Here is a 195,812-nt window from a genome sequence, read left to right on the forward strand (position 1 = left end):
TTCCAGAACCTCGACGTTATCGCTGGCGGGAAGACTTCATCTTCCCTGGCGATGGTAGCTCGTCGTCCTCAGGACCATAACCTGAAGGCCGCAGGTTCAAATCCTGCTTCGTATCGGTCCGGCTCCCAAGTTTTTGATCGATGGACGTTGCTTAACTGGTCTGCAAGGTGTCCCCATCTTGCGTGTGCCAGTACAGTTTCTCTTGCCCTCCAACAAATTGTAGCGTTAAACAAACTCGCGGCGGGCTTTTGCATTCCCTTGGTCCCGAAGGGCGTGCCGCAACGCATCTGCTCAAGTCGTTAAGGTCATTCGTGGCGTGCGCCACGCTTTTCCCTGGGAGGGGGTAATCTGGATGAATGCTGCCGGCATGGAGGAAAGCGACGTCACGATCATTGGCGCGGGACCGAGTGGCGCGATTACGGCGCAAGTTCTCGCCAAGGCGGGAATGTCGGTTGTCTGTCTCGAGCAAGGCGAGTACCCGGACTATACGTCGATCAAGTTCGAAGAGCCTGGCTTCGAGTTGCGCAAGGACATGGGCTTTGGGTTCAATCCAAACCGCAGAAAGATGGCTTCGGACTATCCCATCAACGTCGACGATTCCGACATTAATCCATTGATGTGGAACGGCGTCGGCGGCGGTACTGTCATCTATGCCGGAGCCTGGAATCGCTTCCAGCCCAGCAACTTCAAGGTCAAGACGCTTGACGGTGTCGGTGCAGACTGGCCGTTGACCTACGACGACCTGGCGCCGTTCTACGAGCGTGTCGAGTTGCAGATGGCGGTATCGGGTGTCGGCGGTGATCCCGCCTATCCGCATTTCGACCCACCGCTGCCGCCATTGCCGTTGGGCGCGATCGAGCGGCGGTTGTTTGGCGCACACAAGCGTCTGGGCTGGCATATCTGGCCGGGCACCAATGCGATCGCGACCGTTCGGCATGCCGGTCTGCAACCCTGTGTGCGTCGTGGGGCCTGTTCGGCGCCGGCCTGTTTCGACGGAGCGAAAGCGTCCGTGGACCGCACGCATTGGCCGACGAATATCAAGCTCGGCGTCAAACTGGTGCAGCGGGCACGCGTCATCCGCGTCGAGACCGATTCAAACGGACTGGCCACAGGCGTGACTTATGTCGACCGCGATACGGGAAAGACGCATACGCAGAAAAGCAAGATCGTCGTCATCTGTGCCAACGGCATCGGTACACCGCGCATTCTGCTCAACTCAGCCACGTCAAGATGTCCCACGGGTCTCGCGAACAGCTCTGATCTGGTCGGCCGCAATCTCATGCTGCATCCCTTTACCACGGTCACCGGCCTGTTCGACGAGGTGATGGACAGTTGGCAGGGAACCGCAGCACAGCGTGCCTATTCACTTGAATTCGCGGAAACGGATGCTGCTCGCGGGTTCATGCGGGGCGCAAAGTTGATGCTGATGCCGACAGGGTCTCCGCTGGGCACTATCAACGCGCATCCCTGGGGCACGGAAACGGAATGGGGGCAAGAGTTTCACAAGACGGTCTACAAACGTTTTGGCCGCTCGGCCATCTGGGACATCATCGCCGAGGACCTGCCGTTCGAGCACAACCGGGTGACGATCGATCCGGAGTTGAAGGACGCCGACGGGATTCCGGCGCCGAAGGTCAGCTACCGCTATGACGACGGCATGTACAAGCTCCAGAAGTTCATGCAGGAGCAGGCGAAAACGTCGATGCGCGAGGCCGGCGCCTACGAGACGATAGCCGCTCCGCCCTTGCGTGAAACCGGTTGGCATATTCTCGGCACCGTGCGCATGGGCGACGACCCAGAGACCTCGGTGGTCGATGGCTATGGGCGCTCGCATGATGTGCCGAACCTGTTCGTGATCGATGGAAGCGTCATGCCGACGTCGGCCGCCGTCAATCCGACAGCCACTGTCGCCGCGCTGGCTCTACGCAATGCCGAGGCGATCGTTGCCGGTCGTCGCGATCAGAAATTCTGAGGGGTGGGATATGTCCGTGACTTATGATGATGTCCGCCAGCAATTGGACTGGCTTTGCGATGCGATGATGCCTGGCGACCCGGAGTTGGGCTCTCCCTCGGCCCGGGACGTCGGCGTCCAGGAGACGCTGTTGCCGATGGCACTGAAAACGCGATCCGATCTCGCGCCTGCCGTTTTGTCGATCGTGGCCGGGTTTCCGAGGGAACGTCCAGCAGATCCGCTTGCGCTGGTGGCAGCCCTCAGCCCGGATGATCGCGCGCTTCTTGGCAGGTTCGTTGCTGGTGCCTATCTTGCCAGTCAGGACGTCATGGCCCAGCTGGGATACCCGGGCTTCCAAGCGCTGCATATCGAGCCTGACTATGACGAGATCATGGAAGCCGTGGAGCCGATCATCGCTCGAGGCCCGTGTTACCGTCCGGTCTAAACGCTTCCGACGATGTCAGGACCATGGCTCGCGCTATTCGCGGGCCAACCCTTGCGCGAACCTTGGCTTGGACTCGATTAAGTTCAACGCATTCTGTTTAGCGCTCAATTTAGCCGTTGACACCGCTATAAGCTTTGTTTAGCGTTAAAAACGTGCAATGGACGTCTCGGGAGATGAGGCTCCGTCGCATCAGGGAGGCTATCTTTTTACAAAAAGCACGTCTGACCATGTCCACGCGGAGATAGTCAGACGGAGGCGATTATAGCGCATCAAACGACAGGCGGAATGGCCTGGCGCCAGCAGCGTTACGCCCGGATGCTTGGCCATGTCGATCGATGCCTTCCACCAAGCAGGGAGTTTCCCTGAGGAATGGCCCAGCAATGGGTCGAACGTGGAGAACCGCATAATGGACCTGTCCCGCCCCGAAACGCCGAGACCCTCGTCGGTTGCTCAACGTCTGGCCCGGCTGCACGCTGCGCTTCTGACACCCTATGATGCCGACGGAGAGGTCTCGGTCGCTTCGCTCAAGCGCCTCACCGCACACGTCAAGGCAATGGGCATCGAGGGCTTTTATGTCGGCGGTTCGACGGGCGAGGGGCTTTTGCAATCCGTCGACGAGCGCTTGGCCATCTTCGAGACCGTTGCTGCCGAGGCGGGCTCGGGCGCCAAGATCGGCCATGTCGGCGCGATCGCGACCCGCGACGCACAGGCGCTCGCAAAGGGCTGTGCCGATCTCGGCTATGATGCCGTATCCGCTATCCCTCCCATCTATTTCCCGCACCGCAAGGATGCGATCTTCGGATACTACGAAGATATTCTTGATGCCTCCCAAGGCACTCCGCTCATCATTTACAACATTCCGAATATGAGCGGAGTCATCTTCACGCTCGATGACCTTGCACGGCTCCTGAGCCTGCCCGGCGTCATCGGGATCAAGCAGACCAGCATCGACATGTACCAGATGGAACAGCTGCGCCGGTCTTTCCCCGACGCGCTCCTGCTGAACGGTTTCGACGAGATGCTGATGGCGGGTCTCGCTTCCGGAGCGAATGGCGGCGTCGGCAGCACCTACAACGTCATGGGGCAGCGGTATCTCCATATGCAGGAGAAACTGGCCGCCGGGGACTTGGCCGGTGCCGCACGCATCCAGTCCGCCTGCAACGAGGTTATCGACGAACTCGTTCGGGTGAGCGTGTTCCCGGGCATGAAATATCTGCTCTATCGCCTGGGCGTGATCGACACGCCCGTCTGCCGCAAGCCGCTGCTGACGCTGTCGTCGTCGACATGCGGCCGCCTTGAAGAGATTGCCGCCCGGCTCGCCTGACGCGGCCTTGATATCACGAACCAGGCGACCGCCAGGAGGTCGCCGCCAAATGACTCATGAGGATGAGATATGAAACTGGTACCGATGAAGAAGCTCATGGATGCGGCGTACGAAGGTAAGTACGCAGTCCCCGCATTCAACTGCGCCAGCCTGGAGATGATCCAGTGCGTGCTTCAGACCGCGGCGAAACTGCGTTCTCCCGTTATCCTCGGCATCCACCCGGTTGAGGTTGCCTACTTCGGTAGCGCCGCGGTGCCGGTGGCGATTGCGAAGGCTGTGGGTGCGGACCTCGACATCGAAGTCGCCATCCACCTTGACCACGGCGACTCCGAAAAGTCAGTCATGGGTGCCATCCGCGGCGGGTTCTCCAGCGTCATGTACGACGGCTCGCATCTGCCGATCGATCAGAACGTCGAGAATTCCCGCCGTGTCGTCGAAATCGCACATGCCGTCGGCGTCACCGTCGAAGGCGAGATCGGCACGATCGGCAACACCGACGAATTCGGCAACAAGCTCGAAAATGCACACCTGTCCGATCCCGATTGGGCCGAGCGCCTCGCCAACACCGGCATCGACTGCCTGGCCGTCGCGATCGGCAACGCCCATGGCTTCTACGCCGAGGAGCCGCGGTTACGCTTCGACCTCGTGGAGGAAATCCGTCGCCGGATCAAGATCCCGATGGTTCTCCATGGCGGCACCGGCATCCCTTACGACCAGGTCCAGCGTGCGATCACCATGGGCGTCGCCAAGATGAACGTCGGCACCGCGCTCCGTTACGCCTTCGTCAAGGCGGCGAAAGACACCTGCGACAGAGAGCCGACCAAGGATCTGCCGCTCATGACAATTGGCACCGCCGGCATCGCCGCGGGCGCGGAAGTCGTTCAGCAGTACATGGAAATGACCATGTCCGCCGGCCGCCTGCGTTGATTGGAGACGTGATTATGAACGTAAGAACCGAAAAATTCGAAGTGGAGGGGCACGTGAAGGGCCATAAGATTCAGGACATCGAAGTCCATCTCGTTTCGACCCAGGCTCCTTCGGGCCTCGCCGACGCGACCCGCAAGGTGGAGACCGTCGGCATGACGGTCGTCCGTGTCAAGACCGATCAGGGTCTCGAAGGTATCGGCGTGACCTACCACGAAGTCGGTGGCGAAGCGATCCGCGCGCTGATCAAGAAGGATATGGCGCCTCGTCTGAAGGGTCGCGATCCGTTCGATACCGAAGTCATCTGGCGCGAATTCTTCGCGATCTTCCGCGGCGTCGGCCGCAAGGGCCTGATGTTCTGCGCACTGTCGGCAATCGACTTCGCGCTCTGGGACCTCAAGGGCAAGATCCTCGACATGCCGCTGCACCGCCTGTTCGGTGGTGGTCGCTCCCGCATCCCCGTCTACGCAAGCGGCGGCTGGGCGAGCTATGAAGATGACCAGCTTGTCGAAGAAATGCAGGACATGGTCCGCCAGGGCTACAAGATGGTCAAGTTCAAGATCGGCTACGACAATGGTCGCAACCCGAGCAGAGACGTCGAGCGTGTGCGCAAGGTCCGCGAGGCGCTGGGCCCGGATATCGGCCTGATGATCGACGCCAACAATTGCTGGGATGCTGCAACGGCCATCCAGTTCGCAAACCGCGTTCGCGAATACAATCCGATGCTCCTCGAAGAGCCTGTATTCGCCGACGACATTCCAGGTCTCGCCCGCTTCAAGCGCGGCACGGATATCCCGCTCGGTACCGGCGAGCACGAATACACGAAGTGGGGCGTTCGCGATCTGCTGATGGCTGACGCTGCCGATATCGTTCAGGTCGATGGCGCCCGCGCAGGGGGCTACACCGAGATGATGAAGTGCGCGGCACTTTGCGAGGCCTGGAACGTCAAGTTCGCGCCGCATGCGATGGAACACATCCACATTCCGATCGCCAGTACGGTCGCCATCGTGCCGTTCCTCGAGCGTTTGCGTCTCTTCGAGCCGATCACCCACGCGGTCTACCTGAATGCCCAGGTCCCGACGGACGGCTATCTCGATGTCATCGAAGCGCCCGGCCATGGCCTCCAGCTTAACATGGATTTCATCCGCTCCAACGACGAACGCGATTGAGATCGCGATCGATTTCTGCAGATATTTCCGCCTAGCATGCGGAGTTGAGGAGACAATTAAATGCAAATGATCCTTGGACACGGCTTGGCCGATGCCAGCGACAAGAAGACAGCGCTGATTATCAACCCAGCCAGTGGGGAAACGGTCGACACCGTGCCGGAAGCCAGCGTCGAAGACGTGCAGCGCGCCATTGCCGTTGCCGTCGAAGCCCAGAAGGATTGGGCAGCCCGCACGACCCGCGAGCGTACTGACCTGATCCGCAAGGCTGCCGGCATTATCCGCAGCCGTCGTCTCGAACTCGGGAAGATCCTGTCGCTCGAGTCCGGCAAACCCTACATGGCTGAAGCTGTCTGGGAATTCGATTCCGTCGCCTTCATTCTCGAGGCAAGCTGCGAAGTCGCCAAGCACCACTACGGTGCGGTCATGCCGTCTTCCACGGAATCCGGTTATGACGAGGATCTGCAGTTCACCCTGCATATCCCGCGCGGCGTGATCGCGGCCATCGTGCCGTTCAACTTCCCGCCGGCAATCTGGTCGTTCAAGGTCGGCGGCGCGCTTGCGGCCGGCAACGTCATCATCGTCAAGGCACCGCACCAGAACCCGCTTGCGGTCATCGAATGCCACAAGATCCTTATCGAGGCAGGCATTCCTGCTGCGGTCGCCCAGTGCCTGACGGGTAACGGTCCTCGCGTCGGCGGCACGCTCGTCGCCGATCCGCGCATCGACATGATCAACTTCACGGGCAGCACCCATACCGGCAAGCTGATCGCCAAGGCTGCGGCCGAGCATCTGACGCCATACTACTTCGAGCTCGGCGGCAACGATGGCCTGATCATCTGCGATGATGCCGATATCGATCTCGCTGTGAACGAAGCCGGCGACAAGTCGCGTAACTCCGGCCAGGCGTGCAGCGCCGCCAAGCGTTTCATCGTCCACAATTCCGTCAAAAAGCGCTTCATGGAGCGCCTGATCGACGAGAAGCTGTCCAAGCTCGTTCTCGGCGATCCGATGGACCCGATGACGACGATGGGCCCCGTCATCGACAAGCAGGCTGCCGACAACATCGAGAAGCAGGTCAACAGGACGGCGGATCAGGGCGGCAAGGTGGTTTTCGGCGGCAAGCGTCGCAACTCCTACGCCTTCTATGAGCCGACCGTCATCGCCGACGTCACGCCTGACATGGATATCGCGCGCGACATGGAAGTCTTCGGTCCGGTCTGGCCGATCATCGGCTTCGATACGCTGGATGAAGCGATCCAAATCCACAACAACACGAGCTACGGCCTCGGCGGCGGTATCATCACGCCGGACACCCGCAAGGCCCTCCAGGCGGCCAGCAAGATGGTGACGGGCCACGTCGCGATCAACGCCTCCGGCGGCTTCCGCGCGGCGGAACTGCCGTTCGGCGGCGGCAAGAAGGGCAGCGGCAACAGCCGTGAAAGCATGTCGGAAGTGATGCGCGAAGTCACGCATCAGAAGTCGATCATCCTGCGCAACGTCTTCAAGCAGGATTGACGCGAAGCCGCCGCAGTCTCACTCCACAGTCGACCTGCGACTTTCAGATTGCGACGCCCATAAGGGGCTGCCCGTTTCTCCTACGGGCAGCCCTTGTCGTTTGTGATTGGGGTGAGCGGCCGATCGAGTGTAAGGCAGCATAGTTCTGGTAGATGCAGGGGCCAACCGGCAAGGAGACAGCAGGTGACGACTTTGGGAGAGCTGATCGATCGCAAACGCAGAGAGCTCGCCGAGGAGTCTGTTGGCGTGCGGCGTAGCTGGGAAGATATGTTCAAGTATACGCTCAGGCATTATCCCAAGCAGACATCCCTTGAGGATTTTGACGTCGAGGCATTCGAGGTGCGACTGATCGCATCAGGCATGAATCCACCGATTATAGACGGCTATGTAAATAGATGGCGAGGGCTGCTTGGTCACTAGACAGAGTGGCATTGCGCCGGATCGCCGGACAATCCGGGGCAATGCACCAAGCATGCTTCGACACACCGGCGCTATGTCGCCTTGGCCACCGAGCCGCGCGTGACCATCTGATAGGGAAACACGACATCCGCGTCGGCGTCGTCTTCAGGGTTGGCCTTCCTGCGACCAATGGCGGCAGCCAATAGTTCGACGGCACGCTCGGTCATCGCAAGGGCGTCCTGATGAATGGTCGTCAAACCCGGCCACGCCTGCTCGGCCACAGGCGAGTCGTCGTAACCGACGACGGAAAGCTTTTCGGGGACGGCGATCCCGCTGTTATGCGCGACGGCGAGCACACTGGCGGCCAAGGTGTCGTTGGCGGCAAAGATTGCAGTCAGTCCCGGCTCCTGCTTGAGCAAGCGCTCCGCCGCCTTCACGCCTTCCTGGAAGTTGAAGTCTGTCCGCACGATCCAAGCGGGGTTTCCCTTGATCCCACCGTCAGCCAGCGCGTCCTTGTAACCTTCAAGTCGCGCGATGCTGCCGCTCTGTGTTTCCGGGCCCGCGAGGTGTCCGATCTTGGTATGACCGTGGTTGAGAAGCATCGTCACCAGCTCGTGGCTGGCTTTTCGGTCGTCGCCGCGTACCGCCGACATTCCCGGGATCGGAAAGCCTGGCGCGATCGCCACGGCAGGCACATCCAATGCCTTTTTCTTGAAGGTCGATGCCGCGAATTCCGCGACCGGCGAGGGAAGAAGGAAGCCATCGATACCGGCCTCTTCCATACGGTGCATGGTGTTTCTAAGCGCTTTCGGATCGTCAAGCTTCGCCAGTTCGACCGAGACATCGACTTGTAAGCGCGATGCCGCCTTCATGGTGCCGACGATGACCGACGCAATGAACGGGTTGGTGACACCGGTATAGATCAGTCCGATATGCGGGCGAGCAATACCGGCGAGCTGCTGTGCGGCGCGGTTGGGCGTATAGCCCAGCTCCTTTATCTTAGCCTGGACGAGGGCCCTGAGGTCATTGCCGACGTTGGCGCGCTCGTGGATGACGTTCGACACCGTCATCATCGACACGCCCGCCGCGTCGGCAACCTCCTTCAAAGTCACCTTCTGCGTTCCGCGACCGCGTCGGCGTGGCGTGTCTTTTGTGTCCATTTTTGTCTCCGGAGCCCTGGGGGAAGGGGGATAATTATACGATCCGAACGATCGATGCGCGGATCGTCGCGCAAGGGGCCGATCTCTGGTGTAGTCCCGCGTCTGCCTGCTCGTGTCCTCGCGTTGGCTAAACAACTGTCTAGCCGATTGAATTCTGGACGAACGCGCATTTGCCGCGTTTATCCGTCGTGAATTGAATCATTGCCCGATCGAAATGTAGTTGACAACAGTTAGTTTAGCGCTAATTTGGTTTAGCGCTACATTTTGGAGGCGGTACTCGGAAAGTCCGACAAGATCGCTGGGTAGGGGCGCTATAGGTTCTGAGGAGGACAATCTATGAAGAGTTCCGTGTCTGTGGTCGCCATCGCGGCCGCACTGTTCATGCACGCCGCTTCCGCGATGGCCGATGGTCCGCAGGCTGAAGTCATGCACTGGTGGGTGTCCGCAGGCGAATCCGCTGCGGTGAAGGAAATCGCCAATGCCTATACCGCGCAGGGTGGCGTCTGGAAGGATAACGCGATCGCCGGCGGTGAAGTGGCAATCGCCAACATCATCTCCCGTATCACTGGCGGAAATCCCCCGACCGCAGCGCAGATGCCTCTTGGCAAGCAGCTCGACGATCTGGTCGCGCAAGGTCTGCTAGTGCCCGTCGATGATGCCGCCAAGGAGACCGGCTTCTACGACAACATTCCCGAGACCTTCCAGAAAGCCATGACTTTCCCAGATGGTCACATGTACGCTCTGCCCATCAATGACCATGGTCACAACTGGCTCTGGTACAACAAGAAGGTCCTGGCTGACGCCGGCGCGAAGGAGCCGGTGACTTGGGACGACTTCTTTGCCGCTGTTGACGCCATCAAGGCCAAGGGCAACGCGGTTCCGATCGCCGTCGGTGCGCAGCCATGGCAGCTCGGCCAGACCTTCCTTTCCGTCCTGCTGACCAAGCAGGGTCCTGTTCTGTTCAACAAGGTGTTCACCGATCTCGACCTCGACGCCGTGAAGTCGCCGGAGTTCAAGGATGCGGTCGCGACCTTCCTCAAGCTCCGTGACTATTCGGACAACGGCGCCGCAAACCGCGAATGGAACGTGGCCGCGAACATGGTGATCACCGGCAAGGCCGGTTTCCAGTTCATGGGCGACTGGGCGAAGGGCGAATACACCGCAGCAGGCCTCAAGCCCGATGTCGAATATGGTTGCCAGATCCTCGGCAACGGCGACGGCAAGCAGTATTTCAACGTTTCGTCCGACGCGATCATCTTCCCGGTCAACAAGGGCGCCGATCAGGACAAGGCTCAGGCGATGCTTGAGCGCATCATGATGGGCAAGGACGTCCAGGTCGCCTTCAACTCGAAGAAGGGTTCGGTTCCGGCGCGTCTCGACGTCGATGCGAGCAAGCTCGATGCTTGCGCGGCAAAGGGCGTCAAGATCTTGCAGGACCCGGCCCAGCGCATTCCGAACGTCGATTTCCTGGTTTCCCCGGACACGATCGGCGCCGAGCGCGACCTAGCCGCCCAGGCCTGGGCCGACCCGAGCTACTCGCCCGACAAGTTCATCGAGTCTTTCACCAAGATCATCGAAGCCGAAAAGTCGATGCGCTGATTTGACGACGGCCCGCCGGCCAAGGTCGGCGGGTCACCTATACTTTAATTCGCAGGCAGCAATATGTGGGAGGAACGCATGAACATCCAATTGAAACAAGGCCGCGTCGGCACCGACATCGCTGGCCCCGTCACTGAACGCTTGAGCCTCAAGGGCCGAGTGGCCATGGTCACGGGTGGGTCGCGTGGCATCGGCAAGGCATTCGCCATCGGCCTCGCCGAAGCCGGCGCCGACGTCGTCGTTCTTTCGAAGAGCTCGAAGGCAGAAGGCGAGGCCGTGGCCGCCCAGCTCCGCGAGATCGGCGCCAAGGGTTCCTTCGCCATGCTGGCGGACGTCACGAGCCGTTCGGCGCTCGACGCAGCCGTTGATGAAGCCGTCAAGCGTCTCGGCAAGGTTGACATCATGGTCGCCAATGCCGGCATCGGCATCGACGTCAATGCCGAGGATATGACCGAGGAGCAGTGGGATCGTCTGATGGACGTGAACCTCAAGGGCGTGTTCTTTGCCGCCCAGGCTGCTGCACGTCACATGATCCCGCGCAAGGCCGGCAACATCATCGTCACCTCCTCGCTTTCCGCCTATGTCGCCAACGGCAATCCGCAGGCTTGCTACAACACGTCTAAGGCCGGCGTGAACATGCTCGTCAAATGCCTTGCCTACGAATGGGCGCGCCACAACATCCGCGTCAACGCCATCGCGCCCGGCTTCATCATGACCGATATTCTGGGGCCCTATCTCAGCGAATTTCCGGATGAAGCCTACGGCTACATGATCAAGCCGGCGGCCATGAACCGCATCGGCACGCCGGACGAACTCGCGGGCGCTGCGGTGTTCTTGGCATCGGACGCCTCGAGCTACATGACCGGACAGTGCATGGTCATCGATGGCGGCTATTCTCTGACGCCGCTCGAAAATCGGCTGCTGTGATGGCTGTCCTCGAGAACACCGCACGGGTTGCCGCCAGGAAGGCCCCCCCCAGACGGAGGATGGCATCGAAATGGGGAAGCTATGTCGGCTTCCTCCCGGCATTGCTTGTCGTTCTCTTCGTCTACATCTTCGCCATGGCCTGGACGATCTGGATCTCGTTCACGAAATCCAAGATGCTTCCGGTCAACGAGTTCGTCGGCTTCGCTCAGTACAGCCGCCTCTTCGGCGACGAGCGCTGGCAGATATCCGTCGTCAACCTGGGCATTTTCTGCTCGCTCTTCATCGGCGCCAGTCTGGTACTCGGTCTGCTGATGGCGATCGCGCTCGACCAACGCGTCCGGTTCGAGAACAGCCTGCGGACGATCTACCTTTATCCGCAGGGGATGTCGTTTATCGTCACAGGTCTGATCTGGCAGTGGATTCTCAACCCGCAAATGGGTCTGCAGCAGTTCTTCCACGATCTCGGTCTCACCTGGGTGACGATCGATTGGCTCACCCGCTCCGACAAGGCGATCTATGTGGTGGCTCTGGCGGGCGTGTGGCAGGCATCCGGTCTCGTCATGGCCATCATGCTGGCTGGCCTGCGCGGCGTCGACGAAGACCTCGCCAAGGCGGCGAAGGTCGATGGCATCAGCCCGTTCCGCTTCTACGTCCACATCGTTCTTCCGCTGCTGAAGCCGATGTTCGCGACGGCCGTTGTGCTGCTCGCGGTGGGTGGCGTCAAGGTCTACGACCTTGTCGTCGCGCTGACCAACGGTGGGCCAGGCATATCGAGCGAGGTTCCCGCGAAGTACGTCATGGAATTCCTGTTCCGTCGGGCAAACATCGGTCTCGCATCGGCCGCGGCTTCGGTGATGCTCATTACGGTGATCGCGGTCGTCGTCCCCTATGTCTACCTCGAGCACTTTCGTAAGCAGAAGGGGAGGACCCCGGTATGACCGCGGATATCCAGCACACGCCAAGGCATAATCCGAACGCAAGCGGGCGCAAGCCCAAGCAGGTAACCGCCGGTCGCGTCGGGCTCTATGCCTTCATCATCATCACGGCCCTGTTCTTCCTGCTGCCGCTGATCGTCATGATCATCACGTCGTTGAAAACGATGGATCAAATTCGCCAGGGCGGCCTGTTCGACCTGCCGAGCCCGTTCACCTTCGACGCCTGGGTCAGGGCATGGACTAGCGCCTGCACAGGTCTCACCTGCAACGGCGTCAAGGTCGGCTTCTGGAACTCGATCCGTATTCTCGTCCCGAGCACCATCCTGTCCATCGGCATTGCCGCCTGGACCGGCTACATGCTCTCCTTCTGGCGGGTTCGCGGAGCAACGGTCCTGTTCACGATCCTGATGGTCGGCGCGTTCATTCCGTTCCAGGTCTTCATTTACCCGCTCGTTCGTGTCTTCTCCACGGTCGGCATCTTCGGGACTGTCACCGGCATCGTCATCGTGCACACCGCTTTCGGCTTGCCGATGCTGAGCCTGCTCTTCCGTAACTTCTTCATGGGGCTGCCGATCGATCTGTTCAAAGCGTCGCGTGTCGACGGTGCGAGCATCTGGCAGATCTTCAGGCACATCATGTTGCCCATGGCGACGCCGATGGTGATCGTCGCCGTGATCCTTCAGGTCACCGGTATCTGGAACGACTTCATTCTTGGCGTCGTCTTTGCCGGCCCGAACAACCAGCCGATGACCGTTCAGTTGAACAACATCGTCAACTCGGTGTCCGGGGAGAAGGAATACAATGTGAACATGGCCGCAACCATGATCACCGCTCTCGTTCCATTGGCCGTCTACTTCCTGTCCGGACGCTGGTTCGTCCGCGGGATCGCGGCCGGCGCAGTGAAAGGATAAGTCATGGGTGTGGTCAAAGCGAATAATGTCTCGGTCGCTTTCGGTGCCGTGAAAGTCATCGAAAACCTCAACCTCGACATCAAGGAAGGAGAGTTTGTCGTTCTTCTTGGCTCCTCGGGCTGCGGCAAGTCGACACTTCTGAACTGCATCGCTGGCCTCCAGGAGATCGCTGACGGTGAAATCTGGATCGGCGACGACAATGTCACCTGGGCGGAACCCAAGGATCGCGGCGTCGGCATGGTCTTCCAGTCCTACGCGCTCTATCCCAGGATGACGGTGCGTGAAAATCTGAGCTTCGGACTGCGCATGGCCAAGATGCCCAAGGCGGAGATCGAGAAGCGCGTCGCGCGCGCAGTGAGCATTCTGCAGATCGAAAAGTTGCTCGACCGGCGACCCGCCGAATTGTCGGGCGGTCAGCGCCAGCGCGTGGCGATCGGGCGTGCGCTGGTGCGCGATGTCGATGTGTTCCTGTTCGACGAGCCGCTTTCGAACCTCGACGCGAAGCTCCGCACGGAACTGCGCGTCGAGATCAAGAAGCTGCACCAACAGCTCGGCTCCACGATGATCTACGTCACCCACGACCAGATCGAGGCGATGACCCTGGCAGACCGCATCGCGGTGATGAACAAAGGGATCATCCAGCAGTTCGCGGCTCCCAAGCAGGTCTACACGCGTCCCGCCAACCGGTTTGTCGCGGGCTTTGTCGGATCGCCGTCGATGAACTTCATCAAGGCAACCGTCAGTGATGCCGGGCGGGATGCGAAGACGGCGGACGGACGCTCCATCACGCTCAAGGGCTACGAAGGCGGAGACCGGTTGGCTGCAGGCAAGCAGATCGAGATCGGTATTCGCCCCGAACAGTGGGTCATCGATGGCGAGCCCGGCAACGGGCAGGTGCTTGATGCTCAGGTAACCGTCGTCGAAAACACCGGCGCGGAGGGCCTCATCTGGGCAAAGGTTGGAGACGAGACCGTTTCCGTCAAGGTCGCGGATGATACCGGATATCATGAAGGGCAGAAGCTTCGGCTTTCCTTCAACCCCGCGTTCGTATCAGTATTCGACACCTCGTCGGGCGAAAGGGTCTAACGCCCGGCGAGCCAAATGCGAAGGACGGGAGTGCCCTTCGCCACATTCATAGGGAGCTAGTTTATGTCCACCAAAAGGGTCGCCGTCATTACCGGAGCGACGGATGGTATGGGGAGGGTGGTTGCGCCGCAACTCGCCGAGGCGGGATACCATGTGGTCGTCCACGGCCGCAGCGCGGAGCGCGGTGCCGAAGTCGTCGACACGATCAAGAAGGCGGGTGGTTCGGCCGAATTCATGGGCGCGAATCTGGCATCCCTCGCCGACATCCGCCGCTTCGCTACGGAACTGAAAAGCCGGTTCCCGAAAATCCACCTGTTTATCAACAATGCCGGCATCGGCACGGGACCGGAGGACGCTGCGCGCGAGTTCAGCGACGATGGCTTGGAGCGCCGCTTTGCGGTCAACTACCTGTCGGTCTACCTGCTGACCCGCCTCGTACAGGACAGCGTGATCGCCGCAGCGCCGTCGCGCATCGTCAACGTCGCCTCTGACGGCCAGCAAGCGATCGATTTCTCCAACGTTCAGCTGGAACGCGATTACTCGGGCGAGGCCGCCTACTGCCGCAGCAAGGTCGCAGAGATCATGTTCACGCTCGATCTCTCGGAAGAGCTGAAGGGCAAGGGCGTCACCGTCAACACGATGCACCCGAGCTCCTTCATGGACACCACCATGGTCCGCCAGATGAAACACGCCGTTGTCGAAAGCATCGATGTCGGCGCCGGGCACCTGGCCGATCTCGCTCTCAACCCGAAGTTCGACGGCGTCACCGGCCGTTACCTGAACCGCGGCGTCGACATGCCTGCCAACGAGCAATGCTACGACCTTGCCGCGCGCAAGAAGCTTCGCGATCTCTCTGTTGAACTCACCGGCATCTGAACGGACATACCATGACCATCAATCACGCAGCCTACGTACTCGAAAACCGCAAGATGACGTTCGGCGAAGCAAAGATGCCGGAAGTCGGCATCCACGACGCCCTGATCAAGATGAAGTATTGCGGCGTTTGCGGTTCCGACGTTCACTTCTACGAACACGGCGAGCCGGAATTCCCGGATGTCTACCCCTTCATCCTCGGCCACGAGGGTGCCGGCGAAGTCATCGCTGTGGGCAGCGCCGTCAAGAACCTCAAGGTCGGTGACCGTGTGGCGATCGAGCCCGGCATTCCGTGCCGTACCTGCGAATGGTGCGCCGGTGGCCGCTATAACCTTTGCCCGAACGTCGTCTTCCCGTCGGCTCCGCGCGAGCCGGGCATCCTGCGCAACTACGTCTGCCATCCGGCCGATCTGTGCTTCAAGCTGCCGGATAACATGTCCTACGAAGAGGGCGCGCTGATCGAGCCGCTCGCGGTCGCCATGACCGCGGCGCGCGAGGCCGGCGCCCGCATCGGCCAGTCGGCCGTCATCCTCGGCGGCGGCTGCATCGGTCTCGTGACGCTGCTCGCCCTTCGCGCCATGGGCCTGTCGAACATCACCGTGGTCGATCTCTTCGATATCCGCCTGAACAAGGCCAAGGAACTCGGGGCGAAGAACGTGGTCAACGCCCGCGAGAAGGACCCGATCGCCGAGGTGATCCGGCTGCACGATGGCCTTGGGCCCGATCTGGTGTTCGAAACGGCCGGCAGCACCGTTGCCGCGTCGCAAACCATCAGGATGTGCAAGCGCGGCGGTACCATCATGATTGTCGGCAACGTCACGGGCGAGACCAAACTCGATCTCCAGCTGATGACCAACAAGGAACTGACGATCAAGTCCAACTTCCGCTACAGCAACATCTATCCGACGACGATCGACGCGGTCGCGTCCGGCAAGATCGATGTGAAGAGCATCATCTCGCGCTACTATAAGCTCAGCGAAGCTCCCCAGGCCTTCGAGGACTGCATCAACGAGAAGTCGACGATGGTGAAGGCCGTCATCAAGTTCGAAGACGCCTGATCGCATCAACGGTCGTTCCTGGCTTCAACCGGGAACGACCTTCAAGGAGCATGAAATGACCGCACCAGACATTCTGTGCGCAGGAATGATTGTCGTCGACGTCATCGTGGACGGGCTGGAAGCGATGCCTCGACCGGGCGAAACCGGGCGGGTGTCGAGCGTGACGCTGGCCTCGGGTGGTGACGCGATCAACGAGGCCTTCGCGATTGCCAAGCTTGGCAACAATGTCGGCCTCATGGGCCTCATCGGGCAAGACAGCCAAGGACAGTTCATCAAGGACCGCTGCGCCCATTATGGGGTTTCGACAGAGGGGCTGCACGCCGACCCCGAGCGTTCGACCACGACCTCGATCGTCCTCCTCGACAAATCCGGGGAGCGCAGCTTTCTGTCCGAACGCAACGCCTCGATCGGCGCCTACGGTCCGGAGCACGTCGATCTCGACATCATCCGCCCCGGCCTCAAGGCGCTTTCCATTGGAAGTATCTTCACCTCACAGCCTTTCGACACGAAGGCGCTCGGCCCGTTGCTGCGCAAGGCCAAATCGGTTGGAGCGATTACCGTCGCCGATATGGTGATGGACCAGCAGGGCTACGGTCTCGATGGTCTGGCAGAGGCGTGGGAATATCTCGACTATGTCGTGCCGAGCGAACTCGAGGCCCAGATTTTCACCGGATCGACCGATCCCAAGGCGATTGCCGCGGACTTCCGCAAGCGGGGCGTCAAGAACGTTATCCTCAAGCGCGGATCGCAGGGTGTCGTGGGCTTCGCCGATGGGGAAGAGGTAGCTTGTCCAGCGTTCAGTGTTCCAGTCGTAGACACGACGGGAGCGGGCGACAATTTCGTCGGTGGTCTCGTGCATTGCCTTGTGCGGAAGATGCCTCTCGCTGACACGTTGCGTTTTGCTTCGGCAGTCGCTGGCTTGTCAGTACAGGCGGTCGGAGCCGGTGCCGGTTTGAAGGATCTCGCTCAGGTCGAGCGGTTCCTGGCGGAACAGCGCGTGCAGGCTTGAGGTGAGCGAAGGTCTGATCATCGGTATCGATGTCGGTACGCAGAGCGTTCGCGCACTGCTCGCCGACGCGGCCGGCCGCACTCTTGCATGCGTGCGTCGCCCCACACCGAGCCGACGCATCGGCGAGTACAGTGCCGAATACGACCCTGATGTGCTCTGGTCATGCGTGATCGAGCTCGTCAGGGAACTCGCGCAACATGTCCCCAAGGGGCAGGTCGTTGCCGGTATCTCGTGCGCAAGCATGGGCGAATCCTGTGTGCTGGTCGGTGTGGGAGGCGAGGCGCTCGCGCCGGCTCTTGCATGGTTCGACCGCCGCACGGAAGCTGACGCGGAAGAGGTCGCGGCTTTGATCGGCGAGGATCGGCTGTTCGAGATCACCGGCTATCCGCCGGACTCGACCTTGACCTTGTGCAAACTGCTCTGGCATCGGCGGTCGCAACCGGATTGCTTCGCGCATCTGAAACTTGTCCTGCCCATCTCTCCCTGGATCGCGTTCAAGCTCTGCGGCGTCGCCGCGGTCGATCCTTCGCTTGCCGCGCGAACATTGTGCCTCGACGTCAATACCGGCACGTGGTCCGATGAATTGCTCGGCGCATTCGGACTGAAGAGCTCCCTGTTCCCTCCAATCATGCCGAGTGGCACACCCCTGGGGCCGGTGTTGCCCAGCGTTCTGAGGCAGACGGGGCTCGCCGGCGCCCCGATGGTCTGTGTCGGTGCCCAGGACCATATCGCCGGCGGCTTCGCTGCCGGCGCAACGCGGCCGGGCGTGTTTCTGGATAGTCTGGGAACATCAGAGGCAATCCTCGTAACGACCGACCGACCAAAGCTGAAGCTGGACGATAGGCGCTTCGGCTTCGTTCAAACGAGCGCTGCCCTGGATGAGCGGTTCTATCTTATCGGTTCGGGGCTCAATCGAAGCGGCGGGGCGATCGAGTGGGCGCTTCGGACGATTGCACCCGGTATTCCCAGGCAGGACCTGCTTGAAGAGGCGATGGCCGAGCCGGCCGGCAATGGCGGGGTCATCTTTGTCCCGAACTTGGCGGGAAGTACGGCGCCGAGCCCGGACGGCGGGGCAGCGGGCGCTTTCATCGGTCTGACCGATGCCACAAGACGTGCTTCCCTGCTGCGGGCGGTCTTCGAGGGCGTTGCGATGGAAGCCAGGCTGGTTTCCGACGCGTTGTTTGAGCTTCCGGGCGTTGGGCAACCCGATGATTTCAGACTGATCGGCGGCAGCACCCGTAACCCGTTGTTCCTGGAGATCAAGGCGAGCGTGCTGGGGCGGACCCTTACCGTCTACGACGAGCCGGAAATGACGGCGGTCGGTGCGGCTTTGCTCGGCGGATTGGGCGCAGGACTATGGCCGGATTTCGCCACGGCCGCATCCGAGCTCTCGCTTCCCGTCAGGAAGGTTGCGCCGAACCCGGCCTGGCGGCGGGTTTACGAGACGCTTTACGGGTCCGTCTACCGCGATCTCCACCATAGTCTGGCGAGCGCGAACCGATCACTTGCCAATTATCGCGCTGCAGGGGCAGCCAAAGCCGAGGGAGGAAGTGCATGAAGCTTTACCTTGATACCGCCGACCGCCTTGAGATCGAGCGCCATCTTGGGAGTGGCCTGTTCGAGGGCGTCACGTGCAATCCGGCAATCCTGAAGGCCGCCGGCCTCAGTGCCGCCACAGCGAGAACGTTCTACGAATGTGCGACAGGGGCCGGAGCGAAGGAAGTCTTCATCCAGGTTTTCGGCGAGACGTCGGACGCCATGATGACCCAGGCATTGCGTTACATTGAATATGGGCCGGAGGTGGTCATCAAGATACCGGGCACGCTATCGGGAGCCTCGGTGTGCCGTTCGCTGCGTGAAAGACAGGTCAGGGTCCTGATGACCGCCGTTCACGATGCCAAACAGACGGTAACCGCAATGGCGGCACACGCGACCTATGTCACGCCGTATCTTTCGGAAATGTATCAGGCCGGGCGTGATGGCATCGCGCAGATCACATCCATGCAGAAGATGCTCTCGGCCGCGAAGACGGAAACCAGGCTGCTCATGGCCGGGCTCCACGACATGCCGACGCTGATCAAGGTCGCCGAACTCGGCATCGGCTTCCTGACGATCACACCGAAGATTGCCGATGATCTTTTCCGCGAGGATGCCACGGAAAAGATGGTCGACTTCTTCAACGCGGTTGCTGCCTGATTTCAGGCAGCCCCGTCGTGTCCCGCATTTTCAAATGCGGGACGCAAGACCGCGATCGGCGAGGTTGCGGAGCAAAGCGCGTGTCCCAAATGTCCATTCAGGGCATTCGTCCGTACGCGTGACGCGGTTGGTCAAGCGGCCGAGAAGCGGCGTGCCGATCTCGACGATGTCACCGATTTCATGGGTGAAGCCTTTGCCGACGCCGCGCCGGTCCTTGACGGGGGCGAACATCGTTCCCAGGAACAGCACGACACCATCAGGATATTGATGGTTGCGGTTGCGAAGTTGAGCCACAAGGTCGGCCGGCTTGCGGCTGATCGCTTCCATGGCGCTTTCGCCGGTCATCTCGAAACCGCGTCGCCTGTCACGCGGAGCGTCACGCGCACCTTACCGAGTTCCTCCAGGGTGAAAGCCCCGTGAAAGAGGCGGATAAACGGGCCGATCGAACACGAGGCGTTGTTGTCCTTGGCCTTCCCGAGGAGAAGGGCGGACCGTCCCTCGACATCCCGAAGGTTCACGTCGTTGCCAAGCGTCGCGCCGACAATCTGACCGTCCGAGCGGACCGCGAGCACGACCTCCGGTTCCGGGTTGTTCCACTCGGAAATCGGATGGATGCCGACATCGTCTCCACATCCGACTGATGACATCGGCTGGGCCTTGGTGAAAATCTCCGCGTCGGGGCCGATGCCGACTTCGAGATATTGCGACCACATGTTCATGCCCTGGAGAAGCTCCTTGACCTGACGGGCTTTCTCCGATCCGGCAACCACGCCCCTGAGGCTGTCGCCGATGACGGGAGCAAGACGATCGCGGACGTCCTGCGCGCGACCGCTGTCGCCTTTCGCCTGCTCCTCGATGACGCGCTCCAGCATGCTATCGGCAAACGTTACGCCGGCCGCCTTTACGGACTGAAGATCGATCGGCGCGAGAAGGCGGCCGCCTTTGCCGGCGAGAATGTCGTCAAGACTTCCCAGATCCGGCAGGGCTGACGTGGATGCGAGCTTTTGTGCGATGTCTTCGAGTTCAAGCAGACCGGAAACCGTGACGGCAATCTCGGTGAGATCGAGAAGGCGACCGTTACGCACCAGAACCGGGCAAGGGCCGCCGGCCTTGTCGGACCAAATCCGGCCGATGAGGACTGCCGACGCGGGGTCTTGGGGAAGTACGTCCTGGGACGTCAGCACATTGTTCGAACGCATGATCTCTCCTCACGATGCAGAATTATTGGTGCACGCCGTCGCGTTGCCCTGGCAGTCCTGACCCGAATACCTCTTGACATTTGTCGGGTCGAAAGCTTTCTGTTGTTTGCACGCAATATACAGAAAGCTTGTCCATGTCTACAGATTCGAGCGCCGCAGCAATTCTTCTCAACTCTGCTGACGATGTTGCCGTCGCGCGTCGCAGGATCGGTGCCGGGGAAACGACAGGTGTGTCGGGGATCGTTGCCAATCAGATGGTGCCGCGTGGCCACAAGGTTGCTCTTCGCGACATGCCTGCCGGATCGGAGCTTAGGAAGTTCGGCCAGGTGATCGGCGTTGCCACACAGGCGATCCGGCCCGGAGACCACGTGCATCTCCACAATCTTGCGATGTCGGAAGGCCACGCCGCGCATCAGTTTTCCACGGAGACGGAAGAGACGGGAATGGTCGCTCCCGCCGATCGCCGCACCTTCATGGGGTATGATCGCGGCGCCGGCGGGGTGGGGACACGAAATTACATCGGCATCCTGACGACGGTGAACTGTTCGGCGACGGTATCGCGTTACATCGCCGATCAATTCAACCGCATGGGCGGTCTCGATGGCTTTGAGAACGTCGATGGCGTGGTGGCGCTGACGCATGGGCTTGGCTGCGCCATCAGCAACAAGTCCGAGGGCTACAAGTATCTGACGCGCGTCATCCAGGGATATGCGCGCCATCCGAATTTCGGCGGCATCCTGATGATCGGGCTGGGCTGCGAAACAAACCAGATTCAGCCGATCCTCGAACATTACAAGCTGGAAGAGGGCCAGCGCTTCAAGACGCTGACGATCCAGCAACTCGGTGGTACGAGAAAGACGATTGAAGCCGCCTGCGACATGATCGGCGAGATGCTGCCTTCCGTGAACAAGGCCGTGCGCACGCCGCAGCCCTTGTCGAAACTCAAGGTCGCGCTCGAGTGTGGCGGCTCCGACGGCTATTCCGGCATCACCGCCAATCCGGCCCTCGGTCATGCTTCGGACCTGATCGTACGCCATGGCGGGACGACCTGCCTGGCCGAAACGCCTGAAATCTACGGCGCGGAGCATCTGCTGACGCGTCGCGCCGTGCGCCCGGAGATCGCGCAAAAGCTGATGGATCGGATCGACTGGTGGCGCGACTACACGGCGCGCAACGGCGCCGAATTGAACAACAATCCGAGCTACGGCAACAAGCAGGGCGGGCTGACCACGATCCTCGAAAAGTCTCTCGGCGCCGTGGCCAAAGGGGGCTCGATGCCGCTCAAGGCGGTCTATGAATATGCGGAGATCATCGACGAAACCGGCTTCGTGTTCATGGATACGCCCGGCTACGATCCTGTTGCCGTAACAGGCCAAGTCGCTGGCGGATGCAACGTCGTTTGCTTCACGACGGGGCGTGGCTCCGTGTCGGGATGGAAGCCGGCACCAACAATCAAGATCGCCACCAACACCGAAATGTACGAGCACATGCGCGAGGACATGGACGCCGACACAGGCGGCATTGCGACGGGCGTCGATACGATCGAGGGCGCCGGCGAAAAACTGTTCGAGCAGATCCTCGCCGTGGCTTCCGGACAGAAGACCGTCAGCGAGGTCTATGATTACGGCGACAACGAGTTCGTGCCGTGGCAAGTCGGGGCGATTACCTGAGCGAAATCACGGGAAGGCCTCACGCGACGTTGCGCGGGGCCTTTTGTCCGGTCGCGTCCGAGTGCAAGTCAATGCTTACCGCTTCCATGATTTGCCGCGCCTGTCGCTCGGCTTCCTGCAGGCTCAGGAATACTTCATAGCGGGCGTCATGCAGTTGGCGAAGACGTCCCTGGCGCGGCTTCTTGATTTCGCCCATTCTCGTCATGGCTTGCACCGCGCCCGAAATGCCATCGAACTTGTCCGAGGCAGCGGCACCCAAGATTGCCGCTCCAAGCAGAACTGGCTCCCTGCACATCGGTATGCCGACTTCCAGCCCGGTCGCGTCGGCCAGGATTTGCCTTACTAGGCTGCTCCTGCCCGCGCCGCCGCTGACCACGATCTGTGAAATGCCAACGCCTTTTGCGTTCATCGCGTCGACGATCTGGCGTGCTCCATAGGCGATCCCGGCAATTCCGGCGAGATAGAGTTCGCACAGGCTTTCCAGATCGTCGGAGAGAGTGAGCCCCGTGATGGTCGCCTTGGCGTGTGGGTCGGCATGCGGGGCGCGATTGCCGAGAAATTCTGGCACCACGTGAATGCTCGTCGGAATGTGGTCCGCATTCGGGAACCGTTTTTCGCATTCCTGTTCTAGATAGGCCAACAGAGGCAAGACCTCGAGTTTGGCCATCTTCTGGGCCGTCGGAAAGAATGGGTGGCATTGCACGAGGTAGTCGATCGCGGCGCCGGCTGCCGACTGCCCGCCTTCCAGCAACCAGAGATCGGGAAGCATTGCTCCGTAATACGGTCCCCATACCCCGGGCACCGATCGTTCGCTCGATGTACTCGCCATCGCGCAAGCGGATGTTCCAAACACATAGGCCATTTGACTTTGGGCGACTGCCCCCACGCTCAACGAGCCAATGCCGCCGGCATGCGCATCAATCGCCCCTGCGCCGACCGCCGTGGCTGGGAGCAGACCGAGACTTTCTGCAGCCGCGCTCGTCAAACCCGAGCCAAGAGGGGTTCCGGGTGCGACAACCGTCCGCCCAATGCGCTGGAAGTCGTCAGAGGCAAGATCCGAGAGGCCGACCTGCTTGAAGTAGTCTGGATCCCAACGCTTCTCGTGAGCCAGATACGTCCACTTGCAGGTCACCGTGCAGGCGGAGCGATCGGTAGACCCGGTCGCTTTGTATGTCAGCCAATCGGTGAGGTCGAAAAAATGCCCTGCTCCATTGTATGTGTCTGGCAGGTTTTCCTTGAGCCAAAGCAGTTTTGGTGTCTGCATCTCCGGCGATATCGTGCCGCCGACATAGGAAAGGACCGGATGTTTCGTCCGGTTGATGCGATCGGCCTGGTCTAGCGCTCGATGGTCCATCCAGACGATGACGTTGCGGTTATCGTCCCCTGTCGGGCTCACCGTGATCGGCGATCCCGCGGCATCGACCACCACCAGCGAGCAGGTCGCATCGAAGCTCACTCCGGCGATCTCCTTAGGGTCCATGCGCGACTTGGTCATCACCTCACGGACGGCTTGGACAACCGCGGACCAGATATCGTCAGAACTCTGCTCGACGATGTCGGTGCCGATCCGCCACATGCGGATCGGGGATTGGGCGGACGAAAGCAGCAGCCCCGTTTCGGTCACGAGGCCTGCACGCGCGCTCCCGGTGCCGACATCCACGCCGATGAAACAAACCATGTTGAGATCCTCTTCGATTGGGATGTCGGCTCAGCCCGGCTAAAGGCTTTCGCTGCGAAGGCTGGAGGCCTGCTCCGGAATGAGCGCTTCTGGGCGCTCTGCCCGATGGGATATCTGGACCTCGCGCCCAAGCTCGGCCGATTGGAGGATGCCGAGCATGACCGCTAGCGTGTGAAGCGAGAAATCCCCGGAGCAACGGTGTGGTCGGTTGTTGGCAATGGCGTTTGCCATTTCCGCAAGACCGAGCGAGCGGTAGTTGGCGATCGTGGGGCGGCCGAAGGGATAGTTGATCGCGCCGAACGGAAGCTTGGTCGTGTCGACAGGATTCCAATCCGGCCTTTGGCCTGCCAGCGCCAAGGCCTCAGCGTCGTGCGTATTGAGGGGCAGGGTGGTGTCGGAGAGCTCCACATCCCCCCCGAATGTATCGGGATCGGGAACGCGAAGGGATGCCTTGGTTCCATGCAGTTCGATCGGGCGCATGCCGTTGCGCCAAATGTCCCAGCTGGCGATGAAGGTGATGGTCGCGCCGCTCTCGAATTTGAGGATGGCGTTGATCGTCGTGAAGGTCTCGACCTTGAAGGTCTTGCCCTTGTTCGGACCTTCCGCACCATAGATGCGTTCGGCGGGGCTGATCTGGCCGGTCGCATACACCGAGGCAACAGGACCGAGCAGGTTGCAGAGCGACGAGATGTAGTAGGGGCCGATGTCGAGAACCGGGCCGCCGCCGGCCTGGTAGAAGAAGGACGGGTTGGGATGCCAGTGCTCCATTCCCTTGGACATGATCGCCGCGACGCCGGTCAGAATTTGTCCGGCCGAACCGTTGTCGATGTTCCGTCGCGCCGTCTGCTGGCCAGCACCGAGAATGGTATCCGGCGCGCAGCCGATGCGCAGACCTTTTGCCTTGGCGCGGTTCACCAGATCGATGCCGTCCTCAAGTGAGGTCGCAAGAGGCTTTTCGACGTAGACATGCTTGCCGGCATCGAGCACCGCGCGACTGACTTCGGCGTGGACGCTGGGGATCGTCAGGTTGAGGACAATATCGATGTCCTCGGATGAAAGGAGCTTGTCGACGGACCTCTCCTCCAGCCCGAACTTGCCGGCGATGCGCTTTGACGCCTCCGCCACGACGTCGGCACAGGCGACGATATCGATGTCACGGAAAAGCTTGCTGTTGGCGGCGTAGATGTCGGAAATGTTGCCGCAGCCGATGATGCCAACTCTCATTGGGTTCCTCGTTGAATAGGTGATGGAATCTGATGTGGACGCGGCCACATCGCTTATCGCAACTTGAGATAGCCTGCGGGAGCCGCGCCCCTTACGAATGCCAGACGCTCGACGGCCTGCTCGGGCTTCAGCGCATGCAGAATGATCGATCCCTGATAGCCGCTCTCCTGCATCTTCTGGAGGTAGTAAGGGTAATCCAGCTTGCCGAGCCCCGCCGGCACGTGTCCGGCCTCGCCATCCCGGTCGAGATCCTTGGCGTGGGCCAGCACGATGTCGTTGCCGAGAAGGTCGAAGGCTTCATCTAGCTTCTCGCGCATGAGCGGCAGTTCGCCCTTCTGGAAGATGTTGGCGCCGTCCATGATGATCTTCAGGTTCGGCGAGCCGACCTCGTCCAGCAGGCGGCGCGCCTTGCGGACGGTGTTGATGGAATTGCCCACTTCGGTTTCTACGCCGAGGACAATGCCGTGTGCCTCGGCGGTCTTCACCGCCTGTTTGACCGTGACGAGGAGGTCCTGCCACGCTTCCGGACTATCGCTGTCTTCATGCCTTTTCCACATATCCTCGGGATCACGCGATCCGGTACACAGCGTGACAACCTTTGCGCCAAGTCTGGGGGCGAGAGCGATCAGGCGGTCCAGACCTTTCGCGCCTTCGGCTCGCTTTGCCGGATCGGGGTCGATCATGTTGTAGGTGCCTGACAGTGCGGAGAGCTCAAGGCCATTTGCGGCAAAGCCATCCTTGATGGCGGCGATCTGGCTATCGGTGAGGCTCTCGGGGAACGTGTGGCCGAAGGCGTTCACGAGGTCGAACTGCACGCCCGTCGCGCCGGCGGCCGCCATCGCCTTGAGGTTGGCTTCGAGATTTGGGGACGGGAATTCCGGGGAAAGTAGGCCGAGTGTCGCCATGATCGCATCCAGTGCTTTTGAAGGACTTGAGGTTTGGAAGTCACGGCCAGATGGCCGTGACTTTTGGCGAGCCGCTGCTGGGCGCAGGACAGGGAGGTCTCACTTGCCGCAGGTATCGGCCTGCTCCGGTGTGCAGGTCACGAACCCGGTGTCGATCGACGGCGGAACCGTCTTGCCGGCCTTGAGGTCGTGGAGCGCCATCAGCGCCTTGTAGCCGATCTGGTAGGGGTTCTGGCCGACGTTGAAGCTGCTCAGTCCGGCCTTCAGCAGCGGCATCTGCGGCGGTTCTGCATCGCCGAACGAGATGACGAACTGATGGGAATCGATCCGCTCCTTGACCCGGTTCATCGCCCGCTTATAGGCATCGGGCGCATACTGTGCCCAACCGCCGACCGCGATCAGTGCATCGAGATCGGGGTGTGCGATGACCAGATCGTTGAGCTGCTGGGCCGCCAGCGTGATATCGTCGTTGTTGTAGAGCGGGCATCCCGACGGTTCGGTCCAGCCGTTCTGGCCATCGAGCTTGGCGACCGGCTTGGTCCGGTCCGAGCCTGCCAGCGTATCGCGCACGCCCTGGACGCGGGTATCGAGGTTGATCGAACCCGGCGTTCCGGACTGGATGCAGACGCTGCCGCCCTTGGGTTTCATCTCGATGACCTTCTTGGCCAGCGTGACGCCGAAATTGTAGTTGTCGGTGCCGACGAAGGTGGTGCGGAGGCTCTGATTTTCTTCGGGTAGATCGCTGTCGAAGGTAATGACGGGAACGCCGGAATCCTTGGCTTTCTGAATGAAGCGAGCCACCGACTTCGGGTTCTTGGGCGCGATGGCGATGCCATCAAGGCCGCGCGTCACCATATCGTTCAGCGTCTGGATCTGGGCGCCTTCGTCATTGCTTGTCGGGCCGACAAACAGGCAGGTGACGCCGATCTCCTTGGCGGCTGCCTCGCAACCGTCCTTCATCTTCGCGCCGAAGGGATCGATCAGGCCCTTTGGGATGAGTGCGTATGTCTCGGCGGCGGATGCGCCCGCCGGCAGTGCCGTGGCCACTCCTCCCAGCACCGCCAGTGCTGCCAATGCCTGCTTTGCTTTGTATTTCGAATTCACGTTGATGTCCTCCTCGACAATCTCAGTGTGGTTTGGCTCAGTGTGGTTTTGCTCAGTATGCTTTGGTCTCGCGCAATTCCTCCTGTGGTCACCGGCGAGCGGTGGCCTATTGGCGCGACATGCGCAGTCGCTCCAGCCAGACGGCGAAGATGATGAATGCCCCGACGAAGGTTCCCTGCCAGAAGGGATCGACCCCGGCCAAGAGCAGCGAATTGCGGATAACCTCGATCAGAAGCGAGCCGACGACGGCACCTGGCGCGCTGCCATATCCGCCCATCAGGTTCGCTCCGCCGATGACCGACCCCGCGATGACCTGAAGCTCCTGTCCGGTGCCGAGCACGTTGGTCGCCGCCCCAAGCCAGCCGAGCAAAAACACGGAGGTCAGCGCGGTGATCACACCCATGAGGATGTAGACAGAGAGCTTGATCGCATAGACAGGCAGGCCCGTCAGTTCCGCGGCGTTCTGGTTGCCGCCGATCGCCTTCACGTAGCGACCCCAACGCGTCATCGTCAGTGCGAACTGCATGGCGATTGTCGCAATCAAGACTGCGATCAACACCGTGGGAATGCCGAGAACCGTGCCACCGCCGATAGCCGACAGCATGTCGCCGCCCGGTCCGAAGTCGTAAAAGACCTGGTTGCGCGAGATGACAAGCGTGATCGATCTCAAGACGCTCATCATCCCGAGTGTGACGATGAAGGGCGGCATCTTCATAACGGTGATCAGGAAGCCGTTGATTGCGCCGGCAAAACCACCCACCGCCATGGTCAAAACCACCGCCGGAAAGAATGGCATGCCGCCATTCAGCATGATTGCCAGGGAGATCGCGCAGAGGCCGAGGTTCGAACCCGACGAGATGTCGATGCCACCGGTCATGATGACCGGCGTCATTCCGATCGCCATCAGTGCGACGAAGGCGAAGTTCTGCAGGATGTTGGATAGATTGGCGACGGACAGGAACTTGGGCGCAACGGCACCGACGACGATACACAGCAAGATGACGACGAGCAGGATCCAGAATTCCTGGCTGTGCAGAAATGCTCTCAGGATACTGCGTTCGCGCTTGTCCAGAACTGCGTCCAGATCGGCGGCGTTTGAACCCGTGAGATTTGGCGACCCTGCGGTCGAATTGGTTTGATCGGTCATGTTCGCTCTCAGAATTGATCAGGCGCTGGCCTGGGCGCCGGTAATCAGCGCGGTGATTTCCTGGGGCGAGGTGCTGGCGATTGCTTTGTCCGCGACCTTCTGGCCACGGCGCATCACGATGACGCGATCGCAGACCTCGAAGACATCGGGCATTCGGTGCGATACGAGAACGATCGCCGTGCCCTGGTCTCTAAGGCGTTTGATCAGCGCCAGAACCTCGGCGACCTGACGAACCGAGATTGCCGCGGTCGGCTCGTCCATGAGAACGATCTTCGACTGGGCGAGGCGCGTGCGGGCGATTGCCACGGCCTGGCGTTGGCCGCCGGACATGCGCGCCACCAGATCGCGGGCGCGCGTCTCGGTCTTCAGTTCGCGGAAAATCTCCACGGCTCGCCGGCGCATGGCGCCGTGGTCGAGGAACTTGAAGGGGCCGATCTTGCGCATGATCTCCCGGCCGAGGAAGACGTTCGCTGAGGCCGAAAGATTGTCGCAGAGTGCGAGGTCCTGATAGACGACCTCAACGCCGCTTGCCCGGGCTTCAGCGGGCTTGGTGAAATGGACGTCGGTCCCGTTGAGCCTGTAGCTGCCGGAACTGGGTGTGTGATTGCCGGCGATCACCCGGATAAGGGTCGACTTGCCTGCGCCATTATCGCCCATCAGGCCAACGATTTCCGCAGGCTTGATTGAAAACGACACATCGGTAAGCGCCTGGATCGCGCCGAAATTCTTCGACACGTTTGATAGTTCAAGAACACTCTGCAAGCTTCTCCTCCTTCTCGCTGAGTTTTCTGTCGGATGCCGTCACCAGGCGGGAATAAAGTCCAAGACATCGAATCTTTGTCTTAGACCTGCACTAAATTGATCCTCCACATCCCGCTGGCGTCTTGTATCCTCCGTAACCTGCATATAGTCTTAGTCTAAGACTTGTGTCAAATTGTTAATTGGGAGGAGGCGAAGAATGAGTGTGTATGACGAATTGGGGCCAGAGATGCAGGCGTTTGCCCGGTATTTGAAGACGGCGGACGATCTGATGGCATCCGAGGCGATCGAGGATGTCAGGTCGGCGACGCGACGGCTCCGTGACGAGGCGGGCCGTGCGATACCGTTCGTTGAGACTGTCGAAGAAGGGGCGTTCGAAGGAATGCGGTATCGCACCTATCGGCCTGCGTTCGCCGAGGGCGTGACCGTCGTCTATCTGCACGGTGGCGCTTGGAGCCATCTCGATCTCGATGTGTACGATCCGATCATGCGCCAGATCGCCGCCGACGGCCCGGTCAAGGTGATCGGGTTCGAATACCCCCTGGTTCCGGAAGTTCGCTTTCCAGCCAACATGGAAGCCTGCGTAGGCTTTGTCCGGCAGGTTATCCTCGATGAGCCGAACACGCCGATCGTCCTGATGGGAGATTCCGCGGGAGCGAACCTGGCGATCAGCACGGCAATTGTCCTGCGTGATCGACACAAAATCCATGTTGCAGGGCTCGCGCTCATCTATGGCGGCTTCGATCTCGAAAACGAACGGGAGTCGGCAGCACGCTATGGCGGAGGTGAGTTACCGATGACCACCGAGGGCGTCCGCTCATCGCAGGCGTTTTACCTCGGCGAGGATGGCGATCCCGCCAACCCTCTCATCAGCCCGATCAAGGCCGATTTGCGGGGGCTGCCGCCGACATTTCTGTCGGTGGCGAGCCACGACAATCTCTACGATGAAAACATCGAGATGGCGCGACAGCTCGGCTACGCCGGCGTCTCCGTCGAGCTGAAGATCTATCCGCGCGCCATTCACGGTTTCCTGGAGGCCTGGAGTGTTACCGGATCGCGGAACGCGAAGACCGCGCTCGAAGACCTCGCGCGCTTCGCGGTCGCTCGCGGACGGTAATCAGGCCGCGACCGAACTGAATGCTGGAAGGAGAAACAGGTCCTCGCGAATGAGGGCCGCCGCTCCGACCGCGGGCAGGCGCTGTCCGGGGCCATCGACGACGATCGGCGGCACCGACAATCCGGGAATGAACTTCTCCTGCAGCCGTTCGGCCACTCTCTCCGCTACCTTCGGATAGAGAACAGAAAGCGGCCCCGACACCACGATGAGCGCCGGGTCGAGAAGGTAGATCGCGTTCAGGAACGCCGCCGCGAGCCTGTCCGACCACACGGAGAGGGTTTCAAGCAACTCCTCATCGGGTTCCCCGATCGCAGCCAAGTCGTTGACGGCATCTTCCGGGTCCTCGGCAGCGCCGATGAACTTGGCGAAGTGTGCATAGCCGGCGCCGTCCTGGAACGTGTTGCCGCTATTCGAGAGCGCATCCGACAGCCGCATCAGACCGATTTCGCCTGCGACCCCATGTGCGCCACGATCGACGATGCCGTTGCGAACGACTGCACTGCCGATACCGTTGGCGAGGACCAGAACCAGCAGGCTCTCCTTCTCGCGCTCAGGCAATCGTTCGGAGATGAGGAAGGCCGTTGCGGCCGCGTCGTTGCAGCATTTGATGACCCAGCCACGCGGCATTGCTGCGGTCAGCAGCACCGTCAGGTCGACCTCGTTCCACAGGCGGACAGGCGGGATAAAGACCCGGCCGGCTGGCGTGACGATACCCGAAACCGACATGCCGAGGCCGTAGACATCAGTCTCGGAGAGACGGCTCTCCCGAAGCATTGTATCGACGATGGATCTGATTCTCGGGACAACATTGTCAGCCGGCGTCTCCGAGATCTTGAGGGGGATGGTCACGCGCTTGACGATCGCCAGCGAGAAATCGCAGAGAACTACCAGCAGGTGCTCCGGTGTGACTTCGACGCCCACGAAATATGCGCCGTTCGAGTTCAAAGTCAGCGCGTTGCCCGGACGTCCTCGATAACTCCCACCCTGCTCGATGCCGACCTCGACGACCAATCCGGCATCCATCAATTCGCCCACGGCATAGCCCACCGTCGTCTTGGTGACGCCAAGCTCTCTTGCAAGGTCAGCCTTCGACTGGGGACCTCTGTCACGGAGCAGGCGAAGGCACTTCTGGGAGTTGACATGGCGGAGGAGGCGCGTCGTCGTCATAGGTCGAATTCGTTCCTTTCAATCACCGAGCAGTGTGCATGGCTCAACGCTCGATTGTCGAAGATGTTAGCAGAATCCCGTTCTACGGATAGGATAGTTTTTCTCTGAGACAAATTAAAGCACTCGAAATCTCACGGCTACGAAAAGGGCTCCCACGAATGGGAGCCCGGTCTTGGTCAACACGTTTTCCAGTGCGATTAATCAGGCATTCCAGCTTTTCACGCCGAGCAGCTTTTCTCCGAGCGGCGTGAGCTCCGCCGTCTTGCCATGCAGCTTCTCCAGGCCACGCGGATCGCCGACGAAGCCGGCGCGCGCGATCGGAGCGCGTTCGCGCCACGAGCGGATACGGGCTTCGCGCTCGACGAGATCGTGTTCGTCCGCGGGGAACATGGAGATGTACTGCGCCATACGTACCTTGTTTTCCGAGGTGTTGGGTGCGACGCCGTGGGCAAGCAGCGAGTTGAAGATCATCAGATCGCCGGGGAAGAGCTCGAGCTTGACCGCCTTGTCCTCAATGCCGGTCATGTTAGGGCGGTGCGGGTCGCGGTCCGCAGGCTGGGTCTTCACCCATTCGTCGAAGTGCTCGAAAAGATACGGGACGCACTGGAAGCCGCCGATATCGCCGCCGTCCTGATGGACCAGCGAAAGCACGCCTTGAACCGCGATCGGCAGCGGATCAAGCGATGTGTCCGCGTCCCAGTGAATGAAGCCGGGGGAGGCGCGCTTGCCCCTGTTCGGCGTGTTCAGGTTTGCGCGGTCGATCGACACCCAAAGGTCTTCCATGTCCCAGATGTCGACGAAGGCGTCATAGATGCGCTGCTCCATCCGGTTGTTCCAGAGAAGCTGGTGATGATAGACCTCCACCATGCCCGTGTTGGCAACCGCGCCGTCCGGAACGGGGTTGCGTGAAGCGACGTCCCATGTGGACGGATCGTTGGGGTCCTTCTCCTCGAACTCCCAGAGCATCGCCTTGAGGCGGTCGACGCTTTCCTTGGGCACCGCGTTGCGGACGATCACGTAGCCGCATTTCTGCCAATGCTTGAAGTCCTCCTCCGAGAGCACGCGCAAGGGCAGCTTTTTGTTGATCTGGGCGAGCGGCGTCGTGGCGCGGCTCGATGTCGGATGGTCGTCCTTGTTGATATCGGTAGCGTGGGTCATCGTTTCTCCTCCTTGACAGCCAGTCTCCAACTGGCATTCGAGAACGATATCCGAGGCCTCGCTGGCCATGTGGTAGCGCCGTGTTGAATAATGATACTATTGTCGCGTCTATCCGGCGCTCGACGTCACCTCGGGTCTATTAAATCAGCGCGAGATCAATGCAGGTCGATCGCACATTGAGGCCGACCCTTCGCGAATGATGGCGCCATTCCGGACGAAACGACCGAATTTCCGTGGTGCGTCTATTCCCAGCGCCGTTTCTAGCGCTAAACTGAAGGGAATCCGGTGCAGGGAGGTTTCGCCGGAGCTTGCCGGTCTTGGGATGGAGACTTCATGAAGCCGTTTCTGGAAAAGGTCGTGGTCGCTGACGACGCTTCCTGGTCGATGGTGCGGGCGCTGAGGCACCCCAACGTTCCGTTCGAGTGGCATCATCACCCGGAATTCGAACTCACGCTGACCACGAACTCGCGCGGGCACCGCTTCGTCGGCGATCATGTCGGGACGTATGACGATGGGGACCTAGTGCTGTTAGGGCCGCACCTTCCACATACCTGGTCGTCATCCAGCAAGATTAACGAGGATCAACCCCACAACGTTATGGTGATCTGGTTTCGGCCGGAATGGGCGCGGGGGCTCACTGAACTTCTGACTGAACTCAAACCGATCAACGCGATGTTGGAGCGGTCTTCCCGCGGGCTTCAGTTTTCCCCGCAAGCGTCCGATCGGGTCCGCGCATCGATCGAAGCCATATTCGACAAGCGGCCTGCCGACCGGCTGATGGATCTGATGGCCATTCTCCTGTCGCTTGCGACGGACGAGGGTGCTGCTCCGCTGAGCGCGCCCAACAAGGCACCGCCAGCGACCGAGGCACCCGGTTCGAGGATCGACCGGGTACTCGAACACGTCCACAAGAATTACCGGGACGAGATCAGGGTTGCCGACCTGAAGGAGCTCGCCGCGCTCAGCACGTCCGCGTTCCATCGCATGTTCCTGCGGCACACGCGCTTGACGCTCAGCGAATACGTCACGCGACTGCGGATCGGAGAAGCGTGCGGCGAGTTGATCGCGGGAGATCGGCCGATTGCATCGATCGCCGAGGCCGTCGGCTATCGCTCGCTTGCAAACTTCGGGCGGCAGTTCAAGACGCTCAAGGGCCAGACCCCGCGCGAATACCGGCGGCGGTTCAACGCCGGGCGAGCCGGACAATCCAACCGAGCGACGAAGGTTCTTGGCCCGGCAGACACTTAGCACCCGGTCGCGCCGCTGACGCCGAAGGTGGCGACTTGTTCCAGCGATGCCAGGCAGCGCTTGCAGTTGCCGCCAAAGCGACAGGAGCTAGCTACCTCGTCATCATCGCCAAGACGGCCTTCGACGAAGCGAGCCGCCTCGATATCATCAGGATGATAGTCTGACCCATACGGCCCGCGCCGTTCTCCACCATCGCGCATACTCGTCCTCCCAAGACATATGGCATGAGTGAAGGATATGGATTCGCCGGAGCCCGTGTTGTCCCGGTTCCTCTCATATTGATACTATTGTCGCGTTCCCGCTGGCCTCCGGGCTTCAATCGGAGAAGTGATCGCGGCCGGCTCGGTTCACACGAAGAAACTCGCGGGCTCCGTCGTTCCCTCGTGGCGAACCATCTCGGCGCGCGCAACGACGCCGGCAACCGAACTTCTGATGTGGGCACGCATGGCGGCTTCCGTCTTGGTCGGGTCGCCTAGGCGGATGGCGGCAAACACCGCCGCGTGCTCGTCGAAGAATGCCTCTCGCGGCAGCTTCTCGACCTTGGTGCCGACGGTATGTTTCGATAGCGTGAGCAGGCAATGCGTCGGCTGCAGCGCCTTGGCAAGTTCGCGGTTCCCGGTGCGTTGCACGCAGGTGACATGCAGATCGACTTCGAGTTCATACATTTCGGCGGCCGAGATCGCCGGATAACGGCTCGCTCCGTCGGCCAGCCGCGCGGTCATGGCGGCCACCTCATCGTCGGTAAGCCGGGCCAACGCGCCGGCAAGAGCGACTGGTTCGAGATGTTCGCGCAGTTCGTAAAGCTCGAGGATGCGTCGCTCGTCCAAGGGGACGACAGACCATCGGGACGCCTCGTCCTTCTCGATCATGCCGCGCGTTTCCAATTTGGATAGCACATCGCGGGCGACGGTGCGCCCCACGCCATAATGCCTTGCGAGCTCATGCTCGTTAAGCCTTGCGCGACCGAAGAACGAGCGGTGCACGACCTTCTGCTCGACGTCGTCGTAAAGCGTCTGCCACGCGAAATTGATGCGAGGCTCGTGGAGGATCGACAGGCTGGCCAGGGATTGTGCAAGGGGAACGCGGATCGGCTCGACCCCAGAGGGGCCGACAATATAGCCGTGTGCTCCGGCGCGGTGCATGAGGCCTTCCGCCATCAGCTCCTGCAGCGCGGTTCGTACGGGTACCCGACTGGAACCGACAAGCTGGGACAGCGGGACTTCCGTCAAAACGGTCCCGGGCGCAATATCCCCGCTGACGATGGCATCCCTGAGGCTCCGGCTTAGCTTTTCAGCCAACGTCTGTTTGCGTTGCAATTCGGAGCCCATGCCTCTTTGATCGTTCGATGAAAGCGATTGTATCGTCCTAGGCTCGGCATGTCGACTATTGCGCCGGTCAGCCGATAGCGCGGCTGACCGGGATGACAGAACGTGCCTATGCCACGGGCAGAAGCCCCTCGGGCATGTTCTGGAAACAGACGGGACGGAGGAACCGGCGGATCGACATGGTGCCGACCGACGTCGCCCCGAAGTTCGTGCTGGCCGGGTAGGGACCGCCGTGCACCATGCTATCAACCACCTCGACGCCGGTCGGATAGCCGTTGACGAGAACTCGACCGGCCTTGCGCGTCAGGATCGGCATCAGGCGGCGCGCCAGATCGGTGTCCTCGGCATCCATGTGCAGCGTGGCGGTTAGCTGCCCCACGAAACTCTTGGCCAGCGACGGCAGATCCTGCGCGCCGGGAACACGCACGACCAGGCTGAGCGGGCCAAACACTTCTTCCGCGAGCGTATGGTCGTCGAGCAAGGTGCTCATCGGCACTTCGTAAAGGTTGGGCGATGCGTTCCGCCCGTTGCTGTCGGTGGTATAGACGGCCTTCACCGAATTGCGCGTTTCAAAGCGGGATTTTCCAGAGCGGTAGGCGTCTGCCATACCCGATGTCAGCATCGTCTGTGGGCCGATCGCCTTCAATGCGTCCGCGACCGATGCCACGAAGGCGTCGCCGTCCGATCCCTCGGGAACGACGGCAATTCCCGGGTTTGTGCAAAGCTGCCCGGCGGATGCCGTCATCGACGCCGCCCAACCCTTGGCAATGGCAGCGGCTCTTGCCTTGAGGGCATGCGGCAGCACGAACATCGGGTTTACCGAACCCAGTTCACCGAAGAACGGGATAGGCTCTAGGCGGGAGGCGCAGAGATCGAAGAGCGCCCGTCCGCCGCCGAGCGAACCGGTGAAGCCGACGGCCTTGATCATCGGATGCTGCACGAGAGCCGTGCCGACATCGCGCCGCCCGCCCTGGACGAGCGAGAAGATGCCAGGGGCAATGCCGCATTTCTGAATAGCGGCGTGAACGGCTTCGGCCACGATTTCCGAGGTGCCGGGGTGGGAGGTGTGGCCCTTGACGACGACGGGGCATCCTGCGGCCAAGGCCGCAGCGGTATCGCCACCGGCGACCGAAAAGGCGAGCGGGAAATTCGAAGCACCGAACACAGCAACCGGTCCGACCGGCTGCTGGATCAGGCGGAGATCAGGGCGCGGAAGCGGCTGGCGGTCGGGCAGGGCGGCGTCGTGGCGTTCATCGAGATAGTCACCGTCCTCAATGACCTTGGCGAAAAGGCGCAGCTGGCCCGTCGTGCGTCCGCGTTCTCCGTTCAGCCTCGCCTCAGGCAGGCCGGTTTCCTGACATCCGATGGCGGTGATGTCGGCAGCCCGGGCCTCGATCTCGTCCGCGATCGCATTCAGGAATGCCGCGCGGCTGGCCCTTGTGCTGCAGCCGTAAGACCAGAAGGCATCTTCGGCGGCGTTGCAGGCCTGATCGACGAGGTCGACAGTGCCCATCGAGAAGGACGAGGCTTCGCCCGTCGCCGGCTCGTTCTGGAAGGTCGCTCCTCCGCCGATCCAGTTTCCCGCGATCAGATGTTTGCCGTGGGGTTTAAAGGTCATATGGTTTTCCTCCGGTGTTGTTAGCGCGATCCGGCGCCGATCGATCGGTCAAGATGGGTATAGCCGCCATCCGGGAATATCCACTGACCGGTCGTATGGTTCGAGCGATCCGACAAGAGGAACGCGCAGGCATCACCGATCTCGCGGGCTTCCGTCATGCGATGTCCAAGCGGAATGCGGTTGGTGATTTCCTTTAACGCCGCCTCCGGATCGCTCATCGTGTCGAGCCAGCGGCGGTACAGCGGTGTCATCACCTCCGCGACGACGATCGCGTTCACGCGAACCTTGTCGGGCAGGAACTCCACAGCCCACTCGCGCGTCATCCCCAATTGCGCCGACTTGGCTGCAATGTAGGCGGATGTGCCGCCTTGGCCAGTCAGCGCGGTCTTGGAGGATATGTTGACGATCGCCCCCTGGGTTGCCCTGAGGTCGTCGGCCAGCAGGTGCACCATGGTGTAGTAGTGGACGAGGTTTTGATCGAGGCTGGCGCGGAACGCGGCCGGCCCCTTGTCGATCCCGACACCGTCATTCGCGCCGGCATTGTTGACCAGGCCATGGATCGAACCGTGACGCTCCCGGATCGCGCCGACCGCTGCGCGGCAGGCCTCGTCATTCGAGAGCTCGGCCTGCTGGAAATCCGCACCGGTTGCCGAAAGCCATTCTTCGGACGGCCGGCGGCGTGCGAGAACCACGGGCTTTGCGCCTTCCTCGGCAAGGACCTCGCAGATCGCTGCTCCGATGCCGGAACCGCCGCCTGTGACGACAACGACTTTGCCCTGGAGGTGTAAATCCATCACTCTGCTCCTGTTGTGTGATCTGAAAGTCGAAGGTCGGTTGTCACCGATGATCTCAGGACCATCAGGGGATCCCGTAGAAGCGGATCGCGGTTCCGCCCATGATCGCAGTGCGCTCCGTGGGGGAAAGCTGGTCGAGAAGTTCGCCGACGTAGCCGAACCAATCCTCGTAGCCGGCAGAAAGTGTCAGAACCGGCCAATCGCTGCCCCACATCAGACGGTGGGGTCCGAACCAGTCCAAGAGACGTCCGAAGATTGTGTCGAGATAATGCTTGGGATTGCGCAATTCCTCGCGGGAAAACTCGGTCAGAAGTCCTGATAGTTTGCAATGAATCCTGCCATCGCGAGAAAGCGCCCGCATTCCTTCTTCCCAAACAGATTTTTCGCCCGGCTTTGGTTTGGCACCGTGATCGACAACCATTGGGATTTCGTGATTCTCCGCCGCGAATTTCGCCAGAACGGGCAGGTGGCGTTCGGTGATCAGTGCGTCGAAACGCAGACCTAGTTGCTTGACTGCATCCAAGAGATCCAATCGTGGCGCGGTCAGAAGCCAGTTGGTGTCTTCGATATCCTGCAACATCGGACGCACGGACTTGAGCTTTGTGTTGGGCGACCATCTTTTCAGTGTCTCGACCGCAGTACTCGAAGTGAAGTCTACCCACCCAACGACACCCAAGATGAAAGGGTACTGGGCTGCCAGTGCCAGTAGGTAGTCGGTCTCCGCGACCGTTGGTGCGGCCTGAACTGCAATGACGTTGCGCTTGGCCGGATAATCGGACGGTCCGAAATCCTTTCGAATAGGGGAGAGAGATTCGCTTCCAGTCTGGAGCCAGCCATAGTCGCCGCGCGAGAGCTGCCAGAAATGGCAATGTGAGTCCAAGATTTGGGATGATCCGTCACGATTTTCCACGCAGTCCCTCCGCTTCCCGCCCATCGAAGTGCCACATCGACCTTAGTTCATCGCCAAAACCAGCATAGAATCTGATTATTGCGTGCATTATACAGAATCGCTTGCGCAGTCAATATTTTAACGCTAAATCTATCGCCGACCGCCGAGTTTAGCGCTCCAAGTGACGCGCTCGGAATCAGGTGTCGATCACACGAAATAGGAGGATGTACTCGTGGCGATGATGGACCTCGATTTGACAGGCAAGACTGCGCTGATCACCGCATCGGTGACAGGGATTGGCCTTGCCACCGCCCAGGGCCTGACGGCGCGTGGTGCAAAGGTTTGGATCAACGGGAGAAACGCGGATCGCCTGGCGAAGGCTGCTGATGAGGTGCGCGAGCGCGTTCCTGGCGCCCAGGTCATGACGGTCCAGGCCGATGTTGCGACCGCGGAGGGCTGCCAGAAGGTCATCGATACCGTCAAGGACGTCGATATCCTGATCAATATGGCCGGCGGCACCAGCAACCTTGTGCCGTTTGAAAAGCTGACCGACGAGGACTGGCAGTTCCAGTGGGATTTCAACGTCATGAGCGGCGTTCGACTGACGCGCCATTATGCGCCGCTTCTGAAAAAGAAAGACTTCGGTCGGATCATCTTTATGACCAGCGAATCCGGCCTCGTCAGCACGCCCGTTCTGATCGACTACGGGGTTTGCAAGGCAGCCGTCATCCGCCTGTCCCGCAGCATTGCCGAAGAGTTCCATCGCACCAACGTCACCGTCAACTGCGTCGCTCCCGGCGGCACGATCAGCGAATGGGTCTATCGCGAGGCCAAGGGCATGTCTCTCGAGGCGTTCGAGAAACGCCACTTCGAGGTCAATGAGCCGACATCGCTGTTGGGTCGTTTCGCCGAGGCGGACGAGGTCGCCAACATGATCGTCTACCTCTGCTGCCCGGCGTCCAACGCGACGCGTGGCGCGCTGTTGCGCGTCGAAGGCGGCGCGGTGCGCACCGACTGATTTCTGCGTCAGCCGACCGAAGAGGAGGCCCTATCGCCGCTCGTTGAACGGCGTGGGGCAGCCACCTATTCGCGAACGAGCCAGCTCGGACGCTGGCGGAACAATGGAACTCATACGATGAAACTCGCAATCCATTCCTTCGTGTGGAGCGACGCCCAGGACCAGAACAGCCTTGAACTGGTAATGGAAAAGGCCGTTGCGACCGGATACAGCCTGATCGAATTCCCCGGCGTCGATCGTAACAAGATCAATGTAGACCGCATCGCAAAGCGGGCCGAACAACTCGGTCTCGGCGTTCTCGCCTCGGCGGGCTTGGCGCCCGAATATGACCTGACAAGCGAAGACCCCGAAGTCGTCCGTCGTGGCGAGGCGTTCCTCCACGAGGCCGTCAGCGTTGCCCGTGATCTGGGCAGCCGGCAGATGAGCGGCCCGATGTTCTCCGCGCATCAGAAGTTCAAGACGATGCCGACCCGCCGAGGTTGGGATACGAGCGTTGGCGTTCTCCGGAAAGTTTCCGAGAAGGCCAAAGCCGCAAATGTGGCGCTGTGCATGGAACTCGTCAACCGATACGAGACGAACCTGATCAATACGGTGCAGCAAGGTCTTGCCTACATCCGTGACAGCGGCTCGGACAACATCTACCTGCACCTCGACACCTTTCATATGAACATGGAGGAAGAGGACCCGGCGCAGGCGATCCGTCTCGCGGGCGACCGCATTGGCTATTTCCATATCGGTGAAAGCAATCGCGGCAATCTCGGTTCCGGCACCATCCAATATGCTCCGATCTTCGATGCGCTCCTGGATATCGGCTATTCCAGGAATATTGGGATTGAGGCCTTCGCGAACGCCGGCTGCGGCGATTGGCTGAAAGCGATCTGCGCCGTCTGGCGGGAGAACTGGAGCGACGGCGACAATTTTGCGCGGACCTCCAAGACTTTCGTGGAAATGAAGATCAATGAGGCCAAGGGCCGCCGGGCGGCCTATCGCGCCGCCTGACACTGAACCCGTTCCGTCCCTGAGGATCGTCCTATGAATACCTTGTCGGAGACCAACCGACTATTGCTGGTGGTCTGCGTCGTGTTCCTGGCAGTCGGGCTGTTCCAGGGCGGGATTGGACCCGTGCTGCAGGATCTGGCGCGCCAGACGGGCTCAAGCACGGTTGCCGCGAGCAGTCTGATGACGGTGGTGTCTCTGACATCACTGTCATCGCAGACAATCACCGCGCTGGTCTTGAAGCACACCGGCCACCGGCCGATCATGCTCGTCGGCATGGTCTTCTTCCTCTGCGGGATCAGCGGGATCGCACTCTCGACGTCCCTGACCTGGCTGTTGATCGCCGCCACATGCAAGGGGATTGGCGATGGTGCGCTGTTGCTCCTGGGCAATGTGCTGGCGGCTGAGGCCTCGAAGGGGGCAGGTCCCCTCAATCTGGTCAATGCGATGTTCGGTGTCGGAGCAATCATTGCGCCGGCGGTGATGAGCGTCGCGATGGTCACCGCGGGTTCGGGAATTCCCGGATTATGGGTGGTCCCGCTGGCCATGGCGAGCGCGCTGGCGCTGCTATTGATCTGGCGGCCGAACCTCTCGATACCAACGGCGGACTCGGAAGCGATCGCCGAGGTGGTCCATTCGGCGGGGCATTCGCCGATACTGAAGACCCGGCTCATCTGGCTGATTTCGGCGATGTTGCTGCTGGAGTCCTCCATTGAAGCCAGCCTGGGCGTCTGGCTGCCAACGCTCCTCAACCAGTCCGCTGCTCTCTCTCTCACGGCAGCCTCGATGGTCCTGTCGTGGTTCTGGTTTTTGCTGACAGCATCGCGCTTTGTCGCGGCATGGGCCAGCCGGAAGTATTCGGCCTTCGCTATCCTGGTTTTCGTCGTCACCCTCTCTGCAATCGGGTGCTCGCTTCTCCTGACGGCGACCGTCACCGGAAGCGCGATGGTCGCGATCGCAGCCGTCACCTTTCTCGGACCTGGTCTCGGGCCGGTCTTGCCATCGGCTCTCTCGATCCTGCGAAACGCCTACCCGCGAAATACTGGGGCAGCGACGGGTGTCGCGTTCGGATCGGGCAGCTTCGGTGCAGGCCTGATGCCGCCGCTTGTCGGCGTGCTCGCGTCTGTAGCCGGTTTCGCGGGCGGAGCGGGCGCGCTCTTTGCCGCCGCACTGTCGATGGGGCTGGTCCTATTCGTGATCGCCGCGAGTGGACGGCGAGAGCGAAACCGATCGCCGCGCTACCCGGTCGATCAACAGGTTTGTCCTGCAGGGTCCGAGTGAGGAGGCATCTCAGGACCCGGTGGTGAACAGCAATGCGACATCAAGTCAAAAGGAGGAAAACCATGCTTACAGTCGACGCCCTCGCATCCATGATCGACCACTCGATCATCGATCCCAACCATACCGAAGCGGACATGATCGCCGGTATCGAAACCGCGATCGAATACCGCGCGGGCAGGTTCACGACCCAGCCGTTCCGCGTAAAGGCCGCTAAGAAGCGGCTCGACGGCAAGGGCATCGCCCTTCAGACCTATGTCGGCTTCCCGCATGGCAACGACTACACCGCGACGAAAGTGCTGCAGGCACAGCAGGCGCTGGATGACGGCGTCGATGAGCTCGACATGGTCATCAATATCTCGGCGTTTCTGTCCGGCGATATCGGCTATGTCGAGGATGATATTAGGGCGATCGTGAACCTGGCCAAGCCCTATAGGGTCACGGTCAAAGGCATCATCGAATGCTTCTACCTGACGCGCGAAGAGCGGATCGCGGCTGCCCGCATCGTCGAGGCCGCCGGCGCAGATTTCGTGAAGACCTCGACGGGCCAGCGCGCCGACATGCAGGCATCGATCGCCGAGGATGTCCGCGAGATGCGGGCGGTCCTCAAGCCCGAGACGATCATCAAGGCTTCCGGCGGCTGCTTCAACCTCGATGCGATCCTTCTCTACTACCGGAATGGCGCGCGTCGCTTCGGTGCGTCGGAAACGGCCAATATCCTCAACGACTTCAGGGCTCGCACCAAGGCCGGGCTCACCATCGACTGATTATAAATTGGAGAACCTCATGTTTCGATATAGCTGGTCACAGGCTCTGTTTACCGATGAGACGTTGGAAGACAGCCTCGAGCGTTTGAGCCGATACGGATATGACGGGGTGGAACTCCCCGTCATGTCGATGTTGCCCTCCGAGGTCAAAAGTCGCCTCAGCCATCACGGGCTGACCTGCACATCGGTAAACGGCCGCTTCGTCGGCAGGGACCGGGATCTTTCCAGTTCGGACGAAGCCGTGAGATCGGCCGCCGTATCGTATGTTCGGTCCTGCCTGCAGTTTGCCTCGCACATCGGCGCGCCGGTTGCGATTATCGTGCCGACGCGTATCGGAAAGCTGAGCCCCGACACCTCCCTGGAACGGGAGTGGGCCAATGTCGTCAAAAGTCTCGAAGAGATCGGTCGCATCGGGCAGGGGCTCGGCGTGACCGCCGTCATTGAATGCGTCAATCGGGCCGAGACCTATTTGGCGAACCGTCTGGAGACTGCTCATCGCCTCGTCAAGGATGCCGGGTCTGCGAATGTCGCGCTGATGGCCGACAGCTTCCACATGAACATCGAGGAAACCGATGTTCATGCGGCGCTCCGCTCGGTTGCCGGACACCTCAAGCATGTCCACCTCGCCGACAACAACCGGACGGCGCCCGGCATGGGCCATCTGGACCTCGGACGTTTCCTGGAAACGCTTTTCAGCATTGGCTATCGCGGCGCTGTTGCGATGGAGTGCGATGTACAGGCGTTGGACCGCTACGGGCGCAATGCCTTCAGCACCGATCCCAAGGTTTTCGATCAATACGCCGAAACGGCGATCTCCAACCTGAAACGCATGGAAGCCGGCCTAAAGACCAAAGTCGCCGTATAAAGGAGGAATTACTATGACCACAGAAAATCGCACGGCGATCGTCACCGGGGCCGCTCAGGGCATCGGCCGCGGTATCGCGGAGCGTCTCGCGCAGGATGGCCTTGCCGTCACCCTTGCCGATCTCCCGGGTAACCAGACGGCACTCGAAAAAGCTGCGGCTGAAATCACCGCAGCAGGCGGCAAATGCCGTATCGCCGCCGCCGACGTCAGTTCGGCCACCGATGTCGACCGGCTGGTTGAAGAGCACGTCGCCGCCTTTGGCGGGATCGACGTGATGGTCGCAAACGCCGGGATTGCGGTCACGGCATTGTTTGAAGACACCACCGTCGAGATCATCGATCGCACTATGGCCATCAACGTCCGCGGCGTCTTCAATTGCTACAAGGCTGCCGCCACCAGGATGATCAAGCAGGGGCGGGGCGGCCGATTGATCGCCGCGGGCTCCGTCAGTGCCCATAAGGGCGGCGAGTGGCAATGCGCTTATGTGGCGTCGAAATTCGCCGTTCGCGGCTTCAACCAGACCGTCGCTCTCGAACTGGCCAAGCACGGCATCAGCGCCAACATCTACAGCCCTGGCGTCATCAAGACGCCGATGTGGGACTCGATCGACGAGATCGTCACCACCAAGGAAGGCAAACCGCGGGGGAGCCAGTGGGACAAGATGCTGCCGAACATTCCGCTCGGCCGCACCGGAACACCGCAGGATGTTGCCAAGGTCGTGTCGTTCCTCGCGTCCGAAAACGCAGCCTACGTCACCGGACAATCGGTCGTGGTCGATGGCGGCATTTACATGGTCTGACGTGGAAAACGTCAGGGCGATCGAAGTCCGGGATTTCATTTTTATCGGGAGTTTATCATGAATGAGAGCAACTCGGCGGTAACACGCACGGCGGTTGTAACAGGGTCGGCACAGGGGATCGGCCGCAGTATAGCGATGCGTCTGGCGAAAGACGGGCTATCGGTCACCTTGGCGGACCTGCCGTCCAACCAGGAAAAGCTCAATGCCGTACGCGCGGAAATCGAGAGCGCTGGCGGCAAGGCCCGCACATCGACCGTGGATGTGACCAAGGCGGAGGATGTCAGCCGGATGGTCGCCGGACATGTTGCCGACTTTGGCGGCATCGACGTGATGGTCGCCAATGCCGGCATCGCGATCACCGCGCATTTCGTCGACACGACGGCTGACGACGTCGACCGGTCGATGGCCGTCAACGTGCGCGGGGTCTTCAATTGCTACAAGGCGGCCTCGGAGCAAATGATCAAGCAGGGGCGCGGTGGCCGGCTGATCGCGGCGGGCTCCGTCAGCGCGCATAGGGGCGGCGAGTGGCAATGCGCCTATGTCGCTTCGAAGTTCGCGGTGCGCGGGTTCAATCAGACCGTCGCGCTCGAACTCGCCAAATACGGCATCACGGCAAATCTATACAGCCCCGGAGCAACGCAGACCGATATGTATGCCTCGATCGATGCGGTCGTTACGACGAGCGAGGGAACGCCTGCCGGAAGCGAGATGGCGAAGGTCGGTGCCAAGATACCCATGGGGCGGTTCGCACAGCCTGAGGACATTGCAAAGGTCGTGTCGTTCCTCGCTTCCGGCGATTCCGGCTATGTGACCGGGCAGTCGATCGTCGCGGACGGTGGGCAATTCTTCGTCTGATCCATTGGCAAGACGTTGCCCGCTCCAGACACCCGATGGCTGGAGCGCGGTTGGCCTGTCTGCGAGCATATCCAATCTTCCGATATTAAAGTACCTGAAAACAACAATGAGCCTCCAACCAAGATTGACAGCCATATATTTTTTGTTTAGCGTTAAAAACGACAAATACAGGCAGTTTTCGAGTGATGTCGGGGTTAAATCGTCTGAGAACGAGCAGCGCCGATATCAGTCGGGAAGGGGAGAGGGTGAGCCTTGTAGATGGCCCGCATCGTGCGGGGCAGCTTCGCATCTGCGGTTTCACTCGAGTTCGTTTGCTAGGTCGAAGTCCGCGACATCGGGAGGTTGTTGGATGGAAAATACCAAGACGAAAAAGCAGAACGAGGTGGGCGCAGCAATGCGTGGCGCCCGAGGTCTGTCGGCTGCCGCGGGCAGTTGGTTCGTTCGCTTTCTGGATTACAGTTGCGTCGTGGGGAACCCCACCGGCTTGCCGGGGTTGATGGCCCATTCGGAGGCGGCGCGCCCTCGACACCAGAGCCCAATCGACATCTGACACGTGACGATGCCGGTCGTAGGGCCGAGCATCAAAGCAGGCGCGTTCCTGCGGGCGTGTTTCTCATAAAGCGCTTCATGCCGAAGGCGACGTAGCAATCGCCGATGGCGAAGCCGTGTCCAACTCTGCCGCGCCGCGGTTCAGGGAACGATCTCTTGCGCCCAAATTTATGGGCGGGAGCACCAATGCCCTGAGATTTAGGGGCGCATCGATCACTAACCGGCCGTCGAGCGCGGCCACCCGGGAGGATGTAAATGCGAATGAGATATATTGCGGCGGTCGCCGCAGCGCTGACCTTGCCGATGCTTTACGGCAACACGGTGATGGCAGCCGACGACAACAGTGTTGAAGTCCTGCACTTCAATACGTCTGGCAGCGAAGCCGCTTCGTTCTACAAGTTCAAGGACGCGTTCGAAAAGTCCGGCGGTAAGTGGATCGACTCGCCGGTCGCCGGTGGTGGTGGCGACGCGCACGACACGACGCTTCGCGCTCGTGTTCTCGCTGGCGACGCCCCTGGCGCAGCGCTTCCCAAGTGCCCGGAAGCTGCTCGCTGGTACGAGCAGGGCTACATCGCCAATATCGATGACGTTGCCGCCAAGGGCAAATGGGACGAACGTCTGCCCGAGCTCCTCAAGAATTTCGCCAAGGTCGATGGGCACTATGTTTGCGTGCCGTATGATATCCATCGCCTGGATTGGCTCTGGGGAAATGCCGAGGTGCTGAAGTCGGCCGGCGTGGACAAGATGCCTGAAACCTGGGCAGAGTTCGACGACGCTGCCAAGAAGATCCAGGCGTCCGGCAAGATCGTTCTCGCACACGGCGGCCAGGAATGGCAGGACGGCACGACATTCCAGACGGTCGCGCTGGCCATGGGCGGAGCCGATTACTTCCGCAAGCTCGCCAAGGGTGACCCTGCCGCGATCGACAGCAAGACGACGCGTGACATCTTTGACCGTATGAGGATCCTGTCCACCTATGTCGACCGTGGTGCTCCCGGTCGCGACTGGAACCTCGCTGCGGCGATGGTCACCAAGGGTGACGCAGCCTTCCAGATCATGGGCGACTGGGCAAAGGGCGAATTCCTGCAGGCCGGCAAGAAGATGGGCACCGACATCCTTTGCTCGCCGGTTCCGGGTGAGGTCGCCAACCGTCCCGGCATGGTGATGGTGTCGAATTCGATGGGCTTCTTCGTCAAGGAAAAGGGCAAGAACGACGCGTCGAGCGGACAGAAACTTCTGGCATCGACCCTGCTGAACCCCGACGCGGAGATCGCCTACACGATGATCAAGGGCTCGGTTCCCTCGGTCAACGACGTGCCGCTCGACAAGTACGATAGCTGCGCCCAGCGTTCGGCCGCCGACATCAAGGCGAACAACGAAGCCGGCACGCTTGTGGGCGACATGTGGACGATGACCCAGGGCGTATCGCCCTCCATCGACGCTGCCATTCGCCAGGTCTCCTCGCAGCACTTCAGCTCGAAGACGATGACGTCGGACGAGGCTGTCCAGGCAATGCTCGACGCCGTCGAACTCGCGCAGTGATCATAATAAATATGGCCGCGATCCAAAGGTCGCGGCCAGTCTCATGTAGGGAGGTCGCAATGACCAGAAAAAAACTGGCGGCGCCGTGGCGGGAACATATCGCACCCGTCATCGCAATGTCGCCATCGCTCATCACGCTGAGCGTCTTCGTCTACGGCTTCATCGCCTGGACTGTTCTTGTCTCGCTTTCGGCGTCGAAAATGGTTCCCGACTTTACCTGGGTCGGGATCGAGAATTACTGGAAACTGTGGCGTTTCGGACCGTGGCGATTGGCCGTGGGGAACTTCATGGTGTTCAGCGTTCTCTACGTAGCGATCGGTCTGGCATTGGGACTATTCCTGGCAATCCTCATCGACCAGCGTATCCGCGCCGAGAGCCTTTGGCGTACCATTTTCCTCTATCCGATCGCGCTGTCCTTCGTCGTGACCGGTGTCGTTTGGCGCTGGATCATGAACCCGACGATCGGCGTCGAGCGTTTCATCCGCGATCTCGGCTTTCCGAATTTCGAGTTCGCCTGGATCAGCGACGAGCGCTTTGTCGTCTACACGCTTGTTATCGCCGGTCTCTGGCAGGTCGCCGGTTTCGTGATGGTGCTTTTCTTGTCGGCTTTGCGTGGCGTCGATAGCGAGATCATCAAGGCCGCCAGTCTCGATGGCGCCCGCCCGTGGCGGATCTATCTCTCGATCATCGTGCCGTCGATCTGGCCGGTCTTCCTGTCCGCCGGCGCAATCCTCGTCGGTATGGCGCTCAAGACTTTCGACCTCGTTATCGTGATGACGCAGCGCGGCCCCGGAAGCTCGTCGGAGTTCCCTGCGACCTTCATGTACGACATGGCCTTCCGCCGCAACCAGCTCGGCATCGGCTCCGCGTCCGCGGTGATGATCCTGCTCGCTGCGCTGATCATCGCCCTTCCTGCACTTTTGATTGGAGCGCCAGGCCGTGACCGCAACAAATGATTTCGCTCAGCCGACCATGCGGCCGCTGAAGAAGAAAGCCAAGGCGATGACGAGTTCGCAACCGAGGACAGTCGAGCGGACGAACCCTGTCGCCAGGGTGGTTCTTTACGCTGTCCTGCTTTCGCTGGCGCTGTTCTTCCTCGCCCCTCTCGCGCTGATGCTCATTACTTCTCTCAGGCCGACAGAGGACTTCCGGGGGCAGTCGATCATCAGCTGGCCGGGCGCCTGGTCGCTCTATGCGTGGACGAAGGCCTGGGGCGAAGCTTGTATCGGAACGCGCTGTGTGGGCCTCAAGGCCTATTACCTGAATTCCTTCATGATCGTGATACCGGCAGCGATATTCTCCACCGCGCTCGGTGCGATCAATGGCTTTACGCTGTCCAAGCTCCGTTTTCCGGGCAGCAACCTGCTGTTTATCCTGATCGTGTTCGGTGTGTTCATCCCATATCAGGCGATCCTGATCCCGGCCGCTCAGCTTCTCGGAAAACTTGGTTTGTTGAACACGATCTGGGGCCTGATCCTCGTTCAGTCTGTCTACGGCATCCCGATCTGCACGCTGTTCTTCCGCAATTACTACGCCTCGATCCCGGATGAGTTGATCAAGGCGGCCAAGATCGACGGCGCAGGGTACTGGACGATTTTCTTCAGCATCATCCTGCCGCTGTCGCCGCCGATCATCGCGGTAACCCTCATCTGGCAGTTCACCGCGATCTGGAACGACTTCCTCTTTGGCGTGACGTTCTCTTCGGGCGCAAGCCAGCCCGTGATCGTCGCTCTGAACAACCTCGTCAACACCACCTTCGGCGTCAAGGAATACAACGTCGACATGGCTGGCACCATTATTACCGCGCTTCCGACACTCGTGATCTACGTACTTGCGGGCAAGTACTTTGTCCGCGGGCTCACCGTCGGCTCCGTGAAAGGATGAAGTAAATGGGTTCTCTTTCAATCGTAGACGTCACCCGCCGTTACGGGGCGTTCCTAGCGCTCGACAGTGTCAGCGTCGAGGCCGGCCAGGGCGAATTCCTCACGCTTCTCGGACCATCAGGCTGTGGGAAGTCGACCTTGCTCGGCATCATCGCCGGGCTCGATTATCCGACGTCAGGGGAAATCAGGATCGACGGAACCGATGTCAGCGGCACGCTGGCACGCGACCGCGACATAGCGATGATCTTCCAGTCCTATGCGCTCTATCCGACGATGACCGTCCGCAAGAACATCGAGTTCGGCCTGAAAATTCGCGGCGTGGGGGCAGCAGAGCGCGCGAAGGCAATCCAGAACGTCGCGACCATGCTGCGCATCGATCATCTGCTGGATCGCAAGCCGTGGCAGCTCTCCGGCGGTCAGCGCCAACGCGTCGCCATGGGCCGCGCGCTGGTGCGCAATCCCAAGCTGTTCCTCTTTGACGAGCCGCTGTCCAATCTCGACGCCCAGCTCCGTACCGAGATGCGCATCGAGATCAAGCGTCTCCACCAGAAGCTCGGCGCGACCATTGTCTACGTCACGCATGACCAGGTCGAGGCAATGACGATGTCGACGAAGATCGTCGTCATGAACGGCGGCAAGATCGTTCAGATCGGCACGCCGAACGACATCTACAATTCGCCGGCGGATTTGTTCGTCGCGCGGTTCGTGGGGTCGCCTGCGATGAATCTGCTCGAAGGCACGGTGGAAACCCACGGCGGCGTGCAGGTTCTCAAGGTGTCGCCAAAACTGTCGATTCCGCTGCCGAACGGATACGCAGTCAGCGGTCAGGCCGTGACCTTGGGTATCCGCCCTGAGAACATCACGATCGGCGACGCTCAGGATGAGACCTGCATTGCGCTTGACGCGCGCGTCGACCTCGTCGAGCCGACGGGTGCGGACACGCTGGTGATCTTCGACGTCGCGGGCAAGGAAGTGACCGCTCGCACGGCGCCCACGACCAAGATCAATGCCGGCCAGACGTTGAAGTTCAGCTTCTCGCAGGACAACTTCCATCTGTTCGATACGAAGTCTGGAAAGCGTCTCGATAAGAAAGGGGCGACCGGAAATGTCCCTCCGTCGCTTGCGGCGCGCAGTGCGGCTCAGGCGATCTGATCTGCGAACCGCTTCTGCCGGCTGCTGTCTGGGCAGCCGAAAGCGTGTCCGATATTCCAAGACGTAGAGGCGGTTTCGAAAACCGGTATCTAACTGGTGTTTCTTTGCTATAGGTGGAGGTCTGCGATGAAGTCGTAGACCTTGCCGTTATACCGCGTCTCCGTGTATTCGACAGCGCGGCCATCTTCCAGGAAGCAGCGTCGGTCGGCGACCAGCATCGGCGTGGCAGGCAAAGCCTGCAGCAGTTCGGCTTCGGCAGGCGACATGACCTCGGCTCGGATGCGCTGGAATCCATGGTGTGGACTGGCGTTCAGCGATGCCAAGGTCTCATAGAGCGATCGGGTCACCAGCATGGCGTCCGGCAAAATAGAGGTTGGGATGACCGCCCGCTCCAGCGCGATGGGGATGCCGTCGGCGCGGCGAACGCGAACCAGCCGGACAACCTCCGACTGTGCCGGCAACCCGAGCGCCATGGTCTCCTGCATTGTGCCGACAACAATGCCGCGAAACAGCCACGAAAAGCTCGGTTCCATCCCGCGCGCACGGATATCGGCGGAAAAACCCGTCAAATTCGGCAGGCTCTTGCGGACACGCGTCTGAACGACAGTACGGGCGCCGTGCCTGCGACTGACCCGACCGTCGCGTTCCAGTTCCGCGATGGCGCGACGCACGGACACGCGCGATATGTCGAGCCGCTCCGCTAGCAATCGCTCGCTCGGCAGGCTGCGGCCGTGGGCTAGCTGCCCCGCATCGATCGCCTCGGCAAGCGCCAATGCCAGGCGCATATAGATTGGTGAGTGGTCTTCCGATGCGCCAAGTCCCGCAGCAAGACGATCGATCAACGGATCGCCCTGAATTCCCGTATTCTCGGTTTCGTTCGGCACGGTCTCGCTCAAGGATATGTAACCTCGTTGAAAATGCTGGCGGAATCGGACACTGCGCGTCGCTCGGCGGCAATGCTAGCACGAAATGGAGACCCTCTTAAAGCCGCAATGCATTCCAGTATGTGTTCAATTTATGAATACTGGTTGCTATCTGGTATTATTTCACTTAGCGTCACCATTGCTGAAAGGTGAGGTAATGGCCCTGAAAGAAATCCTGAAGAACGCACTGATCGTCTCGTGCCAGCCCGTGCCGGGCGGCGCCATGGACGACAGCCCTTATGTGGTCGGCTTCGCCTTGGCGGCCTTGTCTGCAGGAGCCTCGGGCCTGCGTATTGAATCGGCGCGCTATGTCGCTGCTGTTCGTGCCGCCACCGATGCGCCGATCATCGGCCTGATCAAGCGCGACCTCGACGACAGTCCGGTTCGCATCACCCCCTTCATCGACGACGTGAACGCGCTTGCGGAAGCTGGCGCCGATATCATCGCCTTCGACGCGACCGACAGAACACGCCCCGCAACTGTCGAAGCGCTTGCGCAGGCTGTGTGCGCCGCCGGCAAGCTATCGATGGCCGACTGTAGCTGCATCGACGACGCCCGCCGCGCGCTGGCGGCCGGGGTCGATTTCGTCGGCTCCACCATGTCGGGCTATACCGGCGGTCCTGAGCCGGTCGATCCCGATATCGAGCTGGTCGCAGCGCTGCGACAACTGACGCCGAATGTGATCGCTGAGGGACGCATCCGCACGCTGGAGCAGGCGCAAGCCGCAGCGCGCGCCGGCGCGTCCTGCGTCGTGGTCGGGTCGGCGATCACCCGCACCGAGCATGTCACGGCATGGTTCCGCGAGGCGTTGGACGAGGTCTATGCGCCCACACCCGTGGTGCTGGCGGTCGATCTTGGTGGCACGAAGATCATGGCATCCCTGGTGCAGCAAGGCGAGGTTCTGGACACGGTTTCCCTCGCCACCGACCGTAATGGCTCGCCGGAAGGCTGGATCGCGGCCGTTGTCGAAGCGACCTCTGGCTGGAAGGGGCGATACGCCGCCGTCGGCCTCGCGGTCACCGGCGCCGTGCGTGACGGCAACTGGCGGGCGATGAACAAGGCTACGCTCGGCATTGAGGGCGAATTTCCGATCGAGGCCCATGCGAGCGCGATCTTCGGCGTGCCAGTGGTGGCTGCCAACGATGCGCAGGCCGCAGCCTGGGGCGAATTCAAGGCAGCTCAGGATCAGTCCGACCTCGTCTTCATCACGGTATCCACCGGGCTGGGCGGTGGTATCGTGTCCCATGGGCAGCTGATGCGCGGCATATCGGGGCATTTCGGCCAGATGCGGGATGTGTCCGGCGATCGTCCTCTGGAGAGCCGGCTCTGCGGGCCGTGGATCGCGGCTGAGGCTGAGCGTCTCGGCCATGCCTGCGAACCAAGGGCGGTATTTTTCGCGGCGGATGCGGGCGAAGCCTGGGCGGTCGGCATCGTCGGCGACGTTGCACGGCGTTTCGCGCATCTGTGCTGCGATATCCAATTGGCGATCGATCCTGCACGGATCGTCATCGGCGGTGGCGTTGGCCTCGCCACGGGTTTCCTCGACAGGGTGAGGGCTGAAATCTCGGCCATCAACCCTTCGGTGGTGCCCCGGTTGCAGGCCGCGACCCTGGGGCCAAAGGCAGGGATTGTCGGCATCGCCGATTTGGCACTGACCCATAAAAACTAATGAAGGTTATCCAGAAGGGAACGAACATGATGAAATTTCGCAGCGCTCTTGTCGCCGGCACGGCGGCTTTCCTCTCGCTTGCCTCGCTTCCAAGCATTGCCTCCGCCGAGGTGACAGTGCTCGGTTGGCCGGGCGGCTCCGAAGAGACGGCACTTCGCGCCGCCGTGGAGACCTACAATGCGCTTCCGGCCACTGCAGCCGAAGACAAGGTCGACCTTCTGTTCTTTAACCGCGACGGCTTTTACGACAAGCTGCAGGCCGATCTGGCCGCCGGCTCCGACGCCTTCGATATCAATCTGATCGCCACCTATTCGATCGGCCGTTACGCACCGTTTATGGAGCCTGTCGACCTCGGCGCCGATGCGGAGAAGGTCTTCGGCAAGCCGATCCTTGAGACCATGCAGTTCGAAGGCAAGCAGTATGGCGTGCCGACTGATCTCTCGCTGCACTTCATGTATTACCGCAAGGATCTCATCGACGCATTGCTCGCCGATCAGGGCGCCAAGGCCAAGTATGCCGAGATCGCCCAGAAATATCTCGGCAAGAGCCTCGAGCCGAAGGAACCGGATGCATGGACCTGGGAAGACTGGGCGGCAACCGCGCTCTACTTCACCAAGGCCGTGAACCCTGACAGCCCGGTCCGCTACGGCACCGTGCTGCAGATGAAGAACCTCCTGTTCAACATGATGGTGTTCCAGTCCCTGCCGCGCGCCTATGGCGCCGACTGGATGGATGAATCCGGGAAGGTCACGGTGGATTCGCCTGCCTATCGCGCTGGTCTTGAACTCTACAAGAAGCTCTACGACGCCGGCGCGACCCCGAAGGATTCGCTGAGCTACGAATATCCCGAGACCAATGCCGCCTGGACGTCGGGCCAGGTCGCAACGGCACTGCAGTGGAATGCCGCAGCCGCTGATCTGATGAACCCTGAAAAGGCGCCTGCTGTGGCCGAGGATACCGCCGCGGTGGCCCCGCCGGCCGGTCCCGAGGGGCGCAAGGATCACATCCACGGTCTGGGTCTCGGCCTCAATAAGAACTCCAAGCACAAGGAAGGCGCGGTGCGTTTCCTGAAGTGGCTGGCAACGGAAGATGCGGCACTCGCTTATGCCAAGGCCGGCGGTTCTCCGGGGCTCGCACCTGCCGTGGTCGAGAAGATCGCCAAGGAGCGCCCAGATCTCGTCAAGCTCGGCGAATTCGCGGGAAAGTACGGCTATGTCATGCGCGGCGCCACCTCGGCCAAGGCGCTCTCGGTTTACGAGGCGCAGGCGAAGGAATTCACCGCCTACTGGGCCGACCAGAAGACGCTGGACGACGCGCTCGCCGCTGCCACCAAGAGCATGACGGATCTGTTGAAGTAAGCGCAATGCCCGGGCGCAAGCGGCGCCCGGGCACCTCCTTTCCATGGAAAGCCGAATGATGCGAACCACACCCCAGCAGCGCGAAGGCAGGCTTCTTCTGGCGCCGCTCGTCGCATTCCTGCTTCTGTTCCTCAGTTTCCCGGCCCTTGTCGATATCGTCTACGCGCTCTCGGACGTGTCGTTCCAGACGATGCGCGCACCGGAACTGGTCGGCTTTCGCAACTTCGGCGCTGTGCTGGTCGATCCGGAGTTCTGGTCGGCCTGCTGGTTCTCGCTCCGCTTCGGCGCTCTGACGGCTGTGATTGAGTGTCTGCTCGGGCTTGGCCTGGCAATCTTCCTGTCGCCGGTCGTCAGCCGCCATGGCTGGACGACCGCCGTGCTGATGCTGCCGATGATGGTGGCGCCGTCGATGGTCGGGCTTATGTACCGCCTCGTGCTTCATGAGTTCGCCGGTCCGCTTCCCTATTATCTGACACTCTGGTTCGGCACGAGCCCGGCTTTCCTCGATGCGAGCCACGCCTTCTGGACGCTTGTTGTCGTTGAGGTGTTGCAATGGACGCCCTTCGCCTTCCTGCTCTTCCACGTCGCCTACATCTCCATCCCCTCCGAAATCCGCGAGGCGGCGGCCATGGACAAGGCCCGCCCGTGGCAGATCCTCTGGCGGATCGAGCTGCCGATGATGAAGGCGACGATCGCGATTGCGCTCGGCATCCGGTTCATCGACGGCTTTCGCGTGTTTGATAACGTATTTGCGCTTACCGGTGCGGGCGCGGGTGGATCCACCATGTCGCTGTCGATCTACATTTACCAGTCGTTTTTCAAGGGTGGGCAGATCGGACAGGCGGTGGCGGCCTCTGCGCTGCTTTTCCTCGCCTCGCTGGTCGTCCTTTATGGCGGCGCCATGCTGAAATCCCATCTGCAGAAGCGGAGGCTTGCCGCATGAATATTCTGCGCTGGATCGTCTTCGCCATCGCGGCGGTCGCCATGAACTTTCCTGTCATCGTCACGCTCGTCACCTCGTTCAAGGGCGCCAAGGAGATTGCGATGAACCCGGGCCTGATCGTCCAGGCGCCGACCCTGGCGAACTACGCCAAGGTGCTCACCGACACGAGCCGGTTCAATATCTATGCCTATCTTCTGAACAGCACGACAGCGGCATTCATCGGTTCGTTCCTGGCGCTCCTTCTGACATTGCCCGCCGCCTATGCCATGGTGCGCACCGGGGCGGGGCGTCGGCATCTGTTGCCTCTGGTCGCCAACCTGCGCGCGGTCCCGCTCGTCGTCTTCGCGATCCCGCTCTACATGATGTTCCAATTCGTGGGGCTGCTCGATACCCGCATCGGGCTTGGCTTGATCCTTACGATCGTCAATCTTCCGCTCAGCCTGATGATGATGGTCAACGCGATTTCCGACATTCCCGGGGAAATCGACGAGGCGGCGCGGATGGACAGGGCAGGTGCCTTCGTCATCCTGCGGCGCATCGTGCGGCCGGTGATCCGCCCGGCGGTGGTGACGGCCTTCATCTTCGGCTTCATCACCGCCTGGAACGAATATCTCTTCGGCCTGATGCTGACGACGCGGCAGGCCGTGCCGATCACCGTCGGCGCGTCGTTCTTCTTTTCCGCCAGTGGTGGCGGGGTGCAATGGGGGATCGCATCGGCGGTGATGATCCTCGGCGCATTGCCGCCCGCCATTCTCGGCTGCCTCATCTATCGACAACTCACCGGATCCATGACCGCCGGCGCGGTCAAGGGCTGAGCCGGGCATAGCGACCATATTGGAGTGACCATGGCTCAGATCAAACTCGATGGCGTCAGCAAGGTGTTCGACAAGACCACCGTCATCCCGCCGCTCGACCTAGAGATCGGCAAGGGCGAATTCGTCGTCTTCGTCGGCCCCTCGGGCAGCGGCAAGTCGACCCTGCTGCGGCTGATTGCCGGGCTGGAGCAGACCAGCGGCGGGCGCATCTCGATCAAGGACAGCGACGTGACGGCGACTCCGTGCGGCGATCGCGGCCTTGCCATGGTGTTTCAGTCCTATGCGCTCTATCCACATATGACGGTCAGGCAGAACATGGCCTTTCCACTGGAAATGGCGGGCGAGCCGAAGGCGTCGATCGAACGTCGCATCGAAGAGACCGCGGCTGTTCTCGACCTCACCCGCTTTCTGGAGCGGCGGCCCGCACAGCTTTCCGGCGGCCAGCGGCAGCGCGTCGCGATCGGCCGCGCCATCGTGCGCAACCCCACGGCATTCCTTTTCGACGAACCTCTTTCCAATCTCGACGCAGCCTTGCGAGGAAGCATGCGCCTTGAGATCATGAAGCTGCATCAGCAGCTCGGGGCCACGATGATCTACGTCACGCACGACCAGGTCGAGGCGATGACGATGGCGGACCGGATCGTCGTGCTCAATCACGGCAGGATCGAACAGGTGGGGACTCCCCAGGAGCTCTATGAGCGCCCTGCCAACCTGTTCGTCGCCGAATTCATCGGCGCGCCGAAGATGAACCGCATCGAAGGACAGGCGGCAGCGGTGCTAGGTGGCGCCGTCATCGGTATTCGCCCGGAGCATCTGAAGATCTCCGATACCCAAGGCAGCTGGCGGGGAACGGTGGAGCTCACCGAGAACCTTGGAGCGGAGAGCCACGTGCATGTGCTTTGCGAGGGCGTTGGAGCGCTCGTCGTCCGCATGGCCGGCGCTCCATCCGTCAAGGTCGGCGACGCGATCTGGCTGTCGCCGGCGGACGGCCACATTCACAAGTTCGATCAAGGGGGCATGGCATTGCGCTGACCCCGCGCGGCCGCGCCATTCATGGCGCCGGCGACTGCTCCGTTACTCCGGTAACGCGTCTCCTGACGGTCGAACACGGTTGGACAGCTTGGCGGATATTCGATCGCAGGCCGCCTTCAAGACGTTGACGGTGTGCTCATGTCGGCTTTCGCGCGTGTGACGATTGACGTAGGCGATGATGATCGCCGCGGCGGCGTTGCCGTCGGCCCCGAAGATCGGGCAGCAGATGTCGGTGATGCCGACGAAGTCACGGCTCGGACGCAATTCGTGGCCCTTGTCGCGGATCGTCTCCAGATGAGCCGCAAGCGCCTTGCGGTCGACCGGCTTCGGTGCGTGGGTATCGCAGTCGTCGAGAATACGGGTCGCCATGTCGGGCGTCTGGAAGGCAAGCATGACCTGGCCGGAGGTCGAATCCGAGGCGAGGCGTCCGTAGCCCAGTCGCAGCGTAAACGCCATGTCCTCGCCGCCGGGCACAGCCGCCGTCACCACCGTCAGGCCGTGATTGACCACAACGAGATGCGGCGACTGTCTGATTTCATGGGCGATCCTGGACAATTCGGGCATCGCTGCAGTCATCAGGTCCTGCGCGCTCGGTGTGTGCAGGCCGAGCTTGAACAGCCGATCGGTCAGCGAATAGGCGTCGGTTTCCGAATCCCGATCAATATAACCGCGCTCCTGCAGGGCCACGAGCATGCGGAAAATCTCGCTCTTCGAACGGCCAAGCCCGTCGGCAATCTCCTTCATCGTCAAAGGGTTACGCGCTTCGGCAAGCAGTTCCATCACCTCCAGCCCCTTGGTGAGCGCGGGTGCGGAATAGGCGGGTTTAGCCATCTCGCTTGGAGTGTTGGTCATACTGCGAATCCTCGGTTTCGATCCGACCATAATAAAATGCCAGGCCGCTTGTCATTTGTTTCATATAGAAACTTGACTCCATATATAAAACTGTCACACTGCCCGCAACGACAAGAAAGACGAGTGGGTGCAATGACAAATCTGACAGTGGTGAAGAGCGAGCAGGTGACCCGAAAGGTAGTCACGCCCCGGCGCCACAGCATCTTCAGTTCCATCGATCTCGACCGCGACGGCAAGCAGATCGGCTACTTCAATGTCCCGCAGTCCCCGCATGACGACGCTTGGGGTACGGTCCAGGTTCCGCTTGCAGTGGTGAAAAATGGCGCGGGCCCAACCATCCTGATCGAGGCCGGCAATCACGGCGACGAATATGAAGGCCCGATCGCGCTTGGCGAACTGCTTCGTGAGATCGACCCCGCGGACATAACGGGCCGCATCATCGCCATTCCCGCGATCAACGTGCGCGCCGTTGAAGCGGGAACCCGCACCTCTCCGGTCGACGGGCTGAACTTCAACCGCAGCTTCCCGGGCGATTTCAATGGCACGCTGACCACCCAGATCGCGGCCTATGTCAATGATTGCCTGTTTCCGATCTCTGACTATTTCCTCGACCTGCATTCGGGCGGCTCGTCGCTGATGATCCTGCCCTCGGCGATCATCGAGCCGTCTCCGACGCCGGAAGGTCACCGCCGCAATATCGATGCGACGCTTGCCTTTGGCGCGCCGACCGTTGTCATGGTCGACAATCTCGGCGAGACCCGCACCTCCACTGCCGCCGCCAATCTCCAGGGGCTCGTCGTCATCGGCAGCGAAATGGCCGGTGGCGGCCTCGTCAGCCAAGATGCACTTGCGATCTGCCGCCGCGGCATCCGCAACGTGCTGAAGCACGCCGGGATCCTGAAAGGAGAGGTAGAGGTGCTGGCCGGCGCCAACGCGCGCGTGCTCAAAGTCCCGGGTGCCGAGGGCTACATCATCTCCGACGAGGACGGCGTGTTCGAGCCGATCAGTGAACTCGGCGCCGTCGTCAAGAAGGGCGAGATTGCCGGTCGAATCCACTTCCTGCGCACACCGCAGCGAGAGCCGCTGGTTCTGCGTCATGCCATCGACGGCACGGTCTTCGCCAAGCGCCAGCCGGGCCGCGTGCGCCCTGGCAATTGCTGCTTCGTGCTCGCAAACGAATATCCGGAAGCGCTGGCTGGCAAGGAGACTGGCAATGAGCGTTGAATCAATCAAGGCCGCCGCCGAGCGCGTCAGGCCATATGTCCGCCGCACGCCAATGTTGAACCTTGCGCATTGCACCGGCGCCGAGCTGCCAGAGGAGTTCCACCTCAAGCTCGAATGCCTGCAGGTGAGCGGCTCTTTCAAGATCCGCGGCGCCGTCAACCGCGTGAAGACGCTGGCGCCGGAGCAGCTGGCAAACGGTCTGGTGGCGGCCTCCGGTGGCAATCACGGCCTTGCGACCGCCTACATGGCACGTCATTCGGGCGTGCCGGCGACCATCTTCCTGCCGACCAACGCAAGCCCCATCAAGGAGCAGAAGCTCAAGAGACTCGGCGCCGATGTCCACTATGCGGGATCGGTCTGGGACGAGGCGCATGAAGCCGCTCTGAAATTCGCGAGTGACCGCGGCGCCTTCTACATGCATCCGTTTGCCGACGACGCAATCGTCTCAGGCCAGGGCACGGTCGCCGTCGAAATGCTCGAGCAGGTTCCCGATGTCGATCTCTATATCGTTGCGATCGGCGGTGGCGGACTGATCACCGGCATGTCGCAGGTGATCAAGTCGGTCAATCCCAATGCCCGCATCATCGGCGTCGAGCCGGCCGGATCGCCAACGCTGCATGCGTCCTTTGCTGCCGGCAAGGTCGTTCGCCTGCCGGAGATCACCACTCGTGTGGCGACCATGGCCTGCGGACGCACCGACGAGAGCATCTACGAGGTCGCCCGTCGTCATGTCGACGACATCGTCCTGATCGGTGACGATGACATGCAGCGCGCCGCGGAACTCCTGTGGTTCGAATTCGGCATCGCCGCCGACCTGAGCGGCGCAGCGTCGCTTGCAGCCCTGATGTCCGGTGCGGTGAAAGCCCGCAAGGGAGAGAGAATTGCCGGCCTTGTTTGTGGCGCCGGCGTGGACGGCCTCGGCGCCTGACCGGCGAGGCTGAATGAACTTGGCGTGCCGCATCCGTGCGGCGCTCCACCACCGATCAAAGCTGTCTCGGCAGCGCAAACGATCGGTCAAGACCGACAAGAGGCGGAAAACGCCCGAAATGCCACCATCCAATGAACTGCTGATGGCAGAGGAGAACTGAAACATGCATCGCATTCTTAAGGCATCCGTCGCACTGGTCGCGCTCGCGCTGGCAACGCCCTTGATGGCACAGGAAAAGGTCCTCGGCGTCGCCGCCATCGACCTGCAGAACTCGTTTTATGTCCGCATGAAGGAAGCCGGTGACGTCGCCGCCTCCGATTATGCCGTCAAGTCCACCTGGCAGAGCGCCGAAGGCAGCCTGGAAAAGCAGGTTGGCATCATCGAGAATTTCGTCAATCAGGGCGTCAGCGCTATCCTGATCGACCCGATCGACAAGAACGCTGTGATCCCGGCGATCCAGAAGGCGACCGCCGCGGGTATCCCCGTCATCACCATGGGCAACAAGGTTGACGGCGGCGAGAACTATTCGACGCTTTACCCCGACTACAACAACATGGCCATGGTCGCCCGCGCCATTGGCACATCTCTTGGCGGTGAAGGCGAGATTGCCCTGCTCGTGGGCTCGCGCGGTAACTTCGTTTCCGACACCCGCGAAAAGGGCTTCGTCGAGACGATGCAGACGGAATTCCCGAAGATCAAGATCGTCGGCGTCGAGCCGACTGGCTGGGATGCCGCCAAGGCTACCAACGCGGCCCAGACCTGGCTCACCACCTATCCTGAACTGAAGGCCGTTGCCTGCATCTCCGACAGCCTGTGCCTGGCAGCCGATTCCGTGGCTTCGGCCATGGGCAGCAACCTGATCTACGGCGGCTATGACGGCGATGCGGAAATGAAGGATCTGATCGACAGCGGCAAGATGGTCATGGACGTCATGACCGGCGCCTATCGCGTCGGCTACTGGAACGTTGCTGTTGCCGCGCGCCTTGCCAATTCCGAGAAGCTGCCGAAGGATCTGTTCATGCCGACCTATTTCGTCACCTCCGACGAAACGGCGGCAAAGCTGAAGTCGGCCGGCCTGACGGTTGACTATATCAACACCGAAAAGCAGGCCGTCGAGGCCAAGAACTACACCGAGCAGCTGGGCCCGAAGGTCGCAGCCTCGGCCATGACCGTCGGCCAGTAGTTGCCGTTGCGGGCGACCGGCGCCATCGCGCGCCGGTCGCTCCAGTCCGTAGTTTCTCCGGCATCGCTCCGCCGCGGCGGTGGATGCAGTCTCGTTTGATGGAGGGCCCAAGTGTCACACTCCCGGATCACATCCCTGTTCCGCCACAATGAGCCGGTCCTGATCATCGTGCTCGCGGTCGCGATCGCCGTCTTCGGCTGGATCGACCCCCGTTTCCTGTCGGCCGGAAATTTCGTCAGCATCGCCCAGCAGAGCGCGGTCATCGCGCTGGTGGCCTTTGCGATGACCGCCGTCATCATCGCCCGCGGGATCGACATTTCCGTCGGCAGCACATTGGCCTTCGCTGGCGTCGCCGCCGGTATCGTCTTCGCATCGACCGGTTCTGCCGTGCTGACGCTGGTTGCAGCGATCGCAAGCGGCGCTTTGATCGGGCTGCTGAACGGCCTGCTCATCGGCTTCGCGGGGATTTCGCCCTTTATCGCGACGCTGGCGACCATGGCCTTCGCCCGCGGCCTTTCTCTCAGCCTGTCCGGTGCGTCCAGCCTCGCCATCACCGATCCCGCTGTGCTCTATGCCGGCCGCGCGACGCTTGGCCTTCTGCCGGTCTCAGTCGTCATTGCCTTCGTCCTGCTCTGCATCTGGTGGTTCGTGCTTCGCCGCACCGTCTATGGCCGCTGGATTTACGCGATCGGCGGCAACGCCGAAGCCGCCCGTGTCTCGATGGTGCCCGTCGATCTGGTGCGGATTTCGGTCTATCTGATCGCCGGCGCGACCGCTGGTCTCGGCGCCATCCTGACCATCGGACGCCTTGGATCCGCCCAACCGCTCGCCGGAACGGGCCTCGAATTCACTGCCATCACCGCTGCCATCATCGGCGGTACGAAGCTCTCCGGCGGTCGCGGTTCGATCTGGGGCACGGCCATCGGCGCGCTGCTGCTCGGCGTCATCAACACCGGCCTTTCATTCCTGCAGGTCCCGCAGATCATCATATATTACATCACAGGCGCGCTGATCCTGGTCGCTGTGTTGACGAGCCAACCTGAGGCCATCACGCGCCTCGTCCGCTCGCTGCGCCGCCGGGCGAAATCCTTGACTGCTGCGGCCGCCGCCACGGCGGCGCATGCCGAAGGCGCCAAGCATTCGATTACGCTCAGCGGCATCGGCAAGATCTTCCCAGGCGTCAAGGCGCTGGATGGCGTGTCCTTCACGGTCTCGGCCGGCGAGGTCGTCGCTCTTGCCGGTGAAAACGGCGCCGGCAAGTCCACTCTGGTCAAATGCATCTCCGGCGTCTATCGGCCCGACGAAGGCCAGTTGCTGGTCGACGGCAAGGTGGTCGCGTTTGCCTCGCCGAACGATGCCAAGGGCATCAGCGTCATCCACCAGCATTTCAGCCTGTCGCCGGATCTGACGGTCGCCGAGAACATGTTCGTGGGCCGCGAACCGCGCAACGCCCTCGGTTTTCTCGACCGTCGCCGCATGCGACGCGAGGCCAAGGCGATCATGGATGGGCTGTCGCTCGACATTGACGTCGACGCCGAACTGCGCACGCTTTCGGTCGGCCGTCAGCAGATGGTCGAAATCGCTCGCGCCGTGCTCGCCGACGCCTGGTTCATGATCATGGACGAGCCGACCAGCGCGCTTTCCAACCGCGAACGCGACCAGCTTTACACCCTGATCGAGCGCCTGAAGGGTCGCGGCGCGGGCATCCTCTACATCTCCCACAAGATGGAAGAGATCTTCAATCAGTGCGACCGTGTCGTGGTGCTGCGTGACGGCAAGTTCATCGGCGAACGCAAGACCGCCGAGACCGATGAGGCGGAGATCGTCTCGATGATGGTCGGCCGCGAGGTCGGCGACATCTTCCCGCATCTGGATGCCGAGATCGGCGAGATCGCCGTCGAGGTGAAAGACATCTCCAACGGCAAGCTGCTGCAATCCGCTTCTCTCAACGTTCGCTGTGGCGAGATCGTGGCGCTTGCCGGACTGATGGGCAGCGGCCGCTCGGAGGTCCTGCGCCTGATCGCCGGTCTCGACACGCCGCAGCAGGGATCGATCGACGTGTTCGGCGTCCGTCAGCCCGGCGGTGACCTGAAGGCAGCCAACCGGGCAGGCATCGTCTACATCCCGGAAGACCGTCATCTCGAGGGATTTGTCGGCACCATGTCGATCGGCGATAACCTGTCGCTCGCGTGGATCCGCGAACACAGCCGCTTCGGCGTCCTCTCGATAAGCGGCACCGGCCGGCTGGCGCGCGAGCTGATCGCATCGCTGGGCGTGCGTCCGGCACAGCCGGAGAAAATGACCATCGAGCTCTCCGGCGGCAACCAGCAGAAGGTCGTGATCGGCAAGTGGCTCGCCACCGAGCCGCGCGTCATCCTGCTCGACGAGCCGACCCGTGGCGTCGATGTCGGCGCCAAGTCCGATCTGCATCATCTAGTCGCCAAGCTCAAGCAGCAGGGCGCGGCCATCATCATGGTCTCCTCGGAACTGCCCGAGGTGCTTGGTGTCGCCGACCGCATCGTCGTCATGTGCGAGGGCCGCTCGGTTGGCGAACTCAAGCGCGGTGCGACCGAGGAAGACGTCATGGCCCTTGCTTTCGGCGAGAACCAGCGTCGCGGCGGCATCGTTCATGCTGGCCGCGGTGCCAGCCAGCCGGTCGGACATCTGAGCCTCGGAGCAAGCACATGAGCAAAGCTCTTCGCGCCTTTCCTGCAACCCTCCTACGGGCAGAAGGATGAATTGACATGATCTCCTCCCGCAATCTCGCCTTGAAGCGTGTTCTCGACCTGTCGCCGCTGATCCTGCTGGTAGCGCTGATGGCAATCTTCGCCATCGTCGATCCACGCGTCGTCTCCGGCCAGAGCCTGATCAATATCGTCTCGCAGGCGACCCCGATCGCCGTGCTCGCGCTCGGCGCCATGATCGTGCTCCTCACCGGAGGCATCGACCTTGCAGCTGGAGTCGGCGTCGCCTTCTGCGCGGTGCTGATCGCCAGTCTCATCGACGCCGGCGTCGGACTGCCCGGTTCGCTGGCGATCGGTCTCGCCGTGATGCTCATCGTCGGCCTCGTGAATGGTCTCGTCATTTCGCTTCTGAAGATCCCACCCTTCGTCACCACGCTGGCTGCAATGGTTGTCCTGCAAGGCGCCACGCTGGCCGTCGCCTCGAAGGGTGTGTTGATGCTGAAGGATCCGACATTGCGCTTCGTCGGCATAGAACGCTCGGTCGGCATTCCGCACGTCATCTTCGCCACGCTCGCTGTCGTCATCGCCGCCGCCGTGCTGATGCGGATGACGCGCTTCGGCCTGCGCACCTACGCGTTGGGATCGGATGCGGCTGCCGCCGAACTTGCGGGCATCCCGGTCACCCGCCACACCATCCTCATCTACACGGCATCGGGCCTGTTCGTGTTCCTGACGGCGGTCGTCATGATCTGCCGCGTGCCGGTGGTGACGCCGAATATCGGCGGCACCTCGCTGCTGCTCGACGCGATCGCCGCGACGGTGCTTGGCGGCACCAGTATCTTCGGCGGACGCGGAACGGTCTGGGGTACGGTCGTCGGCGCCTTGATCGTAAGCTTGCTGACGACGGCCCTGCGCATCTTCGGGACGGATCCGTCGAGCCTGGAACTCTACAAGGGCGCCATCATCATGGCGGCGCTTCTGGCCGATACCGGTATGACCTACACCAAGGCGCGCCTTCTGGAGCCGGCGCGATGAGCCGCCCCGCAATCGATCATTTCCCGAAGGGCAAGTCGTCTTTCGCCTGGATGACCTCGCCCGACGCCGAGCGGCTAGCGGCCGGCGGAAGCCATCGTCCCGTGGCGCTGCTGCCGACCGGCGCCGTTGAACAGCACGGACCCCACCTGCCCATGGGGCTCGATATCTGGCTGGCATCCGCCGTCGCCAATGGCGTGGCCGAAGGGCAGGAGGGCATGCGTGTCTGCGAGCCATTCGCCTATGGATCCTCGCAGCATCATCGCGCCTTTGCGGGCACGATGAGCCTCAGTCCGCAAACCTTCATCGCGGTGCTGGTCGACCTCTGCGCCTGCCTTTGGGAAGACGGCTTTCTGCCTGTGATCATCAACGGGCACGGCGGCAATCGCGCCGCGATCCAGGTGGCGATCACCACGCTCGGCCGACAGAGAGTCGTTTCGGCCGGATTTTCCTATTTCGATCTGATTGCCGATGTCGCGGCCGAGGTTCTGCCCGACCACGCCGGCGGCACCGGCCATGCCTGCGCGCTCGAGACATCGCTGATGATGCATGTCATCCCGCAAAGCGTGCGCGAAGACATGATCCCCGAGGGAACGACGCCGAAATCCTGGCCGGATCCGCATCTTTATGCAGGACCGGCGGTCACCGTCTGGCGGCCGTTCGAGCAGATCCGCGACAACGGCGTCATCGGCACGCCCTCAGAGGCATCGCCGGCGGCGGGCCAGCGGCTGTTTGAAGCGGCCGTAGAGCGCAGCCGGCAAACCATTCTCAAGATTCAATCGGAATACGGTCAAAGGAGCATCCCATGACGGTCCAGTTCAAATCCTCTCTCGATGGCCCCAATCTGCGCGGCATGCCCATCGTCGGCGAACCGACGGCGGGTCTGCGCCTCGGCACCAATCGTATCGGATCGCAGTGGGTCGCGGGAAGCTCCGGCAAGTACCTCAGGATCGACAGCCCGGCGACAGGCGAAGAACTCGGCTATCTCGCGCTTTCGACCCGCGCCGACGTCGGCCGCGCCGTCGAAGCCGCCGATGCCGCCCGTCCGCTGATCGCGAAGATGGGCGTCTTCCAGCGCGCGGCGCTGTGCATGAAGATCGCCGACGAAATCGATCGCCGCACCGACGAGCTTGCCCGGCTGCTCTGCCTGGAGCAGGGCAAGCCGTTCCACAGCGAAGCCAAGGCCGAAATCGGCTCGGCCTCTCTCGGCTTTCGCAATGCCGCCGAGCAGATGAAGTGGCTGGAAACGGCCGCCTTCCCGGTTGCCGACGCCAACAAGCGCGCCTTCTCCTTCCTGCAGCCGAAGGGCGTGCTGGCGATCATCACGCCATGGAACTTCCCGCTCGGCCTGCCTTGCCTCTATTATCTCGGACCGGCCATCGCCACCGGCAACACGGTCGTCTGGATCCCGGCGCCGACCACGTCGCTGGTCGCCGTCGCGCTGATGGAATGCATGATCGACGCCGGACTGCCCGATGGCATCATCAACCTGGTGCTCGGTGACGGCGCGGAGGTCGGCGACGAGGCCGTCATCCATCCCGGCACGCACGCGATCGGTTTCACCGGAAGTTCGCTTACCGGCGGCGTTATCGCTCGCCGCGGCGCCGGCAAGCCGCTGCTGCTGGAGATGGGCGGCAACGGCCCCACGATCGTCCTGCCGGATGCGGACGTCGATGTCGCCGCTGCGCTGGTGGGCGCCGGCTGCTTCGCCAATGCCGGCCAGATCTGCACGGCGACGGAGCGCGTCTTCGTCCACAAGTCGATCCATGACCGCTTCGTCGAGGGCTTGATCAAGGCGGCCGAGAAGGTTCGCCTGGGCGACCCCTTCGACCCCGCGACGACGATGGGACCAGTCAATAACGCCTCTGCGCTCGACAAGATGCAGGAGCACATGAACGACGCCTTTTCGCGCAAGGCCGATGTCGTCAAGGGCGGCAAGATCGCCGCCGGTATGCCGACCAACCTCTATTTCGAGCCGACCGTCGTCACCGGACTGACGCGCGACAGCCTGCTCAACAAGGAGGAATCCTTCGGCCCCGTGGCTCCGGTCCTGACCTTCGAGACCGACGAAGAGGCGCTCGAGCTTGCGGCGTCCAGCCCATACGGCCTGAATGCCGCTGTCTTCACCAATTCGATCAAGCGCGCCTTCTTCTACACCGAGAATCTGCGCTGCGGCATCGTCAACGTCAACGAGAAGAGCTGCTACTGGGAGCCGCACATTCCAGCGGGCGGCGCCGCCGGCACCAACAGCGGTCTTGGACGCACCGGCGGCCGGCACACGCTGATGGAGATGTGCGATCTCAAGACGATGACGATCGACATCACCCGCTGACATCCGTTTTTTTAATGCCGGCGCGCCGCCGGCAAAGCCTTGAAAGGAATTAGAATGACCATCATCCGACACGGACTGGGCGAGGGACGCGGCTCCGGCGGCCGGACGCTGCCTTTCGCCAAGGCGGTCGAGGCCGGCGGCTGGCTGCATGTTTCCGGCCAGACGCCGATGCGTGACGGCGAAGTTGTCGGCAGCGGTATCGTCGAACAGGCAAAGATCGCCATCGAGAACATGCTGACGATCGTCAAGGACGCCGGCTACCAGCCTTCGGACATCGTTCGCGTGGGCGTCTGGCTCGATGACGCGCGCGACTTCTGGAGCTTCAACGGCGTCTTTACCCAGTATTTCGGCGACAATCCACCCGCACGCTGCTGCGTGGAATCGCGCATGGTTGTCGACTGCAAGGTCGAAGTTGATTGCATCGCCTACAAGGCGCCGTAAGCGGCGCCTCTGAGACACATCATTCCCAATCGGCTCTTCGAGGACTGACATGAGCACTGCGGACACCATTCGTGCGGACTATATCATCGTAGGAGGAGGTTCCGCAGGCTGCGTCCTCGCATCCCGTTTGACCGAGAACCCGGCCATTCGTGTCATTCTTCTTGAGGCCGGTATCGACGCCGAGCGTCCGGAAGACTTTCCCGATCTCGCTAACCCCTATCCGGGTGTCGCCTATTCCAACCCCCGCTACACCTGGAACCTCAAGGCATCCTACCCGTACACGGGCTCCAACCGGCCGGAGGCGAAGGCCTCGCGCTACGAGCAGGCCCGCGTTCTGGGTGGTGGCTCGGCCATCAACGGCATCGGTGCCAATCGCGGTTCCCCGAACGATTACGACGAATGGGGTGCCATGGGCGTCGAAGGCTGGTCGTGGGACGAATGCCTGCCCTATTTCAAGAAGCTGGAGCGTGACCTCGATTTCGACAACGAGTTGCACGGCAAGACAGGCCCGTTCCCGATCCGCCGCCGTGGCGAGGTTCTCTGGACGCCGTTCACCCGGGCCATGCTCGACATCTGCGACAGGAAAGGCATCCCCTTCCTTCCCGATCAGAATGGCGTCTGGCAGGAAGGCATCTTCGAGATGGCCGTCAACATGGACGAGAAGGCCCGGCGCGTCAGCACCGCCTGGGCTTATCTGACATCCGAGGTGCGCCGTCGTCCAAATCTCAAGATCCGCACTGAAACCACGGTGGCCCGCATCCTGATCGAAAAGGGCAGGGCGAACGGGGTCATCGTCGAACGCGCTGGCGTTCGCAACGAACTGCGCGCCGGTCGCGTCATCCTGTCGGCGGGTGCGCTGGCGTCACCTGCCATGCTCATGCGCTCAGGCGTCGGCCCCGCGACGCATCTCGTCGATTGTGGCATCGAGGTCCTGCGCGACCTGCCGGGCATTGGCCAGAACCTGATGGAGCACCCGTCGGCGGGCATTGTACCTTTCCTCAGGCCCGCCGCCCGCCAGAAGGGCGTTCCAGATTATCATATCCCTATCGGCTATCGCTTTTCATCGGGAGTCGACGGCTGCCCCGAAGGCGACATGCACATGAACTTCGTGACCCGCGCCGCCTGGCATTCCGTTGGCCGGCAGCTAGGCTCGGTGTTCTTCTGGGTCAACAAGTCCTATTCGCGCGGGCAGTTGCTGCTCGATCCGGCTTCGCCGGACGGAGCGCCGCGCATCGACTTCCGCATGCTGTCGGACCGCCGCGACCTGACGCGCCTAGCCGACGCCTTCGAGCGGGCGGTGCGGTTGACCTCTGATCCGAGCCTCGGTTCGGTGGTGTCTGGTATCTATGCGGGCGGCATGTCGGAGATCGGCAAGCTGTTTTCCAAGCCGTCGAAGCTTGGCGCCGCTGTCACCGCTGTCGGTGCGCTTGGTCTCGACGCCATCGGCAGTCTACGCGAAAAGGCGTTTCCCTACATGCTGGCGAACTATGACGATCCCAAACGGCTTGCTTCGAGCCGCGTGGACCTTGAGGCCTACATTTCCGAAGTGGTTGGCGGCGTCTGGCATCCGTCCGGCACCTGCCGCATGGGCGCCGACGGTGATCGCATGGCGGTGACGAACGCATCTGGCAAGGTGCGTGGGCTTGACGGCTTGTACGTCTGCGATGCTTCGCTGATGCCGACAATCCCCTGCGCCAACACCAACCTTCCGACTATCATGATGGCAGAGAAGATAGCCGAAGTCTTAAGGGCGGACTTCGAATAGCCAAGATCATGTTGCCGGCTTGAATATCGACGTCGGCTTTCAACGATTCTCTGCAAGGGCTACCCAGTGGCGCATAATCAAATGCGTCAACGCCTGTTACCGTGCGCGCAATTCTTTACAAGTCTGCGCAATCAGGCCTCTCGTTGGGACCGACGGCCTTGTTCGCCCGGCTCCTCTTGCGGGCCTGGTTCACAATGCCGTACCGGTCGGCCGCAGCGTGCACAGCGCTTTTCGCCGGGATGAGCACGTCGCGGCCCAGCCGGCGGACCAGAAGCGCAACGGTAGCCGTCGCCAGCGGACGTCGGTCCACAGCGTGCGAAGGGCATGCTTGCGGTCATCAATTTTATTCCAGGCACTTATACGAGGCGCCGCGTTGGCGGTGCCTTGGTGGCAATCAGATGGGAAGATTGGAGCGCCAAAGTTTGTGATGTCGAGCCAACGCTTTGCTCTCGTATCGCAACGCTGGCTATTTCCGATCTCGCGCGCGGCCGGTCGAACACGTCGTTTTCGGCGTCTTCAGAGCCGAACTGCTTGACGAACAAGCTCCACTCCAAGAAACAAGCAATTGCACGATTGACATTTGTCGCCATCTAACTGACACTTGTAAAAATCGCTCCAATGGAGAGGGCGCGATGATCCATCGTTCCACCTGACCGGTGGACGATGCTGGGAGGAATTGACGTGGAATATCTGCTTGATGTCGAAGGGCTGAAGAAGTCCTTCAATGGTGTTGCGGCTCTGCGCGATGGCCGGTTTCAGCTCAAGGCTGGTTCCGTGCATGCGCTGTGCGGTGGCAATGGCGCGGGAAAATCCACCTTCCTCAAGATCCTGATGGGCATCCACAAGCGCGACGCAGGATCGATAAGGCGACGTGGAGCGGAAGTAGAGTTCTCAGGCCCGGCGGCGGCCTTGGCATCCGGCATCGCGATCATCGAGCAGGAGCTCAGCCCGGTGCCGCACATGACGGTCGCGGAAAACATCTATCTCGGTCGCGAGCCGTCGGGCCGCTTCGGCGGCATCGATTTCAAGACCATGAACCAGAATGCGCAGCGGCTGCTGGAGCAACTCGAATTCAACATCCGCCCGACGCAATTCATGATGAACTTGTCGGTCGCGCAGATTCAGCTGGTCGAGATCGCCAAGGCGTTGAGCCACGATGCCGAAGTGATCTTCATGGACGAGCCGACATCGGCGATCGGCGAGAAGGAAGCGCAGCAGCTTTTCAAGACCATCGAGCGGTTGAAGGCTGCCGGCAAGGGTGTCGTTTACGTCTCCCACCGCCTGTCCGAGATTTTCCAGATTGCCGACGCCTACACCGTGTTCCGTGATGGCTTGTACATCGGTGCAGGCGACCTTGCGGATATCGATCGGCCTGAATTGATCCGCATGATCGTCGGCCGTGAACTCGGCGAAGAATATGTCAAGACCAACACGCCGACCGACGTCACCGGGCTTGAGGTCACGGGTTTGAGCGCGACGGGCAAGGTCGAGGATGTGTCCTTCTCCGTCAAGAAAGGCGAAATCTTAGGTATCTACGGGCTGATGGGCTCCGGCCGCTCGGAGATCTTCAATTGCCTGTTCGGTCTCGAACGGATGGACAAGGGCGAGATCAAGCTTGATGGCAAGGCGATCACCGTCAGCAAGCCGGTCGACGCGATGGAGCACGGGCTTGCCTTTGTCACCGAGGATCGCAAACTGACGGGCCTCAATCTCGTCGACAGCGTCAGGGGCAACATCGCGCTCGCCAGCCTGCCGGAATTCAGCCCAGGCTTCGTCATGCGTCGCGGCCAGGAGCAGGCTGCCAGCCAAAAGATGATCGAACGCTTCGGTATCAAGACCGCGCGCGACACCATGGCGGTCTCGGGACTATCCGGCGGCAACCAGCAGAAGGTCGTTCTGGGCAAGTGGTTCCTGCGCAACCCGAAGGTGTTGTTGCTGGACGAGCCGACGCGCGGCGTCGATGTCGGCGCCAAGCGCGAAATCTATCGCATCATCTGCGAATTCGCGGCCGCGGGAGGCACGGTGGTGATGATTTCATCGGAGATCGACGAGGTGCTCGGCATGTCCGACCGCATCCTCGTCATGCGCAACGGTCGCTCGGCGGGCGTCTATCCGCGGTCCGAGACCGACGCGCAGGCGCTGGTGCATCTGTCGACGTAATCGGCGCACCGCGAATTTCTCAATACGGATCGGCATGGGAAGAGGTCAGAAACAGTGTCCCTTACAGATAACAAACCAACGACGGGCTGGTTCAACTCGGATCGCCGCAGGCTGCTCATTCAGGAATACGGCATCTTTCTCGCCTTCCTGCTTCTGTCCGTGATCCTGTCGTTTTCCAACGAGTACTTCCTCACGGCCGGCAATATCTCGAACGTGCTGTTGCAGACGTCGATCAACGGTGTTCTCGCGATCGGCATGACCTTCGTCATCCTGACGCGCGGCATCGATCTGTCGGTCGGATCGGTCGTGGCGCTCGCCGGTATCGTCAGCGCCAGCTTTGTCACGACATCGGCGACGGCAGGCATCGCGGGCGCGCCCTATCCGGCGGCCGTTGCGTTGCTGGTCGGTATCGCGGTGGGCCTTGCCTGTGGCGCCATCGTCGGCTTCATCGTTTCCCGCTTCGCCGTGCCAGCCTTCGTCGCCACGCTCGGCATGCTCTCGGCGGCACGCGGCATGACCCTGATCTACGGCGGTGGAAAGCCTGTGCCGGCGCTGATCCCGGAGTTCCGCTGGATTGGCACCGGAAACATCCTCGGCGTGCCCATGCCGGTGGTGATCCTCGCTGTCGTCTTCATCGTGTCCTGGTGGGTCCTGACGCGCACGCGCTTTGGCCGCTACATCTATGCCGTCGGCGGTAACCCGCATGCTGCAATCACCTCGGGCATCAACGTCACCCGCATCCGTTTCGCCGTCTACGGCATCTCCGGTTCGCTTGCAGGTCTCGCCGGCATGATACTCTCTGCCCGCACGGGATCGGCACTGCCGCAGGCGGGCATCGCTTACGAACTCGATGCCATTGCAGCCGTCGTCATCGGTGGCACCAGCCTCTCGGGCGGCGTCGGTCGGGTTACCGGAACGCTGATCGGCGCGCTCATCATCGGTGTCATGAACAACGGCCTCGATCTGATGGGTATCCAATCCTACTACCAGCAGGTGCTCAAGGGCGCGCTCATCGTCGGCGCCGTCATGCTGGACCAGAAGCGAAATCAAGGTCTTTGACCTGATAATTCGGATCGTATCCGCGATCCGTTGGCAAACCGCGCGTCATACCGGCGACCGGACATCTCTATGGAGGAGAAACAGATGAAGAAGTTGATGCTCGCACTTATCGCCAGTGCGGCGATCCTGACTGCGCCTGCCATGGCGCAGGAAAAGAAGCTGAAGATCGGCGCCACGACCTACGGCCTGAATGCCGAGTTCATGCAGATCTGGTCGGCCGCGTTGAAGCAGCACCCGGCAGTGAAGAGCGGTCAGGTGGAGCTGACGGTGTTCGACGGCCGCTATGACGCGCTGGTCCAGCAGGAACAGTTCAACACCATGATCACCCAGAAGTTCGACGCAATCATCTTCGTGCCGATGGATATCGAAGCAGGTGCTGCTGCCGTCCAGGCCGCTCATGATGCCGGTATCCCTGTTGTCGGCTCCAACGCCCGCGTCAACTCCGACCTGCTGACCTCCTATGTCGGCTCGAACGACGTGGAAGCGGGCGAACTCGAAGCCAAGGCCGTTCTCGACAAGATGGGTTGCAAGGGCAACCTCGTCATCCTCGAAGGCCCGATCGGACAGTCCGGCCAGATCCAGCGCCTTGAAGGCAACGAGAAGGCGCTCAAGGCGTGCCCCGACGTCAAGGTTCTCGAAAAGCAGACCGCCAACTGGTCGCGCGCTGAAGCGCAGACGTTGATGGAAAACTGGCTGACATCGCATCCGGGCCAGATCAACGGCGTCATCGGCCAGAACGACGAAATGGCGCTCGGCGCCATCGAGGCGATCAAGGCTGCGAACCTGAAGGTTGAAGACTTCGCAATCGCCGGCGTCGACGGCGTCACCGATGCCATCAACGCCGTCAAGCGCGGCGAAATGGCGTCGATCCTGCAGGATGCAAACGCGCAGGCACAGGGCGCGCTCGACGTGGCGATCAAGGCCGCGAACAAGGATGCGAAGCCGGAATCGGCGATCTGGACCCAGTATCCGGAAATGAAGTGGGAAGATGGCGCCTCCAAGGACTACCTCGTTCCTTGGACGCCGGTCACCAAAGAAAATGCCGACAAGCTGCTCGAATCCCGCAAGTAACGAACGCAAAGCCAGGGCGGCATCACGCCGCCCTGGCATCCACATCGCAAGGGCTTGAAGAGATGACAGACACTGCTCCCCAGATTGACCTCAATTTCCCCCTGACAGGCAAGATCGCCGTCGTGACCGGCGCCGCATCCGGTATTGGCTCGGCGATCTCCGACGCGCTGACGGCAAAAGGCGCCACGGTGGCCGTGCTCGATATCAATGCCGATATCGCCGCTGCCAAGGCGGCCGCGCTCGGTGGCGGTGCGAAATCCTTCGTCTGTGACGTCTCCCAGCCGGACTCGGTCAATCGCGCCATATCGGACGTCGTCGCCGCGTTCGGCCGCATCGACATTGCCGTCAACAGCGCCGGCGTGGTCTTTCTGGCGCCAGCCGAAGATCTGTCGCTCGACTATTGGGACAAGACGATCAACATCAATCTCAAGGGCAGCTTTCTCGTCACACAGGCTGTCGGTCGCGCGATGATCGCTGCAGGAAATGGCGGCAAGATCATCAACCTCGCGTCGCAGGCGGGCACGGTCGCGATTGAGGAGCATGTCGCCTACTGCGCCTCGAAATTCGGTGTCATCGGCATGTCGAAGACTTTCGCCGCCGAATGGGGCAAGTATGGGATTACCGTCAACACCATCTCGCCGACCGTGGTTCTGACCGAACTCGGCAAGAAGGCCTGGGCCGGTGAAAAGGGAGAGGCCGCCAAGAAGCGCATTCCCACCGGCCGCTTCGCCTATCCCGAGGAGATCGCTGCCGCCGCCGTCTTCCTGGTTTCGGACGGCGCGAACATGATCAACGGCGCCGATCTTCTGATTGATGGCGGCTACACAATTCTCTGAGCCGAAGCGCCAGGACATTTTCAAGGAGACTTCATGCAACGGTTCGTCAACAATCCCGATCTCGTCGTCGAGGATACAGTCAAGGGCTTCATCAAAGCCCATTCCGATATCGTGCGGCTTGCCGAAAATCCGCGCGTGGTTGTCGCCAAGAACGCTCCGGTGAGCGGCAAGGTGGGCGTGATCACCGGCGGCGGCTCCGGCCACGAGCCCGGCTTCATGGGCTACACCGGCAAGAACATGCTTGATGCCGTTGCCGTCGGCGAATTGTTCTCTTCCCCGACCGCCAAGAGCTTCCATGATGCCATTCGCGCGGCTGACGGCGGGGCAGGCGTGGTCTGCCTCTACGGCAATTATGCCGGCGACAATATGAACGTGAAGATGGCGACGAAGCTCGCCGCCAAGGATGGTATCGAGGTCGCGACCGTCGTTGCCAATGACGACGTCTGCTCGGCGCCGCTGTCGGAGCGCGAAAAGCGCCGCGGCGTTGCCGGCGAAATCTTCATGTGGAAGATCGGTAGCGCCAAGGCGACACAGGGCGGTAGTCTCGAAGAGGTTCGCGCCGCCGCACAAAAGGCGATCGACAACTGCCGCTCGATCGGCGTCGGCCTCGGCCCGTGCACGTTGCCGGCCGTCGGTCATCCGAATTTCCAGATCGAGCCGGGCACGATGGAGGTCGGTATCGGCCATCACGGCGAGCCTGGTGTGCGTGTCGAACCGCTCAAGCAGGCGGCGGACGTCGCCAAGGATATGTGCAAGATCGTTCTTGATGATCACAACCTTCCCGCCGGCACGGAGGTTGCGGTGCTCGTCTCGGGGTTGGGCGCCACACCGCTCAACGAACTTTATATCCTGAACGACACGATCGAGAGCGAGATCACCGGCCGGGGCCTCGTCGTCTACAAGACCTATGTCGGCAACTATTTCACATCGCTTGAAATGGTCGGCGCGACGTTGACTGTCTTTGCGCTCGATGCCGAGACCAAGCCGCTTCTCGACCTCGAAACGTCCTGCACAATCTTGCTCTGAGGAACGCTGACATGCAAACTTTCAAGAACGCCTCGGCGGGTGCGATCGTCCTTTCGCTGGCGGAACGCATCATCGAAAATCGGGCCTATCTCAGCGAGATCGACGGCAAGATCGGCGATGGCGACCACGGGGTCAACATGGCCAAGGGCTTTGGCATGGCGGCGGAGCGCCTCAAGGGGCAGGACCCCTCGCTCAGCGGGGCCTTTGAAACGCTCGGCACGCTGCTGATGACGGAGATTGGCGGCTCGATGGGCCCGCTTTACGGGGTGATGTTCACGGAATTCGGTGAGACGCTCGAAGGCAAGGATGCAATCGATGCCAAGCTGTTCAGCGAGATGCTGCATGCCGGTCTGGATGGCATTCAATCGATCGGCTCGGCCAAGGTCGGCGACAAGACGCTGATCGATGCCTTCGTCCCTGCGGTCAATGCCTTCGACGAGGCCACGGCGTCTGGAAAGTCCTTCGCGGATGCGCTCGCGACCCTGGCCGACGCCGCCGAAAAGGGACGCGATTCGACGATCGACCTGGTCGCGAAAATTGGCCGCGCCAGCCGGCTCGGTGAGCGATCACTCGGCATTTTGGACGCCGGTGCCACCTCCTGTGCTCTCATTCTGAAGGAGATTTCCGTCGGCGTCTCTTCTCGCCTGGAAAACGCTTGATCTTACAGTCTGTCTCCCAAGACAGCGCGGCCCGTCCTTCGGCGGCGGGTCGCGCGCCGCGCGGTTGCAAACGGGCCGCATTGGCGGCATCTTCCCGGCACATCTAAGCGGGAGTTCATTCCAGAGTGGCAACGGTTAAGACACAGCAGGCGAGAAAAGCCGGCGCAGGCAAGAGCGATCCCGCACAGGCACCGGATGCCATGCCGCTGCGCTATGGCGACGACCCCTATGTCTGGGCATGCTGGCTCTATTACGAGGACGGACTGACGCAGGGCGAGATCGCCGACGTCATGGGCATATCCCGCGCAACCGTGAACAGCTACCTCGCCGAAGCGCGTGAGCGCGGCATAGTCAACATCGCGATCGAGCCGGCCCGCCTTGCTTCACTGACCGTAGCGCAGGCACTCAAACGGCATTTTGGCCTGACGGACTGTCTTGTCGTTCCGAGCGAGGATACCGCCAGGCCGTTGATCGACAGGATCGGTGCCGCAGGCGGTCAGGCGTTGCACCGGCTGGTCAAGTCGGGCGACACCATCGCCGTGTCGTGGGGGCGTACGGTGATGGCGATCAGCGAGCACGCAGAGGTTCCAGGATTGCAGGACGTGACCGTCGTGCAGGCGACCGGCGGTACGCGCGCGAGCTTCGCCTATACGCCCGAGCTCTGTGCGGCTGCGCTCGCCAATGCCGTCAACGGCAAGCTGATCAATATTTCCGCGCCCGCGATTGTTTCCGCTCCCGCCGTGCGCGATGCTTTTCTGCACGAGCCCCTGATCGAGAGCCAGTTCGACGCGCTTGCCGGCGCCAACAAGGCGCTTTTCGGCATTTCTTCGCTGCGTCCCAATTCCACCATCCATACCAGCGGCTTTTTCGAGTCCGTTCCGCTGCAGGATTATCTTGCCAAGGGCGCCGTTGGCGTGGTGGCCGGTCGTTTCATCGACGTGCATGGCCGCGCGGTGGCAGGGCCGCTCGACGATCGAACGATCGGCATTTCCCTTGAGATGCTCAAGAACATCGATTTGCGTATCGCTGCCGCAGGCGGCTTCGACAAGGTTCCGGCCATCCTCGCGGCTTTGCGCGGCGGCTATGTCAACGTGCTGATTACTGATGCCGCGACCGGCCGTGGCATTCTCAATGCCGATGGTGTGACCGATGTCGATCAGCGGTCATCGCAGCGTCTGCGCCCCGACAGTCAAGCGCCGTTGGCGTCCGCTGCGCGAATGCGCGTGAAGAAGTTTCTGAACGATCCGGACAAGATCGTCGAGGAGATGCTGGATGGCGTGGTGCGCGCGCATCGCAACTATCTGTCGCCGATCGGCAAGTCGAACCGCGCCCTGATCGCGCGGGACGGGCCGAGACCTGGAAAGGTCGGTCTGGTCATCGGCGGCGGATCCGGACACGAGCCCGGCTTCCTGGGCTATGTCGGCAAGGGGCTTGCCGATGCCGTTGCGGTCGGAAACATTTTCTCGTCGCCGCCTCCCATCCCCATCCTCCATTGCGCGAAGGCTGCATCCGGTGGCGAGGGCGTTCTTTTCGTTTACGGCAACTACGCCGGCGACGTGATGAACTTCGAGATGGCCGCGGAGATGGCCGAGACGGCGGGTATTCCAATCCGAACGGTTTTGACCACTGACGACATCACCTCTTCGCCGATCGAGGATCGCGATGGCCGCCGCGGCGTGGCCGGCAATTTCTTCACCTTCAAGATCGCCGGCGCGGCCTGCGATCGTGGTCTGTCGCTCGACCTTTGCGAAGCCGTGACCCGCAAGGCAAACATGCGGACCTATACGGTCGGCGTAGCGCTCGAGGCGTGTTCGATGCCGCAGACCCAGCGCCCCAACTTCGAGATTGGGGCGGAGGATATCGAGTTCGGCATGGGCATCCATGGCGAACCGGGCGTCATTCGCGAGAAGATGATCAGTGCCGACGAGATCGTCGACAAGGTGATGGATCGGATCTTCGCCGAGATGAAAGCGGTCGAAGGCAGCCGCGTCGCCGTCCTCGTCAACTCGTTCGGGGCGACGCCGATGATGGAACTCTACGTTCTGTTCCGGCGCGTCGAGCAGCGCTTGAGCGCCAAGGGCATCGCCATCGAGGCAAACTGGATCGGGCACTACTGTACGTCGCTCGACATGGTCGGGGCGTCGATCTCCATCATGGAGCTTGATGAGGAATTGACGGGGCTGCTGCATCATCCATGCGACACCGCAGTGTTGAAGATAACGTAAGAAGCAGAATGCGCCCGGCTCACCGCCGGAAGCGTTCTGACGATGGGAGGGGAAACGATGGCAGAGAACGACGCGCGCAAACTGAACCGGATGTTCAACCGGATATCCAGCCTGATTGCCACGGAGAAGGATTACCTGACCGAGCTTGACGGTGCGATTGGAGACGCCGACCATGGCATTACTATGCTGCTCGGCTTTGGTGCCGTTTCCAGTGAACTGGCGCGATCCGATCTTGACGACATGCCGCCATCGGCCGTGATGACAATCGCCGCCTCTGTATTCCTCAATGCCGTCGGGGCCTCGACCGGCCCCTTGTACGCGACCGCTTTTTTGCGCGCTGCAAAGGCGCTGGAAACGCGCCAGTCTCTGGATGCCGCTGGCCAGGTTGCCGTGTTGCAGGCGATGGCACTTGGAATACAAGAACGTGGCAAGGGTCAACGTGGCGACAAGACCATGCTCGACACTTGGATCCCCGCAGCAGAGGCGGGCGGCGCTGCACTGGAGCGCGCGAGCGGGTCTGCGGAACTGTGGCGCGAAGTAGTCGCGGCAGGCGAGGGGGGTGCTGAGGCCACACGTTCGATGGTCGCGGTGCGCGGACGTGCCGCCAGACTTGGGGAACGTTCGCTCGGCCATGTCGACCCCGGAGCCGCGTCGGCGGTTCTGATTTTAAAGGCCATGGCGGAAGTTTTCGCGGATTAAGTTCTGCCAGATGACAGTCTGCACGAACGCCGCCCAGTCTCGGGCCGCAATACCTTAAGTCATGTGCGTTTAAGTAAGGGCCGGCGCCATCATTGCGGCGTGCGCCCACCGAGCGCCACGTCGTCGATCACTACATTGTCGAGTGGCCGCAGGCTCGCCAAGACCTGAATTTCGTATCCGCTTCCTTGATCCGAACACGCCTGTTGCCAGCTTTCGAGATTTGGCCAACTGTCGCTTGACTCTGTCGTTGATACGTATCAATAATATATCGTTACGTATCAACGACGGAATTTAATGTGTCTGGTCGCAGAATAACGCAGAAGGAAGTGGCAGAGCGAGCCGGCGTGGCGCAGGCGACGGTGTCACTTGTCTTGAACGGGGGCAGGGACAAGGTTGCACCGGAAACCGCTGACCGCATCGAGGCTGTCATTGCCGAACTCGGTTATCAGCCCAACCGGTTTGCCCAGGCGCTGCGCACCAGCCGATCGCATGTGATTGCCTGTGTCGTTCCGGATTTGACGAACCCGTTTTACCCGTCGCTTGTCGTTGCCGTTCAGAAGGTAGTGCGCAATGCCGGCTATGAGGTGATAACGATCGACACCGAAGGCGAGCTGGCGAACGAGCGGCAGGTGGTCGCCGCCGCCTTGCAGGGGCGCTATGACGGTGTGGTCGGTGTCTTCTTCAACTTGTCCGCCCGTGATCTTGCGCCACTTGGCAAGAATGGCGTCCCGGTCGTGCGCATCGAGGTTCGGCGCAAATCCGGCGGTTCGCTTCCGATAGATGATCTGTTTATCGACAATCAGGCGGCCGCTCGTGCCGTCACCGCCCATCTTCTCGGCCTCGGCCATCGCGCCATTGCCATGGTCGCCGCCCGTGGTGGTCCGCAAAGCGTTCGTCTTCAGGGTTATCTCGATGCCATGGCGGCGAGCGGCGCTGAGCCGATTGTTCTGGAGGCCACGCATTTCACCGTGGAGGCAGGCAGCGAGATGGCGGATCGCATCGTGGCGAGTGACCGGCGGGTCACGGCCATCATTGCCGCCAACGACCTGATGGCAATTGGTGTCATCAAGAGCCTGCTTCGAAACGGGTTGTCGGTGCCGCACGATATTTCAGTCGCGGGCTTCGACGACATCATGGCCTCGGCGCTTGTTACTCCAGGGCTGACAACGGTGGCGCAGTTCCAGGATCGCCTCGGCGCGCGCGCCGCCGAAAAACTTCTGTCGCGGCTGATTTCCCGCGAAACCGAGCCGGCTCAGCCCGAAGAAATGCCGTTTGAGCTCGTCATCCGTGCATCGGTCGCTCCGCCGCCCGACGTACAGAATTAATCCATCGAACAAGGGAGGAATGAACATGACCAAGATGAAGACGAAATTGCTTGCCGCGGCCGCCATCGTCATCGGCGCCGCTCAGATCGCTGCCGCCCAGGATCGCGTGACGTGGTGGTACGAGCAGGCGACCCCCGATCAGCAGAAGTTGATCAAGGAGAATATCGTCGAGCCTTTCGACAAGGCCAATCCAGAGCAGAGCCTGAAGATCGACTACCGCGGCACCGAGCTCGACAAGCAGCTGCGTGTTGCCATGCTCTCGGGGAACGGCCCCGATGTCGTCTACACGGCGGGCCCGAGCTACGTCGCGCCAATGGCCCAGTCGGGCCAGCTCATGCCGCTCGACGACTATGCCGCCAAGTACAAGTGGCAGGATCGCATCCTGCCGGTCTTCCTGAAAATGGGCGAGTATAACGGCAAGCTCTACGCGCTGCCGAAGACTTACGAAACCGTCGGTCTCTTCTACAACAAGACCTTGTTTGAAAAGCACGGCTGGCAGGCGCCCAAAACGCTCGACGAGATGGAAACGCTTGCCGATGCCATGTTGAAGGAAGGCATCACGCCCTTCGCCGCCGGTAACGCCGATTGGCGCGGCGCCAATGAATGGTTCGTGACACTGGCGCTCAACTCGGTCGCCGGTCCCGACAATCTCAACAAGGCGCTGCGTGGCGAAATGCCGTGGACGGCCGAGCCTTTCGTCAAGTCGATCGATCGCCTGAACTCCTGGTGGCAGAAGGGCTATTTCGGCAAGAACTACTTTTCGCTGACCAGCAGCGAGCAGGCGGCCGACGCCATGGCTTCCGGAAAGGCCGGCATGATGCCCACCGGCACATGGCAGTTCCAGAACGTCGCCACCTACGGCAAGAAAGCCGGATCCGAGGCTGGCTTCGTCGGCTTCCCGAGCGTGTCCGGCGATCCGATCTTCCCGCTCGGCATCGGCTCAACCTTCTCGATCGCGACCAAGGCGAAGAATCCGGATGGTGCTGCCACGGTCATCAACTACGTCTTCTCGCCTGAAGTCTACGGCACGATGAACTCCGCCTGGCAGGGCGAGTGGAATATACCGCTCAAGGATATTTCGAGCGTCAAGATGGCGAGCGAAGTCACGCCACTCTTTACCGAGACGATGAAGAACCTCTCTGCCTCGGTCGCCGACGGTAAATACGGCTACACCACCTGGACCTTCCTGCCGCCCGCGACCGATAGCTACATCATCAACGGCATTGAGGAAGTCTGGCTGAAGAAGATCTCGCCAACGGACTATCTGACCAAGCTCGACGAGTCCTTCCAGAAGGAATCCAAGGCCGGAAAGGCGCCTGCCGTCCCGGCTCGCTGATCAGGACCTTGTGAGGCGCGCTTAGCGCGCGCCTCCTGCCCGCCTTCCACCGGTTTCCGGTGGCGGGGCAGGCCGGATCATGCCCGAAAAGGTAATACACATGCACAGACTCTATGTTCTGCCGACCCTCATCATAAACATCGTGATCATCGCCATTCCGGCGCTGCTGACGGTGGCGCTTGCCTTCTTCGAATGGGACGGCATCAGCACGCCTGTTTTCGTCGGATTGGACAACTTCGCGGCGCTGTGGGACGACAGCGTGTTCTGGACGGCACTTACCAACAACATTATCTGGACGATCATCTTCCTGACGGTGCCGATCGGCATGGGGCTCCTGGCCGCCACAATGCTCTTGGTTGCCCGTCGTGGCTCCAACACGTTCCAGGTCATCTACTTCCTCCCCGTTATCATAGCCACGGCCATTACCGGTCGCGTCTGGCAGGGCATGATCTATTCGCCGGTGACGGGCGTTACGGGCCTTCTGCAGCGGTTAGGTATCGAAATTGCCAACCCGCTGACAGAGACGTCGAGCGCGCTCTACGGGATTGCCGTCGTCGATCTGTGGCACTGGTGGGGTTTCCTCTGCGTCATCTTCTTTGCCGCCCTTCGCCAGGTGCCGGCTGAACAGATCGAGGCGGCCCGCATCGAGGGCGCGACCTTCTTCCAGATGATCCGCTACGTACTGCTTCCGGGCATCATGCCGACCATCACGCTGATGATGATCATGACCGTCATCTGGTCCTTCCTCGTCTTCGACTTCGTCTACATCCTCACCCAGGGCGGCCCCGCCTATTCGTCCGAGGTGCTGTCGACGCTGGCCTATCGCTCGGCCTTCTACGATCTCGCCGTCGGCAAGGCCGCCGCCGTTTCCGTCGTCATCAGCCTCTTCGGGCTGGCTGCCACTGTCCTCTATATCCGCGCGCAAGCATCGGAGTTCGAACAATGAACATGACCGAGAGCCGCATCACGCTGACCCTCGTCTATGCGACGCTGTCGTTGCTGCTGATCATCACGCTGTTTCCCATCGTGCTGATGGTCCTGAATTCGCTGAAGGCGTCCGCCGAGATCGTGCAAAATCCGCTCTCCTGGCCGTCGGAATTGCGCTGGGACAATTTTACCCGCGCATGGTCGGATGCCAATTTCGGGCGCACGCTTCTCAATTCGGCGGTGCTGACCGGGATGACGATCATCCTCGTCTGCACGACGGGTTCGCTGACGGCCTACGTGCTCGCCCGCCGCAAGATCAAGACGTGGAAGATCCTCACCTTCTACCTGCTGGCAAGCACCACGGCGCCGATCCAGCTCTTCCTCTTCCCGCTCTACTTCGGCTTCGCTCGCTTCGGGCTGATCAACAATCCGATCGCCGTGTCCTTCATCTACACGGCGGTCTACTCGCCCTTCGCCATCATGCTTCTGCGCACCTATTTTCTCGCTGTTCCCAAGGAGCTTGAGGAAGCCGCTTTGATCGACGGGGCGACGCATTGGCAGGTGTTCCGGCGCGTCTTCCTGCCCATCGTCTCGCCGGGCATCCTCACCGTCGCGCTGATCATCGGGCTCTACTCGTGGAACGAGTTCCTGATCGCAACGACCTTCCTGCAGGATCAGGACAGACTGACTGCCGTCGTTTCCTTCTTCCTGCTGTCCGGCCAGTACTCCTCCGACTGGGGCGAGATCATGGCGGCGGCCCTCATCATCATTCTACCCATCGTAATTCTCTTCATCCTGCTGCAGCGCCATTTCATCGAAGGAATGGCCGGCGGTTCGGTGAAGGGCTGACAAGGAGCTTCTGATGTCCATACCTGCAGACTACAACAACCGTGTCTACGCCGGCGTTCTCGGCAAGCTGATCGGCGTCTATCTCGGCCGCCCGTTCGAAAACTGGCGCTACAAGGATATTCTCCAGAAGCTCGGACCGATCACCTACTACGTTCACGAACGTCTAGGTGATCCACTCGTCGTCACTGACGACGATGTCGGCGGCACCTTCGCCTTCCCGCGCGCGCTCGACGACTATGGCATCTCGCCCGACCTTTCCGCCGAGGATATCGGTAAGGCCTGGCTGAACTACATCATCGAGGAACGCTCGATCCTCTGGTGGGGCGGAGCCGGCAACTCGACCGAACACACGGCCTGGCTCAACCTGAAGCGCGGTATTCCCGCACCCGCCTCCGGCTCGATCGAAACCAATGGCGCAACGGTCGCCGAGCAGATCGGCGCTCAGATTTTCATCGACGGCTGGGCGCTCGTGTCTCCCGGCAATCCGGCGCTGGCCGCAAAGCTCGCGCGTGCGGCGGGTTCCGTTAGCCACGACGGTGAAGCTGTCCATGCCGCGGTGCTCTGGGCCGCAATGGAAGCGGAAGCCTTCGTCAGCAAGGATGTCAACCATCTGCTGGACACCGGTCTGTCTTATATTCCGAAGGACAGCCTGATCGCCAAGCTGGTCGCCGATATCCGCCACTGGACATCCGGTAACGAGGATTGGGAGGAAACCCGCCAGCGGATCGAAGACAACTACGGCTACGACAAATATCCGGGCAATTGCCATGTCGTTCCAAACCATGCGTTGATGATCATGGCGCTCCTGCATGCCCCGCATGATTTCCAACGCGGACAGATGATCGTCAACACGTCCGGCTGGGATACGGATTGCAACGCCGGCAATCTCGGTTGCCTGCATGGCATCATGCTTGGTCTCGAGGGGCTGGACGCTGGCCCGGATTGGCGCGGCCCGGTTGCCGACCGGCTCTACATGTCGACGGCCGACGGTGGCCGCTCGATCGCCGATGCGGTCGATGTCGCTCTCTGGCTTGCCAATCTCGGCCGCAAGCTTGCCGGTCAAGCCGCCGAACCGGCGCCCAAGGACGGTGCCAAGTTCCACTTCTCGCTGCCGGGTTCCGTTCAGGGCTTCCGTCCGCAAGCGGCCGATACCGCGCTTGCCGATCTCAAGGTGAGCGGCACCGGCAATGGTCTGGCGATCGATTTTTCGGCACTTGCTCCAGGCCGCGAGGCGGCAACCACCACGCCCGTGTTTACGCCGGCCGAAGTGACGAAGATGCGCACCTATGATCTGATGGCCAGCCCGCGCATTCATGCCGGCCAGGTGCTCAAGGCGCGTGTCAGCGCCGATGCAGGCAACAGGGGCATCGTCGAAGCCAAACTGCGCGTCCGTCACTATGACGGGACGGACAACCTTGTCACCATCGACATGCCGAATGGCGAGTTGCTGGCAGCCGGCGCATCCGCCTCGCTCTCATGGATAGTGCCGGAGACCGGATACCAGCCGATCGCCGAGGTTGGCCTGGTGCTGACGACGGCTGACGGCAGGGCGAACGGTCGTGTTGTCATCGACAGCCTGACCTGGGACGGGTGCCCGTCGGTGACCTTCCGCCGGCCCGAGGGTGCGGGTGATTTTTGGCGCCGCGCCTGGGTGAGCAATGTGCATTTCTTCTCCAAGCACTTCCCGCAGGATTTCCGCATCAGCCAGAACCGCGGCGACGGCATGATCATGCAGGGCACGCGGGACTGGACGGATTATTCGATCGAGGCGGATTTGATGCTGCACCTAGGTGATCACGGCGGCCTGGTATTCCGCTCGCAGGGGCAGCGCCGATACTACGCTGCGCTGGTCACCCGCGCTGGTGAGTTGCAGATCGTCAGGTGCAAGGATGAGGATCGCAAGGTACTTGCCTCCGTCGCGCTCGACGTTGAATTCGAGAAAGCTTTCACCCTGAAGGTCTCGGCCAAGGGCAGTCATTTTGAGGCGTGCGTTGGCGATATCCTTGTCGAAGCCGAGGATACGGCCTTCGACGGTGGATCGGCCGGTCTCATCATCCATGAAGGCGCATTGTCGGCCACGCGCATCGCAATCGGCGCAGCGTAAGGAGTGACAGGATGGCCAGCGTAACAATCGACAAGGTCGTCAAGCGCTACGGAAGCGCTGAGGTCATTCACGGCATCGAGGCAACCTTCAACGAAGGCGAATTCGTCGTCCTCGTCGGCCCATCCGGCTGCGGGAAGTCAACGCTGCTGCGGATGATCGCGGGTCTGGAAGAAATCTCCGGCGGTGCGATATCGATCGGCAACAAGGTGGTGAACAACCTGCCGCCGAAGAGCCGCGATATCTCGATGGTCTTCCAGAACTATGCGCTTTATCCGCATATGACCGTCGAGGAAAACATGGCGTTTTCCCTGACGCTGGCGGGCGCCAGCAAGGAGGAGAAGCAGAAGAAGGTGCGTGAAGCGGCCGAAATCCTCGGCCTTGTGCCGCTTCTTCAGCGCAAGCCCAAGGCCTTGTCCGGCGGCCAGCGCCAGCGTGTGGCCATGGGCCGCTCGATCGTGCGCAAGCCGCAGGTGTTTCTCTTCGACGAGCCGCTTTCCAATCTCGACGCTAAGCTTCGCGTGCAAATGCGCGGCGAGATCAAGTCGCTGCATCGCCGCCTCGGTACGACGATGATCTATGTCACCCACGATCAGATCGAAGCGATGACCATGGCCGATCGTATCGTCGTCATGCAGGCTGGCAAGATCGAGCAGGTGGGATCGCCACTCGAGCTTTACGACCGTCCCGCGAATGCCTTCGTGGCACAGTTCATCGGCTCTCCGGCCATGAACCTGTTTCCGGCGGTCGCCCGGTCGGGCGATCTTGTTCTGCAGACGGGCAAGGGCACAGGGCTGAAAACGCCTGCCGGCGTCCGTGAGGGGCAGACGATATTGATCGGCAAGCGTCCCGAAGAGATCGCGCTCGTTGCCGAGGGCGAGCTGGAGGCCGTCGTCGAGAATATCGAGCCGACGGGGGCGGAAACCTTCATGGAGGCGCGCCTCGGCGACCAGCTCGTCTCCGTCGTCCTCCGCGAACGACCGCAGTTCGACATCGCGAGCAGGCAATACCTTTCGCTCTCCAAGGGCAGCTTGCATCTTTTCGATCAGGAGACGGGACGACGGATTGTGTCCGCGTAGATCGACCAATCCCAACGCTCGCCCGCGCGCATGGGCGAGCATTTCCCCACGGCCGGTGCCATTCGCGCCGGTGACCAACCTTTGTCTCATGAAAGCGCGCTGGCAATATCCTGCAGGATCTTCGCAAGCGACGCTGTTGAGCCAAACGGCCAGTTCCGGCTTCCCGCAAGTTTCACGCCGTTATTGGCGACAACAGGCAGCATGGGCCACAGAGCCGCACTCGAAAGATCCGCTGGTACATGGTCGGCGAGCAGAACCAGGCATGCGTCATCGCCAATGGCGGCGAGGCCTTCGAGGTCGATGGTCGTGAAGCCGAAAGGCTCGGGCGGAAGATCAAGGGCGTGTGGGAGGCCGATCTTGTCGAGAAGGCGGGCGACTGGTGCGTTGGGGGCGAATATACGGAGCCTCGGGACACCGGGGAGGGGTTGCGCAACCAGGATTTTCCTGCCGCGTGCGCTCTCCGCCATCAGGATCTTCAGCTGGTCTATCCGCTCATTGAAATCGGCGAGAAGCGCCTGTGCGGCGGGCTGACGGTCGAGGGCGTCTGCGGCGTCGCGGATATTGCCATAGACGGCGGCCAGCAGGTCGTTATCGCTCGGCTGGTCGTCGAGAAGCACTGTGGGTGCGAAGGTGCGCAGTCGTGCTTCCAGCGATTGGTGCCTGAATTTCGAAGACAGGATGAGGGTCGGCGCAAGCTTGCGGATTGCTTCCAGGCTCGGCTGCTGCCGGCGTCCGATCTCTGCCGATCCGGCAAGGGCGTCGGACTCGACATCGACCCATTGCCGGTATCCGGCGATTTCGGCGGCGCCCACGGGGCGAACACCGAGGGCGAGGCAGATCTCGGTCGCGTTCCACTCCAGTGTCACGACCCGGTCCGATTGTGACGACAACGCCAGGGATGGTGCCGCAAGCGTTGCCGCGGCACCCCAAAGGAACGATCGCCGTCCTGTTGCTATCACCATTTCACGCTCAGAGTTCCAACCACGGTCAGCCCCTGGCCGTAGTAGCACTGAGTGAGCGTGTTGCAGCCGGCCACATAGGTCTTGTCGCCGAGATTGTAGCCATTCAGCTGGAACGAATAGCGATCGTGTTCATAGCGGGCGAAGGCGTCCACCAAGGTGTAGCCGGGAACGAAGAAGCTGTTCTCCGAGTTGCCGGCCGTCTTGCCGACATGCCTTGCGCCGCCGCCGATGGTGAGCTTGCCGTCCCAGCTGTCGGGGAGCGGAACTTCGTAGCTCACGAACAGCGACTGCTGTTCCCTCGGCACGGTATAGGGCATCTTTCCGATCTGCGACGCCGTCTGGCTCTCCGTCACCTCTGGATTCTGCCAGCTTGCCGCGGCCGTCAGATTGACGCCGTCCCAAAGCGTTGCTGTCGCCTCGATCTCGATGCCGCGCACACGCACTTCGTCGGTCTGATAGTAGACGCCGGCGACGCGGTTGACGACATTCTGCTGCGTCGCCTCAAACCCGGAAAGGGTGATGCTGTAGTCCTGCCCAGACGGCGCATACTTGATGCCGACTTCCTTCAGTTCGCCCGTGGTCGGCTTCAGCGGCGTATCGCTGAGTGTCAGAACGGGCAGGAACGAGGTCGAGTAGAGTGCATAAGGCACAAGGCCGTTGTCGAACACATAGGCGGCGCCGATCCGGCCGGTGAAGGCGCTCGGGCTGCTCGAATAGGGCGTAGTCCTGCCGGTCGCGAGTGCGGTGCTGTCGGAATCGATGCCGACATAGTCTTGCCGACCGCTCAGCGTCAGCCTGAAGTCGCCGAATTCCATCTGGTCCTGCAGATAGATGCCTGCCTGGCGCTGCGTCTGATCGAGTCGTGTCTGCAACGCAGCGGGAGTGACGTTGAGACCGTAGACGGGGCTGAAGAGGTCGAGCGTCGGGCCGACCCGAGTTCCCGTGTTATTGACCAGGTGCTGGTATTGAAGATCGATGCCGCCGAGCAGCGTATGCTGAATGGCGCCGGTATCGAACTTGTATTCCAGGTTCGTATCCAGCGCGAAGGCGTCGAGCGTCGGCTGGGCGTTGTAGACCGTGCGGGTGATTGTGCGCTGGTCGGTGAGCAGTCCGCTGGTAAAGAGGTTCTGGTAGTTTAGATCGAGGTAGGAGTAGCGGAAGTTCTGGCGCAGGATGAGATCGTCCGCCAGTTCGTGCTCGAAGCGATAGCCGAGATAGGCGCTGTTCTTGTCGTAGATCGCCAGCGAGGGATCGCCGTCGGAGAAATCCGTTGGGATCGAAAGGCCAAGGCTGTTGGGCAGCACACTGCCGCGCGCTGGAATGATCGCCGGAACCTGGCCTGCGTCATCCTTCATGTAGGCGCCGTAAACGGTCAGGCTGGTGCCGTCATCGGGCGCCCATTTGACGGTGGGGCTGATGGCAACGCGATCGTTCTTGCCGAAATCGTTCTGCGCATTGCTGTCGCGGTATATGCCCTCCAGCCGGTACGAGACGCCGGAATCCTGGCCGATCGGCCCCGTCGTGTCAAAACCGACTTCCTTCTGCTGAAAGCTGCCGAAGCGGGTATAGGCCTCGCCCTTGGCTTCATCGGAAGGGTCCTTGCTGATCATGTTGACCACGCCGCCGACGTTTGTCTGGCCGAACAAAGCGGAACTCGGGCCGCGCAGGATGTCCACCCGGTTCAGGAAGAATGGATCGACGCGGAAGCCGGCATAGCCGCCGGGCTGGTTTGCGATCTGCGGCAGGCGCAGGCCGTCGAGATATAGATCGGCAGGGAAGCCGCGAATGGTGAAATAGTCCGACCGCGTATCGTTGCCATAACGCTGACCGTTGACGTTGGCGCTGTAGAGCAGGCTGTCGGCGACGGTCTGCACCGCGCGATCCGTCATCGCGCCGCGGGTGACGACCGAGATCGATTGCGGCGTTTCGGCGATCGGGGTCGATGTCTTGGTCGATGAGGCGCTCTCGCGGACGACGTAGCCGCGCTGCTCCAGCCGTGCGCCTTTCTCCGCCTTCCCACCCTCGATCACGATCTGCTTCAGCTCGGTTCCCGCCTCCTGACCTTGCGCTTGGGCTGAGGTGACCTGCGCTGCGAGGATGAGGAGCGACACACCTGAAATAAGGCGTGCAGAGGTCACGGCTATCGAGGTGAGAGCGACGGTGTTCCCTTGGGAACGGTATGGATTGCGCATGAAGAAGACCTGATTTTCAACACTGGGACCCGACGCTGGCGGATCGATCGGAAGCCGACGGCGCGACCGCTTGATGGAGCGGCTGAGTCATCGGATTGCGATTTAAGTAGACTTTTTAACTCAATATTGTCAGGTCAATCTTCGGCGCGTACGGGCCATATTGTCGCCCGTTCGGGCCGGATTGCGATTTTCGATACCAGATGGGCCAATGCATGAGTTTCACAAGAACCGATGTTCGGATTATGCCTCCGCAAAAGCGGCGTGAGAACACGCTGCCTAGCGACCGAATTGAGGAAAGGGAAGATCGTTTGAAGCGGTGGCCTCGCGCAATTGACCTCCAGAATGTTCCGCGGCCGGTGGCCGCGATGGCGCGATCCTATGAGAACAGCTTCGATTTCGGCTGGCATAGTCATCGTCGCGGAGAATTGCTCCAGGTGATCGACGGCTTCATGACCGCCCGCGTATCCGGCGCGTCCTTCATTATCCCAAGCGGTCACGGATTGCTTGTCGCGCCGGCAGTTCCCCATGCCGTGGTTGCCCATGGTCGCGTTACCATGCACTCGCTTTATATAGAACCCGGCATGGCCGCGCGGTTGAACTGGGATCCTGTTCGCGTCGTACCAAGTTCCAGCCTGCTCTCGGCTGCCGTCGAAGCGCTGTTAGCAGAGCCAGTGCTTTATGACGAAGATGGGCGAGGCGGCCACCTTGTCGCTCTGATACTGGATGAGATCTCTAGCGCGGCGGAAAGCGGCTTCGCGCTGCCCGAGCCGACCGACAAGAGGTTGCAGCGCCTTTGCACCGATCTGCAGAATGCGCCCGCCATCGATCTCGATATCGACAACTGGGCCGACAAGCTTGGCATGAGTCGGCGAACGATGACCCGCAAGTTCAGGAGCGAGACCGGGATGAGCTTCGCCGAGTGGCGTAGACGGCTGCGTATCGCGCATGTGCTCAGACGCCGGGCCGAAGGCGCCAAGCTGGAGGATGCGGCGCTCGATGTCGGCTACAGCAGCGTTTCGGCGCTCCGCCGTGCGATCCGGGAAGCAATCGCGTGACCGGCATCGTGCAGGAGCAGCCGATCGTCGAAGCGCGCGGATTATCGGTGACCTTCCAGGAGAAGGACGCACTAGCGCAAGTGGCGGTCGATATCCTGCCGGGACGAATAACGGCGATTTGCGGCGCCAACGGTTCGGGCAAGAGCACGCTGATGAAGTGCCTGGCGGGTTTGGAGACGCCGAGCGCGGGCGAGATCGCCCTCATGGGTCGGCCACTTGCCGATTACACGCGCCAGGAGATCGCCCGGCAGGTGGCGGTCGTCGGCCAAAATCCCGAAGTGCCCGCCGGCTTTAATGTCCGCGAACTCGTCGCCCAGGGGCGCTATCCCCATTTGCCCTGGCTCGGGCGTCCGGGACGGGGAGATAGCGACGCTGTCGATGCTGCGATGGCGCGCGTGGGGATGGGAGAGTTGCAGAACCGAGAGGTCGCGACCTTGTCCGGCGGGGAGCGCCAGCGGGCATGGCTCGCCTTGGCGCTGGCCCAGGCGCCGCGCGTACTGTTTCTCGATGAGCCGACAAGCTTTCTCGACATTCGCCACCAGTCGGAGTTGCTGCGCCTGCTTCGACAATTGAACCATCGAGACCAATTGACGATCGTTGTCGTTCTCCACGACCTCAACCAGGTGATGGATATAGCCGACGACGTCGTTCTCATGCAGGGCGGCCGGATACTGGCATCCGGTCCGACGGCGGATGTGCTGACGCCTGGTCTCATGAGCGATGCCTTCGATTGCCGGGTCGATCTCGTGCCCCACCCGCGCGATGGGCGCCCGTTCTGCCTGGTTGACTGGACGTTCGACGATGCCGATGAGAAGCAGGTGTCGCGGTGAGAGGTCGAGCGGCTGAACCGATGTTATGGCTGGCGGGATTGTCTTTCCTGGTAGTGCTCGCGGTGCTGGATCTGACGTCCGGCAGCGTGAGGGTGGGCTGGAGCGATCTCGTTGCCTTCGCCAGTAGACCTGCGACCCTGGCGCAGGTCATCCTCGAAACGGTGCGCCTTCCGAGACTGGTGGCCGCCATTCTTGTCGGCGCCGCGCTGGCGATGGCGGGCACGGTGATGCAGACAACATTGCGCAATCCGCTTGCCGCGCCCGACATCGTGGCAGTGACAAGCGGCGCGCAGTTTGCGCTTGTCATGTCGACGCTCGTCCTGCCCTTTTATGCTCCGCCGCTTGCCGCGACGATCGTCGGCGGTGTCCTTGGCGCCCTGATCTGCATTGCAGTCGCCGGCGGCATCAGGACGACGCCTATCCACCTAGCGCTCGCGGGTGTCGCGGTCTCGCTCTGCTTCACGGCCCTGTCATCAGCCATCATATTGGTTGAAGACGATCGCGCCTCGGGGATCGTTCTCTGGTCCGCGGGTCTTCTCGACCAGACGGGCTGGCTGAAAATCGCTACGGCCGGTCCGGCGATCATTGGCGCAGCCGCCGCGCTGGCGCTCATGACGCGAACCCTCGATCTCTTTGCGCTCGGCGACAACGCGGCGAAGAGCCTTGGCCTGACGCGCGGCGTGACGGTTGGCGGCATCGCTGCGTCGATCGTGCTGTCGGCCGCCGCTGTGACGCTGGCTGGACCCATCGGCTTCGTCGGCCTTGCGGTGCCTAACCTGCTGCGCACATACGGTGTCGTGCGCCACGCCCGCCTTCTTCCGCTTGCAGGGCTTTGGGGCGCGAATGCCGTGCTATCGGCCGATGTCATCGTCCAGCTCCTGTCGCGCAGCGGATCGGTTATCCCGACCGGTGCGGCGATTGCCTGCATGGCTGCACCGGCGATGTTCTTCGCACTTCGCTTCGCCGCAACCAGGAAGGATGTTTCTGCACGCGCGGCGGCACCGTCATGGCGCTTGTCGGCATTCCAGCTTGCGGCGCTGCTCATCGGCCTGTTGTTGTTGACCTTGCCGCCGGCGCTGATTTTCGGGGGCGATGCGACGCCATCGGTGCACGATGTGATCGCCAATCTCGACATCCGTCTTCCACGATTGATCATCGCATTGGGGGCCGGAGCGCTGCTCGCCGGGGCAGGTGTCGTTCTTCAGGCGGCAAGCCGCAATCCGCTTTGCGGACCTGAAACGCTGGGGCTCTCCCAAGGTGCGGCCCTGTTCAGCCTCGTCGCGCTTCTTGCCGGCTTCGAGCCCGGCGGTTTGGGGTTTCAGCTGTCCGCGATATCAGGCGCCTTCGCCGCGCTTACCGCGATACTGTTCTTCGGAACGCGGCCTTCACCCCAAAGGCTGATCCTTGCCGGCGTCGCGGTGGCGGCCAGTTTCTCTGCGGCCAGCACCATTATCGTCGTATCCGCACGCCTGCAAACCGCCCAGGCGCTGTCGTGGATGGCGGGTTCCACCCACGGTCGCGGCTACGCCGACGTCCTCGCGATGCTGCCGTGGCTCGCATGTCTGTGCGTGATCGCATGGACGGCTCGCCGCCACCTCGACACGCTCTGTCTAGGCGACGACACGTCCCGCTCGTTGGGGATGCAGACATCGACAACGAGAATGATCGCCGCCGTTCTCGCCTGCCTCTGCACGGCGATCGCTGTTTCCGCCATTGGTCCTGTCGCCTTTATCGGGCTCCTCGCCCCGCACGCCGCCCGCTTCCTCGCCGGCGCGCGACATGGCAGGCTGTTGCCAGTCTCGATGACGCTGGGAGCCTTGCTTCTGGCAGCTGCCGATACGGTGGGAAGAACCATCCTTGCCCCAAACGAAATTCCGGCCGGTATCGTGACCGCCCTTCTCGGCGCGCCATTGTTCGTTCTTGTCTGGCGACGACGCCTGGCGGGCTGAGGGGGCGCGGATTTAGATGCTTCCGCGCGACGTGCCGGCACTCAATCGTTGCACTATAGAAGTAGAACAAAAATGTGCGTTCTCGGGGGAGGCAGGTGAATGCCGTCACCATGGACTTCTACGAGTGCGCAGCACAGCAATGTCGATTGCTGTGCCATGCCATTTCCCCGCGCGGACTCGAGATTCTTGGAGCCGTCAGCATCGATGCAAGCGTGCTACCTGCGAATTAGCTAGTGCAGCCCTTAAATTTGATAGACCATAACGAGCTTGCCCACATACGATTTTACACGTCTCCGTGCCATCAAGCCCCCGTAACCAACGATAATTGCAAATTCGCTCATTTGCGGAACTCCGGCAAAATGTTCCTCCGCATAAGCTTTGCGGAGCTTTTGTGTGCTCCATTTCGATCTCGGCGGACGCGATCCGAGCCATCAGGTGGTTCTGCGCGGCGGACGCGAGTTGCTGCATCACATCCGTCGACGTCATGATGTCGGCGATGTCGCCATCTACCTGCAGGGCGGTCGGCCGACAGCGGAACGCTCGGTCATCCAATCTCGCTACTCCCTATCGAGGCAATCTTGCCAAGCCCTTTGCCAAGATCGGACCCGTCGGGCGCCCCGTCGGTGACCCGCCAGCTTGTTCAAGCGTCAGTTCGTAGAGTTGATCGACATGAGGCGTCGGGAGTTCAGGACCTGCAAGACGGGTCGAGTGCGCACCCTTCAGCAATCCTAGTGACACCGGACCCATTTCCCGCGACGGTAAAGTCCAGACCTGAATGATCTTGTCCTTTGGTACGTCGAAATCAGCCAGCAGGCGGACGGCGGCGTTCTCGTTGCCGAAATCCTCAACAATCGCCTGGACTTCGCCAGCCTCGCTGACAAGGACTGCGACAACAATCGGCTCCACGGTTCGTATCAAACTGAACGCCAGTCCAACGGCAAGCAGGATGGTTGCAGCGATCGCCCCGACTGCCGTGTTTCGCCATATGCCTACGCGGTTGTCGTTCGACGACCGTCTTTCCTGCGACGTTGCTGTATGCCGATGATCGGGTAGGGCGGTTTCGATGCGCTGCCAGAGCGTTTGATCGATGGCGACGGGTTCGAGCGCAATGTCGAGCGGGAGAAGACGATCACGGCTGGCAGCCACGGCTTTTCGAAGATCCGCATCGTTGTCCATCGCTTCCTCGATCTCAGCCGTCTCTCGCCGGTCAAGCAGGCCCAACACGTATTCGTCGGCGATCGAGGGAATGTCCGCGCGATCGTATCTCATGCCATGCACTCCCGAAGTGCCGTCAATCCGCGTCTTATCCAGGACTTTACCGTGCCCAGCGGCATCCGCAGCCGTCCGGCGATTTCCCCGTGCGTGTAGCCGTTGACATAGGCCATCAGAATGCCACGCCGCTTTGTTTCGTCGAGGGCGCCGAGGCACTCGTAGAGACGCGAACTGCGGTCCAGCGATTGCCAGGCGGCGATCAGTTCGTTGGCGTCTTCTCCATCGCGGAGGACGTCGACGTCTTCGACTGTAATCTCGCGTTTGCCGTCACGCAGGAGATTGAGGGCCCGGTTGCGGACGATCGCGTAAATCCAGCCGCGGGCTGAACCGCAATCCTGCTTATATTGGTGGGCATGGATCCAGATGCGGATGAAGGCTTCCTGGACGACCTCCTCGGCAAGGTCGCGCCGGCGCACGATGCGTTCGGCAACGGCGACAAGTCGGCCCGCCTCCTGATCGTAGATGCTTCGCAACGCGTTGCGATCGCCCTTGGCGCATGCTGCGAGCGCGCCCCCAAGGTCATCCGGCTTGAAGCCCATCAACATATACAAGGTCCCCATCTCGGTCGTGACCACGGTCGCCACTGAATGCCTATACCCACGACGAGCTGGGATGGATGCGTACCGAGAAAGTTTTTTTGCGGCCTGCATCCAAATGGCCCTGCTGCCGTGTCGTGATGATGGGAGCGTTTCGAACAAGCCTCGAACCGCCCCGTAAAGTAACCACACGGGAGAAAGACATGTCCATCATTCGTGCCGTACTCATCACCTCCTCCGTATTCGCGATGAGCGCCAGCGCCGCATTCGCCGCGCCGGTGCTCGGTCTGACTGGCGACAAAACACTCGTCATGTTCGACACGGCAAAGCCTTCGGTCTCCAAGACGATGGAGGTCGCCGGCGTCGACAAACTCATCGGTATCGATTTTCGCCCAGGCATCAAGACCGTCATCGGCGTGACGGCTGATCATCGCATCGTCTCGATCGATCTCGAAACCGGGGCTGCGAACGAGGTCGCCAAGATGGACAAGATGCTCTCTCTTACCGAAGCGCCTGTCGTCGTTGACTTCAACCCGATGGCCGACCGTCTGCGCTTCATGACCGGAACGACCAACCATCGGGTCCATCCTGACACGGGCGCGGTGACGGTGGACGGCGTCCTGGCCTACGAGGATGGCGACATGCACAAGGGTGAAACGCCGAACATCGTCGCCGCTGCCTACACCAATTCCTTCGGCAAGCCGGAGAAGACGGCGATGTACAATATCGACGCGACGATCGGCGCACTGATCCAGCAGACCAAGCCAAACGACGGCACGCTGAAGGCGATTGGAAAGCTCGGCATCAAGGACGGTCCCGCAACTTATGCCTTCGATATCCAGGGCACGGAAGACGGCAAAAACACGGCCTATCTGGCTGCGAGCAAGATGCTCTACACCGTGAACCTGGAAACTGGCGCGACGACTGAAGTCGGCGCCATCGAGGGGCTGGACACGGAGCTGCGGGATATCGCCATTCTCCCCGCGAGCTGATGGTCGCCTCGTCTCTCAAGGCGCGGAGGGCAGACAATCGACTGTCATCCGCGTCCCAGTGGGACGTTTTGAAAGTGCGTCGGCGCACGACCTGCCGAAGCAACCTTCGTCCACTCAGCGCCCGGACTGCGCGGGAAACTCAAGCTTTCTGACATCATAGCCGAGTTGGCTTGCCTTGCGGATCATCACCTTCAGTTTTGCTTTCGATGGAACGGCGCGCGCGTAGATCCAGAGGTTTTGCATCTTTGGATCGGCACTGATGAACCACGCCTTGTCGGGGGATTTGTAAAGGACCCAATAGTTGAATGTGATGAAGAAGGGGTAGCGGACGCGCATCTTGGCATTGCCGTGCCCGAGATCGAGGATACGTCCGTCGCCATTGACGGTCTTCAGTCGTCCACCGGGAGTGCCGACGTGGCAACCGTCTTCCACCTGGACTTCGCCTCGCGTCTTTCCGGGCTTGTAGGTCGAATAACCCGCAACGCAGCCATCGGTCAGCCACATGGGCCGGCGGCCGATCTCAAGCCATGTCCCACGATAGTGGTCCATACCAACCGCGACCGGCCGCGGCTCTACTGAGGCTGAAAGGGCTGGGCTCGATAATGACATCAATGCGACTGTCGCAGCAAAACACCAGCGAGAAATCTTCTGCATAATCAGCTCCCATTCGTTCTGGCGGTCGTTTGATCGGGTCGGTCTCATGTCCGTGATATCCCCGCATAGCGAAGGGTGATGAACGCCAACAGGCTGGCGACGGCGAAGGCATTCAGGTTGAATAGTGTCGCGAGTTCCGGCGCAGACCAGACATGCAGCGGCGCGCCGATAAAATTGCGCGAGAACACGAACACGGCAAAGACAAGCACGGCCATTCCGCGCTGCCACCACTTTTCGTGTGCCTGGAAGGACAGCGCGACAAGCATGATGCAAGCGGCGAAGAACAATTCCGTGCCTGAAGCGGAGCCAAAGAGTTTCGTCTCGAACAAGGTGTCGAACGTGCCGATCAGCGGCAGCGCGATCCGGGCTGTCAGCGAAGATCGTCTGGCCAGAAACGGGATCGCCAGGAAAAGGGGCGCTGAGAGCAAGGTGCCGAGCGATGCGGCCACGCCATTGCCGACCAGATACCAGACATAAGCAGGGTAGAAGGGCTTATTCAGCGCGATGACCCAGGCAATCGTCACGGTCGCCTGGGTGGTTGGGTCGAGCTGTTTGGCTGCCTCGGACATTATGTGGCCGGCGCCAACAGGTAGTGGCCGACGCCCCAGACATCACCCTTATTATGCCCGAACAGGCCTGCAGTCGACAGGAAAAACAGCCGCCAGCGGCGAATCCAGAGGGATGCATCCTTGCCATACACCCCTGCAAGGATTGGCCGGATTCGATGGAGGTCGCGGTCAAAATTCGCCAGCCAGTCCAGTGCCGTGCGGCGATAGTGCGTTCCCGACCAGCGCCATTCCTGCTCGACTTTGAACAGATCGCCGAAGCGGTGCGGCAGGTCGTGCGCGGGCATGATGCCACCGGTAAAGAAGTGCTGGGCGATCCAGTCGGACGGGTCGTTGGGGTCGAACCTGTAGGAGCGGTCCTTGTGGGTGAAGACATGCAGGAAGAGTTTGCCGTCCGGTTTCACCCAACTACGCACACGCTCAAGAAGCGTGCGCCAGTTGGATATGTGCTCGAACATTTCCACCGACACGACACGGTCGAACTTCGCCTCAGTGCTGAAATGGTTCATGTCGGCGGTGATGACGTCAAGGTTGGTCAGGCCATCCCGCCGTGCGACGTCGAGAATATGGGCGCGCTGCGAGGCCGAGTTCGAGACGCTCGTGATGCGTGAATTGGGAAAGCGTCGTGCGAGGTAAAGCGACAGCGAACCCCAACCACAGCCGAGCTCCAGGATCGTCATGCCATCTTCGATCGCGGCATTCGCGACCGTGTCGGCGAGCGCCAGGATTTCTGCTTCCGCGAGTGTCGTATCGGGCGTCGGATAAAGGCAGCAGGAATACTTGCGCTGCGGGCCAAGCGCTACCGCGAAGAAGTCGGCCGGCACCTCATAGTGCTGGCGATTGGCCTCGTCGGTGTGGGTCGCGACCGGAAAGCGGTCCATGAGCTGGACGAAATCGCGTTCGGTGTCCGCCGTCGTTGTCGAGAGCTTGCGCTTGGTGCGCGCGCAGAGAAAATCGATGCCGGCCAGTGTCATTGCGTCAGTGAGCGGCGCGCGCTCGGCAGTGTTGATGGCGAATGCCAGTATGTTCATTGTTGATCTCCTGGAAGGGTGGAGTTGCGAGGACCTGGGAAGAAGGCGTTGACCCTGCGCTGCAGGGCACGGAATTTGTCGCCGCGCGAGCGCAGCATGTGCTCTTCGAGAGGTGGAACGCCGGAAACATGCACCAGCAGCCAGTACATCATGAGTGGCGCGAGCAAGGACAGCCAGTTCCATATCGACCCGGTCGAAGCAAACAGCGGCCAGCAACACCAGAAAAGCCATTCGAAGAAGTAGTTGGGATGGCGCGAGTAGCGCCAGAACCCGACCTCACAGACGTCCGTCTTTGCCTCAGGCGTCTTTCGGAAGCGGGCGAGCTGCGCGTCGGACAGGGCTTCGCCGCCCAGCGCGATGATGGCGAGCAGCATGGCCAGGGCGTCGATGGCTCCTGGAAACGGCCGCTCATTGGCTGCAGCGAGATAGACGGCCAGGACGAGAACGAACGCGGCCAACGCCTGTATCTGCAAGAAGAGGAACAGCCGCCAGGCTGCGCCGTCGCCCCAGTCTTCGATGAATTTCGCATAACGGGGATCCTCAGCGGCACCCCTGGTGCGCGAGCCGATATGGCTTGCGAGCCTTAGCGACCATGCGCAGATCACGATCAAGAGGACCACCCGGCGGTCGAAGTCGCCACCGGCGAAGGAGACAGCGACAACGCCTCCGATGCCCACCGCAACCGACCATATGGTGTCGATCCACCCACTTTGTCCGCTGGTGCGCTGTATCGCCCACGCGCCAGCCATGGCCAGTGACAACCAGATTGCGATGGCGACGAGGAGCAGAATGTCCATCAGCCTTCCCGTGTGGATCCGAAGGTGGGTGTCGTCTCTACGGAAGGCAAAGTCTGTTAGTTTCATTCCGGAGGAAAAAATCTCCGAAAATCAAAGTCCTCTATGAAACTCGCTACCTCTGCATCCCGGGCGTCAGGAAGGCCCCGAGTTTCGGCATTCCATAATCACAGGCGCGTGATGGCTGTAACAAACCGCCGGAAGGCTGCGAACAAGGCATGTGACCCCGTCGCATGGTGCGGCGGGCAGCATTTGGGAGAGCCACCATGAATACGCGTCTTTTCACCACCTTCGCCAGTGCCACCCTTCTGGGCCTTTCGCTGTTCGCAGGCGGCGCCAGCGCGCAGTCGAGCATGGATTCGATGAAGAAGCCGGACAGCATGAAATCGAACATGACAAAGACCGACAACATGATGTCCGGTTCCATGAAGGCCAACAGCATGAAGATGGGCGGCACGAAGGCCGACTGCATGCACAAGGCCGGAATGGAAAAAGACAGCATGAAGAAGGCGGACATGATGAAGCACTGCGACGCTATGAAGTGATCGCGATGGCGCTCCTGCTGTCGTCTTCGCAGGAGCGCCACCCATATGCCCTCGCATCTTTCTGATCTGATCCCGTCTATCACCAAACAAAGGCGCCAGGCCTTTGCTTGGTCCGGCGGAACCTCTCGAAATTAATATGCCCGCCATGAAACTCTTGGCCTTCTGCCCTCGTACAAATGTCGAGCGCGAGCAATCGAGCCGCCGAGAGGAGAAACGAGCATGATGAAGATGACACTAGCGGCAATCGTGTCCGGCCTCTGCGCCTTCACCACGGTTAACGCTGCCGATATCGACGGCCAGTGGGCGCGTGGCGATGGCAATGCCAAGGTCCAGATCGCCCCCTGCGGATCGGACATTTGCGCCACGAACACCTGGATCAAACCGGGGACGCCCAAGGAAAAGGCAGGCGACAGGCTGGTAATGACTATCAATCCGGATGCTGATGGAGTGTACGCCGGAACAGCCTTCGATCCGCAGCGAAACCTGACCTACAAGCTGACAGTGACAATCAATGGAGACAAGATGACCACGAAAGGGTGCGTCGTCGCCGGGCTGCTATGCAAGGGCGTTGATTGGACCCGGATCAATTAGACATGGAGGAGCAAGCGATTAGGGAGGTTGGCATGAAACGTGTTCTCGTGGCCTATCTCGTGACGCTGCCGCTCTTTGTCGCGATCGACTTCGTCTGGTTGAGCGTTATGGCAAGCATGCTCTATCGCCCGGTCATGGGTGATATGCTCGTTGAAGACTTTAGGCTTGCGCCGGCTGTCGCTTTCTATCTGCTTTATATCGCCGGGCTGACGTTTCTGTCGGTCAAGCCCGGATTGGAAAAGGGTTCGCCGCGATCGGCTGCACTCCATGGAGCCATTCTCGGTTTTACGGCTTATGCGACCTACGACCTGACCAATCAGGCAACCTTGAGAAACTGGTCCACGGCCCTCACGCTGGCTGATCTCGCCTGGGGTTCGATCCTGTCCGGAACGGCTGCTCTTATCGGATGCTGGATTTCACTTCGGGTATATGAAAGGAACAGTTCGGCGTCCGGAGCATCTCGATGAACGACGACATTTCTGTTTGAATCTCGTTTTGATCGCTTGGCACGCGCCTCGTTTTTCCCAATCGGCAATCTCTATAAAAGTCGGCGGCGACCGGACCATCACTGGCGTCTGGCCATTCCGATCGACCGAAGGGCAAGGTGTCGGTGAAGCTCAGATACCCCATGGCGTCTACGGATTCAGTTGCGCTGGCGAAGAAGCCCGCATCGCAGACAGATCGGCCGCAAAATTCCTTGTCTATTGGGATGCCGCAGTCTGAGGCCCGATCCATACGGATGCCGGCACGATTGATGGCAGGGTAGAAAGGCCGTCGATCAACGCTTGCAGCATGATATCGACCAACTTGTCGGCGGCATCGACTGGCCCAACCAGGCCATCGATCAGCAGCAAGGTCAGGCCGTGTACCTGCGACCAGAGTGCCAGTACCACGGTGTCGATGCGGCTGTTTTCTTCCTCTGTATCCGCAATGGCTCTGCCGATCGCCCCATCGCAAATCGCCGAGACGATCAGGGCTCGCATCTCGAAAGCCGCGGTTCGTTCTATGGCAGGGCGGTTGTTGCCCTGCTCTGTGAGCAATCCGCCGAACATCAATCGATAGAGTGCCGGATTGGTCACGCCGCTGCGGACATAGGCGCGCATCAATAGCATCAGGCGTTCGCGCGGTTCGGTTTTGCCAACTTGCGCTTTGTGCATCTCGTCGGCGAGGCGCTCGAAGCCGACGGCGGAGACGGCCGCCAGCATTTCGCGCTTGTCGGCGAAGTGCTTGTAGGGCGCGTTGTGGCTGACGCCAGCCCTGCGCGCCAGTTCTCGCAACGAAAACTCCGTGCTTTGCGATTCACTCAAGACGTCGAACGCGGCGTTCAAGATCGCGCGCTGCAGGTCGCCGTGGTGGTAGGGCCGCTCTTCGGCTGTGGTTTTCAACTGGGTCATGACCCCTCGTTTAATCCCTGATGGTGACGCCGTCAACATTATTGCCGTCTAATGTTGACAATAGCAACATTTGCTTTATGTAGACACCGTCAACTTTGACAAACGTCAATTTGACGGGGCGTCGGCCAGTGCTGGCCGCTGCCACCGCAAGCAACCGACGATGACGAAGGAGAAAGACATGCTCGATGGCAAAGTGATTGTTGTAACTGGAGCGGCAAGCGGGATCGGAAGAGCGATCGCTGTCGCAGCCGCTGCCCATGGCGCCCGCGCGGTGATCGTTGGTGACTTCTCGCCGGAACCGAAGGAAGGTGGCGAGACGACGGTCGATCTGGTCCGCTCCTATGGCGCGGAAAGCCGGTTCATCTCCGTTGACGTGCGGGATCGCGCTCAGATCGATGTGTTAATCGCCGCCGCACAGGACGCCGGCGGTGTGGATTGCGTGGTCTGCAATGCCGGTATCGCGCGGCCTGGAGACGGGCCTGATGTCAGCGAAGAAGACATGGATGCGCTGGTCGCCGTCAATCTCAAGGGGCTGCTTCTGACAGCTCAGGCGTCGGCAGCGGCCATGGCCGGGCGAGGAGGGAGCATCGTGCTGGTCTCCAGCATGGCTGGGCTCAAAGGCACGGCGGTCAATCTCGGCTACGGCGCGACCAAGGCCGGTGTCAATTCGCTGGCCGCGGCTCTCGCCGATGCGCATGGACCTCAAGGCATTCGTGTCAACGCGATCTGCCCCGGCCTCATCGATACCACGCTGGCGCAGTCTTCCTCCTCCGGCGTTTCGGAGAAGATGGCCGGGCTGATCGCGCGCATGCCGTTGCGCCGTCTCGGCCGGCCCGAGGAGGTCGGTCACGTGGCCGCATGGCTCGCATCCGATCTGTCCTCCTATGTCACCGGCGTCGCACTGCCCGTCGATGGCGGCCAGACCGCCGTGCTCTGAACTCCTCTCAACAGCTGTCCGAAAGGGACGACAATGACCCTGTCATGCAATCTCCATGACCGCGCCGAGCCGTTTGCGATGTCGAAATCGGCCGCTGGCCGCAGGCTGCCGAAGCCAGCACTCCGCCTCGCGGCGCTATGCGGCCTCAGCCTTGCTGCGGCTTTCCCCGGCCATGCGGCCGATGCGGCGAGCCCGATCGCGGTGACGGTACAGGCCGCCACCGCCGACACGCCCGAATTTGGCGTGGAACTCACCGGCTCCGTTGCCGCGCGCAAGGTGAGCGAGGCCGGATTTCGCATCAGCGGCCGGCTGCGGTCTCGCGAAGTGGATGTCGGCGACAGGGTGACCAAGGGGCAGATCCTCGCCAACATGGAAGCAGATGTCCAGAACGCCGACGTCTTTGCCGCCGAGGCGGCGGTGCAGTCGGCCGACGCCACCTACCGGCAGCGGGAGGCCGATTTTCAGCGGCAGGTATCGCTGCTCGAAAATGGCGTCGGCACTGAAGCCCAGGTCGACAACGCGCAGGAGCAGCTGCAAGCTGCCGCCGCGACACAGACGACGTCGCGCGCCAATCTCGGCATTGCCCGTGACAACCTCGCGAACACGGTGCTGCGGGCGCCCGTCACCGGCGTGGTAACGGCGCGCAAGGCCGAGGCGGGGCAGGTGGTGGAGGCGGCGCAAGCCGTCTATGCGATTGCCGAGGATGGGGATCGCGACGCGGTCTTCGAGGTCTACGAGGCATTGCTGACCAGGCCGCTCAGCGAAAATCGCGTCGATATCCGTCTGGTGACCAACCCTGCAGTTAAGGTCACCGGCACGGTGCGGGAGGTGTCGCCGGTCATCGATACCGGGACTGGAACGATACGCGTCAAGGTCGGGTTGCCCCGGCAGTTGCCGGCTCCGCTCTCGCTTGGCGCGCCGGTTGCCGGCACGGCGCGGTTCGACGCAGGGCATGGTGTCACTGTCCCCTGGCGGTCGCTCAGCAGGGAAGGCGGACAGCCCGCCGTCTGGGTGGTGGATCGTGCAACGAACACGGTGTCGGTCAAGCCGGTCACCGTCTCGGCCTATCGTTCGAACACCGTTCTCGTCGGCGAAGGGCTTGGCGAAGGCGATCTCGTCGTCACGGCTGGCATCCCGTTTTTGAAGCCGGGCATCGCCGTCGAGCCCAGGGTGCAGGGAGACGCCCAATGAACATCTCCTATCGCATCGCTATTCTCTCCGCCTGCGTTTCGCTCGCTTCCTGCAACGGCAAGGATGAAGCGGCGCCACAGCCGCCGCGACCGGTGTTGACGATGAAGGTCGCTTCCGCTTTTGACGACGGACCCGGTTTCGCCGGTACCGTGGAAGCGCGCTACCAGACGGCGCGCGGCTTCCAGGTGCTGGGGCGGATCGAAAGCCTCGACGTCGAGGTCGGCGATCGGATCGAGACAGGTCAGCGACTGGCCGCACTCGACCCGACCTCGTTCCAGCTCGATGTCAACTCCAAGATCGGCGACACCGCGCGCGCGGAAGCCAGATTGAAGAATGCGGCCTCGACGCTCGAACGCACCAGACGTCTTGTCTCGAGCGGAGCCTCGACGCAGGCCAAGCTTGAAGCCGATATCCAGGCGCTCGCCGCCGCGAAGGCGGCGTTGGATCAATCCAATGCCGAGCTCGCCAAGGCGAGGACGCGGGTCGACTACACGACGCTTAATGCCGGCGAGGACGGTGTCGTCGTCAGCAAGGACGCGGATGTCGGCCAGACCGTCAATCCCGGCCAGAACGTTGTGACGATCGCCAGGACCGATGCACGGGAAGTGGTGGTGGACGTTGCCCCCGAGCTTGCCGCATCACTCGGCGCGCAGGAAGCCTTCGACATCGTGCTGCAGGCCGATCCCTCGGTCACGGCCAGGGGCCGCGTGCGGGAGATCGCGCCGCAAGCGGATGCCGCGACACGCACGCGCCGCGTCAGGATCGCGCTTGAAGCGCCGCCGGAACCTTTCAGGCTTGGTGCGACCGTGACCGCGAAGCTCAGCAATCCACCTCGGACGCCAGCCGCCATGCGCATTCCGCGCAGCGCGGTCATGGATTCCGGTGGTGGCGCAAACGTGTGGGTCGTCGACCCGCAGCAGCAGACCGTCCGCGCCACCCCCGTCACGATCCAGCAACGCACGGACAATGAAACGCAGATCTCGAGCGGCCTGTCTTCGGGCCAAATCATCGTCGTCGCCGGGGTTTCGGACCTCAAGGACGGCCAGAAGATCCAATTCGATGGAGCGGATGCAAAATGAAGTCGTTCAACCTTTCGGAGTGGTCACTCCGTCATCGGTCGCTGATCTGGTATTTCATGCTGATCGGCGCGGTCGCCGGGATGCTTGCCTATTTCAATCTCGGCCGTGCCGAAGATCCCGATTTCACCATCAAGACGATGATCGTTCGCGCCAGCTGGCCGGGCGCGACCGTCCAGGAAACCATGGACCAGGTCACCGACCGGATCGAGAAGAAGCTCGAGGAGATCGATAATATCGACTACACAAAGAGCATCTCGTCTCCGGGCCAGACGGCTGTCTATCTCTATCTCAAGGATACGACACCGGCAAAGGACGTCGAGGCGACCTGGATCCGTGCGCGTAACCTGATCGGCGACATCCGCCCTGAACTGCCCGAGGGTGTGCAGGGGCCGGTCTTCGATGACGACTTCGGCGACGTCTATGGCAATGTCTATGCGTTTACGGCCAACGGCGTCTCGCAGCGCCAGTTGCGCGATTATGTCGAGGACGTGCGCAGGGAAATCCTCGAAGTGCCGGCGGCCGGCAAGGTCAATCTCATCGGCGCGCAGGACGAGGTGATCTATCTCAAATTCTCGACACGCAAGGTCGCCGCTCTCGGCCTCACGCAGGAGATGGTGATCGAGCGGCTGAAATCGCAAAATGCGGTTGTCCCGTCTGGTGTCGTGGAAGCCAATGGCGAGCGCGTTTCGGTGCGCACCTCGGGACAGTTCACGTCCGAGGAAAGCCTGCGGTCTATCAACCTTCGGATTAATGACCGCTTCTTCCGCTTGGGCGATGTAGCCGAGATCAGTCGCGGGTATGTCGATCCGCCGCAGCCGCAGTTCCGCTATAACGGCGAGCCGGCCATCGGCCTGGCAATCGGCATGAAGACCGGCGAGAACATCACCACCTTCGGCGAGCAACTCGTGGAGAAGCTTGGCGAAATCCAGAACAAGCTGCCGCATGGCATCGACGTGCATCTGGTTTCCGACCAGCCGCATATCGTCGAGGAGGCTGTCGGCGGCTTCGTCAAGGCGCTGCTCGAAGCCGTGGCCATCGTGCTTGTCGTCTCCTTCGTCAGTTTGGGGATGCGAGCCGGCCTCGTCGTCGCGGTGACGATCCCGCTGGTGCTGGCGCTCACCTTTATCATCATGGAAATCTATGGCGTCTCGATGCAGCGCATCTCGCTTGGCGCCCTGATTATCGCGCTCGGCCTGTTGGTGGATGATGCGATGATCGCGGTGGAGATGATGGTGGCGCGGCTGGAGGAGGGCGATCCGCTGCACAAGGCAGCGACTTATGTCTACAGCCACACCGCCTTCCCGATGCTGACGGGTACGCTGGTCACGGTCGTGAGTTTCTTTCCTGTCGCCTTTAACAGCGGCTCGGCCGGTGAATTCACCTTCACGCTGTTCATCGTGATCGCGGCCTCGCTTCTGATCTCGTGGGTCGTCGCGGTCCTGTTCGTGCCGCTGCTCGGCGTCACGCTGCTGCCGAAGACCATGAAGAAGCATGCAGACCACAAGGGTTGGTTCACCCGCGGCTTCGGCAAGATGCTGCGGATCTGCGTGCGTTTCAAATGGACGACGGTCGTCGTGACCGTGCTTTTGTTCGGCGCCTCGATGTATGGCATGCGCTTCGTGCAGCAGCAGTTCTTCCCGTCGTCCGACCGTGTCGAACTCGTGGTCGATTGGACGCTGCCGCAGAATTCCTCGATCACCGATACGCGCGAGCAGCTGAGCCGGTTCGAGGAGGTCGCACTCAAGGGGGATGCCGATGTCGAACGCTGGTCGACCTATATCGGCCAGGGCGCCGTGCGCTTCCTGCTCTCTTTCGACGTCCAGCCGCCCTTGCCGAACTACGGGCAGATCATCGTCGTCGCCAAGGATATCGAGGCACGCGATCGGCTGCGCGAGAAGCTTGAGGGCGTCATTCACAAGGACTTTCCTGGCACGGATGGCTGGGTCCATCTCCTCGAAATCGGCCCGCCCGTCGGTCGCGAGATCCAGTATCGCATCAGTGGTCCCGATATCGATGGCGTGCGCGCGCAGGCGCAGAAATTCGCCTCCGCCGTATCCGAAAACCCCAATCTCGGCGTGGCTGTTTATGACTGGTACGAGCCCGGCCGCGTGGTGAAGGTGGATGTGCTGCAGGACAAGATCGCGCAGCTCGGCATCACCAACGAGGCCATATCGACGGCGCTGAACGGTGTCATCGGCGGCAGCACGGCGACCCAGGTGCGCGACTCGATCTATCTCATCGATATCGTGGGCCGCGCCGACGATACGGAGCGCTCGAACATCGACACGCTCTACAATCTCCAGCTTCCGACGCAGAACGGCGGCACCGTGCCGCTGGCGGCGATCGCCACCTTCCGCTACGAGCAGGAACAGCCCGTGGTCTGGCGTCGCGACCGCATGCCGACGATCACGGTGAAGGCCGCGGTGACCTCGGATGCCCAGCCGGCGACCATCGTCGAGGAGCTGAAGCCGAAGATCGATACGCTGATCTCAGCCTTGCCTGTCGGCTACAAGGCCGAGACCGGCGGCGCGGTCGAGGAGAGCGCAAAGGGACAGGCGCCGATCTTCGCCGTCATCCCGATGATGCTCTTGGTGATGGCGACGATCCTGATGCTGCAGCTGCAGAGTTTCCAGCGTCTGTTCCTGGTCGTTGTCGTGGCGCCGCTCGGACTGATCGGCGTGGTGGCGGCACTCGTGCCCAGCGGCGCGCCGCTCGGCTTCGTCGCGATCCTCGGGGTGCTGGCGCTGATCGGCATCCTGATCCGCAACTCGGTGATCCTCGTCGTCCAGATCGAGGAAGCCCGGGCAGAAGGGCTTGACGGCTGGACGGCGGTGGTCGAGGCGACGGAGCACCGCATGCGGCCGATCATGCTGACGGCGGCCGCCGCCAGCCTGGCGCTGATCCCGATCGCCTTCGAGATCTTCTGGGGACCGATGGCCTTCGCGATGATGGGAGGTATCGTCGTCGGCACGCTGCTGACGCTGTTCTTCCTGCCGGCGCTCTACATCGGCTGGTTCCGATTGAAGGAGCCGGAAGCGCGGGCGGATGATGCGGCTGAAGAAGGCCACGTCGCGTGATCAGCCCCATAGCCGTCGCCTTCGTCACGGCCTGCACGGCGCTGGTGTCATCGGTGGTCGCACCGATGATCACCATGCGCATGGGCCGGGCCCAGATCCGCGCATCGGTGATCTCCAACAACCGGCAGCGCTGGATCGAGACCCTGCGCGACCTGATCGCGGCCTTCTGCGCGCAGGTGACGACGGCGGCGCCGATGCGCAGGACATTGCTCGATGCCAATGGGGGTATCCTGGTCACCGACCCGGATATCCTCAACAGGCTGCAGGAGATCATGAAGACCTTCACGATGATCAGGCTTATGACCAACCCGTTGGAAGCGGATCATCAGGAGCTCATTATGGTGCTTACGAAAACGATGACGACGTTGCGCACCGCTCCGCTGGACGAGGATCTCGACCCCAGCGTTCGCCAGGCGGTCGAAGAAGTGGTGCAAAAGTCGCAAATCATCCTGAAGAGGGAGTGGAGTAGGGTCAAGGCGGGCGAATAGTGTGCACGCTGCGGATTGCAAAGCCGATGCCGCAGGCATAAGCGGGGCGCCGTTCGGGTTGAGCATCGGGCTTGGCGGGATTTTAATGGCGCCCGATTGACGAGTGGCATCACGGTTACCGAAGCCAGATAAGTTGCCGCGCGGGTCTAGAAAGTCGGTGGTGTATTGACCCAGATGAGCAAGGTTTCGCCATCGGCACTGTTGCGCCAGGCATGTGGCCGTGTGCTCTCGAAATAGAAACTGTCACCGGTCCTCAGCTCATAGAACTGGTCACCATCAAGGACAATTTCCAGGCTTCCGGCCAATACGTGAATGAATTCCTCACCCTCGTGCTGATAGGCGCCTTCACTTGAGGCGCCAGGCGCAAGCTGGAACCGGTTGCATTCCATTTGCGGCCGACCTTCCGCCAGAATCTGGACGGTCACCCCCGACGATGTTTTCGGCCAGGATTTCCACTGGCCCTCGCGAACCAGAGATTGTCTTATGTCGCTTCCCTGGCCGCTCAACGCATCGACTGTCGTGCCGAGATGACGGGCGACGGCATGAAGCCCGGCAAATGAGAGACCAACCGATGTGCGCTCGAAAGTCGAAAGCATCGACGTCGGTAATCCGGTTGCAAGACCAACTGCTTCCAGCGTCATGGCCCGATCCTTGCGAAGCCTGCGAACCTTCAGACCGATCGCGAGCTCGCCGGGCATGCTTGCGGTCGGATCCTCGTCGCCTCCCTCGGCGTCGTTGAGCAACGTCTCGCGAATGGCGGCCGGGTTCAGTCCGCGCTCGCTTCTCATCCAGGCAATGCGTTGCAGCCGAACGATAAGGCCATGATCGAAGAGGCGTTGGCCGGACGGCGTGCGGATCGGCTCGATCAGGCCCTGCGCCTCCCACAGGCGCAAGGTGGAGGCTGATACACCCGCCATGCGTGCCGCATCCGCGATCTTGAATGTGCTGTCGTCCATGCCGGGCTTTTTCACAGTGGCCATGACCTGTCTTGATAGAGCTCCTGAATGATATTGCAATGCTACAGAAAAAATGTAGAGATGAGTCGGTGCCGGGGCGGATCACCGGCGCCTATCAATTCTCATTGGAGGAATACCCATGTCGAATGCGGCAATCGCTGTTCGCCGGACCGGTGCAATCTCTCGTGGCGTCGGTGTGACCACGCAGGTCTATGCCGAAAAGGCGCAGAATGCGGAAATCTGGGATGTCGAGGGGCGGCGATATATCGACTTTGCCGCAGGTATCGCCGTGGTCAACACCGGCCACCGTCATCCCAAGGTGATCGCGGCAGTAAAGGATCAGCTCGATCGCTTCACCCATACCTGCCATCAGGTTGTACCCTATGAAAGCTACGTGCGGCTTGCAGAACGCCTGAACCAGATCGTGCCTGGTGATTTCGTCAAGAAAACCGTCTTCGTCACGACCGGTGCTGAGGCCGTTGAAAATGCCGTCAAGATTGCACGCGCCGCCACCGGGCGCTCGGCAGTCATCGCGTTCACCGGCGGCTTCCATGGCAGAACATTCATGGGCATGACGCTTACCGGCAAGGTCGCGCCTTACAAGACCGGCTTCGGCGCCATGATGCCGGATGTCTTCCACGTGCCTTTCCCGATCGAACTGCATGGCCAGACGGTAGAGGCGTCGCTCGGCGTGCTCGACAAGCTTTTCAAGGCCGATGTCGATCCCACGCGTGTCGCGGCGTTCATCATCGAGCCGGTTCAGGGCGAAGGCGGTTTTTATGACGTTCCGAAAGCCTTCATGGAGAAACTCCGCGAGATTGCCGACCAGCACGGCATTCTGCTGATTGCCGACGAGGTGCAGACCGGCTTCTGCCGCACCGGTAAGCTTTTCGCCATGGAACATTACGGCGTGGCCGCCGACATCACCACCATGGCCAAAGGGCTGGGAGGCGGCTTTCCGATTGCCGCCGTGACGGGACGCGCGGACATCATGGATGCACCTGTTGCGGGCGGGCTGGGCGGCACCTATGGCGGCAACCCGATCGGCGTTGCCGCCGCAAATGCGGTTCTCGACGTCATCGAGGCCGAAGGCCTGAGCGAACGGGCCGTTTCGCTTGGCAACCGGCTCAAACAGAGGCTTCAGTCCTTGCGCGAAGCCGTACCGCAAATCGCCGATATCCGCGGCCCCGGTTTTATGAATGCGGTGGAACTCAACATTCCCGCTACCGGCACGCCAAACCCGGACTTCACCAATCGTGTGCGTGAAAAGGCGCTGGAAAAGGGACTTATCGTGTTGACCTGCGGCGTCTACGGCAATGTCATCCGTTTCCTGGCACCACTCACGATCGAGGACGACGTTTTCAGCGAAGCGCTCGCCATTCTCGAAGCAACTTTGCGCGAATGCGCCGCGGAGGTCTGACACGATGGCCATTTCCGAAAAATTGCGCGTGAGGCTGAAAGATGCCACGCTCGTAACAGACAAGGCGCCCATTGGCGGCGTTTGGATCGGCGCGGGAGAAGGCGGCAAGACCTTCGACGTCATCAATCCCTCGACCGGCGAGGTGATCGCGACCCTTCCGGATCTCGGAAGGGCGGAGACATCTCGCGCCATCGACGCCGCATACGCAGCACAGAAAGACTGGGCTGCGAAGACAGGCAAAGAGCGGGCAGCCGTCCTGCGCAGGTTCAACGATCTGCTTGTCGCCAATGCCGATGATCTGGCTACAATCCTGACGATGGAAATGGGCAAGCCGCTTGCGGAGGCGAGGGGCGAAATCCTCTACGGCGCCTCCTATGTGGAATGGTTCGGCGAAGAGGCCAAGCGTGTCTACGGCGATACCATACCCGGCCATCAACAGGACAAACGCATCATCGTCATCAAGCAGCCGGTCGGCGTGGTTGCAGCGATCACCCCGTGGAATTTCCCGAACGCAATGCTGGCCCGCAAGCTCGCGCCGGCGCTGGCCGCAGGCTGCGCCATGGTTTCAAAGCCAGCCGCGGAAACACCACTTTCGGCATTGGCGCTTGCGTTGCTGGCCGAACGCGCGGGTCTGCCGGCAGCTCTCTTCAGTGTCGTAACCTCCAGTGATTCCGCAGCCATCGGCCAGGAGTTCACCGGCAACGACAAGGTCCGCAAGCTGACCTTTACCGGCTCCACCAACGTCGGCAAGATTCTGATGCGTCAGGGGGCCGATCAAGTCATGAAGCTTGGCCTGGAACTCGGCGGCAATGCGCCCTTCATCGTCTTCGACGACGCTGATCTCGACGCAGCGGTCGAAGGCGCGATGGTCTCCAAATATCGCAACAATGGCCAGACATGCGTCTGCGCCAACCGGCTTTATGTTCAAGCCGGCGTGTACGATGCCTTCGCTTCCAGGCTGGCAGAAAAGGTGGCTGCTATGAAGGTTGGCGACGGGTTCGACGCCAACGTCAACGCCGGGCCGCTGATCTCGGAAAAGGCACTGGCCAAGGTCAAGGAGCATATCGCCGATGCCGTCTCCAAGGGCGCGACCGTTGCGCTTGGCGGAAACCCAGATGAAAAAGGTGGCCTCTTTTTCCAGCCGACAGTGTTGACCTGTGTAACGCCCGACATGAAGGTGGCCCGCGAGGAAACGTTTGGACCTGTTGCGCCGCTCTTCCGTTTCGAGACGGAAGAGGATGTCATCGCCATGGCCAACGATACCGAATTTGGCCTTGCCTCCTATTTCTATGCTCGCGACATGTCCAAGATCTTCCGCGTTGCCGAAGCACTGGAATATGGAATGGTGGGCATCAATACCGGTGTGATCTCCACCGAAGTGGCCCCCTTCGGCGGCATCAAACAGTCCGGCCAAGGGCGCGAAGGCTCGAAATACGGCATCGATGACTATCTCGAGATCAAGTATCTTTGCCTGAGTATCTGAGGACGCTCGTTGAGGTACGGCGATGGCTTTCATCGCCGTACGTCGAGCGACCCTAGAATTTCGGAGCAGGGAAGATCAGCTCTTCACTATTGTCCGGCGGCACGACGGCGAATTTTTCCGGTCCCAAGTCAAGAATGTAATGGTGCAGGATGCGAATGAGCGTCTTGATATAAGCCGGTTTGTTTTCGCCATAGGGATCAACAACAATCAAGGTCGGTGGTCGCAGCTTGTCGGCAATCGGTATTCGGCAAAGCTCTGCCCCGTCGGGACTGGACTCGCTGTTTGGCCTGATATTGAGAATGGAAATCCCCAGCCCATTGGTGACGGCAGAGCGTATCGTTTCATAGGATCGGGTGCGAAGGCCAAGTTTTGGCCGCCGTGAAGCAAGGTCGAAGACCGCCATCAGATAGGTCCGCGTTTCCGGCAGGTCCAGAAGCACCAGTGGTCGTTGCGATAGCTCCTCGATCGTTACCATGCCCTTTTGAGCCAGTATGTCGTCGCGCCTGACGAGCGCATGAGTGGGCACCTTGCAGATCTTTGTAATGCCGCTGCCATATTCCTCGCCGATGTCATAGGTGACGACGACATCGAGCATGCCGGAGGCGAGCCAGTTGCGCAGTTCCACCTGGTCGCCCTCATAAAGAATAAACTCCACCTCGCCGAACTCCGCCGTCATGCGCTTGATGACGGGGGGAATGATCAGCGCACCAAGCGGCGAGAAACAGCCGATGCGTATCGTGTGCTTGCCGGCGCTGTTGATTTCGTCGAGTGAACCGTAAAAATCCGTGCCCGCCGACAGAAACCGCCTGGCCGCCACCAGGAATTTCTGGCCTGCGGGTGTGATCGCGACGCCGTGCCCCTTGCGCCTGTCGAATACGCGTACTCCGGCAGCCTCTTCTGCTGCCTCGATGGCCGCAAGCACGGATGACTGGGAAATGAGAAGCTGCTTGCAGGCCGTTGCAATGCTTCCATGCTTTGCTACCTCGACCACATACTCGATCTGCTTTATCGTAATGCGCATAGCTATTTTCTGTATCTGTTTGTGTAAATTATACATTTTATGTCTGAGTTTTTGTGTGCTGTAAATCCTTCACCAAATTGTGGAGTGATGATGCAGATCAGTGCGGACCAACCTAATGATGTGTGCTGGCGGACAGCGAAGGAGCTGACATGCGCCTTCAGCCGCGGTGAAATCAGTCCCGTCGAAGTCGCCGAGGCGACGCTTACGCGGGCAGAGGAGGTTCATGCCGATTTCAATGCGTTTACGGCCATCGACCGTGACGGGGCATTGTTGGCTGCGAAAGCCTCCGCGAAGAGATGGAAATCGGGCGCACCTTTGTCGCCGATCGATGGTGTACCCACGACGATCAAGGACATCGTTCAGTTTCACGGTGGCGACATCCGTTATGGAAGCCTCGTCACCGGCGATATTTCAGATCTTGATGATGCCCCCTCTGTCGGAAGGTTGCGCCAGGCAGGTGCGGTTTTTCTCGGTTTCACGACCACGCCGGAATTTGGCTGGAAGGCCGTAACGGACAATCGCAAGGATGGCGTTACGCTTAATCCATGGGACAGAACGAAGACACCAGGCGGCTCTTCGGGCGGCGCTGCGGTCGCGGCGGCGACGGGCGCCGGCGTGTTGCATCTGGGCACCGATGGCGGTGGCTCCATCCGCATTCCCGCGTCATTCACCGGCATCGTCGGTCACAAGCCAAGCTTCGGCCGTGTCGCGGCCTATCCGGCCAGCGCCTTTGGCACGGTCGCCCATATCGGTCCGATGGCGCGCACCGTCGAGGACGTGGCGCTGATGCTCGACGTCATGTCCGGTCGCGATCTGCGGGACTGGACACAGACGCATCAGGAATTCCAGCCTCTTTCGCTGAAGGCGGTCAACTGGCGCGGCAAGAAGATCGGTTACTGGAAACAACCTTGTGTCGGCAGCGTTCAGCAATCGGTAAGCGATGCTGTGGAAACGGTGTTGCGCGATCTCGAACTCGCTGGCGCGGCGGTGACTGAGATCAAGCTTCCTGAACAGGATGATCTGCTCGAAATCTTCTACCGGCACTGGTATGTCGGCGCGGCCAACAGGCTGTCTGCCGTCGACGAGAGATTGCATGACAGGATCGATCCGGGCTTTATCGACGCGGTCAAGTGCGGGCAGCGTTATACTGCGGTGGAGCGTATGCAGGCAGAGACTCATCGTGCCCGCTACGGCGCTCAGATGGACGCACTCCTCGACAGTTACGATTACCTGATATCACCCACCGTCGCGATCGCCCCATTTGAAGCTGGCCGGAATTTTCCGCGCGATGGCGCCTTTGCCAGCTGGGTCGAATGGGCCTCTTTCAGCTTCCCGATCAATCTCAGCCAGCAGCCGGCTTGCTCCGTACCCTGCGGCCTGAACGAGGAAGGCTTGCCGATCGGGCTGCAGATCATTGGTGCGCGTGGCGATGATGCCGGCGTTCTCGATGCAGCACTCACCTACCAACAGATGTATCCGGATCACTTCCTGACATCGGGCCGCAAGGCACCGTTTCCAGGACAAGGAAAGAGCTGATGCAAACTGCCATTCCCTTCCTTCTCAATATGATGACGCTGATCAGTATTCTCCTGATCGTCGCCATGGGTCTGGCCATCATTTTCGGCCTGATGAACGTCATCAACCTCGCCCACGGGGAGTTCATCACCATCGGTGCCTTTATTCTCGTTGCCGTACAAGGCATGGGCGGCAGTTTCTGGCTTGCGCTGCTTGTCGCGCCGGTCATTGGCTACGGTATCGGTCTCGTGCTCGAAAAATCCCTGATCGCCAGGGTCTATCAAAGCCCGCTGCATGCCATCCTGGTCACCTGGGGATTGAGCCTTATCATTCAACAGGTACTGGTCCTGACATTTGGCGCAGCCCCGCAGCGTGTCTCCGGCCCGTTTCCCGGTGCTGTCGACATCTTCGGCAGCCAGTATCCGTCCTATCGCCTCTTCCTCATTGGTTTCGCGCTGGCTGCATTTGCCGCCACGGTCCTGTTGATGAAAAAGACCGCCTTCGGCCTTGACCTGAGAGCTTCCATCCAGAGCTCCGAGATGGCGGCCGTCATGGGGGTGGATGCCAACAAGATCAATGCTCGCGCCTTTGCGCTCGGAGCCGCTCTCGCCGCTCTTGCCGGCGTACTGCTTGCGCCCTTGACCGCCGTTACAGCGTATATGGGCATCAACTATCTGGCGCGCTCCTTCTTCGTGGTTCTCGTCGGCGGTGCCGGAAGCGTCGCCGGGGTGGCAGCAGGCAGCGGCATCATCGGCGGGCTTGAAACTTTCCTCTCCTATCAATTGCCGGCCACTGTCGCCCAGGCGCTCGTTCTTGTCCTGGCCATCGTGATCCTGCGTTTCCGTCCGAATGGGATTTTGCCCGCATGACAGCGATCGACAAAAAGCCGCGCCGCAGCCGCCTGCGCCCCTCCACGCTGATTGCCGTCGTCATGCTCGCAGTGCTTGCCATGCTTCCGGTCTTCGTGGGTGGCTATACACTTTCGACCTATAGGGACGTCCTGCTGCTCGGGCTCTTCGCCCTCAGTCTCGACATCTTCTGGGGCCGGACCGGTATCCTCAGTTTCGGTCACGCGACCTTTTTCGGTCTCGGTGCCTATGGCATGGCGATAACCTCGGTTCACTTCGGCATCGATCCGCAATGGGTAAGCCTTGTCGGCCTCCTGTTCGGTGTTGGCCTTGCCGCGCTGGTGGCGCTCTGTGTCGGATATTTCATGCTTTATGGTGGCGTACGTGGTGCCTATTTCACCATTGTGACGCTGGCGCTCGCGCTGATCGCCAACCAGATCGCCATCGGCTGGTCGAGCGTCACCGGCGGAAATTCCGGCATGATCGGCATTCCGCCGCTGTCTCTGTTCGGCATGAGTTTCGCAAGTCCGGCCGACTCCTATTACCTGGCGCTTGTCGTCCTCGGCATCAGCCTGCTGGTGTCGCTGAAAGTCATGCATGGCCGTGTCGGATTTCTGCTCTCGGCCATTCAGGACAACGAACTGAAAGTCCGCACGCTCGGTTACAGAACTCAGCTGATCCTGCTGGTGACCTTTGTCAGTTCCGCGGCCCTTGCAGGACTTGCCGGCGCCATCTACGCCACCGGCACGGGCTTTGTCGCCCCCGACCTGATCGCTCTGCTGCTCTCCACCGAAGTCATCATCTGGGTGGCGGTCGGCGGCAGCGGCACGCTGACGGGCGCGGTCATAGGCACGTTCATTGTCTGGGAGCTGCAGCAGAAGATCAGTTCCTTCAGCGTTGCCGCCTGGCCGATATTCATCGGCTCCTTCTTCATCCTCCTCGTCCTCGTCTTCCCCAAGGGCATACCGGCCCTGATCATGGAAAAGGCGCGGATGTTCACCGCCAAGAAGGAGAAGCTGCAATGACCGACAGCAATGATCCCGTGCTCAAGCTGACCAACGTTCATCGCCGCTTCGGCAATTTCGTCGCCGTTGAAGACCTTTCCATGACCTTCGCTCCCGGCGAACTCACCTGCATCATCGGCCCGAACGGCGCCGGTAAGAGCACAGTGCTCAACATGATCTGCGGTACGCTGCCATTGACCGGCGGGTCGATCACATATGGCGACACGCCCATCAATGGCTGTACGCCCGAAGACATCGCCAAGCTTGGCATCGCCCGCAAGTTCCAGGTTCCGAGCGTCTTTGAAAGCCTGGACGTGATCGAAAACCTGCGCCTGGCCGTCAAGGGAACGGACGAGAACTGGATAAGCACGTTGCTCGAACTGATCCATCTGGAAGACGACCGGCATGTTCTTGCCGCCGACCTGCCGCATGGAAAGAAACAATGGCTGGAAATCGGCATGGCATTGGCCATGAGGCCCAAGGTACTCCTGCTCGACGAGCCGACCGCCGGCCTTTCCGTCGACGAGACCAGCGACATGGCCCGCTTCCTCAAAGGACTTGATGGCAGCGTTACGGTGATCGTGATCGAACACGACATGGCCTTCGTGCGCGAACTGGGAGCGCGAACCATCGTTCTCAATCACGGTTCAATTCTGGCCTCGGGCCCGTTCGACGTCGTCGAGCACGACGAAACCGTCCGTGATGTCTATCTGGGGCGCCATTAATGCTAAAAATCAACGCACTCAACGCCGCCTACGGATCCGCACGGATCCTCAACGGTCTCGCTCTCGACATCGGCCGACGCGAGGTCATCGGCATTCTTGGCCGCAACGGTGTCGGCAAGACGACATTGATGAAGACGATCATGGCCATCGTGGCGCCGACTGCCGGCACCATTTCGCTGGATGGCCGCGCCATCGCCGGTCTTTCTACCCATCAGATCGCCAAGGCGGGTATTGCCTATGTGCCGCAGGGCCGAGGGATCTTCGACAAGCTGACGGTCGAGGAAAATCTCCGCATGGGACTGCGCGCAAACGCATCCGCCTCACCGCGCATTCCAGACTTCATCTATGACCGCTTTCCAATCCTGCACGAGCGCCGCGAACAGATCGCCGGCACCATGTCCGGCGGCCAGAAACAGCAGCTCGCCATCTCACGGGCGATGTGCAGCGATCCGAAAATCCTTCTTCTCGATGAACCCTCCGAAGGCATCCAGCCGAATATCGTCAACGACATCGGCGACTTCATCCGACATCTGGTCGAGACCAGGGACATCTCGGTCATTCTCGTCGAACAGAACCTTGGCCTTGTAAAGCGCTCCGTCGACCGGATTGCGATCATGGTCAAGGGACAGGTCGTCCATAGCGGACTGCCCGCCGAACTCGAAGATGAGGAGCTTCTGCAGAAATACCTTTCCGTGTGACTTCATCCAACCAAATCAAAAAGGGGAACAACATGACTTCGACACTGATTACCAGACGCGCAGCACTCAAGACGCTCGGCGTCGGCACGCTCGCCGCGTCAAGCTTTTCGCTCGGTATGCCGGGCATCATCCGTGCCAAGGAAGCACCCGTCAAACTCGGCTTCCTGTCCGGCATGACAGGTCTCGAAACCATTCTCGGCGAAACGCAGCTCAACTGCTTCAAGCTGGCAGTCAGCGAGATCAACAAGGCAGGCGGCATCGCCGGACGTGAGGTCACCTTCATCGAGGAGGACGATCAGACGACCACCCGCGGCGCCATCGATAAGGCCCGCAAGCTCGTGCATGAGGACGAGGCCGACGCCATCATCGGCCTGATCGCCAGCCTGACACATGTGGCCGCTCGCAGTGTCACCACGCCGGCCAAGAAGCTGCTGATGTACACGACCTACTACGAGGGCGATGTCTGCGAACGCTACTTCTTCTCCACCGGCCAGGTTCCGAACCAGCAGATCACGCCGACCGTCGATTGGCTGATGGCCAATGAAGGCAAGACGACCTACATCATCGGTTCGGACTATGTCTGGCCTCGCAAGAGCGCTGAGGTCATCCGCGGGGCGATGGAAGCGAAGGGTGGCAAGGTTGTCGGGGAGGATTTCCTGCCTTTCGGCACGCAGGATTTCGGCCCGGTCTTCGACCGCATCAAGGCCGCCAATCCCGATTTCATCTGGATCATGGTCGCAGGCAACGACCTCATCACCTGCCTCAAGCAGTACCAGAGCTTTGGCCTGAAGCAGCAGCTCTTCTCCAACGGCCTGGACGAGATGTTCTCCTTCTTCCACCCGGAACTTACGTCGGGTACGCTCTCCAACCAGGCTTATTTCATGGGACTGGACAACGAGCGGAATGCTGCCTTCAAGAAGGCCTATGGGGACATGTTCGGCGCGGAGAAGCCGATCAACGCGATTGGCGAAGCGGCCTATGACGCGGTCTACCTTTACAAGGCCGCCGTCGAGAAGGCCGGCACGACGGAGACCGAAGCCGTCATCGACGCACTTCGTCAGGTCTCTTTCGATGCGCCGCAGGGTACTGTCAACTTTGCGTCCAACAATGTCATGCGTTCCAACAGCCTGCTGGCGCGTGGCAATGACAAGGGGCATTGGGATATCGTCGAAAACTTCAAGCAGATCGACCCGTTGGTCGCTGGTTGCAGCCTGTAGGACTGAGAGAAGGTACCCATGTTGCCCTCCGGCGAAGTCGCCAGCTTCGAGACAAGCGCAGATGCGCTTGTGACCGCCATACGCAAACGCGAAATCACCGTTCAGGACGCAACATCGCATTTCCTGACGCGGATCGCGCAGAGCAACGGCACAATCGGTGCGGTTCGCCACACCATGTCCGAAGCGGCGATGGAGGCGGCGGGCCTATGGGATAAGCGCATCCGATCAGGGGAGGGACCGCCTCCCCTGATCGGGCTTCCCGTCGTGGTGAAAGAAAATTGCGATACTGTCGGCGTCCGTTGCTCGGCAGGCTTGTCCTTTCGTAATGACCATGCACCGGCAGTCGATTCCGACATCACCCGCCGCCTGCGTGAGGCGGGGGCCATCATTCTCGGGGTTTCGGTCAGTGATCCCGGTGCCTTCAGTGTGCGCACGCCGGACGTAACCCATCCTGTCGATCCGGCATTGACGGTGGGCGGCTCCAGCGGCGGCTCTGCCGCGGCACTCGCCAGTGGCTTCTGCCTTGGTGCGATCGGCAGCGATACGGGCGGTTCAATCCGCATTCCTTCCGCCTGTTGCGGGACCGCGGGCTTGAAGCCAACCTATGGTGCGTGGTCGAAGGAGGGCGTTTTTCCACTGGTTCCCTCGCTGGACCATATCGGTCCCATGGCTCGAACGGCGTCGGATGTCAGACTGATCTGGCAGGCCTTGACGCAGCCCCGCAAAAGCCCGGCCAGGACTGTGCGCAAAGCCGGCTTTGACCAGAATTGGGTTGCCGTTGCGGATCCGCAGATCCGTGAAGCCTTCGCCCGTGGTCTAGACATGATGCAAGCGCGCGGCATCGAGATTGTTGAGGTCACACTTCCTGATCTCGATGAAATCTCGGCGATGCATGGCCAGATTTTCATCGTGGAGGCCGCAGCTCTCCATTGCGCTCAACATGCAGACGATATCGCCAGTTACCCAGCCTTGGCACGCGATTGGTTCGCCGCAGCGCGTGACATCAAATTGGGAACCTATGTTGACGCATGCCGAAAACGACATGCGATGAAACTTCACATCGACAGAATTTTGGGTAGGGTCGATGCGATTGTCACGCCTACGATCGCTGTTTCGCGAGCATCCAAGATCGGCAACACATTAGAGATTGCGGGGCAAGCGCATGACTACACCATGGCGCTTGTACGCATGACATCTCTTTTCAATCATACCGGCCATCCTGCTGTCGCCTTTCCGATCCCGGATACGGGTGACAGCTTGTCTGCGAGCATCCAGCTTGTGGGGCCATGGCATGCGGAGGCGATGTTGCTCGATCTGGCCGGATTGCTTGAACGGGGCGCTTGAGCTGCGGTGGATCGCATTTATGGCTGCATGGCAGCTTGCGCTGCCGCATGCAGTGCTGCTTCCAGCTTCAGGGCGGCACGGCGTGGCGGCTTATCACGGGAATGTTCGAGATAGTAATGTCCGGGGCCCGGCGTCCTCGGTACAAGCGGGCAGACCGCCAGATCGAGCGTTTCCGCCAATGGCCCGCAAACAGGAAGATGGCCGATCGCCAGTCCGAGCCCTTGCGCCACCATGACGAGCGCGAGCGGTGTCGTATCGACAGGCTCAAGCCTCAGCTGGCGCCTGGGAATTGGGCCCAGATTTTGGGAGAGCAGCACGGACCATCCTATTGCGTGCGCGGCAACATCATAGAGCTTGTAAGAGAGCAGCATGTTCAAATCGGTGATCTTGGACAGATCGATCCGTCGGCACATCACAACGTGCGACATTCCCATGAGCCGCGCCGGATGGCGCACGAGATGCGGATCCTCACCAAAGAGTATCGAGAGATCCGGTTTGATCACACGCATTGAGCCTTCGATGACGAGATCAACGCGAATGTTTGGATTGGTCTGTTCAAACTCCGCAAGCACGCGCGGCAACCAACTCATCGCCATTAGCTGACTGGCAAAAAGCGTGACACGTTCAATTCCTTCACGGGCGAATAAGGCGCCTGCCTTGCTCTCGATCGCGCCCAGCGAGAGCTGGATCGTCGGAAGGAAGTCGGCTCCCTCTGGTGTCAGGCGGATACGATTGGCGGTTCTGAGGAAAAGCGGACGGCCCAGATGCGTCTCCAAGGCCAGAATCTGCTGGCTCACCGCAGCCGCCGACATGTTCAGCTCTTTCCCCGCACGCGCAAAACTTTGGTGGCGTGCCGCTGCCTCGAATATCCGTAACCAATTGAGTGAGGGGATCATCGCGCCAATCATTCCTCAGCATAAGTCACACTTACGCTCAGATCAAATAGATAGTGTATCTACTAATGCTGATCATCGTGACATGAATCAAGTCGGTCGTGATGACCTAAATATAACAAAGGGAACGACGATGATGCTGAACAGACGCGGCCTTTTTGCCCTTGCTCTGATGCCATTCATGGGTGTTCCGGCAATGGCTCAGACCTTGCCGGATCATATCACCATTGCGACGGAGGGTGCCTATCCTCCCTGGAATTACACCGCTCCGGACAACTCGTTGATCGGTTACGAAATCGATCTGATCAAGATCCTCTGCGAGCGCATGAAAACCAAATGCGATGTCATCTCGCAGGAGTGGAACGGCATTATTCCCGGCCTGACGGTCGGAAAATACGACGCCATCATCGCTTCCATGGGCGTAACAGAAGAACGCAAGAAGGTTGTCGCCTTTTCAAAACCCTATGCGCGTGCCCCGAACGGTTTTCTGACCACCGGTGACAATGAGCTCAAGGACCTTCCCGACCCGGGCCAAAGCTTCGACCTTGCGACGAAGCCCGAGCAAGCCGCTGCCGTTCTTGCCGCGATCAAGGCCAAGCTTGAAGGTAAGGTCATCGGCATACAAACCGGCTCGACGGCTGCGCCGTTCGCAGCCGAATATCTGAAGGGTCTAGATGTGCGGGAATATCCGACTTTCGAACAGCTTGGCCTCGAACTGACGGCCGGACGTGTCGATATTGCGATCGCGAACGTTACCGCGTTCAAGGCCATTATCGATGCAAACCCTCCGGGTACTCTCGTTTTCACCGGCCCGACTTTCGCAGGCGGCGTGCTTGGTCTTGGCACAACGAATGTTGCGTTTCGTCAGGGTGAGGCGCCTCTGCAAGCGGCCTTCGACACAGCGATCGACGAGATCAACAAGGACGGGACCAATGCGGCCCTGACCAGCAAATGGTTCGGGACGGACATTTCGATCAAGGAATGATCGAAAGCCCCTTCACTCTGAACAGGTGAGGGGGCGAAACGGCTCGCCCGTTTCGAAGCCACATATTTCTTTCGTCACACAGGTGCCAGAATGTTTACGCCCGTCGGGTCCTCCGAGGCAGCGCTCACTGTTTTCCTCAATGGACGGCCATTGCCCGCACGCTTCGGCGAAACGATTGCGGCATGTCTTTTGCGCGCTGGTGTCGGCTCGTTTCGCACGACCCCGGTCAGCGGCAGCCCGCGATTGCCATATTGCATGATAGGTCACTGCTTCGACTGTCTGATCGAAATCGAGGGTGTGGGTAGCCGCCAGGCTTGTCTTAGCCAGGTGGAGCCGGGAATGCGGCTTCGCACCCAAAATGGTCCCGCCGCCATTGAAGGGCTTGATCTGCACGAGGCCGGTCAATGAACGCCTTTGCCAATCGCGTGCCCGGCGTTCCCGAAAACAGACCTGCCTACGATACGGATGTCATCATCATCGGCGCCGGGCCTGCCGGCATGTCGGCGGCTATAGACCTGGCCGCGGCCGGCCGGCGCGTCATTGTTCTCGACATGCAGCCGGCACCTGGCGGGCAGATATTCCGATCGCTGGAGGCCAATCTTGCCTCGCAGCCTGCAACGGACGAGCTTCTCGCCGCTCTTGGTCCTGCCTACCGCGCTGGCGAAGCGTTGATCGCACGCTTCCGTGCAGCCAGGGAGATCGATTATCGCCCCGACACGACCGTCTGGGATTTGAGACATGACGGGACTGTCGGTTGGCTGAAAGGAGAAGCGGCCGGCTATGTTCGCGCGCCTCATGTCATCCTTGCTACCGGTGCGATGGAGCGGCCGGTTCCGTTTCCCGGCTGGACATTGCCGGGTGTCATGACGGCGGGGGCGGTGCAGACGCTGCTGAAGGCGGGCCGTTTGAAGCCGCAAGGTCGCGTGGTGCTCGCGGGCACCGGTCCTTTGATCTTTCTGCTGGCAGAGCAGCTCCGCTGTCTCGGCATTCGGCCCGCTCTTGTGGCGCGAACAGATCGCATTTCCGACATGATCCGCGCCGCTCGATGGATCCGCCCCTCGGCCATTCCCGCGATCCTGAAGGGTGCGGTGTGGATGGCCAAACTGAAGCTGGCGGGCATCCCGATGAGTACAGGGATTTCTGAACTGAGCGCTCAAGGAGTTGGACGCGTTGAGAGTGTCAGTCTGATGGTTGCAGGCAGAAAAATGACAATCCCTTGCGACCTTCTTATCGTTCATGATGGCATCGTGCCCTCCATGGATCTTGCCCATGGCGCCGGTCTGGCCCTTGAATGGCAAGAGGGTGATGCAAGCTGGCGGCCTAAAACATCGCTCGACGGCAAGGTGGAACTTGTGCCGGGTCCGGCGCTTGTCGATGGGCCGTGCCGTATTCGTATAAGCGGTGACGCACGTGTCATTGGCGGCGCTGATGCCGCGATTGCCCACGGTCGCCATGTCGCGGCAGAAATTCTCGCGGAAGCCCGCGCTGAGGGTGGAGTAGGAGTGAAGCCCGGCCAGGATAACGGCAGCGGGACTGCCGCTGCGGTGCAGCGTGCCATGGCCTATCGGCCTTTCATCGAAGCCGCTTTTCCAATGGGGCTTGCCAGGGAGCTTCCGCCGGACGACGCAATCGTCTGTCGCTGCGAGGAGCTGACGGCCGGAACGTTACGGGCAACCATCGCGCAAGGCGCGACAAGCATGGATCTGATACGGGGCACGCAGCGATGTGGCATGGGGCCCTGTCAGGGGCGCAGTTGTTCCGCGACGCTGGCGCGCCTCTTGCGTGAAGCTCATCCGCAGTCGCAGCCAACGCCTTTTCGCCCCCGCCCGCCGTTCCGCCCACTACCTCTGGGCGCACTGGCAAAGCTTGAAGGCGCCGACCCGGAACTGGCGCAGATCATCTCTCTTGAAGACAAGCCGAACGCTCCGCTGGAGGAGGCTGACCCTCATGCGTAAGGTTTGCGAGGATGTTTTGATTGTCGGCGGCGGGTTGCAGGGATGCGCTATCGCACTGTTTCTGGCCCGTGCGGGCAAACAGGTCACGCTGATCGAGAAAAACCTGGCGGGACGCCATGCTTCGGGCGTCAATGCAGGCGGGCTGCGGCTGCTGATCAGAGATATCCGCGAGTATCCCTTGTCCTTGCGGGCGATGGAAATGTGGAAATCTCTCGGTGACTATGTGGGCGACAGGGCTGCGGAGAGTTGCGAGGTGAAGCTCGGCACATCCCAGATCGCGGTCGCCATGGACAGCGCGGAGATGGAATGGGCAGAGGCGCGTGCTCGCGACATGAACCGGCGTGGAATCCAGTCCGAGGAAATCATCGGTCCGGACGAACTCCATCGGCTTCTTCCCGGCCTTTCCCGGTCCGCACTCGGCGGGCTCATCTCTCGCGGTGACGGTCACGCAAATCCGGCCAATATGGCCCGCGCGATGCGAAATGCTGCTGAAAGCGCCGGTGTGCGAATTCTCGAACGGTGCGGATTAAAAAGCGTCGAACCTCGGGCGCAGGGTGGTTGGCGTGCAATGACGGATAACGGATTGATCGAGGCAGATGAGGTCGTCAATTGTGCGGGCGCCTGGGGATCCGAGATTGCCGCGTCGCTCGGTGAAACAATGCCGGTCAAGGTTATGGCGCTCAGCATGATGGTGACCGCACGCGTGCAGCATTTTGTCGATCCGGTCGTTATCGGGATCGATCAGCCGCTGTCGTTCAAGCAGAGCGCGGTGGGCTCACTGGTGATCGGCGGCGGGATATCCGGCAAGCCCTGTCTGGCGGACGGGACATCCTTCACGATCATGGACCGGATGGCATCGAGCGCGGCAGCGACAATCGCAGCCTTTCCAGCACTTGCAGGCGTTCCGGTCTTGAGAACCTGGACGGGACTCGAAGCTTCGACGCCTGATGGAGTGCCGTATATCGGTCCCAGCCGCAGACACGAAGGGCTTTGGCATGTGTTCGGTTTTTGCGGACACGGCTTCCAGATATCGCCGGCGGTCGGGGAGGCAATTGCTCAATCGATCGTGGCGGGAAAACTGGATGCAAAACTCGCAGCTTTTGCCGTCGATCGCCATGAGGCGCAGCGGGTCGAGGATGTTGTACAATGACACCTGACATCTTGTCTCTGTTGAGCTTTGACGCAGGCTGGGGAAAGCCCTTGCTCATCGCTGCCGGAGTGACACTCGCGGCGGCGACCTGCGGTTTTCTCCTCGGAAGCGTTTTCGGCTTGTGCGGTGCGTCGATGAAACTGTCGCACAGAATACTGCTACGCACTGTCGGCCAGTTTTACACGACGGTTTTCCGCGGTGTGCCGGAAATCCTTGTCGTCTATCTTTTCTATTTCGGTGGCAGCGTGGTTGTTACCAAGACGATGAACCTTGGCGGGTTTCCGGGTTTCTATTCGATGCCGGCATTCGCCATTGGTGTCATTGCCGTCGGGATCGTGTCGGGTGCCTACCAGACGGAGGCATTTCGCGCCGCCTACATGCGTCTTGATCGCGGGCAAATCGAGGCGGGTGCGGCCTGCGGCATGCCGAAGCTGCTTCTGTTGAGGCGGATCATCGTGCCGCAAACCCTCCGCTACGCACTGCCGGCGCTTGGCAACATCTGGCAGTCAGCCTTGAAGGAGACGTCGCTTCTGTCCGTGATCGGCCTGACCGAATTGCTGCGACAGGCCGGAACAGCGGCGGGCTCGACCCGGCAGCCATTGCTGTTTTATGCCGTCGCAGCCCTCATGTTTCTGATCATCGGTCGCGCAACAGGCTACGGGCTTTCCGTGCTGGAACGCCATCTCGCCAAGCCGTGGAGACGTTGAACATGGATTGGTCGTTTATGTTCGATGTTCTGCGTCAACTGCTGCTCGGAGTCCCGTTAACGCTGCAGCTCACTGCCCTGTCATTGTTAGCGGGTTTTGTTCTGGCCGTGCTCGTCGCCAGCGCCGCCGGTAGCAGTATTGCGCCTTTGCGATGGCTGGCCAGGGGGCATGTCGAACTCTTTCGCGGTACACCGCTGCTCGTGCAGATATTCCTGATCTACTACGGGCTCGGTCAGATCCCGGCACTGCGGCATTCCTTTCTGTGGCCCTTCCTGCGCGAACCCTATTGGTGTGCGGTTCTTGCCCTCGCGTTAAATACCTCAGCCTATACGGCAGAGATTATTCGCGGTGCGATCCAGTCGGTGCCGGCGGGGCAGATCGAAGCCGGGCGTGCGTGCGGCATGTCCGGTCTCCTGCTTCGTCGCCGGATCGTCTGGCCGATTGCCATTCGCCACGGCCTGCCGGTCTATGGCAGCGAAATCATTCTCATGGTCAAGGCAACATCGCTGGCCAGTATCATTACCCTGACGGAGATGACGGGCATCGCTCACAAGCTGATTTCCTCGACCTATCGCGTCTTTGAGATCTTTATTGTTACCGGAGCGCTCTATCTCGCGCTCACCTTCCTGATCAGCGCGGCGATCTCGATCATCGAGAAGCGCCTGCATGCACATCACGCGCATCGTCGTTCATGACGCGGCGCCGAATGGAGAAAGCCATGTCAAATCCGGTTGCCGTTGCGGTCGACGGTCTTCACAAGAGTTACGGCACGCATGAAGTCCTCAAGGGCATCGATTTTTCAGCTTGCGAGGGTGAAGTCGTATCCATTCTCGGCGCATCCGGATCGGGGAAATCGACCTTCCTGCGCTGCCTTAATCTTCTCGAATTGCCCTCGGCAGGGCGCTTGCAGATATCCGGGGAAGAGGTGAAGCTTAAATCGGTGGGCGACGGATTGCGGATTGCCGACCAGAAACAGGTCGATCGCCTGCGCACGCAGGTGACCATGGTGTTCCAGAATTTCAATCTGTGGGAACACATGACCGTTCTCGAAAACCTCATCGAAGCGCCTGTTCACGTCCAGCGCCGCAACCGTGCCGAAGTGCTTGACGAGGCCGAAGCGATGCTGGAACGGGTTGGCATGAAAGAACGCGGCAAGGCGTATCCCGCGCAATTGTCAGGCGGTCAGCAGCAGCGTGCCGCCATCGCGCGCGCGCTCGTCATGAAACCCAGGGTCATGCTGTTTGACGAGCCGACCTCCGCGCTTGATCCGGAACTGGTTGGTGAAGTTCTCAACGTGATGCGTGATCTGGCATCGGAAGGTCGGACGATGCTGGTCGTCACCCACGAAATGGGTTTTGCGCGCGATGTCTCGAGCAAGATCTTGTTTCTCGAGCATGGTCGCATCGTGACGGCAGGTTCGCCGGCAGAACTTTTCGGCGGCGGCGTCAACCAGCGTTTCGACCAGTTCGTGTCCCGTTTCAGCCAGGGCTAACGCCGGAAAAATCTACCGGGGATGTCACCTTGCCCGCCGTCAGGCCTGCAAACGAATGGAACAAGGCACGAAGATCTGGCTCATCGCAGCATACCGATGCTTTTTCGACAGGAAGCCACCGGCGCTTTCGGACGTTCATCTCCGGGAATGCGTCAGCGACCTCGCTGACGAGCAGCGGATAGACCGAGACCGTCAGCCATTGCTGACGTTCGGGCTTGAAATAGCGATACTGGCCGATTGTTTTCTTGGCGATCCTGCCGGTCACGCCCGCCTCCTCGAATGCTTCCCGTCTGGCGCATTCGAACTGGTTTTCCCGTCGCTTGATATTGCCTTTCGGAATGATCCAGCGACCGGTTCTTTTGCTGGTGATCAAGAGCGCCATGAGCCAACCGCGATCATCGATCCTCCAGCAGATCGCACCGCATTGATGTGGCTTTTTCATCTTCCCCGAAGATCCGTCTGCTGATGCGATATCGGCGGGTAGAATATCTGGCACAGGATGATCCCTCATCATGGCAGGTCCACGGCGCGCAGGACCGTCAACATCCCGGCGGTGCCGCAGGTGAAGTCGAGATCGGTGTCGAGGCCGGACGTCTGCCAGTCGATAGAGGTGGTCACGCCGAGCTGCTCGAGGCAGGGCAGCATTCCAAGAATATCCCAGCTGGGAATGCCGAGACCGACATAACCGTCGACATTGCCCTTGGCGATGTCGATCAGCGATATGACCGAGGATCCGGTGACCCGGTATGCAAGGTTCAGCTCGGTGATCACTTGCTCAAAAAGCGCCACGCCCTGTTCGGCCGGTATTTTCGGATGAATGCCAACGCCTATGGCCGCGTAATCGCGATTGAACGGAGGCAAGGTTGGCAGCGGTTTGCCGTTCAGTTCTGCCGGCAGTTCGTTGCCTCCCGCAAACAGCTCGTCGCAGGCAGGAGCGTTTACGACACCGAATGTCGGACGGCCGTTTTCGAACAGGCCGATGGAAACGCCCCAATTCTGGCTGCCGCGCACGAAATTGAACGTGCCGTCGATCGGGTCGATCACCCAGACCCGACCCGAGCTGCCGTTCACGGCGCTGCCCTCCTCACCGAAAATGCCGTCCTCGGGAAAGCTGCGGACAAGCTCCTTGCAGATGAAAGCTTCGACTTCCCTGTCTGCGGCGGTGACGAGATCGAGCGGACCCTTGGCTTCAATATTCGCGGCCGGGCCGCTGTTGAAATGGCGCAATGCGATTTCGCCTGCCTCCATGGCAATGGCTTTCACGCGGGCATGCTGATTGTTCAAGACGGATTACTTTCAGTGTTCAAATGAGATGTGGCGGGTATGGACGGCCATTGAGTCATCTGCGCCGATGCGATAAACAAAATAGGCATAGGGTTCGGTGATGCAGTCGGGCTCGTGCTCGATTGCCGCAAGATCGAGCGCGACCTGGAAGGCGGGGCTGCCGCCAACGGCGCAATAGGCGCCGTTCCAGAGCGTCTGGTAAGGACGATGGATATGGCCGGCGAGAAGCATCAAACGCCCGCCATAATTCGCAACCAACCGCGATATGTCTTCGCGACCGCCTACCAAAGCATTGTCATCCAGCGGTTTGATGCCCGAAGGAAACGGCGGATGATGCAGGAGGATCAGCGTCGGCGCACTGGTCTCGCGTTCCAGTTTGTCGGCCAGCCAGGCAAGGCTTTCCGGCGCTAGTGCTCCGGCAACTTGTCCTTCGACCAGCGTATCGAGCGCCAGCACCCGGAAACCGTCTATCTCCGTTTCATAATTCAGAAACGTGCCCGTTTCGAATGGCAGCCTATCGGCAAAGGCGGTTCGCAGACTGGCGCGTCTGTCATGATTGCCCGGCACGATCAGCACCGGTACCTTTAAAGGAGCGAGAACGTCCTTCAACAGTTCGTAGTCGGCAGCCGATCCGCCATCGGTGACATCACCGGTAAACGCGACGGCATCGAGTGCAGGAGAGAAACGCGACAGGTCATCGACAATCCTGCGGGCGAGCCTTTCGATGTCCAGCCGCACAGGCGGTGTCTCGGGTTTGTCCGCGAACAGGTGAAAGTCTGAAATATGGGCGATGAGCACGATTGTTCTCCCTTCTTAACGGATGCCGGCGCGCATAAAACTCTGCACGAACTGGCGCTGGAAGATGATGAAGGCGACGAGAAGCGGTGCGACCGAAAGCAGCGTTGCGGCTGTCACACGTGCCCAGTCGACACCCTGTTCCACGGTCGCAAACACCTGCAGGCCGACGGTGATCGGTCGGGTCTCCACCGAATTGGTGACGACCAGCGGCCATAAAAAATTGTTCCAGTGGTAGCTGACCGTGACCAGGCCGAAGGCGACATAGGTGGGTTTTGCCAGCGGCACGAAAACCCGCATCAGGATCTGGAAGGCATTTGCCCCTTCCAGACGCGCCGCTTCCTCAAGCTCTTTCGGAATGCTTTTGAATGTCTGCCGGAACAGGAAGATGCCGAAGGCCGAAGCGAGATAAGGCAGGCCCATGCCGAGGATCGTGTCGCGCAGGCCGAGACTTGCAAGCGTCCGGTAATTTTCCACCAGCAGGATTTCGGGCATGATCATCAGCTGGATCAGCACGAGCATGAAGAGCACGTTCGAACCGCGGAACGGAAAACAGACGAAGGCGTAGGCGGCGAGCGTACAGACGACCAATTGGCAGCCGAGGATGAGCGACACCAGCAGGAAAGTGTTGAGAAAATAGCGTGGGAAAGGTGCGGCCGAGAGCACCTGCGCAAAATTCTCAAGCGTCAGAGGCGCGAAGAGATCGAAGGAGCTTGAGCCGGTCGATGGGTGGAAAGCCGCCCACAATGCGAAAAGCAGCGGCGAGATCCAGATAAGGGCAAGCAGCCATGCGCCGAGCGTTGTGATGGTGCCGGCCTTCGGGTTGGAAGCACTGGTCATCGGTAATGAACTTTCCTGTCGAGATAACCGAACTGGAACAGCGCGACGAGCGCGAGAAGGGCCAGCAGAAACACGGTGAGCGCTGCGGCGTAGCTTGTATCCCAGTATTGGAAGCCGGTTTCGTAGATGTAGAAGAGCAGGAGCGTCGTGGAGTTATCCGGCCCGCCCTTGGTCAGCGCAATGACGTGATCGACAAGGCGGAAGGCGCCGATCAGCGCGTTGACGAGCACGAAAAGCGTGGTCGGCATGATCAGCGGGGCTGTCACCCGGCGAAAGATCTGTAGCCGGCTTGCACCTTCCAGGCGGGCGGCCTCGATCAATGTCGGCGAAATCTGCTGCAAGGCTGCCAGATAGAAGATCATGAAGAAGCCGGCTTCCTTCCAGATCGTGATGACGATCAGCGACCAGAGCGCGGTCGATGGCGTGCCGAGAAGATTGTTGTGGCCGAGCCCGATCAGGCCGAGCAACTGGTCGACCGGGCCGTAGCTCGGGGCGTAGAAGAATAGCCAGATATTGGCGACGGCGACCATCGGCAGCACTGTCGGGGTAAAATAGGCCATGCGGACAAGGCCCTGGCCGGAAATCCGGCTGTTGACGAACAGTGCCATGGCAAGAGCCAGCGCCATCGAGGCCGGAATGGTGACGATGGCATAAACGATGTTGTTGGTCAGCGCCTGCCAGAAGACGGGATCTTCGATCATGCGCACATAATGGTCGCCGCCGATGAAGACGGAAGGCCGTCTGCCTTTCGGCGTGGTGAACACGCTGTTGTAGAGGGTCGCCAGAACAGGCTGATAGGTAAAGGTCCACAGAAGAACTGCAGCCGGTAGAAGCAGCAGGCTTCCATAGAGAAGGTTGCGCGATTTGTTCATGGGCTATCGACAGCGTCCGGTTTTGCATATGAAGACAGACTACGCGGCGGATTTCGCCGCGTAGTCATGGAGACAGGATCAGCGATACTGCTTGAGGATCTTGTCGATCTCGGCCTGGGCTTCGCCAAGTGCTTTCTCCGGCGTCTTGTTGCCGGTCAGCGCTGCCGCCAGAGCGTCGTTGAGGATCTTTGTGGTGCGGGCGCTCTCGTGGGTGGAGAATTCCGGCACCGCGTTGGGAATCTGCTTCAAAGCCACGAGCGCATTCGGCTCCTTGGCGGTGTATTCGGTCAGCGTCTTGGTCTTCCAGGCACCGTCACGCGGGGCAACGTAACCCGTCTGCACGGCCCAGTCGGCAAGGATCTCGTCCGAGGTCAGGAATTTTGCGAACTTGAAAGCGGCCTCTTTCTGTTCGGTAGAAGCATCCTTGAAGATGTAGAAATTGCCGCCGCCGAGCGCCGAGGCCGGATTCGGATGGCCGGGGAAGGGGGCAACACCGAAATCAAACGTCGCATTCTTGCGGATGTTCGTCAGGTTGCCCGTCGTGTGCCAGATCATGGAAACGCGACCGGCAAGGAAATCGGCCGGTGCCGTACCCCATTCGAAGATGCTCTGAGGATGCACGCCGTCCTTCTTCGACAGATCGACCCAATATTGCAGGGCTTCGACGACCTTCGGGTCGGTCAGGTAGGTCTGGTTGCCTTCGTCATTCATCAGGCGGGCGCCGTTCTGGGCAGCCAGCGCACCGAACATCCACTGCGAGGAACCGACATTGCCGGCAATGCCGACACCCCAGCGGGTTGTGTTGCCGGATGCATCCTTGGTGGTCACGGCCTTGCCGGCGGCGACCATATCGTCCCAGGTCTTCGGATAGGCTTCCGGATCGAGGCCCGCATCCTTGAAGGCCTGCTTGTTATAATACATGACGGCGGTGGAGCGCTGGAAAGGCACGGACCAGAGATGGCCGTCGATCTGGGCGCTCTTCAGATAGGCCGGCATAAAGCCGTCGATCCAGGCCTTGTCGGCATCGGTCTTCACGAACTGGTCGATCGGATCGACGACGTCCTCATCGATAAGCGTGAAGACGTCGGTGGCAAGCAACACGGCAATCGCCGGTGGCGTGCCGGCCTTGGCGGCTGTCAGCGCCTTGGTCGTGGTGTCATTGTAATTGCCCGAATAGATCGGTGCGACCTGAATATCCGGGTTTTCCGCCATGAACTTGGCGACATAACCATCGATGACCTTGGTCACCGGGCCACCGACCTGGACCGGATAATAGAAGTCGAGCTTTGTCTGGGCAAAAGCCTGGGACGCGCCGACGACACCGAGCATGAGCCCGGTCGCTGCGAGTTTCAGCAGATTCCGTTTGATAATATGCACTGGATCTCTCCGAATTATTGGTTCTTGAAAGCAGTCACGTCATCCCGACGAAGCCCTGTGGACCTGTCGAAGAATTGCAGGGCGGTCGGCGACCAGCCCAATCTGATTGCGGCGCCTTCGCCGATGGCTGCGCGGCCAGGCAGTTTGGCCTGCAGCGATTGTGTGCCGATGCGGCAGGTAAGGATGGTGTCGGATCCAAAATATTCGCTGGTCTGAACGGTGGCCGGTTCGCCGTTATCCGACAGCCGGATATGTTCCGGGCGGATGCCGAGTTGCAGCTCTCCGCTTGCCTGATCGGTCAAAAGGCGTGCGCTGCCGGGCAGGGCCATTCCGCCTTCGATTTTTGCCAGATCGAGAATATTCATCGGCGGGGTGCCGATGAAGCGGGCAGCAAATACCGAAGCCGGGCGCTCATAAAGATCTTCAGGCGATCCCGCCTGCTCGATCCTCCCGCCATTCATGAGAATGACCTGATCGGCCATGCTCATCGCTTCTGTCTGATCGTGGGTCACGTAAAGCATGGTGATGCCGAGCCGTTTCTGCAGCGACCGGATCTCGCTGCGCATCTCGGCACGCAGCTTGGCATCGAGGTTGGAGAGCGGTTCGTCGAGAAGGCAGACGGAGGTTTCGGCAATCAGAGCGCGGCCAAGCGCCACGCGCTGTTGCTGGCCGCCGGACATCTGCGAGGGACGACGGTCGAGCAGGTGCTCGAGACCAAGCATATCCGCGGTCAGCTTCAGTCGTGCGGCCTGTTCCCCCTTGGAAAAACCGCGCACAGAAAGGCCGAACAGAATGTTCTGCGCTGCCGTCAGATGCGGAAACAGGGCATAGGACTGGAACACCATGGAGAGGCCGCGTTTGGCTGGCGCCAGCTGCGTCACGTCCCGGCCGGCAATCGTCATCGTGCCCGAAGTTGCATCGTCCAGCCCTGCAATCAGCCGCAGCGTCGTCGATTTTCCGCAACCGGAAGGTCCGAGAAGGGCGACGAAAGTGCCTTTTTCAGCCTGAAACGTAATATTGTCGACAGCACGAAACGTGCTCCAATCCTTGACGAGATTGGATACAGAAATACCCATTGAAAATGTTCCCGGATTTTACGTTCAGACGAAGATGAACTTCGCCTGCAGTTCGCTTGAAAGAGACGCCACAAGCGGCCTTGTCTTTTCGTCGGTGACGATGTGATCGATGTTCTTCAGCGGCGCGATCACGGAGAGCGCCGTGCGGTCGAATTTCGAATTGTCGGCGACCACGATGACTGTCCGAGCAATCTCGATCATTGCCTGCTGGACAGCGCCGACCTCGGGGCCGACGGTGGCAATGACACCGCGCTTGAGGTCTACAGCGGCAACGCTCAAGATCGCCGTGTCGACACTGAATGTGCGAATGGCTTCGATGGCGGCCGGACCACCGAGCGAGCGGTTGATCTCGATATATTTGCCGCCGATCAGGTGAACATCCTTGTGGCCGCCCGCGACCAGCTGGGTCAATGTGTCAGTTCCATTGGTCACGAAAGTTAGGGACGGGCGGCCTGCGAGATGTTTGGCCACCTGCAGCGATGTGGTTCCGCTGTCGATCATGATCGCATCGCCGTCAACGATCATCTCTGCCGCTGCCGCGCCGATGCGCGCCTTTTCGGCCGCATTGATCTCTTCGCGAACCGAGACGACGTGGTCGCGGGTCGCCTGGTTGATGATGGCAGCACCGCCATGCATGCGTTTGAGCAGGCCACGCGCCTCCAGTTCGGTAAGATCTCGTCGCACGGTCGCAATCGATACGCCCAGCGCGTCCTTCAACGCTTGCGCGTCGGCAAACATTTCCGTTCGCAGATGCCCGAGCAGTCGGGCCTGCCGCTGCGCGGCCGAGGCGAAGTGGCTGTCCTTTGTTTCGTCGTCCATGATTGGTGGCGCTCATGATGAGTGATCGTATGCGAGCATAAATACGATCGAATACGATCAAATCAAATGAAACTTTTATGACATTTTCGGAGTTCAAGCTGTTGTTTGGACTCTTTTAATTCGTCGTCGCCATTTTGTGATCGAATTCGAGCATGAATTTATCTTCGAAAATTTGTCGGCAATGATGGTGGCTCAAAGAATAAGGCCGCAAGTCTGGCCGAAAAGCCGAGGCAACGAACGTGACATATCGAAGTATATCCGCGTGCAAACAGGCGATCGCCGAGACGGAAGCTATGGATCGTCCTTTCTTGCGTGTGCGGACGGCCGGCGCTGAGCCCGTTGATTTCTCCGGCGACGATCTACGACTGCGTTGCTTGACCTGCGGATGCCTACGTCCGGCGCCGGTGCATGAAGGCAGTGAGCGCGGCGCTGGTGATAACTGCGATAAAGCAAGTGAATACTGTTTTGAGCATAGACAGTGGTTGAGCGCACTCGACGTGTCCCAGCGGAAGCTCGTGGCGGAATTCAGTGCTCTTCTTCAGTCACTTCGCAACGAAAAGCAGCTGCTGCAACAGCGGGGCGACGATCTGGGCTCTGTTTGTGCCGAAGCCGATCAGAGTAAGTCCGCCAATGTGGTTCTTCTGCATTGCATTATCGAAACGGTGACCGAGGCGAATGACAGGGTAAAGGGACTTGGTCGCGCACAGAAGGCTGCAGCGGTGCACAGGTTCAATGAACTGGACCAGATGCGGCGTAAGCTCGATGAATACAAGCAGATTGCCGGTACGGATTCCCTGACCCATCTTCCCAATCGCCGCGCCTTCGACGAGCGGCTTGCGCTCATGTTCGAGGACCGATGCGAATGGGAAATGTCGGCGCTGATCCTGCTCGATATCGACCATTTCAAACGGGTAAACGACACGCATGGGCACCTTGCCGGGGACAAGGTTCTGACGACAGTCGCCTCCATCCTTCGCGTTAGCCTGAAAAAGGAAGTTTTCGTGGCTCGAACCGGGGGAGAGGAGTTTGCCATCGTCGTTGGCGGACAGACCAGTGACGAGGTGACATCCATCTGCGAATCGGTTCGCCTTGCGATCGCCGGCTCCCCGTTCAGGGGGATAAAGTCGGATATCGACTATGGTCCGATCACCATTTCGCTCGGTTTCTGTATGGTGCAGAATGCCGTGGATGCTGTCGCTTTATACGGCAAGGCAGACGAGGCGCTGTATCACGCCAAGCATTCCGGACGGAACCGGACAGTCGACCATGCGGCAATCTCGGCCCGGAATTCCGCGCAACATGCCCACCAAAACACCGAAGATCGTTCATGAACCCGCCAACGCCAATTGGAGCGCCTTGATGACTAATACACTGGAAAAAGACCAATCGGCATCGAGCGCGCAGAGACAGGCTCGACTGATGGAGCACTTGCGCAACCAGGCGAGCTTTGACAGAGACCTTTTGCCGGGCCTGCTCGGCGTATCCGTTGCCGTTATCGAAAGCGATCTGGCGGAACTGCAATCCCGGGGACTGCTCAAGCGGGGCCGTACCGGCGATTTGATCGTCAGCCAATCCACGCTGGACTACGACACGTCTATCCGGGAAATGACGAATACCGAAGAAAAAGCGCGTATTGGGGCGGCTGCGGTGGATTTCATTGTCGAGGGCGATTCCGTCATGATCGACAGCGGCACGACATCTTTGCAGGTTGCAACACGTCTGGCCGGCCGGCCCTCACTTACCTTCGTCACGAACGGAACCGACACGCTTTCCGTCCTCAAGGCGGCGGGTGCCGGAAAGGTCTATCTAGTGGGGGGAGAATATATCGACCTCAACCATTCGCTTGGAGGGCCCATTGCCGTGGATAGCGTTCGCGGCTATAGCGTCGACAAGGCCATTCTCAGCGTTGCCGCCGTCGATCTAGAGCGCGGCGTTATCGCCACGACCAGCCCGCAGATCGGTGCGGTCCAGCAAGCCATGATCGGTGTCGCCAGGACTGTGATTGTGGTGGCCGATCATTCGAAATTCGACCGCACTGCGCTATCGGTGATCGCGCCGCTGCACGAGATCGACCATATCGTGACAGATGAAGCAACACGCCCGCTGGTTCGCAACCTGCCCGCAGCAATGCGCGCCAAGTTCGTTTTTGCATGAGTTCAATTCGACCCACAGTGTCGAGCCTGTGGGAGCGCCCTTCACCGTAAAATTTACCGTAACGTACTTTCATCGATTTCTGATTGAGTGAAACATGATCCCGGACAGCAAGGGTCCTTGTGGGGTCCTTGCCAATGCGTGAACGAGCAATTTTGCCAGGGCCCTCATGCCATCGAACTCATTCGATCAGCTGATGCCATCGGGACTTGCCCTGCCGCCCGGTCAGGTCAAGGAGGAATTGGATCGTATCCTGGATAGTCCGGACTTCAAGTCGACGACACGGCGCCGCAAGCTTCTTAGATATCTGGTCGAGGAGTCGCTGGCAGGTCGCGACAAGGGATTCAAGGGCTATACGATCGCCACGATCGTGTTCGGACGCGATGAAAGCTTCGATCCCCAAAGCGACCCGGTGGTCCGGCTCGAGGCGCGGCGGCTGCGTCATGATCTCAACAGCTACTACGTCTCCGCCGGCCGCCACAGTCCGCTGCGGATTACCATCCCGAAAGGGCAATATGCGCCTGTCATGGAGTGGTTCGACAGTACGACTACGTCGGAGGCCTTTATCACGCATCTCGATGCGGCCAGCAGGCCGGCCCCCGATACGACGCCCGCGCGCGTCTCCGGGAGCCTCCGTGAGACACGGCGATTCTCAGGCCGCTCACTCCGTTTTGGGATGGTCATGCTCATGGTCGCGGCGATAACCGTCATGGCCGTGGTTCTTGCCCGAAACGCAGCGACGCAGATCCATGGCCCGGCGCTGGCCGTTCTTCCTTTCAAGACGTCCGACGTGTCGCGGCGGGTACTTGGTGAAGGTTTCTCCGACGAAGTGCTGGCGAGGTTGAGCCATTTTCCCGATATCCGTCTCTATCTCCCGCAGAGCGCGCTGGAGCAGACGGCGGACCCCGTCGAGGTCGGACGGCGGTTGGGGCTGACATATGTGGTCGACGGGGTCATTCAGTCCGTCGCGGGAGCCGAGAGTGTGCGCGTGACCGTTCGTCTCACGGAGGTCTCGACGCGGCGTATTGTCTGGATTGGAAAGTATGAACGGCCTTACGCCAGCGGCGCGTTTCTCGCCATGCAGGACGACATCGCGGCGTCGGTCGCGGCCGCGTTGGGAAAGACGCAAGCGGACATGCGGTTGCACGAGAAGGCAAATCCCTGATGGCTCAAGGTCGCGAACTGTCAGTGCCTGTTCCAATCCATGGAATGCTCCAGCAACTCCTGGATCTCCAACTCGATCTCCTCGCTCAATCGGCGGAAATCGTCGGCCTTGCGCTCGTCCGCGATCCAGCGTTCAAGCGCGCATCGCGCGGTCGCATAGTCTTCGCAGAGGCTGCGGAATTCGGGCGCACGGGCATAGAGGCGACGAATGCTTAGCTCATGCGCGGGAAACCGGCTGATAATCGCTGACAATTCCTCCATGGCGACCATTTCCGCATGGGAACTCTGTTGCGATTATTGCGCGCGTGGACGACGGCGGTAGGTGCGCACATGTACGAACATGTTCACGGCTTGCCGGGGTGTGGACCGGTACCTAGCTTACCGGAGACAAGGCTGACCGGGCAGCGGCGGAGGAACAAAAGTGGCGGCACGTGAGGATATTCTTGACCTGGGAAAGCGTGTCGGTCAGTCGATCATCGGCCAGGACGCGATGGTCGAGCGACTGCTGCTTGGTCTGCTCGCCAATGGCCATCTGCTCGTCGAGGGCCTGCCCGGGCTTGCAAAGACCAGAGCCATCAAAAGCCTGGCGAAGAACCCCGATTCGGAATTGTCGCGTGTCCAGTTCACCCCCGATCTGCTGCCCGCCGACATCACCGGTTCCGAGATCTATTTTTCCGAGGGCGGGAAGGGCGAGTTCAAATTTCAGCAGGGGCCTATCTTCGCGAACCTGATCCTCGCCGACGAGATCAACCGCGCGCCCGCCAAGGTGCAATCGGCGCTGCTTGAGGCGATGGAAGAGCGGCAGGTGACCGTCGGGGGCAAAAGCTATCCTCTTCCCGATCTCTTCATGGTGATGGCGACGCAGAACCCGATCGAGCAGGAGGGCACGTATCCGCTTCCCGAAGCACAGCTCGACCGCTTCCTCATGCATGTCGAGGTCGGCTATCCCGACGAGACGTCGGAAGGGGCGATCATGCGTCTCAACCGCGACGAAGAGAACGCCTCTCACGACAAGAAGCCGCATTCGACGATCGTGCGGCTCGATCCCCAGTCTATCTTCGATGCGCGCAAGGAGATCGGTGCGGTCACCGTGTCCGAGCCTGTCGAAAAATACATTGTCTCTCTCGTGATCGCCACGCGCTACCCGGATCGCTACGACAAGGACCTTGCCAAGCAGCTGCAGGTCGGCGTCAGCCCGCGCGGAGTGATCGGGCTCGACAAGGTGTCGCGTGCCTACGCCTGGCTGCAGGGACGCGACTATGTGACGCCTGACGACGTCAAGGCGGTGGCGAACGATGTCTTCCGACATCGCCTCATTCTGTCCTACGAGGCCCATGCTTCCAGCACCACGGCAGACCAGGTCATCGATCGCATCGTCGAGCTGGTGGCCGTCTCATGAGCGGCGAGCGGGACGGCGAGGTTGGCGTCCATGTGACGACACAGCAGCTGGTCGCGCTCGAGGGGCGTGCGCGAGACCTTACCTTTGTCCAGAAGGCGCGCAGTCACCAGCAGTTGGCCGGGCGCATGCAATCGGCCATGCGAGGCCGTGGTCTCGTCTTCGAGGAGCTGCGCGAGTACCTTCCCGGCGACGATGTGCGGTCGATCGACTGGCGCGTCACGGCACGCACCAGCAGGCCTGTCGTCAGGGTTTACGGCGAGGAGAAGGAGCGCCCCGCCATTCTCGTCGTCGATCAGCGCATCAACATGTTCTTCGGAAGCCGGCTGGCGATGAAATCGGTCGCGGCGGCGCAGGCCGCGATGCTGACGGCTTGGCGCATTCTGGGTTCCGGTGATCGCGTCGGCGGTTTTGTGTTCGACGACCAGACCATCAGCGACGTGAAGCCGCATCGCAGCCGAAATGCGGTGATCGCTTTCGCCGACAGGATCGCCAGCCTGAACGGCGGACTGAATGCGACCTACGTGGTTCCCCCGTCGCCGGCTGCGCTCGATGAGGTGCTGCACCGGGTGGCCGAGATCGCCCAGCATGATTTTCTTGTCGTCGTGGTCAGTGACTTCGACGGCCACAGCGAGACGACGCGCCAGATGCTGCTGCAACTCTCCTCGCGAAACGACGTCGTCTGTCTGCTTGTCTATGATCCCTTCCTGCTCGAATTGCCGTCCTCCGGTGACATTGTCGTCAGCGGTGGAACGTTGCAGGCCGAGTTGCCGCTGGGCCAGCCAGCGGTGCGCCGGTCCATCGACAAGTTCGCCAAGGACCGTGGCGACGAACTTCGCGCCTGGCAGCGTCAACTCGGGCTACCGATGCTTCCGATCTCCGCGGCCGAGGAGGTCGCGCCTCAATTGCGGAGCCTGCTGGAGCAATCCGCCTGGCGGCAACGGAGGCGGTGATGGAAGAGGAGGCTCGACCGGATCCGATCACCGAGGCTGCCCTTCGTTCTCTCAAGGACATCGCAGTCCTGCAGCCCGTCTCCTGGATGCCGCAGACCTGGGGGTGGCTCGCTCTGGCGCTGATCCTGCTGGCGGCAATCCTGCTCTGCGGGTTGCTTGCCTACAAGCGCTGGCGCCGCAATGCCTATCGTCGCGAGGCGCTGCGGCTTCTCGACGAGATCGCGGGCGATCTCGGAAACGGCCAAACGCGCGCTGGAGCAAGCGCGCGGCTCGCGGAATTGCTCAAGCGAACGGCGCTGGCGGCGTGGCCACGCAAGACGATCGCGGCGGTCTCGGGTGACGAATGGGTCAGGTTTCTGAGCTCTCGTGGCGAAATCGGCGACGCCTTGAAACGCTATCTCGATGATCTCGAATATCGCGGCGGCGCGATACCGGGCGCCGATGTCACGGATGATCTCCTGCGCGATGCGCGGCGCTGGATCGAGAGGCATCATGTATCAGCTTGATATGCCATGGGCGCTGCTGCTTCTGCCTCTTCCGCTGCTGGTCTGGTGGCTGGTGCCGGCGCATCGCGAGACCGCGGCGTCGGTCCGGCTGGCTTTCTTCGATCAGGTCGCCCGTGCTGCCGGTGTCGAGCCCACGGTTGGCTCAGTGGTGCCCAGACGGTCCCGGGCGCAAATAGTCATCGATGTCCTCGTCTGGTGTCTCATCGTCGTCGCCCTGGCGCGTCCGCAATATGTCGAGCCGCCATTGGAGAAGACCGAGCCGCAGCGCGACATTCTCCTGGCACTCGACCTCTCGCAGTCGATGGACACCCGCGATTTCGTGGCGCCCGACGGAGCATTGAAGGCGCGTGTCGATGCGGTGAGGACCGTCGTCGCGGACTTCGTCGCCAAGCGCCCCGGCGATCGCATCGGCCTGATTGCGTTCGGCGATGCTCCTTACCCCCTGGCACCGTTCACGATGGACCATGCGCTGGTCGAGACATTGGTCGAGGGGCTGCTTCCCGGCATCGCCGGGCCGCGAACGGCGCTGGGTGATACGCTCGGTCTCGGCATTCGCATGTTCGAAAAGACCACGGTGCCCGAGAAGGTGATGATCCTTCTGACTGATGGCAACGACACGGCAAGCAAGATGCCGCCGCTCAAGGCGGCGGATATCGCCAGGACCAAAAGCATCCTCATTCATGCGGTAGGGATCGGCAACCCGGGCGCGACGGGCGAGGACAAACTCGATACGCCGTCCCTGCAGAAGATCGCCGAGACCACCGGCGGGCGCTATTTCTTCGGCGGTGACCAGAAGCAGCTGCAGGATATCTATGACGAGCTCGACCGGATCACGCCACAAGATCAGAAGCAGCTTTCCTGGCGGCCGCGCATCGAGCTCTTCCACTGGCCTCTCGGCGCAGCGGTGGCGATTGCCTTCGCGTGGTACGGCTTGACCGGCATGCTTGGCCTCATCCGCAGGAGGGCCAGCGCGTGATTGCGGACTTTCACTTCCTCCGTCCACTGTGGCTCCTTGCCCTTGTCGCGCCGCCCATCATCATCTGGATGGCATCGCGGGCGGGGGATACCCGCAACCGCTGGAAAGGATTGATCGCGCCGCACCTGCTCGATAGCCTGATCGTTCAGCCGGATCGCAGGCATCGCTATGCGCCTGCCTGGGTTCTCGCCGCGCTGCTTGCGCTCGCGACGCTTGGCGTCGCCGGGCCGACCTGGAAACGCGAGGCGCCGCCGTTCGTCGCCGATACCGCCTCGCTGGTGATTGCCGTCGATCTTTCTCCGACGATGGATGCGATCGACATTTCTCCAAGCCGAATCGAGCGGGTCAAGCTGAAGATCGATGACCTGCTTGCGGCGCGCAACGGGGCGCGGACCGCCGTGATTGCCTATTCCGGAACCGCCCATCTCGTCGTGCCGCTCACCGACGATGCGGAACTGATCGAGACCTACACCGATGCACTGGCGACCGGCATCATGCCGAAGCCCGGCAGGGACACCGTGGCCGCACTGAAGCTGGCCGACGACCTCCTGAAACGGGATGGAACCTCGGGGACGATCGCGCTTCTCACGGAAGGCATCGAACCGGCGGCTGCCGCGGGCGCCAAGCAGATCGGCAGCGCCATCGTCGTTCTCGGTATCGGCACGTCGGAGGGTGGCGTGGTGAAGCAGGCCGACGGCAGCTTTCTCGACAGTGCCGGCGGCGCTCGACTGACGGCCAAACTTGATGTCGATGCCCTGAAAAAGTTCGGCAGCGATACCGGCGCGGATGTCGCGACCATCACCCAGGATGACACAGATATTCAATGGCTGGTGCAGCGTGTCCGAACCAATTTCGTCCAGCAAACGGCGACGCAGGGCGATCGCTGGCACGACCTCGGCTGGTGGCTGATCGCTCCTGCGGCGCTGTTGTCGGCGCTTTCATTCCGGCGCGGCTGGCTTGTCAGGTTGTCCGTAGTCTTCCTCGCCATTCATGTCCTCTCACCAACATCGGCTTCCGCCTTCGATTTCGCCGACATGTGGCTGACGCCGGACCAGCAGGGGCGCCAAGCCTACCAGAAGAGCGACTATCCGACGGCCGCCGACCATTTTCGCGATCCGATGTGGAAAGGCACGGCCCTCTATCGCGCCGCCCGCTACCAGGATGCGCTCGACGCCTTTGCGTCCGTCGACACGCCGGAGAGCTGGTACAATCAGGGCAACGCGTTGCTGCATCTGGGTAAACTCAAAGAGGCGGTCGCCGCCTACACCAAGGCATTGGAGCAACGAACGGGATGGCCCGACGCCACCACGAACCTGGCGATCGCCCAACAACTGCTGAAGCAACAACAGGATGCGGAGCAAGAGCAGGAACAGGATCCGAACCAGAAACCCGACAGCATTCAGTTCGATGACAAGGGTAAGAAGGGCAAGGCCGGCGAAATGGCGGTTGCCGAGCAGACTTCGGAAATGTGGATGAAGAACATCCAGGTCAGTCCCGCCGACCTCATGGCCAGGAAATTCGCGATCGAGGCCGAAGGAGCGCAGCCGTGAGAAAGGCAATCCTCTTCGCCGCTTTGCTTTCCGTCCCCTCATTCGCACATGGTGCCGAACCTTTCGCGCGAACAACTGTGGAGGGGAAAGGCGGGGTCGTTGCCGGCCAGCAGGTCCTTGTCGATGTGGATGTTTACGTCCCCGACTTCTTCACGTCGCCACCGCAGTTTCCGCTTTTCGATCTTCCCAATGCTCTGGTCACGCTTCCAGACGAGCGCTCGCAAAACCTCACTGAAACGATCGACGGCGTGCAATATACCGGCATCCGCAAGACGTATGCGATCGTCCCCCAGGTTTCCGGCGCCTACACATTGCCGGCGTTTGGCATCGAGTTCGGCCGTACCTTCGACGGCAAGCAAACGAAGGCGACGGTGAATGCGCCGGCGGTGTCCTTCAATGTCGAGGGGGTGGTGGGGCAGGGGCAGCAGGTCACGTTCGCGGCAAGCAATCTTGTGGTCGAGCAGTCGTTCGATCCCGACGCCCGCTCCATGAAGGTCGGGGATGCGCTGACCCGAACGATATCGATCACCGCGCAAGATACCCAGGCGATGATGATACCGCCGCTGGACCCGGGAAACACAGCCGGGCTTCACCGATATGAAAACGCACCCGCCATCCAGGATGGTATCGCCCTTGGGCGCAACACGGCCAGCCGGCGAACCGAAACATTTGTCTATACGGCAGAGAGGGAAGGGGCGTTTGTCTTGCCGGAGGTATCCTACAGCTGGTTCGACGTCTTGAGCCACGAGAGCAAATCCGCCTCGTTGCCCGCGATGACGATCAACGTATCGGCTGCCTTGAGCCCCGCTGCCGAAATCAAGCCGGTACTCGAGGATGCGCCCCGCCCGCTCCCCTATGTCCAGCGCCAGAAGGCGGCGGTCGCCATCGTGCTTTTTCTTGCGGTCTTGGGAGTGTTCTGGATCGGCTACCGGGCCTTGCCCGCGATCAGGTCACGGATCGAGCGTGCTCGGGAGAGACGCCGCTCGTCCTACAGCCATCGTCTCAAGGGGCTGCGAAAGACGATCCTGACCGCGCCTGAAATGGAGGTCTACAACGCCCTTCAGCAATGGAGCCGCCACTTGGGCTTCCGCACGCTTGACATGTGGGCGCGGGCAGGTTCCGCTGGGTTGCTGTCCGAAGTGGAGGTGCTTTCGCGAAGGCTCTTCAAACGGGAAGGCGGCAATTTCGATCGCAAGGCTCTGGCGTCCGCCGTCGATGTCAGGAAAACGGCTGGTGTTGCCAATCAGAGCAGCCTTCCGCCGCTGAACCCGGAACACGGCTACAGTACGAACGGTACGAACCTCTCGCGCGATATCTAAAGCGAAGCTACCGTCTTGGTTGTCAGGCCTGCCTCGATCTCCGTGGCAAACAAGAGCCGACACCGATCAAGCTTAACGCATGACCTGCACGTCGCAATGTGTCGGAGTTTTACGCTCGATTTAACGCAACGTCCTTTTGCGGATGCGAGAAGTCGCGCTGTCTATCCTGGCACGGTTCCAATCGAGGAGACTACCAGATGGATAATACCGAAAGTGGCAACCGCGATTCCCAATCGGCATCCGTGAGCCGCCGCAACCTTCTGCTTGGCGGAAGTTCTCTTGCCGTAACCGCTCTGGCGGCTGCTTCCATGGGGAACACTGCCAGCGCTCAAGCACAACAGGCCGCCCAGCCGCAGTCGGGGACGACAGGCAAGAAGCCGAACATCCTCGTCATCTTCGGCGACGATATCGGCATCCCGCAGATCAGCGCCTACACGATGGGGCTGATGGGCTATCGGACACCCAATATCGATCGTATCGCCAAGGAGGGCGCGATCTTTACCGACTCCTATGGCCAGCAGAGCTGCACGGCCGGACGAGCCTCCTTCATTCTCGGCCAGGAACCGTTCCGCACCGGCCTCCTGACCATCGGCATGCCGGGCGATCCGCACGGAATCCAGGACTGGATGCCGACGATCGCCGACGTCATGAAAACGCAAGGTTACGCGACGGGCCAGTTCGGCAAGAACCATCTCGGCGACCAGGACCAGCACCTGCCGACCAAGCATGGCTTCGACGAGTTCTTCGGCAACCTCTATCACCTCAATGCGGAAGAGGAGCCGGAAGGCTACTTCTACCCGAAGGATCCAGCGTTCCGCCGGCAGTTCGGGCCGCGCGGCGTGATCAAGTCCAGCGCGGACGGAAAGATTGAAGATACCGGCGCGCTCAATACCAAGCGCATGGAGACCATCGACGAAGAGTTTCTGGCTGCGGCAAAGAACTTCATCGATCGCCAGGCGAAGGCGGAAAAGCCCTTCTTCTGCTGGTTCAACTCGACGCGAATGCACGTCTTCACGCATCTGAAGGCGGATTCGCTCGGCAAGACCGGCAAGGGTATCCACGCTGACGGCATGGTCGAACATGATGGCCATGTCGGCCAGTTGCTCGACCAGCTTGATCAGCTCGGCATCGCCGACAATACGATCGTCCTCTACACCACCGACAACGGCGCCGAGCTGGCACTGTGGCCGGACGGCGCACAGACCATGTTCCATGGTGAGAAGGGGACGACCTGGGAAGGCGGCTTCCGAATTCCAATGATGATCCGCTGGCCAGGCGTCGTAAAGCCGGGCACCGAGGTCAACGACATCGTGACGCTCATGGACTGGATGCCGACATTCGCAAGCGCGGCAGGCGTGTCGGATATCAAGGAGCAAATGAAGTCGGGCTTCAAATCCGGAACAAAGGATTTCAAGGTCCATCTTGATGGATATGACCTGATGCCGCTCTTGAAAGGCGAGGTGCAAAGCGGACCTCGCGACTCGGTCTATTATTTCGACCAGGGCGGCAATCTGAACGCCATTCGCTGGAACGACTGGAAACTGGCGTTCGCGGTCAACAGCGAGGGCAATATCGCCACCGCTACCCGCGAGATCCCGAGCTGGGCCAATATCTTCAATCTTCGTATGGATCCCTATGAAAGGGGCCTCAAAGAGGGTGGGGGCGCGATGGAGTTCCTTGCCCGCAACATGTGGCTGCTGGTTCCCGTTCAGGCGAAGATCAAGGATTTCTTCTCCGACTTTGACCAGTTCCCATATCAGGAAGGCAGCTCGCTGAACGCGAGCGGCATCAACTACACCCTGCTTCGCCAGCAGGCGGCCCTGAAGCGGCTGAACGAGCTAGAGCGGCTCGCACCACAGTAACATCAGACGCTGCAGACGCAGGGAGACCGGCTTCCTGCGTCTGCACTTGTTACACCGCGTTTTACCGTTGCGTACTTACAGCGCGATGATTTTCCTGTTTCGCTTGCCAGTGAGGCGGGCTGGCTTCCCGCAGGCGCTGGCCGGCGCCATCGGTACATTGGTGATCCCCGGTCGAAGCGACGCGCTTAATCGTTGCAGGAGAGGCAGTGATGGCAATACACAGTGGTTGGTTGCTGATACTTGGCCTTGTCGGTCCGATTGGCCTGCCGGGGCTTGGCCAGGCCGAGACGCCGACACCTGCCGCAAAGCCTGCCCTGATCGAGAAGCACGTCATCGATCTCCAGGCGATGAAGGAGCGCCGCATCGTTCGGGTGCTCGTGCCGTTCAGCAAGACGGTCTATTTCATCGACAAGGGGCGCCAGTTTGGCACGGCGGTCGAATTCGGGCGGGAGCTGGAGAAGGTCCTGAACAAGGACCGGAAGAAGCAGATCGATCTCATCACCATCGTCTTCGTGCCCATGCCGCGCGACAGGCTGCTGCCGGCGCTCAACGAAGGTCTTGGCGATATCGTCATGGCCAACCTCACCGTCACCGGCGATCGTTTGAAGGAGGTCGATTTCACCGACCCACTTTACAGCGATGCGCAGGAGGTCGTTGTCGCCGCGCCCGGAAGTCCAGCGCTGGAGAGCATCGACGACCTCTCGGGCAAGCATGTCGCCGTCCGGCCATCGAGCAGCTATCACGAGCATCTTCTGGGGAAGAACAAGGAACTGGCGGCCGCCGGCAAACCGGAGATCGTCATCGATGCCATGGACGAGAGCCTGGAGGACGAAGACCTGATGGAGATGGTCAATGCCGACCTTCTGCCCTTCACCATCGTCGATGGCTACAAGGCCGATATCTGGTCGCATGTCTTTTCTGACATGAAGGTACGCGATGATGTCGTCTTGTCGTCTGAAGGGAAGATCGCCTGGGCCATCCGCAAGAGCAGCCCCGAGCTGATGGCGGAACTGAATGCCTTCGTGGCAACCCACAAGGTGGGCACCACCTTCGGCAACATTTTGCGCAACAGCTACTTCAAGCAGGACAAGATCGTCAAGCGCGCCTATTCGCCCTCGGACGTTGAGCGCTTCCAGACGCTCATCGAAATCTTCCGCAAATACGGCGACACCTACACGTTCGACTATCTGATGCTGATGGCCCAGGGATACCAGGAATCGCAACTCGATCAGTCCCGGCGGTCACCGCGCGGGGCGGTCGGCATCATGCAGATGCTGCCATCGACGGCCAAGGACAAGGTGATCGGCATCAGCGGCATCGACAAGGACCCGGATCGCAATGTCGAGGCCGGCGCCAAATATCTGCGCCACCTGATCAAGACATATATCGATGACGAGGCCCTATCACCGAAGGACCGCCAACTTTTCGCCTTCGCGGCCTACAATGCCGGCCCCGGCAACCTCCGGAAATTTCGGGAGAAAGCGAGGACGATGGGGCTCGATCCCAATGTCTGGTTCGGGAACGTCGAAAACGGTGCCGCGGCGATCGTTGGACGCGAGACGGTGCAATATGTCAGCAACATCTACAAATATTACGTCGCCTACTCGCTGCTCGTCGATCGGATGCGTGAGCGAAAGCAGGTGGGATTGCCGCAGGCGGATTAGCTATCCTTCGGGACCTGTGTTGCAGCAATGGGCTCGCGTGGCGCGACAATTCCGCGCTTTCGCCCGCGCAGACTATAGCCGAGACAACAGCTCAGCTTTTTGAGCCGACGTAAGCGGTCTGATTTTATGTGGGCGCAGCAAGAGGTGCAGTTTCGCAGTTTCCTCAAGCTCCTCGGTCGCGTATTGGGCTTCGCGCAACGTCTTGCCCGCGACAACTGGGCCATGGTTGGCAAGAAGTACTGCGTGGCTGTCCTTTGCCTTTCCCGCGACGGCCGCGGCGAGGGCGGGATCGCCCGGCGGGAAATATTCGACAAGCGGAAGCTTGCCGACACGCATGACGTAGTAGGCGGTCAGAGGCGGCAAAACGTCGGTCGGATCTACATCGTCAAGTATGCTGACGGCCACGGCATAGGTGGAATGCAGGTGAACGACCGCGCCGCTCATCTTCTGCTGGCAGTACATGCATTGGTGCAGGAACGCTTCCTTGGTGGGTTTGTCGCCGTCCACGTGGACGCCCTCGGCCGTAAAGCGGGAGAGGCGTGCCGGATCGAGATTGCCAAGCGAAGCGTTTGTCGGCGTCATGAGAATTTCGCCACTGGCAAGCCGCGCGCTGATATTGCCCGTCGAGCCGAAGGTCAGCGACCGATCGAACAGGGACTGTCCGACACCGGCGATCTCGTCCCGCAATTTTGTCTCTTCCGAAATGATCGCCGTCATCACACCAAATCCCATGCTCGCAAGAAGAAGTCTTCGCCGCCGAAGTTCCCGGATTTAAGCGCAAGCGCCAGCGGTTGCTGAAGTCCGACGCTCACGGTCCACGGAACACCCGGGTCAATCTCCGGGCCAATGAACAAGGCTTGCACGCCTAGCCGGTTGACGACAGCGCCGGAGGTTTCGCCACCGGCCACGAGAAAGCGGCAATAGCCCTGGCTTGTCAGCCGTAAAGCGACATCCGCCAGTAGCTCCTCCACCAATTCGCCAGCCCGGTCGCGCCCAAGCGCCTGCTGCGCGCGCTTGACGTCCTCTGGCTCGGAGCTGGAATAGACGAGTGGGATGGCGCCGGTGGTGGATGCCACCCAATCGACGACCTTATCCGCGGTGGTTCGGCCGGCCGCGATGTCCAGCGGATCGAGCTTCAGCGCCGGCGTCCCGGCCCTGATTGCGACCGACACCTGCCGGCGGGTGGCCGTCGAGCAGGACCCGGCAAGGATCACGGCCTTGCCCTGCGGCGCAGTGAATCCGCTTTCGGCGCGGTTGGCGCTGAGCTTGCCGGCGCGACGGAAGTTCTCGGGCAGACCGATCGCGATGCCGGAGCCACCCGTGATCAAACGCATACCGGCTGCCGCCTGTCCGATCGCGCGCAGATCGTCGTCGGTGATGGCGTCGATAATGACGATCTCTTCGCCTCGATCGGCCGCATATTCAAAAGCGGTGCCAATTGCTTTGATGCCTCTGCCCACGACGTCTCGGGTGACCAGTCCCACCTTGAGCGCCGTCTGCTTCTGTAGCACGCGAACGAGATTTGAATCTGTCATTGGTGTCAGCGGATGGTCCTTCATCGGGCTATCGGACAAAAGCATGTCGCCAACGAACAGATGGCCGCGATAGACGGTTCGACCATTGGCGGGGAAGGCTGGACACGCGAGCGTGAGTGCGCCGCCCAGTTCCGCGTGCAGGGCTTCTGCGACCGGGCCAATATTGCCTTCAGGCGTGGAATCGAAGGTCGAGCAATATTTGAAGAAGATCTGCTCGGCGCCGGCCCCAATCAGCCGGCGGCAGGCATCGAGCGATAGCGCCACTGCTTCCGGCGAAGGGATCGTTCTCGATTTCAGCGCAACGACCACAGCCTCGGCGTCTCCATAGTCGAAATCGGCCGGCGGGATGCCGACCACCTGTACCGTTCGCATGCCCTCTCTAGACAGAGAGAGAGCAAGGTCCGTCGCTCCTGTCAAATCGTCCGCCACCGCGCCCAACAGCATGTCCACTCACTCCCCAAAAGACAGAAATTTCTAGGCCGTTGCGCCTTCGATAATATCGAAGCCGGTATCGACCACCACGCGCTCCTCGGGCCGGGTCGGACTCTCCAGCAGCTTCTCGACCGCCGTCTTGCCGATCAGGAACCGATTGGATCTTATGGTCGAAAGGGGCATTGGAAGCACTTGGCCGATGTCGAGGCCGTTGAAGCCGAAAAGGGCAAGCTGTTTGCGCACGACAATGCCGGCCGCAAGGCAATGGAAGAAGCCGCCAACGGCCATGTCGTCGTTGGAAAAGACGACCGCGTCGATATCGGGTGCGTTTGCCAGCAATGTCGCTAGTGTGTCACGGCCCGCCATCGTCGAACTCGGGCCGTCGAAGCGTTCCTCGGCCTGCAACGTCAAACAGGCTTCCGACAGGGCCTTGCATAGGCCTTCATATCGCAGCCGGGCGCGCCGGTCTGCTGCCCAGTCATGGCCTACATAGCCGAAGCGCCGGTAACCGCGTTCGATCAGGTGGCGCCCGGTCGCGTATCCGGCTTGGCGGTGAGACAGGCCGACAGCCACGTCGATGGGCTCTGCATCGATATCCATCAACTCGGCCACGCGAACACGGCTATTGCTCAGCATGCGCCGCGTCGTATCCGTGTGGTCGAAGCCGGTTGTGATAACCGCCGCCGGCTGCCATGCGAGCAACGAGGACAGAATATCCTGTTCCTTGTCCGCATCGTAATTCGTCACGCCGACCATCGGTTGGTAAGCGGTGGTGGCAAGGGCCGCATGGATCCCCTGCAGCACTTCCGGAAAGACGATGTTGGACAGCGATGGCAGGAGAACGCCGATCAGCAGGGAGCCGGACGAGGCAAGCGATCCTGCCGCGCGGTTGGGTACATAGCCCAGCGTATCGATTGCCTTGGCGACGCGGCTACGCGTCTCGTCGGCGATCGGCCCCTTGTTGCGGATGACGCGTGATACCGTGTTTTCGCTGACGCCTGCGAGCTTCGCCACGTGCGCTAGGGTCGGAACTTCATATTGCGTCACAAGGTCCTCCCTTTCGCGGCAATGCACTGAGTGTTGTTCATTATCTCAGCGCTAACATATTTCGCTTGAAGATTGCTAGAGGATGTGCTTACTATTTTTATGTTAGCGCTGAGATAGTGCTTTTGGGAGCTGCTTTAAGGTTTTCGGGAGGAAAATACCGTGAGGAATAATAGGAGAGCCATCGTTGCGATGGCGGCGTCACTGTGCGCATTCACTGCCCTGTCTGGGGCTTGGTCCGCGGCACATGCGGAAGACACATTTCGGCCGGAGTGCTTCTCGCCGGCGCCCGACAACAAGAAGGTTGTCCGCTACGACAAGCGCGAGGGGCCGTACAAAATCGCCTTCGTAAACGGGTTCGCCGGCAATGACTGGCGCGTGACGGCCATTCAGGGTGCCAAGGCCTGGGCTGCGCGTCCGGAAAACAAGGCCAAGCTCGCCGAGTTCACGGTCGTTTCCGTCGGTAACGACAGCGCCGCGCAGATCGCCGCGATCGATAACTTTATCGCCGCCGGCTACGACGGCATCAGCTTCATCGCGGTCAATCCGACGGCCTTCAAGGCTGTTATCAAGCGCGCCGCGCAGGCCGGCACCGTGCTGGTACCGTTCGATAACGTGCTTGATGCCGACGAGATCGTTCAGGTCAACGAAAACCAGTTCGAACTCGGCAAGATGAAGGCGCAGGCCGTGGTCGATGCCATCAAGAAGGCCAAGGGCAAGGTCGAAGGCAGCGTGCTCGAAGTTTCCGGTCTTCCCGGCAACGCGACGGACCGCGACAATCACGATGGCATGCGGTCTGTTCTCGACAAGGAAGCGGGCCTGAAGGTCGTTCAGGTCGTCGGAAACTGGGATGCCGGTACTGTGCAGAAGGTGACCGCGGACGCGATCGCGACGAACGGTCAGTTCGACGGGGTGATGGTGCAGGAAGGTTCGATCGGCGCCCTTAACGCCATGAAGAACGCCAATCACCCGGTCGTTCCCTTCGGCGGTGACGCCGGCAACGGCACGCGACGCCTGCTTGCCGAAGGCAAGTACCCTGGTGTCACGGCCGCTCAGGCTCCGGTGATGTCTGCAGTTTCGCTGGAAGCGATCGTCTCGCTTCTTGAGGGCAATGCCCTGCCGCAGAAGATATTCCTGCCGATCCCGAGCAAGGACAATGCCGAGCTGAAGGAAGGCACGGACTTTTTCCCCAAATTGCCGGACACCTTCTACACGACGACGGGCTACCCGAATTGCTTCCCGGTCTTCACGCCGGACGAGCTTCTCGGCCAGAAGCCGGATAACACCTGATCGAGGAAGGCCGGGGCAAGGTTACGCCCATGCTCCGGCCGGATTACGGATAGATCGATGACAGATAACTCCCCCTTGATTGCGCTTGCCGGCATCTCGAAGACCTACGGTGCGGTGACGGCTCTCAGAGATGTCGATTTCAGCTGCGATACCGGGACGATCCATGCGATCCTCGGCGAGAACGGCGCCGGGAAATCGACCCTGATGAAGCTTCTCTCCGGCGTTATAGCGCCGACTTCAGGAACGATCCGGCTCGACGGCGTACCTGTCAGCTTTTCCGGCACGCGCGATGCCGCGGATCACGGCATCGTGTGCATGTTCCAGGAGCTTTCGCTGATGCCGAGCCTCACTGTAGGCGACAACATCACGCTGGCGCGCCCAAGGACCATATTCGGCTTCGTTCGGCGCTCCGCCTACCGGGAGGCGGCGGCATGTCTGGCGATGATCGGTGCCGAGCGCATAGGGCTGGATAGTCTGATCAGCGAGCTCACGCTTGCCGAGCGCCAACTCGTCGAGATTGCCAAGGCGCTCTACCAGAAGCCGCGACTTCTTATTCTTGACGAGGCCACATCGGCCTTGGGCGCGGATGCCGTCGAGCGCGTGTTCGCCGTCATCCGCAAACTGCGCGATCAGGGCACATGCGTGCTGTTCATTTCGCATCGCTTTCATGAAGTTCACGCGCTTGCCGATCGCATTTCGGTGTTTCGCAACGGCGCGCATGTGAAGACATTTCCGGCTGGGACCATCGATCACGAGGGAATTGTCTCATTGATGATCGGCCAGTCGATGGAGCAGTTGTTTCCAGAACCGCGTGCGGCGGTCCCCGTCGATGTCGAGCCTCTTCTGTCCGTGCGGCGTATGTCTTGGGCCGGCGAGCTTCACGATGTCACATTCGACGTCCGCCCCGGCGAGATCTATGGCCTAGGCGGTTTGGAGGGGCAGGGGCAGCAGCGGGTGCTGGAGGCGATCTTCGGCATCCTCAGTAGCGTGTCGGGTGCGGTCGAGATCGGCGGGAAGCAGTTCAGCCAGCGCTCTCCCTTCCGGGCCAAGGCGGAGGATGTGGGCATCGCCTTCATCCCTGAGGACCGCAAGACCGAAGGCATGATCCCAAGTTTGTCGATCGAAGACAACATGCGTCTGGCCGGTCTCGGTCGGGACGGAATTCTGGTCCGCGACAACGCTGCGCGCGAGGCTCATTATGAGGCGCTTCTCCGCCGACTCGAACTTGTCTACGGTCAGATGTCTGATCCGGTCGCTTCGCTCTCTGGCGGCAATCAGCAGAAGGTGCTCTTGGCCAAGTGGCTTGCGCTGAAGCCGCGTTGTCTCCTTCTCCTCGACCCGACCCGGGGCATCGACGTGAAGACCAAGGCGCAGATTTACCAACTCTTGAGTGACCTCGCGGATACCGGCGTGGCAATCGTGCTCCAGTCGACCGATTACGAAGAGCTCGTCCATCTATGTGGCCGGGTTGCGGTCTTCTATCACGGACGCATCGCGCGCGAACTCGCTGGCGACACGCTGACGCCGGAGAACCTGATTTCGGCTGCGATGGGTCTCTCCAATGAACATTCCGGTCAGGGAGAAGCCGCATGACGCGCATCGCGTTCCAGCGCAACATTCGTTTCCTCATTCCGGCCGCTGCCTTCACCGTGCTCTTCGCAATCTATGTCGGCACGCATCCGCGCGGATTTTCCACCTATGTGGTGACGATCTGGGCAAACCAGGGAGCGCTGCTGGTCTTTGCCGCTTTCGCCCAGTTCTTCGTGGTCCTGGTGCGCGGTATCGACTTGTCGGTGGGTGCCATGGTGGCGCTCAGCAATGTCGTCGCATCCCATGTACTCGCTGGCGAGGGCGCCATGCTGTGGCTCGGCGTTGCCGTGGTCATCGGCTCCGGTCTTGCCTGCGGTTTCATCAACGGGTTGGTTGTTACGTTCGGGCGCATTCCGCCGATCATCGCGACGCTTGCGACCGGCGCCGTGTATTCCGGCATTGCGCTCTTGCTGCGCCCGACGCCGGGCGGCGACGTGAACAGCGACCTCTCCGATGCCCTGACCTATGCCATCGCCGGCGTTCCTACGTCGCTTGTGCTGATCATCGCGATACTTCTGGCATTCTCGCTGATGCTGCGCTTCACCGCTTTCGGCCTGTCGCTTTATGGTCTTGGTTCTTCCGAGCATTCAGCGCAACTGACAGGCATCTCGCCTGTCCGGATGCGCATTGCCGCGCACACGCTTGGTGGTCTGTGCGCCGGCATGGCCGGGTTTTATGTGAGCATGGTGACACTGACTGGAGATGCTGGAATCGGTCCGACCTATACGCTGAATTCGATCGCGGCGATCGTGCTTGGCGGCGTTTCGCTCGCCGGCGGTATTGGCGGCCCGTTTGGCGTCGTGGTCGGTGCGTTGCTGCTTAAGACCGTTGCTGCGCTGATGTTCTTCTCTGGCCTGCCGCCACTCGCTCAACCGTTCTTCGAGGGCTTGATCCTGGCGTTGGCCATCGCGCTTGGCTCACTCGGTATCCTCAAGGTTCGCAACCGTTTGAAGCTGTTCGCACAATGACCGTGATCACTCCAGAACTTCCCCGACGCCTCCTTGGCCGGTTCACGGCTGATCCGGCCATTCCCGTCGTTACGGCGGGCTGCGTCCTGCTGTTGGCGATCGGCGGCATCATCTTTCCGGCGTTTCTGAGCCCCGGCTATCTCCTGCAGCAATTGCAGATCGCGTCCTTTCTCGGCGTGATCGCCGCCGGCGCGACACTCGTGATCTTGCTCGGCCACATCGATCTCTCGGTGCCGGCAGGCATCACGGCCGTTGCAGTGTTGACGACCACGGTCGCGGGTTCGTCCGTGCCGACGGTTGCCGCACTCGCCATCCCGATCGGTCTCCTAGCCGGAGCGTTGATCGGGTTGATCAACGGCATCGGCGTCGCCTTTTTCCGGCTCCCGTCCATGGTCTGGACACTGGCGATGAATTCTATGCTCGTAGGCGCGGTGGTGTTTTTCACCGGCGGCTTCAAGCCGCGCGGCGTGGCGCCACCGCTTTCGATATCGCTGGCGCTCGAACGCACGCTCGGCATTCCCAACGCCTTCCTGTTCTGGGTCACGGTGATGATCGTCATCGGTCTGCTCTTCAAGCGGACGGTCTATGGCCGCTACCTTTTTGCCACCGGCAGTTCCGAAAAGGCGGTCTATCTCTCCGGCATCAGGGTGCGGCTGGTGACGACGATGACATTCGTCGCGGCCGGCGTCTTCACAGCCATCGGCGCGATCCTTCTGGCCGGCTACGCCAACCAAGCTTACCAGGGCATGGGGGACGCCTATATGCTGCCGGTTCTCACCGCCGTCGTCATCGGCGGAACGTCGATCCTCGGTGGCAAGGGCAGCTATGCCGGAACCGTCGTCGGCGCGCTGTTCATCACGCTCCTGTCTTCCATTCTTTCGGTGCTGCAGATGCCGGAAGCCTTCCGTCAGATCGTGTTCGGTCTGATCATACTCTCCATGTTGCTGATACGCAGATTCGAAAGGAACAATCGCTGATGGCCGGATCCACTCACGTAGCAATGGTCGGATTGGGTTCAATGGGCCTCGGCATGGCGCGCTCGCTGCTCCGTGCCGGCCACACGGTCTCCGGCTGCGACATCAGCGATGCGGCTTCGGCCAGCCTAGAGGCCGCTGGCGGCCGCCCGTTCTCGACGCCGGCGGCGGCCGTGAAGGGTGCGCGGATTGCCGTTGTTGTCGTCGTCAACGCAGCGCAGACCGAGGCCGTCCTGTTTGGTCCCGAGGGCGCCGTTGCCGCGTTGACGCCGGGCTCAGTGGTCATATCGTCTGCAACCATCTCGCCGGCACAGGCCAAGGATTTCGCCCGAAAAGCCAGCGAACATGGCGTCCTCTATCTAGACGCGCCGATCAGCGGCGGCTCGGTCAAGGCCGACGCAGGCGCGCTGACGGTCATGGCGTCCGGTTCGCCTGAGAGCTTCGCGGCGGCGCGGCCGGCGCTGGATGCGATGGCGGCGACGGTCTACGAGCTCGGAGACGACGTCGGCGTCGGCTCGTCCTTCAAGATCGTCAACCAGCTTCTCGCCGGCGTCCATATCGCCGTCGCCTGCGAGGCGATCACCTTCGCCAAGGGCCTCGGGCTCGACATCTCCAGGGTCTTCGACGTCATCACCAAATCGGCCGGCAACAGCTGGATGTTCGAAAACCGCATTCCGCATGTGGTCGCCGGTGATTATACGCCGCACAGCGCCGTGTCGATCTTCACCAAGGATCTCGGCATCGTCTCCGACATCGGTCGTCAGCAGAAGTTTCCGCTACCGATCGCCAGCGCCGCGTTGCAGCTTTTCGTGATGACCGAAGCGGCAGGCATGGGCAGGGATGACGATTCTTCCGTCGCGCGCCTTCTGGCGTCGATCGCGGGGCTGCAATTGCCTGGCATGGACAAGGAAGTCTGAGATGCCGCGTTTTGCCGCCAACCTCACCATGATGTTCAACGAATACGCGTTTCTCGACCGCTTTCAGGCCGCCGCCGATGCGGGCTTCGAGACTGTCGAGTATCTCTTCCCTTACGATCATCCCGCCGATGTCATAGCCGGAAGGCTTCAAGCTTCTGGGCTGAAGCAGGCACTGTTCAACATGCCGCCCGGCGACTGGGCCGCTGGCGAGCGCGGCCTCGCGGCCTTGCCGGAGAGGCGCGACGGGTTCCGCCAGGCGGTGCGCAAAGCGGTGGAGTACGCCAAGGTCATCGGGTCGCCACTTCTGCACATGATGGCGGGGATCGCGGATGAGAACGATCCGGCCGCAATCGCATCTTACCGCGACGCGCTCGCCTATGCCGCCGATCTGACTGCGCGCGATGGCATCGGCCTCGTAATAGAGCCGATCAACGGCCGCGATATGCCCGGCTATTTCCTCAACGACTTCAATCGCGCCATCGGCTTCATCTCCGATCTCAACCACGCAAACGTCAAGCTGCAGTTCGATGTCTATCACCGGCAAATCATTCATGGTGACGTGCTTGTCGGGCTCGAAAAGGCGATGCCTCTCATCGGGCATGTGCAGATCGCGTCCGTGCCGAAGCGCAACGAGCCGGGAACCGGCGAACTCGATGATTTCAGGATCTTCGCCGCACTCGATGAACTCGGTTACCGTGGCTATGTCGGCTGCGAATACCGGCCGGCGGAGGAGACAATCGCCGGGCTTGGATGGATGAAGCGGCTCTGAGGCGAGTGGAAAGACGGGAGGGGACACGTGCTGACAGAATGGTTCAAGGTGCATGACGAGCGGTTCGAGAGCCTCGTACTGCCGAACGTTCACGTGGATACGCTGTTCTCCGAGGGAAGATGGCTCGAGGGACCTGTGTACGTGCCGGCGGGCCGCTACCTGCTGTTCTCTGACATTCCGAACAACCGCGTGCTGCGCTTCGACGAGGTTACCGGTTTTGTCACCCCGTTCCTCCATGCCTCCAACTTCACCAACGGCCACACGCTCGATCCGCAGGGGCGCGTTTTGTCATGCGAACATCTGTCGCGCTCGGTGACACGCGTGGAGCACGATGGCAGCATCACCGTGATCGCCGATACCTTCGAGGGCCGACGGTTCAACTCGCCGAACGACGTGATCGTCACCTCCGATGGCGCCGTCTGGTTCACTGACCCGACCTATGGCATCGCCACCGAGTACGAAGGTGCGCGGGTCGATAGCGAGATCGGTAGCCGCAACGTCTACAGGGTTGCGACGGATGGCTCGATCAGAGCAGTGCTGACGGATTTCGTCCAGCCAAACGGGCTCGCCTTTTCCCCGGATGGCCGGACACTTTACGTCGTCGACAGCGGCCGTAAGCCGGCAGCGCTTTATGCCTTCGATGTCGGGAGCGACAACGGCCTGGAAAACAGACGATTGCTGCGAGAATGCGATATCGGTATCTATGACGGCATTCGTCTCGATCGGCATGGCAATATCTGGGCCGGCGTGGGTGACGGCGTACAGTGCTTGGCGCCGGATGGAACCTTGCTCGGTCGGATCGTTTTGCCGGAAGCCGCCGCCAATCTGTGTTTTGGCGGCCCGAACCGAAACAGGCTCTATATCTGCGCGACGCGCAGCCTCTTTGCGGTCTATCTGAACACAACGCCAACTCCAGGCGGATAAGCCGCTCGGTCTGACGAGCGTGCGAGCACGACGACCGACGGATTACCTGAACGATCCGGAGGTGATTGCAAAACGGCAGAAGGCGCTGGACCGTGTGGAGGTAGCCGCGCAACGAAGGGATCCCAGCGGCAGGCCAAAAGGCCGCAATCTCTGGTGTTCGCTCAGCAAGAAATCCCAGGAGTGAGCACGGTGTCCATTTCTTGCGCGGCCCCAAGACTTTGCGCGCGTGACCGGTCGACACATCCGCAGGGGTGGTTCATGAAAACCGGGTAAGGCCGTGAGTTGTGACGCGGATCGTAGCTGCACCAAGGCGGGCGTAAGCTTTAGGATCGCATGACATCTCTGCTTATCTGGCCGGATTGAGAGGCGGATCCATGGGGCTGTTTGGAATTCTGCTGGGACTTGGATTGCTGATGTGGTTCGCCTATCGCGGGTGGAGCGTGCTGCTCCTGGCGCCCGCGGCGGCCCTGATCGTTGCAGCAGCCTCAGGCCAGCCGTTGCTTCCTCACTGGACATCCACGTTCATGGGCGGCACGGCGCGGTTTGTCACGCAGTGGTTCCCGATGTTCCTGCTCGGCGGCATCTTCGGCAAGATGATGGACGACAGCGGGTCCATCACGTCTATCGCCCGTTTCCTGACGGAGCGGCTGGGCGTGAAGCGAACCATGCTGTCGGTGGTGCTCGCCTCCGCCGTCGTCACCTATGGCGGCGTCAGCGTGTTCGTCGCCTTCTTCGTGCTTGTGCCCATGGCGCGCGAAATGTTCCGCGCCGCCAATATTCCGGCCAGACTTATGCCGGCCGCGATCGGCCTCGGCGCGTTCACCTTCACCATGTCGGCGATGCCCGGTACGCCCTCGACGAACAACGCCATTCCGATGCCTTATTTCGGCACGACGACCTTCGCCGCGCCCGGCCTCGGCATCATCGCCTCGATTATCACCTTCGCTTTCGGGATGTGGTGGCTGGCCCATATCGAGGCCAGGGCACGTGCCGCCAAGGAGGGTTATACGGAGGACGAAACGCCTGTCGTCATCAGCGAAAAAGTGCGCGAACAGGCAACGACCTCAGGCGATTTCGACCCGAGCGAACTCACCCATGGCAAGAAGAGTGATCAGGGACCGTCCTTCCTCTTCGCGGTGTTGCCGCTGATCGTCGTCATCGGTGCCAACTTCCTGATGGCGCTTGTGGTTTTGCCCCGGATCGATTTCTCCAGCGCTGAAGCAGCACTTGGCATCAATATCACCTCGACGATCGGCGTCTGGGCCGTCCTCATCGCGCTCGCCGCGGCGATCGTCACGGTGATCGGCCTGAATTACGCACGGCTGGGCGCGCTGCGCGAAAGCCTTGACGCTGGCGCCAACTCGGCCGTCTTGCCAATCATGACCGTTGCCAGCCTCGTTGGCTTCGGGGCGGTGGTGGCAGCGATGCCGGCGTTCAACGTCGTGCGCGATGCCGTTCTGCAGATGCCCGGCGGCCCGCTGGTGTCGCTGGTCGTGGCGATGAACGCGCTGGCGGCCCTAACCGGTACGGCGTCCGGCGGCATGGCGATCGCACTCAACGCGCTTGGCGCCGAATATATGAAGCTTGCGGCCGAACACGGTATCGATCCCGCGCTCATGCATCGCCTGACGACGATCAGCGCCGGTACGCTCGATGCATTGCCGCACAACGGCACGGTGCTTCTGCTGTTGCAGATCAGCAAGCAGACGCACTCGGGAAGCTATCTGGACATGGTGATGACCGTAATCGTCGGCGTCATCATCTCGCTGGTCGCCGTCTTCGTGCTCGGGTCGATGTTCGGCTCGTTCTGAAGAGGCCAGATCGCAGTGCCAGCATGAGTTCGATGGAGTGCCTGAAAGACTGGATGTCAATCGTTCCTATTCGACCAACCTTAGGGAGATTCGTGCCATGAAGAAGATGCCTCTCTTGATCCTCGCGCCGCTGCTTATGGCAAGTACGCCGGCATTCGCGCATGTTGGCCCTGGTGACCATGGGGCCTTCGTCTCCGGCTTCCTGCATCCTCTTACGGGGCCGGATCACGTTCTCGCCATGGTCGCAGTCGGCCTGGCAGCTGTGATGCTTGGGAGCCGCGCGCGGCTCGCCATCCCCGTCGCTTTCGTCAGTGTCATGATCCTCGGCTTTCTGTCAGTACTTGCGGGTATGCACCTGCCTTTCGTCGAGCCGATCATTCTTGCCTCGGCCGTCGTCATCGGTCTGCTGGTCGCTGTTGCCCTACCGGCGTCTCCGACGCTGGTCGCAGCCATTGTTGGCGGCTTCGCATTCTTTCACGGGCATGCGCATGGCGCCGAGATGGCAGGTGCGAATGCCTTTTCCTTCGGCGTGGGCTTTGTGCTGGCGACGGCATTCCTGCACACCGTGGGGATGGGAATGGGCATCGCCGCCGGTCGCCTGACGCAAGGCACGACAGCCCTGCGGATAGCCGGCGGAGCCACCGCGCTTGGCGGCGTTCTGCTGCTGGCGAGCTGAAGGGCTTAGGTGTTTTGAGCCCGAGGGCCGGTGTTTAACCTAGCCACGGACGATTATTTCGGGAGATTTATGTGACGTTTCAACCAACATTGGGCCAACCAACATCGGGCGGCTTGCCGCTTCAGTTGCTGCGGCTGGTCAGCCCAAGCCAGCCGGTTGGCGCGTTCGCCTATTCCCGTGGCCTCGAATGGGCGGTCCACGATCGGACCGTTCGCGACGAGGCGACCGCACGAGACTGGATCTTCAGGCTGATCGAACACAGCTACGCCGTCTGCGATGCGGCGCTGTTCCTGCGCATGATGCATGCGCTCGGAGCCGACGATCGCGCGGCGTTCCTGAAAGCCGATGCTTGGCTGTCGGCCGCGCGCGAAAGCAAGGAGGTGGAGCTGGAGGACAAGCAGATGGGCGCGTCGATGCTGACGGTCCTCTGCGATCTCGGCGTCTCGTCCGCCAAGACTTTCAACGGCAGGAAGCTGACTTACCCGGCCGTCTTTGCCCTCGCGGCCACGCATTGGAAGATCGCGCCGGCAGATGCGCTGCGCGGGCTGCTGTGGAGTGCGGTGGAGGGGCAGGTATCGGCTGCCATTCGGCTGGTGCCGCTCGGGCATACCGCCGGCCAGCGCCTTCTTATCGCCGCGGCCGAGATCATCGAGCGTGCGGCGCGCACGGCGGAGACAACAGGTGATGACGAGATCGGCAACGCCGCGCCAGCAATGGCAATGGCAAGCGCATGGCATGAAACGCAATACAGCCGGCTGTTTCGCTCCTAGGCGCTGACTGGTCGAAGCAAGCTGCGCCCACGCAGTCGAATTGATCCGAGGAGGAAGAGTGCATTGATTTCGTTGTTCCGCGGCCTTCGGTCCATTCTCATACTTGCTGCCGCGGGTGTGCTCTTCGGTGCCTTCCTCATGTTTTGGGAGGCGATCTTGATGCTCGTGGAAACCTTCCGGATGACCCGGCTCAATCCGGACATGTCGGTCATCGTCTCGGTCCTGCGCGCGACCGACAAGATACTTCTGGGCATCGTGCTGATGGTGGTCGGTTGCGGCATCGCCCTTGGCTTTGCGCTCGATATCCCGCCGGAGCAGCGATCGAGACTACCTCAGTGGATGATCATCGATACCGTCGCGGAACTGAAGAACCTCTTCTTCCAGATGATCATTCTTTACCTGGTCGTGCATTTTGCGGCCCAGGTGGGTGAAACGCAGACGCCTCCGCAATGGGAAGCACTGGTGTTGCCGGTGTCCGCGCTGCTTCTCGCCGGCGCCATGAAGTTGACCGCCAGTTCGCACCATCTCTCGGAAGAGACGCGACATGAAAGAAGCGAGAAGCAGACACCAGGCGATCAAGCGTGAACGCGCTTTGTGCGATCACGCCCAAGCTTGAGCAACATATGAAACGTCGAGGTAACAAGTTGGCAGCAAGGGCCGTAAGGCCGGATTGAGAAGGGTTTATCGCTCATGGCAGATGGTTGGCATGCCGAGCTAGATTTGTGGTTTGCGAACTCCCACGGGAAAACGCGCCTGATGCGCCGGCGCCATGTCGGGCCGCTGGCTGTACAGCGTGCCTTTCATCCCGAGGACGATGGCTCCGCTCATGTCTACATCCTGCATCCGCCAGGCGGCGTGGCCGGCGGCGATGTTCTCAACATAAGCTGTGGGCTCGCGCCCGAGGCCCGCTGCGTACTGACGACGCCTGGCGCGACCAAGTTTTACCGCAGCGAAAACGGCACAAGTACACAGCGTATAAGGATCGATGTCGGCGCCGGCGCGGTCTGCGAAAATCTCCCACAAGAGACGATCCTATTTGAAGGGGCGGATGCCTCGATCAGCACGCGCGTTACGCTCGGTGAAGATGCCGCTTATGTCGGTTGGGATTTCGTCAGCCTCGGCCGCCCGGCTGCCGGCGAGGGGTTCGCCAGCGGGCGGCTCGCCCAGAGGGTCGAGATCTTTCGCGGCGACGAGTTGATCTGGTTCGAGCGAATGGCGTTTTCTCATGCGCCGGAGGTTCTGGACGCGCCGGTCTTCTTTGCCGGAAAGCCCATTGTCGGCACGATGGTCTATGCGGGGCCGGCGCTGGAAAACACCGTTCAACATATCCGCGACGAGCTCGGCGAGCAGGCGCGCGGCGTCTTCTCTGCCAGCCAGCTCGAGCGCGTGATCGTCTGCCGCTATCTCGGAAGTCGCATGTCCGAGGGCAAGGCACTTTTTCTGCAAGCGTGGAGCATTCTTCGCGAACGCGGCCTGATGAAGAAGGCCGTCGCTCCACGCATCTGGGCAACGTGAACAGCAAAACAAGGAGGCAAGCTCATGGAACTGCTACCGCGTGAAAGAGACAAGCTCCTGATCTTTACGGCCGGATTGGTCGCCGAGCGGCGCAGGGCTAAGGGTCTGAAGCTGAACTATCCTGAGGTCATAGCCTATATCTCGGCCGCCCTGCTGGAAGGCGCCCGCGAGGGGCGGACGGTGGCCGACCTCATGTCCTACGGCGCGACATTGCTGACCCGCGAGGAGGTCATGGAGGGCGTGCCCGAGATGATCCACGACATCCAGGTGGAAGCAACCTTTCCCGACGGCACGAAGCTCGTGACCGTCCACAACCCAATTCCCTGAGGAGGCTATCATGATCCCTGGCGAATATTTCATCGAGAGTGGTTCGATCGACATCAATGCGGGCAGACAGACCCTGAAGGTCGATGTCGCCAACTCCGGCGACCGGCCGATCCAGGTCGGCTCTCACTACCATTTCTACGAAACCAATGAGGCGCTGTTGTTCGACCGCGGGCCCACGCGCGGCTTTCGGCTCAACATTCCGGCAGGTACCGCGGTCCGCTTCGAACCGGGCCAGGAACGAACGGTGGAGCTCGTGGCGCTCGACGGCAAGCGTGAGGTTTACGGGTTCAACGCCAAGGTCATGGGCAAGCTGTAGGAGGCTACGATGGCAACGATCACAAGGCAGACCTATGCCGATCTCTACGGCCCGACCAAGGGCGACAGGCTTCGGCTGGCCGATACCGAGCTCGTCATCGAGATCGAGGAAGACCGCACGGTTTACGGCGAAGAAGTGACCTTCGGTGGCGGCAAGGTGATCCGCGACGGCATGGGGCAGGGGCAGCGCCCCTACGCCGAGGTCGCCGACGTCGTCATCACCAATGTCATCATCATCGACCACTGGGGTATCATCAAAGCCGATGTCGGTATCAAGAACGGACGGATCTCCGGGATCGGGAAATCGGGTAATCCCGATATCCAGCCGGGCGTCAACATCATCGTCGGCGGCGCGACGGATGTGATCGCTGGAGAAGGCAAGATCCTGACCGCGGGCGGGATCGATACGCATATTCATTTCATCGCGCCGCAGCAGGCGGAAGAAGCGCTGGCGAGTGGCACGACGACGCTTGTCGGCGGCGGCGCCGGTCCGACGGTCGGCACGCTCGCGACCACGGTGACAGCAGGTCCATGGGCGATCCACCGCATGCTTGAGGCGGCGGAAGCGCTGCCGATCAATGTCGGGCTGCTCGGCAAAGGCAATATCAGCCTGCCCGATCCGCTGCGCGAACAGGTCCGCGCCGGCGTGGTCGGGCTGAAGCTTCACGAGGACTGGGGCACGACGCCGGCGGCGATCGACAATTGCTTGACGGTTGCCGACGAGATGGACGTGCAGGTCGCGCTTCACAGCGATACGCTCAACGAGAGCGGCTTCGTGCGCGACACATTCGCGGCCATGAAGGGACGCACGATCCACAGCTTCCACACCGAGGGCGCCGGCGGCGGCCACGCGCCTGATATCATCACGGCGGCGGGCGAGGAGAATGTCCTCCCATCGTCCACCAACCCGACCAGACCCTACACCATCAACACCGTCGATGAGCACCTCGACATGCTGATGGTCTGCCACCATCTCAGCCCGCAGATCCCGGAGGACGTCGCATTCGCGGAATCCCGTATCCGGCGCGAGACGATCGCGGCTGAAGACATTCTCCACGATCTCGGCGTGTTCTCGATGATGTCGTCGGATTCGCAGGCAATGGGTCGTATCGGCGAGACGACACTGAGGTGCTGGCAGACGGCCCACAAGATGAAGGTACAGCGCGGTCCGCTGCCCGAGGATAGCGGGCGCAACGACAATTTCCGCGTCAAGCGCTACGTCGCCAAATACACGATCAACCCGGCGTTGACGCATGGGTTCGCCGACCAGATCGGCTCAATCCAGGTCGGCAAGCGCGCCGATCTGGTGCTCTGGAAGCCGGCCTTCTTCGGGATCAAGCCGCAATTGGTCCTGATCGGCGGCATGATCGCGATCGCTCCGATGGGCGACCCCAACGCGTCGATCTCGACGCCGCAGCCGGTGCACTATCGTCCGATGTACGGCGTGCTCGGAAGGGCTCTCGGCTCGACCGGCGTTACCTTCGTCTCGCAGGCCGCACTCGACGACGGGATCGGCGAGAAGCTGAAGCTCTCCAAGCAACTCGCGGCTGTGAAGGGCACGCGGACGGTGCGCAAAAAGGACATGGTGCACAACAACCTGACGCCGAAGCTGGAGGTCGATCCGCAAAACTATAATGTCCGCGTCGATGGCCAGCTGATCACCTGCGAACCGGCGGATGTGTTGCCGATGTCGCAGCGATACTTCCTCTTCTAGCCGCAGAAAAGCTCGGGCGTGAGGTCGCGCCCGAGCCGGACCAACACGCCGCGGGAACGAGGCACGCTGCCGCTTCCGGGCCAAGCCGAAGGAGCAGAGATCAATGAATTTGGATCGTTTCCGTGATCATCCATCCTTGTTCTTCGTGGATTGGTCGCTGCGCGGCGTGGGCCAGGTTGTCTTTCAGAATAATCCGTTGTCGGGGCTCGTCATCCTCGTAGCGCTTGCGTGGAATTCGTGGATCTATGCCGCGATTTGCGTGCTTGGTGTTATCGCCAGCACCGCGACCGCGCTGGTTCTGAAGGCCGATAGGGCGGTGATGCGGGACGGGCTATATGGCTTCAACGGTGCGCTGGTCGGCTTGGCGCTTGTCGCCTTCACCAGCGAGGATTTTCGCGCGGGCGCCATCCCGTCGGTCGCAATGGTCGTCTACCTCGTCTGCGCCGCCGCCTTCACGACCATGGCTTTCGCCAGCATGGGTGCGGTTCTGGCGCCTTACAAGACCGCGCCTCTGACCATGCCTTTCGTTCTCGTCGGATGGCTGTTTCTGTTCGCGGTGCTGAAATTCGACGCGATCGATGCGGGGCCTATGGCTAAGCCCGTGTCGCCCGAACAGTTTTCAGAGACGGTGCCCTATGTCTTCGCGACCTGGTATGAGGGGATCGGGACCTCGATCGGGCAGATATTCTTCCAGGACAACTGGATTTCCGGTTATCTCATCATCGTCGCAATCGCGTTGAATTCGCGGATCAGCGCGGCGATGGGGCTGCTCGGCGCGGTGGTCGGCACGCTGGTGGCGGCCATCTATGGCGGCCCGGAGGGCGCGGTTCGCGATGGTCTCTTCGGCTATAATTCCGCGCTGACGGCGATGGCGCTATGTGGCGTCTTCCTCGCCTTCAATTGGCGCAGCCTGATTTATGCGGTCTTCGGCGCCGTCATCTCCAGCTGGCTCTGGGCGTCCATCGCCATTTTCCTCACACCGATCGCAATGCCGGTCCTGACTTCCACCTTCGTGCTTGTCACATGGCTGATGCTTTTGGGGCAGGGCGCGTTCAAAGCGCTTGAGCCGGCATCCGCGGAGTAGTCCACGGCGGCTGGCGAAGGTCGGGTCGGACAGGGCCGGCGAAAGCACCTATTCCGCGGCAACGTTGGTGACCGGGCCGGGCTCGACGCCGAAGAGCCGCTGCTTGAGCGTCTCGCGAAGGCTCTGAACGACCAGGTAAAGAACCGGGATCACGACAAGCCCGAGAACGGTGCCGAGAAGCAGCCCGCCAAGAACCGTGGCGCCGATCGCCTGGCGGCTTCCCGCTCCGGCGCCAGTCGCGACCACCAGCGGCACGACACCCAAGATCGAGGCGAGCGCGGTCATCAAAACGGGCCTGAAGCGCTGGGATGTCGCCTCGGAGGCTGCGTCCATCGTGCTCATCCCCTCCTCGCGACGCTCCTTGGCGAATTCGACGATCAGAATCGCGTTCTTGGCCGCAAGGCCGATCAGCAACAGCATGCCGATCTGGGCGTATATGTTGAGGTCGATCCCGCCGATGACGAGCGCGCCCAGCGCGCCGACCACTGCGACCGCGACCGACAGCATGACGGCAACAGGCACGCTCCAGCTTTCATATTGCGCGACGAGGAAAAGATAGGTGAAAACAATGCCCGCGATCAAAATGATCACGGTCTCGTTGCCCGATTGCTGCTCCTGAAGCGCCAGCCCGGTCCATTCGAAACCGAAGCCATCAGGCATGGTTTCATTGGCGAGATTGCCCATGATCGTAAGCGCCTGACCAGAGCTGGTGCCGGCCGCGGCCTGGCCGTTGATCGCGGCCGATGAGAACAGGTTGTAGCGGTTGACCGAGCTCGGCCCATAGATCGTCTGAATAGAGATCATGCTCTGCAGCGGAACGAGCTCGCCGGACTGGCTGCGCACCCTGAGACGCTGGATGTCGTCGATGCGCTGGCGATAGGCCGGCTCATCCTGCAGCCGCACCTGATACACTCTCGAGAAAATGTTGAAGTCATCGACATAGGCCGATCCGAGATGCGCCTGCAATGTGCTGAAGATCGCAGCCGGCGAGACGCCGTAGAGGTCGGCCCGTTTCCGGTCGATATCGAGATAGACCTGCGGCACGTCGGCGGAGAAGGTGCTGAACACGCCGGCGAGGCCGGGCGTTCGGTTTGCCTGGATGATCAGATCGCGCATGACCTCGGCGAGCGCCTGCTGGCTCTGGCCGGCGCGCGCCTGAAGGCGGAAGTCGAAGCCGCCCGTGGTGCCGAGGCCGGGGATGGCGGGCGGATTGAAGGGCACGATCGAAGCTGTCGAGATCGCCGCCAGTTGCGGGCGCAGCTTGGCGATGAGCGCGAAGGCGCTCTGGTCCGCTGGGCGCTCGCTCCATGGCTCCAGCGCGGAAATGATCATGCCGCTGTTCGAGCCGCCACCGCCCACCATGCTGACGCCGGCGATGCCAATCGTATTGGCGATCCCCGGCGTCTGCTGCAGAAGCTCGCTGACTTGCGCGATCGTCTGCTGCGTTCTTTCCAGCGATGCGGCGTTCGGAAGCTGCACGTTCATGAACAGGTAGCCCTGATCCTCTGCCGGCACGAAGCCGGTGGGGAGAACACGGTAGAAACCGTAGATGCCGCCTATGACGGCGACGAAGAGCACGCCTGCCAGGACGAGACGGCGGGCAAACATCGTAAACAGCCCGAGATAGAAGCGGCGTGAGGCTTCCAGCCCATTGTTCATCCGGCCAAAAATGCCTGTCTTGCGTTCAGGTGCCGGCCTCAAAATGAGGACGCAGAGCGCCGGGCTGAGCGTTAGCGCGTTGATGGTCGAAAAGACCACGGTCACGAGGATCGTCACGGCAAATTGGCGGTAGAGTTCGCCGGTGATCCCAGCCAGAAACGCCACCGGGACGAAGAGCGCTGCGAGAACAAGCGTGGTCGCGACGATCGGTCCTGTGACCTGCTGCATAGTGGCGAGCGTCGCGGCGCGTATATCCATCGCCTTTTCGCTCATCAGTCGCTGGGCGTTTTCCACGACGATGATGGCGTCGTCGACCACGAGGCTGATGGCAAGAATGACGGCAAAGAGCGTGATCGTGTTCGCCGAATAGCCGAGAACGTAAAGAACCGCGAAGCCGCCGATCAGGGAGACCGGGATGGTCAGCGTCGGGATGACGGTGGCGCGCCAGTCCTGCAGGAACGCGTAGACGACCGCCACGACAAGTACAAAGGTGATGGCGAGCGTCACGAAGATCTCGCGGATGGTTTCGCGCACGAAAGAGGTGGTGTCGAAGACCAGCGTATAGGCCACATCATCGGGGAACTGCTTCGAGAGCCGCTCGACTTCGCCAAGCACGGCGTTCGAGACCGCCAGCGCATTGGCGTCGGATGCCTGGTAGACGACGACGGTGGCACTTGGACGGCCGTTCAGCGTAGAGGCCGTGTCGTAGGACTGGGCGCCGAGCTCCACGCGGGCGACGTCGCGCAGCCGGACAACACCGCCATCGCGGTTGCTGCGAACGATGATGTTGCCGAACTCGGCGGCATCGGCAAGGCGTCCGCGTGCCGTCACCGTCAGCTGCAACTGCTGCCCGGTCATCGCCGGAGGCGAGCCGATCTGCCCGGCTGATGCCTGGGCATTCTGGGCTCGGATGACCGACATGAGGTCGGCTGCTGTGACACCAAGCGCCTCCATGCGATCCGGCATCATCCAGATGCGCATGCTGTAGGTCGGCCCGAACACGGCGGCTTCGCCGACGCCGGGAAGGCGGGAGATGGCGTCGCGAATGTTGATCGTCGCATAGTTGCTGATGAAGACTTCGTCACGCGTGCCTTTCGGCGAATAGAGCGCAAGGCCGAGCAGCATGCTCGACGAGCGGCTGCGGACTGTCACACCCGCCTGCGTGACGGCTGCCGGAAGGCGAGGAGTCGCGAGCGCAAGCCGGTTCTGCACATTGACTTGGGCAATCGCGGGATCGGTCCCGGCCTCGAAGGTTACGGTCAGGCTATAGGTGCCGTTGTCGGTGCTTGAGGATGACATGTACATCATACCTTCCACGCCGTTGACCTGCTCTTCGATCGGCGCGCCGACGCTGTCGGTCATCACCTGCGCGTTGGCCCCTGGGTAACTGGCGGTGACCTGAACTTCCGGCGGCGTGATCTGCGGGAACTGCGCGACCGGGATCTGCAGGAGTGCCACCGTGCCGGCGATAAGCATGACGACCGCGATCACCATCGCGAAGCGCGGGCGGCCGATGAAGGGAGCGGAAATGTTCATTTCGACACCGCCGGCTGGGACGCATCCTTGTCCGCAATGATCTCGACCGTGGAACCTTCCGCGACGTTCTGAAGCCCCTCGATGATGACGCTTTCACCGCCTTTCAGTCCGTCCTCTACGATCCAGCTTCCCTCTCGCTGCTCGGAGACGCTGATCCTGCGCACCTCGGCTTTCTTGTCAGGCGTGACCAGCATCACGTACTTGCCCTCGCGGTCCTGCTGCACGGCCCCCAGCGGAACCGTAGGGCGTTCCTTCCGCGCGGTCTCTGAAACGACGACGGTGACGAACTGGCCCGGGATCAGCAGGAAATCGCTGTTTGGAAAGACCGAGCGGACGGCCAGAGTTCCGGTGCCCTCATCGACCTCGTTTCCGAGGAAGGCGATAGGTGCGTTTTGCGGATAGATCTGCCCGTTGGAGAGCCTCAGACGCGTCTGGTAGCGCTGGGCTAGCTCATCCTTGCTCACATTGCCGGCGGCTTCGCGCAGATCCAGCAATGAGCGGTCGCTGACTGAAAATACCACCCTCACGGGATCCATCTGCACGACGCGCGCCAATGCGGGTGAGGCGGTGGTGATGAAGCTGCCGGGGGAAAAAGCAGCGATTCCAATTCGGCCCTTCAAGGGAGCCACGATGCGGCTGTAGCTGAGATTGAGTTCGGCCTGCTTGACGGCCGCTTCCGCCGATTGCAGGTTTGCCGCGGCGGTGTCTCGCGCGGTTTCGCTCTGTTCGATCGTTGCGCGCGCAACGGTCTGGTTGAGGGATTGGTTGCGCACCATCTGGCGCTCGGCATCGAGCAGCGTTGCCTTGGCGCGGGCGAGGTTGGCATTGGCATCGGCCAGAGCGATCTCAAGCGCCCGGCTGTCGATCTTGAAGAGCGCCTGGCCCTCGTCGACCACGGCGCCTTCCTCGAACAGCCTCTGATCGACGAAGCCATCAATCCGGGAACGGATGTCGACGGCATTGAGCGCTTCGACGCGCCCGACGAATTCATGCTTCGGCGACACATCCTCAATGGCAACGGTGATTGTCGCCACTTTCGGCACATCCTGTGCCTGTGCCGTTATTGAATGCGAGGCTGCGATGAACGAGGCGAGAAAGAAACCAGAAAATCTGCCAGGAATTCCCATCCGTCACACTCCTGAAAGCGTCAATGGCCACGGCCGAAGCGGTGGACGGAACGCGAGTTCAGACCTTCCGCTCCGACGGCAGCACTCGAAGCTTATTTCCGCAGGGCATGGCCCGGAAAGCGGAAAATGCCGTTTAAACAGTGGTTTCGCGCTCATTCTCGCAGAAATGGATACCGTGCACGACGCTGGGATAAACTGCACAGGCAGGAGCGAGTGGCGACGCTGTGACAAACGCGGACCGCGCGGCGAGCGGTCCGGCAGTGCTTGGTAGGATGTTTGTCGGGGCGGCTAAGTGCGGCTCGCAATATCTCCGCTTGCCAGCAGAGAGCGCCAGGGAGGGCCGCCGCCTGCGAAATGGGCGGCGGAAAGTCTCGGCGCCTCGTTGGTCCGGAGCCATCCAGCCTCGCGGGCTTCCTTCGGCGTTATCCCGAATTCGCGACGGAACGTTCGGCTGTATGTCGATGGATCCATGAAACCCCATTCCTCGGCAATCAGCGAGATGGAGCGCTTATCTTTATCGTCGCCAAGGATTTCCCTGGTGCGCAGCAAGCGTTGGCGGCGGATGTAATTGGAAATGCCGCCGCTGGCCTCGAAAATCCGATAGAGCCGCGACCGCGAGATGTTCAGATCGCGGCACAGCTTTTCCGGCGATAGATCGCGCTTTGCGAGTTGCGCGGAAATGAGCTTCTTGGCGCGGGCCATGATCACGCCGTTGATCGGTCCCTCGGCTTCGACAAGGTGATCGCGCGATGGTGCAAGGCAGGCGGCGAGCAATGTGGTCGTTGCAACCGCGATATGTTCGGCATCTCGCTCCATCCTGTTGGGAAGCGAGCGGTGCAGTAGCTGGAGGTAATCCACGATCAGCGCTGCCATCTCGGGGCGAATAGCGAGGTCAAAGGGCTGCGAGAACGCAAAGTCGCGGGGAAGCAGCAGCGCAAGCGCGCCATCGTCCTCGCCTTCCGCCTCGTAGGGAGCTGCAAGGCAATGCCAGTGCAGTTGGCCGGGGACACTCGGGCCGCTATTGTCTGGAACCGTCAGCGGGACGCTGAGGATCCAGTGATCGAAAACGGGATCCTTCTTGTTGTTCCACCGACGGCGATAACCGGTGCCACGGTAATCCAGCGACATCAACGCAAGGCTTCCAAGCTGCCAGACCTGCTGGCGCGCGCTGAACGCACTGAACTTTTCCCGCAGCAGCGTGACATTCCCGAGATTGGAATTCCAGGATCGATAGAGATCAAACTGTTCGGCGGGCAGCGCGGCGGATGTGTCGATATCGACCACGCATGTGAGAGGGATTTGCCCCTCGTCCTTATCGGCAATATTGCTGTCGTGCTGCATGATCCGCCCTGCTGTTTGACGCCTATGACTGACAGAAGGTTGGTTGCCCGAAGGGGAGGATGTCGCGCGCGTTTACAGGCACGGTGTGGCGGATCGCCAATGCGCTTGCGGCTTTCATAAGCATTACTCCTTGTTCGAGGGTAATCACGAAGCGACGGCTCATCAGCAACAAGGTGCTGGCCGCGGGACCGGGAAAGCACGTTGGTCGAACTTAGAAAACAGAGTTGAGGCAGGGCATTAGTGGTTGCAACTCCGTTTCGATATCACGCAACTCTATCCATATGGTCGAATTTGAATATATGCTTTCCATCCCAATCCTGCGCAGGGTGTCCATTTCTGCCTCAACACTTGTAATGAACGAAATCTCGCCGAAATCTTCAGTTGCTCATCGACATGCCGAGGGAGTTCCTGATCAGGAGTGTGTTCAATGTCGGGTTGCTGCCGCTGGTTTGAGACATCTCACGCGAACCCGGATGCAGCAGTTCTTGCCAGCCTAGCGCCCGCACTTCCTTCGGAGACAGGCCGAATTCGCGCTTGAACATGCGGCTGTAAGTCGACGGATCGGTAAAGCCCATATTCTCCGCGATCTGCGCGATCGAGTGCACATTGGCGCTATCGGCCAGCGCGCGACGCGTCTCAAGCAGCCGTCTTCGGCGGATGTAGTTGGAGATTCCACCGGCGGGCTCGAAAATCCGGTAGAGGCGCGAGCGCGATACGCCGACACTCTTGCACAGATACTCCGGGCTCAGGCCCGGGTCGGCAAGCTTGGCATCGATCGCCCTGATGGCGCGGGTCGTTATCACGGCATCGATGGGAGCCTGTGCCTGCGCCAGCTTGTCATGAGACGGCGCGAGCACGGCTGCGAGCATGTGTATGGTCGCTTCGGCGACCCTTGCAACGTTGCTTCGGCGCAGATGAGTGAGATTGTGATGCAGCAGGATCAGATAGTCGGCGAGGAATTGGGCGTCTTCGTCCGCAATCTCGGGGGCTAGGGAGGTATCAAGCGTGTTGTACGGCAGAAAGAGCGCGAACAACCGCCCCTCACTCTCGCATGCATGCGGCGCCGTGAGGTTCTTTATGCCAAGCCTTCGCCTAGAGGAGCTCTCGGCGGTGCACGGCGCGTGGCTGTCTCTGACGCTGACCACCCAATTGTCTACGGCCGGCTTCTTCTTGTGCTCCCAGCGAAGGAGATGATCGGGAGACGCATCGATGACGGCAAAAGCAATATCTCCGAGCTGCCAGATTTTCTCCGTGGCCGCAAAGTCAATTACCTTGCCGCCCTTCAGGCTGACATCGAGGATGGACGAATGCCAGTCTCGGAAAACCTCGAACCGTTCCGGCGCGCGAGCGCGTGAAGTGTCACATTCGATCGCGCATCTCAGTGGTTCGTCCGCGAAGGCCGCGGCGGATGTCGACCCCAATTCTACCCGTGCATTCATGATGTCGCTCCTTGAACACGAGACTAAGCAAGCATGAAGTGACCAGTATCGACGCAGGCGGTGGTGCACCGAGAGGGAAGCTGATTTGCACCATGACGGCAATGTTGACTGTGTGCAGAAGGTAAATCTAAAGCGAAGATCACTAATACAATTCTTGCTATGTAAAAGAAAGACGCAAAGCGTGTCCATTTTCCCGGTTAACGTGTTTCCGGATGTGGGGGAACTGGGATCTGGCTGCCCCGCCCGTGAAAGGTCCGCTGTGTTAAAGGGTGTTCTTTTGCAGCCGCCCATCCTTCATGATCGCCAGGAAATTCTTCTGCGGATTTTCGACCAGGGTCAGATCTTCCGTCGGGTTGCCATCGACGACCACCAAGTCCGCCAGAGCGCCCTTCTCGATGACGCCGAGTTTGCCGGGGTAAGGATTGCGCATGTTGGAGAGTTCGAGCAGTTGCGCATTGCCTGATGTCGCCATCTGCAGCACCTCGGCGTTCTTGTACCAGTTGCTCAGATGGGTCAGCATGATGTTCTGCCGCGGTCCGAGTTCTGGAGAGAAGAGCACGTCCGATCCCCAGGCGGTCTTGATGCCGTGCTTGCGCGCATATTGGTAGAGCGTTGGGGTCCCGAGGAAAATCTGCTTGGCCCGCTCGACGCCGGGGCCGCTTTGAGACGCGGCATCCGCCATCGTCAGGAAGGGCTGGGTGCTGAGCCACACACCCTTTTCGGCCATCATGATCGCTGTCTCTTCATCGATCAGATGGGCATGCTCGATGCAGGTCACGCCTGCGCGCAGGGCGCGTTGAACGGCGCGGGTGGTGTAGGCGTGGAGGGCGACATAGGTATTCCAGTCCGCAGCAACGCTGGCCGCGGCGCGCAGTTCGTCCTCGCTGAAGGTGATCATATCAAGCGGGCTGCGCGGCGATGAAACACCGCCGCTGCCGACGATCTTCACCTGGGAAGCGCCCTGCAGAAGCTGCTCGCGTACCCGCAGCTGCAATTCGGCTACACCGTCGACGATCGCAGCGCCTCCAAAAAGTTCGCCGCTGCTTAGCTTGTTTCCGTCCCTCGGAATCTCGGTGGGAAGGCGCAGGTCGCCATGCCCGCCCGATGTGGTGATCATGGCGCCGGACGGATAGATGCGGGGTCCGGGGATGAGGCCAGCATCGATCGCTTGCTTGAATGAAAAGACGGGGCCGCCAAGATCGCGCACCGTGGTGAAGCCGCGCATCAGCGTGCGCTCGGCTTCGGCAGTCGATGCCGCGAAGACGATGCCGGGATCTCCGCCGAGGAGCAGGTTCAACGGAACCGCTGCGAAAATCGTGTGCCAATGCGCATCGATCAGACCTGGCATGATAACGCCGTTGCGGCAGTCCAGAACCGTCGCGCCGTCAGGCGGCGGCGCGTGGGAGCGATCGACATCGGCAATCTGGTTGTCGCTTATCAGCACCTGCACATTGTCGACAACCGTGCCGGCCTTGCTGTCGAAGAGCCGGGCGTTGCTCAAGAGGGTCGTGTTCGGTTTGGTCGTCGCTTGCGCGAGACCCTGCGTGGGCAGGGCACCGACCAGGGCGGTCGCCGCCAGGCCTGATAGGAGATCGCGTCGCGAGAAGGCTTCCAGCCGACGCGAAGCCCGTTCCAGGTCCGGATGCGAACAGCCGCAGCCCGCGTCGTGAACAAGGTGGCGATACTTTTCTCCCATCCGCAGCATGGGTTTTTCCTCCCTGGTTTTTGCGTTGCAGCCGATCTGGGTGGCCGCGACATGACCTGTAGTGACGCCCCTGAGGACGCAAAAAACACGACGGCATCGCCCTCGACCTAGAACGGCCAGATGAGCGGGACGATGAAGACGGCCACGACGAAAAACCAGGCGAGCAGCGGCAAACCCAGTTTCCAGTATTCGCCGAAAGTGTAGCCGCCGGGCCCCATAACCAAGGCGTTCGCCGGCGCCGCTATCGGCGTCAGGAAGGCAGCCGCCGCCGCGACGGCGATGCTCATCATCACGGGGCGTGGGGAGATGCCCATGCCGGCCGCAGCCGCAACCCCGATCGGGATCGCGATCAAGGCGGTCGCCATATTGCTGATGAGCTGTCCAAGCAGCGCGGTGAGGAGAAACAGACCCGCCAAAAGCATGGTCGGGCTGCTCTGCCCGAGAATATAGAGCAGGTGATTGGCGGCCAGTTGCGCCGCGCCGGTTTCCGTCATCGCGGTGGCGAGTGGCTTCATCGCCGCGACGAGCACCACGGTCGTCCCGCCGATCGCATTGTAGGATTGTTCCGCAGTCAGAATCCCCGAGAGGAGGATTGCTCCTGCCGCCAGTAAGCCTGCCACAGCCGGCGGCACGAGGCCGGTCGCAAGAAGAAGGATCATCGCAGCCGAGATCACGGCGGTACGCTTTGCGTCGCCGCCCATTGGCGCGGCTTGCCGACGAACGAGATCCGGGGAGCCTACGGTTAGCACATTCGGGTCGCTGAGGCGCGTGTCCAGCGCTTTCCAGGTTCCCTGCAGCAGCATCGTGTCGCCAGCGCCGAGCACGACGGCGCCGGTTTGGTTGTTTGCCTCGACGTCACCTACCGGCTCCCCTGCCTTCTGGACGGCGAGGACGATCAGATCGCCGCTTTCGGTCACCATGCCGGGGAAGACGCTTTGCCCGATCAGGCCCGATCGGGGTGGGATCGCCACCTCGGCCAATCCCGATTTGTGGGTGAAGAGGATGTCGTCGGCGCCTGCCGTCTGTTCGCGAAAGGACAGGTGCGTCTCCGCCGCGAACTTCGCGACGAGATCGGCATCGCCGCGCAGGAGAAGATGATCGCCTTCCGCGATGTGCGGCCGGTTGATCGGCCGGGCCGTGTCGCCCTCGTGAACGGCGACCAGCTGCATGCCCTCATGGCGCGCGACCTCGATTGTCGATGGCGTCTTGCCGACATAGTGCGAAGTGCCGCGAATGCGCAGGCGGTGGATGTCATTGCCGAGCCCATATTGCTCGACCAGCGTTCGCGCGTGCCGGCTGAAATCGGCGGGGATGGTTGCGCCATTTCGTTGCGGCAAAAGGCGCTCACCAAGCAGCACGATGATCGCCATGCTGCCGAAGAGCAGCGGAAGGCCGACCAGCGCGAATTCGAAGAAGCCGAAGCCGGTAACTCCAGCGTCGATGGCGGCGTCGGAGACAAGGACATTCACCGGCGTCCCCGTTAGCGTGAGCATGGAGCCGGCATGCGCCGCGAAGGCAAGCGGCATAAGAAGTTTCGAGGATTTGCGGCCAAGGCGCACCGCGATGACGATGACAACGGGTAGCAGCGCCACGACAGCCCCGGTCGTCCCGACAAACATCGCCAGGATCGCCACGAGGCTCATCATCAGGACGAGAAAGCGGGCGCGGCTCTTTTCGCCGGCGGCGCGGATCAGGTGCTTGCCGATCCAGGCGGTCACCCCGGTAATCTCGAGCGCCGAACTGACAACGAACAACGTTGCGATGAAGATGACGACAGGATCGCCGAAGCCTGCAAGTGCCTGGTCGAGACTGAGAATGCCGGATGCCCAGAGGGATAGGCACACCAGCATAGCGACGACCGCGACCGGCAGCTTGTTCCACACGAAGAGAACGATCGCTGCAGCGACGATGATCGCAACGAGGGCTACCGGACTCAATTCCACTATCCCTTTGAGAAGACCCGATCTTGAGACGATTTCAAAAGCGCGCTGATGGCCGATCAGAGCATGTGAAATCGGCCCACAGGATGAGCCGGGGGATACTAGATGTCATGAGCCAGGCGTCCCGAAGCTACGCCGTGCGTCCCGGAGTATTCCAGACCTGATCGATTTCGTGGCTGGCGCTATTGACCCCTTGTGAAGTCTGGAAGCAGGTGAACGTGACGGGTCGCGGAGCGAGTATTTCTTATGGTGACCACGCGTGCTGGCAAAGCGGTCTCGCATCGCCGCCCTGACGTTCCGAGGTAATAATGTGCTGGCGGCGGCTGTTCATCGTTCTGCTCCTCAATGCATGCCTAGTGACTTGCGCCGGCCCGCAGACGGGACTGTTGAACGTAACCCGTCCAGCGAAAGACACTGATCAGATCACGCTCATCGCGGCGACGACGCGGGCGCCTGTCGAGGATCCCGCGGTGCTCTACGGCGGCGAACGAGGCACATCCGTGTCCTACACCCGGATCGGGATTTCCGTTCCGCGCAATCGCAAGGCGGGCACGCTTGAGCTTCCGCGACGTTCTCCCGGTGATCCCGAACGGACCTTCGCCGCGACATCGGTAACCCATATCAATCGCGCGGATGTTGCGGCTGCGTTTCGTGCTCTGGGGCCCCACAAGCAGCGCGCCTTCGTCTTCGTGCATGGTTACAGCACGACTTTCGACCGCGCGGTGTTCCGCTTTGCGCAACTCGTGCATGATTCGGATGCGGATGCCGTCCCGATCCTCTTTTCATGGCCGTCGCGGGGGCGGTTTCTCGATTACAAACGCGACCTTGATAACGCATCCTACTCGCGATCGGATCTGGCAAACCTGCTTGAGGCCGCGATCGACAGCCAATCGATCAACGAGGTGGTGGTGCTCGCCCACTCCATGGGCGCCTGGCTCACGGTTGAAGCGATCAGGCAGGTCGCTCTGCGCCGCGGCGGCGTGCCGAGCAAAGTATCTAGCCTCATCCTCGCGTCTCCGGATCTGGATGTCGGCGTGTTTCGCCGGCAGGTGGAGGATATGGGGCCGAAGCGGCCCAAGATCACGATTTTCGTCGCGCGCAACGACTTGGCGCTTCGTCTTTCGCGGTTCATTGCGCGCGGAGATGCCCGTCTTGGCGGCATCGACCCTTCGCAGGAGGATTACCGCCAGGCCCTCTCGGATCTGCAGGGCGTCACGGTGCTGGATTTGAGCGCATTGAGTTCGGGCGATCGGGTCAATCACGCGCTATTCGCCACCAGCCCCGAGGCCGTTCGGCTGATAGGCGATCGACTGGTGCAGGGGCAGCAAATCTCGGACGCTGATGTCGCAAGGCCCACGACGGCGGTCGATGCTATCGGCGCGGCGGCGACCTTTGCGGTTGCCGCGCCGATACTGATCTTCGACATGGCGACCAGCCAATGAGACGCCCAGACAGAAAATGGGACGACCGGCGCAATATTGGGATTCGCCGCGCATCATTATTGCCGCGGCAATTGCTAGCGTAGTCGCGGCGCGTGCGCAGGTATCGCCAACGGTCGACTTTTCATCAAAAGGGTGCGGACATGAGCGATCTGATTTTCATCGGGTTCCCAACGGAAGCAAAGGCCGAAGAGGTGCGACAGAAGGTGCTGTCGCTGCAACAGGAATATCTCATCGAACTGGAAGACGCCGTTGTTGTCGTGAAGAACGAGAAGGCGCAGATCAAGCTCAATCAGATGGTCAATCTCACCGCGCGAGGCGCTGCCTCAGGCGCCTTGTGGGGAACGGTGATCGGGGCGATCTTCCTGATGCCTCTGGTCGGCACCGCGCTGGGCGCTGCTTCCGGTGCGCTTGCGGGCCAACTCAGCGATGTCGGGATCAACGACGAATTCATGAAGAAAGCGGCGTCGGCCTTGCAGCCCGGCACGGCGGGGCTCTTCCTGCTCGTGCGCAAAATGACTGCTGACAAGGTGTTGGCCGATCTCAGGGGTATTGGCGGCGAGCTTCTGCAGACATCGTTCGACGAGACCAGGGAAGCCGAATTGCGCGAAGCCTTGTCCGCGGCGCAGGCAGAAGCGGAGACGGCGCCCGTGGCAACTTCGTAACGTCGCCATGCATGGGAGGTTTCATCGATGCCGGGGTGCTAGACGGGGAGGCCCTGCTTGACGCCCATCCAGACAACCTGCTGCATCATCCTCGTGACGATCGTTCTCTTTGCGTGGAACAGGCTGCCCGTCATCGCCGTCGCCTTCGCGGCGGCGCTTTCGCTATGGGCTACGGGGCTGGTCACCCTGGATCAGGCATTGGCCGGCTTTGGTGACCGCGCCGTTCTTTTCGTCGCCAGCCTTTTCATCGTCAGCGCGGCGCTCGAGAGAACTGGCGTTACCGCGTGGTGCGGGCAAGCGCTCATCTCGCTCGCCGGCCAGAACAACCGCAGCCGGCTTCTGTTTGTTCTGATGATCTCCGTTGGGTGTCTCACGTCGCTCTTAAGCGGCAGCGGCGCCGTGGCGGCTCTCATCCCCATCGCGGTGTTTGCGGCGGTGCGGCTAAACCAATCGCCCGCGCAATTGCTGATGCCCTTGGCCTTCTCCGCCCATGCCGGGGCGAACCTGTTGTTGACAGGCGCTCCAAAGAACTTTCTCGTATCGGAAGCACTTGAAGATGCCGGGCTAGATGGCTTCGGCTTTACCGAGTTCGCCCTTGTCGGTGTTCCGCTTCTTGCCGGGACGGTCTTTATTATCCTGTTGCTGGGCAAATATCTGCTCCCCGCGCGGACGAATGCACGGCTGCCCGCTGATTTCAGCGGTCACGCTCAGACGCTGGTCGAGCATTACGGCCTTGAAGACGGGCTTTTCCGGCTCCGCATTCGACGGGTCTCGCCTCTCGCGGGTTTGCCCACTGAAAGCATCGATCTGGGTGCTGATAGCGATATTCAGGTGATGGCCGTCCAGGCCGCCGCATCCGGCCTTCCGGTTCGGGAGCGGGCGATGATCGCCGATGATTATCTGCTTGTGCGCGGAACCGCCCAGGCGGTCGCGGAGGTCGCCGCGCGGCTCCATCTTGCGGTTCGCGAGGATGCGCCGGTAGGGGGCGGAAGCACGGCTTTCAATAGCAGGTCCGGTCTAGCCGAGGTGATGATCCCGCCGCGATCCAAGCTGATCGGTCAATCGATGTTTCCGGGTCTTGCGACTGAGAGCGGCGACCTCGTCGTCCTGGCGGTGCATCGCGGCGGCGCAGAAATCGACTATGCCAACCCTGTGCTCAAGGCCGGCGATACGATCCTGCTCGAAGGAAGCTGGGAAGCGCTCGATCTGCGCCTGGATGATCCCGATGTGCTCGTCGTCGATTCCCCCGACCTCGTTCGTCGCCACGCCGTGCCGATGGGGCCGGGCGCGAAGGTCGCCGTGGCGACGTTGGTCGGGCTGGTCGTCATGCTGGCATCGAACGTCGTGCCACCGGCCGTTGCAGGCATCCTGTGCGCCTGCGTCCTTGTTGCCTCGGGCGCGATAACGGTGGAGCAATCCTATCGCGCGGTTCACTGGACGACGGTCATCCTCATCGGCGCGATGATGCCGATCTCGACGGCGATGATCCAATCAGGCACGGCGAAGTTCGTCGCCGACGAACTGGTCTCCGCGCTCGGCTCGGCCGGACCGGGCGCTCTGGTCGCCGGTCTCTTCGTGCTCACGGCCGTTCTCGGCCAAGTCATGAGCAATACGGCGACGACGATGCTGGTCATTCCGATCGCAATGGCGGCTGCAGCAGCGATGCATATCCAGCCGCACCCGGTGCTGATGAGCCTCTGCATCGCCGGATCGGCATCCTTCATGACGCCGATCGCGACGACGACCAACATGATGGTCATGGGCGCGGGCGGCTATCGGTTCGGCGACTACTGGAAACTCGGCACGCCCCTGATGGCGTGGTTCTTCGTCGTGGCCGTCTTCCTAGTCCCGCTTATATGGCCGTTCAACTAGGTGTGGGCGGGACGCGTGCAGTTCATCATCACGCAGATTAGAGACGTCAGGCACGCTTTTGGGACAGGCAACCGATTGCCCGCCCAATGATATTTGTGAGGATGGTCGCTCGAAGGCAATCGGAGAGGATGTCGACTGGATGAATAGCCGAGCGGTTATCACTCTCCTGGCGATCCTTGCTGCGATAGCAATCTTGTGCGTACTCCGGATGGCTGCCAGCGTTTTCGCTCCCGTCGCCGGCGCGCTTTTCATCATCGGTCTCGTCTGGCCGCTTCAGCAGAGCTTGCAGCGGGCTCTCCCCAAGCTGTTGGCGCTTGCGGTGGTGGTCGCGGTGATCGTCTGCATCTTCATCGCTCTCGCCTCGATATCGGCCTGGGGCTTCGGGCGCATCGGCCGCTCGGTCGTCGGCGATGCCGCTCGCTTCCAGCTGCTCTATGGCGATCTCGTCCAATGGCTCGACGGGCACGGCATCGTCATCGCCGGCGTCTGGGCGGACTATTTCAGCTTCAGTTCGCTGCTCCGCGTGCTGCAGGGAGCGACGGCCCGCTTGAACACGATGATCTCCTTCTGGATCGTCGTCGTCGTCTATGTGCTCCTGGGGCTGCTCGATACCGAAGCCATCGCCCGCAATATTCGAAACGCTCTGAGCGACGATAAGGCGGATGCGATCGTCGGCGGTGCATTGCAGACGGCAGCCAAGCTGCGGCGTTACATGGCGGTGCGCACGGTGATGAGCCTTGCCACCGGCACGCTCGTCTGGGCGCTGTCCGCGCTCTTCGGGCTGCGCTTTGCCGCAGAATGGGGCGTCATCGCCTTCACGCTGAACTATATCCCGTTCATGGGGCCATTCGTGGCGACATTGCTGCCCAGCGCCTACGCCCTGGCGCAATTCGGCTCACCGGAGGCCGCGATACTCATCTTCGCCGGGCTCAACATCATACAATTCGTCATTGGAAGTTACATCGAACCGCGCGTTGCGGGTTACGCGCTCGCGATGTCGCCATTCCTCGTGCTGTTTTCGGTCTTTTCATGGTCGTTCGTCTGGGGTGTGTTCGGCGCCTTCATCGGCGTGCCGATCACGATCGCGCTTCTTACCTTCTGCGCACGGTTTTCCTCGACGCGCTGGATAGCGGAAATCTTGGGCGCGCCGAGCGAACAAGAGGACAAACCTCCATCAGGCTCAAGCTGATCGGATGTCTATCGGCGAAGTCTGGTCATGCGGATCACGCGGCCGGTGTGAGCGCTCAGCGCGATCTCGAAATCGCTGCTGCCACGCCTTGCGTGATAGATGAAAGTCCTGCCCCTGCAGTCGACGCGGCGCACATTGCGGAAACCGCGGTTCTGAAGGAGTTGTTGCCCCTGCCTGCAGCTGATCGCGCGGCCGAAGTTGAGATCGGAACCGACGTGAATGTTGACAGTCACGGCATAAGCCGGGGCCGGCGGCGACGCTGTCAGCGCCATAAAGGAAGCCAATGCAAACGCAGTCCATATGTTCAGGCGCATCTACCTCTCTCCATTGATGAAAAGCTCCGCGAGATATTTGCCGTGTTGAAGCCTTGTCAATGAGTGGTCATGGCACGTGATTACATTAGGGACGTGGCGCCCACCTCTTGGACGATTTACGCATGTGAAATGTGTTTATTGTTTCGCTTTGCGCCACCCGCATGCGTGCCAGCCGCCCGTTCGCCTGCTCGGACCTGAAGAGAGGGGCGGGCGTCTACGGCATCATGGAGTTCCTTCAGATGCAAGGTTGGCTGCGACCGGGAGGTGGCGCCAATTGCCGCTTACGGGCGCTATAGGTCTCCGTCTTGCGCGCAGCCGGCCTGCCGCGCGGCTGAATCAGTATTTTCGATGCCGGCGGATCGTGGCTGGTGTTAGTTGTTGCCGACAAAGCCGGTGTAATTTGCGGGCAAGATATCAGCTCGGTTCGCTTGGCTTTGATCTCATTCCACTGCCAAGTATTCCACGAGGCGTCTCGCGTGAACAGGCAGGCCAGCGAAGTTCCGCGAGCACACCAAGAGATGGCGCAGGGCCCAAGCGTCCGAAAGTGGTACGATGCCAATCGGAAACTCTTCCTGATGTCGCTTGGCATAGATGTCAGGAACGATCGCCAGTCCGATTCCGCTGGCGACCATCGCGAAAATGTCCCCGAAGCTGTGAAGGCGGATGCGTAGCTTGAACTGTCGGCCTTCGCGCGCGGCATGGGTCGCAAGATGCCCCTGCAATGCGCTGTCAGAAGGTAGTCCGACGAAGGGTTCGTCAAGCAAGTCGCGAAACGCCACCGATGTCCGTTCAGCCAAAGGGTGGTCCCGAGCCGTGATCAAAACGAGTCTGTCGGTCTTGAACGGCCGGGTCTCGAGCGAACCTGTGTCCGTTGTGTCAGCAGCGATGCCAAGATCGGCTAAACCTGCAGCGACGGCGGCAACGACATCAGGGCTCTGGCGCTCCTCGAGGTCAACATCAATTGTCGGATGGTCGACAAGGAAACGCCGAAGGGCTTCCGGCAGGTGGGCCATCGCGGCGCGGCCGGACAAAAGGCGAATCTGGCCTCGTAGTCCTTTCGCGTAGATTTGCAGATCACCGCGCATCTGCTCCATTTGCCCAAGCACGATGCCGGCGTGGTGGGCAAGGGCTTCCCCCGCCTGTGTTGGCCGCACGCCACGCGCACCACGGTGCAAAAGTGGAACTCCGCTCATTTCCTCCATTCCGCGGATGCGCGCACTAGCGGATGCCAAGGCCATCCCAGCACGTTCAGATCCTTGTGTGATGCTATGCGCCTCCACAATATGGAGAAACAAGCGAAGATCGGTCATGTCGAAGCGCACACTTCCCTCCGGTCAAGCCCCTTCGGATTTTCCGAAGGCTTCCCTTGTATCTTCCACATTGTGCCGTGTCGCCTGGGAAAGATGATGCGGTCATCATTTGCAAGGCGAGGAGATACTATGGACACGACCGACAAAATCCTGCGAGCTTTCATATTCAGGCTGCTACTTCTCGTGCTGGCTGTCTTTGCGGCGCGCCACCTGCCTGATCACGGCCTGAGGACGGTTCGCGCCGAGCCGGTCGCGTTAGCCGCTGCTGATCAAGTGGAGTGTGCCCTGGAAACGTCGTCTTTCGACAAGGCCAACGATAAGCTTGACGACATGCTTTTGCATGATTGACGTCGTGATCTGGCAACGCCGCCCCGGTTGAGGTTAAACGCTTTGAAGGTGCCGCCGGCGAGGGAAACGACCTATGATCGCGGCCATAACGCCGTTCTGATAGTTACGGATGCGCAAGTCATGCCTTGACGGCAGGTGGGTATCGCCGAAACTGCGAAGGCGAACCGGGTGCCGGGCTTTTCCTGGAAAATGATCGTTCACCTGAACGCTAATAAAACATCCGGCGGAACGGCATGATGGCAGCCCCCATGGCAGCAGCGTCGCTCGCGATTTCCGATATGATCAGCTTTGGGCCACCGCGGTGTACGCCATAGCGGGGACGGTCGAAAATCTTCGTCCGCTCGATCAGCATGGACGCCAGGACGGGCGGGATCTGGCCGCCGAAGACGATCGCCTGCGGGTCCAGCGTGGCGCGGATGGCATTGACGAGGCGGATATAGGCCGGCGTCACCTCGTCCACCCACTCCGATACGCCGGGCCAATTGCGATCGAAATGGCGGCGCATATAGTGGATTGAGGGAACGTCGATGCCATTCCCGTTCACCCGGTCGATCAGATATTGCAGGGCGGGACGGCTGTCGGACTCGATCTCATCATACAGGCCGGAAAATTCGCCGGCATTGCCATTGCCGCCTTGCAGCAGCTCCCCGTCGATAATGACGCCGCCGCCGAAGCCGTAGTTGAAGCTTAGATAGGCGAAATGCCGGATAAAGCGGCCGATGCCGAACATCGATTCCGCAATGGCCCCGGACTTTCCGCCGTTGATCACCCATGCCGGCCGATCGAACAGCTCCGTGATGATCGGCCCGAGTTCGATCATCGACCATTCGTGAAGCGGGAGCGGCGCGTTGTGACGTGTGCCATCGACGTGGTAGCCGGCGATTGCAAAGCCGATGCCGAAGAAATTGTCCTCGGCAAGATTGTTCTGGCGCTGCAACTCCTCGACCTGCTGCTTCACCAGATGGAGAGCGTGGTGCATCGTCAATTCACGCAACGGGACTTCACGCTCGCCAAGAATTTTTCCGGCTAGATCGATGAGGCAGATGCCGATGATGTCGGTGTTGACCGAGATGCCGCAGGCATAGGCGTGGGCGCCGTTCAGGTTCAACATCGGGCTTGGTTGACCGCGTCCCAGGCCCGGTTTCGCTGATCCGAGCAGGATGACATCACGCTCGGCAAGGTGATCGAGGATGCGATGGATGGATTGCTGCGTCAGGTCGGTATGGCCGGTGATTTCCGATCGGGAGATGCCGGGATTGCGCCAGATCAGCTGCAACAACTTGCGCTCGTTGGACGAAACAACCGTCGTCTCGTGCAGTCGCAGAAAGCGTGGGGCAATCAATGCCTCCGGTACGTAAACACCTGCCAAGCCCAGAAACCTTACTGCAAAAGTGTAATAATCGCATTGCCCTTGATGCAACCTAAGCCTGATTACCGGCGAATAACGGTTCTTTCAAGCGATTTCAGCCGTCATGTAAATGTTACACACAAAGTGTAGTAAGCCGCCGTCAGAGATCGAGCGAGGCTCGGTCGACCCGAAAAGACGAGGGCGATGATGAACAAGTTTACTTTGGCGGCCATAGCCGCCGTAATGGCCGGGGCAGGCTCGGCCCAGGCGACGAATATCGAATTCTGGTACGGCAATACCGGTCCAGTCGAGACCGCGATCAAGGCTCAGTGCGACGCGTTCAATGCTTCTCAGAGCGAGCATCATGTCAACTGCGTCGGCCAGGGCTCCTACGAAGTGTCGATGCAGAAGGCGATTGCCGCCTATCGCGCCAAGAACCACCCGGTGCTGATCCAGTTCTTCGACGCCGGCACGCTCGATCTGATGCTCTCGGACGCCGTCGAACCGGTCCAGGATCTGATGCCCGATGTCAAGTGGGACCAGTATATCGCCGGCGCCCGCGCCTATTACGAAACTTCCGGCGGCAAGCTTTTCGCCCAGCCGTATAACTCTTCGACGCTGCTGTTCTACACCAACAAGACTGAGCTTGAAAAAGCTGGCATCACCGAGACCCCGCAGACCTGGGAAGACGTGATCGAAGCCGCGCGCAAGCTCAAGGCCGCCGGCCATGCCTGCCCGTTCGTCACCGATGGCGACACCTGGCGTGTGCTGGAGCAGTTCTCCGCTCGTCACGGCCTGCCGATCGCCACCAAGCACAACGGCTATGATGGTCTCGATGCGGAATATGTGATCAACACCACCTTCGCCGCCAAGCACCTCGCAAACCTGCTTGAGTGGCGCAAGGAAGGTCTCGTTCGCCTGGCTGCGGATACCAAGGCCGGCAATTACACCGCCGCCTTCAATGCCGGCGAATGCGCGATGATGGAGCAGTCTTCCGGTTCCTACGCCGCCGCTGCCAAAGCATTCGACGGCAAGTACGAGCTCACCGTCACCATGGCGCCGATGTACAAGGGCTACGAGCGCCACAACACCTTTGTCGGCGGCGCCTCCATCTACATCATGAAGGGTCACGACAAGGCCGAGATCGACGCCGCCAAGGCTTTCCTCGACTTCCTGCGCAAGCCGGAACAGCAGATGTTCTTCACTGCCAACACCGGTTATGTGCCCGTCACCACCGACGTTCTCGATGCGATTGCCAAGAGCGACGAGGCGAACTCGCCGAAATACGCCACCGCCAAGGTTGGCGTTGAATCCATGAACCAGCCGGCAACGCCTGATACCCGCGGCATCCGCCTCGGTTTCTACGTGCAGTTCCGTGAGGTCTTCATGGAAGAAACACAGAAGGCCTTTGCCGGCCAGCAGACCATGCAGGTCGCGCTCGACAACACCAAGAAGCGTGGCGACCAGCTGCTGCGCCGCTTCGAGCAGACCTACAAGGGCAAGAAGCTTCCCTGATCCGTTCGCTCAGCCTTCGTCGCATGGGGCGTCTTCGGCCCCATGCCTTCTCTTTTTTGGAAGTGCCTTCATGTCGTCGGATTCCTCTCTGTTCAGCCATCGCTGGCTGCCGGCTCTTCTGCTGGCCCCCATGATGCTGCTGATTGTGCTGTTCTTCTATGTGCCGGTCTTCCAGGCCTTCTATTGGTCGTTCTTCCTTGAGCAGCCTTTCGGTGGCGGCTCGGAATTCGTCGGCCTGCAGAATTTTCAGCGCGTGCTCGGCGATCCAGAATTCTGGGCGGCCACCGGTCGCACGGTCATCTTCATGCTGACGGCATCGTCGCTCGCGGTCGTCGTGCCGCTGATGCTGGCGATTGCCGCGGACAGGAAGATCGGTCTCTCCTATGCGGCGCGCAACATTCTCGTCTGGCCGAAGGGCATTGCCGGGGCGTCGATCGGCGTCGTCTTTGCCTTCATCTTCAACCCATTCGTCGGCTTGATGGCTCCACTAAACACGCTGTTTCCTGGCCTTTGGAACCCCGGCATCAACGGAACTGACGCCTTCGTGACGCTGGTCGCCGCGCATGTCTGGAGTGGCATTCCGTTCAATTTCGTCATCCTCTTGGCCGGCCTGCGCTCGATCCCGCCCACGATGTATCAGGCGGCCGCCATGGATGGCGCCGGCCCGTGGCGCCGCATCTTCGATGTGCAACTGCCGCTGATCATGCCGCAGCTGTTCCTGACCTTCGTTCTGGAATTCACCGAAAGCATCACCTCCGTCTTCGCGCTGATCGACACCATTACCGGCGGTGGTCCGGGCGGCTCGACGACGCTGCTCGTCTACAAGATCTATGTCGATGGTTTCCGCGGTTTCGATCTTTCCGGCGCCTCCACCCAGACGGCCATCCTGATGGTCTTCGTCCTTATTCTCGCAGCCTGCCAGTTCTATTTCCTCGGCCGGCGCATCAATTACGAGCGCTGAGCCATGGTCGAAAACGCACGCTCCATCAACATCGTTGCCAGTATCCTGCTTGCCATCGGGATCCTCTATATTGTCGGGCCGCTATACCTGACGCTCTCCACTGCCTCGCAGTCCTATGAATACATGCTGCGCAACGGCCTCGCTTGGGTGCCGGGCGGCGAGCTGTTCACCAACATGGGCAAGGTCATCCACGATACGCGCATCCCGATCCAGATGCTCAACAGCTTGATCGTGGCCTTCTCCAATGCGCTGGCCACCTGTGTCCTGTCCTTTCTCTCGGCCTATGCGATCGTTTATTTCCGCATTCGCTGGGCGGGCGTCGCTTTTGCACTGATCCTTGCGACCATCATGCTGCCGCTCGATATCCGCGTCATCACCACCTATCAGGTCGCCTCGAACATCTTCTCGCCGCTGAATGCGGTTCTCGATTTCAGCGGGCTCAACAGCCTTGTCGAAATGGCTTTCGGCGCGCCCGTCCACCTCGAACTCAGCGTGCTCGACACCCACTTCGGCCTGATCGCACCGCTTGTCGCACATGGCACCGGCACCTTCCTGTTCCGCCAGTTTTTCATGACGCTGCCGAAGGATCTGTTCAAGGCGGCCCGCATGGATGGGGCAGGGCCGATCCGCTTCCTGATCGATATCCTGCTGCCGCTTGCCCGCACCAGCTTCGCCTCGCTGTTCGTGCTCACCTTCCTCAGCGGTTGGACGCAATATCTGTGGCCGCTGGTCGGCGCCTCGACGCCTGACATGCAGACCGCCGTCGTCGGCCTTGCCCGGCTCGTACCGGATGCCGACGGCCAGGTGCCCGATTTCCCGATGATCATGGCCGGCGCCGTGCTCGTCTCCCTCGTTCCCCTCACGATGATCGCTCTGCTGCAGCGCTTTCTCGTCCAGGGCCTCGTTCTTTCGGAGAAATGATCCATGACCGCCATCGACACCGCCATTCGCGCCGCCGCGGCCGAGATCGATCTTATCGGCGTCACCAAGTCCTATGACGCCAAGAACACGATCATCCCGCCGATCGACGTGACCTTGCGCCCCGGTGAATTCACCGTCGTGCTCGGCCCGTCGGGCTGCGGCAAGTCCACGCTGTTGCAGATGATCGCCGGGCTGGAACGTGTCTCGGGTGGCAAGATCGTCATCGGTGGTCGTGAAGTGCAGGATCTGGAGCCGAAACATCGCGGCTGCGCCATGGTGTTCCAGAACTACGCGCTTTATCCGCACATGACCGTCGCCGAAAACATGGCTTATAGCCTGAAGGTGTCAGGCGTCTCCAAGACCGAGCGCACCAAGCGGGTTGCCGACGTCGCCAAGATGCTCGGCCTTGCCGATTTCCTCGCCCGCAAACCGGGCCAGCTCTCTGGCGGTCAGCGCCAGCGTGTGGCGATCGGCCGAGCCATAATCCGCGAGCCCGGCGTGCTGCTGTTCGACGAGCCGTTGTCCAATCTCGATGCGCAGTTGCGCCACGACATGCGGGTTGAACTTGCCGAACTACATCGCCGCATCGGCGCCACCAGCGTGTTCGTCACCCATGATCAGGTCGAGGCGATGACGCTTGCCGACCGTATCCTCATTCTCAACAAGGGTCATATCGAGCAGTTCGATACGCCGAAGGCGATCTATCACAATCCGGCCTCCGTCTTCGTCGCCAAATTCATCGGCTCTCCGCCGATGAATATCTTGGACGTCGAGGGCGATGGTCAGGTGCTGCGGCTGGCCGATGGTCAGGTGGTCGCGAATTACGCCGGCACCGGCACGTTCCAGCTCGGTATTCGACCGGAAGATATTGCCGTCAATGACGGCGGGTCGATTAAGACGGAAATCCGGTATCGCGAAGACCTTGGTTCCCACGAGATTCTCGAAACCAGGATCGCCGAGCAGGGCCTGCGGATAGCCATGCCCTTCGGCGTTGAGATCGATACATCAAGGACGCTGTCGCTCTCCTTCCCTGAGGCGCGTCTGCATCTCTTCGATGGCCAGACCGGTCGCGCCATCTCCAATGCCTTCCGTGAAGCGAATTCGGCTTCGGTGAAAGAATACCAGTGAACTACAGCGAATTTATTGCCGACAAGACCCGCGATTGCGCCGTGGTCGCGCATCGCGGCATCTGGCGCAATGCACCTGAGAACAGCCTGTCCGCCATCGAACGCGCCGTTGCCGAAGGATACGATGTCGTCGAGATCGACGTTCGCCGCAGTGCCGATGGTGGGTTGTTTCTGCTGCATGACGAAACGCTGGAGCGCATGGCCGGGCTCGACCAGAGGCCGGAAGCTCTCGCATCAGGCGACCTGGCGGTGCTGCGTCTGCGCAATCGGGATGGCGGTGATGGCAATGACTTCACGCTCGAGAAGCTGCCGCGCCTCGCCGAAGTGTTCGAGCTCACGCGCGGGCGCATCTTCCTGCATCTCGACGTCAAGGAACGCGAGGCCATCCCTGAAGTGATCGCTCTCGCCAAGGCGATGGGCGTCGAGCAGCAGGTCGATTTCTGGGCCGCGTTGAAAAGCGAAGAGGACCTCCACTGGATCCGTGAAACTGTCCCGCCGCATGACGTGCTGTTTATGGCCAAGACCCGGCTCAACGTGCCTGATGCCGCTGCGCAGATGGCGCTTCTCGGCGAACTGATGCCTGGCGTCTGCGAGGTCTACTTCGACGACCTTCGACAGCTCGCCGCACTCAACGACATCAGATGCCGAAACGGCATGGCGCTCTGGGTCAATACCCTCGACAGCGTTGCCTGCGCCGATTTCACCGATACTGCGGCCCTTGCCGATCCCGATGCCGTCTGGGGTCGTCTGATCGACGCCGGCATTTCGGTCATTCAGACCGACGAGGCAGCCGCACTCAAATCCTATCTCGCGGCTCGCCGCGCCTGACTGACCCAAGGAAGAATGAAATGACGCATTACGTAGATTATATCGCCGACCAGAAACGCGATCCCGCCATCGTTGCCCATCGCGGTGCGTGGCATGGCGCGCCGGAAAACAGCCTCGCGGCCATCGAGCGCGCGATCGCCGTTGGCGCCAACGTCGTCGAACTGGATATCCGCAAGAGCGCCGATGGCGAACTCTTCATCATGCATGACGAGACGCTGCTGCGCGTGGCCGGCATCGATCGTGATGCCGAAACCTTCACGATGGCCGAGTTGCAGGCGATTGCGCTTCGGGAAGACGATGGCGGCGAACACCGCGCCGCGACGGACCAGCGCATCCCGACCTTGAAGCAGGCGCTCGAAATCATCCGCGGCCGCATCTTCGCCGATCTCGACCTTAAGGATCGCGGCCTGTTTCCCGAAGTCGCCGCCTGCGCGCGCGAGATGAACGCCGCATCCTATGTGGACCTCAAGACCCGCGTCATGAGCCGCGAGGAACTGGACTGGGTTCGCGCTCAGGATATCGATGGTGTTGCCTTCATGGCGATGTCGAAATTCACGAAAGAGGGCATTCACGACACCATGGCGCTGCTGTCTGAAATCAAGCCGTTCATGTGTGAAATGCGCTTCGACAGTCTCGAAACCATCAAGACCCACCGCCAGATGTTTCGCGATGCCGGTATGGCGCTGTGGACGAACACGCTCAACATGGAAGCCAGTGGCGAATGGGTGGACAAGACGGCGCTTGTCGATCCCGACCGCATCTGGGGCACGTTGATGGACGCCGGCATCAGCGTCTTCCAGACCGATGAGCCGGAAGCGCTCAAGACCTATCTGGAGGCGCGCCGCGCATGAAAACCATCAACGACGAGCTGCTCGGTGAGCTGATGAGTTACGTGCGCGAGACGGCGGCGGGAGAAATCTTGCCGCGCTTCCGGCCGGTTTCGTCAGACAGCATTCGCGCCAAGACGATGGCCGACGATATCGTCACCGATGCCGATATCGCATCAGAGCGCTTGCTCAGCGAAAGGCTGACGGCGCGCCTGCCCGGGATCACCATCATCGGAGAAGAGGCCGTTTCGGATAACGCTTCCATTCTCGAGCGCCTTGCTGATGCCGAACTTGCCGCCATCATCGATCCGGTCGACGGCACATGGCATTTCGCCCATGGCACGCCGATGTTCGGCAGCATTCTGGCCATCGTATCCGGTGGCAAGACTATTGCCGGCATCATTCATTATCCGGTGTTGGGCGATTTCCTGGTCGCACGACCGGGTGAGGGCGCATGGCACGTGGCGGCAGACGGTGCCCGCACGCGCCTCTCGGTTGCCGCGCCAACGCCGGTGAACGAGATGCACGGTTTTATTCCGCTCCACATGTTCCAGTCAGATCTGCGGAGCAAACTTGCGCCGAGGCTGTTGAAATTCCTGCGGGTCACGACATGGCGTTGTTCAGCGTGGGAATACCGTATGCTGGCAACAGGGGCGATGAGCTTCTGCCTCAACGAGAGCCTGAAGCCCTGGGATCACGCTGCCGGTGTCTTGATCCACGCGGAAGCGGGCGGTCATGCTGCAACCGCAGCAGGTGAAGCATATCGCCCAACCATGACGCAAGGGCATCTGCTGGCAGCGCCGGACGAGAGGTCGTGGCATGCCATTCGCGAGGCACTGTCGATGGATCAGGTGTAGTTCGTCTCTGTGTTCTTCGTCGCAGATATCGGCATCAGCACAAGAAACCCGTCAACATCACGGTAATATTCTTCGGCTCGCAACTCGGTCGCACATCAGATCTGGGATCGTATCTCGTCGGCAAGCGTGTGCAGATGTTCCGAGCTGATTGCGCCGACGAGGCTGTAGCCGAGCCCATTCCTGGCCCAGCTCCATCCACGGATGTCGCGCTGGTCGCTCGGGACCATTGGCTTGTCCTGGTCAACCTGCATGCGCCGGGTCAGCATGACCAATCGGTTTCCCTTGTCGTCGTCATACATGAGCATGAGCCCTGATCCATGCGGCGTCGGGACAACGCGGCCGCCCATCAGCCGGTAGCCGGCCTTGCTGAGATCGGGGATCGTGGCGGTGCCACCGATCGTTGCGGAAGCCAGGATTCTCAGATCATCGCCGCTGTCTGCTCTGACCTCTACTGGTCGCAGCCGATCAGCGGCAAACGTGCTGTAACTCGCAGACGCCTCCTGTGCCAAGGCCGCGACGCCTTCTGTCGGAGGCATGCTGTAGCCCTTCAGTAGCCAGCCACCCGAAGCGCCGATTGCCAATAGAAGGACTGCGGCAGCAGCCATTGGCGCAAAACGACCTTGCTTCGCTGGTCGCTGTTTCTCGATGATGTTGGCGAGATTCAGCCGGCTTGGGATAGGCTCGACTGCGATCTGGCCGAGAGCCGATCTCAGCGCTGCGGCATCTCTCTGATAGGATGAGATGCGCTTCGCGGCGTCCTTGTTCGTCTCAAGAAATGCAGCCACGTCCTGATGCCGTTCTACATCCAAGGCGCCGTCGACAAAGGCCTGAAGGTCATCCTCGTTGATCGGTCTCTTTGTCATTTGACCCTCCGAATAAATGGACCAACAGGTTTGGCGTTCGTTGGTTTGGTCTCGAGGATAAGCCTCAACTGCTCCCGCGCACGAGACAAGCGCGACATGATGGTTCCGACGGGTACGTCTAGGACGGTCGCCGCCTCGGCATAGCTCATGTCCTCGACCGCCACCAACAACAGGATGCTCCGATAGTCGGGGGGCAGACGCTCGATGGCCGCAAGAACATCCTGGCCGAACAATGTGCTGTCCTGACTGGCATCCACCGCCGCTGTGGCCTCCGGCATCTCGTCGATCGTGACGATGCCGCCGCGTCTGGCGTCCTGTCGTATCCTGTTGACTGCGAGATTGTGAAGGATGGCGAACACCCAGGAGCGCGCATTGTCATCCCGTCGGCGCGCCCAGTTCGCGACGACCCGCTCAAGGCAATCCTGGACGATGTCATCAGCCGCCTCGCGATCGCGGATCAGGCCGCGCGCGTATCGCCTCAGCGCCGGGATCATCGGCTCTACCTGTGTCAGCAGATCATCCATGTCTCAAATCCTCGGGGGTGAATGGCCCGCAGTCAAGCCGCGGGCCATCGGTTTACCCCGGTCGGTTCACATCAATCGGCCTGCACCTGCAGGACCTTGCCGGGCTTGCCGTCAACCGATGAGGCGACGACGATATACCTGCGCTCGTCCTTGTGCTTGGACTCGACGATCTGCCGGATCGGGCCAACCGCGTTGACGATCGCCGAGCCTGCCGGGTTCGTCATGAAGTTCGACAAGCCCTGGAGGGGGCCGCTGCCATCGGCCTTGTCGGAGAGTGCCAGCACGTACATCGTTTTCGGTTCCAGACCGGTCACGGATGCCTGCAACACCTGCGTCAGCCCCTGGTCGAAGAGCGTGACGCTCGTCGGCGCCGTCTTTTGCTTGTCGCCCTTTGCCGACAGCGTCAGATGAGCGGCGACGCCGGCGGTGCCGAGCGGCTGCAGGTTCTGCATGCCGTCGCCTTCAGGAACGGCATTCGGCACATAGTTGACGGCCTGCGCCGCCTGGCCGATCGGGATCGTCGCGATGACCTCATTAGGCTCAGGACTCGTTAAATCAAATCCAGAAGATGACAATGGCTGCGATGCATATGGTTGAGAAGAAGGTGTGGGCGCAGCGATCGTATCTGGT

At 61.0% G+C, this 195,812-nt stretch carries 179 protein-coding genes and 2 pseudogenes; 129 read left to right on the forward strand and 52 right to left on the reverse strand.

The window, feature by feature from the left end:
* The 8 genes from ACIQUB_RS26470 to ACIQUB_RS26505 form a co-directional block, all read left to right on the forward strand.
* Positions 1-303: hypothetical protein (locus ACIQUB_RS26470; RefSeq protein WP_402933708.1), on the forward strand; the 303-nt coding region annotated here is incomplete at its 5' end.
* Between the two features lie 49 nt (positions 304-352).
* Positions 353-1,972 (forward strand): GMC family oxidoreductase, encoded by a 1,620-nt coding sequence (locus ACIQUB_RS26475; protein WP_402933711.1) that lies wholly within the window; start codon positions 353-355, stop codon positions 1,970-1,972.
* A gap of 10 nt (positions 1,973-1,982) precedes the next feature.
* Positions 1,983-2,396 (forward strand): hypothetical protein, encoded by a 414-nt coding sequence (locus ACIQUB_RS26480; RefSeq protein ID WP_402933714.1) that lies wholly within the window; start codon positions 1,983-1,985, stop codon positions 2,394-2,396.
* Positions 2,397-2,802: 406 nt separating this feature from the next.
* A complete protein-coding gene (locus ACIQUB_RS26485) occupies positions 2,803-3,720 on the forward strand; it encodes an N-acetylneuraminate lyase (protein ID WP_402933717.1) in 918 nt (305 codons plus the stop codon).
* A 69-nt stretch (positions 3,721-3,789) separates the two neighbouring features.
* Positions 3,790-4,647: a ketose-bisphosphate aldolase gene (locus ACIQUB_RS26490; protein ID WP_402933719.1), complete on the forward strand. Its 858-nt coding sequence runs from the start codon at positions 3,790-3,792 to the stop codon at positions 4,645-4,647.
* Between the two features lie 14 nt (positions 4,648-4,661).
* On the forward strand, positions 4,662-5,813 hold the full coding sequence (locus tag ACIQUB_RS26495; RefSeq protein ID WP_018897630.1) for a mandelate racemase/muconate lactonizing enzyme family protein: 1,152 nt from the start codon (positions 4,662-4,664) through the stop codon (positions 5,811-5,813).
* 60 nt (positions 5,814-5,873) lie between these two features.
* Positions 5,874-7,328 carry an aldehyde dehydrogenase family protein gene (locus ACIQUB_RS26500; RefSeq protein ID WP_402933722.1) on the forward strand — a complete coding sequence of 485 codons (1,455 nt, stop codon included), beginning with the start codon at positions 5,874-5,876 and terminating at the stop codon, positions 7,326-7,328.
* 183 nt (positions 7,329-7,511) lie between these two features.
* Entirely contained in the window at positions 7,512-7,748 is a 237-nt protein-coding gene (locus tag ACIQUB_RS26505; protein WP_402933725.1) for a hypothetical protein, read from the forward strand.
* A 71-nt stretch (positions 7,749-7,819) separates the two neighbouring features.
* Here ACIQUB_RS26505 and ACIQUB_RS26510 read toward each other — a convergent pair whose 3' ends face one another.
* The gene (locus tag ACIQUB_RS26510; RefSeq protein ID WP_402933728.1) at positions 7,820-8,887 is read right to left on the reverse strand and encodes a LacI family DNA-binding transcriptional regulator; all 1,068 of its coding nucleotides are present in this window, start codon (positions 8,885-8,887) and stop codon (positions 7,820-7,822) included.
* Positions 8,888-9,223: 336 nt separating this feature from the next.
* Here ACIQUB_RS26510 and ACIQUB_RS26515 point away from each other — a divergent pair, with 336 nt between their 5' ends.
* The 10 genes from ACIQUB_RS26515 to ACIQUB_RS26560 all read left to right on the forward strand — a co-directional run bounded on the left by ACIQUB_RS26515 (position 9,224) and on the right by ACIQUB_RS26560 (position 19,481).
* Complete coding sequence (locus ACIQUB_RS26515) at positions 9,224-10,486, forward strand: ABC transporter substrate-binding protein (RefSeq protein WP_402933731.1); 1,263 nt, start codon at positions 9,224-9,226, stop codon at positions 10,484-10,486.
* 78 nt (positions 10,487-10,564) lie between these two features.
* Entirely contained in the window at positions 10,565-11,413 is an 849-nt protein-coding gene (locus ACIQUB_RS26520; RefSeq protein ID WP_402933734.1) for an SDR family NAD(P)-dependent oxidoreductase, read from the forward strand.
* 59 nt (positions 11,414-11,472) lie between these two features.
* Positions 11,473-12,351 carry a carbohydrate ABC transporter permease gene (locus ACIQUB_RS26525; protein WP_402933737.1) on the forward strand — a complete coding sequence of 293 codons (879 nt, stop codon included), beginning with the start codon at positions 11,473-11,475 and terminating at the stop codon, positions 12,349-12,351.
* Positions 12,348-13,259: a carbohydrate ABC transporter permease gene (locus tag ACIQUB_RS26530; RefSeq protein ID WP_402933740.1), complete on the forward strand. Its 912-nt coding sequence runs from the start codon at positions 12,348-12,350 to the stop codon at positions 13,257-13,259. Before ACIQUB_RS26525 ends, ACIQUB_RS26530 begins: the two co-directional genes overlap by 4 nt.
* A gap of 3 nt (positions 13,260-13,262) precedes the next feature.
* Complete coding sequence (locus tag ACIQUB_RS26535) at positions 13,263-14,345, forward strand: ABC transporter ATP-binding protein (protein WP_402933743.1); 1,083 nt, start codon at positions 13,263-13,265, stop codon at positions 14,343-14,345.
* 63 nt (positions 14,346-14,408) lie between these two features.
* The gene (locus tag ACIQUB_RS26540) at positions 14,409-15,221 is read left to right on the forward strand and encodes an SDR family NAD(P)-dependent oxidoreductase (RefSeq protein ID WP_402933745.1); all 813 of its coding nucleotides are present in this window, start codon (positions 14,409-14,411) and stop codon (positions 15,219-15,221) included.
* Positions 15,222-15,232: 11 nt separating this feature from the next.
* Positions 15,233-16,276, forward strand: a complete 1,044-nt coding sequence (locus tag ACIQUB_RS26545) for an NAD(P)-dependent alcohol dehydrogenase (RefSeq protein WP_402933748.1) — start codon at positions 15,233-15,235, stop codon at positions 16,274-16,276.
* A gap of 55 nt (positions 16,277-16,331) precedes the next feature.
* Positions 16,332-17,285 (forward strand): carbohydrate kinase family protein, encoded by a 954-nt coding sequence (locus tag ACIQUB_RS26550; protein ID WP_402933750.1) that lies wholly within the window; start codon positions 16,332-16,334, stop codon positions 17,283-17,285.
* 1 nt (position 17,286) lies between these two features.
* Positions 17,287-18,843, forward strand: coding sequence for an L-fuculokinase (locus ACIQUB_RS26555; protein ID WP_402933753.1), 1,557 nt, complete (start codon positions 17,287-17,289; stop codon positions 18,841-18,843).
* A complete protein-coding gene (locus ACIQUB_RS26560) occupies positions 18,840-19,481 on the forward strand; it encodes a transaldolase family protein (protein WP_402933755.1) in 642 nt (213 codons plus the stop codon). The genes ACIQUB_RS26555 and ACIQUB_RS26560 overlap by 4 nt, the downstream gene beginning before the upstream one ends.
* A gap of 30 nt (positions 19,482-19,511) precedes the next feature.
* Here ACIQUB_RS26560 and ACIQUB_RS26565 read toward each other — a convergent pair.
* Positions 19,512-20,680 (reverse strand): annotated as a pseudogene (locus tag ACIQUB_RS26565) (fumarylacetoacetate hydrolase family protein).
* Between the two features lie 134 nt (positions 20,681-20,814).
* Here ACIQUB_RS26565 and ACIQUB_RS26570 point away from each other — a divergent pair.
* Entirely contained in the window at positions 20,815-22,350 is a 1,536-nt protein-coding gene (locus ACIQUB_RS26570; protein WP_402933758.1) for a UxaA family hydrolase, read from the forward strand.
* Between the two features lie 19 nt (positions 22,351-22,369).
* On the opposite strand, the gene ACIQUB_RS26575 is transcribed toward ACIQUB_RS26570, so the two are convergent.
* From ACIQUB_RS26575 to ACIQUB_RS26600, 6 genes are all read right to left on the reverse strand, one after another.
* On the reverse strand, positions 22,370-24,028 hold the full coding sequence (locus ACIQUB_RS26575) for an FGGY-family carbohydrate kinase (protein ID WP_402933761.1): 1,659 nt from the start codon (positions 24,026-24,028) through the stop codon (positions 22,370-22,372).
* A 39-nt stretch (positions 24,029-24,067) separates the two neighbouring features.
* Complete coding sequence (locus ACIQUB_RS26580; RefSeq protein ID WP_402933762.1) at positions 24,068-25,252, reverse strand: Gfo/Idh/MocA family protein; 1,185 nt, start codon at positions 25,250-25,252, stop codon at positions 24,068-24,070.
* A 53-nt stretch (positions 25,253-25,305) separates the two neighbouring features.
* Positions 25,306-26,157, reverse strand: a complete 852-nt coding sequence (locus ACIQUB_RS26585; protein WP_402933765.1) for a sugar phosphate isomerase/epimerase family protein — start codon at positions 26,155-26,157, stop codon at positions 25,306-25,308.
* Positions 26,158-26,256: 99 nt separating this feature from the next.
* Positions 26,257-27,261 carry a sugar-binding protein gene (locus ACIQUB_RS26590; protein ID WP_018897649.1) on the reverse strand — a complete coding sequence of 335 codons (1,005 nt, stop codon included), beginning with the start codon at positions 27,259-27,261 and terminating at the stop codon, positions 26,257-26,259.
* 106 nt (positions 27,262-27,367) lie between these two features.
* Positions 27,368-28,408 (reverse strand): ABC transporter permease, encoded by a 1,041-nt coding sequence (locus ACIQUB_RS26595; RefSeq protein ID WP_402933769.1) that lies wholly within the window; start codon positions 28,406-28,408, stop codon positions 27,368-27,370.
* An 18-nt stretch (positions 28,409-28,426) separates the two neighbouring features.
* Positions 28,427-29,170, reverse strand: coding sequence for an ATP-binding cassette domain-containing protein (locus tag ACIQUB_RS26600; protein WP_402933771.1), 744 nt, complete (start codon positions 29,168-29,170; stop codon positions 28,427-28,429).
* A 196-nt stretch (positions 29,171-29,366) separates the two neighbouring features.
* Between ACIQUB_RS26600 and ACIQUB_RS26605 the strand changes: the two genes are divergently transcribed.
* On the forward strand, positions 29,367-30,284 hold the full coding sequence (locus ACIQUB_RS26605) for an alpha/beta hydrolase (protein ID WP_402933774.1): 918 nt from the start codon (positions 29,367-29,369) through the stop codon (positions 30,282-30,284).
* On the opposite strand, the gene ACIQUB_RS26610 is transcribed toward ACIQUB_RS26605, so the two are convergent.
* On the reverse strand, positions 30,285-31,451 hold the full coding sequence (locus ACIQUB_RS26610; protein ID WP_402933777.1) for an ROK family protein: 1,167 nt from the start codon (positions 31,449-31,451) through the stop codon (positions 30,285-30,287). It lies immediately after the preceding gene.
* A 201-nt stretch (positions 31,452-31,652) separates the two neighbouring features.
* Positions 31,653-32,609: a phytanoyl-CoA dioxygenase family protein gene (locus tag ACIQUB_RS26615; protein ID WP_402933780.1), complete on the reverse strand. Its 957-nt coding sequence runs from the start codon at positions 32,607-32,609 to the stop codon at positions 31,653-31,655.
* Positions 32,610-32,942: 333 nt separating this feature from the next.
* On the opposite strand from ACIQUB_RS26615, the gene ACIQUB_RS26620 reads away from it, so the two are divergent.
* Positions 32,943-33,857: a helix-turn-helix domain-containing protein gene (locus tag ACIQUB_RS26620; protein ID WP_402933783.1), complete on the forward strand. Its 915-nt coding sequence runs from the start codon at positions 32,943-32,945 to the stop codon at positions 33,855-33,857.
* A 35-nt stretch (positions 33,858-33,892) separates the two neighbouring features.
* Positions 33,893-34,021 (forward strand): hypothetical protein, encoded by a 129-nt coding sequence (locus ACIQUB_RS26625; protein WP_402933786.1) that lies wholly within the window; start codon positions 33,893-33,895, stop codon positions 34,019-34,021.
* 183 nt (positions 34,022-34,204) lie between these two features.
* Here ACIQUB_RS26625 and ACIQUB_RS26630 read toward each other — a convergent pair whose 3' ends face one another.
* From ACIQUB_RS26630 to ACIQUB_RS26645, 4 genes are all read right to left on the reverse strand, one after another.
* Positions 34,205-35,185, reverse strand: coding sequence for an FCD domain-containing protein (locus ACIQUB_RS26630; protein ID WP_402933789.1), 981 nt, complete (start codon positions 35,183-35,185; stop codon positions 34,205-34,207).
* 106 nt (positions 35,186-35,291) lie between these two features.
* Positions 35,292-36,800: an aldehyde dehydrogenase (NADP(+)) gene (locus tag ACIQUB_RS26635; protein WP_402933792.1), complete on the reverse strand. Its 1,509-nt coding sequence runs from the start codon at positions 36,798-36,800 to the stop codon at positions 35,292-35,294.
* Positions 36,801-36,820: 20 nt separating this feature from the next.
* Positions 36,821-37,594, reverse strand: a complete 774-nt coding sequence (locus tag ACIQUB_RS26640) for an SDR family oxidoreductase (RefSeq protein WP_402933795.1) — start codon at positions 37,592-37,594, stop codon at positions 36,821-36,823.
* A 64-nt stretch (positions 37,595-37,658) separates the two neighbouring features.
* Positions 37,659-38,504, reverse strand: coding sequence for an amidohydrolase family protein (locus ACIQUB_RS26645; RefSeq protein WP_402933798.1), 846 nt, complete (start codon positions 38,502-38,504; stop codon positions 37,659-37,661).
* A gap of 217 nt (positions 38,505-38,721) precedes the next feature.
* Here ACIQUB_RS26645 and ACIQUB_RS26650 point away from each other — a divergent pair, with 217 nt between their 5' ends.
* The 12 genes from ACIQUB_RS26650 (at position 38,722) to ACIQUB_RS26705 (ending at position 50,187) form a co-directional block, all read left to right on the forward strand.
* Entirely contained in the window at positions 38,722-39,501 is a 780-nt protein-coding gene (locus ACIQUB_RS26650; RefSeq protein ID WP_402934175.1) for an SDR family NAD(P)-dependent oxidoreductase, read from the forward strand.
* A 117-nt stretch (positions 39,502-39,618) separates the two neighbouring features.
* Complete coding sequence (locus ACIQUB_RS26655; protein ID WP_402933801.1) at positions 39,619-40,500, forward strand: sugar phosphate isomerase/epimerase family protein; 882 nt, start codon at positions 39,619-39,621, stop codon at positions 40,498-40,500.
* A gap of 33 nt (positions 40,501-40,533) precedes the next feature.
* The gene (locus ACIQUB_RS26660) at positions 40,534-41,778 is read left to right on the forward strand and encodes an MFS transporter (protein ID WP_402933804.1); all 1,245 of its coding nucleotides are present in this window, start codon (positions 40,534-40,536) and stop codon (positions 41,776-41,778) included.
* A gap of 62 nt (positions 41,779-41,840) precedes the next feature.
* On the forward strand, positions 41,841-42,542 hold the full coding sequence (gene deoC / locus ACIQUB_RS26665) for a deoxyribose-phosphate aldolase (RefSeq protein ID WP_402933807.1): 702 nt from the start codon (positions 41,841-41,843) through the stop codon (positions 42,540-42,542).
* Positions 42,543-42,561: 19 nt separating this feature from the next.
* Entirely contained in the window at positions 42,562-43,407 is an 846-nt protein-coding gene (locus ACIQUB_RS26670) for a TIM barrel protein (protein WP_402933810.1), read from the forward strand.
* A gap of 13 nt (positions 43,408-43,420) precedes the next feature.
* Positions 43,421-44,206, forward strand: coding sequence for an SDR family oxidoreductase (locus tag ACIQUB_RS26675; RefSeq protein ID WP_402933813.1), 786 nt, complete (start codon positions 43,421-43,423; stop codon positions 44,204-44,206).
* A gap of 57 nt (positions 44,207-44,263) precedes the next feature.
* Complete coding sequence (locus tag ACIQUB_RS26680; RefSeq protein ID WP_402933816.1) at positions 44,264-45,061, forward strand: SDR family oxidoreductase; 798 nt, start codon at positions 44,264-44,266, stop codon at positions 45,059-45,061.
* A gap of 349 nt (positions 45,062-45,410) precedes the next feature.
* Positions 45,411-45,611: a hypothetical protein gene (locus tag ACIQUB_RS26685; protein WP_402933819.1), complete on the forward strand. Its 201-nt coding sequence runs from the start codon at positions 45,411-45,413 to the stop codon at positions 45,609-45,611.
* Positions 45,612-45,865: 254 nt separating this feature from the next.
* Positions 45,866-47,152, forward strand: a complete 1,287-nt coding sequence (locus tag ACIQUB_RS26690) for an ABC transporter substrate-binding protein (RefSeq protein WP_402933822.1) — start codon at positions 45,866-45,868, stop codon at positions 47,150-47,152.
* Between the two features lie 59 nt (positions 47,153-47,211).
* Positions 47,212-48,108, forward strand: coding sequence for a carbohydrate ABC transporter permease (locus ACIQUB_RS26695; protein WP_402933825.1), 897 nt, complete (start codon positions 47,212-47,214; stop codon positions 48,106-48,108).
* Between the two features lie 46 nt (positions 48,109-48,154).
* Entirely contained in the window at positions 48,155-49,036 is an 882-nt protein-coding gene (locus tag ACIQUB_RS26700; RefSeq protein WP_402934178.1) for a carbohydrate ABC transporter permease, read from the forward strand.
* A 5-nt stretch (positions 49,037-49,041) separates the two neighbouring features.
* Positions 49,042-50,187 (forward strand): ABC transporter ATP-binding protein, encoded by a 1,146-nt coding sequence (locus ACIQUB_RS26705; RefSeq protein WP_402933828.1) that lies wholly within the window; start codon positions 49,042-49,044, stop codon positions 50,185-50,187.
* Positions 50,188-50,294: 107 nt separating this feature from the next.
* On the opposite strand, the gene ACIQUB_RS26710 is transcribed toward ACIQUB_RS26705, so the two are convergent.
* Positions 50,295-51,083 (reverse strand): GntR family transcriptional regulator, encoded by a 789-nt coding sequence (locus ACIQUB_RS26710; RefSeq protein ID WP_402933831.1) that lies wholly within the window; start codon positions 51,081-51,083, stop codon positions 50,295-50,297.
* A 184-nt stretch (positions 51,084-51,267) separates the two neighbouring features.
* Here ACIQUB_RS26710 and ACIQUB_RS26715 point away from each other — a divergent pair, with 184 nt between their 5' ends.
* Genes ACIQUB_RS26715 through ACIQUB_RS26735 form a run of 5 tightly spaced genes read left to right on the forward strand, consistent with a single transcriptional unit; the run spans position 51,268 to position 56,927 of the window.
* Entirely contained in the window at positions 51,268-52,779 is a 1,512-nt protein-coding gene (locus ACIQUB_RS26715; RefSeq protein WP_402933834.1) for a putative N-acetylmannosamine-6-phosphate 2-epimerase, read from the forward strand.
* Between the two features lie 29 nt (positions 52,780-52,808).
* A complete protein-coding gene (locus ACIQUB_RS26720; RefSeq protein ID WP_402934182.1) occupies positions 52,809-54,137 on the forward strand; it encodes an extracellular solute-binding protein in 1,329 nt (442 codons plus the stop codon).
* A gap of 58 nt (positions 54,138-54,195) precedes the next feature.
* The gene (locus ACIQUB_RS26725; RefSeq protein ID WP_402933837.1) at positions 54,196-55,080 is read left to right on the forward strand and encodes a carbohydrate ABC transporter permease; all 885 of its coding nucleotides are present in this window, start codon (positions 54,196-54,198) and stop codon (positions 55,078-55,080) included.
* A complete protein-coding gene (locus tag ACIQUB_RS26730; protein ID WP_402933840.1) occupies positions 55,077-55,895 on the forward strand; it encodes a carbohydrate ABC transporter permease in 819 nt (272 codons plus the stop codon). The genes ACIQUB_RS26725 and ACIQUB_RS26730 overlap by 4 nt, the downstream gene beginning before the upstream one ends.
* 30 nt (positions 55,896-55,925) lie before the next feature.
* Positions 55,926-56,927: an ABC transporter ATP-binding protein gene (locus ACIQUB_RS26735; RefSeq protein WP_402933843.1), complete on the forward strand. Its 1,002-nt coding sequence runs from the start codon at positions 55,926-55,928 to the stop codon at positions 56,925-56,927.
* A gap of 42 nt (positions 56,928-56,969) precedes the next feature.
* On the opposite strand, the gene ACIQUB_RS26740 is transcribed toward ACIQUB_RS26735, so the two are convergent.
* Complete coding sequence (locus tag ACIQUB_RS26740) at positions 56,970-57,779, reverse strand: IclR family transcriptional regulator (protein WP_402933846.1); 810 nt, start codon at positions 57,777-57,779, stop codon at positions 56,970-56,972.
* Positions 57,780-57,911: 132 nt separating this feature from the next.
* Here ACIQUB_RS26740 and ACIQUB_RS26745 point away from each other — a divergent pair, with 132 nt between their 5' ends.
* From ACIQUB_RS26745 to ACIQUB_RS26855, 23 genes are all read left to right on the forward strand, one after another.
* Positions 57,912-59,003 carry a succinylglutamate desuccinylase/aspartoacylase family protein gene (locus tag ACIQUB_RS26745; protein WP_402933850.1) on the forward strand — a complete coding sequence of 364 codons (1,092 nt, stop codon included), beginning with the start codon at positions 57,912-57,914 and terminating at the stop codon, positions 59,001-59,003.
* Positions 58,993-59,931, forward strand: a complete 939-nt coding sequence (locus ACIQUB_RS26750; RefSeq protein ID WP_402933854.1) for a threonine/serine dehydratase — start codon at positions 58,993-58,995, stop codon at positions 59,929-59,931. The genes ACIQUB_RS26745 and ACIQUB_RS26750 overlap by 11 nt, the downstream gene beginning before the upstream one ends.
* Before the next feature lie 163 nt (positions 59,932-60,094).
* A complete protein-coding gene (locus ACIQUB_RS26755; protein WP_402933857.1) occupies positions 60,095-61,114 on the forward strand; it encodes a sugar ABC transporter substrate-binding protein in 1,020 nt (339 codons plus the stop codon).
* A 111-nt stretch (positions 61,115-61,225) separates the two neighbouring features.
* Positions 61,226-63,802: an ATP-binding cassette domain-containing protein gene (locus tag ACIQUB_RS26760; protein WP_402933860.1), complete on the forward strand. Its 2,577-nt coding sequence runs from the start codon at positions 61,226-61,228 to the stop codon at positions 63,800-63,802.
* Positions 63,803-63,858: 56 nt separating this feature from the next.
* Positions 63,859-64,833 (forward strand): ABC transporter permease, encoded by a 975-nt coding sequence (locus ACIQUB_RS26765; RefSeq protein WP_402933863.1) that lies wholly within the window; start codon positions 63,859-63,861, stop codon positions 64,831-64,833.
* Complete coding sequence (locus ACIQUB_RS26770) at positions 64,830-65,639, forward strand: creatininase family protein (protein WP_402933866.1); 810 nt, start codon at positions 64,830-64,832, stop codon at positions 65,637-65,639. Before ACIQUB_RS26765 ends, ACIQUB_RS26770 begins: the two co-directional genes overlap by 4 nt.
* On the forward strand, positions 65,636-67,162 hold the full coding sequence (locus ACIQUB_RS26775; RefSeq protein ID WP_402933869.1) for an aldehyde dehydrogenase family protein: 1,527 nt from the start codon (positions 65,636-65,638) through the stop codon (positions 67,160-67,162). Before ACIQUB_RS26770 ends, ACIQUB_RS26775 begins: the two co-directional genes overlap by 4 nt.
* Positions 67,163-67,216: 54 nt before the next feature.
* The gene (locus ACIQUB_RS26780) at positions 67,217-67,603 is read left to right on the forward strand and encodes a RidA family protein (protein ID WP_402933872.1); all 387 of its coding nucleotides are present in this window, start codon (positions 67,217-67,219) and stop codon (positions 67,601-67,603) included.
* Between the two features lie 49 nt (positions 67,604-67,652).
* Positions 67,653-69,368 carry a GMC family oxidoreductase gene (locus ACIQUB_RS26785; protein WP_402933875.1) on the forward strand — a complete coding sequence of 572 codons (1,716 nt, stop codon included), beginning with the start codon at positions 67,653-67,655 and terminating at the stop codon, positions 69,366-69,368.
* 681 nt (positions 69,369-70,049) lie between these two features.
* On the forward strand, positions 70,050-71,528 hold the full coding sequence (locus tag ACIQUB_RS26790) for a sugar ABC transporter ATP-binding protein (RefSeq protein ID WP_402933878.1): 1,479 nt from the start codon (positions 70,050-70,052) through the stop codon (positions 71,526-71,528).
* A 54-nt stretch (positions 71,529-71,582) separates the two neighbouring features.
* The gene (locus ACIQUB_RS26795; RefSeq protein WP_018897677.1) at positions 71,583-72,587 is read left to right on the forward strand and encodes an ABC transporter permease; all 1,005 of its coding nucleotides are present in this window, start codon (positions 71,583-71,585) and stop codon (positions 72,585-72,587) included.
* An 84-nt stretch (positions 72,588-72,671) separates the two neighbouring features.
* Positions 72,672-73,658, forward strand: a complete 987-nt coding sequence (locus tag ACIQUB_RS26800; protein ID WP_018897678.1) for a substrate-binding domain-containing protein — start codon at positions 72,672-72,674, stop codon at positions 73,656-73,658.
* Positions 73,659-73,720: 62 nt separating this feature from the next.
* A complete protein-coding gene (locus ACIQUB_RS26805; protein ID WP_402933883.1) occupies positions 73,721-74,494 on the forward strand; it encodes an SDR family oxidoreductase in 774 nt (257 codons plus the stop codon).
* Between the two features lie 33 nt (positions 74,495-74,527).
* Entirely contained in the window at positions 74,528-75,520 is a 993-nt protein-coding gene (locus ACIQUB_RS26810; protein WP_209190235.1) for a dihydroxyacetone kinase subunit DhaK, read from the forward strand.
* Between the two features lie 11 nt (positions 75,521-75,531).
* Positions 75,532-76,179 (forward strand): dihydroxyacetone kinase subunit DhaL, encoded by a 648-nt coding sequence (gene dhaL / locus ACIQUB_RS26815; RefSeq protein ID WP_402933887.1) that lies wholly within the window; start codon positions 75,532-75,534, stop codon positions 76,177-76,179.
* A 200-nt stretch (positions 76,180-76,379) separates the two neighbouring features.
* On the forward strand, positions 76,380-78,404 hold the full coding sequence (locus ACIQUB_RS26820) for a bifunctional sugar-binding transcriptional regulator/dihydroxyacetone kinase subunit DhaK (RefSeq protein ID WP_402934185.1): 2,025 nt from the start codon (positions 76,380-76,382) through the stop codon (positions 78,402-78,404).
* 57 nt (positions 78,405-78,461) lie between these two features.
* Positions 78,462-79,103, forward strand: a complete 642-nt coding sequence (gene dhaL / locus ACIQUB_RS26825; RefSeq protein WP_402933890.1) for a dihydroxyacetone kinase subunit DhaL — start codon at positions 78,462-78,464, stop codon at positions 79,101-79,103.
* Positions 79,104-79,399: 296 nt separating this feature from the next.
* Positions 79,400-80,428: a LacI family DNA-binding transcriptional regulator gene (locus tag ACIQUB_RS26830; RefSeq protein ID WP_402933893.1), complete on the forward strand. Its 1,029-nt coding sequence runs from the start codon at positions 79,400-79,402 to the stop codon at positions 80,426-80,428.
* A gap of 25 nt (positions 80,429-80,453) precedes the next feature.
* Positions 80,454-81,764 (forward strand): ABC transporter substrate-binding protein, encoded by a 1,311-nt coding sequence (locus ACIQUB_RS26835; RefSeq protein ID WP_402933896.1) that lies wholly within the window; start codon positions 80,454-80,456, stop codon positions 81,762-81,764.
* A gap of 100 nt (positions 81,765-81,864) precedes the next feature.
* Positions 81,865-82,710 carry a carbohydrate ABC transporter permease gene (locus tag ACIQUB_RS26840; RefSeq protein WP_018897686.1) on the forward strand — a complete coding sequence of 282 codons (846 nt, stop codon included), beginning with the start codon at positions 81,865-81,867 and terminating at the stop codon, positions 82,708-82,710.
* Entirely contained in the window at positions 82,707-83,540 is an 834-nt protein-coding gene (locus tag ACIQUB_RS26845; protein ID WP_111562366.1) for a carbohydrate ABC transporter permease, read from the forward strand. The genes ACIQUB_RS26840 and ACIQUB_RS26845 overlap by 4 nt, the downstream gene beginning before the upstream one ends.
* A gap of 13 nt (positions 83,541-83,553) precedes the next feature.
* Positions 83,554-85,644 (forward strand): ADP-ribosylglycohydrolase family protein, encoded by a 2,091-nt coding sequence (locus ACIQUB_RS26850; protein ID WP_402933901.1) that lies wholly within the window; start codon positions 83,554-83,556, stop codon positions 85,642-85,644.
* A gap of 11 nt (positions 85,645-85,655) precedes the next feature.
* A complete protein-coding gene (locus ACIQUB_RS26855) occupies positions 85,656-86,720 on the forward strand; it encodes an ABC transporter ATP-binding protein (protein ID WP_402933904.1) in 1,065 nt (354 codons plus the stop codon).
* Between the two features lie 86 nt (positions 86,721-86,806).
* Here ACIQUB_RS26855 and ACIQUB_RS26860 read toward each other — a convergent pair whose 3' ends face one another.
* Both ACIQUB_RS26860 and ACIQUB_RS26865 read right to left on the reverse strand, forming a co-directional pair.
* Entirely contained in the window at positions 86,807-87,586 is a 780-nt protein-coding gene (locus ACIQUB_RS26860) for an ABC transporter substrate-binding protein (RefSeq protein WP_402933907.1), read from the reverse strand.
* An 89-nt stretch (positions 87,587-87,675) separates the two neighbouring features.
* The gene (locus ACIQUB_RS26865; protein ID WP_402933910.1) at positions 87,676-89,874 is read right to left on the reverse strand and encodes a TonB-dependent siderophore receptor; all 2,199 of its coding nucleotides are present in this window, start codon (positions 89,872-89,874) and stop codon (positions 87,676-87,678) included.
* A 365-nt stretch (positions 89,875-90,239) separates the two neighbouring features.
* Between ACIQUB_RS26865 and ACIQUB_RS26870 the strand changes: the two genes are divergently transcribed.
* The 3 genes from ACIQUB_RS26870 to ACIQUB_RS26880 are packed head-to-tail and all read left to right on the forward strand — an operon-like array spanning position 90,240 to position 93,708.
* Positions 90,240-90,929 (forward strand): AraC family transcriptional regulator, encoded by a 690-nt coding sequence (locus ACIQUB_RS26870; protein ID WP_402933913.1) that lies wholly within the window; start codon positions 90,240-90,242, stop codon positions 90,927-90,929.
* On the forward strand, positions 90,926-91,759 hold the full coding sequence (locus ACIQUB_RS26875) for an ABC transporter ATP-binding protein (protein ID WP_402933916.1): 834 nt from the start codon (positions 90,926-90,928) through the stop codon (positions 91,757-91,759). The genes ACIQUB_RS26870 and ACIQUB_RS26875 overlap by 4 nt, the downstream gene beginning before the upstream one ends.
* Positions 91,760-91,797: 38 nt before the next feature.
* Positions 91,798-93,708 (forward strand): iron ABC transporter permease, encoded by a 1,911-nt coding sequence (locus ACIQUB_RS26880; protein WP_402933919.1) that lies wholly within the window; start codon positions 91,798-91,800, stop codon positions 93,706-93,708.
* Between the two features lie 564 nt (positions 93,709-94,272).
* Here the strand turns inward: ACIQUB_RS26880 and ACIQUB_RS26885 are convergent.
* Complete coding sequence (locus ACIQUB_RS26885; protein ID WP_402933922.1) at positions 94,273-94,977, reverse strand: anti-sigma factor domain-containing protein; 705 nt, start codon at positions 94,975-94,977, stop codon at positions 94,273-94,275.
* The gene (locus ACIQUB_RS26890) at positions 94,974-95,519 is read right to left on the reverse strand and encodes a sigma-70 family RNA polymerase sigma factor (protein ID WP_402934188.1); all 546 of its coding nucleotides are present in this window, start codon (positions 95,517-95,519) and stop codon (positions 94,974-94,976) included. The genes ACIQUB_RS26885 and ACIQUB_RS26890 overlap by 4 nt, the downstream gene beginning before the upstream one ends.
* Before the next feature lie 200 nt (positions 95,520-95,719).
* On the opposite strand from ACIQUB_RS26890, the gene ACIQUB_RS26895 reads away from it, so the two are divergent.
* Positions 95,720-96,508: a DUF4394 domain-containing protein gene (locus ACIQUB_RS26895; protein ID WP_402933925.1), complete on the forward strand. Its 789-nt coding sequence runs from the start codon at positions 95,720-95,722 to the stop codon at positions 96,506-96,508.
* 114 nt (positions 96,509-96,622) lie between these two features.
* Here the strand turns inward: ACIQUB_RS26895 and ACIQUB_RS26900 are convergent, their stop codons facing one another.
* The 4 genes from ACIQUB_RS26900 to ACIQUB_RS26915 all read right to left on the reverse strand — a co-directional run bounded on the left by ACIQUB_RS26900 (position 96,623) and on the right by ACIQUB_RS26915 (position 99,556).
* Positions 96,623-97,117 (reverse strand): lipocalin family protein, encoded by a 495-nt coding sequence (locus tag ACIQUB_RS26900; RefSeq protein WP_402934191.1) that lies wholly within the window; start codon positions 97,115-97,117, stop codon positions 96,623-96,625.
* An 89-nt stretch (positions 97,118-97,206) separates the two neighbouring features.
* Positions 97,207-97,731 carry a hypothetical protein gene (locus ACIQUB_RS26905; protein ID WP_402933928.1) on the reverse strand — a complete coding sequence of 175 codons (525 nt, stop codon included), beginning with the start codon at positions 97,729-97,731 and terminating at the stop codon, positions 97,207-97,209.
* Positions 97,731-98,759: an SAM-dependent methyltransferase gene (locus ACIQUB_RS26910; protein ID WP_402933931.1), complete on the reverse strand. Its 1,029-nt coding sequence runs from the start codon at positions 98,757-98,759 to the stop codon at positions 97,731-97,733. Before ACIQUB_RS26910 ends, ACIQUB_RS26905 begins: the two co-directional genes overlap by 1 nt.
* A complete protein-coding gene (locus tag ACIQUB_RS26915; RefSeq protein WP_402933934.1) occupies positions 98,756-99,556 on the reverse strand; it encodes a DUF1295 domain-containing protein in 801 nt (266 codons plus the stop codon). The genes ACIQUB_RS26910 and ACIQUB_RS26915 overlap by 4 nt, the downstream gene beginning before the upstream one ends.
* A gap of 263 nt (positions 99,557-99,819) precedes the next feature.
* Between ACIQUB_RS26915 and ACIQUB_RS26920 the strand changes: the two genes are divergently transcribed.
* From ACIQUB_RS26920 to ACIQUB_RS26930, 3 genes are all read left to right on the forward strand, one after another.
* Positions 99,820-100,098, forward strand: coding sequence for a pentapeptide MXKDX repeat protein (locus tag ACIQUB_RS26920; RefSeq protein WP_402933937.1), 279 nt, complete (start codon positions 99,820-99,822; stop codon positions 100,096-100,098).
* Positions 100,099-100,317: 219 nt separating this feature from the next.
* Complete coding sequence (locus ACIQUB_RS26925) at positions 100,318-100,689, forward strand: DUF2147 domain-containing protein (protein WP_209236736.1); 372 nt, start codon at positions 100,318-100,320, stop codon at positions 100,687-100,689.
* A 32-nt stretch (positions 100,690-100,721) separates the two neighbouring features.
* Entirely contained in the window at positions 100,722-101,156 is a 435-nt protein-coding gene (locus tag ACIQUB_RS26930; RefSeq protein ID WP_402934194.1) for a DUF2177 family protein, read from the forward strand.
* A 234-nt stretch (positions 101,157-101,390) separates the two neighbouring features.
* Here the strand turns inward: ACIQUB_RS26930 and ACIQUB_RS26935 are convergent, their stop codons facing one another.
* Positions 101,391-102,083, reverse strand: a complete 693-nt coding sequence (locus tag ACIQUB_RS26935) for a TetR/AcrR family transcriptional regulator (RefSeq protein ID WP_402934199.1) — start codon at positions 102,081-102,083, stop codon at positions 101,391-101,393.
* 178 nt (positions 102,084-102,261) lie between these two features.
* On the opposite strand from ACIQUB_RS26935, the gene ACIQUB_RS26940 reads away from it, so the two are divergent.
* Genes ACIQUB_RS26940 through ACIQUB_RS26960 form a run of 5 tightly spaced genes read left to right on the forward strand, consistent with a single transcriptional unit; the run spans position 102,262 to position 108,855 of the window.
* The gene (locus ACIQUB_RS26940) at positions 102,262-103,020 is read left to right on the forward strand and encodes an SDR family NAD(P)-dependent oxidoreductase (RefSeq protein ID WP_402933941.1); all 759 of its coding nucleotides are present in this window, start codon (positions 102,262-102,264) and stop codon (positions 103,018-103,020) included.
* A 33-nt stretch (positions 103,021-103,053) separates the two neighbouring features.
* Complete coding sequence (locus tag ACIQUB_RS26945; RefSeq protein ID WP_402933944.1) at positions 103,054-104,211, forward strand: efflux RND transporter periplasmic adaptor subunit; 1,158 nt, start codon at positions 103,054-103,056, stop codon at positions 104,209-104,211.
* Complete coding sequence (locus ACIQUB_RS26950) at positions 104,208-105,290, forward strand: efflux RND transporter periplasmic adaptor subunit (protein ID WP_402933947.1); 1,083 nt, start codon at positions 104,208-104,210, stop codon at positions 105,288-105,290. The genes ACIQUB_RS26945 and ACIQUB_RS26950 overlap by 4 nt, the downstream gene beginning before the upstream one ends.
* Positions 105,287-108,367: an efflux RND transporter permease subunit gene (locus tag ACIQUB_RS26955; RefSeq protein WP_402933950.1), complete on the forward strand. Its 3,081-nt coding sequence runs from the start codon at positions 105,287-105,289 to the stop codon at positions 108,365-108,367. The genes ACIQUB_RS26950 and ACIQUB_RS26955 overlap by 4 nt, the downstream gene beginning before the upstream one ends.
* Complete coding sequence (locus tag ACIQUB_RS26960; protein ID WP_402933953.1) at positions 108,364-108,855, forward strand: hypothetical protein; 492 nt, start codon at positions 108,364-108,366, stop codon at positions 108,853-108,855. Before ACIQUB_RS26955 ends, ACIQUB_RS26960 begins: the two co-directional genes overlap by 4 nt.
* 146 nt (positions 108,856-109,001) lie before the next feature.
* Here the strand turns inward: ACIQUB_RS26960 and ACIQUB_RS26965 are convergent, their stop codons facing one another.
* Complete coding sequence (locus tag ACIQUB_RS26965; protein WP_402933955.1) at positions 109,002-109,835, reverse strand: cupin domain-containing protein; 834 nt, start codon at positions 109,833-109,835, stop codon at positions 109,002-109,004.
* A gap of 115 nt (positions 109,836-109,950) precedes the next feature.
* Here ACIQUB_RS26965 and ACIQUB_RS26970 point away from each other — a divergent pair, with 115 nt between their 5' ends.
* The gene (locus ACIQUB_RS26970) at positions 109,951-111,231 is read left to right on the forward strand and encodes a 4-aminobutyrate--2-oxoglutarate transaminase (RefSeq protein WP_402933958.1); all 1,281 of its coding nucleotides are present in this window, start codon (positions 109,951-109,953) and stop codon (positions 111,229-111,231) included.
* Between the two features lie 4 nt (positions 111,232-111,235).
* A complete protein-coding gene (locus ACIQUB_RS26975; RefSeq protein ID WP_402933961.1) occupies positions 111,236-112,714 on the forward strand; it encodes an NAD-dependent succinate-semialdehyde dehydrogenase in 1,479 nt (492 codons plus the stop codon).
* 52 nt (positions 112,715-112,766) lie between these two features.
* Here ACIQUB_RS26975 and ACIQUB_RS26980 read toward each other — a convergent pair whose 3' ends face one another.
* Positions 112,767-113,735 carry a LysR substrate-binding domain-containing protein gene (locus ACIQUB_RS26980; RefSeq protein WP_402933964.1) on the reverse strand — a complete coding sequence of 323 codons (969 nt, stop codon included), beginning with the start codon at positions 113,733-113,735 and terminating at the stop codon, positions 112,767-112,769.
* 90 nt (positions 113,736-113,825) lie between these two features.
* On the opposite strand from ACIQUB_RS26980, the gene ACIQUB_RS26985 reads away from it, so the two are divergent.
* From ACIQUB_RS26985 to ACIQUB_RS27015, 7 genes are read left to right on the forward strand one after another with little or no spacing between them, the layout of a single operon-like run.
* Positions 113,826-115,271 (forward strand): amidase, encoded by a 1,446-nt coding sequence (locus ACIQUB_RS26985; protein WP_402933967.1) that lies wholly within the window; start codon positions 113,826-113,828, stop codon positions 115,269-115,271.
* Positions 115,271-116,119 (forward strand): branched-chain amino acid ABC transporter permease, encoded by an 849-nt coding sequence (locus tag ACIQUB_RS26990; RefSeq protein WP_402933970.1) that lies wholly within the window; start codon positions 115,271-115,273, stop codon positions 116,117-116,119. Before ACIQUB_RS26985 ends, ACIQUB_RS26990 begins: the two co-directional genes overlap by 1 nt.
* Positions 116,116-117,123, forward strand: a complete 1,008-nt coding sequence (locus tag ACIQUB_RS26995; protein ID WP_402933973.1) for a branched-chain amino acid ABC transporter permease — start codon at positions 116,116-116,118, stop codon at positions 117,121-117,123. Before ACIQUB_RS26990 ends, ACIQUB_RS26995 begins: the two co-directional genes overlap by 4 nt.
* A complete protein-coding gene (locus ACIQUB_RS27000) occupies positions 117,120-117,827 on the forward strand; it encodes an ATP-binding cassette domain-containing protein (RefSeq protein WP_402933976.1) in 708 nt (235 codons plus the stop codon). Before ACIQUB_RS26995 ends, ACIQUB_RS27000 begins: the two co-directional genes overlap by 4 nt.
* Positions 117,827-118,525, forward strand: a complete 699-nt coding sequence (locus ACIQUB_RS27005) for an ABC transporter ATP-binding protein (protein ID WP_402933979.1) — start codon at positions 117,827-117,829, stop codon at positions 118,523-118,525. The genes ACIQUB_RS27000 and ACIQUB_RS27005 overlap by 1 nt, the downstream gene beginning before the upstream one ends.
* Before the next feature lie 32 nt (positions 118,526-118,557).
* Complete coding sequence (locus ACIQUB_RS27010) at positions 118,558-119,742, forward strand: substrate-binding protein (RefSeq protein WP_402933982.1); 1,185 nt, start codon at positions 118,558-118,560, stop codon at positions 119,740-119,742.
* A gap of 18 nt (positions 119,743-119,760) precedes the next feature.
* Positions 119,761-121,086 carry an amidase gene (locus tag ACIQUB_RS27015; RefSeq protein ID WP_402933985.1) on the forward strand — a complete coding sequence of 442 codons (1,326 nt, stop codon included), beginning with the start codon at positions 119,761-119,763 and terminating at the stop codon, positions 121,084-121,086.
* A gap of 17 nt (positions 121,087-121,103) precedes the next feature.
* On the opposite strand, the gene ACIQUB_RS27020 is transcribed toward ACIQUB_RS27015, so the two are convergent.
* Positions 121,104-121,994, reverse strand: a complete 891-nt coding sequence (locus tag ACIQUB_RS27020) for a LysR family transcriptional regulator (protein ID WP_402933988.1) — start codon at positions 121,992-121,994, stop codon at positions 121,104-121,106.
* Here ACIQUB_RS27020 and ACIQUB_RS27025 point away from each other — a divergent pair.
* From ACIQUB_RS27025 to ACIQUB_RS27055, 7 genes are all read left to right on the forward strand, one after another.
* Positions 121,897-122,964 (forward strand): transporter substrate-binding domain-containing protein, encoded by a 1,068-nt coding sequence (locus ACIQUB_RS27025; protein WP_402933991.1) that lies wholly within the window; start codon positions 121,897-121,899, stop codon positions 122,962-122,964. The two genes, ACIQUB_RS27020 and ACIQUB_RS27025, sit on opposite strands and share 98 nt — an antisense overlap.
* Positions 122,965-123,054: 90 nt before the next feature.
* On the forward strand, positions 123,055-123,372 hold the full coding sequence (locus tag ACIQUB_RS27030) for a (2Fe-2S)-binding protein (RefSeq protein WP_402933994.1): 318 nt from the start codon (positions 123,055-123,057) through the stop codon (positions 123,370-123,372).
* Positions 123,369-124,919: an FAD-dependent oxidoreductase gene (locus ACIQUB_RS27035; RefSeq protein ID WP_402933997.1), complete on the forward strand. Its 1,551-nt coding sequence runs from the start codon at positions 123,369-123,371 to the stop codon at positions 124,917-124,919. Before ACIQUB_RS27030 ends, ACIQUB_RS27035 begins: the two co-directional genes overlap by 4 nt.
* Positions 124,912-126,069, forward strand: coding sequence for an NAD(P)/FAD-dependent oxidoreductase (locus tag ACIQUB_RS27040; RefSeq protein WP_402934000.1), 1,158 nt, complete (start codon positions 124,912-124,914; stop codon positions 126,067-126,069). The genes ACIQUB_RS27035 and ACIQUB_RS27040 overlap by 8 nt, the downstream gene beginning before the upstream one ends.
* Positions 126,066-126,776, forward strand: a complete 711-nt coding sequence (locus tag ACIQUB_RS27045) for an ABC transporter permease (protein WP_402934003.1) — start codon at positions 126,066-126,068, stop codon at positions 126,774-126,776. Before ACIQUB_RS27040 ends, ACIQUB_RS27045 begins: the two co-directional genes overlap by 4 nt.
* A gap of 2 nt (positions 126,777-126,778) precedes the next feature.
* The gene (locus ACIQUB_RS27050) at positions 126,779-127,471 is read left to right on the forward strand and encodes an ABC transporter permease (protein WP_402934005.1); all 693 of its coding nucleotides are present in this window, start codon (positions 126,779-126,781) and stop codon (positions 127,469-127,471) included.
* A gap of 23 nt (positions 127,472-127,494) precedes the next feature.
* Entirely contained in the window at positions 127,495-128,268 is a 774-nt protein-coding gene (locus ACIQUB_RS27055) for an ABC transporter ATP-binding protein (RefSeq protein WP_402934008.1), read from the forward strand.
* On the opposite strand, the gene ACIQUB_RS27060 is transcribed toward ACIQUB_RS27055, so the two are convergent.
* The 8 genes from ACIQUB_RS27060 to ACIQUB_RS27095 form a co-directional block, all read right to left on the reverse strand.
* On the reverse strand, positions 128,255-128,782 hold the full coding sequence (locus ACIQUB_RS27060; RefSeq protein WP_402934011.1) for an NUDIX hydrolase: 528 nt from the start codon (positions 128,780-128,782) through the stop codon (positions 128,255-128,257). The two genes, ACIQUB_RS27055 and ACIQUB_RS27060, sit on opposite strands and share 14 nt — an antisense overlap.
* Positions 128,779-129,552 carry an inositol monophosphatase family protein gene (locus ACIQUB_RS27065; RefSeq protein ID WP_402934014.1) on the reverse strand — a complete coding sequence of 258 codons (774 nt, stop codon included), beginning with the start codon at positions 129,550-129,552 and terminating at the stop codon, positions 128,779-128,781. The genes ACIQUB_RS27060 and ACIQUB_RS27065 overlap by 4 nt, the downstream gene beginning before the upstream one ends.
* Positions 129,553-129,564: 12 nt before the next feature.
* On the reverse strand, positions 129,565-130,350 hold the full coding sequence (locus ACIQUB_RS27070; protein WP_402934017.1) for a metallophosphoesterase: 786 nt from the start codon (positions 130,348-130,350) through the stop codon (positions 129,565-129,567).
* Between the two features lie 15 nt (positions 130,351-130,365).
* Positions 130,366-131,187 carry a carbohydrate ABC transporter permease gene (locus ACIQUB_RS27075; RefSeq protein ID WP_402934020.1) on the reverse strand — a complete coding sequence of 274 codons (822 nt, stop codon included), beginning with the start codon at positions 131,185-131,187 and terminating at the stop codon, positions 130,366-130,368.
* Entirely contained in the window at positions 131,184-132,059 is an 876-nt protein-coding gene (locus ACIQUB_RS27080) for a carbohydrate ABC transporter permease (RefSeq protein WP_402934022.1), read from the reverse strand. The genes ACIQUB_RS27075 and ACIQUB_RS27080 overlap by 4 nt, the downstream gene beginning before the upstream one ends.
* 78 nt (positions 132,060-132,137) lie before the next feature.
* Positions 132,138-133,436 (reverse strand): ABC transporter substrate-binding protein, encoded by a 1,299-nt coding sequence (locus tag ACIQUB_RS27085; RefSeq protein ID WP_402934025.1) that lies wholly within the window; start codon positions 133,434-133,436, stop codon positions 132,138-132,140.
* 14 nt (positions 133,437-133,450) lie between these two features.
* Positions 133,451-134,512, reverse strand: coding sequence for an ABC transporter ATP-binding protein (locus tag ACIQUB_RS27090; RefSeq protein ID WP_402934028.1), 1,062 nt, complete (start codon positions 134,510-134,512; stop codon positions 133,451-133,453).
* Positions 134,513-134,536: 24 nt separating this feature from the next.
* Positions 134,537-135,331, reverse strand: coding sequence for a DeoR/GlpR family DNA-binding transcription regulator (locus tag ACIQUB_RS27095; protein WP_402934031.1), 795 nt, complete (start codon positions 135,329-135,331; stop codon positions 134,537-134,539).
* A gap of 482 nt (positions 135,332-135,813) precedes the next feature.
* On the opposite strand from ACIQUB_RS27095, the gene ACIQUB_RS27100 reads away from it, so the two are divergent.
* From ACIQUB_RS27100 to ACIQUB_RS27110, 3 genes are all read left to right on the forward strand, one after another.
* Positions 135,814-136,662, forward strand: coding sequence for a GGDEF domain-containing protein (locus ACIQUB_RS27100; protein ID WP_402934033.1), 849 nt, complete (start codon positions 135,814-135,816; stop codon positions 136,660-136,662).
* Positions 136,631-137,485, forward strand: coding sequence for a DeoR/GlpR family DNA-binding transcription regulator (locus tag ACIQUB_RS27105; RefSeq protein ID WP_402934036.1), 855 nt, complete (start codon positions 136,631-136,633; stop codon positions 137,483-137,485). The genes ACIQUB_RS27100 and ACIQUB_RS27105 overlap by 32 nt, the downstream gene beginning before the upstream one ends.
* Before the next feature lie 166 nt (positions 137,486-137,651).
* Positions 137,652-138,647: a hypothetical protein gene (locus ACIQUB_RS27110; RefSeq protein WP_402934038.1), complete on the forward strand. Its 996-nt coding sequence runs from the start codon at positions 137,652-137,654 to the stop codon at positions 138,645-138,647.
* A gap of 20 nt (positions 138,648-138,667) precedes the next feature.
* Here ACIQUB_RS27110 and ACIQUB_RS27115 read toward each other — a convergent pair whose 3' ends face one another.
* Positions 138,668-138,907: a hypothetical protein gene (locus tag ACIQUB_RS27115; RefSeq protein ID WP_402934040.1), complete on the reverse strand. Its 240-nt coding sequence runs from the start codon at positions 138,905-138,907 to the stop codon at positions 138,668-138,670.
* 160 nt (positions 138,908-139,067) lie between these two features.
* Here ACIQUB_RS27115 and ACIQUB_RS27120 point away from each other — a divergent pair, with 160 nt between their 5' ends.
* From ACIQUB_RS27120 to ACIQUB_RS27155, 8 genes are all read left to right on the forward strand, one after another.
* Positions 139,068-140,045: an AAA family ATPase gene (locus ACIQUB_RS27120; protein WP_402934043.1), complete on the forward strand. Its 978-nt coding sequence runs from the start codon at positions 139,068-139,070 to the stop codon at positions 140,043-140,045.
* Positions 140,042-140,995 (forward strand): DUF58 domain-containing protein, encoded by a 954-nt coding sequence (locus ACIQUB_RS27125; protein WP_402934045.1) that lies wholly within the window; start codon positions 140,042-140,044, stop codon positions 140,993-140,995. Before ACIQUB_RS27120 ends, ACIQUB_RS27125 begins: the two co-directional genes overlap by 4 nt.
* On the forward strand, positions 140,995-141,501 hold the full coding sequence (locus tag ACIQUB_RS27130; RefSeq protein WP_402934047.1) for a DUF4381 domain-containing protein: 507 nt from the start codon (positions 140,995-140,997) through the stop codon (positions 141,499-141,501). The genes ACIQUB_RS27125 and ACIQUB_RS27130 overlap by 1 nt, the downstream gene beginning before the upstream one ends.
* On the forward strand, positions 141,488-142,477 hold the full coding sequence (locus tag ACIQUB_RS27135; RefSeq protein ID WP_402934050.1) for a vWA domain-containing protein: 990 nt from the start codon (positions 141,488-141,490) through the stop codon (positions 142,475-142,477). Before ACIQUB_RS27130 ends, ACIQUB_RS27135 begins: the two co-directional genes overlap by 14 nt.
* Positions 142,474-144,027, forward strand: coding sequence for a VWA domain-containing protein (locus tag ACIQUB_RS27140; protein ID WP_402934053.1), 1,554 nt, complete (start codon positions 142,474-142,476; stop codon positions 144,025-144,027). Before ACIQUB_RS27135 ends, ACIQUB_RS27140 begins: the two co-directional genes overlap by 4 nt.
* Complete coding sequence (locus ACIQUB_RS27145) at positions 143,946-145,346, forward strand: hypothetical protein (RefSeq protein ID WP_402934056.1); 1,401 nt, start codon at positions 143,946-143,948, stop codon at positions 145,344-145,346. Before ACIQUB_RS27140 ends, ACIQUB_RS27145 begins: the two co-directional genes overlap by 82 nt.
* A gap of 197 nt (positions 145,347-145,543) precedes the next feature.
* On the forward strand, positions 145,544-147,208 hold the full coding sequence (locus ACIQUB_RS27150; protein ID WP_402934059.1) for an arylsulfatase: 1,665 nt from the start codon (positions 145,544-145,546) through the stop codon (positions 147,206-147,208).
* A 209-nt stretch (positions 147,209-147,417) separates the two neighbouring features.
* On the forward strand, positions 147,418-148,872 hold the full coding sequence (locus tag ACIQUB_RS27155) for a transglycosylase SLT domain-containing protein (protein WP_402934062.1): 1,455 nt from the start codon (positions 147,418-147,420) through the stop codon (positions 148,870-148,872).
* A 72-nt stretch (positions 148,873-148,944) separates the two neighbouring features.
* On the opposite strand, the gene otnC is transcribed toward ACIQUB_RS27155, so the two are convergent.
* The 3 genes from otnC to ACIQUB_RS27170 are packed head-to-tail and all read right to left on the reverse strand — an operon-like array spanning position 148,945 to position 151,886.
* On the reverse strand, positions 148,945-149,589 hold the full coding sequence (otnC, locus tag ACIQUB_RS27160; protein WP_402934065.1) for a 3-oxo-tetronate 4-phosphate decarboxylase: 645 nt from the start codon (positions 149,587-149,589) through the stop codon (positions 148,945-148,947).
* On the reverse strand, positions 149,589-150,851 hold the full coding sequence (gene otnK / locus ACIQUB_RS27165) for a 3-oxo-tetronate kinase (RefSeq protein ID WP_402934202.1): 1,263 nt from the start codon (positions 150,849-150,851) through the stop codon (positions 149,589-149,591). The genes otnC and otnK overlap by 1 nt, the downstream gene beginning before the upstream one ends.
* A 30-nt stretch (positions 150,852-150,881) precedes the next feature.
* On the reverse strand, positions 150,882-151,886 hold the full coding sequence (locus tag ACIQUB_RS27170) for a LacI family DNA-binding transcriptional regulator (RefSeq protein WP_402934068.1): 1,005 nt from the start codon (positions 151,884-151,886) through the stop codon (positions 150,882-150,884).
* 189 nt (positions 151,887-152,075) lie between these two features.
* On the opposite strand from ACIQUB_RS27170, the gene ACIQUB_RS27175 reads away from it, so the two are divergent.
* The 16 genes from ACIQUB_RS27175 to ACIQUB_RS27250 all read left to right on the forward strand — a co-directional run bounded on the left by ACIQUB_RS27175 (position 152,076) and on the right by ACIQUB_RS27250 (position 167,527).
* A complete protein-coding gene (locus ACIQUB_RS27175; protein WP_402934071.1) occupies positions 152,076-153,173 on the forward strand; it encodes a sugar ABC transporter substrate-binding protein in 1,098 nt (365 codons plus the stop codon).
* A gap of 57 nt (positions 153,174-153,230) precedes the next feature.
* Positions 153,231-154,766 (forward strand): sugar ABC transporter ATP-binding protein, encoded by a 1,536-nt coding sequence (locus ACIQUB_RS27180; protein ID WP_402934073.1) that lies wholly within the window; start codon positions 153,231-153,233, stop codon positions 154,764-154,766.
* Positions 154,763-155,731 (forward strand): ABC transporter permease, encoded by a 969-nt coding sequence (locus ACIQUB_RS27185; RefSeq protein WP_402934076.1) that lies wholly within the window; start codon positions 154,763-154,765, stop codon positions 155,729-155,731. Before ACIQUB_RS27180 ends, ACIQUB_RS27185 begins: the two co-directional genes overlap by 4 nt.
* A complete protein-coding gene (locus tag ACIQUB_RS27190) occupies positions 155,728-156,708 on the forward strand; it encodes an ABC transporter permease (RefSeq protein ID WP_402934079.1) in 981 nt (326 codons plus the stop codon). The genes ACIQUB_RS27185 and ACIQUB_RS27190 overlap by 4 nt, the downstream gene beginning before the upstream one ends.
* Entirely contained in the window at positions 156,708-157,622 is a 915-nt protein-coding gene (ltnD, locus tag ACIQUB_RS27195; protein WP_402934082.1) for an L-threonate dehydrogenase, read from the forward strand. Before ACIQUB_RS27190 ends, ltnD begins: the two co-directional genes overlap by 1 nt.
* Position 157,623: 1 nt before the next feature.
* Positions 157,624-158,391 (forward strand): 2-oxo-tetronate isomerase, encoded by a 768-nt coding sequence (gene otnI, locus ACIQUB_RS27200; RefSeq protein ID WP_402934085.1) that lies wholly within the window; start codon positions 157,624-157,626, stop codon positions 158,389-158,391.
* 27 nt (positions 158,392-158,418) lie between these two features.
* Entirely contained in the window at positions 158,419-159,315 is an 897-nt protein-coding gene (locus ACIQUB_RS27205) for an SMP-30/gluconolactonase/LRE family protein (protein ID WP_402934088.1), read from the forward strand.
* Between the two features lie 374 nt (positions 159,316-159,689).
* Positions 159,690-161,126, forward strand: coding sequence for a GntP family permease (locus tag ACIQUB_RS27210; RefSeq protein WP_402934091.1), 1,437 nt, complete (start codon positions 159,690-159,692; stop codon positions 161,124-161,126).
* Positions 161,127-161,223: 97 nt separating this feature from the next.
* Positions 161,224-161,802 carry a HupE/UreJ family protein gene (locus tag ACIQUB_RS27215; protein ID WP_402934094.1) on the forward strand — a complete coding sequence of 193 codons (579 nt, stop codon included), beginning with the start codon at positions 161,224-161,226 and terminating at the stop codon, positions 161,800-161,802.
* A gap of 71 nt (positions 161,803-161,873) precedes the next feature.
* A complete protein-coding gene (locus tag ACIQUB_RS27220; protein ID WP_402934097.1) occupies positions 161,874-162,572 on the forward strand; it encodes an urease accessory protein UreF in 699 nt (232 codons plus the stop codon).
* Between the two features lie 72 nt (positions 162,573-162,644).
* Complete coding sequence (locus tag ACIQUB_RS27225) at positions 162,645-163,157, forward strand: YqhA family protein (protein WP_402934205.1); 513 nt, start codon at positions 162,645-162,647, stop codon at positions 163,155-163,157.
* A gap of 171 nt (positions 163,158-163,328) precedes the next feature.
* Positions 163,329-164,087: an urease accessory protein UreD gene (locus ACIQUB_RS27230; protein ID WP_402934100.1), complete on the forward strand. Its 759-nt coding sequence runs from the start codon at positions 163,329-163,331 to the stop codon at positions 164,085-164,087.
* A gap of 24 nt (positions 164,088-164,111) precedes the next feature.
* Complete coding sequence (ureA, locus tag ACIQUB_RS27235; protein ID WP_018897749.1) at positions 164,112-164,414, forward strand: urease subunit gamma; 303 nt, start codon at positions 164,112-164,114, stop codon at positions 164,412-164,414.
* A 10-nt stretch (positions 164,415-164,424) separates the two neighbouring features.
* Positions 164,425-164,730, forward strand: coding sequence for an urease subunit beta (locus ACIQUB_RS27240; protein WP_037179617.1), 306 nt, complete (start codon positions 164,425-164,427; stop codon positions 164,728-164,730).
* Between the two features lie 9 nt (positions 164,731-164,739).
* Positions 164,740-166,443 (forward strand): urease subunit alpha, encoded by a 1,704-nt coding sequence (gene ureC / locus ACIQUB_RS27245; RefSeq protein ID WP_402934105.1) that lies wholly within the window; start codon positions 164,740-164,742, stop codon positions 166,441-166,443.
* 103 nt (positions 166,444-166,546) lie between these two features.
* Positions 166,547-167,527 carry an urea transporter gene (locus tag ACIQUB_RS27250; RefSeq protein WP_402934108.1) on the forward strand — a complete coding sequence of 327 codons (981 nt, stop codon included), beginning with the start codon at positions 166,547-166,549 and terminating at the stop codon, positions 167,525-167,527.
* Positions 167,528-167,575: 48 nt separating this feature from the next.
* On the opposite strand, the gene ACIQUB_RS27255 is transcribed toward ACIQUB_RS27250, so the two are convergent.
* The 6 genes from ACIQUB_RS27255 to ACIQUB_RS27280 all read right to left on the reverse strand — a co-directional run bounded on the left by ACIQUB_RS27255 (position 167,576) and on the right by ACIQUB_RS27280 (position 178,271).
* Positions 167,576-170,722, reverse strand: a complete 3,147-nt coding sequence (locus tag ACIQUB_RS27255; RefSeq protein ID WP_402934110.1) for an efflux RND transporter permease subunit — start codon at positions 170,720-170,722, stop codon at positions 167,576-167,578.
* The gene (locus tag ACIQUB_RS27260) at positions 170,719-171,756 is read right to left on the reverse strand and encodes an efflux RND transporter periplasmic adaptor subunit (protein ID WP_402934113.1); all 1,038 of its coding nucleotides are present in this window, start codon (positions 171,754-171,756) and stop codon (positions 170,719-170,721) included. Before ACIQUB_RS27260 ends, ACIQUB_RS27255 begins: the two co-directional genes overlap by 4 nt.
* A gap of 381 nt (positions 171,757-172,137) precedes the next feature.
* Positions 172,138-173,190, reverse strand: coding sequence for a helix-turn-helix domain-containing protein (locus ACIQUB_RS27265; RefSeq protein ID WP_402934116.1), 1,053 nt, complete (start codon positions 173,188-173,190; stop codon positions 172,138-172,140).
* A 377-nt stretch (positions 173,191-173,567) separates the two neighbouring features.
* The gene (locus ACIQUB_RS27270; RefSeq protein WP_402934119.1) at positions 173,568-174,629 is read right to left on the reverse strand and encodes a helix-turn-helix domain-containing protein; all 1,062 of its coding nucleotides are present in this window, start codon (positions 174,627-174,629) and stop codon (positions 173,568-173,570) included.
* Between the two features lie 262 nt (positions 174,630-174,891).
* Entirely contained in the window at positions 174,892-176,334 is a 1,443-nt protein-coding gene (locus ACIQUB_RS27275) for an amidohydrolase family protein (RefSeq protein ID WP_402934122.1), read from the reverse strand.
* Positions 176,335-176,441: 107 nt separating this feature from the next.
* Positions 176,442-178,271, reverse strand: a complete 1,830-nt coding sequence (locus ACIQUB_RS27280) for an SLC13 family permease (protein WP_402934124.1) — start codon at positions 178,269-178,271, stop codon at positions 176,442-176,444.
* A 389-nt stretch (positions 178,272-178,660) separates the two neighbouring features.
* Between ACIQUB_RS27280 and ACIQUB_RS27285 the strand changes: the two genes are divergently transcribed.
* The 4 genes from ACIQUB_RS27285 to ACIQUB_RS27300 all read left to right on the forward strand — a co-directional run bounded on the left by ACIQUB_RS27285 (position 178,661) and on the right by ACIQUB_RS27300 (position 183,439).
* Positions 178,661-179,716 carry an alpha/beta hydrolase gene (locus ACIQUB_RS27285; RefSeq protein ID WP_402934127.1) on the forward strand — a complete coding sequence of 352 codons (1,056 nt, stop codon included), beginning with the start codon at positions 178,661-178,663 and terminating at the stop codon, positions 179,714-179,716.
* Between the two features lie 140 nt (positions 179,717-179,856).
* A complete protein-coding gene (locus ACIQUB_RS27290) occupies positions 179,857-180,378 on the forward strand; it encodes a DUF1269 domain-containing protein (RefSeq protein ID WP_113176980.1) in 522 nt (173 codons plus the stop codon).
* A gap of 57 nt (positions 180,379-180,435) precedes the next feature.
* Positions 180,436-182,250: an SLC13 family permease gene (locus ACIQUB_RS27295; protein ID WP_402934132.1), complete on the forward strand. Its 1,815-nt coding sequence runs from the start codon at positions 180,436-180,438 to the stop codon at positions 182,248-182,250.
* 139 nt (positions 182,251-182,389) lie between these two features.
* Positions 182,390-183,439 (forward strand): AI-2E family transporter, encoded by a 1,050-nt coding sequence (locus tag ACIQUB_RS27300; protein WP_402934135.1) that lies wholly within the window; start codon positions 182,390-182,392, stop codon positions 183,437-183,439.
* A gap of 8 nt (positions 183,440-183,447) precedes the next feature.
* On the opposite strand, the gene ACIQUB_RS27305 is transcribed toward ACIQUB_RS27300, so the two are convergent.
* The gene (locus ACIQUB_RS27305; protein WP_402934137.1) at positions 183,448-183,753 is read right to left on the reverse strand and encodes a hypothetical protein; all 306 of its coding nucleotides are present in this window, start codon (positions 183,751-183,753) and stop codon (positions 183,448-183,450) included.
* Between the two features lie 440 nt (positions 183,754-184,193).
* Complete coding sequence (locus ACIQUB_RS27310) at positions 184,194-185,075, reverse strand: LysR family transcriptional regulator (RefSeq protein ID WP_402934140.1); 882 nt, start codon at positions 185,073-185,075, stop codon at positions 184,194-184,196.
* Between the two features lie 117 nt (positions 185,076-185,192).
* Between ACIQUB_RS27310 and ACIQUB_RS27315 the strand changes: the two genes are divergently transcribed.
* Positions 185,193-185,411 carry a hypothetical protein gene (locus tag ACIQUB_RS27315; protein WP_402934143.1) on the forward strand — a complete coding sequence of 73 codons (219 nt, stop codon included), beginning with the start codon at positions 185,193-185,195 and terminating at the stop codon, positions 185,409-185,411.
* Between the two features lie 208 nt (positions 185,412-185,619).
* Here ACIQUB_RS27315 and ACIQUB_RS27320 read toward each other — a convergent pair whose 3' ends face one another.
* On the reverse strand, positions 185,620-186,780 hold the full coding sequence (locus tag ACIQUB_RS27320; RefSeq protein ID WP_402934146.1) for an ROK family transcriptional regulator: 1,161 nt from the start codon (positions 186,778-186,780) through the stop codon (positions 185,620-185,622).
* Positions 186,781-186,963: 183 nt separating this feature from the next.
* On the opposite strand from ACIQUB_RS27320, the gene ACIQUB_RS27325 reads away from it, so the two are divergent.
* The 7 genes from ACIQUB_RS27325 to ACIQUB_RS27355 all read left to right on the forward strand — a co-directional run bounded on the left by ACIQUB_RS27325 (position 186,964) and on the right by ACIQUB_RS27355 (position 193,795).
* Positions 186,964-188,274 carry an extracellular solute-binding protein gene (locus tag ACIQUB_RS27325; protein WP_402934149.1) on the forward strand — a complete coding sequence of 437 codons (1,311 nt, stop codon included), beginning with the start codon at positions 186,964-186,966 and terminating at the stop codon, positions 188,272-188,274.
* Positions 188,275-188,344: 70 nt separating this feature from the next.
* A complete protein-coding gene (locus tag ACIQUB_RS27330) occupies positions 188,345-189,235 on the forward strand; it encodes a carbohydrate ABC transporter permease (RefSeq protein ID WP_402934152.1) in 891 nt (296 codons plus the stop codon).
* A 3-nt stretch (positions 189,236-189,238) separates the two neighbouring features.
* Positions 189,239-190,156 (forward strand): ABC transporter permease subunit, encoded by a 918-nt coding sequence (locus tag ACIQUB_RS27335; RefSeq protein WP_402934155.1) that lies wholly within the window; start codon positions 189,239-189,241, stop codon positions 190,154-190,156.
* A 3-nt stretch (positions 190,157-190,159) separates the two neighbouring features.
* Positions 190,160-191,284 (forward strand): ABC transporter ATP-binding protein, encoded by a 1,125-nt coding sequence (locus ACIQUB_RS27340; RefSeq protein ID WP_402934158.1) that lies wholly within the window; start codon positions 190,160-190,162, stop codon positions 191,282-191,284.
* Positions 191,281-192,111 (forward strand): glycerophosphodiester phosphodiesterase family protein, encoded by an 831-nt coding sequence (locus tag ACIQUB_RS27345; RefSeq protein ID WP_402934161.1) that lies wholly within the window; start codon positions 191,281-191,283, stop codon positions 192,109-192,111. Before ACIQUB_RS27340 ends, ACIQUB_RS27345 begins: the two co-directional genes overlap by 4 nt.
* Before the next feature lie 20 nt (positions 192,112-192,131).
* A complete protein-coding gene (locus ACIQUB_RS27350; protein ID WP_402934164.1) occupies positions 192,132-192,962 on the forward strand; it encodes a glycerophosphodiester phosphodiesterase family protein in 831 nt (276 codons plus the stop codon).
* Positions 192,959-193,795: an inositol monophosphatase family protein gene (locus tag ACIQUB_RS27355; protein ID WP_402934167.1), complete on the forward strand. Its 837-nt coding sequence runs from the start codon at positions 192,959-192,961 to the stop codon at positions 193,793-193,795. The genes ACIQUB_RS27350 and ACIQUB_RS27355 overlap by 4 nt, the downstream gene beginning before the upstream one ends.
* 95 nt (positions 193,796-193,890) lie before the next feature.
* Here the strand turns inward: ACIQUB_RS27355 and ACIQUB_RS27360 are convergent, their stop codons facing one another.
* The 3 genes and pseudogenes from ACIQUB_RS27360 to ACIQUB_RS27370 form a co-directional block, all read right to left on the reverse strand.
* Complete coding sequence (locus ACIQUB_RS27360) at positions 193,891-194,658, reverse strand: anti-sigma factor family protein (protein WP_402934169.1); 768 nt, start codon at positions 194,656-194,658, stop codon at positions 193,891-193,893.
* Positions 194,655-195,182, reverse strand: coding sequence for an RNA polymerase sigma factor (locus ACIQUB_RS27365; RefSeq protein ID WP_402934172.1), 528 nt, complete (start codon positions 195,180-195,182; stop codon positions 194,655-194,657). The genes ACIQUB_RS27360 and ACIQUB_RS27365 overlap by 4 nt, the downstream gene beginning before the upstream one ends.
* A 71-nt stretch (positions 195,183-195,253) precedes the next feature.
* Positions 195,254-195,812: pseudogene (locus ACIQUB_RS27370) on the reverse strand (hypothetical protein); the annotation flags it as partial.

The sequence above is a fragment of the Rhizobium sp. NPDC090275 genome (genome assembly GCF_044772225.1).
Lineage (GTDB): Bacteria > Pseudomonadota > Alphaproteobacteria > Rhizobiales > Rhizobiaceae > Rhizobium.

What these genes read in the sequence shown, in the direction of transcription:
- ACIQUB_RS26475 (WP_402933711.1), top strand. Translation starts at nt 353, where the DNA reads ATGAATGCTGCCGGCATGGAGGAAAGCGACGTCACGATCATTGGCGCG.
- ACIQUB_RS26480 (WP_402933714.1), top strand. Translation starts at nt 1,983, where the DNA reads ATGTCCGTGACTTATGATGATGTCCGCCAGCAATTGGACTGGCTTTGC.
- ACIQUB_RS26485 (WP_402933717.1), top strand. Translation starts at nt 2,803, where the DNA reads ATGGACCTGTCCCGCCCCGAAACGCCGAGACCCTCGTCGGTTGCTCAA.
- ACIQUB_RS26490 (WP_402933719.1), top strand. Translation starts at nt 3,790, where the DNA reads ATGAAACTGGTACCGATGAAGAAGCTCATGGATGCGGCGTACGAAGGT.
- ACIQUB_RS26495 (WP_018897630.1), top strand. Translation starts at nt 4,662, where the DNA reads ATGAACGTAAGAACCGAAAAATTCGAAGTGGAGGGGCACGTGAAGGGC.
- ACIQUB_RS26500 (WP_402933722.1), top strand. Translation starts at nt 5,874, where the DNA reads ATGCAAATGATCCTTGGACACGGCTTGGCCGATGCCAGCGACAAGAAG.
- ACIQUB_RS26510 (WP_402933728.1), bottom strand. Translation starts at nt 8,887, where the DNA reads ATGGACACAAAAGACACGCCACGCCGACGCGGTCGCGGAACGCAGAAG.
- ACIQUB_RS26515 (WP_402933731.1), top strand. Translation starts at nt 9,224, where the DNA reads ATGAAGAGTTCCGTGTCTGTGGTCGCCATCGCGGCCGCACTGTTCATG.
- ACIQUB_RS26520 (WP_402933734.1), top strand. Translation starts at nt 10,565, where the DNA reads ATGAACATCCAATTGAAACAAGGCCGCGTCGGCACCGACATCGCTGGC.
- ACIQUB_RS26525 (WP_402933737.1), top strand. Translation starts at nt 11,473, where the DNA reads ATGGCATCGAAATGGGGAAGCTATGTCGGCTTCCTCCCGGCATTGCTT.
- ACIQUB_RS26530 (WP_402933740.1), top strand. Translation starts at nt 12,348, where the DNA reads ATGACCGCGGATATCCAGCACACGCCAAGGCATAATCCGAACGCAAGC.
- ACIQUB_RS26535 (WP_402933743.1), top strand. Translation starts at nt 13,263, where the DNA reads ATGGGTGTGGTCAAAGCGAATAATGTCTCGGTCGCTTTCGGTGCCGTG.
- ACIQUB_RS26540 (WP_402933745.1), top strand. Translation starts at nt 14,409, where the DNA reads ATGTCCACCAAAAGGGTCGCCGTCATTACCGGAGCGACGGATGGTATG.
- ACIQUB_RS26545 (WP_402933748.1), top strand. Translation starts at nt 15,233, where the DNA reads ATGACCATCAATCACGCAGCCTACGTACTCGAAAACCGCAAGATGACG.
- ACIQUB_RS26550 (WP_402933750.1), top strand. Translation starts at nt 16,332, where the DNA reads ATGACCGCACCAGACATTCTGTGCGCAGGAATGATTGTCGTCGACGTC.
- ACIQUB_RS26560 (WP_402933755.1), top strand. Translation starts at nt 18,840, where the DNA reads ATGAAGCTTTACCTTGATACCGCCGACCGCCTTGAGATCGAGCGCCAT.
- ACIQUB_RS26570 (WP_402933758.1), top strand. Translation starts at nt 20,815, where the DNA reads ATGTCTACAGATTCGAGCGCCGCAGCAATTCTTCTCAACTCTGCTGAC.
- ACIQUB_RS26575 (WP_402933761.1), bottom strand. Translation starts at nt 24,028, where the DNA reads ATGGTTTGTTTCATCGGCGTGGATGTCGGCACCGGGAGCGCGCGTGCA.
- ACIQUB_RS26580 (WP_402933762.1), bottom strand. Translation starts at nt 25,252, where the DNA reads ATGAGAGTTGGCATCATCGGCTGCGGCAACATTTCCGACATCTACGCC.
- ACIQUB_RS26585 (WP_402933765.1), bottom strand. Translation starts at nt 26,157, where the DNA reads ATGGCGACACTCGGCCTACTTTCCCCGGAATTCCCGTCCCCAAATCTC.
- ACIQUB_RS26595 (WP_402933769.1), bottom strand. Translation starts at nt 28,408, where the DNA reads ATGACCGATCAAACCAATTCGACCGCAGGGTCGCCAAATCTCACGGGT.
- ACIQUB_RS26605 (WP_402933774.1), top strand. Translation starts at nt 29,367, where the DNA reads ATGAGTGTGTATGACGAATTGGGGCCAGAGATGCAGGCGTTTGCCCGG.
- ACIQUB_RS26610 (WP_402933777.1), bottom strand. Translation starts at nt 31,451, where the DNA reads ATGACGACGACGCGCCTCCTCCGCCATGTCAACTCCCAGAAGTGCCTT.
- ACIQUB_RS26615 (WP_402933780.1), bottom strand. Translation starts at nt 32,609, where the DNA reads ATGACCCACGCTACCGATATCAACAAGGACGACCATCCGACATCGAGC.
- ACIQUB_RS26620 (WP_402933783.1), top strand. Translation starts at nt 32,943, where the DNA reads ATGAAGCCGTTTCTGGAAAAGGTCGTGGTCGCTGACGACGCTTCCTGG.
- ACIQUB_RS26630 (WP_402933789.1), bottom strand. Translation starts at nt 35,185, where the DNA reads ATGGGCTCCGAATTGCAACGCAAACAGACGTTGGCTGAAAAGCTAAGC.
- ACIQUB_RS26635 (WP_402933792.1), bottom strand. Translation starts at nt 36,800, where the DNA reads ATGACCTTTAAACCCCACGGCAAACATCTGATCGCGGGAAACTGGATC.
- ACIQUB_RS26640 (WP_402933795.1), bottom strand. Translation starts at nt 37,594, where the DNA reads ATGGATTTACACCTCCAGGGCAAAGTCGTTGTCGTCACAGGCGGCGGT.
- ACIQUB_RS26650 (WP_402934175.1), top strand. Translation starts at nt 38,722, where the DNA reads ATGATGGACCTCGATTTGACAGGCAAGACTGCGCTGATCACCGCATCG.
- ACIQUB_RS26655 (WP_402933801.1), top strand. Translation starts at nt 39,619, where the DNA reads ATGAAACTCGCAATCCATTCCTTCGTGTGGAGCGACGCCCAGGACCAG.
- ACIQUB_RS26660 (WP_402933804.1), top strand. Translation starts at nt 40,534, where the DNA reads ATGAATACCTTGTCGGAGACCAACCGACTATTGCTGGTGGTCTGCGTC.
- deoC (WP_402933807.1), top strand. Translation starts at nt 41,841, where the DNA reads ATGCTTACAGTCGACGCCCTCGCATCCATGATCGACCACTCGATCATC.
- ACIQUB_RS26670 (WP_402933810.1), top strand. Translation starts at nt 42,562, where the DNA reads ATGTTTCGATATAGCTGGTCACAGGCTCTGTTTACCGATGAGACGTTG.
- ACIQUB_RS26675 (WP_402933813.1), top strand. Translation starts at nt 43,421, where the DNA reads ATGACCACAGAAAATCGCACGGCGATCGTCACCGGGGCCGCTCAGGGC.
- ACIQUB_RS26680 (WP_402933816.1), top strand. Translation starts at nt 44,264, where the DNA reads ATGAATGAGAGCAACTCGGCGGTAACACGCACGGCGGTTGTAACAGGG.
- ACIQUB_RS26685 (WP_402933819.1), top strand. Translation starts at nt 45,411, where the DNA reads ATGGAAAATACCAAGACGAAAAAGCAGAACGAGGTGGGCGCAGCAATG.
- ACIQUB_RS26690 (WP_402933822.1), top strand. Translation starts at nt 45,866, where the DNA reads ATGCGAATGAGATATATTGCGGCGGTCGCCGCAGCGCTGACCTTGCCG.
- ACIQUB_RS26695 (WP_402933825.1), top strand. Translation starts at nt 47,212, where the DNA reads ATGACCAGAAAAAAACTGGCGGCGCCGTGGCGGGAACATATCGCACCC.
- ACIQUB_RS26700 (WP_402934178.1), top strand. Translation starts at nt 48,155, where the DNA reads ATGACGAGTTCGCAACCGAGGACAGTCGAGCGGACGAACCCTGTCGCC.
- ACIQUB_RS26705 (WP_402933828.1), top strand. Translation starts at nt 49,042, where the DNA reads ATGGGTTCTCTTTCAATCGTAGACGTCACCCGCCGTTACGGGGCGTTC.
- ACIQUB_RS26715 (WP_402933834.1), top strand. Translation starts at nt 51,268, where the DNA reads ATGGCCCTGAAAGAAATCCTGAAGAACGCACTGATCGTCTCGTGCCAG.
- ACIQUB_RS26720 (WP_402934182.1), top strand. Translation starts at nt 52,809, where the DNA reads ATGAAATTTCGCAGCGCTCTTGTCGCCGGCACGGCGGCTTTCCTCTCG.
- ACIQUB_RS26725 (WP_402933837.1), top strand. Translation starts at nt 54,196, where the DNA reads ATGCGAACCACACCCCAGCAGCGCGAAGGCAGGCTTCTTCTGGCGCCG.
- ACIQUB_RS26730 (WP_402933840.1), top strand. Translation starts at nt 55,077, where the DNA reads ATGAATATTCTGCGCTGGATCGTCTTCGCCATCGCGGCGGTCGCCATG.
- ACIQUB_RS26735 (WP_402933843.1), top strand. Translation starts at nt 55,926, where the DNA reads ATGGCTCAGATCAAACTCGATGGCGTCAGCAAGGTGTTCGACAAGACC.
- ACIQUB_RS26740 (WP_402933846.1), bottom strand. Translation starts at nt 57,779, where the DNA reads ATGACCAACACTCCAAGCGAGATGGCTAAACCCGCCTATTCCGCACCC.
- ACIQUB_RS26745 (WP_402933850.1), top strand. Translation starts at nt 57,912, where the DNA reads ATGACAAATCTGACAGTGGTGAAGAGCGAGCAGGTGACCCGAAAGGTA.
- ACIQUB_RS26750 (WP_402933854.1), top strand. Translation starts at nt 58,993, where the DNA reads ATGAGCGTTGAATCAATCAAGGCCGCCGCCGAGCGCGTCAGGCCATAT.
- ACIQUB_RS26755 (WP_402933857.1), top strand. Translation starts at nt 60,095, where the DNA reads ATGCATCGCATTCTTAAGGCATCCGTCGCACTGGTCGCGCTCGCGCTG.
- ACIQUB_RS26765 (WP_402933863.1), top strand. Translation starts at nt 63,859, where the DNA reads ATGATCTCCTCCCGCAATCTCGCCTTGAAGCGTGTTCTCGACCTGTCG.
- ACIQUB_RS26770 (WP_402933866.1), top strand. Translation starts at nt 64,830, where the DNA reads ATGAGCCGCCCCGCAATCGATCATTTCCCGAAGGGCAAGTCGTCTTTC.
- ACIQUB_RS26775 (WP_402933869.1), top strand. Translation starts at nt 65,636, where the DNA reads ATGACGGTCCAGTTCAAATCCTCTCTCGATGGCCCCAATCTGCGCGGC.
- ACIQUB_RS26780 (WP_402933872.1), top strand. Translation starts at nt 67,217, where the DNA reads ATGACCATCATCCGACACGGACTGGGCGAGGGACGCGGCTCCGGCGGC.
- ACIQUB_RS26785 (WP_402933875.1), top strand. Translation starts at nt 67,653, where the DNA reads ATGAGCACTGCGGACACCATTCGTGCGGACTATATCATCGTAGGAGGA.
- ACIQUB_RS26800 (WP_018897678.1), top strand. Translation starts at nt 72,672, where the DNA reads ATGAAGAAGTTGATGCTCGCACTTATCGCCAGTGCGGCGATCCTGACT.
- ACIQUB_RS26805 (WP_402933883.1), top strand. Translation starts at nt 73,721, where the DNA reads ATGACAGACACTGCTCCCCAGATTGACCTCAATTTCCCCCTGACAGGC.
- ACIQUB_RS26810 (WP_209190235.1), top strand. Translation starts at nt 74,528, where the DNA reads ATGCAACGGTTCGTCAACAATCCCGATCTCGTCGTCGAGGATACAGTC.
- dhaL (WP_402933887.1), top strand. Translation starts at nt 75,532, where the DNA reads ATGCAAACTTTCAAGAACGCCTCGGCGGGTGCGATCGTCCTTTCGCTG.
- ACIQUB_RS26820 (WP_402934185.1), top strand. Translation starts at nt 76,380, where the DNA reads ATGCCGCTGCGCTATGGCGACGACCCCTATGTCTGGGCATGCTGGCTC.
- dhaL (WP_402933890.1), top strand. Translation starts at nt 78,462, where the DNA reads ATGGCAGAGAACGACGCGCGCAAACTGAACCGGATGTTCAACCGGATA.
- ACIQUB_RS26835 (WP_402933896.1), top strand. Translation starts at nt 80,454, where the DNA reads ATGACCAAGATGAAGACGAAATTGCTTGCCGCGGCCGCCATCGTCATC.
- ACIQUB_RS26840 (WP_018897686.1), top strand. Translation starts at nt 81,865, where the DNA reads ATGCACAGACTCTATGTTCTGCCGACCCTCATCATAAACATCGTGATC.
- ACIQUB_RS26845 (WP_111562366.1), top strand. Translation starts at nt 82,707, where the DNA reads ATGAACATGACCGAGAGCCGCATCACGCTGACCCTCGTCTATGCGACG.
- ACIQUB_RS26850 (WP_402933901.1), top strand. Translation starts at nt 83,554, where the DNA reads ATGTCCATACCTGCAGACTACAACAACCGTGTCTACGCCGGCGTTCTC.
- ACIQUB_RS26855 (WP_402933904.1), top strand. Translation starts at nt 85,656, where the DNA reads ATGGCCAGCGTAACAATCGACAAGGTCGTCAAGCGCTACGGAAGCGCT.
- ACIQUB_RS26865 (WP_402933910.1), bottom strand. Translation starts at nt 89,874, where the DNA reads ATGCGCAATCCATACCGTTCCCAAGGGAACACCGTCGCTCTCACCTCG.
- ACIQUB_RS26870 (WP_402933913.1), top strand. Translation starts at nt 90,240, where the DNA reads ATGGCGCGATCCTATGAGAACAGCTTCGATTTCGGCTGGCATAGTCAT.
- ACIQUB_RS26885 (WP_402933922.1), bottom strand. Translation starts at nt 94,977, where the DNA reads ATGAGATACGATCGCGCGGACATTCCCTCGATCGCCGACGAATACGTG.
- ACIQUB_RS26890 (WP_402934188.1), bottom strand. Translation starts at nt 95,519, where the DNA reads ATGGGCTTCAAGCCGGATGACCTTGGGGGCGCGCTCGCAGCATGCGCC.
- ACIQUB_RS26895 (WP_402933925.1), top strand. Translation starts at nt 95,720, where the DNA reads ATGTCCATCATTCGTGCCGTACTCATCACCTCCTCCGTATTCGCGATG.
- ACIQUB_RS26900 (WP_402934191.1), bottom strand. Translation starts at nt 97,117, where the DNA reads ATGTCATTATCGAGCCCAGCCCTTTCAGCCTCAGTAGAGCCGCGGCCG.
- ACIQUB_RS26905 (WP_402933928.1), bottom strand. Translation starts at nt 97,731, where the DNA reads ATGTCCGAGGCAGCCAAACAGCTCGACCCAACCACCCAGGCGACCGTG.
- ACIQUB_RS26910 (WP_402933931.1), bottom strand. Translation starts at nt 98,759, where the DNA reads ATGAACATACTGGCATTCGCCATCAACACTGCCGAGCGCGCGCCGCTC.
- ACIQUB_RS26915 (WP_402933934.1), bottom strand. Translation starts at nt 99,556, where the DNA reads ATGGACATTCTGCTCCTCGTCGCCATCGCAATCTGGTTGTCACTGGCC.
- ACIQUB_RS26920 (WP_402933937.1), top strand. Translation starts at nt 99,820, where the DNA reads ATGAATACGCGTCTTTTCACCACCTTCGCCAGTGCCACCCTTCTGGGC.
- ACIQUB_RS26925 (WP_209236736.1), top strand. Translation starts at nt 100,318, where the DNA reads ATGATGAAGATGACACTAGCGGCAATCGTGTCCGGCCTCTGCGCCTTC.
- ACIQUB_RS26930 (WP_402934194.1), top strand. Translation starts at nt 100,722, where the DNA reads ATGAAACGTGTTCTCGTGGCCTATCTCGTGACGCTGCCGCTCTTTGTC.
- ACIQUB_RS26935 (WP_402934199.1), bottom strand. Translation starts at nt 102,083, where the DNA reads ATGACCCAGTTGAAAACCACAGCCGAAGAGCGGCCCTACCACCACGGC.
- ACIQUB_RS26940 (WP_402933941.1), top strand. Translation starts at nt 102,262, where the DNA reads ATGCTCGATGGCAAAGTGATTGTTGTAACTGGAGCGGCAAGCGGGATC.
- ACIQUB_RS26945 (WP_402933944.1), top strand. Translation starts at nt 103,054, where the DNA reads ATGACCCTGTCATGCAATCTCCATGACCGCGCCGAGCCGTTTGCGATG.
- ACIQUB_RS26950 (WP_402933947.1), top strand. Translation starts at nt 104,208, where the DNA reads ATGAACATCTCCTATCGCATCGCTATTCTCTCCGCCTGCGTTTCGCTC.
- ACIQUB_RS26955 (WP_402933950.1), top strand. Translation starts at nt 105,287, where the DNA reads ATGAAGTCGTTCAACCTTTCGGAGTGGTCACTCCGTCATCGGTCGCTG.
- ACIQUB_RS26965 (WP_402933955.1), bottom strand. Translation starts at nt 109,835, where the DNA reads ATGGCCACTGTGAAAAAGCCCGGCATGGACGACAGCACATTCAAGATC.
- ACIQUB_RS26970 (WP_402933958.1), top strand. Translation starts at nt 109,951, where the DNA reads ATGTCGAATGCGGCAATCGCTGTTCGCCGGACCGGTGCAATCTCTCGT.
- ACIQUB_RS26975 (WP_402933961.1), top strand. Translation starts at nt 111,236, where the DNA reads ATGGCCATTTCCGAAAAATTGCGCGTGAGGCTGAAAGATGCCACGCTC.
- ACIQUB_RS26980 (WP_402933964.1), bottom strand. Translation starts at nt 113,735, where the DNA reads ATGCGCATTACGATAAAGCAGATCGAGTATGTGGTCGAGGTAGCAAAG.
- ACIQUB_RS26985 (WP_402933967.1), top strand. Translation starts at nt 113,826, where the DNA reads ATGCAGATCAGTGCGGACCAACCTAATGATGTGTGCTGGCGGACAGCG.
- ACIQUB_RS26990 (WP_402933970.1), top strand. Translation starts at nt 115,271, where the DNA reads ATGCAAACTGCCATTCCCTTCCTTCTCAATATGATGACGCTGATCAGT.
- ACIQUB_RS26995 (WP_402933973.1), top strand. Translation starts at nt 116,116, where the DNA reads ATGACAGCGATCGACAAAAAGCCGCGCCGCAGCCGCCTGCGCCCCTCC.
- ACIQUB_RS27000 (WP_402933976.1), top strand. Translation starts at nt 117,120, where the DNA reads ATGACCGACAGCAATGATCCCGTGCTCAAGCTGACCAACGTTCATCGC.
- ACIQUB_RS27005 (WP_402933979.1), top strand. Translation starts at nt 117,827, where the DNA reads ATGCTAAAAATCAACGCACTCAACGCCGCCTACGGATCCGCACGGATC.
- ACIQUB_RS27010 (WP_402933982.1), top strand. Translation starts at nt 118,558, where the DNA reads ATGACTTCGACACTGATTACCAGACGCGCAGCACTCAAGACGCTCGGC.
- ACIQUB_RS27015 (WP_402933985.1), top strand. Translation starts at nt 119,761, where the DNA reads ATGTTGCCCTCCGGCGAAGTCGCCAGCTTCGAGACAAGCGCAGATGCG.
- ACIQUB_RS27025 (WP_402933991.1), top strand. Translation starts at nt 121,897, where the DNA reads ATGTTCAGCTCTTTCCCCGCACGCGCAAAACTTTGGTGGCGTGCCGCT.
- ACIQUB_RS27020 (WP_402933988.1), bottom strand. Translation starts at nt 121,994, where the DNA reads ATGATTGGCGCGATGATCCCCTCACTCAATTGGTTACGGATATTCGAG.
- ACIQUB_RS27030 (WP_402933994.1), top strand. Translation starts at nt 123,055, where the DNA reads ATGTTTACGCCCGTCGGGTCCTCCGAGGCAGCGCTCACTGTTTTCCTC.
- ACIQUB_RS27035 (WP_402933997.1), top strand. Translation starts at nt 123,369, where the DNA reads ATGAACGCCTTTGCCAATCGCGTGCCCGGCGTTCCCGAAAACAGACCT.
- ACIQUB_RS27040 (WP_402934000.1), top strand. Translation starts at nt 124,912, where the DNA reads ATGCGTAAGGTTTGCGAGGATGTTTTGATTGTCGGCGGCGGGTTGCAG.
- ACIQUB_RS27045 (WP_402934003.1), top strand. Translation starts at nt 126,066, where the DNA reads ATGACACCTGACATCTTGTCTCTGTTGAGCTTTGACGCAGGCTGGGGA.
- ACIQUB_RS27050 (WP_402934005.1), top strand. Translation starts at nt 126,779, where the DNA reads ATGGATTGGTCGTTTATGTTCGATGTTCTGCGTCAACTGCTGCTCGGA.
- ACIQUB_RS27055 (WP_402934008.1), top strand. Translation starts at nt 127,495, where the DNA reads ATGTCAAATCCGGTTGCCGTTGCGGTCGACGGTCTTCACAAGAGTTAC.
- ACIQUB_RS27060 (WP_402934011.1), bottom strand. Translation starts at nt 128,782, where the DNA reads ATGATGAGGGATCATCCTGTGCCAGATATTCTACCCGCCGATATCGCA.
- ACIQUB_RS27075 (WP_402934020.1), bottom strand. Translation starts at nt 131,187, where the DNA reads ATGACCAGTGCTTCCAACCCGAAGGCCGGCACCATCACAACGCTCGGC.
- ACIQUB_RS27080 (WP_402934022.1), bottom strand. Translation starts at nt 132,059, where the DNA reads ATGAACAAATCGCGCAACCTTCTCTATGGAAGCCTGCTGCTTCTACCG.
- ACIQUB_RS27090 (WP_402934028.1), bottom strand. Translation starts at nt 134,512, where the DNA reads ATGGGTATTTCTGTATCCAATCTCGTCAAGGATTGGAGCACGTTTCGT.
- ACIQUB_RS27095 (WP_402934031.1), bottom strand. Translation starts at nt 135,331, where the DNA reads ATGGACGACGAAACAAAGGACAGCCACTTCGCCTCGGCCGCGCAGCGG.
- ACIQUB_RS27105 (WP_402934036.1), top strand. Translation starts at nt 136,631, where the DNA reads ATGCCCACCAAAACACCGAAGATCGTTCATGAACCCGCCAACGCCAAT.
- ACIQUB_RS27110 (WP_402934038.1), top strand. Translation starts at nt 137,652, where the DNA reads ATGCCATCGAACTCATTCGATCAGCTGATGCCATCGGGACTTGCCCTG.
- ACIQUB_RS27115 (WP_402934040.1), bottom strand. Translation starts at nt 138,907, where the DNA reads ATGGAGGAATTGTCAGCGATTATCAGCCGGTTTCCCGCGCATGAGCTA.
- ACIQUB_RS27125 (WP_402934045.1), top strand. Translation starts at nt 140,042, where the DNA reads ATGAGCGGCGAGCGGGACGGCGAGGTTGGCGTCCATGTGACGACACAG.
- ACIQUB_RS27130 (WP_402934047.1), top strand. Translation starts at nt 140,995, where the DNA reads ATGGAAGAGGAGGCTCGACCGGATCCGATCACCGAGGCTGCCCTTCGT.
- ACIQUB_RS27135 (WP_402934050.1), top strand. Translation starts at nt 141,488, where the DNA reads ATGTATCAGCTTGATATGCCATGGGCGCTGCTGCTTCTGCCTCTTCCG.
- ACIQUB_RS27150 (WP_402934059.1), top strand. Translation starts at nt 145,544, where the DNA reads ATGGATAATACCGAAAGTGGCAACCGCGATTCCCAATCGGCATCCGTG.
- ACIQUB_RS27155 (WP_402934062.1), top strand. Translation starts at nt 147,418, where the DNA reads ATGGCAATACACAGTGGTTGGTTGCTGATACTTGGCCTTGTCGGTCCG.
- otnC (WP_402934065.1), bottom strand. Translation starts at nt 149,589, where the DNA reads ATGACGGCGATCATTTCGGAAGAGACAAAATTGCGGGACGAGATCGCC.
- otnK (WP_402934202.1), bottom strand. Translation starts at nt 150,851, where the DNA reads ATGCTGTTGGGCGCGGTGGCGGACGATTTGACAGGAGCGACGGACCTT.
- ACIQUB_RS27175 (WP_402934071.1), top strand. Translation starts at nt 152,076, where the DNA reads ATGGCGGCGTCACTGTGCGCATTCACTGCCCTGTCTGGGGCTTGGTCC.
- ACIQUB_RS27180 (WP_402934073.1), top strand. Translation starts at nt 153,231, where the DNA reads ATGACAGATAACTCCCCCTTGATTGCGCTTGCCGGCATCTCGAAGACC.
- ACIQUB_RS27185 (WP_402934076.1), top strand. Translation starts at nt 154,763, where the DNA reads ATGACGCGCATCGCGTTCCAGCGCAACATTCGTTTCCTCATTCCGGCC.
- ACIQUB_RS27190 (WP_402934079.1), top strand. Translation starts at nt 155,728, where the DNA reads ATGACCGTGATCACTCCAGAACTTCCCCGACGCCTCCTTGGCCGGTTC.
- ltnD (WP_402934082.1), top strand. Translation starts at nt 156,708, where the DNA reads ATGGCCGGATCCACTCACGTAGCAATGGTCGGATTGGGTTCAATGGGC.
- otnI (WP_402934085.1), top strand. Translation starts at nt 157,624, where the DNA reads ATGCCGCGTTTTGCCGCCAACCTCACCATGATGTTCAACGAATACGCG.
- ACIQUB_RS27210 (WP_402934091.1), top strand. Translation starts at nt 159,690, where the DNA reads ATGGGGCTGTTTGGAATTCTGCTGGGACTTGGATTGCTGATGTGGTTC.
- ACIQUB_RS27215 (WP_402934094.1), top strand. Translation starts at nt 161,224, where the DNA reads ATGAAGAAGATGCCTCTCTTGATCCTCGCGCCGCTGCTTATGGCAAGT.
- ACIQUB_RS27230 (WP_402934100.1), top strand. Translation starts at nt 163,329, where the DNA reads ATGCGCCGGCGCCATGTCGGGCCGCTGGCTGTACAGCGTGCCTTTCAT.
- ureA (WP_018897749.1), top strand. Translation starts at nt 164,112, where the DNA reads ATGGAACTGCTACCGCGTGAAAGAGACAAGCTCCTGATCTTTACGGCC.
- ACIQUB_RS27240 (WP_037179617.1), top strand. Translation starts at nt 164,425, where the DNA reads ATGATCCCTGGCGAATATTTCATCGAGAGTGGTTCGATCGACATCAAT.
- ureC (WP_402934105.1), top strand. Translation starts at nt 164,740, where the DNA reads ATGGCAACGATCACAAGGCAGACCTATGCCGATCTCTACGGCCCGACC.
- ACIQUB_RS27250 (WP_402934108.1), top strand. Translation starts at nt 166,547, where the DNA reads ATGAATTTGGATCGTTTCCGTGATCATCCATCCTTGTTCTTCGTGGAT.
- ACIQUB_RS27255 (WP_402934110.1), bottom strand. Translation starts at nt 170,722, where the DNA reads ATGAACATTTCCGCTCCCTTCATCGGCCGCCCGCGCTTCGCGATGGTG.
- ACIQUB_RS27265 (WP_402934116.1), bottom strand. Translation starts at nt 173,190, where the DNA reads ATGCAGCACGACAGCAATATTGCCGATAAGGACGAGGGGCAAATCCCT.
- ACIQUB_RS27270 (WP_402934119.1), bottom strand. Translation starts at nt 174,629, where the DNA reads ATGAATGCACGGGTAGAATTGGGGTCGACATCCGCCGCGGCCTTCGCG.
- ACIQUB_RS27275 (WP_402934122.1), bottom strand. Translation starts at nt 176,334, where the DNA reads ATGCTGCGGATGGGAGAAAAGTATCGCCACCTTGTTCACGACGCGGGC.
- ACIQUB_RS27290 (WP_113176980.1), top strand. Translation starts at nt 179,857, where the DNA reads ATGAGCGATCTGATTTTCATCGGGTTCCCAACGGAAGCAAAGGCCGAA.
- ACIQUB_RS27300 (WP_402934135.1), top strand. Translation starts at nt 182,390, where the DNA reads ATGAATAGCCGAGCGGTTATCACTCTCCTGGCGATCCTTGCTGCGATA.
- ACIQUB_RS27305 (WP_402934137.1), bottom strand. Translation starts at nt 183,753, where the DNA reads ATGCGCCTGAACATATGGACTGCGTTTGCATTGGCTTCCTTTATGGCG.
- ACIQUB_RS27315 (WP_402934143.1), top strand. Translation starts at nt 185,193, where the DNA reads ATGGACACGACCGACAAAATCCTGCGAGCTTTCATATTCAGGCTGCTA.
- ACIQUB_RS27325 (WP_402934149.1), top strand. Translation starts at nt 186,964, where the DNA reads ATGATGAACAAGTTTACTTTGGCGGCCATAGCCGCCGTAATGGCCGGG.
- ACIQUB_RS27330 (WP_402934152.1), top strand. Translation starts at nt 188,345, where the DNA reads ATGTCGTCGGATTCCTCTCTGTTCAGCCATCGCTGGCTGCCGGCTCTT.
- ACIQUB_RS27335 (WP_402934155.1), top strand. Translation starts at nt 189,239, where the DNA reads ATGGTCGAAAACGCACGCTCCATCAACATCGTTGCCAGTATCCTGCTT.
- ACIQUB_RS27340 (WP_402934158.1), top strand. Translation starts at nt 190,160, where the DNA reads ATGACCGCCATCGACACCGCCATTCGCGCCGCCGCGGCCGAGATCGAT.
- ACIQUB_RS27350 (WP_402934164.1), top strand. Translation starts at nt 192,132, where the DNA reads ATGACGCATTACGTAGATTATATCGCCGACCAGAAACGCGATCCCGCC.
- ACIQUB_RS27355 (WP_402934167.1), top strand. Translation starts at nt 192,959, where the DNA reads ATGAAAACCATCAACGACGAGCTGCTCGGTGAGCTGATGAGTTACGTG.
- ACIQUB_RS27360 (WP_402934169.1), bottom strand. Translation starts at nt 194,658, where the DNA reads ATGACAAAGAGACCGATCAACGAGGATGACCTTCAGGCCTTTGTCGAC.
- ACIQUB_RS27365 (WP_402934172.1), bottom strand. Translation starts at nt 195,182, where the DNA reads ATGGATGATCTGCTGACACAGGTAGAGCCGATGATCCCGGCGCTGAGG.